This is a genomic window from Gordonia sp. LMA484 (assembly GCF_058129505.1).
Genome location: NZ_CM176700.1, coordinates 2,757,986 through 2,988,671 on the forward strand (window position 1 = coordinate 2,757,986; position 230,686 = coordinate 2,988,671).

Annotated in this window: 207 protein-coding genes and 3 pseudogenes (2 of these 210 cut by a window edge); 70 read left to right on the forward strand and 140 right to left on the reverse strand. The window is 67.5% G+C overall.

What is annotated here, in order from left to right; genetic code table 11:
• The 4 genes from AC4AMJ_RS12100 to AC4AMJ_RS12115 form a co-directional block, all read right to left on the reverse strand.
• A protein-coding gene (locus AC4AMJ_RS12100) for an HIT family protein (protein ID WP_489918153.1) crosses the window boundary here: on the reverse strand, window positions 1-396 show its 5' portion. 99 nt of this gene lie to the left of the window's left edge; the window shows 396 of its 495 coding nt (coding positions 1-396); its start codon is at window positions 394-396; its stop codon lies beyond the left edge, outside the window.
• Between the two features lie 7 nt (window positions 397-403).
• The gene (locus AC4AMJ_RS12105; RefSeq protein WP_489918154.1) at window positions 404-1,150 is read right to left on the reverse strand and encodes a class I SAM-dependent methyltransferase; all 747 of its coding nucleotides are present in this window, start codon (window positions 1,148-1,150) and stop codon (window positions 404-406) included.
• A 311-nt stretch (window positions 1,151-1,461) separates the two neighbouring features.
• Window positions 1,462-2,346: a M56 family metallopeptidase gene (locus AC4AMJ_RS12110; protein WP_489896486.1), complete on the reverse strand. Its 885-nt coding sequence runs from the start codon at window positions 2,344-2,346 to the stop codon at window positions 1,462-1,464.
• Window positions 2,343-2,726, reverse strand: coding sequence for a BlaI/MecI/CopY family transcriptional regulator (locus AC4AMJ_RS12115; RefSeq protein WP_489896487.1), 384 nt, complete (start codon window positions 2,724-2,726; stop codon window positions 2,343-2,345). Before AC4AMJ_RS12115 ends, AC4AMJ_RS12110 begins: the two co-directional genes overlap by 4 nt.
• Before the next feature lie 670 nt (window positions 2,727-3,396).
• Between AC4AMJ_RS12115 and AC4AMJ_RS12120 the strand changes: the two genes are divergently transcribed.
• From AC4AMJ_RS12120 to AC4AMJ_RS12130, 3 genes are all read left to right on the forward strand, one after another.
• Window positions 3,397-4,161 (forward strand): amino acid hydroxylase, encoded by a 765-nt coding sequence (locus AC4AMJ_RS12120; protein WP_489918155.1) that lies wholly within the window; start codon window positions 3,397-3,399, stop codon window positions 4,159-4,161.
• 112 nt (window positions 4,162-4,273) lie between these two features.
• Entirely contained in the window at window positions 4,274-8,167 is a 3,894-nt protein-coding gene (locus AC4AMJ_RS12125) for an amino acid adenylation domain-containing protein (protein ID WP_489918156.1), read from the forward strand.
• Between the two features lie 206 nt (window positions 8,168-8,373).
• Window positions 8,374-9,123 (forward strand): O-methyltransferase, encoded by a 750-nt coding sequence (locus tag AC4AMJ_RS12130; protein WP_489900974.1) that lies wholly within the window; start codon window positions 8,374-8,376, stop codon window positions 9,121-9,123.
• Window positions 9,124-9,504: 381 nt separating this feature from the next.
• On the opposite strand, the gene AC4AMJ_RS12135 is transcribed toward AC4AMJ_RS12130, so the two are convergent.
• Together AC4AMJ_RS12135 and AC4AMJ_RS12140 are read right to left on the reverse strand one after the other, a co-directional pair.
• A complete protein-coding gene (locus AC4AMJ_RS12135; RefSeq protein WP_489918419.1) occupies window positions 9,505-10,479 on the reverse strand; it encodes a glycoside hydrolase family protein in 975 nt (324 codons plus the stop codon).
• A 100-nt stretch (window positions 10,480-10,579) separates the two neighbouring features.
• Window positions 10,580-11,209 carry a class I SAM-dependent methyltransferase gene (locus tag AC4AMJ_RS12140; protein ID WP_489896491.1) on the reverse strand — a complete coding sequence of 210 codons (630 nt, stop codon included), beginning with the start codon at window positions 11,207-11,209 and terminating at the stop codon, window positions 10,580-10,582.
• Window positions 11,210-11,302: 93 nt separating this feature from the next.
• Between AC4AMJ_RS12140 and AC4AMJ_RS12145 the strand changes: the two genes are divergently transcribed.
• Complete coding sequence (locus tag AC4AMJ_RS12145) at window positions 11,303-12,349, forward strand: alpha/beta fold hydrolase (RefSeq protein ID WP_489918157.1); 1,047 nt, start codon at window positions 11,303-11,305, stop codon at window positions 12,347-12,349.
• A 53-nt stretch (window positions 12,350-12,402) separates the two neighbouring features.
• Here the strand turns inward: AC4AMJ_RS12145 and AC4AMJ_RS12150 are convergent, their stop codons facing one another.
• The 5 genes and pseudogenes from AC4AMJ_RS12150 to AC4AMJ_RS12170 all read right to left on the reverse strand — a co-directional run bounded on the left by AC4AMJ_RS12150 (window position 12,403) and on the right by AC4AMJ_RS12170 (window position 15,697).
• The gene (locus AC4AMJ_RS12150; protein WP_489896493.1) at window positions 12,403-12,840 is read right to left on the reverse strand and encodes a VOC family protein; all 438 of its coding nucleotides are present in this window, start codon (window positions 12,838-12,840) and stop codon (window positions 12,403-12,405) included.
• A gap of 70 nt (window positions 12,841-12,910) precedes the next feature.
• Window positions 12,911-13,387 (reverse strand): annotated as a pseudogene (locus AC4AMJ_RS12155) (ferredoxin reductase domain-containing protein); the annotation flags it as partial.
• A gap of 23 nt (window positions 13,388-13,410) precedes the next feature.
• On the reverse strand, window positions 13,411-13,857 hold the full coding sequence (locus AC4AMJ_RS12160) for a Crp/Fnr family transcriptional regulator (RefSeq protein WP_489918158.1): 447 nt from the start codon (window positions 13,855-13,857) through the stop codon (window positions 13,411-13,413).
• A complete protein-coding gene (locus tag AC4AMJ_RS12165; protein WP_489918159.1) occupies window positions 13,854-14,981 on the reverse strand; it encodes a 4Fe-4S dicluster domain-containing protein in 1,128 nt (375 codons plus the stop codon). Before AC4AMJ_RS12165 ends, AC4AMJ_RS12160 begins: the two co-directional genes overlap by 4 nt.
• Window positions 14,978-15,697 (reverse strand): CBS domain-containing protein, encoded by a 720-nt coding sequence (locus AC4AMJ_RS12170; RefSeq protein ID WP_489918160.1) that lies wholly within the window; start codon window positions 15,695-15,697, stop codon window positions 14,978-14,980. Before AC4AMJ_RS12170 ends, AC4AMJ_RS12165 begins: the two co-directional genes overlap by 4 nt.
• A 153-nt stretch (window positions 15,698-15,850) precedes the next feature.
• Here AC4AMJ_RS12170 and AC4AMJ_RS12175 point away from each other — a divergent pair, with 153 nt between their 5' ends.
• Window positions 15,851-16,411 (forward strand): GNAT family N-acetyltransferase, encoded by a 561-nt coding sequence (locus tag AC4AMJ_RS12175; RefSeq protein WP_489894867.1) that lies wholly within the window; start codon window positions 15,851-15,853, stop codon window positions 16,409-16,411.
• Between the two features lie 18 nt (window positions 16,412-16,429).
• On the opposite strand, the gene zapE is transcribed toward AC4AMJ_RS12175, so the two are convergent.
• Complete coding sequence (gene zapE / locus AC4AMJ_RS12180) at window positions 16,430-17,443, reverse strand: cell division protein ZapE (RefSeq protein WP_489894865.1); 1,014 nt, start codon at window positions 17,441-17,443, stop codon at window positions 16,430-16,432.
• A 35-nt stretch (window positions 17,444-17,478) separates the two neighbouring features.
• Here zapE and AC4AMJ_RS12185 point away from each other — a divergent pair, with 35 nt between their 5' ends.
• From AC4AMJ_RS12185 to AC4AMJ_RS12205, 5 genes are all read left to right on the forward strand, one after another.
• On the forward strand, window positions 17,479-18,270 hold the full coding sequence (locus AC4AMJ_RS12185; protein WP_489894863.1) for a pyrimidine reductase family protein: 792 nt from the start codon (window positions 17,479-17,481) through the stop codon (window positions 18,268-18,270).
• A 57-nt stretch (window positions 18,271-18,327) separates the two neighbouring features.
• Entirely contained in the window at window positions 18,328-19,938 is a 1,611-nt protein-coding gene (locus tag AC4AMJ_RS12190; protein ID WP_489918161.1) for an alpha/beta hydrolase, read from the forward strand.
• A gap of 74 nt (window positions 19,939-20,012) precedes the next feature.
• Window positions 20,013-21,383, forward strand: coding sequence for a glycosyltransferase family 87 protein (locus tag AC4AMJ_RS12195; RefSeq protein WP_489918162.1), 1,371 nt, complete (start codon window positions 20,013-20,015; stop codon window positions 21,381-21,383).
• Window positions 21,380-21,817, forward strand: coding sequence for a peptide-methionine (R)-S-oxide reductase MsrB (msrB, locus tag AC4AMJ_RS12200; RefSeq protein ID WP_489894858.1), 438 nt, complete (start codon window positions 21,380-21,382; stop codon window positions 21,815-21,817). Before AC4AMJ_RS12195 ends, msrB begins: the two co-directional genes overlap by 4 nt.
• A 126-nt stretch (window positions 21,818-21,943) precedes the next feature.
• Entirely contained in the window at window positions 21,944-22,708 is a 765-nt protein-coding gene (locus tag AC4AMJ_RS12205) for an alpha/beta fold hydrolase (RefSeq protein WP_489918163.1), read from the forward strand.
• A 373-nt stretch (window positions 22,709-23,081) separates the two neighbouring features.
• Here the strand turns inward: AC4AMJ_RS12205 and hemQ are convergent, their stop codons facing one another.
• Genes hemQ through hemE form a run of 3 tightly spaced genes read right to left on the reverse strand, consistent with a single transcriptional unit; the run spans window position 23,082 to window position 26,307 of the window.
• The gene (gene hemQ, locus AC4AMJ_RS12210) at window positions 23,082-23,777 is read right to left on the reverse strand and encodes a hydrogen peroxide-dependent heme synthase (protein WP_489894854.1); all 696 of its coding nucleotides are present in this window, start codon (window positions 23,775-23,777) and stop codon (window positions 23,082-23,084) included.
• Between the two features lie 59 nt (window positions 23,778-23,836).
• Window positions 23,837-25,240 carry a protoporphyrinogen oxidase gene (gene hemG / locus AC4AMJ_RS12215; RefSeq protein WP_489918164.1) on the reverse strand — a complete coding sequence of 468 codons (1,404 nt, stop codon included), beginning with the start codon at window positions 25,238-25,240 and terminating at the stop codon, window positions 23,837-23,839.
• Complete coding sequence (gene hemE / locus AC4AMJ_RS12220; RefSeq protein ID WP_489918165.1) at window positions 25,240-26,307, reverse strand: uroporphyrinogen decarboxylase; 1,068 nt, start codon at window positions 26,305-26,307, stop codon at window positions 25,240-25,242. The genes hemG and hemE overlap by 1 nt, the downstream gene beginning before the upstream one ends.
• Before the next feature lie 69 nt (window positions 26,308-26,376).
• Here hemE and AC4AMJ_RS12225 point away from each other — a divergent pair, with 69 nt between their 5' ends.
• On the forward strand, window positions 26,377-27,003 hold the full coding sequence (locus AC4AMJ_RS12225) for a DUF3000 domain-containing protein (RefSeq protein WP_489894848.1): 627 nt from the start codon (window positions 26,377-26,379) through the stop codon (window positions 27,001-27,003).
• A 16-nt stretch (window positions 27,004-27,019) separates the two neighbouring features.
• Window positions 27,020-28,339: an HRDC domain-containing protein gene (locus AC4AMJ_RS12230; protein WP_489918166.1), complete on the forward strand. Its 1,320-nt coding sequence runs from the start codon at window positions 27,020-27,022 to the stop codon at window positions 28,337-28,339.
• 117 nt (window positions 28,340-28,456) lie between these two features.
• Here the strand turns inward: AC4AMJ_RS12230 and dxs are convergent, their stop codons facing one another.
• From dxs to AC4AMJ_RS12245, 3 genes are all read right to left on the reverse strand, one after another.
• The gene (gene dxs, locus AC4AMJ_RS12235; protein WP_489900857.1) at window positions 28,457-30,421 is read right to left on the reverse strand and encodes a 1-deoxy-D-xylulose-5-phosphate synthase; all 1,965 of its coding nucleotides are present in this window, start codon (window positions 30,419-30,421) and stop codon (window positions 28,457-28,459) included.
• Window positions 30,422-30,591: 170 nt separating this feature from the next.
• On the reverse strand, window positions 30,592-31,935 hold the full coding sequence (locus AC4AMJ_RS12240) for a class I SAM-dependent RNA methyltransferase (RefSeq protein WP_489894845.1): 1,344 nt from the start codon (window positions 31,933-31,935) through the stop codon (window positions 30,592-30,594).
• On the reverse strand, window positions 31,932-33,944 hold the full coding sequence (locus AC4AMJ_RS12245) for an APC family permease (protein WP_489894843.1): 2,013 nt from the start codon (window positions 33,942-33,944) through the stop codon (window positions 31,932-31,934). The genes AC4AMJ_RS12240 and AC4AMJ_RS12245 overlap by 4 nt, the downstream gene beginning before the upstream one ends.
• Before the next feature lie 167 nt (window positions 33,945-34,111).
• Between AC4AMJ_RS12245 and AC4AMJ_RS12250 the strand changes: the two genes are divergently transcribed.
• Window positions 34,112-34,777 (forward strand): potassium channel family protein, encoded by a 666-nt coding sequence (locus tag AC4AMJ_RS12250; protein ID WP_489894841.1) that lies wholly within the window; start codon window positions 34,112-34,114, stop codon window positions 34,775-34,777.
• Window positions 34,778-34,801: 24 nt separating this feature from the next.
• Complete coding sequence (locus AC4AMJ_RS12255) at window positions 34,802-35,461, forward strand: potassium channel family protein (protein ID WP_489894839.1); 660 nt, start codon at window positions 34,802-34,804, stop codon at window positions 35,459-35,461.
• Between the two features lie 104 nt (window positions 35,462-35,565).
• Here AC4AMJ_RS12255 and AC4AMJ_RS12260 read toward each other — a convergent pair whose 3' ends face one another.
• Window positions 35,566-36,282: a DUF3159 domain-containing protein gene (locus AC4AMJ_RS12260; RefSeq protein WP_489894837.1), complete on the reverse strand. Its 717-nt coding sequence runs from the start codon at window positions 36,280-36,282 to the stop codon at window positions 35,566-35,568.
• Window positions 36,263-36,640, reverse strand: coding sequence for an OB-fold nucleic acid binding domain-containing protein (locus AC4AMJ_RS12265; protein WP_489894836.1), 378 nt, complete (start codon window positions 36,638-36,640; stop codon window positions 36,263-36,265). The genes AC4AMJ_RS12260 and AC4AMJ_RS12265 overlap by 20 nt, the downstream gene beginning before the upstream one ends.
• Window positions 36,641-36,758: 118 nt before the next feature.
• On the opposite strand from AC4AMJ_RS12265, the gene AC4AMJ_RS12270 reads away from it, so the two are divergent.
• Window positions 36,759-37,472, forward strand: coding sequence for an alpha/beta hydrolase (locus AC4AMJ_RS12270; RefSeq protein ID WP_489894834.1), 714 nt, complete (start codon window positions 36,759-36,761; stop codon window positions 37,470-37,472).
• 31 nt (window positions 37,473-37,503) lie between these two features.
• On the opposite strand, the gene AC4AMJ_RS12275 is transcribed toward AC4AMJ_RS12270, so the two are convergent.
• Window positions 37,504-38,286, reverse strand: a complete 783-nt coding sequence (locus AC4AMJ_RS12275) for a DUF3710 domain-containing protein (RefSeq protein ID WP_489894832.1) — start codon at window positions 38,284-38,286, stop codon at window positions 37,504-37,506.
• A gap of 87 nt (window positions 38,287-38,373) precedes the next feature.
• Window positions 38,374-38,904 carry a dUTP diphosphatase gene (gene dut / locus AC4AMJ_RS12280; protein ID WP_489918167.1) on the reverse strand — a complete coding sequence of 177 codons (531 nt, stop codon included), beginning with the start codon at window positions 38,902-38,904 and terminating at the stop codon, window positions 38,374-38,376.
• A 22-nt stretch (window positions 38,905-38,926) separates the two neighbouring features.
• On the opposite strand from dut, the gene AC4AMJ_RS12285 reads away from it, so the two are divergent.
• Window positions 38,927-39,511, forward strand: a complete 585-nt coding sequence (locus AC4AMJ_RS12285; protein WP_489894828.1) for a DUF3093 domain-containing protein — start codon at window positions 38,927-38,929, stop codon at window positions 39,509-39,511.
• Between the two features lie 67 nt (window positions 39,512-39,578).
• On the opposite strand, the gene AC4AMJ_RS12290 is transcribed toward AC4AMJ_RS12285, so the two are convergent.
• Complete coding sequence (locus tag AC4AMJ_RS12290) at window positions 39,579-39,878, reverse strand: DUF4193 domain-containing protein (RefSeq protein WP_489894826.1); 300 nt, start codon at window positions 39,876-39,878, stop codon at window positions 39,579-39,581.
• A 427-nt stretch (window positions 39,879-40,305) separates the two neighbouring features.
• On the opposite strand from AC4AMJ_RS12290, the gene cei reads away from it, so the two are divergent.
• Complete coding sequence (gene cei / locus AC4AMJ_RS12295; protein ID WP_489894825.1) at window positions 40,306-41,013, forward strand: envelope integrity protein Cei; 708 nt, start codon at window positions 40,306-40,308, stop codon at window positions 41,011-41,013.
• A gap of 29 nt (window positions 41,014-41,042) precedes the next feature.
• On the opposite strand, the gene AC4AMJ_RS12300 is transcribed toward cei, so the two are convergent.
• Window positions 41,043-41,951, reverse strand: coding sequence for an inositol monophosphatase family protein (locus AC4AMJ_RS12300; RefSeq protein WP_489918168.1), 909 nt, complete (start codon window positions 41,949-41,951; stop codon window positions 41,043-41,045).
• 168 nt (window positions 41,952-42,119) lie between these two features.
• Between AC4AMJ_RS12300 and ppgK the strand changes: the two genes are divergently transcribed.
• The gene (gene ppgK / locus AC4AMJ_RS12305) at window positions 42,120-42,929 is read left to right on the forward strand and encodes a polyphosphate--glucose phosphotransferase (RefSeq protein ID WP_489894821.1); all 810 of its coding nucleotides are present in this window, start codon (window positions 42,120-42,122) and stop codon (window positions 42,927-42,929) included.
• A gap of 182 nt (window positions 42,930-43,111) precedes the next feature.
• Window positions 43,112-44,551 carry an RNA polymerase sigma factor gene (locus AC4AMJ_RS12310; protein ID WP_489894819.1) on the forward strand — a complete coding sequence of 480 codons (1,440 nt, stop codon included), beginning with the start codon at window positions 43,112-43,114 and terminating at the stop codon, window positions 44,549-44,551.
• 50 nt (window positions 44,552-44,601) lie between these two features.
• On the opposite strand, the gene AC4AMJ_RS12315 is transcribed toward AC4AMJ_RS12310, so the two are convergent.
• Entirely contained in the window at window positions 44,602-44,994 is a 393-nt protein-coding gene (locus AC4AMJ_RS12315) for a DUF952 domain-containing protein (RefSeq protein ID WP_489894817.1), read from the reverse strand.
• A 315-nt stretch (window positions 44,995-45,309) separates the two neighbouring features.
• Here AC4AMJ_RS12315 and AC4AMJ_RS12320 point away from each other — a divergent pair, with 315 nt between their 5' ends.
• Window positions 45,310-46,260: a sulfite exporter TauE/SafE family protein gene (locus tag AC4AMJ_RS12320; RefSeq protein ID WP_489894815.1), complete on the forward strand. Its 951-nt coding sequence runs from the start codon at window positions 45,310-45,312 to the stop codon at window positions 46,258-46,260.
• A gap of 251 nt (window positions 46,261-46,511) precedes the next feature.
• Window positions 46,512-46,715, forward strand: a complete 204-nt coding sequence (locus AC4AMJ_RS12325; RefSeq protein WP_489894813.1) for a DUF7455 domain-containing protein — start codon at window positions 46,512-46,514, stop codon at window positions 46,713-46,715.
• 186 nt (window positions 46,716-46,901) lie between these two features.
• On the opposite strand, the gene AC4AMJ_RS12330 is transcribed toward AC4AMJ_RS12325, so the two are convergent.
• A complete protein-coding gene (locus AC4AMJ_RS12330) occupies window positions 46,902-48,668 on the reverse strand; it encodes a DEAD/DEAH box helicase (protein WP_489894811.1) in 1,767 nt (588 codons plus the stop codon).
• A gap of 368 nt (window positions 48,669-49,036) precedes the next feature.
• On the opposite strand from AC4AMJ_RS12330, the gene AC4AMJ_RS12335 reads away from it, so the two are divergent.
• Window positions 49,037-50,236: a YihY/virulence factor BrkB family protein gene (locus AC4AMJ_RS12335; RefSeq protein ID WP_489900856.1), complete on the forward strand. Its 1,200-nt coding sequence runs from the start codon at window positions 49,037-49,039 to the stop codon at window positions 50,234-50,236.
• Window positions 50,237-50,246: 10 nt separating this feature from the next.
• On the opposite strand, the gene AC4AMJ_RS12340 is transcribed toward AC4AMJ_RS12335, so the two are convergent.
• On the reverse strand, window positions 50,247-50,516 hold the full coding sequence (locus tag AC4AMJ_RS12340) for a DUF3039 domain-containing protein (RefSeq protein WP_489894810.1): 270 nt from the start codon (window positions 50,514-50,516) through the stop codon (window positions 50,247-50,249).
• Between the two features lie 142 nt (window positions 50,517-50,658).
• Between AC4AMJ_RS12340 and AC4AMJ_RS12345 the strand changes: the two genes are divergently transcribed.
• Complete coding sequence (locus AC4AMJ_RS12345; RefSeq protein ID WP_489894808.1) at window positions 50,659-51,117, forward strand: DUF3099 domain-containing protein; 459 nt, start codon at window positions 50,659-50,661, stop codon at window positions 51,115-51,117.
• Window positions 51,118-51,273: 156 nt separating this feature from the next.
• The gene (locus AC4AMJ_RS12350) at window positions 51,274-52,293 is read left to right on the forward strand and encodes a sigma-70 family RNA polymerase sigma factor (RefSeq protein WP_489894806.1); all 1,020 of its coding nucleotides are present in this window, start codon (window positions 51,274-51,276) and stop codon (window positions 52,291-52,293) included.
• A 29-nt stretch (window positions 52,294-52,322) separates the two neighbouring features.
• On the opposite strand, the gene AC4AMJ_RS12355 is transcribed toward AC4AMJ_RS12350, so the two are convergent.
• Together AC4AMJ_RS12355 and AC4AMJ_RS12360 are read right to left on the reverse strand one after the other, a co-directional pair.
• Window positions 52,323-55,208, reverse strand: a complete 2,886-nt coding sequence (locus AC4AMJ_RS12355) for a bifunctional acetate--CoA ligase family protein/GNAT family N-acetyltransferase (RefSeq protein ID WP_489918169.1) — start codon at window positions 55,206-55,208, stop codon at window positions 52,323-52,325.
• Window positions 55,201-56,466 carry an acetoin utilization protein AcuC gene (locus AC4AMJ_RS12360; RefSeq protein WP_489918170.1) on the reverse strand — a complete coding sequence of 422 codons (1,266 nt, stop codon included), beginning with the start codon at window positions 56,464-56,466 and terminating at the stop codon, window positions 55,201-55,203. The genes AC4AMJ_RS12355 and AC4AMJ_RS12360 overlap by 8 nt, the downstream gene beginning before the upstream one ends.
• A 149-nt stretch (window positions 56,467-56,615) precedes the next feature.
• On the opposite strand from AC4AMJ_RS12360, the gene AC4AMJ_RS12365 reads away from it, so the two are divergent.
• Window positions 56,616-57,299, forward strand: coding sequence for an iron-dependent transcriptional repressor DtxR (locus tag AC4AMJ_RS12365; protein WP_489894800.1), 684 nt, complete (start codon window positions 56,616-56,618; stop codon window positions 57,297-57,299).
• Between the two features lie 7 nt (window positions 57,300-57,306).
• On the opposite strand, the gene AC4AMJ_RS12370 is transcribed toward AC4AMJ_RS12365, so the two are convergent.
• Window positions 57,307-58,437 carry a DUF4192 domain-containing protein gene (locus AC4AMJ_RS12370; RefSeq protein WP_489918171.1) on the reverse strand — a complete coding sequence of 377 codons (1,131 nt, stop codon included), beginning with the start codon at window positions 58,435-58,437 and terminating at the stop codon, window positions 57,307-57,309.
• A 160-nt stretch (window positions 58,438-58,597) separates the two neighbouring features.
• The gene (locus AC4AMJ_RS12375; RefSeq protein ID WP_489918172.1) at window positions 58,598-59,248 is read right to left on the reverse strand and encodes a hypothetical protein; all 651 of its coding nucleotides are present in this window, start codon (window positions 59,246-59,248) and stop codon (window positions 58,598-58,600) included.
• A 246-nt stretch (window positions 59,249-59,494) separates the two neighbouring features.
• Here AC4AMJ_RS12375 and AC4AMJ_RS12380 point away from each other — a divergent pair, with 246 nt between their 5' ends.
• From AC4AMJ_RS12380 to AC4AMJ_RS12390, 3 genes are read left to right on the forward strand one after another with little or no spacing between them, the layout of a single operon-like run.
• Window positions 59,495-60,463 (forward strand): PAC2 family protein, encoded by a 969-nt coding sequence (locus tag AC4AMJ_RS12380; protein ID WP_489894795.1) that lies wholly within the window; start codon window positions 59,495-59,497, stop codon window positions 60,461-60,463.
• Window positions 60,460-62,565, forward strand: coding sequence for a DEAD/DEAH box helicase (locus AC4AMJ_RS12385; RefSeq protein ID WP_489918420.1), 2,106 nt, complete (start codon window positions 60,460-60,462; stop codon window positions 62,563-62,565). The genes AC4AMJ_RS12380 and AC4AMJ_RS12385 overlap by 4 nt, the downstream gene beginning before the upstream one ends.
• Before the next feature lie 29 nt (window positions 62,566-62,594).
• Window positions 62,595-63,032 (forward strand): nitroreductase family deazaflavin-dependent oxidoreductase, encoded by a 438-nt coding sequence (locus AC4AMJ_RS12390; RefSeq protein WP_489918173.1) that lies wholly within the window; start codon window positions 62,595-62,597, stop codon window positions 63,030-63,032.
• Between the two features lie 226 nt (window positions 63,033-63,258).
• On the opposite strand, the gene AC4AMJ_RS12395 is transcribed toward AC4AMJ_RS12390, so the two are convergent.
• Window positions 63,259-64,194, reverse strand: coding sequence for a hydrogen peroxide-inducible genes activator (locus AC4AMJ_RS12395; RefSeq protein ID WP_489918174.1), 936 nt, complete (start codon window positions 64,192-64,194; stop codon window positions 63,259-63,261).
• 135 nt (window positions 64,195-64,329) lie between these two features.
• Here AC4AMJ_RS12395 and AC4AMJ_RS12400 point away from each other — a divergent pair, with 135 nt between their 5' ends.
• Complete coding sequence (locus tag AC4AMJ_RS12400) at window positions 64,330-64,917, forward strand: peroxiredoxin (protein WP_489918175.1); 588 nt, start codon at window positions 64,330-64,332, stop codon at window positions 64,915-64,917.
• Window positions 64,918-64,928: 11 nt separating this feature from the next.
• On the forward strand, window positions 64,929-65,462 hold the full coding sequence (locus tag AC4AMJ_RS12405; RefSeq protein ID WP_489894788.1) for an alkyl hydroperoxide reductase: 534 nt from the start codon (window positions 64,929-64,931) through the stop codon (window positions 65,460-65,462).
• A gap of 85 nt (window positions 65,463-65,547) precedes the next feature.
• Here AC4AMJ_RS12405 and AC4AMJ_RS12410 read toward each other — a convergent pair whose 3' ends face one another.
• Complete coding sequence (locus AC4AMJ_RS12410; protein WP_489918176.1) at window positions 65,548-66,777, reverse strand: aminotransferase family protein; 1,230 nt, start codon at window positions 66,775-66,777, stop codon at window positions 65,548-65,550.
• A gap of 106 nt (window positions 66,778-66,883) precedes the next feature.
• On the opposite strand from AC4AMJ_RS12410, the gene hrpA reads away from it, so the two are divergent.
• Window positions 66,884-70,795, forward strand: coding sequence for an ATP-dependent RNA helicase HrpA (gene hrpA, locus AC4AMJ_RS12415; RefSeq protein ID WP_489894784.1), 3,912 nt, complete (start codon window positions 66,884-66,886; stop codon window positions 70,793-70,795).
• A 24-nt stretch (window positions 70,796-70,819) separates the two neighbouring features.
• Here the strand turns inward: hrpA and nrdR are convergent, their stop codons facing one another.
• Both nrdR and AC4AMJ_RS12425 read right to left on the reverse strand, forming a co-directional pair.
• Complete coding sequence (gene nrdR, locus AC4AMJ_RS12420; RefSeq protein WP_489900853.1) at window positions 70,820-71,311, reverse strand: transcriptional regulator NrdR; 492 nt, start codon at window positions 71,309-71,311, stop codon at window positions 70,820-70,822.
• Window positions 71,312-71,412: 101 nt separating this feature from the next.
• Window positions 71,413-72,042 carry a LysM peptidoglycan-binding domain-containing protein gene (locus AC4AMJ_RS12425; RefSeq protein ID WP_489918177.1) on the reverse strand — a complete coding sequence of 210 codons (630 nt, stop codon included), beginning with the start codon at window positions 72,040-72,042 and terminating at the stop codon, window positions 71,413-71,415.
• A 232-nt stretch (window positions 72,043-72,274) separates the two neighbouring features.
• On the opposite strand from AC4AMJ_RS12425, the gene lexA reads away from it, so the two are divergent.
• Complete coding sequence (lexA, locus tag AC4AMJ_RS12430; RefSeq protein WP_489894780.1) at window positions 72,275-73,006, forward strand: transcriptional repressor LexA; 732 nt, start codon at window positions 72,275-72,277, stop codon at window positions 73,004-73,006.
• Window positions 73,007-73,088: 82 nt separating this feature from the next.
• Here the strand turns inward: lexA and ptsP are convergent, their stop codons facing one another.
• Window positions 73,089-74,798 (reverse strand): phosphoenolpyruvate--protein phosphotransferase, encoded by a 1,710-nt coding sequence (gene ptsP / locus AC4AMJ_RS12435; RefSeq protein WP_489894778.1) that lies wholly within the window; start codon window positions 74,796-74,798, stop codon window positions 73,089-73,091.
• Between the two features lie 125 nt (window positions 74,799-74,923).
• On the opposite strand from ptsP, the gene AC4AMJ_RS12440 reads away from it, so the two are divergent.
• The 4 genes from AC4AMJ_RS12440 (at window position 74,924) to AC4AMJ_RS12455 (ending at window position 79,199) form a co-directional block, all read left to right on the forward strand.
• Window positions 74,924-75,694 (forward strand): DeoR/GlpR family DNA-binding transcription regulator, encoded by a 771-nt coding sequence (locus AC4AMJ_RS12440; RefSeq protein ID WP_489894776.1) that lies wholly within the window; start codon window positions 74,924-74,926, stop codon window positions 75,692-75,694.
• 29 nt (window positions 75,695-75,723) lie between these two features.
• Complete coding sequence (locus AC4AMJ_RS12445; RefSeq protein ID WP_489918178.1) at window positions 75,724-76,716, forward strand: 1-phosphofructokinase family hexose kinase; 993 nt, start codon at window positions 75,724-75,726, stop codon at window positions 76,714-76,716.
• 51 nt (window positions 76,717-76,767) lie between these two features.
• On the forward strand, window positions 76,768-78,864 hold the full coding sequence (locus tag AC4AMJ_RS12450; protein WP_489918179.1) for a PTS fructose transporter subunit IIABC: 2,097 nt from the start codon (window positions 76,768-76,770) through the stop codon (window positions 78,862-78,864).
• A 74-nt stretch (window positions 78,865-78,938) separates the two neighbouring features.
• Window positions 78,939-79,199, forward strand: coding sequence for an HPr family phosphocarrier protein (locus tag AC4AMJ_RS12455; protein WP_489894770.1), 261 nt, complete (start codon window positions 78,939-78,941; stop codon window positions 79,197-79,199).
• A 101-nt stretch (window positions 79,200-79,300) separates the two neighbouring features.
• On the opposite strand, the gene hflX is transcribed toward AC4AMJ_RS12455, so the two are convergent.
• The 4 genes from hflX to AC4AMJ_RS12475 form a co-directional block, all read right to left on the reverse strand.
• On the reverse strand, window positions 79,301-80,809 hold the full coding sequence (gene hflX / locus AC4AMJ_RS12460; RefSeq protein ID WP_489918180.1) for a GTPase HflX: 1,509 nt from the start codon (window positions 80,807-80,809) through the stop codon (window positions 79,301-79,303).
• Between the two features lie 64 nt (window positions 80,810-80,873).
• Window positions 80,874-81,788, reverse strand: coding sequence for a diaminopimelate epimerase (dapF, locus tag AC4AMJ_RS12465; protein WP_489918421.1), 915 nt, complete (start codon window positions 81,786-81,788; stop codon window positions 80,874-80,876).
• Between the two features lie 36 nt (window positions 81,789-81,824).
• The gene (gene miaA / locus AC4AMJ_RS12470; RefSeq protein WP_489894766.1) at window positions 81,825-82,742 is read right to left on the reverse strand and encodes a tRNA (adenosine(37)-N6)-dimethylallyltransferase MiaA; all 918 of its coding nucleotides are present in this window, start codon (window positions 82,740-82,742) and stop codon (window positions 81,825-81,827) included.
• Window positions 82,739-83,488, reverse strand: a complete 750-nt coding sequence (locus AC4AMJ_RS12475; RefSeq protein ID WP_489918181.1) for a class III extradiol ring-cleavage dioxygenase family protein — start codon at window positions 83,486-83,488, stop codon at window positions 82,739-82,741. The genes miaA and AC4AMJ_RS12475 overlap by 4 nt, the downstream gene beginning before the upstream one ends.
• 190 nt (window positions 83,489-83,678) lie before the next feature.
• Between AC4AMJ_RS12475 and AC4AMJ_RS12480 the strand changes: the two genes are divergently transcribed.
• Window positions 83,679-85,190, forward strand: coding sequence for a DUF349 domain-containing protein (locus AC4AMJ_RS12480; protein ID WP_489918182.1), 1,512 nt, complete (start codon window positions 83,679-83,681; stop codon window positions 85,188-85,190).
• Between the two features lie 31 nt (window positions 85,191-85,221).
• Here the strand turns inward: AC4AMJ_RS12480 and AC4AMJ_RS12485 are convergent, their stop codons facing one another.
• The 3 genes from AC4AMJ_RS12485 to miaB form a co-directional block, all read right to left on the reverse strand.
• Window positions 85,222-85,644, reverse strand: coding sequence for an acyl-CoA thioesterase (locus AC4AMJ_RS12485; protein WP_489894761.1), 423 nt, complete (start codon window positions 85,642-85,644; stop codon window positions 85,222-85,224).
• Between the two features lie 69 nt (window positions 85,645-85,713).
• Window positions 85,714-86,325 (reverse strand): Rv2732c family membrane protein, encoded by a 612-nt coding sequence (locus AC4AMJ_RS12490; protein WP_489894759.1) that lies wholly within the window; start codon window positions 86,323-86,325, stop codon window positions 85,714-85,716.
• The gene (miaB, locus tag AC4AMJ_RS12495) at window positions 86,322-87,884 is read right to left on the reverse strand and encodes a tRNA (N6-isopentenyl adenosine(37)-C2)-methylthiotransferase MiaB (protein WP_489918183.1); all 1,563 of its coding nucleotides are present in this window, start codon (window positions 87,882-87,884) and stop codon (window positions 86,322-86,324) included. The genes AC4AMJ_RS12490 and miaB overlap by 4 nt, the downstream gene beginning before the upstream one ends.
• A gap of 157 nt (window positions 87,885-88,041) precedes the next feature.
• On the opposite strand from miaB, the gene AC4AMJ_RS12500 reads away from it, so the two are divergent.
• From AC4AMJ_RS12500 to AC4AMJ_RS12515, 4 genes are read left to right on the forward strand one after another with little or no spacing between them, the layout of a single operon-like run.
• Window positions 88,042-88,770, forward strand: coding sequence for an amino acid ABC transporter ATP-binding protein (locus AC4AMJ_RS12500; protein WP_489900851.1), 729 nt, complete (start codon window positions 88,042-88,044; stop codon window positions 88,768-88,770).
• A gap of 1 nt (window position 88,771) precedes the next feature.
• The gene (locus AC4AMJ_RS12505) at window positions 88,772-89,797 is read left to right on the forward strand and encodes a glutamate ABC transporter substrate-binding protein (protein WP_489918184.1); all 1,026 of its coding nucleotides are present in this window, start codon (window positions 88,772-88,774) and stop codon (window positions 89,795-89,797) included.
• A 21-nt stretch (window positions 89,798-89,818) separates the two neighbouring features.
• Window positions 89,819-90,502 carry an amino acid ABC transporter permease gene (locus AC4AMJ_RS12510; RefSeq protein WP_489894753.1) on the forward strand — a complete coding sequence of 228 codons (684 nt, stop codon included), beginning with the start codon at window positions 89,819-89,821 and terminating at the stop codon, window positions 90,500-90,502.
• Window positions 90,499-91,389, forward strand: a complete 891-nt coding sequence (locus AC4AMJ_RS12515) for an amino acid ABC transporter permease (RefSeq protein ID WP_489894751.1) — start codon at window positions 90,499-90,501, stop codon at window positions 91,387-91,389. Before AC4AMJ_RS12510 ends, AC4AMJ_RS12515 begins: the two co-directional genes overlap by 4 nt.
• Window positions 91,390-91,406: 17 nt before the next feature.
• On the opposite strand, the gene AC4AMJ_RS12520 is transcribed toward AC4AMJ_RS12515, so the two are convergent.
• From AC4AMJ_RS12520 to pgsA, 7 genes are all read right to left on the reverse strand, one after another.
• Window positions 91,407-91,928: a regulatory protein RecX gene (locus AC4AMJ_RS12520; RefSeq protein ID WP_489894749.1), complete on the reverse strand. Its 522-nt coding sequence runs from the start codon at window positions 91,926-91,928 to the stop codon at window positions 91,407-91,409.
• A gap of 8 nt (window positions 91,929-91,936) precedes the next feature.
• Window positions 91,937-92,980: a recombinase RecA gene (gene recA / locus AC4AMJ_RS12525; RefSeq protein WP_489894747.1), complete on the reverse strand. Its 1,044-nt coding sequence runs from the start codon at window positions 92,978-92,980 to the stop codon at window positions 91,937-91,939.
• 260 nt (window positions 92,981-93,240) lie between these two features.
• On the reverse strand, window positions 93,241-93,435 hold the full coding sequence (locus tag AC4AMJ_RS12530) for a DUF3046 domain-containing protein (RefSeq protein WP_489894745.1): 195 nt from the start codon (window positions 93,433-93,435) through the stop codon (window positions 93,241-93,243).
• 62 nt (window positions 93,436-93,497) lie between these two features.
• Window positions 93,498-94,667, reverse strand: a complete 1,170-nt coding sequence (locus AC4AMJ_RS12535) for a glycosyltransferase (RefSeq protein ID WP_489918185.1) — start codon at window positions 94,665-94,667, stop codon at window positions 93,498-93,500.
• Window positions 94,668-94,742: 75 nt separating this feature from the next.
• Entirely contained in the window at window positions 94,743-95,567 is an 825-nt protein-coding gene (locus AC4AMJ_RS12540) for a PspA/IM30 family protein (protein ID WP_489918186.1), read from the reverse strand.
• Between the two features lie 103 nt (window positions 95,568-95,670).
• Window positions 95,671-96,030 (reverse strand): helix-turn-helix domain-containing protein, encoded by a 360-nt coding sequence (locus tag AC4AMJ_RS12545; RefSeq protein ID WP_489894739.1) that lies wholly within the window; start codon window positions 96,028-96,030, stop codon window positions 95,671-95,673.
• Between the two features lie 189 nt (window positions 96,031-96,219).
• Window positions 96,220-96,912 carry a CDP-diacylglycerol--glycerol-3-phosphate 3-phosphatidyltransferase gene (pgsA, locus tag AC4AMJ_RS12550; RefSeq protein WP_489894738.1) on the reverse strand — a complete coding sequence of 231 codons (693 nt, stop codon included), beginning with the start codon at window positions 96,910-96,912 and terminating at the stop codon, window positions 96,220-96,222.
• A 213-nt stretch (window positions 96,913-97,125) separates the two neighbouring features.
• Between pgsA and AC4AMJ_RS12555 the strand changes: the two genes are divergently transcribed.
• Entirely contained in the window at window positions 97,126-97,713 is a 588-nt protein-coding gene (locus AC4AMJ_RS12555; protein WP_489894736.1) for an amino-acid N-acetyltransferase, read from the forward strand.
• 18 nt (window positions 97,714-97,731) lie between these two features.
• Window positions 97,732-98,016, forward strand: coding sequence for a YciI family protein (locus AC4AMJ_RS12560; RefSeq protein WP_489918187.1), 285 nt, complete (start codon window positions 97,732-97,734; stop codon window positions 98,014-98,016).
• Between the two features lie 560 nt (window positions 98,017-98,576).
• Here the strand turns inward: AC4AMJ_RS12560 and AC4AMJ_RS12565 are convergent.
• A complete protein-coding gene (locus AC4AMJ_RS12565; protein ID WP_489894732.1) occupies window positions 98,577-99,563 on the reverse strand; it encodes a TerC family protein in 987 nt (328 codons plus the stop codon).
• A gap of 220 nt (window positions 99,564-99,783) precedes the next feature.
• Here AC4AMJ_RS12565 and AC4AMJ_RS12570 point away from each other — a divergent pair, with 220 nt between their 5' ends.
• Window positions 99,784-100,206, forward strand: a complete 423-nt coding sequence (locus AC4AMJ_RS12570; RefSeq protein WP_489918188.1) for an MmcQ/YjbR family DNA-binding protein — start codon at window positions 99,784-99,786, stop codon at window positions 100,204-100,206.
• Between the two features lie 8 nt (window positions 100,207-100,214).
• On the opposite strand, the gene AC4AMJ_RS12575 is transcribed toward AC4AMJ_RS12570, so the two are convergent.
• The 9 genes from AC4AMJ_RS12575 to AC4AMJ_RS12615 all read right to left on the reverse strand — a co-directional run bounded on the left by AC4AMJ_RS12575 (window position 100,215) and on the right by AC4AMJ_RS12615 (window position 112,706).
• On the reverse strand, window positions 100,215-103,097 hold the full coding sequence (locus AC4AMJ_RS12575; protein ID WP_489918189.1) for an FtsK/SpoIIIE family DNA translocase: 2,883 nt from the start codon (window positions 103,095-103,097) through the stop codon (window positions 100,215-100,217).
• A 127-nt stretch (window positions 103,098-103,224) separates the two neighbouring features.
• Window positions 103,225-103,860 carry a TIGR03085 family metal-binding protein gene (locus AC4AMJ_RS12580; protein ID WP_489918190.1) on the reverse strand — a complete coding sequence of 212 codons (636 nt, stop codon included), beginning with the start codon at window positions 103,858-103,860 and terminating at the stop codon, window positions 103,225-103,227.
• Window positions 103,861-103,908: 48 nt separating this feature from the next.
• Window positions 103,909-105,849, reverse strand: coding sequence for a ribonuclease J (locus tag AC4AMJ_RS12585; protein WP_489894724.1), 1,941 nt, complete (start codon window positions 105,847-105,849; stop codon window positions 103,909-103,911).
• Window positions 105,846-106,754: a 4-hydroxy-tetrahydrodipicolinate synthase gene (gene dapA, locus AC4AMJ_RS12590; RefSeq protein WP_489894722.1), complete on the reverse strand. Its 909-nt coding sequence runs from the start codon at window positions 106,752-106,754 to the stop codon at window positions 105,846-105,848. The genes AC4AMJ_RS12585 and dapA overlap by 4 nt, the downstream gene beginning before the upstream one ends.
• 62 nt (window positions 106,755-106,816) lie before the next feature.
• The gene (gene thyX / locus AC4AMJ_RS12595) at window positions 106,817-107,569 is read right to left on the reverse strand and encodes an FAD-dependent thymidylate synthase (RefSeq protein WP_489894720.1); all 753 of its coding nucleotides are present in this window, start codon (window positions 107,567-107,569) and stop codon (window positions 106,817-106,819) included.
• 90 nt (window positions 107,570-107,659) lie between these two features.
• Window positions 107,660-108,442: a DUF427 domain-containing protein gene (locus AC4AMJ_RS12600; protein ID WP_489918191.1), complete on the reverse strand. Its 783-nt coding sequence runs from the start codon at window positions 108,440-108,442 to the stop codon at window positions 107,660-107,662.
• Window positions 108,443-108,874: 432 nt separating this feature from the next.
• Complete coding sequence (gene tnpB, locus AC4AMJ_RS12605; RefSeq protein ID WP_489918192.1) at window positions 108,875-110,305, reverse strand: IS607 family element RNA-guided endonuclease TnpB; 1,431 nt, start codon at window positions 110,303-110,305, stop codon at window positions 108,875-108,877.
• Window positions 110,305-110,880, reverse strand: a complete 576-nt coding sequence (locus tag AC4AMJ_RS12610; RefSeq protein ID WP_489918193.1) for an IS607 family transposase — start codon at window positions 110,878-110,880, stop codon at window positions 110,305-110,307. Before AC4AMJ_RS12610 ends, tnpB begins: the two co-directional genes overlap by 1 nt.
• A gap of 59 nt (window positions 110,881-110,939) precedes the next feature.
• Complete coding sequence (locus tag AC4AMJ_RS12615) at window positions 110,940-112,706, reverse strand: HNH endonuclease signature motif containing protein (RefSeq protein WP_489918194.1); 1,767 nt, start codon at window positions 112,704-112,706, stop codon at window positions 110,940-110,942.
• Between the two features lie 495 nt (window positions 112,707-113,201).
• Between AC4AMJ_RS12615 and AC4AMJ_RS12620 the strand changes: the two genes are divergently transcribed.
• Window positions 113,202-114,890, forward strand: a complete 1,689-nt coding sequence (locus AC4AMJ_RS12620) for an alkaline phosphatase D family protein (RefSeq protein WP_489918195.1) — start codon at window positions 113,202-113,204, stop codon at window positions 114,888-114,890.
• Window positions 114,891-115,012: 122 nt separating this feature from the next.
• Window positions 115,013-115,786, forward strand: coding sequence for a tyrosine-protein phosphatase (locus AC4AMJ_RS12625; RefSeq protein ID WP_489918196.1), 774 nt, complete (start codon window positions 115,013-115,015; stop codon window positions 115,784-115,786).
• Window positions 115,787-115,856: 70 nt separating this feature from the next.
• Here the strand turns inward: AC4AMJ_RS12625 and AC4AMJ_RS12630 are convergent, their stop codons facing one another.
• Window positions 115,857-116,621 (reverse strand): HAD-IIB family hydrolase, encoded by a 765-nt coding sequence (locus AC4AMJ_RS12630; protein ID WP_489918197.1) that lies wholly within the window; start codon window positions 116,619-116,621, stop codon window positions 115,857-115,859.
• Window positions 116,622-116,711: 90 nt separating this feature from the next.
• The gene (locus tag AC4AMJ_RS12635; RefSeq protein ID WP_489894708.1) at window positions 116,712-117,302 is read right to left on the reverse strand and encodes a TetR/AcrR family transcriptional regulator; all 591 of its coding nucleotides are present in this window, start codon (window positions 117,300-117,302) and stop codon (window positions 116,712-116,714) included.
• Window positions 117,303-117,405: 103 nt separating this feature from the next.
• On the opposite strand from AC4AMJ_RS12635, the gene AC4AMJ_RS12640 reads away from it, so the two are divergent.
• The gene (locus AC4AMJ_RS12640) at window positions 117,406-118,422 is read left to right on the forward strand and encodes an NADP-dependent oxidoreductase (protein WP_489918198.1); all 1,017 of its coding nucleotides are present in this window, start codon (window positions 117,406-117,408) and stop codon (window positions 118,420-118,422) included.
• Between the two features lie 4 nt (window positions 118,423-118,426).
• Here AC4AMJ_RS12640 and AC4AMJ_RS12645 read toward each other — a convergent pair whose 3' ends face one another.
• The 7 genes from AC4AMJ_RS12645 to AC4AMJ_RS12675 form a co-directional block, all read right to left on the reverse strand.
• Window positions 118,427-119,653 carry a winged helix-turn-helix domain-containing protein gene (locus AC4AMJ_RS12645; RefSeq protein ID WP_489918199.1) on the reverse strand — a complete coding sequence of 409 codons (1,227 nt, stop codon included), beginning with the start codon at window positions 119,651-119,653 and terminating at the stop codon, window positions 118,427-118,429.
• Window positions 119,650-120,159: a dihydrofolate reductase gene (locus AC4AMJ_RS12650; RefSeq protein WP_489894702.1), complete on the reverse strand. Its 510-nt coding sequence runs from the start codon at window positions 120,157-120,159 to the stop codon at window positions 119,650-119,652. The genes AC4AMJ_RS12645 and AC4AMJ_RS12650 overlap by 4 nt, the downstream gene beginning before the upstream one ends.
• A complete protein-coding gene (locus AC4AMJ_RS12655) occupies window positions 120,159-120,992 on the reverse strand; it encodes a thymidylate synthase (RefSeq protein WP_489918200.1) in 834 nt (277 codons plus the stop codon). Before AC4AMJ_RS12655 ends, AC4AMJ_RS12650 begins: the two co-directional genes overlap by 1 nt.
• Before the next feature lie 214 nt (window positions 120,993-121,206).
• Complete coding sequence (locus AC4AMJ_RS12660; RefSeq protein WP_489900850.1) at window positions 121,207-121,608, reverse strand: flavodoxin family protein; 402 nt, start codon at window positions 121,606-121,608, stop codon at window positions 121,207-121,209.
• 47 nt (window positions 121,609-121,655) lie between these two features.
• Window positions 121,656-122,174, reverse strand: coding sequence for a hypothetical protein (locus AC4AMJ_RS12665; RefSeq protein WP_489918201.1), 519 nt, complete (start codon window positions 122,172-122,174; stop codon window positions 121,656-121,658).
• A 23-nt stretch (window positions 122,175-122,197) separates the two neighbouring features.
• Entirely contained in the window at window positions 122,198-122,950 is a 753-nt protein-coding gene (dapB, locus tag AC4AMJ_RS12670) for a 4-hydroxy-tetrahydrodipicolinate reductase (RefSeq protein WP_489894696.1), read from the reverse strand.
• 60 nt (window positions 122,951-123,010) lie between these two features.
• Window positions 123,011-123,499, reverse strand: a complete 489-nt coding sequence (locus tag AC4AMJ_RS12675) for an Lrp/AsnC family transcriptional regulator (protein WP_489894694.1) — start codon at window positions 123,497-123,499, stop codon at window positions 123,011-123,013.
• Window positions 123,500-123,637: 138 nt separating this feature from the next.
• On the opposite strand from AC4AMJ_RS12675, the gene ald reads away from it, so the two are divergent.
• Window positions 123,638-124,747: an alanine dehydrogenase gene (ald, locus tag AC4AMJ_RS12680; RefSeq protein WP_489918202.1), complete on the forward strand. Its 1,110-nt coding sequence runs from the start codon at window positions 123,638-123,640 to the stop codon at window positions 124,745-124,747.
• A 206-nt stretch (window positions 124,748-124,953) separates the two neighbouring features.
• On the opposite strand, the gene AC4AMJ_RS12685 is transcribed toward ald, so the two are convergent.
• From AC4AMJ_RS12685 to AC4AMJ_RS12705, 5 genes are all read right to left on the reverse strand, one after another.
• Complete coding sequence (locus tag AC4AMJ_RS12685; protein ID WP_489918203.1) at window positions 124,954-125,721, reverse strand: NRDE family protein; 768 nt, start codon at window positions 125,719-125,721, stop codon at window positions 124,954-124,956.
• Between the two features lie 18 nt (window positions 125,722-125,739).
• Complete coding sequence (locus tag AC4AMJ_RS12690) at window positions 125,740-127,227, reverse strand: putative nucleotidyltransferase substrate binding domain-containing protein (protein WP_489894688.1); 1,488 nt, start codon at window positions 127,225-127,227, stop codon at window positions 125,740-125,742.
• 102 nt (window positions 127,228-127,329) lie between these two features.
• Window positions 127,330-129,618 (reverse strand): polyribonucleotide nucleotidyltransferase, encoded by a 2,289-nt coding sequence (locus tag AC4AMJ_RS12695; protein WP_489894686.1) that lies wholly within the window; start codon window positions 129,616-129,618, stop codon window positions 127,330-127,332.
• A 399-nt stretch (window positions 129,619-130,017) separates the two neighbouring features.
• Window positions 130,018-130,287: a 30S ribosomal protein S15 gene (rpsO, locus tag AC4AMJ_RS12700; protein WP_489894684.1), complete on the reverse strand. Its 270-nt coding sequence runs from the start codon at window positions 130,285-130,287 to the stop codon at window positions 130,018-130,020.
• A gap of 157 nt (window positions 130,288-130,444) precedes the next feature.
• The gene (locus AC4AMJ_RS12705) at window positions 130,445-131,416 is read right to left on the reverse strand and encodes a bifunctional riboflavin kinase/FAD synthetase (RefSeq protein WP_489894682.1); all 972 of its coding nucleotides are present in this window, start codon (window positions 131,414-131,416) and stop codon (window positions 130,445-130,447) included.
• Window positions 131,417-131,575: 159 nt separating this feature from the next.
• On the opposite strand from AC4AMJ_RS12705, the gene AC4AMJ_RS12710 reads away from it, so the two are divergent.
• Window positions 131,576-132,322, forward strand: coding sequence for a metal-dependent transcriptional regulator (locus AC4AMJ_RS12710; protein WP_489918204.1), 747 nt, complete (start codon window positions 131,576-131,578; stop codon window positions 132,320-132,322).
• Window positions 132,323-132,442: 120 nt separating this feature from the next.
• Here AC4AMJ_RS12710 and truB read toward each other — a convergent pair whose 3' ends face one another.
• The 10 genes from truB to rimP all read right to left on the reverse strand — a co-directional run bounded on the left by truB (window position 132,443) and on the right by rimP (window position 142,987).
• Window positions 132,443-133,345: a tRNA pseudouridine(55) synthase TruB gene (gene truB, locus AC4AMJ_RS12715; RefSeq protein ID WP_489894678.1), complete on the reverse strand. Its 903-nt coding sequence runs from the start codon at window positions 133,343-133,345 to the stop codon at window positions 132,443-132,445.
• 1 nt (window position 133,346) lies between these two features.
• Window positions 133,347-134,003 carry a 4'-phosphopantetheinyl transferase family protein gene (locus AC4AMJ_RS12720; protein ID WP_489918205.1) on the reverse strand — a complete coding sequence of 219 codons (657 nt, stop codon included), beginning with the start codon at window positions 134,001-134,003 and terminating at the stop codon, window positions 133,347-133,349.
• Complete coding sequence (locus AC4AMJ_RS12725; RefSeq protein WP_489918206.1) at window positions 134,000-134,989, reverse strand: metallophosphoesterase family protein; 990 nt, start codon at window positions 134,987-134,989, stop codon at window positions 134,000-134,002. Before AC4AMJ_RS12725 ends, AC4AMJ_RS12720 begins: the two co-directional genes overlap by 4 nt.
• A 93-nt stretch (window positions 134,990-135,082) precedes the next feature.
• Window positions 135,083-136,447, reverse strand: a complete 1,365-nt coding sequence (locus AC4AMJ_RS12730) for an MATE family efflux transporter (RefSeq protein WP_489918422.1) — start codon at window positions 136,445-136,447, stop codon at window positions 135,083-135,085.
• Window positions 136,444-137,400, reverse strand: a complete 957-nt coding sequence (locus AC4AMJ_RS12735; protein ID WP_489918207.1) for a DHH family phosphoesterase — start codon at window positions 137,398-137,400, stop codon at window positions 136,444-136,446. Before AC4AMJ_RS12735 ends, AC4AMJ_RS12730 begins: the two co-directional genes overlap by 4 nt.
• Window positions 137,397-137,861: a 30S ribosome-binding factor RbfA gene (gene rbfA, locus AC4AMJ_RS12740; RefSeq protein ID WP_489894670.1), complete on the reverse strand. Its 465-nt coding sequence runs from the start codon at window positions 137,859-137,861 to the stop codon at window positions 137,397-137,399. The genes AC4AMJ_RS12735 and rbfA overlap by 4 nt, the downstream gene beginning before the upstream one ends.
• A gap of 96 nt (window positions 137,862-137,957) precedes the next feature.
• Window positions 137,958-140,792, reverse strand: a complete 2,835-nt coding sequence (infB, locus tag AC4AMJ_RS12745) for a translation initiation factor IF-2 (protein ID WP_489894668.1) — start codon at window positions 140,790-140,792, stop codon at window positions 137,958-137,960.
• Window positions 140,793-140,894: 102 nt separating this feature from the next.
• Window positions 140,895-141,254, reverse strand: coding sequence for a YlxR family protein (locus AC4AMJ_RS12750; RefSeq protein ID WP_489918208.1), 360 nt, complete (start codon window positions 141,252-141,254; stop codon window positions 140,895-140,897).
• A gap of 44 nt (window positions 141,255-141,298) precedes the next feature.
• A complete protein-coding gene (gene nusA / locus AC4AMJ_RS12755; RefSeq protein WP_489894664.1) occupies window positions 141,299-142,336 on the reverse strand; it encodes a transcription termination factor NusA in 1,038 nt (345 codons plus the stop codon).
• 102 nt (window positions 142,337-142,438) lie between these two features.
• Entirely contained in the window at window positions 142,439-142,987 is a 549-nt protein-coding gene (rimP, locus tag AC4AMJ_RS12760) for a ribosome maturation factor RimP (protein ID WP_489894662.1), read from the reverse strand.
• A 176-nt stretch (window positions 142,988-143,163) separates the two neighbouring features.
• On the opposite strand from rimP, the gene AC4AMJ_RS12765 reads away from it, so the two are divergent.
• Together AC4AMJ_RS12765 and AC4AMJ_RS12770 are read left to right on the forward strand one after the other, a co-directional pair.
• On the forward strand, window positions 143,164-143,715 hold the full coding sequence (locus AC4AMJ_RS12765) for a hypothetical protein (RefSeq protein WP_489918209.1): 552 nt from the start codon (window positions 143,164-143,166) through the stop codon (window positions 143,713-143,715).
• Window positions 143,712-144,146: a ferritin-like domain-containing protein gene (locus tag AC4AMJ_RS12770; RefSeq protein WP_489918210.1), complete on the forward strand. Its 435-nt coding sequence runs from the start codon at window positions 143,712-143,714 to the stop codon at window positions 144,144-144,146. The genes AC4AMJ_RS12765 and AC4AMJ_RS12770 overlap by 4 nt, the downstream gene beginning before the upstream one ends.
• Window positions 144,147-144,303: 157 nt before the next feature.
• Here AC4AMJ_RS12770 and AC4AMJ_RS12775 read toward each other — a convergent pair whose 3' ends face one another.
• Window positions 144,304-146,034, reverse strand: a complete 1,731-nt coding sequence (locus tag AC4AMJ_RS12775; RefSeq protein ID WP_489918423.1) for a proline--tRNA ligase — start codon at window positions 146,032-146,034, stop codon at window positions 144,304-144,306.
• A gap of 39 nt (window positions 146,035-146,073) precedes the next feature.
• On the opposite strand from AC4AMJ_RS12775, the gene yaaA reads away from it, so the two are divergent.
• Window positions 146,074-146,814, forward strand: a complete 741-nt coding sequence (yaaA, locus tag AC4AMJ_RS12780; RefSeq protein ID WP_489918211.1) for a peroxide stress protein YaaA — start codon at window positions 146,074-146,076, stop codon at window positions 146,812-146,814.
• A gap of 22 nt (window positions 146,815-146,836) precedes the next feature.
• Here yaaA and AC4AMJ_RS12785 read toward each other — a convergent pair whose 3' ends face one another.
• From AC4AMJ_RS12785 to AC4AMJ_RS12795, 3 genes are all read right to left on the reverse strand, one after another.
• Window positions 146,837-147,370 (reverse strand): pyridoxamine 5'-phosphate oxidase family protein, encoded by a 534-nt coding sequence (locus tag AC4AMJ_RS12785; protein WP_489918212.1) that lies wholly within the window; start codon window positions 147,368-147,370, stop codon window positions 146,837-146,839.
• Window positions 147,371-147,473: 103 nt separating this feature from the next.
• Window positions 147,474-149,672, reverse strand: a complete 2,199-nt coding sequence (locus AC4AMJ_RS12790; protein WP_489894652.1) for an alpha/beta hydrolase — start codon at window positions 149,670-149,672, stop codon at window positions 147,474-147,476.
• A 109-nt stretch (window positions 149,673-149,781) separates the two neighbouring features.
• Window positions 149,782-150,873, reverse strand: coding sequence for a class I SAM-dependent methyltransferase (locus tag AC4AMJ_RS12795; protein ID WP_489894651.1), 1,092 nt, complete (start codon window positions 150,871-150,873; stop codon window positions 149,782-149,784).
• Between the two features lie 104 nt (window positions 150,874-150,977).
• On the opposite strand from AC4AMJ_RS12795, the gene AC4AMJ_RS12800 reads away from it, so the two are divergent.
• Window positions 150,978-153,701, forward strand: coding sequence for a helix-turn-helix transcriptional regulator (locus AC4AMJ_RS12800; protein WP_489918213.1), 2,724 nt, complete (start codon window positions 150,978-150,980; stop codon window positions 153,699-153,701).
• Window positions 153,702-153,709: 8 nt separating this feature from the next.
• Here the strand turns inward: AC4AMJ_RS12800 and AC4AMJ_RS12805 are convergent, their stop codons facing one another.
• Together AC4AMJ_RS12805 and cobA are read right to left on the reverse strand one after the other, a co-directional pair.
• Entirely contained in the window at window positions 153,710-155,230 is a 1,521-nt protein-coding gene (locus AC4AMJ_RS12805) for a DHA2 family efflux MFS transporter permease subunit (protein WP_489894647.1), read from the reverse strand.
• Between the two features lie 92 nt (window positions 155,231-155,322).
• Window positions 155,323-156,555 (reverse strand): uroporphyrinogen-III C-methyltransferase, encoded by a 1,233-nt coding sequence (gene cobA / locus AC4AMJ_RS12810; RefSeq protein ID WP_489918214.1) that lies wholly within the window; start codon window positions 156,553-156,555, stop codon window positions 155,323-155,325.
• Window positions 156,556-156,675: 120 nt separating this feature from the next.
• Here cobA and AC4AMJ_RS12815 point away from each other — a divergent pair, with 120 nt between their 5' ends.
• Window positions 156,676-158,343, forward strand: coding sequence for an AMP-binding protein (locus AC4AMJ_RS12815; protein ID WP_489918215.1), 1,668 nt, complete (start codon window positions 156,676-156,678; stop codon window positions 158,341-158,343).
• Between the two features lie 17 nt (window positions 158,344-158,360).
• On the opposite strand, the gene AC4AMJ_RS12820 is transcribed toward AC4AMJ_RS12815, so the two are convergent.
• Window positions 158,361-159,359, reverse strand: a complete 999-nt coding sequence (locus AC4AMJ_RS12820; RefSeq protein ID WP_489918216.1) for an acyl-ACP desaturase — start codon at window positions 159,357-159,359, stop codon at window positions 158,361-158,363.
• Window positions 159,360-159,510: 151 nt separating this feature from the next.
• Here AC4AMJ_RS12820 and AC4AMJ_RS12825 point away from each other — a divergent pair, with 151 nt between their 5' ends.
• Window positions 159,511-160,203 (forward strand): response regulator, encoded by a 693-nt coding sequence (locus AC4AMJ_RS12825; RefSeq protein WP_489918217.1) that lies wholly within the window; start codon window positions 159,511-159,513, stop codon window positions 160,201-160,203.
• A gap of 21 nt (window positions 160,204-160,224) precedes the next feature.
• Here the strand turns inward: AC4AMJ_RS12825 and AC4AMJ_RS12830 are convergent, their stop codons facing one another.
• The 6 genes from AC4AMJ_RS12830 to mqo are packed head-to-tail and all read right to left on the reverse strand — an operon-like array spanning window position 160,225 to window position 168,129.
• Complete coding sequence (locus tag AC4AMJ_RS12830) at window positions 160,225-161,883, reverse strand: GAF domain-containing sensor histidine kinase (RefSeq protein ID WP_489918218.1); 1,659 nt, start codon at window positions 161,881-161,883, stop codon at window positions 160,225-160,227.
• Window positions 161,880-163,331 (reverse strand): cobyrinic acid a,c-diamide synthase CobB, encoded by a 1,452-nt coding sequence (locus AC4AMJ_RS12835; RefSeq protein ID WP_489918219.1) that lies wholly within the window; start codon window positions 163,329-163,331, stop codon window positions 161,880-161,882. Before AC4AMJ_RS12835 ends, AC4AMJ_RS12830 begins: the two co-directional genes overlap by 4 nt.
• A 37-nt stretch (window positions 163,332-163,368) precedes the next feature.
• The gene (gene cobO / locus AC4AMJ_RS12840; RefSeq protein WP_489894633.1) at window positions 163,369-163,986 is read right to left on the reverse strand and encodes a cob(I)yrinic acid a,c-diamide adenosyltransferase; all 618 of its coding nucleotides are present in this window, start codon (window positions 163,984-163,986) and stop codon (window positions 163,369-163,371) included.
• Window positions 163,987-164,022: 36 nt separating this feature from the next.
• Window positions 164,023-166,053: a VWA domain-containing protein gene (locus tag AC4AMJ_RS12845; RefSeq protein ID WP_489918220.1), complete on the reverse strand. Its 2,031-nt coding sequence runs from the start codon at window positions 166,051-166,053 to the stop codon at window positions 164,023-164,025.
• A complete protein-coding gene (locus AC4AMJ_RS12850) occupies window positions 166,050-166,553 on the reverse strand; it encodes a GNAT family N-acetyltransferase (protein ID WP_489918221.1) in 504 nt (167 codons plus the stop codon). The genes AC4AMJ_RS12845 and AC4AMJ_RS12850 overlap by 4 nt, the downstream gene beginning before the upstream one ends.
• A 46-nt stretch (window positions 166,554-166,599) precedes the next feature.
• Window positions 166,600-168,129 (reverse strand): malate dehydrogenase (quinone), encoded by a 1,530-nt coding sequence (gene mqo, locus AC4AMJ_RS12855; RefSeq protein ID WP_489894627.1) that lies wholly within the window; start codon window positions 168,127-168,129, stop codon window positions 166,600-166,602.
• Between the two features lie 182 nt (window positions 168,130-168,311).
• Between mqo and AC4AMJ_RS12860 the strand changes: the two genes are divergently transcribed.
• Complete coding sequence (locus AC4AMJ_RS12860; protein ID WP_489894625.1) at window positions 168,312-169,406, forward strand: alpha/beta hydrolase; 1,095 nt, start codon at window positions 168,312-168,314, stop codon at window positions 169,404-169,406.
• Window positions 169,403-170,797 carry a mycothione reductase gene (locus tag AC4AMJ_RS12865; protein WP_489894623.1) on the forward strand — a complete coding sequence of 465 codons (1,395 nt, stop codon included), beginning with the start codon at window positions 169,403-169,405 and terminating at the stop codon, window positions 170,795-170,797. Before AC4AMJ_RS12860 ends, AC4AMJ_RS12865 begins: the two co-directional genes overlap by 4 nt.
• A 289-nt stretch (window positions 170,798-171,086) precedes the next feature.
• On the opposite strand, the pseudogene AC4AMJ_RS12870 reads toward AC4AMJ_RS12865, so the two are convergent.
• A pseudogene (locus AC4AMJ_RS12870) lies at window positions 171,087-172,586 on the reverse strand (IS3 family transposase).
• A 502-nt stretch (window positions 172,587-173,088) separates the two neighbouring features.
• Between AC4AMJ_RS12870 and AC4AMJ_RS12875 the strand changes: the two are divergent.
• Entirely contained in the window at window positions 173,089-174,540 is a 1,452-nt protein-coding gene (locus AC4AMJ_RS12875; RefSeq protein WP_489897329.1) for an NF041680 family putative transposase, read from the forward strand.
• Window positions 174,541-174,677: 137 nt separating this feature from the next.
• Here the strand turns inward: AC4AMJ_RS12875 and AC4AMJ_RS12880 are convergent, their stop codons facing one another.
• Entirely contained in the window at window positions 174,678-176,453 is a 1,776-nt protein-coding gene (locus AC4AMJ_RS12880; RefSeq protein WP_489894621.1) for an HNH endonuclease, read from the reverse strand.
• A gap of 321 nt (window positions 176,454-176,774) precedes the next feature.
• On the opposite strand from AC4AMJ_RS12880, the gene AC4AMJ_RS12885 reads away from it, so the two are divergent.
• Entirely contained in the window at window positions 176,775-177,371 is a 597-nt protein-coding gene (locus tag AC4AMJ_RS12885; protein WP_489894617.1) for a molybdopterin-dependent oxidoreductase, read from the forward strand.
• The gene (locus AC4AMJ_RS12890) at window positions 177,368-178,081 is read left to right on the forward strand and encodes an FAD-binding oxidoreductase (protein ID WP_489894615.1); all 714 of its coding nucleotides are present in this window, start codon (window positions 177,368-177,370) and stop codon (window positions 178,079-178,081) included. The genes AC4AMJ_RS12885 and AC4AMJ_RS12890 overlap by 4 nt, the downstream gene beginning before the upstream one ends.
• Window positions 178,082-178,689: 608 nt before the next feature.
• Here AC4AMJ_RS12890 and AC4AMJ_RS12895 read toward each other — a convergent pair.
• The 12 genes from AC4AMJ_RS12895 to AC4AMJ_RS12950 form a co-directional block, all read right to left on the reverse strand.
• The gene (locus AC4AMJ_RS12895; RefSeq protein ID WP_489918222.1) at window positions 178,690-179,232 is read right to left on the reverse strand and encodes a phage tail protein; all 543 of its coding nucleotides are present in this window, start codon (window positions 179,230-179,232) and stop codon (window positions 178,690-178,692) included.
• Window positions 179,233-181,167 carry a putative baseplate assembly protein gene (locus tag AC4AMJ_RS12900; protein ID WP_489918223.1) on the reverse strand — a complete coding sequence of 645 codons (1,935 nt, stop codon included), beginning with the start codon at window positions 181,165-181,167 and terminating at the stop codon, window positions 179,233-179,235.
• 7 nt (window positions 181,168-181,174) lie between these two features.
• Window positions 181,175-181,633 (reverse strand): GPW/gp25 family protein, encoded by a 459-nt coding sequence (locus AC4AMJ_RS12905; RefSeq protein WP_489894609.1) that lies wholly within the window; start codon window positions 181,631-181,633, stop codon window positions 181,175-181,177.
• 12 nt (window positions 181,634-181,645) lie between these two features.
• A complete protein-coding gene (locus AC4AMJ_RS12910; protein ID WP_489894607.1) occupies window positions 181,646-181,924 on the reverse strand; it encodes a PAAR domain-containing protein in 279 nt (92 codons plus the stop codon).
• Window positions 181,925-181,935: 11 nt separating this feature from the next.
• Entirely contained in the window at window positions 181,936-183,651 is a 1,716-nt protein-coding gene (locus AC4AMJ_RS12915) for a VgrG-related protein (RefSeq protein WP_489894605.1), read from the reverse strand.
• 4 nt (window positions 183,652-183,655) lie between these two features.
• Window positions 183,656-184,435 carry a CIS tube protein gene (locus tag AC4AMJ_RS12920; protein ID WP_489894603.1) on the reverse strand — a complete coding sequence of 260 codons (780 nt, stop codon included), beginning with the start codon at window positions 184,433-184,435 and terminating at the stop codon, window positions 183,656-183,658.
• On the reverse strand, window positions 184,432-184,872 hold the full coding sequence (locus tag AC4AMJ_RS12925) for a phage tail protein (RefSeq protein WP_489894601.1): 441 nt from the start codon (window positions 184,870-184,872) through the stop codon (window positions 184,432-184,434). The genes AC4AMJ_RS12920 and AC4AMJ_RS12925 overlap by 4 nt, the downstream gene beginning before the upstream one ends.
• A gap of 41 nt (window positions 184,873-184,913) precedes the next feature.
• Complete coding sequence (locus AC4AMJ_RS12930) at window positions 184,914-187,520, reverse strand: hypothetical protein (protein WP_489918224.1); 2,607 nt, start codon at window positions 187,518-187,520, stop codon at window positions 184,914-184,916.
• Window positions 187,521-187,781: 261 nt separating this feature from the next.
• Window positions 187,782-187,979: a DUF6760 family protein gene (locus tag AC4AMJ_RS12935; RefSeq protein WP_489918225.1), complete on the reverse strand. Its 198-nt coding sequence runs from the start codon at window positions 187,977-187,979 to the stop codon at window positions 187,782-187,784.
• Window positions 187,928-188,368 (reverse strand): hypothetical protein, encoded by a 441-nt coding sequence (locus AC4AMJ_RS12940; protein WP_489918226.1) that lies wholly within the window; start codon window positions 188,366-188,368, stop codon window positions 187,928-187,930. The genes AC4AMJ_RS12935 and AC4AMJ_RS12940 overlap by 52 nt, the downstream gene beginning before the upstream one ends.
• Entirely contained in the window at window positions 188,361-188,813 is a 453-nt protein-coding gene (locus AC4AMJ_RS12945) for a phage tail protein (RefSeq protein ID WP_489894593.1), read from the reverse strand. Before AC4AMJ_RS12945 ends, AC4AMJ_RS12940 begins: the two co-directional genes overlap by 8 nt.
• Window positions 188,814-188,839: 26 nt before the next feature.
• Window positions 188,840-190,369 carry a phage tail sheath family protein gene (locus AC4AMJ_RS12950; protein ID WP_489894591.1) on the reverse strand — a complete coding sequence of 510 codons (1,530 nt, stop codon included), beginning with the start codon at window positions 190,367-190,369 and terminating at the stop codon, window positions 188,840-188,842.
• Between the two features lie 311 nt (window positions 190,370-190,680).
• Between AC4AMJ_RS12950 and AC4AMJ_RS12955 the strand changes: the two genes are divergently transcribed.
• Window positions 190,681-192,603, forward strand: coding sequence for a hypothetical protein (locus AC4AMJ_RS12955; RefSeq protein ID WP_489918227.1), 1,923 nt, complete (start codon window positions 190,681-190,683; stop codon window positions 192,601-192,603).
• Here the strand turns inward: AC4AMJ_RS12955 and AC4AMJ_RS12960 are convergent.
• The 8 genes from AC4AMJ_RS12960 to map all read right to left on the reverse strand — a co-directional run bounded on the left by AC4AMJ_RS12960 (window position 192,574) and on the right by map (window position 201,900).
• A complete protein-coding gene (locus AC4AMJ_RS12960; RefSeq protein WP_489918228.1) occupies window positions 192,574-194,601 on the reverse strand; it encodes an AAA family ATPase in 2,028 nt (675 codons plus the stop codon). The two genes, AC4AMJ_RS12955 and AC4AMJ_RS12960, sit on opposite strands and share 30 nt — an antisense overlap.
• Complete coding sequence (locus AC4AMJ_RS12965; protein WP_489918229.1) at window positions 194,598-195,248, reverse strand: Pvc16 family protein; 651 nt, start codon at window positions 195,246-195,248, stop codon at window positions 194,598-194,600. Before AC4AMJ_RS12965 ends, AC4AMJ_RS12960 begins: the two co-directional genes overlap by 4 nt.
• Before the next feature lies 1 nt (window position 195,249).
• A complete protein-coding gene (locus tag AC4AMJ_RS12970; RefSeq protein WP_489918230.1) occupies window positions 195,250-195,876 on the reverse strand; it encodes a response regulator transcription factor in 627 nt (208 codons plus the stop codon).
• A 46-nt stretch (window positions 195,877-195,922) separates the two neighbouring features.
• Window positions 195,923-197,224, reverse strand: a complete 1,302-nt coding sequence (locus AC4AMJ_RS12975; RefSeq protein ID WP_489894581.1) for a trypsin-like peptidase domain-containing protein — start codon at window positions 197,222-197,224, stop codon at window positions 195,923-195,925.
• Between the two features lie 16 nt (window positions 197,225-197,240).
• Entirely contained in the window at window positions 197,241-198,287 is a 1,047-nt protein-coding gene (locus AC4AMJ_RS12980; protein WP_489918231.1) for a DUF6777 domain-containing protein, read from the reverse strand.
• 145 nt (window positions 198,288-198,432) lie between these two features.
• Complete coding sequence (locus tag AC4AMJ_RS12985; RefSeq protein WP_489894577.1) at window positions 198,433-199,257, reverse strand: alpha/beta fold hydrolase; 825 nt, start codon at window positions 199,255-199,257, stop codon at window positions 198,433-198,435.
• Between the two features lie 239 nt (window positions 199,258-199,496).
• Window positions 199,497-201,026, reverse strand: a complete 1,530-nt coding sequence (locus AC4AMJ_RS12990; RefSeq protein ID WP_489918232.1) for a cobyric acid synthase — start codon at window positions 201,024-201,026, stop codon at window positions 199,497-199,499.
• 10 nt (window positions 201,027-201,036) lie between these two features.
• Window positions 201,037-201,900 (reverse strand): type I methionyl aminopeptidase, encoded by an 864-nt coding sequence (gene map, locus AC4AMJ_RS12995; RefSeq protein WP_489918233.1) that lies wholly within the window; start codon window positions 201,898-201,900, stop codon window positions 201,037-201,039.
• 207 nt (window positions 201,901-202,107) lie between these two features.
• On the opposite strand from map, the gene AC4AMJ_RS13000 reads away from it, so the two are divergent.
• From AC4AMJ_RS13000 to AC4AMJ_RS13010, 3 genes are read left to right on the forward strand one after another with little or no spacing between them, the layout of a single operon-like run.
• On the forward strand, window positions 202,108-203,127 hold the full coding sequence (locus AC4AMJ_RS13000) for a heme/hemin ABC transporter substrate-binding protein (protein WP_489900847.1): 1,020 nt from the start codon (window positions 202,108-202,110) through the stop codon (window positions 203,125-203,127).
• Entirely contained in the window at window positions 203,124-204,215 is a 1,092-nt protein-coding gene (locus AC4AMJ_RS13005; RefSeq protein ID WP_489894571.1) for a FecCD family ABC transporter permease, read from the forward strand. Before AC4AMJ_RS13000 ends, AC4AMJ_RS13005 begins: the two co-directional genes overlap by 4 nt.
• 2 nt (window positions 204,216-204,217) lie before the next feature.
• The gene (locus tag AC4AMJ_RS13010; RefSeq protein WP_489918234.1) at window positions 204,218-205,000 is read left to right on the forward strand and encodes a heme ABC transporter ATP-binding protein; all 783 of its coding nucleotides are present in this window, start codon (window positions 204,218-204,220) and stop codon (window positions 204,998-205,000) included.
• A 97-nt stretch (window positions 205,001-205,097) separates the two neighbouring features.
• Here AC4AMJ_RS13010 and AC4AMJ_RS13015 read toward each other — a convergent pair.
• A pseudogene (locus tag AC4AMJ_RS13015) lies at window positions 205,098-205,367 on the reverse strand (RpiB/LacA/LacB family sugar-phosphate isomerase); the annotation flags it as partial.
• Between AC4AMJ_RS13015 and AC4AMJ_RS13020 the strand changes: the two are divergent.
• Window positions 205,352-205,468, forward strand: coding sequence for a hypothetical protein (locus tag AC4AMJ_RS13020; protein ID WP_489918424.1), 117 nt, complete (start codon window positions 205,352-205,354; stop codon window positions 205,466-205,468). The pseudogene AC4AMJ_RS13015 and the gene AC4AMJ_RS13020 overlap by 16 nt on opposite strands.
• 139 nt (window positions 205,469-205,607) lie before the next feature.
• Here AC4AMJ_RS13020 and AC4AMJ_RS13025 read toward each other — a convergent pair whose 3' ends face one another.
• The 8 genes from AC4AMJ_RS13025 to AC4AMJ_RS13060 all read right to left on the reverse strand — a co-directional run bounded on the left by AC4AMJ_RS13025 (window position 205,608) and on the right by AC4AMJ_RS13060 (window position 215,439).
• Window positions 205,608-207,443: a penicillin-binding transpeptidase domain-containing protein gene (locus AC4AMJ_RS13025; RefSeq protein ID WP_489918235.1), complete on the reverse strand. Its 1,836-nt coding sequence runs from the start codon at window positions 207,441-207,443 to the stop codon at window positions 205,608-205,610.
• Window positions 207,444-207,674: 231 nt separating this feature from the next.
• Window positions 207,675-208,511, reverse strand: coding sequence for a GNAT family N-acetyltransferase (locus AC4AMJ_RS13030; RefSeq protein ID WP_489900843.1), 837 nt, complete (start codon window positions 208,509-208,511; stop codon window positions 207,675-207,677).
• A 77-nt stretch (window positions 208,512-208,588) separates the two neighbouring features.
• Window positions 208,589-209,776 (reverse strand): flavodoxin-dependent (E)-4-hydroxy-3-methylbut-2-enyl-diphosphate synthase, encoded by a 1,188-nt coding sequence (ispG, locus tag AC4AMJ_RS13035; protein WP_489894548.1) that lies wholly within the window; start codon window positions 209,774-209,776, stop codon window positions 208,589-208,591.
• Window positions 209,777-209,841: 65 nt separating this feature from the next.
• Window positions 209,842-211,068, reverse strand: coding sequence for a M50 family metallopeptidase (locus AC4AMJ_RS13040; RefSeq protein WP_489918236.1), 1,227 nt, complete (start codon window positions 211,066-211,068; stop codon window positions 209,842-209,844).
• A complete protein-coding gene (gene dxr, locus AC4AMJ_RS13045) occupies window positions 211,065-212,240 on the reverse strand; it encodes a 1-deoxy-D-xylulose-5-phosphate reductoisomerase (protein ID WP_489918237.1) in 1,176 nt (391 codons plus the stop codon). The genes AC4AMJ_RS13040 and dxr overlap by 4 nt, the downstream gene beginning before the upstream one ends.
• Before the next feature lie 110 nt (window positions 212,241-212,350).
• On the reverse strand, window positions 212,351-213,304 hold the full coding sequence (puuE, locus tag AC4AMJ_RS13050) for an allantoinase PuuE (RefSeq protein WP_489894541.1): 954 nt from the start codon (window positions 213,302-213,304) through the stop codon (window positions 212,351-212,353).
• A gap of 74 nt (window positions 213,305-213,378) precedes the next feature.
• The gene (locus tag AC4AMJ_RS13055) at window positions 213,379-213,870 is read right to left on the reverse strand and encodes a MarR family winged helix-turn-helix transcriptional regulator (RefSeq protein ID WP_489894539.1); all 492 of its coding nucleotides are present in this window, start codon (window positions 213,868-213,870) and stop codon (window positions 213,379-213,381) included.
• A gap of 9 nt (window positions 213,871-213,879) precedes the next feature.
• Entirely contained in the window at window positions 213,880-215,439 is a 1,560-nt protein-coding gene (locus tag AC4AMJ_RS13060; RefSeq protein ID WP_489918238.1) for an MFS transporter, read from the reverse strand.
• Window positions 215,440-215,637: 198 nt separating this feature from the next.
• Here AC4AMJ_RS13060 and AC4AMJ_RS13065 point away from each other — a divergent pair, with 198 nt between their 5' ends.
• Complete coding sequence (locus tag AC4AMJ_RS13065; RefSeq protein WP_489894535.1) at window positions 215,638-215,901, forward strand: DUF2631 domain-containing protein; 264 nt, start codon at window positions 215,638-215,640, stop codon at window positions 215,899-215,901.
• Window positions 215,902-215,954: 53 nt separating this feature from the next.
• On the opposite strand, the gene rlmN is transcribed toward AC4AMJ_RS13065, so the two are convergent.
• Window positions 215,955-217,061, reverse strand: coding sequence for a dual-specificity RNA methyltransferase RlmN (gene rlmN / locus AC4AMJ_RS13070; protein WP_489900842.1), 1,107 nt, complete (start codon window positions 217,059-217,061; stop codon window positions 215,955-215,957).
• Between the two features lie 30 nt (window positions 217,062-217,091).
• Between rlmN and AC4AMJ_RS13075 the strand changes: the two genes are divergently transcribed.
• Window positions 217,092-217,478, forward strand: coding sequence for a LapA family protein (locus AC4AMJ_RS13075; protein WP_489918239.1), 387 nt, complete (start codon window positions 217,092-217,094; stop codon window positions 217,476-217,478).
• Window positions 217,479-217,506: 28 nt separating this feature from the next.
• Here AC4AMJ_RS13075 and AC4AMJ_RS13080 read toward each other — a convergent pair whose 3' ends face one another.
• The 5 genes from AC4AMJ_RS13080 to rpsB form a co-directional block, all read right to left on the reverse strand.
• Entirely contained in the window at window positions 217,507-218,391 is an 885-nt protein-coding gene (locus tag AC4AMJ_RS13080; RefSeq protein ID WP_489894531.1) for a phosphatidate cytidylyltransferase, read from the reverse strand.
• Between the two features lie 35 nt (window positions 218,392-218,426).
• A complete protein-coding gene (gene frr / locus AC4AMJ_RS13085) occupies window positions 218,427-218,984 on the reverse strand; it encodes a ribosome recycling factor (protein WP_489894529.1) in 558 nt (185 codons plus the stop codon).
• Between the two features lie 54 nt (window positions 218,985-219,038).
• On the reverse strand, window positions 219,039-219,779 hold the full coding sequence (gene pyrH / locus AC4AMJ_RS13090) for a UMP kinase (RefSeq protein ID WP_489894527.1): 741 nt from the start codon (window positions 219,777-219,779) through the stop codon (window positions 219,039-219,041).
• Window positions 219,780-220,107: 328 nt separating this feature from the next.
• Complete coding sequence (gene tsf / locus AC4AMJ_RS13095; protein ID WP_489894525.1) at window positions 220,108-220,932, reverse strand: translation elongation factor Ts; 825 nt, start codon at window positions 220,930-220,932, stop codon at window positions 220,108-220,110.
• Window positions 220,933-221,026: 94 nt separating this feature from the next.
• A complete protein-coding gene (rpsB, locus tag AC4AMJ_RS13100; protein WP_489894523.1) occupies window positions 221,027-221,848 on the reverse strand; it encodes a 30S ribosomal protein S2 in 822 nt (273 codons plus the stop codon).
• Window positions 221,849-222,172: 324 nt separating this feature from the next.
• On the opposite strand from rpsB, the gene AC4AMJ_RS13105 reads away from it, so the two are divergent.
• Window positions 222,173-222,799 (forward strand): murein hydrolase activator EnvC family protein, encoded by a 627-nt coding sequence (locus AC4AMJ_RS13105; RefSeq protein WP_489918240.1) that lies wholly within the window; start codon window positions 222,173-222,175, stop codon window positions 222,797-222,799.
• Here the strand turns inward: AC4AMJ_RS13105 and AC4AMJ_RS13110 are convergent.
• Window positions 222,747-223,667 carry a tyrosine recombinase XerC gene (locus tag AC4AMJ_RS13110; RefSeq protein WP_489918241.1) on the reverse strand — a complete coding sequence of 307 codons (921 nt, stop codon included), beginning with the start codon at window positions 223,665-223,667 and terminating at the stop codon, window positions 222,747-222,749. The two genes, AC4AMJ_RS13105 and AC4AMJ_RS13110, sit on opposite strands and share 53 nt — an antisense overlap.
• 82 nt (window positions 223,668-223,749) lie before the next feature.
• Window positions 223,750-224,613: a siderophore-interacting protein gene (locus AC4AMJ_RS13115; protein WP_489894519.1), complete on the reverse strand. Its 864-nt coding sequence runs from the start codon at window positions 224,611-224,613 to the stop codon at window positions 223,750-223,752.
• Window positions 224,614-224,745: 132 nt separating this feature from the next.
• Between AC4AMJ_RS13115 and AC4AMJ_RS13120 the strand changes: the two genes are divergently transcribed.
• Window positions 224,746-225,312 carry a TetR/AcrR family transcriptional regulator gene (locus AC4AMJ_RS13120; RefSeq protein WP_489894517.1) on the forward strand — a complete coding sequence of 189 codons (567 nt, stop codon included), beginning with the start codon at window positions 224,746-224,748 and terminating at the stop codon, window positions 225,310-225,312.
• A 19-nt stretch (window positions 225,313-225,331) separates the two neighbouring features.
• Here the strand turns inward: AC4AMJ_RS13120 and dprA are convergent, their stop codons facing one another.
• The 4 genes from dprA to AC4AMJ_RS13140 all read right to left on the reverse strand — a co-directional run bounded on the left by dprA (window position 225,332) and on the right by AC4AMJ_RS13140 (window position 229,787).
• The gene (dprA, locus tag AC4AMJ_RS13125) at window positions 225,332-226,462 is read right to left on the reverse strand and encodes a DNA-processing protein DprA (protein WP_489918242.1); all 1,131 of its coding nucleotides are present in this window, start codon (window positions 226,460-226,462) and stop codon (window positions 225,332-225,334) included.
• Window positions 226,459-227,994, reverse strand: coding sequence for a YifB family Mg chelatase-like AAA ATPase (locus AC4AMJ_RS13130; RefSeq protein ID WP_489918243.1), 1,536 nt, complete (start codon window positions 227,992-227,994; stop codon window positions 226,459-226,461). The genes dprA and AC4AMJ_RS13130 overlap by 4 nt, the downstream gene beginning before the upstream one ends.
• Entirely contained in the window at window positions 227,991-228,410 is a 420-nt protein-coding gene (locus AC4AMJ_RS13135; RefSeq protein ID WP_489918244.1) for a YraN family protein, read from the reverse strand. The genes AC4AMJ_RS13130 and AC4AMJ_RS13135 overlap by 4 nt, the downstream gene beginning before the upstream one ends.
• A 108-nt stretch (window positions 228,411-228,518) precedes the next feature.
• On the reverse strand, window positions 228,519-229,787 hold the full coding sequence (locus AC4AMJ_RS13140) for a hypothetical protein (RefSeq protein WP_489918245.1): 1,269 nt from the start codon (window positions 229,785-229,787) through the stop codon (window positions 228,519-228,521).
• A gap of 585 nt (window positions 229,788-230,372) precedes the next feature.
• Between AC4AMJ_RS13140 and AC4AMJ_RS13145 the strand changes: the two genes are divergently transcribed.
• Window positions 230,373-230,686: the start of a DUF3558 family protein gene (locus tag AC4AMJ_RS13145; RefSeq protein WP_489918246.1), read on the forward strand. 319 nt of this gene lie beyond the right edge of the window; the window shows 314 of its 633 coding nt (coding positions 1-314); the start codon lies at window positions 230,373-230,375; the stop codon falls past the right edge of the window.

Below are 230,686 nucleotides of genomic sequence, written 5' to 3' on the forward strand. Positions count from 1 at the left end.
CGGGCTCTGCCGCTGCTCCGACGGGTAGAGCCAGACCGGCATCCCGACCCGATCGGCGGGCTCCCAGTCATAGCGAGGCCAGACATGGGCGTGCAGGAACGCATGAGTGTTGCCGAGTATCTCCACATTGACCCGTCGATAACCGTGGTCCCTCGATGCGCACACGGCCTCTACGGAAGCGGCGAGCAGATCGACGTCGGCCAGGAATCGCAGCCGGTCGGCGCGTCCGAGATCCGTCAGGCGGTCGGCCCCGATCACCTTGCTGAGTGCGAGCGAATACCCGGGCAACAACTGCGTATCCCCGATCACTGCGAAGGTGACGTCGAGTTCGGCGAGAACCGTCGGGTTGCGGCCCTGCACAGCCGAACCGACCCGATCTACCCGCCAGTCGTCCACGTCGTGGTCACACCGTCCCGCGGGCGGCCCAGGCACATGCGGTCACCGCGAACGGTCCGTCCCCCAGACGTTCGCGAGCCACCGATTCGAGCCGGTCACGTCCCTCTTCGTCGAGTTGTCGCACGTATTCGCCGGCCGGGCCGACACCGAACGTGTACGGCTGCCACCACTGCCCGAAAGTCGGGTGGGCGACCGTGACCGAGATCGAAGTCTCTGTCACATCATGCAGGCCGGCGGCATCGAATATCTCGGTCAGGTGCCCCTTCTGCGCACCGGAGAGCAGCGCCTCATCTTCAGCGTCGGGGTCGATGGCATGCACCGCGTCCCAGAACGGCGCCAACGCACCGGTCGGTCCGTCCCATACGCATGCCGCGACGATCCCCCCGCGACGCGTCACCCGCGCCATCTGGGTGATTCCGGCGACGGGATCGGTCATGAAGTGGACCACGAGTTGAGCCAGGGCTGCGTCGAAAGTGTCGGTGGTGTAGGGCAATTGCTCCGCCGTTCCGAGACGTACCTCGACGTCCGGGAAGCTCGCGCGGGCCGCCTCCACGAACGGTGGCGAGGGGTCGATCGCCGCCACCTCGAGACCCGTCGCCCGCAGATGACCGGCCAGTGCGCCCGTTCCGCAACCGACGTCGAGCACCTTGTCGGCGCCGGCCACCCCGGCGAATTCCGCGAAGACCTCCGCGAGCGGCTCTGCGTACCGCCCCATGAAACGTGCGTAGTCCCTGGCCGGGACGGCAAAGCTCACGCCGCCATTCTACGTCGCGGCCCGCCTCGGAACTCCAGGCTGCAGAAAAATTGGCGTCCTGAGAAACGGCGCCAGCCGAGCATCACACCGGTCCCTGAGGAACGAGGCGCCCGCCGAGCATCACACCGGTCCCTGAGGAACGAGGCGCCAGCCGAGCATCACACCGGTCCCTGAGGAACGAGGCGCCAGCCGAGTGTCACGAAGGGCGGCCCCTGCCGAACACTCAATTCGCTTGAAGAGGCCATGATCTGGTCTGATCCAGCGTCATGTGTCGCGGATTCGAGTTCCGATGCGACACGCTCGCAGGCGAATCAACGGAAGACCGCAGTCGCGGGCTCTCCGGGCTCGGGTGTCACACAGTCCTCGACCACGTCACCGAGGGCCACGGTCAGGGCGACGGTGACAAGTGCGACCATCGCGAGAGCGGCCAACGCACGCTTGGGTGTCGGTGAGGGCGATGGCTCGGTGAGTGCCCGAACCCGCTGTACGACGCTTCCGCCGCTGCTGTGCAGCGCGCCTGCGTTCGATGATCGACGGTGTGCCGACTGTGCGAGCGAGGCACGGGCCAACGCACGGACAAGCGGACCGGGGCCGGCCATCGCCGCGACCTCGTCGGCGTGGCGCTCGGCCGCGTGACGGACCGTGCGTGTGATCGGTATGGCGATCGGGTTGATCCGTGCTGCGCACTCGCACAACTGAATCCATGCGTAATGCCGGTGACGCAGATGTGCGCGTTCGTGGCGGATCAGCGCCGACAGCTCGTCCGCGTGCAATGCCCGGCACATCCCGGCCGTGATCACGACGACGCCGTTACGGGTAGGGGCAGCGAAGGCGTCCGGTTCCGGATCGTCGATGACGAGCAGGTCGCTGCCATGCGGCACAGCATGTTCGAACAACGCATTGGCGCGACGGCCGGCCCGGACACGTTGCGCGTGTCGGGCCAACACCGCGAGGCGCCAGGCGACGACACCCACCAGGGTGGCACCCAGGATCCGAGCCGGCACCGAGTTCGATGCGAGCGCGACAGCGGCCAGTGCGGTCACCGATGTGGCAGTGGCGATTGCCAGCGCGGCGATCGTCCCGGGAACGGCGACGGTGAAAGCGTGGGGCGTCAGCGCACGCTCGAGCCACGGCGCCAGCGCGACACAGATGACCAACAGCACCCAGGGCGCGGCCACCGTGAGGGCAAAACTCATCCGCGGTCCTCACTCTGGTCCGTGTCGGCGGTGAGCAAGCGTGCCAAGATCGCCTCGTCGTCAGAATCGAGTGTCGCAACGAAGTTGGCCAGCACATCGGCGCGGTTGGCCCGCTCGTCCAGTGCGCTGCGCATCCGGAGGGCAGCACGCAATGCCGGCAACGACTCCACCGGTGCATTGAGCCGGTAGTTGAAGGCACGACCTCGACGTTCCCGGCTCACCAATCCCTTTTCGGTCAATCGCACCAATGCGGTCATAACGGTGGTGTGGGCCAACGGTTTCGACAGCCCTGCAGACACTTGCGCAACCGACATCCAGTCGCTGCCACCGAGGACGCGGATCACCTCGTTCTCGAGTTCACCGGATCGCCGTCGCTTCATTCGTCGATCCCCCGATTGTGCCGTGGAGCCACCTGGCGAAACGACCGGCGGCGTGTCCAGCACTCTACCGGGATTCCGGAACTGCTACCGTTCTTGTAGTAGGTTAGCGGACACCGACCCTGCAACGCGTAGGATCAAGGTCGGTGCTGTCCGTCGCACGGACACGGCATCAGCAGTTGCTGACAAGAACGCGAATATGTGTTGGTGTTGGCGGGTCGGGCCAGCTACTCCACCGACTGGGAGCACGACGATCCAGCGCAGGGTCGAACCGGTGGGCGACGTTTCTGACCAGGGAGCTGCCGTTGGCGATCGATGCGAAACCTTGCACAAGTGGATGTGATGGGGCTGTTGGACCATTCATGAGGACCCAGACCGTTGCCCCTCCCGCCGTTCGCGCACCGGGCCCGCCTCGCACGAGGGCGTCCGACCGCGATGGTGCGCGGACGAGCGATCCGGCGACAATGCTCCACCCGAGACCATCGGGCCGACAGATCCGGACGCGTCTTCGGACCGGTCTCGATCTGAGCGCGCCGGCCCGTGTACGACCTACGCTGATGATGCACGAGATCGGCAGGACCACGGCAATCAGAGGATAACTCAGAGTCAGACGTATCGATTCGAGCGGTGATGACCTGCGCCGCACACGCAGCGCGAGGAAGGACACATTGCGATGACGGTTGATCCCGATGTCCGCACCCAGCGTGAGCGCGTTTCCGTCGCGTATCGCCCGGGGCAGCCCTTGCCCGAATTCGTCTACAGCAGCGATGAGGATGCGATGTGGGCGCGTGTCTTCTCGACGCTGCGCGATATGCATGAGCAGTTCGGCTGCGCGCATTATCGGGCCGCCGCGGGCCGGGTGCGGCTGCCCGCGAGCCGCGTACCGCAACTCGGCGAGGTCTCACGCACGCTGCGGTCGTTGACCGGCTTCGAACTCGCGCCGGCCATCGGAAGCCTTCCGGGTCGGCTTTTTTACGGACCCCTGGCACAGGGCATCCTCCACGCGACCCCGGATATGCGCCCCGTTGCCGAACAAGCGTTTTCGCCCGAACCAGACGTCATCCACGAACTGGTCGGACACGCTGTGATGCTGGGCGATCCGGAGTTCGCAGAGCTGTATCGCTGGTTCGGACGAGCAACCAACGAGGCCGACTCCGCGGAGTTGCGCACGGCGATCGCACGGATGTTCTGGTTCACCATGGAGGTCGGCCTGGTCGTCGAGAATGGTCACCCGCGAGCGTACGGTGCCGCGATCCTGTCGTCGGTCGCCGAGATGGAGTCTTTCGCTCATGCAGAGCTGCGGGATTTCCGGGTCGAGGATGTCCTGTCCAGCGACATCGATGACGGCATCTGCCAGCCCATCCTCTACGTCGCCGACTCGGCCGAGTACATGATGGACGAGGTAAGGCGTTTTCTCACGACCAACGTCCGCCTGTGACATCGCGAACGGTCGTGGCCGGCCTGGTCGGCATTCGCGACACCGTCGCTGTCGAGAACCGTAAGGAATTGTGTTGGTAGATCTCTCGAGCACCATGCGTCGACACCACGCCGTGGCACCGACCACGGACATGTTCGATTTGTCGGCAGCACAGTCGGAATTGTGGCTGGCCCAACAACTTCACCCGACGGTGCCGTTCTCGATCTCTCAATACATCGAACTCCGGGGACCCATCGACTCCGGATTACTCGAGCATTGCACCCGCCAGGCCGGTCGCGAACTGCAGTCGCCCCACGTGCGATTCGCGACGTCCGGGGGCCAACCGCGCCAGTACCTGGACCAGGACGTGGACACCGGATACGACCGCATCGACCTGCGCGATCACCCCGATCCCGAGCACGCCGCGCGCGCGTGGATGAACCACGACCAGCAGCGCGGCACCGACCTACTGGGTGACGACGTCAACAAGGCCGTGATGTTCGCCCTCGGGCCCGATCGATACCTGTGCTACGGACGCAGCCATCACATCGCGGTCGACGGCTACGGGGCGGGTCAGTTGCTGGCGCGGACCGCCGAATTGTATTCGGCCGCAAACAACAACATGCCCACACCACCGTGCCGGGCGATGGCATTGACCGACATCGTGGAGGCCGATCGCCGATACCGGTCCTCGCCGCGATTCGCGAAGGACCGCGAGTATTGGGGAAAGAATCTCGCCGGCCTGAATCACGTGACTCGACTGAGCGATCGGTACGCTGCGCCGTCGGCGTACCCGCATGTCGCCCATACGACCATCGATGCGGGCGCGATGGCGCAGGTCGATGCCACAGCCGCCCGGGCGGGCACCGGCATCGCCGAGGTCCTGGTCGCCACTGTGACCGCTTTCCTCGCGCAGATGACCGGGGACACCGACATCACGGTGTCGCTGCCGGTTGCCGCTCGCACCACATCCGAGCTGCGGCGATCTGCCGGTATGGTCTCCAACGTGGTGCCGTTGCGGGTGCGCGACGTCGCCGGGAGCACCCTCGACCAGCTGGTGCGGCAGATCCGCCTGAATGTGATCGGCGCCTTGCGCCATCAGCTGTACCGACACGAGGACCTGCTCCGCGACCTCGGTGTGGGTCTGGCGGGGCGCAACGGCTACGGCCCGCTGATCAACGTCCTGACGTTTCCCGACCACATCGAGTTCGGCGCGGCGCACGGTCGGGCGCACCTGATCTCGGCCGGGCCCGTCGATGATGTGACGATCAACTGCTATCGATTCGGCTCCGGGCCCCTCAACATCGACTTCTTCGCCAACCCGGCTCTGTACAGCGCGGACGAACTCGAACGATATCTGGCGCAGTTCATGACCTGCCTGTCCCGCATCCTGCCGGCGTCCGGCGAACAGAAGCTGTTCGATGTCATCGCGGGCGCACGAACCATCGCGACACACCGCCACGAGCGCCGACAGCGGCTGCTCCCCGAGTTGCTGGCGGCCGGTGTCGGCACCGGTGACGGGATAGCGATGCGCGGGCGAGAGGGGCCGGTGACCTATCGCGAACTCGATGAGCGCAGCGCCCAGTGGGCGCGCGAGCTGATCGCACACGGAGCGGGCCCGGAAGTCGTGGTCGCGGTGGCGTTGCCGAGGTCATTGCAGGCGATCACGGCGTTGTGGGCGGTTGCCCGGGCCGGTGCGGTGTTCTTCCCGGTGGACCCGAGTGGACCACCGGAGCGGGTGTCGAAACTGCTCGCCGATTCGCGGGCGACTCTGGGACTCACCACCAGCAGCCGGCTCGCATCGCTGGGCACGCCCGGTCTGGATTGGCTTGTCGTGGATGGTGACGAGTTCACCTCTGCCGCCGCGTCACGCCCGGTCACCGCGGTGACCGACGCGGACCGGACACGACCACTGCGTGCCGCCCACCCGGCCTACCTGATCTACACCTCCGGGTCCACCGGAGAGCCCAAGGGTGTGCTGAGCACTCACGAAGGCCTGGCGACGCTGAGCGACGATCTGGTGGCCCGTTACCGGATCAGCACGGAATCAGTTGTGGCCCAATCACATTCTCCCTTTTGCGACGCGTCGATGCTCGAGTACTTCTCCGCCTTCGCGGCAGGGGCGGAACTGGTGGTCCCGGCACCGGACATCGTTGCCGGGGAACGCCTCTCGCGGGTCCTCGAAGACCATGCGGTCACGCACCTGCTGGTGACACCAACCATTCTCACCACTCTGGAATCGGATCGCCTGCCGTCGCTGCAGGTCGTGGCAGTCGGCGGTGACAAGTGCCCGCCCGCGGTGGCCGCGCACTGGGCTCGCAAGGCCGACATGTTCAATTCGTACGGGCCGACCGAGGCGACCGTAGTGGTCACCCAGACCGATGCGCTCGATCCGGATTCGGAGATCGTCACGATCGGCGGAGCGCTGCCGGGTGTGCAGTTGTGCGTACTCGATGCCCGGCTACGGCCGGCGCCGCGTGGTGCGCGCGGTGAACTCTATCTCGCCGGCGATGCCCTGGCGCGAGGGTATCTGGGCCGACCCGCCATGACCGCGCAATGTTTTGTGGCGAATCCGTACGGGCCCGAGGGCAGCAGGATGTACCGCACCGGCGATGTCGTGCGTGAGCGGCCGGACGGCACCCTGGAGTACCTCGGACGCAGCGATGTCCAGATCTCGTTGCGGGGCCAGCGCATCGAACCATCAGAGGTCGAGCGGGCGCTCGCTGCCGACGAAGCGGTCGATCAGGCCGTGGTGCGGATGTGGACGTCGGAAAAGCTCGGTGATCGATTGATCGGCTACATCGTCGCGGTGGACGAGGAGACCATCGACCGCACAGCGGTGCTGACACGGCTACGGAAGGTCCTGCCGCCCGCCATGATTCCGGCGATGGTGGTGGTGTTGCCCGAGATACCCATCAACCCGAGCAGCGGCAAGGCCGACCGGTCCGCGTTGCCGGACCCGCAGACACTGGCGCGCCCTGTTTTCCGGGCTCCGACCTCCGCCGTCGAACACACGGTGGCGAATGCGATCGCCGAGGTCACCGGGCAGTCGCAGATCGGTTTGGACGACAACTTCTTCGAACTCGGCGGCAACTCCCTGCTTGGCGTCGAGTTGTGTCAGCGGCTGTCGGAGCAGACCGGCACGACCGTCGCGATGTCATTGCTGTTCACCCCGACCGTGGAAACCCTGTCCTCCGCCATCGAGGCGGCGGCGATCGGCGCAGACCACGATGTTGTCGTGGGCAATTCGGCCCTGGATACGATTCTTCCGTTACGCGCCAACGGTTCTGGCACACCGCTGATCTGTCTGCCCTCGGCCGTGCCGTTGTCCTGGTGTTATACGGGGTTGGTGTCCTTTGTCGGCGACCGGCCGATCTACGGCCTGCAGTCGCCGACGATCGGACCGGGGGCGCATCGATGCCGCACCGTCGAGGAGCTGGCCGACATCTACCGACGTGAACTGACGCGGGTGCAACCGTACGGGCCATATCACCTGCTGGGCTGGTCTCTGGGCGGGCAACTCGCCCACGCGCTGGCCATCGCGCTGCGCGCCGACGGGCTCGACGTCGATCTGGTGATCATGCTCGACACCGTGGCATTCGGAGACGGGACACCGCCGCCGCAACCGCCGACCGTGCGCGATCTGATCACCCACCTGGAGGGCAACGAGTCGGAGACTCCCGATACGCGGCCACTGTCACTCGACGGAGCGGTAGACCTCCTCGCCCACACCACCGGACCAGGTCGAGGACTGACCCGCGCGCAGCTCGAAGGCCTGCACCAGGGATACGTCGACTGCGTCGGGATGTCCGCAACCTATCGGCCGGCCCGACATGACGGGGACCTGATGTACTTCTCGGCAACCAGGGGCGTCACCGGCGCCCTCACCAGCGAGATGTGGCGGCCGTACGTCACCGGACAGATCATCGAGCACACGGTCGACGTGACACACGCCCAGATGACCAATCCCGAGGCGCTCGCCGTCATCGGACCGCTCCTCGACGCCGAACTGAACCGGCGCCGATGATGGCCCACGGTGAGGATTCGGCCGCCGGCTCGAACACAGAAGGATTCATGACCAGGTACTCCGCGACGATCGTCGCGATCATGGTGTCGCTCGCCTCGTCGATCCTGTTGACCGTCCGTCGGCCCAGCCTGTTCAGGCGGCGACTGGCTCGGTTGGCGCTGGCCGGCATCACCGCGTTGGGCCTGGCGGTCGCTGCCAACGAATCGATGGGCAAACCGGTCCTGTTCCTGCGGTGGTCGTTTGTGCGGTTCATCTTCTCGCTACGCCACATGGGCGCATTCTGGCAGGTCGGCGACGGTCGCGAAGCCGCGCTGGCCGACTATGTCTGCGAGCACGCACGCCAGGGTGACATCGACGACGCCATCCGGGCGATCGACGAATATTGCTACAGCAAGCAGTATCTGATCAATGTCGGCGACGAAAAGGGGAAGCTGCTCGACGACGCGGTGTCCGTTGCACATCCGCATCGACTGCTGGAACTCGGCACCTACTGCGGATACAGCGCGCTGCGCATCGCACGGGCGATGCCCGCCGATGCCGTTCTGTACTCGATCGAGTTCAATGCGGCGAATGCAGAGGTCGCGCGACGAATCTGGGATCACGCGGGTATCGGCGAGCGCATCGTCGTCGTCGTCGGAACGCTGAGCGACGACGGAAAGACCATCACCGCGCTATGCGACGACCACGGATTCACGCCCGGAACACTCGATTTCGTGTTCATCGACCACGAGAAGAGCGAGTATCTGCCCGACCTGCACCGAATCCTGGCACAGAGTTGGCTGCACCCCGGGTCGGTCGTCGTCGCCGACAACGTGAAATATCCTGGCGCCCCGGAGTATCGGGACTTCATGCGCCGGCAGGAAGGCGTGAACTGGCACACCCGGGAACACGAGACGCACGCCGAGTATCAGAAACTCATCAAGGACCTCGTCTTCGAGTCGACCTACCTCGGCTGACCGGGCGGCGCGCTGGACAGCGCCGGTTTTTGAGCCACGAGCCCGCCAAATCACCCTGGGTTAGGCGAGATGGCGGGCCCGCCAAAGATCCCCTGAGTGAGGTGAGATGACCCGAGCCCCGCCAACACCCCTGAGGTGAGGCGAGGTGACCATCATCCCCGCCCCTGAGGTGAGGTGACGCGAGCTCACCATCATCCCCGCCCCCTGAGGTGAGGTGACGCGAGCTCACCATCATCCCCGCCCCCTGAGGTGAGGTGACGCGAGCTCATCATCATCCCCGCCCCCTGAGGAGCCTCCGAGCTTGCGAGGATGCGTCACGAAGGGCCCGTCGTGACGGCCCTCCGCCAGGCTCCGGACCTCCTCAGGGATCGTGAGCTGAGGTCACGCCGGCTCACGCATCACGCCGACGTGTCGCACCTTTCCGGACAGGCCGGGAAGCTCTTTCACCGATGACCAGGTGCGCAACCCGTCCCGGCTGTCGGAGTACACATACTTTCCTCTGGTGTAGGCGTCGAGGTACATCCGCCACGTTCCGTTCGGCAACTGGATCACCGCCGGGCCCTCCACGTGGGAGCCCCAATTCCCCGGCGGGACAAATCGATATGGTCCGGCCGGCGACAGTGCGACAGCGTGCTCGATGAGCTTCTTCGTCTCGTTCTTGGTGAACGCGTGATAGGTCGCGCCGACCTTGACCACCGTCGTGTCGATGTGGTCCGCACCGATGCCCGCGAGCGGAACGGGCGGGCTCCAGAGCCGGAGATCGGGCGTGAGTGCCGTCATCAGATACGGCACAAAGCCACCGCCGGTCGACATCGACAAGATGACGTTGACTCGCCCGCCGTCCACAAACCATTCGGGTGCCCAGGCTTTGGTGGTGAAAGGTGAGAGCGACGGGCCGTCGCTGGATCCGGCCGAGCCGGAGGAGCCCGGCCCGCTCGACGAGCCGAGGCCCTTACCGTCCCCGGTGCCCGGCAGAAAGGCGCAGCAGAACGGGACCGGCCAGTTCTCGATGAACGTCCAGGTGACGCGGTCACGGCTGCGTGCGAAGCCGATGTTCGCGCCGTCGACCGTCGTATAGGTGAGGTAGTACCAGCCGTCCGTGTTCCGGAAGATGCTGGCGTCGCGCACGCGCCCCGATGGCGGCCGATAGGCCGACTTTCGGACGAGCTGGAACGTGGTGCCGTCCGGCGACTGGTAGACGTCCATGTCGCGGTCGCTGGCGCTGCTGAACGCCACCATCGTGTACCGCCAGCCGGACGACGGCGCCGCACCACTGCTGCCTGGTACCGAGACCATCAGACCCGCGACGGCCACCACTACTGATACGACGGAGACGGTGGTCCGCTTGATACGCATCACCGGTGCAGTATCACTGACAGCCGGTCATCACGCGCAACTTTGGCCACAGTTCGTGTCGTCGATTCCGAGCGAGCCCGAATGGACGCGTTCACATCGATCAGGTCCTTCGGGCACTACCCACGACGAGCGGGACGATCGTGGGCATGAGGGTCGGCATACGGAGGTGGCGGATCTCATCGACATGGAGTGCACTCGCCCGCAGTTCGCCCTCGAAGTCCCGGTTTGCGTGGCAGCCATCCGCGAGCCGCCGCTGCACAGGGGTCAGGATGTCCTGCACCACTGCGCGCACACCGGTGCCGCGGACGTGCTCGTGAAAGAGGAACACGCCGCCCACCCGCAGCACGCGATGCACCTCGGCGAGCACGCGCGCCGGATCGGCCACCGAGCAGAACAGCAGCGATGCGGTCACGGTGTCGAACGAGGCGTCGGGATAGTCCAGCGAGTGCGCGTCGCCGTCACGGATGGTCACCGGCACTGCGGGCAGGTCGCGCTCTGCCAACCGTGCCCGCATCGCCGGATTCGGTTCGATGAGCACGAGTTCCTCGAGCTCGGCCTCGGGATAGTGCGAGACGGAGAACCCGTTCCCGACGCCGATCTCGAGCGTCCTGCCGTGTGCACGGGAGAGGTTGTCCGCCCGGATGGCGGCCTGACCCGACCTCTCCACACGACTCATGAACAGGGGATACCATTTGGCGAAGAAGCGTTGATCGAGACTGTTTGTTGTCATGTCCGTCAGCATCGCCTCATCACAGCGCGTGAACATGGCCGGTCAGTGCCATCCGTGAATGGCCCGAATCGGCCATGTGACGGGAGAACGCCGATGCTCCGAGCCGAGGATCAACTCATCCGCCACCTCACGACCACGGCCGGCGACATCGCGTACTCCGAGATCGGGAACGGACCGCCGCTGCTCGTCGGCGGATGGTGGTGCAGCCACCTCGCTCTCAATTGGGCGGACCCGCTGTTCCGCGGGTACATGAGTCGCCTGGCCGAGCATTTCACCGTGATCCGATACGACCAGCCCGGTCGCGGCGCGTCGGGTCCCGGGGACGGACAGCCACTCGACCTCGACGGCGAGGTCGAGGTGATGACCGAACTCGTCGACGCACTGCAGTTCGACCGCTTCGGCCTCCTCGGCGGCTCGTCGGGCGGCGCGGCCGCTGCCGGCCTCGCGGCCCGCATGCCCCGACGTGTGCACCATCTCGTCCTGTACGGGGCGTATGCCCGAGGCGCCGACATCGCCCCCGAGAGTGCCCGCCGCGCAATGGTGGAGGCCGTCGCAGCACACTGGGGCCTCGGGTCGCGACTGTTGGCCGACGTCTTCCTCCCGGGGGCGAGCAGCACCGAACGGGAACGGTTCGCACGATTTCAGCGTCAGTCTGCCACCGCCGATCAGGCGGCAGCGTCGCTCGCGGCCAGCTATGCCCTCGATGCGACGGAACACCTGGCCGCTGTGACGGTTCCGACAGTGGTGATCCACCGCCGCAGCGACCGCGCGGTCCCGTTGGCGCTCGGTGTCGACGTCGCGCGACGGGTGCGCCGAGCGGTCCTGGTCGAACTACCCGGCGACGACCATTTCCCGTGGCGTGGCGATGCCGAGGCCGTCGCCGATGCGACTGTGTCCGGGCTCGGCCATCCGGTGCCACGCCGGCCCGGCGACATCGGCCGCGGGGAGGTCACCGACCGCGAACGCGAGGTCCTCGAGCTGGTCGCACAGGGGTTGACCGATGTGGAGATCGCGCGACGACTCACGTTGAGTCCACACACCGTGCACCGGCATGTGGCCAACGCTCGATCCAAGCTGGGCGTCCGGTCTCGGGCGGCGGCCGCCGCCGCGATACGTGATCGGCCCGCCGCACCGAACTGACGCTCGGTGGCGATCGTCTCCGAACCCGACCGGACGATGGCACGGATCAGACGTCAGTCCTTCGTCAGCTCTTCTGCGAGCATCACGATGATCCCGCTGGGACCACGCACATAGGTGAGTTTGTAGATGTCCTGGTAGTTGGCCACGCCGCGGAGCGGATGGCAGCCATGTTTCGCGGCGACGTCCAGAGCCTGGTCGATGTCGTCGACGGAGAAGGCGACGCGGTGCATGCCGATCTCGTTCGGAAGCGTCGGGGTCGTCTCGATCGCGTCAGGATGGATGTACTCGAAGAGCTCGAGACGACCAATGCCGTCGGGGGTCTGCAGCATCGCGATCTTGGCGTGGTTGCCGTCGAGTCCCACGGCGGTGTCGGTCCATTCGCCGCTGACCGTGTCACGTCCGACGACTGTGAGACCCAAGTCGGTGAAAAAGGCGATTGTCGCTTCGAGGTCCTCTACAGCGATGCCGACGTTCTCGAGTTTGATGGCCATACGGTAGACGCTAGTGGTGTGTCACGCAGATAGGTGGCCCGTATCCGGTGGAGCGGACGCCGAAACGAGTTGCCTGATTCCGGGACGCACCGCTCCGGTACAGGATCTGTTCGGGGGTGCGGGCTCCGACGACGAGCATGATCCGTCGGTAGCGGTCTCGCTGCCCGACCGCCGCCATGACCGCGGCGCGCACCGCCGCGAGCCCGACCCCGCCGGCGACGATGAGCAGGTCGCGCCCAACGCAGTCCGACAGGTTCCAGTCGGTGCCGAAGGGTCCGCGCATCCCGATGACCGTGCCGGGTCCCGCATCACGGAGCGCACTGCTGACCGCCCCGACGCCGCGGATCGTGTGCATCGCGGTACCTCCGGGCGCACTCGGATCACCGCTACAGGACACCGCGACCTCACCGACCCCGAACGCGTACAGCATCATGAACTGCCCTGGTTCGAACGGCGGCAGCGCCCGGGCGACCGGTTCCAGCGTGAGGGTGGCGGTGTCAGCCGTCTCGACCGTGCGCTCGTCCACCCGATACGGCGTGGGCACCATCGTGCCCGTCGCCGGTCCGCCGCTCATGTCGGCTCTCCGTACAGGTCGAGCAGGCGCGCACGCGCCGACTGCAGGCGTTCCAGCAGCGTCTCCACGAGGAGATCGGTCATCGCGGCGCCGAACTCGGAGTCGGCTCGGATCAGTGCCCGAAGGTCGTCCACGTCGATCAGCGTCGCCTCGGTCCGCTCCATGGCGCGGGCTCCGTAGTGGAACGAGGGGTGTCGGGTCAGCCCGGAGACACCGAGTAGGTCCCCGGCGCCGAGCGTCTCGACGACGAGCTCACCACGCCCCGGGTGGCCGGCCACCAGTGCGACGCGACCGCTGTGCAGAATCCAGAGCATTTGCGCGGCTTGTCCTTCCGCGAACATCAGCGTGCCGGATTCGATCGTCACGGGGCGGCCGAGGCCGAGTAGCCGGGCGAGATCCGGGGGCGGCAGCGGGGCCGGCGCGGCGTGGGCGGCGCCGTTCATGGCGGCGACCGGCGGTCCGGTTGCGCCCGGCCGACCGCGTCGGTGAGTCGAGCGGCTTCCTCGGTGATGTCGATCCCGACCGGACACCAGTCGATGCAGCGCCCGCACCCGACGCACCCGGAGCTGCCGAACTGATCGTGCCAGGTGCCCAGCTTGTGCGAAATCCATTGCCGATAGCGGCTTTCACCTGAGCCTCGGACGTTGCCGCCGTGCACGTGGGAGAAGTCGGGCTCGAAGCAGGATGACCAGTGCTGCCATCGCTCCGCATGGTCACCGGTCAGGTCGGTGTGGTCCTCGACCGTGGTGCAGAAGCAGGTTGGGCAGACCATGGTGCAGTTGCCGCAGGTGAGGCACCGGTCTGCGACTTCGCCCCAGACGTCCGAGTCGCGTGCCTCGCGCAGCAGGTCGCGCAGGTCGACGTCGGGCATCCGCCGGCCCATCCGCCGCGCCGCCTCGCGTACCGCTTCTCGGGCGTCGTCGACCTCGGCGGCCGCCGCGCCACGATGCTCGACCTCGACCAGGACGTCCGAGCCGTCGTCGCTGCCGACGTCGACCAGGAATCGATGCCCCTGGTCGTCGATCCGTTCGGTGAGCGCCAGGTCGTAGCCGCGGTCAGCTCCGGGACCGGTACCCATGGAGGAGCAGAAACAGACCTCGCCGGGTTCGGTGCAGTTGGCGGCGACCACGAACAGTTGCCGAAATCTGCGTGCGGCGGAGCCGTCCGGATGGCCACCGCGGCACAGAACCTCGCGCAGGACCCGGATCGCCGCGAGATCGCAGGCGCGTACCCCGACGAACGCGTACCGCGGGTCGGGGCCCGTGGGCTCGTGCCACCCGCCGTCCCTGTCGATCGCGGCCAATTGCCGGTGCGGAGGATGAAGATACTTCTTCCACGACTGTGGCCCCGCCGAATGCGCGAAGACGGCGCCGTCATCACGGCGCCGCAATCGGTAGGAGCCCGGCGCGGTCGACACTCCCCACCCGTCGGGCAGCGCCGCGCCGGTGTCCAGTCGGCCGAGCGCGATCGCGTCGTCGGTCACGGTCGGGCCGATGACCTCGTAGCCGCGTGACCACAGCACCTCGATCAGCGTGTCGAGGCCGCTACGGTCGACGACCGCGCTCATCGGTCGGTGTGGTGCGGAAGGTGCAGGATGCCGGTGACCTCAAGCGGTGGCGGCGGCACATGCCGGTCGTCGAGCCGTGCATCGAGATCGAGGACGACATCGACGACACCGTCGACCGCCCGGGTGAGGTGATCGATGATCGCGATCATGCTCTGCCGCTCGACAGTCCCGCGAAAGCTGACCACGCCGTCGGTCACCTCCACGTCGATGGACGCGGGGTCCATCCACATCGCCTGCTCGAGCACGGTCGAGCGGATGTCGTCGGCCAGAGCGGAATCCGAGCGGAGATAGACGCTCAGGACGTCCTTGCGCGAGACGATTCCGATCGGACGGCTCTCATCGTCCACGACGGGTAGACGTTTGATGCTGTTCCGGGCCAGCAGAACCGCAGCCTGCCGCACCGTGGCATCGGCGGTCACGGTGATGACGCCTGATGTCATCACGTCGCCGACCGTGCGCGAGTTCGATCGCTCTCGACTACCGCGGCCGAGGCGGGTCGCAGCGAACCCGCGCCATCCGTGCCGGACGGTTCCGGCCTGCTCGGTGATCAGGTCCCCTTCGGAGATCATTCCGACGACGCGCCCGGCGACGTCGATCACCGGAGCGCCTCCGACGCGTCGCTCGGCCAGCAACGACACGACCGTTTTGAAACTCGCGTCGATCGGGACACACAGAACATCCGTGGTCATCACATCGGCGACGGTTCGGTGGCTCACAGATCCATCCGACCGCGCGTCGTCGGCGGCCACAAGGGCCCGAGATCCTCAGCCCACAGGACGTTTGGCCCGAAGCACATGGCGTGGCGCCGGTCCCTGGGCGGCGGTGTGGTCACGCGACAGCGACCGAATTCGGCGGCGTAGTCTGCGCATATGCCGGTGTCCACCCTGGTCGAGATCCTTTCGGATGTGCGTCACGCGCACGACGTGGCGACGATCGCCGCCGCCACGTTCCCGCTGGCCTGCCCACCCCATTCGACACCCGACGACATCGCCGCACACATCCGGGACCATCTGCAGCCCGCCGACTTCGCGCACCACATAAGCAGCGCGGACAGCGACGTGCTGGTGGCACGCGACGGGGTCGACGGACAGATCGTCGGGTACACCCTGATACTTCACACGGCACCGACACATCCCGACGTCGTCGCCGTCGTGACGGCGCGGCCGGTCACCGAGATATCGAAGATGTATGTGGCGCAAGCACATCACGCGCAGGGACGGACATCCGGCCCCTCACATGAGCTGATGCGCGCCGCCCTGCACCTGGCCCGTGACCGGGGAAGCGTGGCGGCGTGGCTCGGCGTCAACCAGGAAAACGAACGTGCGCAACGCTTCTACGCGAAGATGGGTTTCACGCGGGTGGGCGTGAAGACATTCGACCTGAACGGTTCGATCGAACACGACTACATCCTGGCGCAACCGCTGATCTGACGACGGCGCGCCAGGACGTCAGACGGTCGTATCCGCGAAACGCGACAGGGCGAGCAGGCGCGAGGTCGCGCGCAGATACTTCTTGCGATATCCACCGGCGAGCATCTCCTCGGTGAAGATCTCGTCGAGCTTGCTGCCGGACACGGTCACCGGGATGTTGGCGTCGTAGAGACGATCGGCGAGGACCACCAGCCGCAGCGCCACCGATTGGTCCTTGGCCGGGTGCACGCCGCGGATGCAGACCAGCGACACCCCGTCGACCAGATCCTTGTACTTCGACGGGTGCAGGGTGCTCAGGTGATCACACAGGGCGTCGAAATCGTCGAGCGTCGCCCCGCTCGTCGACGCGGCCATCTCCTCGAGTTCGGCATCGCTGCGTGGTTCGGGTGCCGGCGGGAGATCGCGATGCCGGTAGTCCGGGCCGTCCACCCGGATGGTCTCGAACACCGACGACAGCTTCCGGATCTCCCGGAGGAAGTCCTGGGCGGCGAAACGTCCTTCACCGAGCTGCCCGGGCAACGTGTTCGAGGTCGCCGTGATCGAGACACCGTGGGCCGTCAGCTCGGTCAGCAACCGCGAGACCAGCATCGTGTCACCCGGATCGTCGAGTTCGAACTCGTCGATGCACAGCACGGTGTGGTCGGAGAGTCGCTCGACGGCATTGATGAAGCCGAGAGCACCTACCACGTGCGTGACCTCCACGAAGGTCGCGAACGCCTTCGGCTCGGGCATCGAGTGGTAGATCGATGCGAGGAGGTGGGTCTTGCCGACGCCGAATCCACCGTCGAGATAGAGCCCGATGCCCTGATTGGTGGACTTGCGGGAGAACAGGCCGCGCTTGCCGCCGCGCACCTTGCCGGCGCGGGCCACGAAGTCGCGGGCCTTGGCGACCGCCTGCGCCTGGGATGGCTCGGCGGGATCGGGGATGTAGGAGTCGAAGCTGACCGAGTCGAACGTCGACGGTGGCACCATCTCGCCGATGAGCGCCTCGGGTGCGACGCTCGGGTTTCGGTCGCAGAGTCGTGCCGTCATAGATGGAGAGTAGCCACCTCGGACATGATGGAGTCATGTTCGGTCTACAGAAAGCGACTCAGGTCACATCAGCCGACGACGAGGCCGCGACGTTGCGGTGGCTCGCCGAGCGGTACGCGTACCCGGAGCGGCCGACCTCGCCACCGTGTCTGCCGCGTCCGTACCTACGGGTCAACATGGTGAGTTCAGTCGACGGTGCCGTGACGCACAACGGTAGATCCGGCGATCTCGCCGGACCGGGCGACAAGGCGATCTTCCGTGTCCTCCGCGCGCTGGCCGACGTGGTCATCGTCGGTGCACGCACGGCCGTCGTCGAGGGGTATCGCCAACCGTCGCCGGATGACGTGTTCAGCCGGGCCCGGGCTGCGCGTGAGCAGGCCCCGGCACCGGTCCTGGCCCTGTTGTCGCGGTCGTTGTCGATCCCGGACGACTACGAACCGCTGGCCAGTCCCGACACCGTGATCCTCACCTGCGCTTCCGCACCTGCGAAGCGCCGGTCAGCGCTCACCGACGCCGGCGCGACCCTGATCGACTGCGGCGACGACACCGTCGATGCCCACATCGTGCTCGATGTCTGCGCCGAACGCGGCTGGCTCAGCGTTCTGAGCGAGGGTGGACCGTCGCTCCTCGGATCGTTCATCGATGCAGACGTCGTCGACGAACTGTGCGTGACGACCAGCCCGACGTTGGTGGCCGGCGAGTCGGGCCGCATCGCCCACGGCAACGGGGCGGCGGAGACCCACCCGATGGCGCCGACCACGATCATCACCGATGACGACGGGTTCGTCTACATCCGGTGGACGCGCACGGCCGCCGCCGAGGGATGACGGCAAACGACCACGCCGTCCGCCGCCTCCTGACGAGCTGCAACTAGGCTCGCGGGCATGCGACGAGCACCCGGACGGTACGCCCGCGGCTTCGGACCCCGGCGCAGCGCAGCGCTGTCGGCGGCCACGACCTTGACCGCGCTCGTCGTACTCAGTGCATGCGCGATCGGCCCCGACCCCGGCCCGAAAGTCGTCACGGGCGGGGGCGGCGGCGCCGACGTCCCCACCTCGTCGGCGGCGCCCACCGGTCTGCCGGCGATCGGCGCACCCAAGAACGACCTCGACTGGACCGAATGTGCTCGTCAGTCCGCGCAGCGATGGAATGTGGACGCGCCGACCGGCGTCACGCTGCAATGCGCCTCCCTCAACGTCCCGATCAACCCGTACCGGCCGACCGGCGACACGTTGTCGGTGGCCCTCACCCGCGCCAGCGTGGCCGCGACCCCCGCCGACGCCGCACCCGTGGTACTCACCTCCGGGTCGGACCTGCCGTCGTCTCGGACACTGATGCTGCTCGCAGGCGGCGCCGGCCGCGGCCTGCTCGCCAAACACCCAGTCGTCGCGATCGACCGGCGCGGCAGCGCCGCGAGCGCCGAACTGGACTGCATGACCCGCACCGAACGGTCGGCGATGAGTACGAACGGCCTCGGCGATGCCGGATCGGTGACACAGGCGCAGCGGATCGATCAGCTGGCGCGGGCCGCATCGTCGGCGTCGGATGGGTGTACCGAGACCCTCGATCCCCATCAGCTCGATTTCGGTGAGGCGTTCGCAGCCGCCGACATCGAGGCGCTGCGCATCCGGTGGGGAGTCGATCAGCTCGCCCTCGTAGGGGTGGGTGAGGGCTCCGACGTGGTCCTGTCCTACGCGAGCAACTTCGCCGGGCGCGCCGGACGCATCATCCTGGATACCCCGACCCCGTTCGGCGCCAACGCCCGCGACCGCGCCGCCGCCCAGGCATCCGGCGTGCAGGCCGCTCTGCGCACCTTTGCCCAGAGGTGCGCAGCTGCGGGTTCGTGCCCACTGGGCGCCGACGGCACCGCCGCGATCGCCGACGTGCTGGCCAAGGGGCGCAGTGGAGATCTCGGCCGGATCTCCGACACCCAGGCGCTCGCGGCGATCACGACGTCGTTGGCGCTCGCGCCCGACCGCCCGCAGGCGGTAACCGACCTCGCCTCCACGATCGCCTCCGCGCGCCGCGGCGACACCGGCGCACTGGCCGGTCTCGCCGAGCGCGCCGACGGCCTCCGCACCTCCGACGGCCAGCTGGTGGCCCGCTGCAACGACGTGTCCGGCCCGGTCGGACAGAACGAGATCCCCGGCTTGATCGACACATGGACCAAGCAGAACCCGCTCACCGGCACCAACAGTGCGCTGTCCCTGCTGCGGTGCAACGGGTGGGCGTCCTCGACCCAGGTCAATCCGCCGAGCGCGCTCCCGGTCGACCCGCTGCTGCTCGACGGCGCCAACGATCCGATCAACGGTGGCGGCGGAGCCGGCGCCCTCGGTGGTCTGTTCATCAAGGCCGGTACCACTCCGACGACGGTGTCGTGGGACGGTCTGGGCTACTCGGTGCTCGCGCGCAGCGCCTGTGCCGCCGAAGTCGTCGCGCAGTACCTCGGTGACCAGCCACTCGGTGAGCCGACCGAACGGGGCTGCCCCACCTAGGGAGGTCAACCTCGCTCGCCACAAACGCCGCAGGCCATGCGGATCTGCGCGCCCGGACGTAGTACGGTTCGCGGGTGGCGATTCTCGACAGGTACCTCCACCCTCAGATGACTGCGGAGCGGATCATTCCGACGGTGCTGTGGCCGATCACCATCATGATGATGTTCCACCGCACGGTCATCCTCGCCGTCAACGGTGATCGAACAGACGACTTCAAGCCGGTTTACCAGGCGGCACTGCAGTTCCTGAACGGCCAACCGGTCTACAACGAGAACCTGAACACCGTCGATCCCCACTACCTGTACCCGCCGTCGGGGACCCTGCTCATGGCACCGCTGGCCGCCATCGATCCGGAGCGGTCGCGATGGTTGTTCATCGCGGCGAGCGTCATCGCCCTGGTCGTCAGCGCCTATCTGTTGGCGCGCATGTTCGGCTTCTCGGCGAAGTCCTGGGTGATGCCGGTCATCCTGTTCTTCTTCTTCTGTACCGAGACGGTTGCGCACACCCTGATCTTCACGAACTTCAACTCGTTCGTCCTGCTGGGCATGGTGGCGTTCATGCTTCTGATGATGCGCAGGCACGACTGGTGGGCCGGCGTGCCGCTGGGGCTCACCGTCGCCGTCAAGCCGGTGTTGCTGCCGTTGCTCCTGTTGCCTCTGCTCAACCGTCAGTGGCGCGTCCTGGTCACTGTGATCGGCATCCCGCTCGTGCTCAACATCGTGGCCTGGCCGTTGATCGTCGACTCCAAGTCGTTCATCACCCGGACGATGCCGTACCTCGGTGAGTCCCGCGATTACTACAACAGCTCAATCGCAGGCAACGGCGCGTATTTCGGTGTGGCGGACTGGCTGGTTCTGCTACTGCGCGTCGCGTTCGTCCTCATGGCGATCTTCGCGCTCTGGTTCCTGTACCGCTACTATCGGCGCTCCGACGAACTGCTCTGGCTCGCGACGTCGACCGGGGTCCTGCTCGTCACGGAGTTCCTGGTCGGCTCGCTCGGACAGGGCTACTACTCGATGCTGCTGTTCCCGCTGTTGATGACCGTCTTCCTGCCCGGCTCGGCGATGCGCAACTGGCCCGCGTGGCTGGGTGTCTACGGATGTATGACCTTCGACTCGTTCTATTCGGACGAGTGGGAGGCATTCGGCCGCCAGCTCGAGTTCAACAAGGTGACCTGGGGATGGTCACTGCTGATGATCGCGGTCTTCTGCTCGTTGCTGTTCCGATACCTCGACATGCGCCGCGACGGCGTGGCCTCCCTCGACGACGAGTCGGGTGCGGGTGCAGCGGCCGACCCCGCATTGACAGGCCATGGGACCGAGGACACCGCGAGTGCCGGCTCCGCCGACGGTGGCGAGCGTGCCGGCTCCGCCGACGGTGGCGAGCGTGCCGGCTCCGCCGACGGTGGCGAGGGTGCCGACACTGTCGCTACCGTGGAGAAATGAGTCCGAACACGCCCGCCGAATCCGGTCCCGTCGACGCCCAGGCGATCAGCGACGACGAATGGCGGGAGCGCCTGTCCCCCGCCGAATATCGGGTCCTGCGCCAGGCCGGTACGGAGGCGCCGTTCACCGGTGAGTACACCGACACCAAGACCGTCGGCGTGTACCGCTGCCGCGCCTGCGACGCCGAGCTGTTCCGCAGCGAGCAGAAGTTCGATTCGCACTGCGGCTGGCCCTCGTTCTTCTCGCCGCTCGCCGGAGACGCCATCATCGAACGCGCCGACACCTCACTCGGGATGCGGCGCGTCGAGGTGCTGTGCGCCAATTGCGGCAGCCATCTCGGACACGTCTTCGAAGGTGAGGGCTACGACACCCCCACCGACCTGAGGTACTGCATCAACTCGATCAGCCTGAAGCTGGAGCCGGCCGACGAGTGACGGCGGTGGCCCCTGCAGCTCACCGCCGTTTGTCGGGCCTTCTGCACCGGGCCGACAGAACCTGCACCTCGCTCGTCCCACCCTTTCGGTGACCGCAGAGGCCGCGTCAGTGGCACACTCTGTGGCGTGACCTCGCGGACGTCGCCCCTGGTCCTGCTGCATGGCGTAACTCATTCGGGTCGCATCTGGCGCGACGTCGTCCCGCTGCTGTCCGCGCACCACGACGTCTATACGCCGACATTGCTCGGGCACCACGACGGGCCCACGATCCAGCACCGGCCCCTGCGTGTCAGCCACCTCGTGGATGCGGTGGAACAGTATCTGGACGAGCAGGGTCTGGCGCGGCCGCACCTCGCCGGCAGCTCTCTGGGCGCTTGGGTGGCAATCGAGTTGGCCCGGCGTGAGCGCGCCGCAACCGTCTGTGCTTTCTCACCGGCAGGTTACTGGTGGGACAGGAGTTCTCATCGAAAAGTCCTCGGACAACTGCACAGGGCGCGTGGGCTGGCGCCCGTGGTACGTCCGCTGGCGCCGTTTGTGCTCAGATCGGCAATGATGCGCCGCCTCAGCGTGCGTGCGGGCGCATGTCACGGCGACCGCATACCGGCGGCGCGGGTCGTGGAAATGATCGACGGAATCATCGACTGTCCGTTTCTGGAGGACTACACGATCGACGAGCAGGCCGAACCACTGAATCCGCTGCCATGCCCGATCACTCTGGCGTGGGCCCAGTTCGACAAGATCGTTCCAGCCGCGACATATGGCCAGACCGCACGAGCTCGGTTGCCGGGTGCCACGTGGGTGCTTCTGCCCGGTGTCGGACACATTCCGATGATCGACGACCCGGATCTCGTGGCGAGGACCATCATCGAGGTGACCGGTGGTGCGGCTTAGCTGCTGCGCCCGGCCCGCTCCACGGAGCATGCGGGTGCGGATGCGGTGGTGAAGGGGTCACCGGTATCGCGGGCAGATCGGCGGAGACGATCGACGCCACCACGCGTCTACGGATTCGCTCACCAGCGAAGCCTCCGACGATCGAGTAGGTTTCGAGCCGCCAAGCGAGGGACACCACCCGGTGATCGAGTAGGTTCCGAGCCGCCAAGCGAGGGACCGTATCGAGATCCCCCAACCCCGGTCTCGATACGCGACTCACTTCGTTCGCTGCTACTCGACCAGCGAGATTGTCGTGGACGCGCCCGCACGCCTCGCGTATTCGTCAGGGCGTGCGGAGTCAGCGCAGTTCGAGCCTCAGCAGCAGGTCGCAGCCTCAGGGCAGTGCGTCGATCAGCGCGGTGGGCTCCACGCGAGGGCCGGTGAAGAACGGGGTCTCCTCGCGCACATGCAGTCGCGCCTCGGTCGCGCGCAGGTCGCGCATGAGGTCGACGATGCGGTGCAGCTCCGGCGCCTCGAACGCCAGCAGCCACTCGTAGTCACCGAGGGCGAACGACGACACGGTGTTGGCGCGGACATCTTTGTACGCCCGGGCCGCCTTGCCGTGGTCGGCGAGCATCTTGCGACGCTCCTCATCGGGCAGCAGGTACCACTCGTAGGACCGGACGAACGGGTAGACGCAGATATAGTTGCCCGGCTCCTCACCCGCCAGGAACGCGGGGATGTGGCTCTTGTTGAACTCGGCCGGCCGGTGCAGCGCAACATTGCTCCAGACCGCGTTGCACGCCTTGCCCAGGATCGTCTCTCGGCGGAATCGCGCATAGGCGGCCTGCAGCTGCTCGACCTCCTCGGCGTGCCACCAGATCATGAAATCGGCGTCGGCCCGTAGTCCCGAGACGTCATAGACTCCACGCACCACCACGCCGGAGTCCTCCAGGGATTTGAGGAAGTCGGTGGCGTCCGCCTTCACCTGGTCCCGGTCCTCGCCGAGTTCGCCGGGCCGCACCGCGAACACCGAGAACATCAGGTAGCGGACGGTGGCGTTGAGTTCTGCATAGTCCAAGCGGCTCATGCAGTTCATGGTGCCACCGCGCTCGTTCGCGCAGTCAGTCAGGTCAGACGCACAGTCGGTCAGGTCAGATCGCCGAGGAGAGCGTTCACCGCACGTCCGGCCCGGCCGATACAGGCGGGTACACCGACGCCGGCGTACGCCGAACCGGCGAACGCGAGACCCCTGGGACGACGGCGTTCGACGTCGGCCATGGATTCGAGGTGGCCGGGCGAGTACACCGGAAGACCGTTCGTCCACCGCTGCACGACGACCTCGACCACCTTCGACGACGGTGCCGCCTCTCCGGCAGCACGGCACACCTCGTCGAGATCTTCGAGAGCCTCCGTGCGGATCCGGTCGTCGACGCCGGGTTCGATGCAGTCGTCCGGCACGGCCGCGCGGTATCGACCGAACGACGCGCGCACCGACACAGGACCGTCCTCGCCGGACAGGTGCGACCACTTCTGCGAACTGAAGGTGAAGGCCTTGGCCCGCAGACTGTCGCCGGTCGCCACCAAGACACCGGAGTGGTCCGGCAGCGCGGTACCCGGTTCCAGCGCGATGGACACCACGAGCGACGACGCCCGGCGAACGGCCTGTAGCGGCTCCGAGACCTCCGGCAGCGCCTTTCGGAGGGTGTATCCGGCCTGCCATGCAGGCATGGCGAGGATCACTCCGTCATAGTCGGCGGTCCGCCCGTCACTCAGGTCGAGAGACCATCCCGCACGTGACGGCGCGAGTCCGGCCACATACGAGCACAGCTGGGGCTCCACATCGGCCGCCGCGATCAGGGCGTCGATCAGCACCCGGTAGCCGCCGACGAGTGTTCCGAAGACGGGACCGGAACCCGTGCTCTGCAAGACCAGCTCCCTCACTGCGGCGCTCAGGCTCGGCGCGCCCGCGTCGAGCCGCGCGGCCAGCGCCGGGAGTGCTTCGCGCACACCGATGTCGGCGGCGAGGCTGGAATACACGCCACCGAGCATCGGGTCGACGCTGCGGGCGACGACCGACGGCCCGAAGCGCTCGGCGACCAGATCTCCGAGGGAGACGTCGGTTCCGGACTCCCACCGCCAGGGTCGGTCGGGTTCGGCGTCGATCCGCTCCAGATCGACGCGGTCGGCGAGGCCGGTCACCGCATCGGCACTCGCCGGGATGCCCATCAACGCGGGCGTGGGCAGTGGATGGAGCCGTCCCGCCGACCACACCGCGGGTCTGCGCGAGGTGGGCGAGACGATGCGGTCGGTCAGGCCGAGTTCGGCGACGAGCTCCAGCGCCTCCGGGCGCCGCACGATGAACGCCTCTGCCCCGACGTCGACGGACCGCCCTCCGACGTCGACCGTGCGCAGCACACCACCGGCACGCGTGCCGCATTCGTGCACGTCGATATGCGCGTCGGCACCGAGCTTCTGACGCAACCGGTAGGCGGCGGTCAGGCCGGAGATGCCAGCCCCGACGACCGCCACTCGCCGCGCCCGACCTGCCATCAGATGGTGTGGATCAGCTCGACGACCCGGGTGAGGACGTCGGGGTCGGTGTCGGGAAGGACACCGTGACCGAGGTTGAGGATGTGGCCGGTGGCACCGGCCCGTACAGCCCGCTCGCCGTCGGCGATGACGCGTCGCACCTCGCGCTCGACGACATCCGGCCCGGCGAAGAGCAGCGTGGGGTCGAGGTTGCCTTGGACCGCCTTTCCCGGGCCGACCCGCCGTACCGCCTCGTCGAGCGGAACCCGCCAGTCCACCCCGATCACATCGGCGCCGACCTCGGTCATCGCACCGAGCAGTTCTCCCGTACCGACGCCGAAGTGGATTCGCGGTACCCCGAAGGCGGCGATCTCGGCGAACACGCGTGCGCTGTGCGGTGCCACGTAGGTGCGGTAGTCGGCCAATGAGAGCGCGCCGGCCCACGAGTCGAACAGCTGAACCGCGTCCACGCCGGCCTCCAGCTGAACCTGCAGAAACGCGATGGTCAGGTCGGCGAGACGACCCATGAGCGCATGCCAGGTGTCGGGCTCGGCGTGCATCAATGCCTTGGTCCGCGTGTAGGTGCGGCTCGGCCCGCCCTCGATCAGGTACGACGCCAGCGTGAACGGTGCACCGGCGAACCCGATCATCGCCACGGCCTCGGGAAGTTCGTCGAGGAGCAGTTCGATGGCGTGCGCGATCGCACCGACCGAGTCGGTTTCGAGCCGAGGCAGTGCGGCGACGTCCGCGGCCGTCCGCACCGGCTGCGCGATGACCGGGCCCGTACCCGCGACGATGTCGAGGTCGATGCCGGCCGCCTTCAGGGGCACCACGATGTCGGAGAACAGGATCGCCGCGTCGACGTCGTGCCTGCGCACCGGTTGCATCGTGATCTCACACACCAGCGCCGGGTCGAAACAGGACTCGAGCATCCCGTGGTCGGCACGGATGGCACGGTATTCGGGCAGTGATCGACCGGCCTGACGCATGAACCAGACGGGCCGGCGGCTGGGTTTCCCGCCGGTGGCGGCCTCGACCAGCGGACGGTGGTGAGCGCGGCGGGCGCGGGATCGCGTTGTCTCGGACATCAGTGCCTACTCTGCCATGTGTCGGCGCGCCTCCGACCACCGTGGGGTAGCCGGACCTACCGTCGAACCGTGACCTCTTCTGGAGCTCCGACGGAGCCTGCTGACTTCCGCACCGCGGTCGAGTCATTGCACGCCGCGCGGATCCGGTCGGAAATCGAGGTCGGTCCGATCCGGCCCCCGCAGCGGCTCGCCCCATACAGCTACGCGGTGGGCGCCGAGGTCCGGACCGCCGAGGACTTCGACGACGTCCCGGTCGACTCGACCGGGAGTTCGTTCGGGCGTCTGATCCTGCTGTACGACCCGGCCGGCCAGGAAGCGTGGAACGGCACGATGCGTCTGGTGGCCTACGTACAGGCCGAGGTCGAGGCCGCCCTGGCGATGGACCCGTTGTTGCCCGAGGTGGCCTGGAGCTGGCTGTCGGAAGCCTTGGGTGTCCCCGCAGGCGAGACGGCGACGTCAGGATCCTCCCCGACTCGCGGAGTCGACGTCACCGCACTGGGAGGCACCGTGACATCGACGACATCGGTGCGCTACGGCGACATCGCCGGTCCCCCGCGCGCACATCAGTTGGAACTGCGCGCGTCATGGACCGCGACCACCCTGGACCTCGCCGGCCATCTCGAGGCGTTCTGTGAAGTCCTGTCCTCGGCCGCCGGCCTTCCTCCGGCCGGTATCACCGAGCTGGGCCCCAACTGAATCGGCACGGCTCGGGATGAGTATCGGTGACCACGGCGACACAGGGTCATCGTCGGAAGACCCCGAGGCGGGCGCGGTGCCCGCCGAACCGACCACCGTGCCCCTGCTCAGCCCGGCCGACGGCGTCCCGCCCGTGCTCTCCACCGCAGCCCAGTTCGCCGAGGCCGCCGAGAAATTGTCCGCTGCGACCGGACCCATCGCGGTGGACACCGAACGCGCGTCGGGCTACCGGTACTCCCAGAGGGCCTACCTGATCCAGATCCGCCGCGCCGGCGCGGGCAGCTTCCTGCTCGATCCCATCGAGGAACCCGCCGGACTGGCACCGATCATCGCGGCGCTCGACGGCCCCGAATGGGTGCTGCATGCCGCTGACCAGGATCTTCCCTGCCTACGCGAAGTCGGATTCGTGTGTCGCGAACTCTATGACACCGAGCTCGCCGGACGGTTGCTCGGCCTGGCCAAGGTCAACCTCGCCGCGATGGTGGCGGAGTTCCTCGGGCTCGGCCTCATCAAGGGACACGGCGCCGCGGACTGGTCCCGACGGCCACTACCCGACGACTGGCTCAACTACGCCGCCCTCGACGTCGAGGTGCTGATCGAGCTACGCGATGCGATGGATGCGGCGCTCGCCGACGCCGGCAAGGATCGGTGGGCCCGTGAAGAATTCCGATTCGTACTCGACCGCCCCCCGGCACCGCCCCGGACCGACCGCTGGCGCAAGACCTCCAATATCCACACCATCAAGAGTGCTCGCACCCTCGCCGCGGTCCGAGAACTGTGGACCGCGCGTGAGGAACTGGCGCAGCGGCGCGACGTCGCACCCGGGCGCATCCTGCCGGATTCGGCCATCGTCACGGCGGCGAACGCGGATCCGCGAACCCAATCCGACCTCACCCGGCTGCCCATTTTCGGGGGGCCTCGCCAACGACGCCAGGCCCGGATCTGGCTCGACGCCCTCGAACGAGCGCGCGAACTTCCCGACGACCAACTGCCACCGCGGAAGTCGCCGGTGACCGGCCTGCCACCGATCAACCGGTGGGATCAGCGCAATCCGGAGGCGGCTGCGCGCGCGGCGCAGGTCCGACCGGTCGTCAGGGAGATCGCGGACACTCACCAGGTCCCGGTGGAGAACCTGCTGCTCCCCGAGGTGGTGCGTCAACTGTGTTGGGACGGTGTGGATCTTCCGGCGACAGCTGAGTCCATCGATCGCCGTCTCGCGGCCGAGGGCGCCCGGCGGTGGCAACGCGAACTCTGTGCTGCGCCGATCGCCGAGGCTCTCAACGCGGCGGCTGCCACGGACACGGCCGCTGCGGACGGCGACGTCACGCACGAGTGACGACTCAGCACGACGCCGACAGGACCCGTGTTCGCACTGCCTGCGAGAACCCCGACGGACAGAATCCCTATGCCGCCGACAGGATCACGTCGAAACCCGCAGAACCGCGAGTACGCCTCAGGAGTCGGATTCGGGTGCGCTGGACAGGTCGGGCTGTGACAGTTCGTCGGCATCACCCGGATCGGCGACCGAGTGGATCTCGGCGACCGTGGCGGTGATGGTCCGTGCCAGATCCTGCGCCGTGAGACCGAATCCGGCCAACAGATCGCCGCGCGACGCGTGCTCGACGAACTGCTGTGGGATGCCGCGGTGCTGTACCGGGACCGCGACACCGGCCTCCGACAGGGCGTCGCTCACCGCCGAACCGACACCGCCGCGAACTCCGCTGTCCTCCAAGGTCACCACGAGCCGATGGCGTGTCGCGAGGTTCGCGATCGAGGCCGGCACCGGCAGGACCCAGCGCGGATCGACCACGGTCGCGTCGATGCCCTGACGGCCCAGGCGCTCGGCCGCGTCGACCGCGAGCCCACAGAAGGCACCGACCGCGACGATCAGCACGTCACCGGCCGCCTCGCCGACACCCGGAGCCGCTCGGTACAGGACGTCGACACCGTCGTCGAGCCGTTCAACCGCTCGGATGTCCTCCGGCACGGCGCCCTTCGAGAAGCGCACGGCAGTGGGTCCGTCGGCCACGGCGAGCGCCTCGTCGAACTCTTCTCGCAGGCGGACCGCATCGCGCGGTGCCGCGACGCGCAGACCGGGCACCAACGACATGAGTGAGAGATCCCACATCCCGTGGTGGCTGGGACCGTCGGGGCCGGTGATGCCGGAGCGGTCGAGCACCAGGGTCACCGGCAGCCGCAGCAGCGCCACGTCCATCAGCAGCTGGTCGAAGGCCCGGTTGAGGAAGGTCGAGTAGATCGCGACCACCGGATGCAGCCCACCGAGCGCCAGCCCGGCCGCCGACGTCAGCGCATGCTGCTCGGCGATACCGACGTCGAACATCCGATCCGGGAACCTGTCGCCGAAGGGCGTGAGACCGGTGGGGCCGGGCATCGCCGCGGTGATCGCGACGACGTCGCGTCGACGCGTGCCGGCCTCGACCAGCGCCGCCGAGAAGATCGACGTCCAATCCTGCGGTGCGACGCTGGTGGCGCGACCGGTACGGGGATCGATGATGCCGGTCGAGTGCATCTGGTCGGCCTCATGATTCTCGGCCGGTGCATAGCCCATCCCCTTGCGGGTGACGGTGTGCACGATGACCGGTCCGCCGAATGTCTTGGCCTGACGCAGCGCCGACTCCAGCGACCCGATGTCGTGGCCGTCGACCGGACCGACGTACTTGAGCCCCAGATCGGTGAACATCGCCTGCGGCGCGAGCAGATCCTTCAGACCGCTCTTCACACCGTGCAGCACCGCATATGCCGGTGGTCCGACGACCGGGAGCTGCTTCACCGCTTTGCGGCTCTCGTCGAGGAAACGTTCGTACCCGGGCTGCAGCCGCAGACCCGACAGGTGGCTGGCCAGACCGCCGATGGTCGGTGCGTACGACCGGCCGTTGTCGTTGACGACGATGATCACCGGGCGGTCGCCGCCGGCGATGTTGTTGAGCGCTTCCCAACACATCCCACCGGTCAGTGCGCCGTCACCGACCACCGCGACAACGGTCCGGATGTCCTGCCCGGTCAGTTCGAACGCCTTCGCGAGTCCGTCGGCGTAGGACAACGCCGCCGACGCATGCGATGACTCGACCCAGTCGTGCTCGCTCTCGGCGCGTTCCTGATAGCCGGTCAGACCGCCCTGCTGTCGCAGCCGATCGAAGCCCTCACGTCGGCCGGTGACGATTTTGTGCACATAACTCTGATGGCCGGTGTCGAAGATGATCGGGTCGTCCGGGGAGTCGAACACCCGGTGCAGCGCGAGTGTCAGTTCCACCACACCCAGGTTCGGTCCGAGGTGTCCCCCGGTCGCCGAGACCTTGTCGATGAGGAACTCCCGGATCTCGGCGGCGAGCGTCACCATCTCGTCCGACGACAGCGCCTTCAGGTCGGCCGGCGAACCGATCGTCTCGAGCACGCCCATCGGGTCCTCCATCACATCCATCGAATCCAGCTCATGAACGCCGGGCTGCGGCGCGTGGGCACCGGCCCGATCACGGGTACGGTCCTGTCCCGACAGTCTACGGATCCCACACAGCTCCCCCGGCCCGGTCGACCGCGGGCCTCGCGGTCGGGTTGGTCACACCGCCGTGTTCACCCACCCCGATGAGCCGGGACCAGACATGCGATCGCCTCGACGTGATGTGTCATCGGGAACGCGTCGAAGGCGCGGATCTCCCGCGGCCGATAGCCGTGGTCGGCGAACAGCGCCAGGTCGCGAGCGAATCGGCCGACGTCGCAGCCGACATGCACGATCACCGACGGGTCGGCGTCGGCGACGATGCCGATCACCGCCTGTCCGGCTCCGGTACGGGGTGGATCGAGCACCACGACATCCGGCGACGGCAGCCGCCCCGCCACGGCGGACACCTCACCCTGATGGACGAAAATGCCCTGGTCCTCCGCGAAGGTGTCCTCGGCTGCGGCGAGCGCCGCCGGATCGGAGTCCACGACGTGGATCGCCTCGAACTCACCGCAACCGGCAGCACCGGCGTCGTCGTGCAGGGCCGCCGAGAAAACCCCGGCACCGCCGTAGAGATCCCAGGCGACCGAACCCTCCGGCCGGCTCGCAACCTGCGTAGCGGACAACATCTCGACGACCGTGCGGGCATAGACCGACGGCGCCGCGCGATGCGCCTGCCAGAAGGCGGTCACCGGAATCCGCCAGATCCGGTCTCCGACCCGATGAGGTGCCGACGATTCCCCTTCGACGACCCGGACGTCGCGCCGGCCCTCTCGCCGACGCCGGGCGGCCTGGGCGCGGCCGCGGGCGCCGCGAGTGCCGGCACCCGGCCGCTTGGGCGGTGCGAGTTCGGAGATGTGTCGACGGCCGTTCATGTCGACCACCACGGCCAGATCGGCGCCGGGTGCCACGGTCAAGTCATCGAGGCCGTCGAGCATGCCGGATTCGGGCGCGGCGCACTGATGCCCGGTCACGATCGACGTCCCGTGGAACGCGTGCATTCCCGGGCGGCCCTCGGCGTCGACACCGAGACGGGTCCGAACCCGCCATCCGGTCCCGTCGTCGCCGAGCGACGCGACCACGCCCGGGCCGACTCCGGCCTCGGCCAGGTCGGAGGCCTCGAATCCCCCGATGCGGCTCAACGCGTCGAGCAGGACCTGACCTTTGAGCTCACGCGCATGCGCCGGGTCGATGAACCCGAGGTCACAGCACCCGGCACCGTGGCGTGCCGCGTCACACGGCGAATCGACACGATGCGACGACGGTTCGATGACGTCGACCACCTCGGCGCGGACAAAGCGTTCGGCGTGGTCGTCGGTGATCCGGGCGCGGACGAGTTCGCCGGGGATGGCGCCGCGGACGAAGACGACGCGACCGTCCACACGTGCGACCGACTCGCCACCGTTTGCGGGACGCTCGGGACGTAACACCAACTCGGAGCCGACTCCCCCGGCGCCGGCGGTGATTTCGCTCACCGCTCGTCCATGCTGCCGCCGAGCGCGCGACGTGTCTCGCCGGGGGCCGAGTAGGTCAGATCCCGATTCTTCAGTCGATCCGACGACGTGAGCTGCCAGGGCACCGACGTCACCATCACGCCCGGCTCGAACAGGAGACGGCCCTTGAGCCGCAGCGCAGACTGGTTGTGCAGGATCTGTTCCCACCAGTGACCCACGACGTATTCAGGGATGAACACGGTGATGACGTCCCGTGGTGATTCACGCCGCACCCGTCGGACATAGTCGATGACGGGTCGGGTGATCTCGCGGTACGGCGAGGCGATGACCTTGAGCGGCACCGAGATGTCGCTGGCCTCCCACTCCGACACCAGCTTCCGGGTATCCCGGTCGTCGACGTTGACCGTGATCGCCTCGAGGACGTCGGGCCGCGTGGCACGTGCATACAGAACGGCGCGTTTGGTCGCCAGATGCAGGGTGGAGACCAGAACGATCGAATGAGTCCGGCTCGGCAACACCGAGTCCTCTTCCTGGCGTTCCAGTTCTCGCTGCACCGTTGCGTAGTGATGGTGGATCAGCTTCATCAGGACGAACAACCCGACCATGGCCAGGATCGCGATCCACGCGCCCGCGGTGAATTTGGTGATCAACACGATCACCAGCACGGTGGCGGTCATCACCAGGCCGATCGAGTTGATCACCCGGGACTGCTGCATCCGTCTGCGCGCATTCGGATCGGTCTCGGTGCGCAGGTGCCGCGTCCAATGCCGCACCATTCCGGTCTGGCTCAGGGTGAACGAGACGAACACGCCGACGATGTAGAGCTGGATCAAGGAGGTGACCTGGGCGCCGAAGGCGACCACGAAGATGACCGCGGCCAGTGCGAGGAACACGATTCCGTTGCTGAAGGCCAGTCGGTCGCCTCGGGTGTGCAGCTGTCGCGGCAGGAAGCGGTCCTGAGCCAGCACCGAACCGAGCACGGGGAAACCGTTGAACGCGGTGTTCGCCGCGAGTACGAGGATCAGTGCGGTCGCGGTCGCGATGAAGTAGAACGCCGGCGGGAACGAGTCGAACACCGCATGTGCGAGTTGGGCGATCATCGCCTTCTGCTGGTAGCCCTCGGGCGCGCCGATCAGGTCATTTGCCGGATCCATCACATACTTGGCCCCGATCTTCTGGGCCAGGAGGACGATGCCCAGCAGCAGGGTGATGGAGAACGTCCCGAGGAGTAGCAGAGTGGTCGCGGCGTTGCGCGACTTCGGCTTCCGGAACGCCGGGACGCCATTGCTGATCGCCTCGACACCGGTCAGTGCCGCACATCCCGAGGAGAACGCGCGCGCGATCAGGAACACGAAGGCGATGCCGACGAGATGATCGTTCTCCGCGCGGATACCGAAGTCGGCGGTCTCGGATTGGACATTGTCACCGAGGACGAAGATCTCGATCGCACCCCAGATCAGCATGCCCAGCACGCCGATGATGAACGCGTAGGTGGGGATCGCCAGGACAGTTCCCGATTCCTTGATGCCCCGAAGGTTGACCGAGGCCAGCAGTGCGATCGCGACGACGCTGAACCACACCTTGTGATCGGAAACGAAGGGGATCGCCGAGCCGACGTTCTCCGCCGCCGAGGAGATCGACACCGCGACGGTGAGCACGTAGTCGACGAGCAGCGCACTGCCGACCGTGAGGCCGGCGTTGGGGCCCAGGTTCACCGTGGCGACCTCGTAGTCACCGCCACCCGACGGATACGCGTGCACATTCTGCCGATAGCTGGCCACCACGACGACCATCACCCCGGCGACCGCGAGCGCGACCCACGGCGTGAACGACAAGGCACTGAGTCCGGCGACCGACAGCACGAGGAAGATCTCCTGCGGCGCGTACGCGACCGACGACATCGCGTCGGAGGCGAAGACCGGGAGCGCGATGCGCTTGGGCAACAGGGTGTGACCCAACTTGTCGCTGCGGAACGGGCGGCCGAGCAGCAAACGTTTCGTCGCGACGGACACCTTGGACACGGTGGACACCAGGCAACACTAAAGCGTGTAGTAGACAAAGGCCACAGCGGACCGGGACCGACGATCGGTGTGTATGGTCAAGCCCCGGCCGAGCCGCGCAGGCGGTAGGTTCGATGCGTCCGTGCGGAGAATCTCGGATGAGGCCGGAGTACCGATGGGTCGTCGGAAGGGTGGACGTGCAGGTAGTCATCATGGGGTGCGGCCGAGTGGGGTCGGCACTGGCCATGGCGATGCAGAAGCGTGGTCACGATGTCGCCATCATCGACCGTGACAAGTCATCGTTCGTCCGGCTCAGCCCGGACTTCCGCGGCACCACCGTGATCGGGGTCGGATTCGATCAGGACGTGCTGAAGCGGGCGGGGATCGAGACCGCCGACGCGTTCGCCGCGGTCTCCTCGGGCGACAACTCGAACATCATCTCGGCGCGTGTGGCGCGGGAGACATTCGGTATCGAGCGTGTCGTCGCGCGCATCTACGACGCGAAACGTGCCGAGGTCTATGAGCGACTCGGGATCCCGACCGTGGCGACCGTGCCGTGGACGACCGAGAGGTTCGTGTCCGCGCTGGGCGAGACGTCGACGACGACCGAATGGCGCGACCCCTCGGGGTCGCTCGCGATCGCGCAACTCGATGTGGACGAGAGCTGGATCGGGGTGACCGTCGGCAAGTTCCAGGAGCAGACCGGCGCGCGGATCGCATTCCTGAACCGGTTGGGCCGCCCGATCCTCCCCGACCTCAAAACGGTTCTCCAGCAAGACGATCTCATCTTCGCGGCGATCCTCATCGAGAGACTCGCCGAGGTACGTGCCACCGCGCGAGCACCGCGCATCACCTCCGACTGATCCAGCGGTGAGGAAGGACACACCATGAAGGTCGCCATCGCCGGCGCCGGTGCGGTCGGACGTTCGATCGCCCGTGAACTGCTGCTCAACCACCACGCGGTCACGCTGTTCGAGCGCAACATCGCCCACATCGACCCCGAGTCGGTTCCCGAGGCCAGTTGGGTCCAGGCCGATGCCTGCGAACTGAGCAATCTCGAACAGGCCGATCTACAGACCTTCGATGTGATGATCGCCGCGACCGGAGACGACAAGGCGAACCTCGTGGTCAGTCTGCTCGCCAAGACAGAGTTCGCGGTCAACCGGGTGGTCGCGCGGGTCAACGACCCGCGCAACGAATGGCTGTTCGGCGAGGACTGGGGGGTCGACGTCGCGGTGTCGACGCCACGCATCCTGGCCTCACTGGTCGAGGAGGCGGTCTCGGTCGGTGACCTGGTGCGGCTGATGACGTTTCGTCAGGGAGAGGCCAATCTCGTCGAACTCACCCTGCCGTCGAACACCCCGCTGGCCGGTAAGCCGGTGCGCAAGCTGGATCTGCCCCGCGATGCGGCGCTGGTCGCGATCCTGCGGGGCGGACGGGTCATCGTGCCCCAGAAGGACGACCCGATCGAGGGTGGGGACGAATTGGTGTTCATCGCACCTGCTGAGGCCGAACCCGCGCTGCACGAGGCGATGCAGCTGCACTGACGGCTCGCGCCCGATCGGGTGGCGCGCGCTTGCGAGCTCGTCCTACGGGCCCGCAAGCGCTGCGACGTGACGCACGACGCGGCGCGTCGGGGTTCGCTCGGCTGCTACCGAACCGGTTGTTCCCCATCGGGATGCTCGACCCGCTCTTCTTCGCGGGTGGCCCGGCGCACCAGGACCACTGTCGCGAGCACGGCCAGGGCGGTCAGCGGCCAGCCCATGGCGATGCGGGATACGGCGAGCCAGCCGGTGCTGCTGTGGTCGTAGAGTTCGGACTGCGTGACATAGCGGGCCGCGAAGACGAGTGCCCAGAAGGCGGTGGCCAGGTCGTAGGCACGCAACGTCTTCCGATGCTTGCGCCACGCCATACCCTCGCCGCTGACCAGATTCCACGCCACGCCGACCAACGGCCACCGCACCACGATGGAGGCGACGAAGACGATTGCATAGGCGAGTGTCGTCCAGATGCCGAAGAGGAAGTAGCCCTTGGCGTCCCCCACGCGGTGGGCGATGAAGACGCAGATGGCGACTCCGATCAGACCGGAGATCGCCGGGTTGAGGGGCTCACGGCGCCACAGCCGGATGCCGAAGATCACCACCGCCGCGGCGATCGCGGCCACCATTGCCGCACGCAGCCCCCACACGGCGTTGACGGGGACGAACACGACGATCGGCACCGTCGAATAGATCAGTCCGGACGGGCCGCCCATCTGGTCCAGAATCGAGGGTGTCGGCTCGGACCGTGCTCCCTCGGCGGTGTCGGGCGACTCGGTGCCCCCGGCGTCGGCGTCACCGACGCCCGGGTCATTCGTCGTCCGGGCCATAGAGCTCGTAGTACGGGTTGTAGATGATCTTGTTGCCGTCGTGTTCCGCGAGCCGGCCCCGCACGGTGAGCTTTCGTCCGGGCTCGATGCCCGGGATGCGATTTCGCCCGAGCCACTTGAGCAGCACGGTGTCCGAACCGTCGAAGAACTCGGCCTTGACCCCGACCTTGGCGGTTCGCGAACACGTCTCGACCGAGCGCAACTCGCCGTGCATGGTCACCTCGTCACCACGACAACACTCGGCGGCACGCTGGGCGCCGGTGGCACGTGATTCCTCAGCGATCTGTTCGGCGTCGGCCTCCCCGAGGTCTTCGGTCAGCCGGCGGGTCAACCGCTTCAGATAACCGGTGGTAGGCATCACACCCTCCTGGGTGACTCATCGTAGTGAGAGTACGGACGGGTTTGCCGACCCCTGCTTGCAGTTGCCAGCGTAATCCTGTCCGTGCTCCCTGTTCAACGTCGGGCATGATCATTACATGCCCGACGCACCGGGGTCGGAACGGAGGGTCCCGACGACGCTCGTCGCGATGCCCGGCACGGGGTCCGACGCCGATTATGTGGAACGTGCATTCGGTCCCGCCGCCGATGCCCTCGGCCTGACGCTGGTGGCGTTGGAACCGACATCCGACCTGGTCAACGGGTATCGGCAACGTCTCGACGAGCTGGTGGCCGAGCGCCCGGGCTCGATCATCGTCGGCGGGGTGTCGATCGGCGCGGCGATCGCCCTGTCCTGGGCGTTGGACAACGCGTGCGCCGGCGTCTGGGCCGCACTGCCGGCATGGAGCGGTGACCCGGCGTCCGCGCCGGCCGCGTGGAGCGCATCGGCGACCGCACGTGCGTTGACCACAGACGGGCTCGAACCCACGCTGGCGGCGATGGCCGCGACCAGTCCGGCATGGCTCGCCACCGAGCTGAGCCGGTCGTGGCGGGCGCTGCATCCCTGCCTCGCGGATCAGTTGCGCGCCGCGGCCGCCTTCTGTTCCCCTACACCGCCTCAGATCGCGGGGTTGGCCGCTCCGTTGGCGGTCACCGTGGCCGTCGACGACCCGGTGCATCCGGTCGGGGTCGGCCGCGCGTGGGCAGACGCGGCTCCACGGGCCGCCCTCACCGAGGTCACGCTCGATCAGTGGGGCAACGACCCGTCTGTACTCGGGTTCGGTTGTGCCCGGGCGTGGCGCTCGATCCGCTGATCGATGCCGCGCGAGAGGCCGTGCGGTCCGTTCAGCCGCGGCGATCCCGCCGGAAACGCTGCATCGCCGACCCGGAGGATCGCGGCATCTGGTCGTCGCCATCCGCGGGGAGGTCGTCGGTCTCGTCGTCGGGACCGGGTGGCGACGCCTGATCCAGGGGACCGGGCTGCGCCTCGTCGGTGCCGACGGGATTTCCGGACAGTGCCGACGGATCTGCCGACTGGTCGGCGATCATCTGCTGTTGCGCCGCCGCCACCTGTTCGGCCAGCACCGGCGGCAACACCACCGGAAGCGGATCGCGTGGCGGAAATGGTTCGGTACCGCGCCGCACGACGGACTCGGCGAGCACCGCGCGGGCCAACCTGCCCAGCTCGTCGGCGACCTCGTCGGGACCGCTGGCGACACACCGCACCATCCAGCGTGGTCCGTCGACGCCGATGAAGCGGTGCAGACCGCCGGGCACCGCGGCGACGACCTCGCGGCCCCAGTGTCCGTCCTCGATGGACACCGATGCCCCCTCGTCACGCAGGGAGGCCGCCAATTCCTTCACCACCTCACGCCACAGACCCGGGGATTTCGGCGCGGCGAAGGCACTCACGTTGATCCGGCCGTGCGGGGTCACCAGGTAGACCGATTCGGGCTGGTGGTCCGCGGTCATCTCCACGGTCACCTGACCACCTTCGACGACGGGCACGAGAACCGAACCGAGATCGAGGTGGGAGTTCTCCAGGTCCTCGGTGGGCGTCGCCAGGGCGTCGAGGTCGTAGGGCCCCTGTGCGGACCCGACGCGCAGTCCGTTGTCTTCAGTCGCCATGTCGTTTGCTCTCCCTGTCTCGATGCAGCGGTGTCGAGTGGTCCGGTGTCGGGTGCTCGACGTCTCGATGGGTCACGCCGCGGTTGATCAGGCCCCGGCCCGACCATCGATCTCGGCAACGGTCTCGGCAAGGATCGCGTGGCCGCCGCTCGATCCGTGACCGCCGACCCCGCGACTGGTCTCGTCGAGCTCCTCGACCTCGACGAAGTCGGGCAGTTCGACACGTTGTACGAGCAGCTGGGCGATCCGATCCCCGCGCGCGATGGTGATCGGCTCGTCGGGATCGAGATTCACCAGACACACCTTGATCTCCCCGCGGTACCCGGCATCGATCGTTCCGGGACTGTTCACGATCGACAGCCCGGCCCGCGCGGCGAGTCCGGACCGCGGATGCACGAGGCCCACCGTCCCGGCCGGCAGCGCGATCGCGATTCCGGTGCCGACCAGCTGACGACGTCCGGGCGGGAGTTCGAGATCGATCGTCGAGCACAGGTCGACACCGGCGTCACCGGGGTGTGCGCGTGCAGGCAGCGGGATGTCGGGATCGATTCGGCGGACCGCGATGGGTCCGATCGGGTCGGTGCGGTCAGATGCCGCGGTGGGAGAATTCGGCGCCACGAGGGCAGACTACGCTGGTCGCGTGACTCCCCCAGCATCACCTGAGAATCCAGCCGGTCAACCCTCCGGCGATGACGGAGGCGGGTCCGCCCGGAACGCGGACCGGCCGGTGTCAGAAGGCAACTCGGGCTCGGATCGATACCACGAGCGCCTGTACGTGCCGTGGTGGTGGTGGCTCGCCGCGGTGGCCGTCACCGGCGTCGTGGGCTACGAGATCCAGCTCTCGGCGCACCGGGCGGCATGGAGCATCGCGGGTTATGTGGTCGTCGCCCTGCTGTGCGCCTGGATGCTGTGGTCGCTGGGCCGGGTGACGGTGCGGGTCACCGCCGACGGCCGGCTGCAGGCGCACCGCGCGCGGCTGCCGCGAGCGGTGATCGCCCGCGGGGCATCGGTGCCCGCCACGGCCAAGAGCGCCGCCCTCGGCCGTCAGCTCGATCCCGCGGCGTATCTGGTTCACCGGGCATGGGTGAAGACCATGGTGCTGCTGGTGCTCGACGATCCCGACGATCCGACACCCTACTGGCTGGTGTCGACGAGAAATCCGGCCGCGGTTCTCGCGGCGCTGGAACTACCCGACGCCGCAGCCGAGGCCGGCATCGCCGACTGACTCCGAGGGCGGGTCGGCACCACCGACCCACCTGGTGTCGTACGTCCGGGACGCTGCGTCGGACTGCTCAGGCGCAGTCCACACAGATCATCGAGTTTCCGTTCTGCCGCGCCAGCCGGCTGCGGTGATAGACGAGAAAACAGCTGCTGCAAGTGAACTCGTCGGCCTGCTTGGGGATGACCCGGACCGACAGCTCCTCGCCGGACAGGTCGGCGCCCGGTAGTTCGAACGATTCAGCGGTATCGCTCTCGTCGACGTCCACCGCCGACGACTGGGCCTCGCTGCGTCGTGCCTTCAGCTCCTCGAGGGAGTCCTCGTTCAGGTCCTCGGTATCCGTGCGTCGTGGCGCGTCGTAATCAGTAGCCATTGTGTGCCTTACCTGTGTGAGAGTGTGAGGGGCGCTCTCGGATGCCGGCTTGTGGCCGAACAAACTAGGTGCGCGAGTCCCGCCGGGATTGTCTTGCCGCCGGGCGTCACTTCAACGTCATGACCCGTGCAATTCGTTACCCAGGACCCAGCCGATCGGCGTGATCTTCATCACATCCGACCCACATGCCTTCCGTCTGCTTCGGAGGGCGGGCGCCCGAAGCATAGTGCACCGGGACGCCACGGTCAACGAACACCTCGGCGAGATCATTCCCCCGCGTGTCGACCCGCCCGGATCGAGGTGACGTGGGCCGGCGAACCAGCGATCCGGTCACCGTCGCAGGGCGCCGTCGGCCTGCCTGCGCGAGCGTCGGCGGATCACCATTTAGAGTGGGCGGCACGTTCGACGGAGAAGGAGCCGATGCAGGGTGGTGGCGCAGATTACCGCGGGGTCCTCGGTCGACGACAGGGGTCGCCCGTATCGGCGACGTCGCTTTCGGCCGGCGATCATCGCCGCAGTGGTGCTGTTGGTGGCGGGTGTGGTCGTCTGGGCGATCGCGCTGAGTGAATCGGGACCCGAGTCGGTTCCGACAGCCTGCAATCAACCGACCCCGGCTTCGGTCGACCCGTCGGCGCCCGCACCACCCACACCGGCGACCCCGGCACCGACACCCGATCTCGCCGCGGCCGACCGCGACGAGATGATCAAGGTCTCGCCGGCCGCCCTGTCGACCTTCCAGGTCCGTGTGCTCAACGCGTCGTCACAGCGAGGCGCCGCCCGTTCGGTCTCCGACGATCTGACCGCACAGGGCTTCACTCCCGCGGCCGACACCCCGTACACCGACGACACGGTGTACCCGAACCGCGACCTCGCCTGCTACGCGCAGATACGCTTCGGGCCGGCGGGGAAGGCGAGTGCGGCTGCCGTCTGGCTGGCACTGCCGTGCGCACAACTCGTCGACGACGGTCGTCAGGGCACCTCGGTCGACGTCGCACTCGGTGAGTACTACGAGAGTCGCGAACAGTCGCAGGACGCACAAGCCGCCCTGGAGGCGCTGCGGTCGGCCGACCCGAAGGACCCGAAGACAGGTGCGGACCCGGCCCTCGTCGAGGCCGTCCACTCGACGTCCTGCTGACCGATACGCATCACTGGCCGATCTGCCGCTCAGGCGGCACCCAGCCGGCGCCGTGCGCCGAGGTCGTCGAGCATCTCGACGAAAGCGTCCGCGATCGCCGGTGCACACGCGATCGTCACGTGCCCGTCCGAGGACCGCGACTCCGGCGGTGGTGTGTGCACGACCGCGCCCGCCTCGGCTGCTATCAGCCCACCGGCAGCCCAATCCCATGGACTGAGTCCGTGCTCGAAATGTGCGTCCACCGCCCCACTGGCCACCATGCACAGATCGAGCGCGGCGGCACCGATGCGACGGATGTCGCGGACACGCGGCAGCATCGCGGCCACCATCCGGCCCTGCTCGGCCCGTCGCCGGGCGTCATAGGAGAAACCGGTGGCCACCAGGGCCAGCTCCAGCCGTTCGATCGGATTGCACGACAATCCGATGCGACCGCCACCCGCGTCCAGATGAGCGCCGGCACCCAGTGCCGCGGAATACGTGATCTCACGCGCGACATCGACCACCGCCCCGGCGACGGACCGGCCGTCCACCTGGGCCGCCACGGACACCGCGTAGGCCGGGATGCCGTACATGAAGTTGACGGTGCCGTCGATCGGATCGACGACCCACCTCACCCCGTGCGGGACGTCGACCGATCCTCCGGACTCCTCCCCCAGGATCTCGTCACCGGGCCGGCGCGTTCGCAGTGCCGAGCGGATCAGTTGCTCGGTCTCGGTGTCGGCGAGGGTGACCGGATCGGTGGGCGTGGACTTCGTGCTCACCGCAGCCGACGACGCCGGAGCATCCGCCGAGTTCTCGTCGCGGCGAACCGCCTCCGGGTCGTGCCCCGGTCGCGGACCGAACAGCTCGGGCCGGCGCGCCCGGACGTGGGCCGCGGCACTGAGCGCCACCTCGATCGCGACACGTTCGAGTTCTCCGAAGTCCACATCATCTGTCACGTGCCTATGTCAACACACCGTCGTCGGCTCCCGTCGAGTGGGCGCGGGACAGGTGAACGCCGGCTGCCCACCGATGACGACTTGGTGTCGACCACAGCAGCGGGAGCATCGGCTGGATAGCCTTAGACCACAGCAGTTCCCGCGGGCAGGACCAGAGAGGACGCCGACATGACCGACTCCGAGACGACCGAGGCCGAGGCAGCGGACAGCGCAACGGACTCCACCGGGACGAATCTCGCGCTGGGTGTCGACGTCGGCGGGTCCGGGATCAAGGGCGGGATCGTCGACCTCGAGACCGGGCTGCTCGTCGGTGATCGTTTCAAGGTGCTCACACCGCAACCCTCGACGCCGGAGGCGGTGGCCGACGGCGTGGCCGAGGTCGTCGGACACTTCGGATGGGAGGGGCCGGTCGGCGTGACACTGCCCGGCGTGGTCACCGACGGCATCATGCGGACGGCGGCCAACATCGACAAGAGCTGGATCGGCACCGACGTGTACGAGCTGTTCAGCTCGCATCTTGGTGGCCGAGGTGTGTCGGTGCTCAATGACGCGGACGCCGCCGGGATGGCCGAGGACCGTTACGGCGGCGGTGCCGACGTCGACGGTGTCGTCATGTTGCTCACGCTCGGGACCGGGATCGGCTCGGCGATCCTGATCAACGGGACCTTGGTGCCGAACACCGAGCTGGGCCACATGATCGTGGACGGCAAGGAGGCCGAACACCGCGCGTCGTCGAAGGTCAAAGAAGACAAGGGCTGGTCCTACGAGAAGTGGGCGGGGAAGCTGTCACGGGTGCTGGAGGCCTACGAGGTGCTGTTCTGGCCGAAGGTCTTCATCGTCGGCGGTGGTATCAGCCGCAAGGCCGACAAGTGGGTGCCCTATCTGACCAACAAGACGCCCGTCGTCCCGGCAACGTTGCAGAACACCGCGGGTATCGTCGGTGCCGCGATGGCGGTGGATGTCGGCCTGCGTGCATGATGGCTCCACCCTGGGTATCTGGGTGGCGACGAGAGGTTCCTGACCTGGCCTTTGCCACATCAGGCCACGCGATGTCGTTACAATGGTCCACACCGGTCATCACACACCGAGAAATCAAGCCCTGAGCCACGTCGGCGTATGCCGCCGTGCGAGTTTCACGAGTCAGTTCCGAAAGGTTGTACGTGGCAGCCACCCAGACCCACCAGGCCGACGTCGACGAATCGACGGACGCGACCACCGCCACGGAGACGGCACCGGCCAAACGGACCGCCAAGAAGGCCGCCAAGAAGGCGACGGCCCGCAAGGCCCCCGCGAAGAAGGCCGCCAAGAAGGCAGGCCCCGCCAAACGTGGCGCCAAGAAGGCATCGAGCGCCGAGGACGCGGATGGTGTCGAGTCCGCCGAGGATCTCGACGACGCCGGTTCGATCGACGACATCGACGTTCCCGATACCGAACTCGATGAGGATGTGGAGATCGACGACGAAGACCTGGCCGTCGACGATGATGATGATGACGACGCCGAGGACTCCGACGACGACACCGAAACCGATGCAGCCGAGGCCGGCCCCGTGACCGTGGTCGCCAAACCCGCCGAGGCCAAGGTCAAGGACGAGCCGAAAGAGAAGACCAGCGGCGACTTCGTCTGGGACGAAGAGGAATCGGAGGCCCTGCGGCAGGCTCGTAAGGACGCCGAACTCACCGCCTCCGCGGACTCGGTGCGGGCCTATCTGAAGCAGATCGGCAAGGTCGCCCTCCTCAACGCCGAAGAAGAGGTCGAGCTGGCCAAGCGGATCGAGGCGGGGCTGTTCGCCACCGAACGTCTGCGCCGCATCGTGGAGTCCGGCGAGAAGCTCAGCACCGCGTCCAAGCGCGACCTCAACTGGATCTCGCGGGACGGTAACCGCGCGAAGAACCACCTGCTCGAAGCGAACCTCCGCCTCGTGGTGTCGCTGGCGAAGCGCTATACCGGTCGCGGCATGGCGTTCCTCGATCTCATCCAGGAAGGGAACCTGGGCCTCATCCGTGCGGTCGAGAAGTTCGACTACACCAAGGGCTACAAGTTCTCGACGTATGCCACGTGGTGGATCCGTCAGGCGATCACCCGCGCGATGGCCGACCAGGCCCGCACCATCCGCATCCCGGTGCACATGGTCGAGGTCATCAACAAGCTCGGTCGTATCCAACGCGAGTTGCTCCAGGACCTCGGCCGCGAGCCGACGCCTGAGGAGCTCGCCAAGGAGATGGACATCACGCCGGAAAAGGTGCTGGAGATCCAGCAGTACGCGCGTGAGCCGATCTCCCTGGATCAGACCATCGGCGACGAAGGCGACAGCCAGCTCGGCGACTTCATCGAGGACTCCGAGGCCGTGGTCGCGGTCGACGCGGTCAGCTTCACGCTGCTGCAGGATCAGCTGCAGTCGGTGCTCGAGACGTTGTCCGAGCGCGAAGCCGGCGTGGTCCGTCTCCGGTTCGGACTCACCGATGGCCAGCCGCGCACGCTCGACGAGATCGGGCAGGTCTACGGCGTCACCCGCGAACGTATCCGCCAGATCGAGTCGAAGACGATGTCGAAGCTCCGGCACCCGTCGCGCTCGCAGGTGCTGCGCGACTACCTGGACTGACCCTCCGAGACCGACCCTCGTTACGATCTGGCCGGTGCGTGGCGCGCCGGTCAGATCGTCAGTGCGACGAAGGTGCCGGCATCGTCGGGCCGGTACGGACGACAGTCGACCACCGCCGAGGTCGGCAGCGCACCGTAGAGGTGTGGGAAACGCATGCTGTCCGGATCCGTGGGGACGCCGGGTTCCCAGCGCAGCGGCGCCGAGAGACGTGCGCGGTCCACGACGAGAACCACCAGATCCTCGCGTCCGGCGTACAGCCGGTTCGCCGGTAGATGGACCTGCTGTGGGGTGGACAGGTGGACAAAGCCGGACTCCGCGAGCGAGGGCGGTTCTCGATGACCGGCCCGTCGGGCCGAATCCCATTCGGCCTGGGTACACAAATGGACGAGCAGGGGTGCCGAATCGTCCTGGTCTATGCCTGAGGTGTGGCCTGCCGCGTTCACCCGTGTGAAAAACCACGCATCTCCACAATTGTCAACAGTTGTGCTCCGCCGGATTGCACACAGTGTGCGGATGCGGGGCTTGCGCCCGACCCCATCTACGATTCTCGGCATGCTGGTGTCCCGACGAGCTGTCGACCTCCTCCGTGTTGCGTCGATGCTGTGTCCACGGCGCCGCGGCCCCATCGACTGATCGTCTGATCGCCGCGGCGCGACCTCGACCACGCGCTACGGTTCGATCTCGATGTGACGACGACCCGGCCGGCGCGTGCGTGCCTGCCCACGTCGCCACCACCGTGATCGGAAAGTCCTCCCACCATGCGAACCATCGTCCTGATCGGCCTTGTCGGTCTCGCCGCCCAACTCGTCGACGGCAGCCTCGGCATGGCCTACGGCGTGACCACAACCACCCTGCTGCTGGCCATCGGCAGCAACCCGGCCGCCGCCTCGGCCACTGTTCATCTCGCCGAGATCGGCACCACACTCGTGTCCGGGATCTCGCACTGGCGGTTCGGCAATGTGGACTGGAAAGTGGTCCGTCGCATCGCCCTACCCGGCGCGGTCGGCGCGTTCCTGGGCGCGACGCTGCTGTCGAATCTGTCGACCGAGGCCGCCGCTCCGCTCATGGCCATCATCCTGCTACTCCTCGGCATCTACATCCTCACCCGCTTCACCCTGCAGGGCATCCCGCGCCAACACCTCGGAAAGCCGCTGCGCAAGCGGTTCCTGTCGCCCTTGGGGCTGATCGCCGGATTCGTCGACGCCACCGGCGGCGGCGGATGGGGTCCGGTCGGTACCCCCGCGATACTCGCGAGCGGACGCCTGGAACCGCGCAAGGTGATCGGTTCCATCGACACCAGCGAGTTCATCATCGCGGTCGCCGCAAGCCTGGGCTTCCTGTTCAGTCTCGGCTCACAGGGCATCAACTTCGCGTGGGTCGGTGCGATTCTCGTCGGCGGCGTCGTCGCCGCCCCGATCGCCGCATGGCTCGTGCGCCATGTCCCACCCCGCCTGCTCGGCGCGTCGGTCGGCGGTCTGATCATCCTGACCAACACTCGGACGCTGCTGCGCAGCGATCTGGTCGATGTCCCGGGTTGGGCACAGACAGTGATCTACTCGACCATCGTCGCAGCGTGGGTGGCCGCGTTCGCCTACTCGCTGCGCGAGTACCTGCGCGATCGGGAGAACGAGTCCTCGGATGCGGTCAGCCGGGTACGCGAGGCGCAACAGGGTCAATCCGCACAGCCGGCCACCACGCCGGTGGGTTGATCGTCGCAGCGTTCACGCCACGTCGGATGTGACCTGGGTCGCACTGTAGGTAAACCCCCATTGAGAGCGTGTTGCCACCGTTGCCCACCGTGTTAACGGTGAGTGACGACACACCCGGCGGACGCGCGGAACAATACGAAACCCCCAAACGTCTGAAAGGGTGAGGGTGACGCATCAGACCGATGTGTCGGCTCACGAAGGGAAAGGCGAACGGCCGACGAGTGCCACCGCCGGACCGGGACGGAGGAATCATGTCAGACACCGCCACCACAACCCCGATCTCCATGCCGCTCACCGCCGCCGACCGCTGCGATCGCTGCGGCGCGGCCGCAAAGGTACGGGCAATGCTGCCCGCGGGCGGAGAACTTCTCTTCTGCCGTCACCACTTCAACGAGCACGAGGCCAAGCTCGTGGAGCTGTCCGCAGTCGTTGAGTCGGAGAGCGAACTGGTCTGAATTCGCTGGCGTCCTGGTTCAGGACCCAGTGCCACGAAACGACCCGGCCGGATCACCCGGTCGGGTCGTTTCGTCATATCGGATGCCGCGTGGGGTGAGCCCGACATCCGCGCACCGGGCACGCAACCGCGCATGTCGCTACGTGCGCGGTTGCATGGCGGGTGCGCGCCAGTGGTGTGTCACCGATCAGCGCCAGGTGCGCAACGCGTCGATCCGCTCCCGCAGCTGATCGGCCGTCGCCAGCGCGGTCGGCGGACCGCCGAGGCGTTGTCGCAGCTCGTTGTGCACCATGCCGTGCGGCTTACCCGTGCGGTGGTGATGCATCGCCACGAGCGTGTTCAGTTCCTTGCGCAACGCATGCAGATTCTCTCCGGTCGGGCGCACCGTCGCGGGCGTGACAGCCCCTGCTCCGGCGGAGTCGGTGCCCGTCGCGGACGACCGGTGTGCCTCGGTCCGGTGCTCCACCTGCTCGGCCTGTCGTTTCCGTAGCAGTTCACGAACCTGCTCGGCGTCGAGCAGGCCGGGCAGGCCGAGATAGTCGGATTCCTCTTCGCTCCCGGAGAAGGTGGCGGTGCCGTAGGACGCACCGTCGAAGATCAGCTGGTCGAGTTCGGCATCCGCGTGCAGCGATTGGAACGACTTCTCGTCCTCGCCTGGTTCGTCCTTCTGCTTGTTGGCGTCGATCAGCAGGGCGTCGTCGAGCCCGTCACTCTCCCGATGAGGTTTGCCCAGCACATGGTCGCGTTCGGCCTCCATCTGGCTGGCCAGGTCGAGCAACACCGGCACCGACGGCAGGAAGACACTCGCGGACTCCCCCGGACGTCGAGACCGCACGAATCGGCCGATGGCCTGCGCGAAGAACAGCGGTGTCGATGAACTCGTCGCATACACACCGACGGCGAGACGCGGCACATCCACGCCTTCGGACACCATCCGGACCGCGACCATCCATTCGTCGTCGGACGCCGCGAACTCCGCGATACGCGACGAGGATTTGGGGTCGTCGGAGAGCACCAGTGTGGTCGGCTTGCCGGTGATGGCGGTCAACAGTTCGGCGTAGTCACGCGCGACGGTCTGGTCGGTCGCGATCACCAGGCCACCGGCATCCGGTATCCCGCCGGACCGCAACTGCCGCAACCGGGTACTCGCCGCCTCGAGGACCGACGGAATCCAGTCGCCGTGTGGATCGAGGGCTGTCCGCCAGGCGCGGGCGGTGTGCTCGGCCGACAGGGGCTCACCGAGTCGTGCGGTGAACTCCTCGCCCGCGCTGGTCCGCCAACTGGCCTGACCGCTGTAGGCGAGGAACATGACCGGCCGCACGACGCCGTCGGCCAGGGCATCGGCGTAGCCGTAGCTGTGGTCGGCCTTCGACCGGAGCACTCCTCCGGCTTCTTCGTCGTAGGTGACGAACGGGATCGGGGAATCGTCGGACCGGAACGGGGTACCGGTGAGCAACAGGCGCCGGGTCGCATCGGAGAACGCCTCGCGGATCGCCTCACCCCACGACTTGGCGTCGCCGCCGTGGTGGATCTCGTCGAGGATCACCAGCGTCCGCCGATTCTCGGTCCGCACCCGGTGACGGAACGGGTGAGCGGCGACCTGGGCATAGGTCAGGGCGACACCCTGATAGTCCGAACTGGTCTGGCCGGTCGAGTTGCTGAAGCGTGAATCCAGAGCGATGCCGACGCGCGCTGCCGCCTCGGCCCACTGATGCTTGAGGTGTTCGGTCGGGGTGACGACAGTGATCTGTTCGACCGTCCGGTCGTCGAGCAGTTCACGAGCGACACGCAGACCGAAGGTCGTCTTGCCTGCCCCGGGGGTGGCGACCGCCATGAAGTCGACCGGACGACGGGTCAGGTACTTGGTCAGCGCCCGCCGCTGCCACGCGCGCAGCGGCGGTCCTGCCGGGATGCCAACGTCCGGGGCTGCTGGGCCATCGGCTGCTGAAGTCACTTCTGCACTGCTCCTGACACCTGTTGTGCGATCGGAGTCCGCTGGTGGGACATGAAACATCCCCTCGCGGATGCGACCACCGCCCGAGGGGACCCGAGCCATGCTACCGGGGCGGGTGAGGACACTCTCGTCCGACGCGCAGTCCGTCGACCACGGTTGCCGGGACGATAAACCGCGCCGTGTCGGGACCGGTTGACCCGTTTCGCGGTGCGATCAGGGATGCTAGAGAAATCAGCAGTCGAAACCGGAACCCAGTACCGATCACCGACGACGCCCCGTCGCCGGCCGGTGCCGCACATCCCCGTCCGGTGGCGACCGAGACCAAGCGTGGCCGGCGTCGCCCCGCGAGCACACCACCGATACCCGATATCGACGGAGCGCTACCCACGACTGCCCAACCCACCACACCGCTCACCTCGCAGCGCGCCCGGCCGGCCGCGCCCGCGCCGGCCGCTGCCACCGAGACCGAGCGCGTCGGCACCACCGACCATGAGGCGGCGGCACCCGGTGTCGACGACCCGGCGCATGACCCGCCGCGGACCGCCGGGCCGCCCGTGTTGCCCAATCTGCACCGGCTGGTGTGGCGCACGATCGTCAAGGCGTGGGATGACGGCATCGTCGGATGGGCGGCTCAAGCCGCGTTCTGGCAGGCTCTCTCACTGCCACCCCTGCTGCTGGGGATGCTCGGCAGCGTCGGCTACGTCGCCGGCTGGTTCGGGCCGGACACGGTCGAGGTCATCTACGAGCGCATCCTGGCATTCGCGAACCACACGTTCTCCGAGAACGTCGTCAGTGAGATCATCAAACCGACCCTGGACAATGTGCTCGGCCGCGGACGAGTCGTCGTCATCTCGGCCGGCTTCCTCATATCGCTGTGGGCCGGTTCCTCGGCGGTCTCGTGCTTCGTCGCCTCGATAGTCCGTGCGCACGACCAGCACCAGGTCCGAAATCCGGTGTGGCAGAGATTCTTCGCACTGTTCCTCTACATCGGATTCCTGGTCGCGGCGGTGTTCGTACTGCCGTTGGTGGCCCTGGGACCCAACTACCTGCACGAGATCGTCCCGGACTCGTGGGATCCGATCGTGACGAACCTGATCGACTACGGGTACTTCCCGTTCGTCGCCGCTCTGCTGTTGTTCGTGCTGACCACGCTGTATCACCTGGCGCTGCCCAATCCGCTGCCCTGGCACCGACTGGTCGGCGGAGCGGTCGTCGCCGGCATCTTCTTCTGGGTCGCCAGCTACATCCTCCGGATCTACCTCACCGAGATCACCCGTGCCGGCTACACCTACGGCGCTCTGGCGACGCCGATCGCGTTCCTGCTGTTCACGTTCTTCCTGGGCTTCGCCATAGTGCTGGGCGCCGAGTTCAACGCCGCCGTGCAGTCGCTCTGGCCGGCCAAGCCCGCCGTGTCGGTGCAGATGCGCGACTGGGTCTCCTCACAGACGTCGGACATCACCGGTCAGCTCAAAGCCCTACCCGATCGACTGTCCACCGGGCCGATCCGACGGCCACGCCCCACCGACGCATCGCGCGGGCGATCATCGCAGGACGAACCCACCGCCTGAGCGGCGGCGATCAGCTCTTGCGCATCCGCTGGTAGATCTTCTTGCACTTCGGGCACACCGGCGAACCGGGCTTGGCCGAGCGGGTCACCGGAAATGTCTCGCCACACAACGCGACGACGTGACTGCCCATCACGGCACTCTCGGCAATCTTGTCCTTCTTCACGTAATGGAAGAATTTTGGCCGGTCGTCGTCGCCCCGGTCGGTGGCGTCGGCGTCCGGCCGTTCGTCGACGTCGGTGCGCTCGTCGAGATCCGGGCGATCGATGGTCTGCGTTCCCATGGGAACCATTGTGCGCCACAAGGGTGGACGACGGCCAGCCGATGTCCACCGGTGATCCGGTGGGTCACCGGAACGCGCTCAGGTCGATCTCGACACGGGGTCGACGGTGCATTCCCTTCAGGAAAGTGGAACAGTGGGACATATGGCTGGCAACGGATCCGGGACGCGCGGTGGTGCCGGCGCGTCAGGCGCGGCGGCCCATCATGGTCACGGCGGTGGCCACGACGGGGACGCGTTCCTGATCACCGATGCGCAGCAGGCCCTGGACGACCAGCAGCGGGCGCGGGTGCGCAAATATTTGACGCTGATGGCTTTTCGCGTCCCGGCGCTCGTCATCGCCGGCATCGTCTACAGCTCGACCGGTTCTGGTCTGTTGGCGCTGGCCATCGTGGCCGCCTCCATCCCGATCCCCTGGATCGCGGTGCTGATCGCCAATGATCGTCCACCCCGCAAACGCGGTGAGGTCCCGCATTACAAGTACGGCGCCGATCACTCGGTCGTCGGCCCGCCCTCGCTGAACGCACCGGGCCGATCGGTCGACTCGGAGGTCGTCGATTCGCCACCGGACGCGGGGACCGACCGCAACCGCGATTCCCACTGAGGAACACTCTCAGCAACTTCTCATGTAGCGGGGCGGATCGACGGCGAAACCTGCAGGTCAGCACCTTCGACATCCCCGGTGCCGTCATGGTGCCGGGGAACTTTCGTCCCGCCGTCGACGTTGAACCGGGTGAACGCACTCAAGTCAGGAGGCCGAATGTCACGCTCGACAGTTTCACGCCCGACCACGACGACTGGATACGCCGACGATCCCGCCACAGCCACCATCCGCCCTGCGATGACGGAGCAGGATCTCGATGCTCAGTCCCCGGCTGCCGACCTGGTGCGCGTCTATCTCAACGGCATCGGCCGTACCGCTCTGCTCAACGCCGAGCAGGAAGTCGAACTGGCCAAACAGATCGAGGCCGGGCTCTACGCCAAGCACGTCCTGGAGACGCGCAAGCGACTGTCCGCGACGCGCAAGCGCGACCTCGCGGTCATCGTGCGTGAAGGTGAGGCCGCTCGCGCTCACCTCCTGGAGGCCAATCTCCGCCTGGTCGTGTCGCTCGCCAAGCGCTACACGGGTCGCGGCATGCCCCTGCTGGATCTCATCCAGGAGGGCAACCTCGGCCTGATACGTGCGATGGAGAAGTTCGACTATGCCAAGGGCTTCAAGTTCTCCACCTACGCGACCTGGTGGATCCGGCAGGCGATCACCCGCGGCATGGCGGATCAGAGCCGTACGATCCGTCTGCCCGTCCACCTCGTGGAGCAGGTCAACAAGCTGGCCCGGATCAAGCGTGAGCTGCATCAGCAGCTCGGCCGCGAGGCCACCGACGACGAGCTGGCCAACGAATCCGGGATTCCGGCCGAGAAGATCGCCGATCTCCTCGACCACAGCCGGGACCCGGTGAGCCTGGACATGCCCGTGGGCAGCGACGAAGAGGCACCGCTGGGCGACTTCATCGAGGATGCCGAGGCCACCTCGGCCGAGAACGCGGTGATCGCGGGACTCCTGCACTCCGACATCCGTTCGGTCCTCGCGACGCTCGACGAGCGCGAACAGCAGGTGATCCGGATGCGCTACGGCCTCGACGACGGCCAGCCCCGCACCCTGGACCAGATCGGCCGGATGTTCGGGCTCTCGCGCGAACGCGTCCGACAGATCGAGCGCGAGGTGATGGGCAAGCTCCGTCAGGGCGAGCGCGCCGAACGGCTCCGCGCCTACGCCAGCTGAACCGCGCTCGGGGCGCCGACGATGCCCCGCTAACTCAACCGCCTCGGTCCGGTGTCCGCACGTGTGGGCACCGGACCGACGCGTATCACCGCGGTGAGCACAGCGGCACCGGCAGGTGACGCCAGAATCGGGTCGAGGTGCACCTCCCGGACCTCCGGGAGGTCGTCGACGAGCGTCGAGATCCGGAGCAGCAGGTCGATCAGTGCGTCCCGGCGCACCGGTGGCTCCCCCGCGTACCCCGCGAGCAGCGGCGCCGACCGCGGTTCGTCGATCAGTTCCTCGGCGTCGAGCGGGGACAGCGGGATCGCCCGATACCCGTGGTCGCTGAGCAGGTCGAAGGTCCGTCCGGACAATCCGAACGAGATCAGGGAGCCGAACGACGGGTCGTCGCGCACCCGGATCATGGTGCCGATTCCCTTCGGCGCCATCTTCTGCACGTGCAGCAGGTCGTCGCCGGTCAGCGCCTGGAGTTCTGAGAACGCGGTGACCACGGCGGTCGCATCGGGGAGATCGAGGCGCGCGCCCTCGCGGTCGAGTCGGCCGCGCCAGGTTTCCGACGTCGCCTTCACCGCCACCGGGAACCCGAGGTCATGCCCTGCAGCCGACGCCTCGTGCATCGTGCCTGCCTCGCGGAACGGAACGACGGTGATGCCGTACCAGGCGAGCAGGGTCGCCGAGTCGACCGGGCCGAGTGTGTGGCCGGTCGTCTCGACCCGATCGTCGTCGAGACCGGCCATGGTCTCGCGCACGAACATCCGCGCCGCTTCCGGATCGGTGCCGTCGGGACGATGGATCTCCGATTCGGGACGCATGCGCCACCGCGCGTACTGCCAGGCCCGTGCCAGCGCGTTGGCGGCTCGTTCCGGGCTGCCATAGGACGGGATCGAGCCCGCCTCCGGCAACCCGTTCGGGCCGGGTTTCATCAACCCGGGTGGAATACCCTCGACGGCCAGGAAGGTCGTCACGATCGGTTTGGGTCCGTCGGCCGAGGGAGTGTTGGCCGCCGCCATCAACGCGCGTGCGTGCCAGTCGGCGTCCACCGCGACCGGCGGGACGAACACCACCAGCACCGCATCCACAGCCGGATCGCTCATCGCCTCGGTCACCGCCGATTCGAACGCGTCCTCGGTGGCACCGGCGCCCAGATCGATGGAGTCGGTGACCTCGAGGCCGCCGGCCCGGGCCGTATCGGCCGCCAGACTGCCCAGTACCGAAGAGTTCCCGATGATCCGGGTCCGGGGGCCGCGCGGCACCGGTTGGTAGGCGAAGATCGTCGCGCAGTCGAACAGTTCGGAAATGGTGTGCACCTGGATCACTCCCGCCTGCTCGAGCACCATCTGCGCGATCTGGTCGTCGAGATTGGCGGCCGACGTCCGCGCGGCCCGGGCAGCGGTCATCGCCCCCTTGCCCGATTTCACCGCGACAATCGGCTTCGACCGCGACACCCGGCGCGCGATCCGGGAGAACTTGCGCGGATTTCCGAAGCTCTCCAGGTAGAGCAGGACCACATCGGTCTCGGTGTCGCTGTCCCAGTACTGCAGGAGATCGTTGCCGGAGACGTCGGCACGATTGCCCGCCGACACGAACGTGGACAAACCGATCTGCCTGCGGGCGGCGGTGTCGAGGATCGCGATACCCAGCGCGCCGGACTGGCAGAAGAAGCCGACCCGACCGGCGGCGGGAATCCGTGGCGCCAACGTCGCGTTGAGAGCCACCTCCGGACCGTTGTTCGCCACACCGAGAGCATTCGGGCCGACCAGGCGCATGCCGTGTTCGCGCACCTGCTCGACGAGCCGCCGCTCACTCTCGAGCCCGGCCTCTCCGCTCTCCCCGAACCCGGACGACACCACCACCAGGGTGCGGACCCCTTTGACCAGGCAGTCGTCCAGTACCTCGTCGACGGTGGCCGCCGGGACCGCGACGACGGCGAGATCGACCGGGTCCGGGATGTCGCGGACCGTCGGGTAGGCACGGATACCCCGCACCGACGGCGGCCGTGCGTGGCCGCGTCGCTGCGGCGCCGGGGTCCGTCGGTGCGTCGGGCCTGCGGGAGCGGTGGCGGCCGCTGCGTCGGTCAGTTCGTCGGCGGTCGGGCCCGGGCCGTTCACGGGGAAGACCGGGCCGGTGAATCCACCGGCGATGATGTTGGCCAGCAGCGCGTTGCCGACCTTCTTGGGATCGGTGGACGCGCCGATCACGGCCACCGACGTCGGCCGAAGCAGATTGGCCACACTTCTGGCCTCCGACGCGCGCTCTCGGCCGTTGCGTACCGACAGCAACGCCTCGGTCGGGTCGATCAGGAACTCGACATGCACTGTGCTGCCGTCGAAACTGCGTGACAGCTGGTAGCCGGCGTCACGGAACACCGCGACCATGTTCGGGTTCTCACTGAGGACCTCCGCCTCGAACCGGGTGAAGCCGTTCTCCGCGGCCGCACCGGCGAGATGTTCGAGCAGAATCGGCCCGAGCCCACGGCCCTGATGGTCGTCGGCCACGACGAAGGCCACCTCGGCCGACTCCGGCTTGCCGTCGAAGCCGAGACCTTCATAGAGGCCGATCGCGATGAGCTCGCCACCCAGTACGGCCACCAGCGCCACCCGCTTCTGGTAGTCGACGGTGGTCATGCGGGCCACCTCGCGCGGCGGGAGGGTGGGTGTCGGACCGAAGTAGCGCATGTATCTCGTCCGTTCGGAGAGTCCGGCGTGGAACCGGACCACCCGCTCCGCATCGTCGGGGACGATCGGGCGCAGATGCACCACGCCGCCGTCGGAGGCGAGGACGTCGGCGATCCAGTGCCGCGGATAATCCCAGGGATCCCGTTGGGGCGGCTGCTCGGTCGGCGCCGGATCGGCCGGGGAGCCGTTCGGCTGCTCGCGGTCGTCGGCGAGGGAGTCGGTCTGATTCTGCTCAGTCACGAGGATCCTCCGGATCAAGGCCGTGCAAGGGGTATACCGCTCGACGGGTGGCCAGGATGGCCCGGTCGGTCTGACGTTGCGCCGCCCCACTGATCCCCTCCGGCGGGTCCTGGCCGGTGTCGCCGTCCCACGGCACATAGTCGACGTCTCCCCCGTCGCCCATCACGCCGACCGGCGGCTGCGAATAGTCGGAGTGCACGCTCTCCGCGATCTGTTCGGCGGTGGCACACCAGGAGTCGTCTATCTTCGTGTCCACGTCGACGTCGCGATCGAGGACCACCGCAAGCAGATGCGACCAACTGCGGGGCACCACATTGACGACGCCGTATCCCCCGCCACCGACCGCGATCCAGCGGCCGTCGCAGTACGCGTCGGCGAAGCCGCGCATCGCCTGCATGGCCGCCCGCTGACCGTCGACGGTGAGCGCGAGATCGGTGAGCGGATCGGCCCGGTGGCTGTCCACGCCACACTGGCTGACCAGGATCTGTGGCCGGAACCGTTCGAGCACCGACGGCACGACGGCGTGGAACGCCCGCAACCAGAGGCGATCGGAAACGTCCGGCATCAGTGCGACATTCACCGCGGTGCCCTCGGCGTCACCGTCCCCGACCTCGGTCGGCCAACCCGTCCCCGGCCACAGCGTGGCCGGGTGTTGATGCAGGGATACCGTCAGAACCCTTGGGTCCGAGGCGAATTCGACTTGCACGCCGTCGCCGTGATGGGCATCGATGTCCACGTAGGCGATTCGGTCGAATCCGTTGTCGAGGAGCCACCGGATGGCGATCGCACAATCGTTGTAGATACAGAAGCCGGCCGCCCTGGCCTTCATCGCATGGTGCATCCCGCCACCGATGTTCACCGCGCGCCGCACCGCGCCGGACCCCACCGCCTGGGCGGCTGCCAGTGTGCCGCCCACCAACAGCCTGGCGGCCTCGTGCATGCCGTCGAAAACCGGGTTGTCCGCGTCGCCGAGCCCGAACAGCCGCTCGAGCAGCGGGCCCGACAGCGACGCCGTGCCGGACCCGACCGCACGGACGGCGTCGATGTAGTCGGTGGAATGCACCACGGTCAACGCCGAGTCGTCGATGTCGAGTGGCGGCCGATCGTCGACACCCTCGAGGACGCCCAGACTCTGCGCCAGCGTCATGGTCAAGGCCAGCCGGACCGGATTCATCGGGTGGGTGTGCGCCCACTTGTAGGACAGGAAGTCCTCACTCCAGATAACCGCCGCCGCTTCGTCGCTCGTGCTCCGCGTCACGTCCTCAGGCTAGTGCCTCGACACCTCGACCGATGAGGTTCGCCGGCACCGCCGGACCCCGCCCGGGGGCCGGGTCCGCCGCGACACGCGGGACGGTGGTGACCGACCAGGTCAAGGTACCCTTGGTTCAGACGAAGGGACTGCGCACCGTGAACGATCTTGTTGACACCACCGAGATGTACTTGCGGACGATCTACGATCTCGAAGAAGAGGGCATCGTCCCGTTGCGCGCACGTATTGCCGAGCGGTTGGAGCAGAGTGGTCCGACGGTGTCGCAGACGGTGGCGCGCATGGAACGCGACGGCCTGCTCCACGTGGCCGGCGACCGACACCTGGAGCTGACCGAGAAGGGCCGTGAACTGGCGGTGGCGGTCATGCGCAAGCATCGGCTGGCCGAACGGCTGCTGGTGGACGTCATCGGCATGCCGTGGGACCAGGTCCACGAGGAGGCCTGTCGCTGGGAGCACGTGATGAGTGAGAACGTCGAGCGACGCCTGTTGGCGGTTCTCGACAATCCCACCACCTCGCCGTACGGCAACCCCATCCCCGGGCTCGATCAGCTCGGCGCCTCGCAGGCCCCGCTGACCGACGGCGCCACCCGTTTGTCCGATCTTCCCCAGGGGGATCCGCTGGTGGTCATCATCCGGCGGCTGTCCGAGCACGCCCAGGCCGATACAGGCCTGATCAGTGAGCTCCGCGAGGCCGGTGTGGTGCCCAACGCCCGTGTGACGGTGACGGTCAGCCCCGGTAAGGCGCTGGTGAACTCTCCCGGCCACGACGGTCTCGAACTGACCGGGGACATGGCCCATTCGGTGTTCGTGGAAAAGGTCTGAGGGCGGATCACCCCACCTCGCGATCGGTGCTCGGAGCCGGTAGCGGCACCCCCAGAGTGCTTGCCACGTCGTAACTGTCGGCGATCGTCTGGTGCAGCAGATGTGGTGGGATGCCACCCTGCAGCGCCTGGTCGAGCAGGTTCGCCAACGACCAGTGCGGGTCGGCGGCGAGCGCGCAGTCGAGTGCGACACCGGCGTACCCGCCCTCCCCGTTGAGGTAGTGCAGATGCGCCAGCATCGTCGCCGCACTCGCACGCTGCGAGCCGGTCAGCCGCCGCGTGAGCTCACGCCACAACGCCTCCGCCGCGTGTCGCAGATCGGTGACCGCGAAGGCCAGTGCGGCGTCACGAACCGGGATGCGGGTGAGTGCCACACCGAGCATGCTGACCGTCGGGCAGTCGAGCGTCGCCGGTTCGGCGGACCGGCCCGGTGGGCCCTGGGCGATGATCTGCCCGATGACCCGCCGCAGCAGTACGCCGTCGTCGAGAACCGTCTCCTGCGCGCCGGGTGGGTCCGACACGACCGCATGCGGCCCCACACAGTGCGGGAGGGGTGTCAGCATCGCCGCCATGTCCGAACGCTGCCCGAGCACCCGCCGCCCGGTCTGCAGCGCCTTGGCCAATGCCGTCGGGCTGGCGTGGGGATCGCCGATACGGCCGCGAGTCGAGGCCGACGGGGCGATCGGGGCCACCGCACGCCGACCCCGCTCCCTCGCGCGCGCCGATGGCCGCGGGTCCCAGACGCGCTGCCAGCGAGCGCCCTCGACGAACTCGCCGACGACGAAACCGGCCGCCACGCCACCCACCGTCGAGAACAGACCGTCCGCGACGGTGCAGATTCGCCGGTAACGCTCGTCACCCACCGGATAGCGGTCGTCGGCGATCACCAGGATGACCGCCTGAACGTCATTGCGGACACACACGTCGGCAAGTCCGGTCAGCACGCCCCTCAGCGCAGCCACCAGTTCACCGGCGTCGTCGAGGACCAGGTCATGCCGCATGGCCGTCTGTACCACCCGCGGATCGTCGCCGAATGCGAGCACGATCAGCGAGTGATCCGGGACGAAGCCGAGGAGGCCCGGCACAGCGGTCAGCAGTGCGGACTGGGACAGGGAACGGGTGCGGTGGGATGCAGACATGCCGACATCCTGGAACCCCGGCCCTCCCCCGCCGCCGCTCCCGCGACCGATTCGGCGGTTACGGGCACGGGTTGTCCCCAGTTGGCACAGCATCCACAGAACACGCTGGGCCGATGTCGGGACCGAACGAGTCCGACGGTGCGCCCGACCCGACTCGTGGTCAGCCGAACGCCGACTCGACCGCCGACTCGAACAGTGCGTTCAGATGTACGGCGGCAGTGGCAGACATCGCGCCGGCGCCCTGATGGCGGTACTCGACGATCACCCGCACCCCGCCACGTTGGGCCATCAGCGTCGTGGTGCCCGTCGTCAGCGCCGACGGGCCCGTCCCACCCGTCGACGACTGTCGGCGCAGCGCGGCCGTCGTCACCGATCCCTGCTGCGGCGGCGGGATCACCTGGGTGGACACCGCCGACGTCGCGGTCGGTGCAGACCCCGAGGTCACGTGCGGGCAACGACGTGCCAGGTCGGTGACATCGTCGAGTTCGTCGTCCGCGTGGACCACCGCAGAGGTGAAGGTGGCCGCTGAGTCGGACGGATCCGGCCCGACCAGGATGACGGCGCCGGCCGACGGTACCGCGGTGGGAGTGCACTCCGCCGGGCTCACGACACCGTGTAGTGGTCGGCCGGTCAGGTCTGCGAGTGCCGCGGGTACCGCCGGCTCTGGGACCCGGGTCGCCGTTCCGGTCGGGAACTCCGACGGAGCGACCGCCCGGGACGACAGATCACCGCCACCGGCCTCCGCCTGCCCGTCGACCGAGCATCCGAGCGTCAGGAGCGACACCGCGAACACGAGCGCAGAGCTCAGCACCAACCCCACCCCACGGCATACTGATCCGGTCACAACGCACTACTGTGCCACCGATGGCGCCGAGGCGACCCGCCGACACCCCGCGTCCGCCGATCCCCCGCTACGTCGATCGCTGCGTCGACGACGGGGAATCGACACCGCCGCCAGGTTGTTGTGCCGGGTGAAAGCCGCATCGCCTACCGAAATTGGCCCTGCATGCCATAGATGCGAGAGAATCGACATACACGACACGAGGAGGCACGACTCATGGACGACCAGTCCGCTGAGCACAGCGCGCTGTACTCGTTGGAGTTTCCTGCACCGCAGGTCTCGAACGACGAGGGCACCGGCCCGGTGCTGCTCCATGCACTCGACGGATTCGCCGACGCCGGCCACGCCGTCTCGCTGGCGGCTCGCCACCTGCGCGACGCACTCGACTCCGAACTCGTCGCGACGTTCGCCACCGATGAACTGATCGACTACCGGTCGCGTCGGCCGACCGTCAGCTTCGACGGGAACAAGTTCACCGACGTCGAGATGCCCACGCTGACCATGCATGCGATCCGTGACACGGCGGGTCGGCCGTTCCTGCTGCTCGCCGGTGCGGAACCGGACCTGCGTTGGGAACAGTTCGTGGAGGCCGTGCGCCGGCTCGTCGAGCGTTTCGGGGTCACCGATGTCATCGGCCTCAACTCGATCCCGATGGCCGTGCCGCACACCCGCCCGGCGTCGATCACCGCGCACGGCAGCGACCCCGACCGGCTCGGCGACCTGCCCCGGTGGGGCTCGGCGATGAAGTTGCCCGCCAGCGCCTCGATGCTGCTGGAACTGCGGATGAGCGAGCATGACTATCGTGCCGCCGGCTTGTCCGTCCATGTGCCGCACTACCTTTCCCAGACCGACTATCCGGCGGCGTCGGCACGGTTGCTGGGCGCGGTGGGTGAGCTGACCGGGCTGGCGATACCGGTCGCCGCGTTGGAGAACGCCGCGGCCAAGGTCCGTGAGCAGGTCGACAAGGAGGTCTCCGGCAACGCCGAGATCGAGTCCGTGGTGGCGGCGCTCGAGAGCCAGTACGACACGTTCACCGAGGCACAGGCCGAGCGGGCGTCGCTGCTGGCCGCCGAGGCCGATCTGCCCACCGGCGACGAACTCGGCGCCGAACTCGAGCGGTTCCTCGCCGAACAGGTCCGCGAGGACGGCGACGAGGATGCAGGCGGTCCCCCATCGCCGATCTGAGCGACACCGTCGCGGCTCACCTGGCGCCGGTCGCCGATGAGGACACCGCCTTCGAGAACTTCACCACCTGGTGGAATGAGCGTGGTATCGAGCTGTACCCGCATCAGGAGGAGTCTCTCCTGGAACTCATCGCCGGCAACAACGTGATCTTGGCGACCCCGACCGGGTCGGGAAAGTCCCTGGTGGCGGCCGGTGCCATCTATTTCGCGCGCTGCCGAGGTGAACGGGCGTACTACACCGCCCCCATCAAGGCACTGGTCAGCGAGAAGTTCTTCGAATTGTGCGCGACGTTCGGCGCCGAGTCGGTCGGGCTGCTCACCGGCGACGCGGCCGTCAATGCCGATGCCCCGATCATCTGCGCCACGGCCGAGATCGTCGCGAACCTCGCTCTGCGCGACGGCGCGCTCAGCGACATCGGCACCCTCATCGCCGACGAGTTCCACTTCTACGGCGAACCCGACCGCGGCTGGGCCTGGCAGGTGCCCCTGATCGAGTTGCCGCACACCCAGTTCCTGCTCATGTCCGCCACGCTCGGTGACACCACGTTCTTCGTCGACGATCTGCGGCGCCGCACCGACCGGCTCACGGTCGCGGTGACCGGGACCCAGCGTCCCGTTCCGCTCGAACACAGCTACGCGATGACGCCGATCCACGAGACGATCGAGGAGTTGGTCGCCGTCGGGCGTGCACCGATCTATGTGGTGCATTTCACCCAGGCGGCCGCGGTCGAGCGGGCGCAGGCCTTGATGTCGGTCAAGATCGCGGACAAGGCCGAACGGGCCGCGATCGCAGACGCCATCGGCGATTTCCGCTTCCAGACCGGTTTCGGCTCCACCCTGTCGAAGCTGCTGCGGGCCGGGATCGGCGTCCACCACGCCGGCATGCTTCCCCGCTATCGGCGCCTCGTGGAGCGGCTCGCACAGCAGGGTCTGTTGAAGGTGATCGCGGGCACCGACACCCTCGGCGTCGGTATCAACGTGCCCATTCGCACGGTCCTGTTCGCCGGCTTGAGCAAATACGACGGCACCCGGGTCCGTCGACTGCGCGCCCGGGAGTTCCACCAGATCGCCGGAAGAGCGGGACGTGCCGGATTCGACACCGTCGGCTACGTCGTCGTACAGGCGCCGGAGCACGACGTCGAGAACGCACGAGCGGTCGCGAAGGCGGGTGACGACGCGAAGAAGCTCCGCAAGCTCGTGCGCAAGAAGCCGCCGGAAGGGTTTGTGTCGTGGGGTGAGAAGACGTTCACCCAACTCGTGGACGCACCCGACGAGCCGCTGCGCTCGCATTTCCGGATGACCACCGCGGTCCTCATGGAGGTGCTGTCACGGCCGGGCGACTGCTTTGCCGCGATCCGCCATCTTCTCGAGGACAACCACGAACCGCGCAATCGGCAGCTCCGGCACATCCGGCACACCATCGAGCTCTACCGCGGTCTGCGGGAATCAGGAATCGTCGTGCAACTCGACGCCCCGGACGACCACGGTCGCAATGTCGCCCTGTCGGTGGATATGCCGGAGAACTTCGCGCTGACCAACCCGCTGTCGTCCTTCGCGATCGCCGCCTTCGAGATCCTCGACCCCGCGTCGTCGTCGTATGCACTCGACGTGGTCTCCATCCTGGAATCGACCCTGGAGGATCCACGGCCACTGCTTTTCGCCCAGCGCAAGGCCGCCCGGGATGCCGCCATCGCGGAGATGAAACTCGACGGCATCGAGTACGAGGAGCGGATGGCGCGCCTCGAGGAGATCACCTGGCCGCGACCGCTGGCCGACGAGATCGACTTCGCCTTCGGCGTGTATCGGCGCGGACACCCCTGGGTCGGTTCCTATCCACCCTCCCCGAAGTCGGTGCTGCGCGAGATGCTGGAACGGTCGATGACCTTCAACGAGCTGATCTCCGCGTACGGGCTGGCACGCAGCGAGGGCGTGGTCCTGCGTTACCTGTCGGATTGCTACCGGGTTCTGCGACAAGGACTCCCCAACGCCGTCAGCACGCCCGAGGTGGTGGACATCACCGAACGGGTGGGCACCATGGTCCGCGAGATCGACTCCAGCCTCGTCGACGAATGGGAACAGCTGAGTCACTCGGCCGCGGAATAGTCGTATCCGCGGGCGCCGTTGGACAGGGCATGCCACTCACCGGAGAATACGAACCGAGTCCGTCCGATTGGGCCACCAAGCAGGTCCAGGAATACGAGGCGTCGAACGGCACCGCCGCGACCACCATGAAGGGCAAGCCGGTGGTGATCCTCACCTCGGTGGGGCGCAAATCCGGCAAGCTCCGCAAGACCCCGCTGATGCGCGTCGAGCATGACGGCGTCTATGCCGTCGTCGCGTCTCTCGGTGGCGCACCCAAGCATCCCGTCTGGTATTGGAACCTGGTCGAGAACCCGCACGTCGAGCTCCGCGACGGTGAGCACGTGGGAGACTACGACGCGCGCGAGGTGACCGGCGACGAGTACCGACTCTGGTGGAACCGGTCTGTCGAGGCATGGCCCGACTACGCCGAGTATCAGACGAAGACCGACCGGGTCATCCCGGTGTTCGTCCTCGAACCCCGCGACTGACACCGACAGAACCCCGTTTCGCGCCGAGAGAACCCCGGCAGCTGTGGAGGGAAACCGCGATTCGGCTGCGGCGCTTGATTCAGCGGCGACCATCGGGCACGTGGCATGCGGCACGCGTCTGGCCCGGCTCGGTCCGCGCCAGGTCGGGTTCTGTCGGCGCGATCCGGGGTTCTGTCGGCGCAATCCGGGGTTCTGTCGGCGCGATCCGGGGTTCTCTCGGCGCAACTCAGGCCGCCCTGGTGACGTCACCGGTTGCGACGATGAGGTCGCCGATGGTCTCGGCCAGCGTGCGGTACGCCTCGGCGCGACCGGCGGACTCACGGAAGACCATCCCGACACGACGTCCCGGTCGCGGACGCGCGAATGTGGCGGTGGCCAGATTGCCGCGGCCGGCTTCGGTGTCCACCGCGGTCTGCGGGATCAGCGTCACTCCCAGTCCGCCCTCCACGCACTGCACGGCCGTCGCGAGCGATGCGGCGCGCGTCTGACCCACCTCGGGACGAACTCCGGCCAGCCGGCACACCTCCAGCGCCTGATCGCGTAGACAGTGCCCTTCGTCGAGCAGCAGCAGCGGCAGGTCGGCCAGCCAGGCCGGATCGACTCGCTTTCGACCCGCGAGCGGATGGCCCGGCGGGAGCGCGAGCACGAAATCCTCTGAGTACATGGGCACCTCGGTCAATCCCCGCTCGTTGGTGGGCAACGCCATGATCGCGACGTCGAGTGATCCCTCTCGCACCTGCCGCAGCAGGCGCGAGGTCTGATCCTCGACCACCTGGAGCCGAAGCGACGGCAGCAGTTCGTCCACCCCGCGCAGGACCGTGGGCAGAATGTACGGGGCCACAGTGGGAATCAGACCCAACCGCACCGGCCCCGCCAACGGATCTCCGTTGCCCACCGCCTCGGCGAGGAGCTCGTCGACGGCGTCGATCACCGCAATCGCCCTCGGCAGGAGGCGCTCACCCTCGGGCGTCAAGAAGACACGCCGAGTCGTGCGTTCCACCAACTGCACACCGAGTCCGGACTCGAGGCCTACCAGCGCCTGCGACAGCGTGGGTTGGCTGATTCCCAGATCATCTGCGGCAGAACCGAAATGGCGACGATGGGCGATGGCGACAAAGGCGCGTAGCGCCGTCACCGACGGCTGATGACTTTTATTGGCCATGGCTATCAATATAGTGCGTATCATCACGTTTCGCTTTCGCCGAGATTCCGGCACGATGGTGCATGTCTGACGACGAAGTCCTTTCGCGCACATGACGTGGCAATCGAAGATCCCAGACCAAGGAGCGATACGAACATGGCCCTGCTGACAATCGGCGATCAGTTCCCCGCATACAACCTCACCGCTGTCATCGGCGGAGACCTGTCCAAGGTCGACGCCCAGCAGCCCGACGACTACTTCACCACCGTCACCAGCGAGGACAACCCGGGCAAATGGCGGATCATCTTCTTCTGGCCGAAGGACTTCACCTTCGTCTGCCCGACGGAGATCGCGGCGTTCGGCAAGCTCAACGACGAGTTCGCCGATCGTGACGCACAGGTCCTCGGCGCCTCGGTCGACAACGAATTCGTCCACTTCCAGTGGCGCGCTCAGCACGAGGACCTCAAAACCCTCCCGTTCCCCATGCTGAGCGACCTGAAGCGTGAACTCGCTTCCGCCGCAGGGGTTCTCAATGCCGACGGGGTCGCCGATCGGGCGACCTTCATCGTGGACCCGAACAATGAGATCCAGTTCGTCTCGGTGACCGCCGGCTCGGTGGGTCGCAACGTCGACGAGGTCCTTCGCGTCCTCGACGCTCTGCAGTCCGACGAGTTGTGCGCCTGCAACTGGAAAAAGGGCGACCCGACGATCGACGCCGGTGAACTGCTGACCGCGAGCGTCTGAGAGGAATTCGAATGAGCATCGACAACCTGAAGGAAGCCCTCCCGGAGTACGCCAAGGACCTCAAGCTGAACCTCGGCTCGATGACCCGGACCACCGCTCTCACCGAGGAGCAGCTCTGGGGCACCCTGCTGTCGACAGCGGCGGCCACCCGAAATGCCAAGGTGCTCTCGGAGATCGCCGACGAGGCCGCCGACACCCTGTCGGCCGAGGCCTACAACGCCGCGCTCGGCGCCGCGTCGATCATGGGTATGAACAACGTCTTCTACCGTGGCCGCGGTTTCCTCGGCGGTAAGTACGATGACCTGCGTCCGGGTCTGCGGATGAACATCATCGGTAATCCCGGCGTGGACAAGGCCTTGTTCGAGTTGTGGTCGTTCGCCGTGTCATCGATCAACGGCTGCGAGCATTGCGTCGGCGCACACGAGAACACCCTGCGTGAGGCGGGCGTCGACCGGGAAGCGATCTTCGAGGCACTCAAGGTCGCCTCGATCGTCGCCGGCGTCGCCCAGGCGATCGCCACCACCGAGGTGCTCAGCGCGGTCTGACACCCGAGCCACGACCTGACGACCTATCGCGCCCCGGCCGACGATCCCGGCCGGGGCGCGATAGGTCTTCTCCCGCCGGCCGGTATCAGCTCAGCGCGGCACGCATGCGGTCGGCGAGCTCGCAGACCTCGTCGGTGGTCATCACGAACGCGGGCGAGATCTGCAGCGCACCCTGCCCGGCCGCCCGTCCGCTCACGCCGTGCTCTCTGAGCTTGCCGATCATCGGCAGTGCCTGCGCAGGGTCGGCCAGCTGGACTGCACTGACCGCGCCGAGCCCCGTCCGGACCTCGGCGACCGAGTCGAGCTCGGCAAGCGGAGAAAGTGCCTGGGCCAGATCGGTTTCCAGGCGACTCGCCGCACCCAGCAGACCTTCCGCCTCGATGATGTCGAGATTGGCCATGGCCGCCGCGGCAGCACCGGCGTGTCCGCCATAGGTGTAGCCGTGCCGCCACCAGACACCGCCGGCGAAGAACGGCTCGGCGATCCGCGGTGCGATGAAGACCGCTCCCATCGGAACATAGCCGGACGTCAGCCCCTTCGCGGTGGTCATCATGTCCGGTGCGAGGTCGAATCGGGTGGAGGCGAACCACGATTGCCCCCCGATGCGGCCGAAGCCGGTGACGACCTCGTCCGCGACGAACAGGACGTCGTGGTCGCGGCAGATCTGGCGGACCTCGGCCAGATAGCCCTCGGGCGGAAGATAGATACCGCCGGCCCCGATGATCGGTTCACAGAAGAATGCCGCGATCCGATCGGCCCCGACACGCTCGATCAATCCGAGCAGACTCTTGGCGTTGTCCCATTCCACCGACTCGGCGTCCGGCATGAGTTCGCCGTAGCCCTCACGATTCACCGGGATGCCCGCCAGTGCGGTCCCGGCGACATGCATGCCGTGATAGGCCTTGGTCCGACCGACGATGATGTTCTTGTCCGGCTTGCCCATCTCGTGCCAGTAACGGCGCGCGAGCTTGGCCGCGGTGTCCACCGAATCGCTGCCGCCCGAGGTGAAGAAGATCTTGCTGTCCGGTACCGGCGCGATCGCGGCGAGGCGTTCGGCCAGCTCCATGGTGACGTCGGCGGTGAAATCACCGAAGCCCGAGTAATGGGCCAGCTTCCCCAGTTGGTCGGCGACAGCCTGCGCAACCTCGGTGCGGCCGTGGCCGATGTTGGTGAACCACAGGCCCGCGGTCGCGTCGAGATACTCACGCCCCTGCGCGTCGTAGATCCGTGTCCCTTGTCCTCGGGTCACCACGAACGGACCATTCGTGGAGACCGACCCCATATCGGCGAAGCCGTGCCACAGTGAACCTGCCATTCCCCAATCATGCCGGGTGTGCGCGGCACCGCCGGACCCAGGTGCCGGGCCGCCGACCCGGATGTGCGGCGGGTCACCGACGAGGACCCAATACTCTGGACACATCATGTCCGCACCGACCACCGACGAACGCCGCGAATTGGCCGACGTACTCGACGACCTGACCATCGTCGACGCCCATCGTCTGCGTCGCCGGCTCGACAAACTCGGGCGATCACCGAAACGGTCGACGTGGGACCGGCTGGCTGCGGACGTGGCGGCGGCGCAGGCCCGGGTGCACCGCCGACGCGCCGCGGTACCGGTCATCGAGTATCCGCCGGACCTGCCGGTGTCGGCGGCGCGGGACGAGATCGCCGCCGCGATCAGCGAGCACCAGGTGGTGGTGATCGCCGGCGAGACCGGGTCGGGCAAGACGACCCAGCTACCCAAGATCTGCCTGGAACTCGGCCGCGGAATTCACGGCGCCATCGGCCATACCCAGCCGCGCAGGATCGCCGCGAGTTCGGTCGCCCGCCGGATCGCCGACGAGACCGCCACCGAGATCGGCGACGCGATCGGGTTCTCGGTGCGGTTCACCGACCGCTCGGGTGCGGACACGCTGGTCAAGGTGATGACCGACGGCATCCTGCTGCGCGAGATCGGCACCGACCCGCTGCTCCGTGCCTACGACACGTTGATCATCGACGAGGCACACGAACGCAGCCTCAACATCGACTTCATCCTGGGCTATCTGAAACGCCTGCTGCCTCGGCGCCCCGACCTCAAGGTCATCATCACATCGGCGACGATCGAACCGGACCGGTTCGCCCGCCATTTCGCGGCCTCGGTCGACGACGCCGACGAGGTACCGATCCTCGAGGTCTCCGGTCGCGCATACCCGGTCGAGGTTCGATATCGCCCATTCGGAGACGCCCGCGACCCCGATTCGGACCACCGTGATCTCGATCAGGCGCAGGCCATCGATTCCGCGGTCGGAGAACTCTGGTCGGCACACCGCGGGGACATCCTGGTCTTCCTCCCCACCGAGCGGGACATCCGCGAGACCGCGGACGCATTGCGCCATCGCGTCTCGGCCGGCGCGGAGATCGTTCCCCTGTTCGCCCGGCTGTCCATCGCCGATCAGCAACGGGTGTTCGCGCCGTCGTCCGGCCGGCGCATCGTGTTGGCGACCAACGTCGCCGAGACGTCCCTGACCGTGCCCGGGATCCGCTACGTCATCGACACCGGTACGGCACGGATCTCGCGCTACTCGACGCGGTCCAAGGTGAACCGCCTGCCGATCGAGCCGGTGTCGCAGGCGAGCGCTCGTCAGCGTGCCGGCCGCTGCGGCCGCGTCGCACCGGGCATCTGTATCCGTCTCTACGATCAGGACGACTTCGACAATCGTCCGGCGTTCACCGATCCGGAGATCGTGCGGACCAATCTGGCGGCGGTCATCCTCCAGATGGCCGCGCTCCGCCTCGGCGACGTGTCCGAGTTCCCGTTTGTGCAACCACCCGACGCGCGTGCGATCCGCGACGGTATGGCAGTCCTCGCCGAACTCGGCGCGATCCGCGAGACCACGCGAGACGACCACGAACCGGTCCTGACACCGGTCGGCCGGCAGATGGCCCGTATCCCCGTCGATCCGCGCCTCGCGCGGATGCTGATCGCCGCACACGAGGACGGCTGCCTCGACCACATGCTGGTGATCGCCGCCGCGCTGTCGATCCCCGATGTTCGGGAGCGCCCCGGCGAGCACCGTGAGGCGGCCGACGCAGCACACCGCCGCTTCGCGGTCCCCGGCTCAGAGTTCCTCGCCTATCTGGAGCTCTGGAACTATCTCGCTGACCGGCGCCGCGAACTGTCGGGCAATCAGTTCCGCCGGCTCTGCGAACGCGAGTTCCTGCATTTCCTGCGGATCCGCGAATGGCAGGAACTGCACCGGCAGCTGTCCCGGATCGTGTCCGACCTGGACTGGACCACCGCCACCACCAGCCGCGACGGCGACGCCATCCACCGGGCGATCCTCTCCGGCCTGCTCGGCAACATCGCGGCGCGCCAAGGGGATTCACGGGACTATCTCGGCGCACGGAACACCACCCTGGCGATCTTCCCGGGATCGTCGCTGTCCCGGAAGCCGCCACCGTTCATCATGGCCGCCGAACTCGTCGAGACATCGCGACTCTTCGCGCACACTGTCGCCGGGATCGATCCCCTTTGGGTGGAGAAACTCGCCGGCGACCTCGCCCGACGGTCGTACAGTGAGCCGCACTGGTCGTCCAAACGCGGCTCCGCGATGGCCTACGAACGCGTCACGCTCTACGGCGTCACCCTCGTCGCGCAGCGCCGGGTACCTTTCGGACGCATCGACCCGGCGACCTCACGGGAGATGTTCATCCGCCACGCCCTCGTGGAAGGCGAATGGCGCACCGATCATGCCTTCTTTCAGCGCAATCGGGAACTGCTCGACGCCGCAGCCGACGTCGAGCACCGCGCCCGTCGCCGGGATGTGGTGATCAGCGAACAGCAGTTGTTCGAGTTCTACGATGCGCGGGTCGGTCCCGATGTGGTGTCGGCGCGACACTTCGACACCTGGTGGAAGCAGACGAGACGCGAACACCCCGACCTCCTCGACCTGCGTCCAGAAGATGTGGCGGTCGACGTCGCGGTCGCCGACACCGACTTCCCCGGAGCCTGGCAGCAGGGCGAGACGCGCCTGGAACTCCGATACCGATTCGAGCCCGGCGCGCCCGATGACGGTGTCACCGTGGTGATCCCGCTACCGTTGCTCGACCATGTCCGGGCAGCGGGCTTCGACTGGTCGGTGCCGGGCCTGCGCAGCGAACTCGCCACCGAACTCGTGAAATCACTGCCGAAAGCGCAGCGCAAATCGATGGCGCCCGCCCAGCGTTTCGCGGATCTGGCGCTCTCACGACTCACACCGCGCGCCGAGCCGCTCATCGCCGGGCTGGCCCGCGAGCTCACATCGATCACCTCGATGACCGTGTCGCCCGGGGATTTCGCGCCCGAGCGCATACCTGCCCACCTCACCATGAACTTCGCCGTCGTCGACCGGACCGGCGCCACGATCGCCGGTGGTAAGTCGCTCGCCGACCTGAAGAAACAGTTCGCCGATCGGGACGACACCCCGGCGCCACGGACGGCCGTCACCACATGGAGCGCCGAAGGGATCGGCAACCTCGCGGACAGCGAGACGAAAGTGGTTGCCGGTCAATCCATCACGCGATATCCAGGATTGGACGTGGTGCGCGACGACAACGGGCACGCCGTCGGCGTGACCGGCGTCGAGAGCCCGACCGCGGCCCAGCGCGACCAGCGTCATCACGACGCCGTCATCGTTTTGCTCGATGCAGCGATGCCGCGTCTTTCCCGCAAGATCACCGGGACTCTCGACGCCGCGGGACGACTCACCCTGAGCCAGAGCCCGTATCGCAAGCCGGACGATCTGGTGGCCGACTGCACCCGGCGCGCGGTCCGCGACCTCGCCGCGGACCGAGATCTCACCAGAATCCGAACTCCGGAACAGTTCGAGCAACTGTGCACCGGGCTGCGAAGCGACGTCATCGGTGCCGCCCCAGAATATTTCACACTGGCCATCGACGTTCTGCGTCACGTCGCCCCGTTGCGTGCCCAGCTCGATCGGCTGAGCGGGTCGGTCGCCGCCGATGACGTCGCCGAACAACTCGAGAACCTGGTCTTCGACGGATTCATCGCCGCAACCCCTCGCGACCACCTGACCCACGTCCCCAGATACCTCGAGGCGGCAACTCGTCGACTGACCGATCTACCCGCGTCTGCTCATCGGGACCATGACGGCATCGCCACGGTCGATCGCGTCGTGAGCCACTGGAATCAACGCGGCGCGCGGCTTCCCGAGGGACGACGCGCTGCACTGGACGAATTCGCCCACTGGCTGATCGAGGAACTGCGGGTGGGCCTGTTCGCGCAGCGACTCGGAACCGCATACCCGATCTCGGAGAAGCGCGCCATACGTGCACTCGACGCCTTCACCTGACCATCGGCGTCGACACCGGTCCGGTCAATCGGTGAGCGCAGACCCCGCGGCATCCACCGGTTTACGATGCGTGAGATTGCCTTGCAGGTCATCGATCTCACGCTGGAAATCCTCCAACGAGTCAAATGACCGGTAAACCGACGCGAACCGCAGATAGGCGACCTCGTCGAGGTCGCGAAGCGGACGAAGGATGGCCAGGCCCACCTCATTGCTGGGTATCTCGGCCGAGCCGGATGCCCGGACAGCGTCCTCCACCTGCTGTGCGAGCTGAGCCAGGGCATCCTCGGCGACGTCACGCCCTTGACAGGCGCGACGCACTCCGCGCATCACCTTCTCGCGACTGAACGGCTCGGTCACGCCGTTGCGTTTCACCACCGACAGCACGGCGCTCTCCACCGTCGAGAACCGCCGACCGCACTCCGCACACGAACGACGCCTTCGGATCGCCTGCCCCTCGTCGGCGACACGCGAGTCGATGACCTTGGTGTCTTCGTTCTTGCAAAACGGGCAGCGCATGTCGTCCTCACGCACGTCTCGGGACACTCCGGCGCACCGGATGCCCGCTACGCCGTGCCGGTTTCCGGCTGGAACCTGTGACATGAGAGTACCGCCTGCGCTCAGCCGTATGCGGGTGCGACCAGTGCCTGCCCGACCCGGAGACCCGACCCGGACAGGTCGTTGCGCTCGACGATCTGGTCGATGACCGCCTGCCTGGGCACATCGGGCGCGATCCGATCGGCGATCGTGCTCAGCGAGTCGCCCTGTCGGACATGGACGATCTCGGTGCCGACTGGCGACGGCTGCACGGACGCCGCATAGTTGGAGCCCACGATTGTGACCACCCACACCAGAACCGCGAGCCCACAGCCCACGAGTACCGCCAGTGCCGTGGCCCTCCGGCGTGCGTGCAGGCGTGATTCGGCCGTCGACACAGCGCACCGGGTCCCCGCAGCCCGAGGTAACTGTCCGACGGCCGGGCGAGCCGGCCGTCGGTCGGCCGGGCGGACGGGTTCGTGATGCGCCTGGCGCCGCGGCCGTGTGCCCGCGCCGAGACGGACCCGCTCCTGCTCGCCGGTACGCGTGCGCCCGCTTCGCGTCGGCTCGGTGCTTGCCGAGTCGGTGCGTGCCGAGTCGGTGCGCTCGCGCTCGATGCGCACACGCTCGGCGCGCACGGGCTCCGTTCGTTCAGACCTGGACACCGCCCCGTCCGGGGTGCGTGTGCTGCGCGTGAGGGTCCCAGTGCTCATCGTGTCCTCCTCGGCTCCCGATCGACCGGACTGTCGATCACGTGTTCGACGGAACGTATGTTCGATTAGTATCACGGCAGACCGACAATGTCTCGACACGCGTCGAACAAATGTTTGAACATGTCGGGATGTTCGGATACTGTCGGCGCTGTAGCAAGGCAACATCCAGCAGGTTTCCGAAAGGAACCGGGCAGGCGCCCCCACATGACGGACGCCGAGAGGGAGGACACCGATGAGTGACAAAGCCGGCGGACGGCGTGACGCCACCCGTGGGACCGACGAGACCGGGGGCGCGACGACGGTTGATCCCGAGGTCGCCGAGGCGAACCTCACCGCCCGCCAGCGGGGTGTGCTGGAGTACATCCGCACGTCGGTGCGTGAACGTGGATATCCGCCCAGCATCCGCGAGATCGGCGAGGCGGTCGGACTGACCTCCACCTCGTCCGTCGCACATCAGCTACGGACTTTGGAGCGCAAGGGCCTGCTCAAACGCGATCACAATCGGCCTCGCGCCGTCAACATCCAGGACGGCGAGCAGCACACGCCGCCGGGCGGCACGGCCGCACCGGCCGGTGGCTCAGAACTGCCGACTCCCACCTTCGTACCCGTACTCGGACGCATCGCCGCGGGCGGACCGATCCTCGCCGAGGAGGCCGTCGAGGACGTCTTCCCGCTCCCCCGTGAGCTCGTCGGCGACGGGTCGCTCTTCCTGCTGCGCGTGGTCGGCGAATCGATGATCGATGCAGCGATCTGCGACGGCGATTGGGTCGTGGTGCGACAGCAGAACGTGGCCGAGAACGGTGACATCGTCGCGGCGATGATCGACGGCGAGGCAACCGTCAAGACGTTCAAGCGCAAGGACGGTCACGTCTGGCTGATGCCACACAACGCGATGTTCGAACCGATCCCCGGCGACAACGCCGCCATCCTGGGTAAGGTCGTCACGGTGATGCGCCGGGTGTGAACGGTGGGCCCGGCCCGGGGCCCGGTACCGGGCCGCCACGAGCCGGCCGGTCGGGCCTCCATGGAAGCCCGACCTGATGACGCTAGGCGTCCAACGCCGCCGTCGCCGCCGCACGCGCAGCGGCCGGGTCGGACGTGCGTAATGCCGCCTGGGCCGCAACCTGGCACTGGTCCATGCTGACCGCTCCGAGTCGGGCTCCCACCGCGGCCGCCGCGGCTGGAGCCGACGACAGCGACGTGACACCCATCCCGACCAGCACGCACGCCAGCACCGGGTCTGCTGCGGCCTCGCCACACACGCCCACCGACTTGCCCACTTCGGAACCCGCGCGCGCCACGGTTGCGATCAACGACAGCACCGCAGGCTGCCAGGGGTCGGTCAGGCCGGCGAGTTCGGCCGACATCCGATCCGCCGCCATCGTGTACTGGGTGAGGTCATTTGTCCCGATCGACACGAAATCGACTTCGGCCAGTATGGATTCGGCAAGAATCGCGGCCGCGGGCACCTCCACCATCACACCGGCGATCAGTCCGCGCGCACGCACCTCGGCGGCGAACTCCGCGGCCTCGGCCGCCGACGCGATCATCGGCGCCATCACCCAGGCGGTCGATTCGCGGCCATTCGCCGCAGCGGCGATCGCATCGAGCTGAGCGGTGCGGATCTCGGGATGTTCCTGGGCAATCCGATTGCCCCGCACGCCCAGCGCGGGGTTGGCCTCGTCCAGTTGGGTGACGAACTTGAGCGGTTTGTCGGAGCCGGCGTCGAGCGTGCGGATGACCACCTTCTGTCCGTCGAAAGCATCCAGCACCTCGCGGTAGAGGCTTGTCTGTTCCTCTACCGTCGGCGCGTCCGCGCGATCAAGGAAGGCGAGTTCGGTGCGGAACAACCCGACACCTTCCACCGGATAGGCGGTGGCGGTCCGCGCCGACGCTCCGTCCGCGACGTTGGCCAACACCGAGATCCGGCGTCCGTCGGCGGTTTGCCCAGGCCCGGACCAGTCGGCGACCAGCTCCGCCGCCCGACGACTCTCCTCGACGCGCTCCGTGGCGTCGGCGGCGTCCGGTTCGACCTCGATCGTGCCCGCGGTTCCGTCGACGAGCACGATGGTGCCCGCCTCGACCGTCGCGAGGTCCGACACCGCCACCACGCACGGAATTCCCAGCTGTCGCGCGATGATCGCCGTGTGGCTCGTCGGTCCCCCCAATCGGGTGACCAGCGCGGTGATCATGGCCGGGTCCAGGCCGGCCGTGTCGGCGGGCGCGAGATCATCGGCCATCAGAATCGAGGGCACCGACGGCTCCGGCACACCGGGCTCTGGTACACCGAGCAGCTCGGCGACGACCCGATCGCGTACATCGTTGAGATCGGTGACACGTTCGGCCATCAGGCCGCCCAGCTTCGTGAACATGGCGGCAAATTGTTCGGTCGCCGCAACCGCGGCCGCCGGAGCGGCCGAGCCCTTGGCGATCAAGGCCGACGCCGCTCCGACCCAGCCGCGGTCCTCGGCCAGGCCCGCCGTCGCCGACAGCACCTCGGCGGCAGCGCCGGATGCGTGTGACGACCGTTCGCGAAGTCGACCCGCGACTGCCGCAGCGGCATCGGTGAAGCGTTTCGTCTCGACCTCGCGTTCCTCGTCGGCGATCACACCCCCGCCGCTGACGTCGAATACGGGACGTTCCCCGGGCCAGACCACCGGGCCGTAGGCCTTTCCACCGACAACCGGCGTTCCGTTCAGTACCTGTGTGCGCTCCACCGAAGACCTCTCTGTGTTCGACGCCGAGGCCGGCTGCATTCGCAAGCTCCCGGCCATTTCTCTGTGATCAAACTTACAACAAACACTTGACGTGACCACACAAACAAGCGTAAACAAAGGTATATCAACATTCAAACCCACCGAAACCCACAGACGAGGACATCGTGTACGCGGAGGAACGACAGCAGGCGATCGCCCATCAGGTCCGCTTGAACGGCCGCGCCTCGGTGGCCGCACTCGCCACGGCCTTCGATGTCACGAGCGAGACCGTGCGGCGAGACCTCGCCGTGCTCGAACGGGCAGGGCACCTGCAACGGGTGCACGGTGGCGCGGTACGGCCCGGCTCGACGCCGGTCATCGGAGAACAGGGCATCGACGAACGGCAGATGTCCCACACCGAACAGAAGTTCGCGATCGGCCGCGCCGCGATGCGGTTCCTCCCGCCGGACGGGGGCTCACTGTTCTTCGACGCCGGTACCACCACCTACCAGGCGGCACTCGAGATGCCCCGGGACCGCCGATTGACGCTGGTCACGCACAGCATCCCGATCGCGGGGGTACTCGCCGCGCAAGGAGCCGCCGATCTCCACGTCGTCGGCGGGCGGGTACGCGGACTCACCCAGGCAACCGTCGGCGCCGACACGGTGGCCGCCCTGGAGAAGATGCGCATCTCGACAGCCTTCGTCGGCACCAACGGGATCAGTCCGGGTTTCGGGCTCTCCACCCCCGACCCCGATGAGGCCGCCATCAAGTCAGCCATCGTCCGCGTGGCCAACCGCGTTGTGGTGCTGGCTGATTCGTCCAAGATCGATCGCGAGGATCTCGCGTCCTTCGCCGACCTGACCGATGTCGATGTGCTCGTCACCGACGCCGGCGTAGACCCGATCACCTCGGCCGAGCTGGCCGACCACGGCATCGAGATGGTGGTCGTATGACCCCTGTTCGCACGACCGAAAGGGACCCCATGACGTCCTCCGATCCGACCCCGGTCACGATTCTCACACTCACCGCCAATCCCAGTCTCGACCGGACTCTCGAGCTGTCCACACCACTGCAACGTGGCGCGGTGCAGCGCGCCACGGCGGTGCGATCCGAGCCGGGCGGCAAGGGGATCAACGTCGCGCGGGTGGTCGCCTGCGCAGGAGTGTCCACCAAAGCCATCCTCCCGGCCCGCCCCGGGGATCCGTTTCTCACCGCTCTGGACGGCGTCGGACTACCCCACCTGACCCTCCCGATCGACGGCGAGATCCGCTCCAACATCACCGTCGCCGATCCCGACGGCACCACAACCAAGATCAACGCGCCCGGATTCGCGCTCGACGACGACCAGGCAAGGGCGCTGGCCGACCTGGTGGTCGACAACGCGCGCGGCGCCCGGTGGGTCTCGCTGTGCGGGTCACTGCCGCCAGGCCTGCCCGACGACTGGTACCGCACCGTCATCGACGCGCTGGGTGCGCAGGGATGCCGGGTCGCGGTGGACACCTCCGGTAGACCGCTGGCCGAGGCCGTCACCGGCCGCGTCGATCTGCTCAAACCCAACGATGAGGAACTCGCCGAAGCGGTCGGTACCGACGCGGCACAGCTGGCCGAGGCCACCAGGGGCGGAGACCACGCGCCGCTGATCGCGGCGGCACGGACCCTCGTGGACCGGACCGGCGCGGCGATCCTGGCGACACTCGGCGCGACCGGGGCGCTGCTCGTGACCGGCGGCGGCACCTGGTTCGCGACGCCTCCGCCGATCGTGCCCCGCAGCACCGTCGGCGCGGGGGATTCCGCTCTCGCCGGCTACCTCATCGCCGAGAGCCGCGGAGACGATGAACCGGACCGCCTGCGCACCGCGGTCGCTTATGGGTCTGCGGCAACGGCGCTCCCCGGGACTCAGCCTCCGTCGCCGGACCAACTCGATCTCGCACACGTGCAGATGACCGACCTCACAGGAGCCGCCCACACCCGATGAACCACCGCCGCACCTGCCGACTTGCACGATTCATGGAATGAAGGAAATCCCATGTCAGAACAGATAATCACACCGCAGACGGTGAGCCTCGACATCGACGCGGGCAGCGACCCGGCCGCTGTCATCGGCTACCTCGCCGACAAACTCGCCGCGGCCGGCCGCACCACAGATCCCACCGTGCTCACCCGGGGCGCCCTGGACCGCGAGGCGAAGTCGGCCACCGGACTTCCCGGCGGCATCGCCATCCCCCACGCCCGCGCCGAGTCGGTCACCGAGGCGAGCCTGGCTATGGCGCGCCTCTCGAACAAGGTGGACTTCGGCGCTCCGGATGGCCCCGCCGACCTCGTGTTCCTCATCGCCGCCCCCGCGGGCGGGGCGACCGAACACATGAAGCTGCTCAGTTCGCTGGCCCGTTCGTTGGTGCGGCCGGACTTCGTCGAGTCGTTGCGTGGGGCCGAGAGTGACGAACGCGTGGTCCAACTGGTCGACGAGGCCATCAATCCACCCGCGGCAGCACCCGCTGCAGCAACAGCTACGGCGGCCGCTGCGACCACATCCGCTGCGGCGTCGGCGGCATCGACGGGCACGACGCCGCCACCGTCGGCCGGCGCCGGAGAGGAACGCCGTCCGTCGGTGGTGGCGATCACCGCGTGCCCCACCGGCATCGCCCACACCTACATGGCAGCCGACGCCCTCAAGTACGCCGCCGAGCGCGCCGACGTCCAGTTCCATGTCGAGACACAGGGATCGGCCGCCACCACACCGTTCGATCCGCAGGTGATCGCCGACGCCGACGCCGTCATCTTCGCCACCGATGTGGGTGTCAAGGGCAAGGACCGTTTCCACGGCAAACCCGTCATCGCGTCGGGCGTGAAACGGGCGATCAACGAACCCGACAAGATGATCGCCGAAGCCGTTGCGGCCTCACATAATCCGTCGGCAGCCGTGGTCACCGCGGGCGCCGGGGACGCTGTCCCGGAGGCCGCCGAGAGTGGCGGCCTGGGTCTGGGCAGCCAGGTCCGCCAGGCACTGATGACCGGCGTGAGCTACATGATCCCGTTCGTCGCCGCCGGCGGCCTGCTGATCGCGCTCGGCTTCCTTCCCTTCCTCGGCGGATACGAGATCGCCAACAAGACACTCGACGAGGCGGGAACGATGAGCGACGGGGCGTTCATCGCCCTGCACAACAGTCTCTGGGACCTCCCCGCAGGAGGCCTGGGACAGTACATCGGCGCGGTCCTGTTCGCGGTCGGCTCACTGGCCATGGGCATGCTGGTGCCGGTGCTCGCCGGCTACATCTCGTTCGCCATCGCCGACCGACCCGGCATCGCACCGGGTTTCGTGGCCGGTCTGGTCTCGGTGGCCGTCGGCGCCAGCTTCATCGGCGGCCTGGTCGGCGGTCTGATCGCCGGTGTGGTCTGCTTGTGGATCTCTCGAGTCCCACTGCCGACCTGGGCGCGTGGCCTGCAACCGGTGGTGATCATCCCACTCGTGGGCAGCCTGGCCATCGGCGCGCTGATGTTCATGTTGCTCGGCAAACCGCTGGCGTGGGTGACCGAGAAGATGACCGACGGACTCAACAGCATGTCCGGTGGATCGGCCATCATCCTCGGCATCGTCCTCGGGCTGATGATGTGCTTCGACCTCGGTGGCCCGGTCAACAAGGCGGCCTACCTGTTCGCCACCACCGGACTGGCGATCGGCGGTGCCGCACAGCTCCAGATCATGGCCGCGGTCATGTGCGCCGGCATGGTCCCACCCCTGGCGATGGCACTGGCCACCGTGCTGCGTCCGAAGCTCTTCACCGAGCCGGAGCGCGAGAACGGCAAGGCGGCCTGGCTGCTGGGTGCGTCGTTCATCTCCGAGGGTGCGATCCCGTTCGCGGCGACCGACCCCTTCCGCGTGATCCCGTCGATGATGGCCGGCGGTGCCCTGTCGGGGGCCCTGGTGATGGCATTCGGTGTCGAGCTCCGGGCTCCGCACGGCGGCATCTTCGTGTTCTTCGCGATGAACAACTGGGTGCTGTTCCTCATCGCCCTGGCCGCCGGTACGGTCCTCAGTGCGTTCGCGGTCATCGGCGCCAAGCAGTGGCACCTCAACCGGCAGCATGCCACCGTCGTCGAGGATCTCGAAACCGTGCCCGCCTGAGCCGAACTCCGGCGACACTGATGCCGTAGACGTGACAAGCTGCCATACACCCGACCAGCAAAGGAGAATCACCCATGCCCAGCACCACCGTCGCCGTCGGTTCCGCCGTCGGTCTGCACGCCCGCCCCGCAACGATCATCGCCGAGGCCGTCACGGACGCCGGTTCCACGGTGACCCTGTCGCTCGAGGGCGGTGAGCCGGTGGATGCCGGATCGGCGCTGATGATCATGACCCTCGGCGCCGAGAAGGGCACCAACGTGGTGGTCACCGCCGAGGACCAGAACACCCTCGACGCCATCGCCGCCCTGGTCGCAAAGGACCTCGACGCGGACTAGGACGGTACCCACTCCCATCGCCAACAGGGTGGGTGTCGAGCGACACGCCGGTCGTCGCTCGACACCCACCCTGTTCGTGCGATGGGAGGTCGGGTGGCGGGTCAGGGCACCTTCAGGTCCTCCAGCGCGCCCGCGAAGGCGGCCGGGACGCGCACCCGCATCGTCGTGCCGGCGGCGGTGTGCTCGCTCGAGAGCACCTCGCCCGCTTCATGGATCCGCGACACGACGTCGCCCCGGGTGTAGGGCACGTCGATCGTCAACTCGATGTCGGATCGGCTGATGACGTCGCGGATCCGGTCGAACAGCTCATCCAGGCCCTCACCCGTGCGGGCAGAGACGAACACGGCGTCGCCGAGAGCGCCACGCAACTCAGCCATCCGCGTCGCATCGATGGCGTCGATTTTGTTGACCACCAACAGTTCCGGCGGCGCAGTCGCCCCTTCTTCGGCGACCACCTCGTTGACGACCCGTCGAACCGCCGCGATCTGCTCGGTGGGAAACGAATCCGAGCCGTCCACGACGTGCAGCAGCAGATCGGCGTCGACGACCTCCTCCAGCGTCGACCGGAAGGCCTCCACCAGCTGTGTCGGCAGGTGCCGGACGAATCCGACGGTGTCGGTGAACACGACCGCCCGCCCGTCGTCGAGTGTGGCGCGCCGGGTGGTCGGATCCAGCGTCGCGAACAGGGCATCCTGCACCAGGACTCCCGAGCCGGTCATCGCGTTGACCAGGCTGGATTTGCCGGCGTTCGTGTAGCCCGCCACCGTCAGACGCGGAATCGCCGTGCGTTCACGTTCGGCGCGCATCACCGTGCGCGACTTCTTCATCCCCCGGATCTCTCGACGCAGCTTGGCCATACGTTCCCGAATACGCCGCCGGTCGGTTTCGATCTTGGTCTCACCGGGACCGCGCAGACCAACGCCTCCGTTGCTTCCGGCACGCCCGCCGGCCTGCCTCGACATCGACTCACCCCAGCCGCGCAGCCGCGGCAGCATGTACTCCATCTGCGCCAGCGAGACCTGGGCCTTGCCCTCGCGAGAGGTCGCGTGCTGGGCGAAGATGTCGAGGATGAGCGCCGTGCGGTCGATGACCTTGACCTTGACCACCTTCTCGAGCGCCGTCAGCTGCGCCGGGGTGAGTTCGCCGTCGCAGATCACCGTGTCGGCACCGGTGGCCAACACCGCCTCGCGGAGTTCATCGGCCTTGCCCGACCCGATGTAGGTGGACGAATCGGGCCGCGATCGGCGCTGGATGAGAGCGTCGAGGACCTGCGAGCCCGCGGTCTCCGCGAGTGCCGCGAGCTCGATCATGCTGGCACGCGCCTGCGCGGCGGTGCCCTCGGTCCAGACGCCGACGAGCACGACACGTTCCAGTCGGAGCTGACGGTATTCGACCTCGGTGACGTCGGCGAGCTCGGTGGACAGCCCGGCGACGCGCTGCAGGGAAGCGCGTTCTTCGAGCTGGAGTTCACCCGTCGTCGGCTGCGCCAGGCCGCGCAGGATGTCGGCACCGGCGCCGGGTTTGTCGTCGACGTCGGCGAGTTCGTGGTCGACGAGGTCATCGTCGTCCGGGGTGGGATCGGGAAACGGTGTGAATGCTGATTCGGTCATAGGCAACACCATGATCTCACGCCCTGCAGGCGGGCGGCATCCGGTTTTCGGCTCGTCGAGACGATCACTCGCGCGGGCGGTCCCATCCGGGCCTCAGTTCACCGGCCGCGACCAGCATGGACGGACCCCGCAGGTAGGTTCCGTCCGAGCGGATGCCGACCTCCACCTGCCCGCCGGGAACGCTGATGCGCAACGTTCCGGTCTGCTCGTCGCGAGCCGCGAGTGCAGCGGCCCCGGCAGCCACCAGGCCCGTGCCGCAGCTACGCGTCTCGCCGACACCACGCTCGAAGACACGCATCGATGCCGACAGCGCGCCTGTGGCGCCGGCCGGGCCCGGCGGGGTCACCAACTCGACATTGGCACCGTGTGGGAACGCCGCGGCGTCGATCCGCACTCCCGCCGAGAAGTCGACGGCCGCGAGGTCAGCCGGGGTCAGGTCCGGCACCACGCACGCCAGATGCGGGTTGCCGACGTCGACTCGGATGCCGCGATACGCGTCATCGCCGATACGGACGAGCGACTCACCGTCGAGTCGTACGCGCCCCATCTCGACGGTCACGTCGGCGTGCACATCGTCATGATCGTGGACGACGACCGGACGTGCACCCGCACGAGAGCCGACGGTGAAGTCGTCGTCGGCCATCAGGCCGGACGCGCGCAGATAGTGCGCGAACACCCGCACGCCGTTGCCACACATCTCGGCGATCGAGCCGTCCGCGTTCCGGTAGTCCATGAACCAGTCGTCCGGGGCGATTCCGTCCGGGAGGTGATCGAGCACGCCGCGCTCGATGAGTGCCGCCGAACGCACGACGCGCAGCAGGCCGTCAGCACCGATCCCTCGTCGCCGGTCGCACAGCGCGGCCACGAACGGCTCTGTCAGGTCCATCCGCGCCGCGGGGTCGGTGAGGATGACGAAATCGTTCTGCGTGCCGTGACCCTTGACGAAGCGCGTGGGCCCTGCGCCCGAGGACTGTGCCATCACCTCACCCAGGGTACGGGTGCACCGGTCACGGACTCACTCCCCGGCCGCTCGCAGGGCCGCGTCGAGGAGGTCGGGTGCCGCGGCGTCGAGCCAGACGATCCGATGGTCGCGTCGGAACCACGATCGTTGCCGCCGCACATAGCGGCGGGTGCCGATGAACGTCAGTTCTTCCGCCGTCTCGAGGTCGTATTCTCCGTCGAGGGCCGCGAGGACCTGTGCGTACCCGATCGCCCGGGATGCGGTACGCCCTTCCCGCAGACCGATCTCGACCAGCGCCCGGACCTCATCGGCGAGGCCCGCGGCGAACATCTGAGATGTCCGCAGCCGGATCCGTTCGTCGAGTTCGCCGGTGTCGCGGTCGAGCGCGATGATGTGTGTGCGCCATCGTGGTTCGCCGATCGTGGGAGCCGAGGCGGCGAACGGCTCGCCGGTGAGCTCGACGACCTCGAGCGCCCGCACGATCCGCCGTCCGTCGGTGTCGAGGATCGAGGCCGCGGCCGCGGGGTCGACCTCGGCGAGCCGACGGTGCAGGGCCGCGACCCCGACCTCGTCCAGCATCGCCTCGTAGCGCTTGCGGACCTCCGGATCGGTGGCCGGGAAGCGCCAATCGTCCAGCAGACCCTGGATGTACATCATCGAGCCGCCCACCAGGACCGGTGTGCGTCCGGCGGCGATCAGGCGTTCGACGTCGTCGGTGGCGGCCTGCTGATAGCGCGCGACGGTCGCGGTCTCGGTGACGTCGAGGACGTCGATCTGATGATGTGCGATGCCGCGCCGTTCATCGATCGGCAATTTGGCCGTGCCGATGTCCATCCCCCGGTACTGCTGCATGGCATCGAGATTGACGATCTCGCCGTCGAGCCGCTGTGCGATGTCCAGTGCCAGATCCGATTTTCCGCTCGCGGTGGGTCCGACGACGGCGATGGGCGCGACGGCGCCGGTGCCTGTCATCGAGGGGTCCACACGGCGACGACATATCCGACTCCGAAGGGTGCCTGCGCGTAGCGCGTCTCCGCCTGTACCGGGCGGTGACTGCACAGCGCCGCGGTGATCTGCCAGGCGGCCCGACCCGAAGCACCGTCCCGAGCGCACTCGGTGACGTCGAGCTCGGCCAGCGTGGCGGTGTCCGCGGCACCGATCGCGTCGTCGATCCTGCGTTGGAGCCGCACCGCCGACTCCCGCAGTCCGCCACCCGGGGCTCGCGCCGACAGGGCGGTGGCACCATCACCGACGACCAGTACTCCGACCGGCTCCTCGGCTGCGTCGAGTCGGACGCCGAGTTCTGCACCGATGCGCTCGCAGTCGGCCGGCGATGCACACGGCGACACGGTCACGGGCGTCACCTGCCGCGCGCCGACCTGTGCTCGCAACCAGCCCGCGATCAGCATCGACAACGGCAGGCCGACCTCTGCTGCCGAGGAGTCACGTGACCCGGAGTGCTCGCCCGAACCGGAGCCGGCGGTGCCGAGGGTGACCGGTACGTCGACGCCGTAGGGCAGAAAACTGCCGGTCGTGCCGACCTGCTGAGATTCGGAGTCACGCACGCCGATCGCGATCCATCGGGTGGCCGCCGACGCCAGCTCACGGCACGCGGACACGGTCGCCGAACGCACCGCTTCGGTGTCGAACGCCTGCGGACCCGCGAGGTCGGGCACCAAGAGCGGGGCACTCGGCACGAAGACGACAGAGGCCAGCACGTCCACGACGCTAGCCGAACCGCATCGCGAACCCGCGACCGGCCGGTGGCCCAATGTCGGCGCAGCGACCCCACGGCACTCCCTGACCTGGTTCAATGGGGACAGCCTGCGTCGTCGTGCCGACGACCTGGTCTCGACGTAACGGCAGCCGTGACGCGCGGCACCAACCTGCGGGAGAGGGCACCTGCACATGACGAATCCGACCGAGCCGACCACGGCACCCGAGTCCGGCGCGACCGAGGCCGGCGCCACCGAACCCGGTGCGACCGATTCGGCGCCCGCCGCGGCCCCCGAGCAGACCGGCCCCACCGCCGACACCGGGGCCGCCGACACCGGGGCCGCCGACACCGGGGCCACTGACACCGGGGCCGCTGCCGATCCGAAACCCCATCCGGTGCCCAAACCCGGGCCGAAGCCCGGTCCACGGCCCGGTCCCCGACCGCGTGCGGCCGAGGTCCCGCCGACGCCGGCACCCGTGCCGTGTGGAGACCCACACGAGTTCGGCAGAATCGACGCCGAGGGCGTCGTGTGGCTGAAGACCCCGCAGGGCGAACGTGAGATCGGCTCGTGGCAGGCGGGTTCCATCGAGGAGGGATTGGCCCACTTCTCGCGGAAATTCGACGACCTCGCGACCGAGGTGGAGATCCTCGAGGAACGTCTGGCCGCCCGCTCCGGAGATCCCCGCAAGGCGCAGGTGGCGGCCCGCCACCTGCTCGACGCGCTCCCGACCGTCGCCGTCATCGGTGACGTCGCGGCGCTCGAGGAACGCCTGACGGTGATCGTCGGCAGTGCCGACGAGGTCGCCGACTCGATCAAGGCCGAACGCGATCAGGCGCGCACCGCCGCGATCGCGCGCAAGGAGGAACTCGCGGCGGAGGCCGAACAGATCGGCGCCGACTCCACCCAGTGGAAGGTCGCCGGCGACCGGTTGCGCGCGATCCTCGACGAGTGGAAGACGATCAAGGGAGTCGACCGCAAGACCGACGACGCGTTGTGGAAGCGCTATGCGAAGGCCCGCGACGCCTTCAACCGTCGGCGGGGAGCACACTTCGCCGAACTCGATCGGGAGCGGGCCGGCGCAAAGGCACGCAAGGAGGAATTGATCGTCGCGGCGGAGGAACTGTCCGGCTCCACGGACTGGGGTCCGACGTCGGCCAGGTTCCGTGAGCTGCTCAGCGAGTGGAAGGCCGCCGGACGTGCACCCCGCGACAGCGACGACGCACTGTGGCAGCGGTTCAAGGCCGCCCAGGATGTCTTCTTCTCCGCACGCAACGCCGCCACCTCGGAACGCGACAGCGAGTTCGCGGCGAACGCGGCCGCGAAGGTCGCGTTGCTCGACGAGGCGGAGAAGGTCATCAAGCCCTCGGCCGACATCGAGGCCGCACGACGTGAGTTCCGGACGTTCCGCGAGAAGTGGGACGAGATCGGCAAGGTCCCACGCGATCAGATGGGCACGCTGGAGGGGCGGGCGCGGGCGCTGGAGAAGCGCATCCGTGACGCCGAGGACGCCCAGTGGCAACGTACCGATCCCGAGGCGCAGGCTCGCGCCGCCCAGTTCGCGGACCGCGCCGCGCAACTGGAGGATCAGGCACGCAAGGCCGAGGAACGCGGCAAGGCGAAAGATGCCGCGAAGCTCCGCGAGCAGGCCACGCAGTGGAAGGAATGGGCCGACGCGGCGGCCAGCGCGATCGCGGACCGCTGACCTGTTGCGCGGGTGGTGCGCACCGCGGCGATCAGGCCGTGGTCAGGGTTTTGAGGATACCGATCGCCTCGTCGGTCAACGGCCGTGAGCGCCGCGTCGTCTCGTCCACACCGACGATGACGGTCATGGCCGTGGCCACACACCGATCGTCTTGGAAGATCGCCTGCTCCAGGCCGATCGAGCTCCGGCCGATCGACGCGACCCGAGTGCCGATCACCACGTCGCCCGGCCAGGTCATCTCCGCCCGGAAATCCAGTTCCAGGCGGGCGATGACGAAGGAGCTACCGTCGCCGGCCAGTGGTGACTCCGGGTCGTAGAGAACCGCGACGCGCCCGGACTCGAGGAATGTCGCGAAGACGGCGTTGTTCACGTGGCCCTGTCGGTCGGTGTCCGCGTAGCGGATCTTCTCGGTGACATGTGCGCGGTAGTCCTCGGCGCGGATGGAGTCGGTCATGAACTCACATCAGATCACAGTCGAGCACCCGCGCCGCGTGCGCCCGGCGGGACGGGACACGCGCGCCGTCTAGTGATCTTGATCGGGCTTGTGCTGTAACGACCGTGCCAACGCATCGCGCGTGGCCGCTTCCTTGCGCCGCTCCTCTTCCAGCGCCAGGTGGTAGGTGCTCCGCGCCCAGACCACCCGGGCCCAGTGGAAGGTGAGCACCAGCACTGCGAGCCACCCGACGATCAACCCGATCCCCACACCTGACGGCGGCACCACGCCACCGACGCCCGGCGTGTTTCGCGACCACCAGGCAAGCATGCCCGCGACGCAGGCGATCGCGTTGCCGCACAAGGCAATCCAGGCAACGATCCATCGTCGCGTCAGCAGTGCCAGCGCGGAGAAGCCGATTCCGAAGATCGCGACCAGGTAGACGAAGACCTTGGAGACGATCGTGACCTTCTCCGCAGCGGCGTCGGGTGCGAAGGTGAGCACCTCGATACCACTCGCCGAACCGGTGTGCGGCAGTACCAGCGACAGCATCGCGACCAGCACGCCCACCGCGACCACGACCGCACGCATGCCCGGGTCGATCTCACCGGCCACCTTGCGTTCGGCCTTGCGCAGCTCGCTCTCGTAGGCCGCGAAACCCTTGGCCTCGCTCTCCCGCTCGTTCTTGTCCGGCTCGCTCATGACCCACACCCTCCTTCACATCCCGCTCCGACAGGTTCGACGGCCACGGCCCCGATCGTCGGCATGCCCAGGCCGACACCCACTGGCGGGGTGGTCGGCATCCGGCTCGCCTCATGTGCATCTCCCGCACGTGTCCGGCGATGCGTCGCGAGACCGTCGTCGGCGATGAGATGGTGTGGCGCGGCGCCGGTGACCCGGGTCGTCACCACGTCACCGGGCCGAACCGTCTCAGTGCCGGCACGGTCGCCGGCGGCGAAGTGAACGAGCCGACCGTCGCGGGCCCGCCCGGTCATGCGGCGGGTCTGCGCGGACTTGCGACCACTGTCCGCGACGACGAGCAGTTCCACCTCGGTCCCGACCAGCTTCTCGTTCTCGGTGAGGCAGATCTGTTCCTGCAGCGCGATCAGGCGCCGGTAGCGCTCCCCGACGACCTCCGCCGGCACCTGGTCGGGCATGGCCGCGGCGGGCGTACCGGGCCGCGGCGAGTACTGGAAGGTGAAAGCGCTGGAGAATCGCGCGGCGGCGACCACGTCGAGGGTCTGCTGGAAATCGTCCTCGGTCTCCCCCGGGAATCCGACGATGATGTCGGTCGTGATCGCCGCATGCGGCATCGCGGCCCGCACCTTGTCCAGGATGCCGAGGAACTTGCGCTGGCGATAGCTGCGCCGCATGGACTTCAGGATCCGGTCAGAACCCGACTGCAGCGGCATGTGCAGTTGGGGACAGACGTTGGGCGTCTCCGCCATGGCGTCGATGACGTCGTCGGTGAACTCGGCGGGATGTGGCGACGTGAACCGGACACGTTCGAGTCCGTCGATGTCACCGCACGCGCGGAGCAGCTCGGCAAACGCGCCGCGGTTGCGCGGGGCGTCCGGGTCGGCGAAGGACATCCCGTAGGCGTTGACGTTCTGCCCGAGCAGGGTCACTTCGAGGACACCTTGTTCGACGAGTGCGGACACCTCGGCCAGCACATCACCGGGCCGCCGGTCGACCTCTCTGCCCCGCAGGGAGGGCACGATGCAGAAGGTGCAGGTGTTGTTGCACCCTACCGAGACCGACACCCACCCGGAGTATGCCGAATCTCGCTTGGCCGGCAGCGTCGACGGGAAGCGTTCGAGTGACTCGAGGATCTCCACCTGGGCGGTGGCGTTGTGGCGCGACCGTTCCAACAGCGTGGGCAACGACCCGATGTTGTGGGTGCCGAAGACCACGTCCACCCACGGGGCCTTGGCCAGCACCGCGTCCTTGTCCTTCTGCGCCAGACAGCCGCCGACCGCGATCTGCATCCCTGGTCGCTCGGATTTCACCGGGGCGAGGTGCGAGAGATTGCCATACAGCTTGTTGTCCGCGTTCTCCCGGATCGCGCAGGTGTTGAACACCACCAGATCGGGGTCGGCATCCTCGTCGGCCTTGACGTAACCGGCGTCCTCGAGGAGCCCGGCAATGCGTTCCGAATCGTGCACATTCATCTGGCAGCCGTAGGTTCGCACCTGATAGCTGCGGGCCGAACCGGCGGCCTCGGCATCGGCAACACGCCGTTCGGACAACTCGATACTCACACCCTCCAGCGTACGGGCCTGCGCAAATCGGTCTCGCAACAGTCACAGACGAAGAACAACAGGACGTGGTGCTCCGCCCCCACTAGGGTTGGCTGGTATGACCGATTTGCCGAATGACGATTCCGTGACTTCCGGACCGACGTCCGGGTCGCAGCCGATGATCGTCATGAAGAACGTGCAGAAGCACTTCGGATCACTGCATGTGCTCCGCGACATCGACCTCGAGGTGCCCACCGGACAGGTGGTGGTGGTGCTCGGACCATCAGGGTCGGGGAAATCCACGTTGTGCCGCACCATCAATCGACTCGAACCCATCGACAGCGGCGAGATCTACGTGGAGGGCAAGGAGCTTCCGGCGGAGGGCAAGGATCTCGCGCGGCTGCGTGCCGACGTCGGGATGGTGTTCCAGTCGTTCAACCTGTTCGCGCACAAGACGATCCTGGAGAACGTGACCTTGGCGCCGGTCAAGGTCCGCAAGAAGAACAAGGCCGAGGCGAACAAGCGGGCGCTCGAGCTCCTCGAGCGTGTCGGGATCGAGAGCCAGAAGGACAAATACCCCGCTCAGCTGTCGGGTGGCCAACAGCAGCGTGTGGCGATCGCACGCTCGCTGGCCATGGATCCGAAGATCATGTTGTTCGACGAACCGACATCGGCGCTCGACCCGGAGATGGTCAACGAGGTCCTCGACGTGATGGTGTCGCTCGCCAAGGAGGGCATGACGATGCTGGTCGTCACGCACGAGATGGGATTCGCACGCAAGGCCGCCAACCGGGTGATCTTCATGGCGGACGGGGCGATCGTGGAGGACTCCGATCCGGAGACCTTCTTCTCCAATCCCACCTCCGAACGGGCCCGCGACTTCCTCGGCAAGATCCTGGGCCACTGACATGGGCGCAGCAACAGTGACGTCGCGCGGACGCCTGCACCGAAAGTCTGGTCTCGGCATTCTGGCCCTCGCCGTGGTCCTCATCGCCGGAATCCTGGCAGCGTGCGGCAGCTCCGAGCCCAAGAACCTGATCGATTCGATTCGCAGCGGGACGGTCGTGCTCGGTACGAAGTACGACCAGCCGGGCCTGGGTCTGCGCAATCCGAACAAGTCGGTGAGCGGATTCGATCCGGCCGTCGCGACCTTCGTGGTGAACCATATCGCCGACTCGCTCGGCGTCGACCACCCCGAGATCCACTGGCGCGAGACGCCGTCGGCGCAACGCGAGACGTTGATCGACAACGGCGAGGTGGACATGATCACCGCCACCTACTCGATCACGTCCGCCCGAGCGAAGAAGGTGGACTTCGCCGGCCCCTATCTCATCAACTACCAGGGGCTGTTGGTCCGCGAAGACGACGACTCGATCACCACTCTCACCGACCTGAACAAGGGCAAGAAGCTCTGCTCGGTGACCGGGTCGACGTCGGCGCAGAACGTCAAGGCGCAGCTGCCGTCGGTCCAACTCCAGGAATATGACTCGTATTCATCGTGCGTGGAGGCGCTGCGCCGCGGCAAGGTCGATGCGTTGACCACCGACGAGGTCATCCTGGCCGGCTACGCCAACTTCTTCCCGGACGAGTTCAAGCTCGTCGACATGACCTATCCGAAGGACGCCTGCGTCAAGGACGCCCTCAAGAAGGCCGGCACCCCGTTCTCGACCGAGTACTACGGCGCGGGACTGGCCAAGAACTTCCCGGAAGCGGTGACCAAGGTCAACGAGGCCCTCGACGCCATGATGGTCCCCGGGCCCGGCGGCGAGTCCCCCTGGGATCGTGCGCTGCGCGATTCGATCGGCGACGAGCAGGTCGATCGCATGATCGCCCGCGCCGACGCCCCGGACTCGCAGTACAAGTTCACCCCCGATCCGGGGAACCTCAGCTTTCTCGATTCGGAGCCGACACCGTGCCCACCGGGCCTGAGCTGACGAGGAAGGGACGAACCGGACATGAGTGAACTCTGGTCGGACATGGGGCCACAGTTGTGGCCCGCCTTCTGGGTGACCCTGAAGCTGACCTTCTTCTCCTCCATCGGTGCGCTGATCTGGGGCACGCTGCTGGCGGCGATGCGCGTATCGCCGGTGCCGGTGATGCGCGGTTTCGCCGGCGTCTACGTGAACGTCGTGCGGAACACTCCCCTGACTCTGATCATTTTGTTCTGCTCGATCGGGCTCTATCAGAACCTGGGGCTGGCGCTGGCACCGGACAACGAGAACTTCATCGAGAACAACAACTTCTGGCTCGCGGTCCTGGCGTTCATCCTTTACACGGCGACCTTCGTATGCGAGACGCTGCGATCCGGCTTCAACACGGTGCCACTTGGCCAGGCCGAGGCCGCGCGGTCATTGGGACTGACGTTCCCGCAGGTCCTGGGCATCATCGTGCTGCCGCAGGCGGTCCGATCGGTGATCGGACCGCTGGGCAGTGTGCTCATCGCCCTGACCAAGAACACCACCATCGCCTCGGTCATCGGCGTGGCCGAGGCGTCCCTGTTGATGAAGGAGGAGATCGAGACGTACTCCGACCAGATCGTCGCCATATTCATCATCATCGCGATCGGCTTCATGATCATCACGCTCACTGAGGGATTCGTCTTCGGTTACCTCGCAAAGCGATTGGCGGTCAAGCGATGAGCGAGCACTCCACCGTCCTCTATGACGCGCCCGGCCCGAAGGCACGACGCCTGTACGCGACGATCGCCGTGGCGTTCATCGCCATCCTGGTCGCGGTCGCGGTCTACGTACTCGTCGTCCTCGCCGGCAACGACCAGCTGACCTCGGACAAGTGGAGTCCATTCGTCAAGTCGACGACCTGGACGACCTATATCCTGCCGGGACTGTGGGGCACGCTCAAAGCCGCTGCCCTCTCGATCATCCTGGCCTTGTTGCTCGGCGCCGTCCTCGGTATCGGGAGGCTCTCCGACCACGCCTGGGTCAGGGGACTCGCCGGACTGTTCGTCGAGGTCTTCCGTGCCATCCCGGTGCTGATCCTGATGATCTTCGCCTACTACCTGTACGCCGACTACGCGCTCGTCCCCTCCTCCCAGCTGGCGTTTGCAGCGGTGGTGACCGGCCTGACGCTGTACAACGGTTCGGTGATCGCCGAGATCCTGCGGTCCGGGATCAATTCGCTGCCGAAGGGCCAGACGGAGGCGTCGCGGGCCCTGGGATTGCGCAAAGGCCAGATGATGCGCGCCATCCTGTTGCCGCAGGCGGTGACGGCGATGCTACCGGCGTTGGTGTCGCAGATGGTCATCGCGCTCAAGGACAGCGCCCTCGGTTACGCGATCGGCTACATCGAGGTGGTGCGCTCCGGCATCCAGTCGGCGTCGTACTACGGAAACTATCTACCCGCCCTCGTCGTGGTGGCCATCGTGATGATCGCCATCAACTTCGGACTGTCCAACCTCGCGACGTATCTCGAGAAGCGTCTGCGCGGCGGTCCGCGCAAGGCGGAAGTCGCCTCCGGTGAGGAAGCCGATCTGGCGGCCATGGAGAACATGCCGAAGTTCGGCGCTTAGTAGGACAACGTCGGCGGTCAGGCGTCGGTGGTCACCGCGTCGAGGGACTCGGTGACCACCTCGATGGCCATCGACTGCGGATAGCCGCGTCGGACGAGCATGCCGGCCAGTCGTCGAAACAGCTTGTCGCGCAACCCGGGATCCTCTCGGAGCCGATCCACCTGGGCGGGGGTCAGCTTCTTGCCGACGAGTTCGGTTGCGACGGCCCGCTCGTCATCGGGGTCCACCTCCTCCAGGGCCGACTCGATGAGTCCGGTGTCGATGCCCTTCGTCCGGAGTTCCTGGCGGAGCGCCACGCGTCCGCGACCGGAATTGGCATGCCGGGAGCGCACCCATTCGGAGGCGAACTCGGCGTCGTCGATCAACCTGTGCTTGTCGAGTCGGGCCATCACGTCCTCGATGGTCTCGGCATCGAAGCCCTTGCGGGCCAGGCGATCGGTCATTTCGTGTCGTGAACGTGCACGGACCCCGAGGAGTCGGAGTGCCGTATCCCAGGCACTGGGTCCGGTCCGTTCCTCGGGGTCCGATGTGGTGCTCATCGTGACGGTCAGAACTCCACCGGTGCGGGAGCGACGTCGTCGGCGTCGACAACGGCGCCGATGCCGAGCTTCTCCTTGATCTTCTTCTCGATCTCGTCGCGGATGTCATCGTTCTCGATCAGGAACTTCCGGGCGTTCTCCTTGCCCTGACCGAGCTGATCACCCTCATAGGTGAACCAGGAACCGGACTTGCGGATGAAGCCTTCCGCCACACCCATGTCGATCAGCGATCCCTCCTTGCTGATCCCGTGACCGTAGAGGATGTCGAACTCGGCCTGCTTGAACGGCGGCGCCACCTTGTTCTTGACGACCTTCACCCGGGTACGGTTGCCGACCGCATCGGTCCCGTCCTTGAGCGTCTCGATACGACGAACGTCCAGCCGGACCGACGAATAGAACTTGAGTGCCTTGCCGCCCGTGGTGGTCTCCGGCGATCCGAACATGACACCGATCTTCTCGCGCAGCTGATTGATGAAGATCGCCGTGGTCTTGGAGTTGCTCAGCGCCGAGGTCATCTTGCGCAACGCCTGACTCATCAGGCGTGCCTGCAAACCGACGTGACTGTCGCCCATCTCGCCCTCGATCTCGGCCTTGGGCACCAGTGCGGCAACCGAGTCGATCACCAGGATGTCCAGTGCGCCGGAGCGAATCAGCATGTCCGCGATCTCCAACGCCTGCTCACCGGTGTCGGGCTGCGACACCAGCAGTGCATCGGTGTCGACGCCGAGTTTGGCGGCATAGTCGGGGTCGAGCGCGTGCTCGGCGTCGATGAACGCCGCGATGCCGCCCTGCGCCTGTGCATTGGCGACCGCATGCAGGGCCACTGTGGTCTTGCCGGAGGATTCCGGCCCGTAGATCTCGACGACCCGGCCACGCGGGAGACCACCGATACCCAACGCGACATCCAGTGAGATGGAACCGGTGGGGATGACCTCGATCGGCTGGCGCGTCTCCTCACCGAGCCGCATGACCGAACCCTTGCCGAAGTTCTTGTCGATCTGCGCGAGTGCCAGATCGAGCGCCTTCTCCCTGTCCTGGGGTGCTGCTGCCATCGGGGTTCTCCTCCGAACTCTAGGCCGGGGCCGGCCGTGTGTGGGTCTGTGGTTGGGACCGTCTGTGGCTGTGACCATGTGCTTGCACGTTAGCCACGGGGTACGACATTGTTCTCGACTCGTGCTCGTCCATCACTCGTGATCACATCCTTGGACGCTCAACGACCGGTGTTTGGTTCCACTGAGACAAGAATGGACGAACATGTGTTCGATGGCAAGCGCGACACGCGTGGCGGGCGCAGCTCACCCGAAGTCGGCGACTACCAGCGTTCGCGCGGGACGTCGAAGTCTCGGCAGATGGCCACCCAGACGTCCCGCGGATCGATCCCGGCCTCGATCGCCTGCGACCCGGTCCGTCCCCCGAAATCGATCAGAACATGGTCGGCCAGAATCGAATCAGCCGACTGTTCGCCGAATTCGGAGGTGAGCAGCTCGGTGAATTCGGTCAGACGCACGCGGCCAGCCTACGTGAGGACCCGGGCCGTCACCGTGGCACCGTCTCCGCGGCGGCCCGGTGTCAGCGCCGCAGCAATCGCCGCACGATCCGCACCGGATCGACCACATCCCGTGCCGAGGCGGCGGCGCGGGAGGCAGCCGCGGCGAACACGGGATCGGTGAGCACCTGCCGGACCGCTCTGGCCATCGGCTCCACCGCGACCGGGCGTACCAGCAGCCCACTGCCCTGTCTCCGTACCCGATTGGCCAACTCCCATTGGTCACCGCCACCCGGCGCGGTGACCACCGGCACACCGGCCGACAACGCCTTCGCCAGCATGCCGTGCCCGGCACCGCAGATGACCAGATCGGTGTCGGCGAGGATCTCGTCCTGCCGCGCCGTCCCCACCACCACATGATCGGACTCTCCCATCGCGGTCGGCGGGCTCAGGGCCGAGACAACCACCCGCACAGGCATTCCGAGTGACTCCTCGGTGAGCGCGGCGAGTGCGGTGGAGGCCATGTCCGCTGCCCCGGTGGCGGCCGTCGACGGGGCGACGAGCACCAGCGGACCCGCACCGGACGGACGATCGAACAGGGCGTCGGTCGGCTCCCACAGCAACGGGCCGACGAGGTGGGTGTTCTCGGGCCAGTCGGGCCGCCACACCTCCAGCGCCGGCAGCGTCGCGACGAAACGGGCGACAGGGCATCCACTGTGGCCCGTCAGTCCGATCTCCGCCCTCGCCCCGGCCCGTTGCCGCTCCCCGACGCGCAGGGAGCGAGCGGTCAGGGCACGCATCGCCGCGTCCCGCAACCGGCCTGCGGCACCGCGGCCGGGTTCGAGTCCGGAACCGATCGGCGGCCGTCCACGCGAGGGCAGGTACAGCGGATGGGGGGACAGCTCGATCCATGGCAGGCCCGCGAGTTCGGCCGCCCAGCCACCACCCACGGTGATCACGTCGGAGATCACCAGATCGGTGTCGCGCGCGACGAGGTCTGGCGCCAACGCCACAGCGATCCGGGCCGCCCGCCGACTGAGCTTTGCACCCGCGTCGGTGTCGTCGTCGCCGTCCTGCACGGCGAGGCCGGGCAGTTCGACCACCTCGACGCCGCGCTCCCCCGCCGTCCGACACCATTGCGCGCCTGTGTAGACGACCACGTCGTCACCGTCGGCAGTCAGTCGCTCTGCGAGCGCGAACGCCGGAAACGCATGTCCTGCATCCGGTCCCGCGACGACACCGATTCGTGCCACGGATCTCCTCGAGAGCGGTCAACGGCCTCCCACGCCGGTGGGAGGCCGTTGAGTCGGTGGTCGGTCAGCCGATGTTCAGTTGCCCGTCTGGGGCGGCTGCTCGGTTGCGGGTTGGACGGACGGCTGCGCAGGCTGGGCCACGGGCTGGGCGTTCGCGGCGCCCGAGGACGGCAGCGCGCCGCCGTGCATGCTCGCCCGGATCTGTTCGAGGCGCGCGTGTCCGGCCATCTGGACGCCTGCCTGCTCGACCTCCTGCATCCGACCCTGGACCGAGTTCTGCGCGAGCTCGGCCTGACCGAGCGCGTTGGCGTACCGACGCTCGATCTTGTCACGGACCTGGTCGAGGTTCGGGGTGTTGCCCGGAACGGCGAGCTCACTCATCTGGTTGAGCGACGCACTCACCTGTTCCTGCATCTTCGCCTGCTCGAGCTGGCTGAGGAGCTTGGACCGCTCCGCGAGCTTCTGCTGCAACATCATCGCGTTGCGCTCCACCGCCTGCTTGGCCTGCTCGGCGGCCTGCAGAGACTGGTCGTGGAGGACCTTGAGGTCTTCGACGCTCTGCTCGGCGGTCACCAGTTGGGCCGCGAATGCTTCCGCGGCGTTCGTGTACTCCTGCGCCTTCGCGGCGTCACCGGCGGCACTGGCCTGATCGGCGAGCGTCAGCGCCTGACGCGTGTTGGCCTGCAGCTTCTCGATCTCCTCGAGCTGCCGGTTGAGTTTCATCTCCAGCTGACGCTGGTTGCCGATGACCGATGCGGCTTGCTGGGACAGCGCTTGATGCTGACGTTGCGCGTCCTCGATCGCCTGCTGAATCTGGATCTTCGGGTCCGCGTTCTCGTCGATCTTCGCGTTGCCGGCTGCCATCAGGTAGCGCCACAACTTCACGAACGGGTTCGCCATGCTTCGAGTCAACTCCATTGTCCGGGGTTCGGTGCGGTGTGTAACCAATCTAGCCGTTGCGACGGCCGCGCGGCGATGTGTCGACGACGGACGGCCGGTGGCGTCACGCCGCCGCGAGCGCAGCCGTCTCGGAGTGACCCGCCGGGCCCGGGATGACGACCTTGGCGTCGAGCACTCCCACGTCCCCGGCGGCCACGAGCGCCTCCGCTCCGACCAGCCGTTCACTGCCGGCCGGGAGCATCGCGAGTCCGATGTCGAGAAGAAGCTCGGCGATCTCGACGTCGAGCGCGTCGCAGATCGCCGCGAGCAATTCGCTCGAGGCCTCTTTCTGTCCGCGCTCGACCTCGGAGAGGTATCCGAGGCTGACCCTGGCGTCGGTGGATACCTCACGCAGGGTCCGGCCCTGCGCGGTACGCACTCGGCGCAGAGTGTCGCCCAGCGCCTCCCGCAGTAGCACTGCCATCGAGGTCCTCCTCACTGCTTGCTGCCCGTGACATCGGGTCAAGCCGATACCACAACGTTCGGGACACCGTATCCGGTTCCCGACGATGCACCCATCGCCCGTGCCGACGACAGTAGTCGAATATCCCGATGGGTGCCGCCCGGCTCGGCCGACGACACGGTCGTTGCGCCGAGGGCGAACACCAGCGTGTCAGCGGTGTCCGACGTCGGTCCGCGCGTCGTCGTCGCGTCGAGGGTTTCGCGGCGCGGTCGAACGCCGCCGCAGCGCCAACGCCTGCCAGACGTAGTCACATCCGGTGATGACCGTGATGACCACCGCGACCCCCATGATGATCGCGGCCACCACGTGCCAGGCTCCGGCCAGTGGCAGCAGGTAGAGACCGATCGCCACTGCCTGGAGGAGCGTCTTGAGCTTTCCGCCGCGGCTCGCCGGGATCACGCCATGACGCAGCACCCAGAATCGCAACGCCGTGACACCGAGCTCTCGCGCGAGGATCACCGCGGTGACCCACCACGACAGGTCGCCCAGTATCGAGAGCCCGACCAGTGCAGATCCGATGAGGGCCTTGTCGGCGATCGGATCGGCCAGCTTCCCGAAGTCGGTGACCAGGCCCCGCCTGCGCGCCAGCCGGCCGTCGTAACGATCGGTGATCGCCGCCACCGCGAAGATCACCGCGGCAGCGATGCGCCATCCGGTGTCATGGCCACCACCAATGAACAGGGCGGCGATGAAGACCGGGACCAGCACGATCCGAAAGACGGTGAGCGCGTTGGCGATGTTGACCACCGGCACCGGATCGACCGGGTCGGTGATGTGATCGGGACCGCGTCCGGCGTCGGCGATTCCCCGCTTCTCGACCGCGCGACGTACACGATCGGTCACGATGCGCCGATCTCTTGTGGTCGCGTCCTGACCCGGCGATACTGCTCCCGCACAGTGCCAGCCTATCGGCTGTGCCTCCGACCCCCGACGTTCAGGTCGTCCTGCGGCCGCACGGCGGTCGTGCGGACCGCTCGACGAGCCCTCGGATCGACGCGTGCGCGGGCCCGAAATCGCCGTGCGCGCCAATCACGATGGCGACTACTGTGTGGTGCCATGCCCCCTGTCGCCCCTGAGCCGACATCTGAGCCGACGTCGTCGGTGCCCACGGGTTCACGCACCCGACCAGGCCCGGCGACGCCCCCCGGCGATGTGACCATCCGGCGTGCCCGCACCTCCGATGTGCCGCGGATCAAGGAATTGATCGACCAGTACGCGGGCCGGATTCTTCTGGAGAAGAACCTCGTGACCCTCTACGAGGCGGTTCAGGAGTTCTGGGTCGCCGACCTCGACGACGTGGTTGTCGGGTGCGGCGCCTTGCATGTGCTCTGGGCCGACCTCGGCGAGGTGCGCACGGTCGCGGTCGACACCGGGCATGCCGGCCGAGGCATCGGGCATCGACTCGTGGCACGACTGATGGACATGGCGCGCGAACTGCAGCTGTCCCGGGTGTTCGTGCTCACCTTCGAGACGTCGTTCTTCGCGCGGCATGGGTTCGCCGAGATCGACGGGACACCGGTGACCCGAGAGGTCTTCGAAGAGATGTGCCGCTCGTATGACACCGGTGTCGCCGAGTTCCTCGACCTCAGCTACGTGAAGCCGAATACGCTCGGCAACACCCGGATGCTGGCCACTCTCAACTGATCACGACAGGAGCCCACGATGGCGATCTTCGCCGTGCACTACAGCTACGCGCCCGCAAAGGCAGCGCTGCGTGACGAATACCGTCCGCTGCATCGCACATGGCTGGGCGAGGAGCACCAGGCGGGGAATGTGCTGATGGTCGGCCCCTACCCGGACGGAACCGGCGCGCTCATCCTCGTGCGCGCCGACAGCCTCGACGGCGCCGAAGCATTCTTGGCCAACGACCCGTTCAACGCGCACCGGGCGGTCGACGGTGTGCGAGTGGTCGAATGGACGCAGGTCTTCGGACCGTTCGAGCCCTGAGCCGCGCCTGAGCCGGCGGGACCGCATCACCACCCGGTCCCTGAGCAGCCGACGAGCACGCGTCACCACCCGCTCCCTGAGGAACCGGTCCCTGAGGAGCCTCCGAGCCTGCGAGGATGCGTCACGAAGGGCCCTTCGTGACGCATCGCTCGTTCCTCGCGAGGCTCCTCAGGGATCGAGTGGGTGACGCATCGCTCGCTCCTCAGGGAGCGGTGGTGACGCATCGCTCGTTCCTCAGGGAGCGGTGGTGACGCATCGCTCGTTCCTCAGGGAGCGGTGGTGACGCATCGCTCGTTCCTCAGGGAGCAGTGGTGACGCATCGCTCGTTCCTCGCGAGGCTCCTCAGGGAGCAGTGGTGACGCATCGCTCGTTCCTCGCGAGGCTCCTCAGGGACCGGTGGTGACGCGTTTCCTTGTTTGTCCCGCGAGGCTCCTCAGGGAGCGGTGGAAGGCGACGGGCGAGGCTCAGCTCATCGGCACCCGGGTGAGGCGACCCAGCGAAGCACCCTCAGGGACCCACCAGCAAGCGCCGCATCACTCACACCGCCGACAGCGATCCGCTCACTTCTCGGCCTGTGCCGTGCTCCGCGACCTCAGCAGGCTCGCGACCGTGGTGATGACCAGCGTCAGCACGATCACACCCAACGAGACCGCCGTCGACACCTCCGGCACCGACACGTGCTCGCCACCGTTGATGAACGGCAGGGTGTTCTCGTGCAGCGCGTGCAGCACCAGCTTCACACCGATGAACGCCAGGATGAACGAGAGTCCGTAGGACAGGTAGACCAGCCGATCCAGTAGTCCACCCAGCAGGAAGTACAGCTGGCGCAACCCCATCAGGGCGAACGCGTTCGCCGCGAAGACCAGGTAGGGCTCCTGGGTGAGACCGTAGATCGCCGGGATCGAGTCCAGGGCGAACAGGACGTCGGTGAAGCCGATGACGATCAGCACCATCAGCATCGGTGTCGCGAGGCGCTTGCCGTTCTTCTTGGTGAACAGCTTGTCACCGTCGTAGTCGTCGGAGGTGCGCAGGTAGCGCTTGACGAACCGCTCGAGCCGGGTCTCGCGTTGCTCCTCGTGCTCGACCGGATCGTCGGTGTCCTTGATGAGTTTCACAGCGGTGTAGATGAGAAACGCGCCGAAAAGGTAAAACACCCAGGCGTAAGCGTTGATCGCGGCCGCGCCGACCACGATGAACAGACCACGCAGCAGCAGGGCCATCACGATGCCGAGCAGCAGCACCTTCTGCTGGTACTCCTTGGGTACGGCGAACTTCGACATGATGATGACGAAGACGAACAGGTTGTCCACCGAGAGTGCTTTCTCGGTCACGTAGCCCGCGAAGTACTCACCGCCGTAGGTGTGGCCCCATTTCCACCACACGAAAAGCCCGAACACGATCGCGATCGAGATGTAGACCGCGGACCAGAACCCCGACTCCTTCAGGGATGGGGCGTGCGGTACCCGAACGTGGGCAAAGAAGTCGAAGACGAAAAGGGCGGCGATCACCACACAGGTGACAATCCAGACAGTTGTAGAAATATCCATTGATGCGATCCTCCAGCGCGCAGCACAAGGGTGCGATGCCAGAGGTCTCTCCCGCCGGAGCCGGCGCACGCCGTCGATCCGACCGACGAATCCGGGTCGGGCGCGCCATGATGATCGGCATCATGGCCCGTGCGACCGTATTGACGGAAACGCCACGAGGATGGGGATACTCCCCTCTTCGATCGTCGCCCAGCGTAGTACACGCAGGTACGGTTGCACCATGTCGGACACGCACCGCCCGGCGACCGTCGACGACATCCGCGCCATCGCGGGCGGGATGCCGCACGTCACGGATGTCGGCACGTCCACCGACCGGCCCATCTACCAGGTCGGTGGCAAGTCATTCGTGTTCTTCCGCAACCCGCGCCCGGACGCGCGCGATCCGGATACCGGCGAACGCTACGACGACGTCGTGGTCATCTGGGTGCCGTCGGACGCGGACAAGCTCGCGCTCGTCCAGGACCCCGATTCACCGTTCTTCACCACCGCACACTTCAACGGTCACCCGTCGGTTCTGCTCCGGACGTCCAGGGTCGCCGAACTGTCGGTCGCCGAGCTTGCGGAGGTCATCCAGGACGCCTGGCTCTCCCGCGCGTCGGCGCGTCGCGCACAGGCCTGGCTGGCCGAGCACGGACTGAACTGACCGATCGGCTACTCGTCCGGGGTGTCGTCCCCGCCGCCGGTGATGGAGGCGATCACGCCGGCCAGGTCTTCGGGCTTCACGAGCACGTCGCGGGCCTTCGACCCCTCACTGGGTCCGACGACACCGCGCGTCTCCATCAAGTCCATCAGTCGGCCCGCCTTGGCGAACCCGACCCGGAGCTTGCGCTGCAGCATCGACGTCGAGCCGAACTGACTCGACACCACCAGCTCGATCGCCTGGAGCAGATCGTCGAGATCGTTGCCGATATCGCCGTCGATCTCCTTCTTGTCGCCGGCCTTCGCCGTCGTCACGCCTTCGGTGTACTCGGGCTCGCTCTGCTCGCGGGTGAAGTCGACGACAGCCTGGATCTCTTCGTCGGTGATGAACGCACCCTGCATGCGGATCGGCTTGTTCGCGCCCATCGGCAGGAACAGGCCGTCACCCATGCCGATCAACTTCTCGGCGCCGGGCTGATCGAGGATGACGCGGGAGTCGGTCAACGACGACGTCGCAAATGCCAGCCGGGAGGGCACGTTCGTCTTGATCAACCCGGTGACCACATCCACGGACGGTCGCTGGGTCGCCAACACGAGATGGATGCCCGCCGCACGCGCCTTCTGCGTGATCCGCACGATCGCATCCTCGACGTCGCGCGGCGCGGTCATCATCAGGTCGGCGAGCTCGTCGACGATGGCCATGATGTACGGATACGGCTTGTAGACACGCTCACTGCCCAGCGGCGTGGTGATCTCGCCGGAGCGCACCTTCGAGTTGAAGTCGTCGATGTGGCGCACCCGCGACGCCTTCATGTCCTGGTAGCGCTGCTCCATCTCCTCGACCAGCCACGCCAGAGCGGCGGCTGCCTTCTTCGGCTGGGTGATGATCGGCGTGATCAGGTGCGGGATGCCCTCGTAGGGGGTCAGCTCCACCATCTTGGGATCGATGAGGATCATCCGGACGTCTTCCGGCGTCGCACGCGTCAACAGCGACACCAGCATCGAGTTGACGAAACTCGACTTGCCCGACCCCGTCGAACCGGCGACCAAAAGGTGCGGCATCTTGGCGAGATTCGCACTCACGAACTCACCTTCGATGTCCTTGCCGAGACCGATCACCAGCGGATGGGTGTCCTTGCGCGTCTTGGGCGACTTGAGGACGTCGGCCAGGCGCACCATCTCGCGGTCGGTGTTGGGCACCTCGATGCCGACCGCCGACTTACCCGGGATCGGAGCGAGCAGGCGCACGTTGTCGGTGGCCACCGCATAGGCGATGTTGCGCTGCAGCGCGGTGATCTTCTCGACCTTCACACCCGGCCCGAGTTCGACCTCGTAACGCGTAACCGTCGGCCCGCGGGTGTATCCGGTGACCGCGGCATCGATCTTGAACTGTTCGAGGACACCGCCGATCCGGTCGATCATCTCGTCGTTGGACCGCCCGCCCTGCTTGGGCGGGTCGCCGTCGATCAACAGGCTCGACGGCGGGAGCACGTACTCCCCGTCCACCGCACGATCGACCAGTCCCCCGGAATCGGGTACCGCATCCGAGTCGTCGGGTGTCTTCGAACGGGCGGTCTTGGGTCGCGCAGATCCCCGGCCCGTGCTCGCGCGCGATGGCGCCGCGGGTTCGTCGTCGGGTTCCGTGCCGGGTCGGGCGATGCGTTCGGTGACCTCGTCGTCGAGGGGCACCGTGGTCGCGGCCGCGAAGTCGGCGGCGTCCACGTCCGGGTCCGCCGGTCGGCGGCGTCGCCGACTGCGACGCACCGGCTCGGCGTCCGGCGGATAGTTGTCATACGGGTCGGTCGAGTAGCCGGCGCCGGTGTCGACGATCTCGGTCACCTGGTCCTCCACCGCGAGAGGCCCGTCGATGTCCTCGTCGACGTCCTCGTCGTCGAGATCGTCCCAGGGCGCGACGTCGTCGGCGTAGCCGCGGAGATGTCCGAGCCCGAGGTACCCGGACACGCCGTCGGCCACCTCGCGAACCGTCTTCCCGCTGAGGATCAGCGCGCCGAAGGCGATGCACAACACCAGGATCGGTACCGAGATCCACGCCGTCACTCCGTTGGTCAACGGGGTGCCGACAGCGAAGCCGAGGAATCCGCCCGCCGCCGAGCGCCCCGGAAGATCGACCGGCGCACCGGCAACGAGGTGGATGAGCCCGAGCACCGGCAGCACGATCAGCAGTCCGGCTCCCAGATACCGCGCGCGTTGCGCAGGGTTGGGTGGGCGACGCATCAGGACGACGGCCAGCCCCACCAGTGCGATCGGCATCATCACCGAAACGGCGCCCACGATCGCGCGGATGAGCGCCTCGATGAACGCTCCGACCGGCCCGGCGGCTCCGAACCACACGCTCGCACCGACGAGCAATCCGAGCGCGAGAATGGCGAGGGCGGCTCCGTCGCGTCGATGGGTGTGACCGGTGAGATCTCGGGCGGGCCGACCCGCCGGACGTCGATGTGCCGCCGACCTGTGGGTCCGGTCGGGTTCGTCGTCGACGATCGGTCCGTCGAGATCGAATCCGTCGTCCGAGATCTCGTCGGGTTCACGGGCGGGGTCGCTGTCCGTGCCGCCCACGCGCGCGAGACTTCCGACGCCCCGCGCCATCAGTGACCATCCGGCTCCGAGGCCGCGACCGACCGCGGACGCGCCGCTGGCGGCGACCGAACGTCGATGGATGTCGGCGGACGCGTCCGCGCTCTGGCGGCTCGCGCTCCGCCCGGCCGACGAGCCGCTGCGTCGGGTCGCGCTGCTGCGAGCGCCACCTGAGGTGCTCTTGCGTGCGTTGGTGCTGCGTGTCCCCCGCGAGCCCGACTTGGTCGTTCCCGCGGTCGCGCGCGCCGGTGTCTTCTGTGCACCGGTTTTGCGCGCACCCGTGGTTGCTCTCGACGCCATACCGACAGACTAGTCGCCAGGCGTCACGCCAGTCACATGGGCAACACTGACAACGCGTTTGCGTGTCGAATTCGTAACTTGGTGGGATCGAGGGCCTAGGCAATCAAGGTCCTAGGCAATCAAGGGCCTAGATACCCCGCTTCGCGATCTTCACCGAACTGACGATCTGCTCCTCGCCCTCGAAGCTCACGTCGAGCGGAGAACGACCGAACACGAACAGTACGAGTTCGCCGGGGGTACCGGTCACCGCCACGGGCTCACCGTGCCCAGCCGTCACGACCTCATGGCCGTCGGTGGTGCGCAGCGTCACCTTCGCCGGCGAGTTCCGCAGCGTCATGCGGCCCGTCGACTTGGCCGCGCCGAGAAGTGCCCGGCCCATCTCCGGGGACAGTTCTCTCGGCGTCCATGCCTGGTCGTGCGACGCGGCGCCGCGGAGCACGTCCTCGTGGTGGACGAACATCTCGGCGAGATTCGCCCAGCGGTCGACCAGTTTGAGCGGCGAATAGACCGCCGGGCCACTCGCGAGCTTTTCCAGCAGCGCATCCCACGATTCGGTCTCGGCCGCAGCCGCACGCACCTTCTCGGTGTACCCGGCGAACTGTTTGATCATGATCCCCGGGGCGGAGTCGGGACGCCGTTCACGTACGACAAGGTGGGCGGCCAGATCCCGGGTGGTCCAGCCGTCGCAGAGAGTGGGCGCGTCGGGTCCGACCGATCGCAGGGTGTCGACGAGAGCGGCGCGTTCTTCCTGTGCGAGTGTCACAGCCCCAGCCTAGCGGCGCCGACGGGCCTCCCCGGGCGCGTGAGCCGCTCAGGCGCCGACAGCGAGCACGGTCGGCACGATCATCGGGCGACGGCGATACGTGTCGGCGACCCACCGTCCGACAACCCGACGAATGGTCTGCGCGATCCGGTGCGCGTCCGTCACGCCTTCGGCGGCCAACGCATCCAGCGCCTGATCGACGAGGTCCGCTGCCGCCTTCAAGGCGTCGGGATCGTCGGAGAATCCGCGTCCGGAGACCTCCGGCGCGCTGACCGCTCGTCCGGTGGCCGCATCGATGGCGATGGTGATGGCGATGAACCCGCCCTCACCGAGCACGAGTCGCTCCGAGAGGGTCGATTCGCCGACGTCACCGACGGACAGACCGTCGACGTACACGTGGCCGACGGGAACCCGGCCGACGATCTCCGCGCGGCCGTCGACGAGGTCGACGACCACGCCGTCCTCGGCCAGCACGACCCGGTCCTCGGCGACCCCGGTCGCCACCGCCAGCGCGGCGTTGGCCCGCAGGTGCCGCCACTCTCCGTGCACCGGCATCACATTCGACGGACGAACAGCGTTGTAGAGATACAGCAATTCGCCGGCCGACGCATGTCCGGAGACATGCACCTTGGCACTCTGCTGCGTGATGACCGTGGCGCCTCGCTTCGCGAGCCCGTTGACCACCGCGAACACCGAGTTCTCGTTGCCCGGGATCAGTGACGACGCCAGCACCACCAGGTCGTCGGCGCGGATGTTGATCTGCCGATGCTCGCCGCGGGCCATCCGCGACAGGGCGGACAGCGGTTCTCCCTGGGAGCCGGTCGAGATCAGCACGAGCCGGTGGTCGGGCAGCGTCGCGGCGGTGTCGAGGTCGACGAGTACACCGTCGGGCACCGTGAGGTAGCCGAGATCCTGGGCGATCTGCATGTTGCGCACCATTGACCGCCCGACGAAGCAGATGCGCCGGTTGTGCGCGTCGGCAACGTCGACGATCTGCTGGATGCGGTGCACGTGGCTTGCGAAGGACGCCACGATCACTCGCTGTTTGGCGCGTCCGATCACCTGATCGAGGACTCCCCCGATCTCGCGTTCGGGCGTGACGAAGCCGGGGACCTCGGCGTTGGTCGAGTCGACCAGGAACAGATCGACACCCTCGTCGCCGAGCCGGCTGAATCCCGCGAGATCGGTGAGTCGGCCGTCGAGCGGGAGCTGGTCGAGCTTGATGTCGCCGGTGTGGAGCACGGTGCCGGCCCCGGTTCGGATCGCGACCGCGATCGCATCCGGGATGGAATGGTTGACGGCGAAGTACTCACACTCGAACGGCCCGTGGGTGGTGCGTTCGCCTTCGGTGACCTGTATCAGCTTCGGCCGCAGGCGATGCTCGCGGCACTTCGCCTCGACCAGCGCCAGCGTGAACTTGGACCCGATCACAGGGATGTCACTGCGCAGTCGCAGCAAGAACGGGATCGCACCGATGTGATCCTCGTGACCGTGCGTGAGGATGATCGCGTCGACGTCGTCCATCCGGTCTTCGATGTAGGTGAAGTCGGGCAGGATCAGGTCCACGCCGGGCTGGGCATCCTCGGGGAACAGGACGCCGCAGTCGACGATCAGGAGGCGACCGCCGTACTCGAAAACCGTCATGTTGCGGCCGATTTCGCCGATTCCGCCGAGCGCGACGATGCGCAGCCCGTTCCGCGGCGCGCGGCGCGGGGTGCCCAGCCGGTCGACGGCGGGCACGGTTGCCGCACTCTGGTTTCCCCGACCGCGGTTGTCACCGCGGCGCCGTTCATGGCGGCCGCCACCCGAACGTGCCGCGGCAGGCTGTGGCCGATCCGGTCGTGTCGCAGCGTGTTTGGCGTCTTGCGACTGCTCTTTGGGCTGCTTCGGCGGCGTGTCCCGGGCGGTGTTCTCGGTCGGTTGTTCCGGGGGCGTTGCCGGGGGGCCGGCCTGGCGACGGGCACTGCGGCGACGGCGGGGTTCGGTCATCGGTCCAACACACCTGCTGCCCGCAGATCGGCGATGAGCGCCTCGATCTGAGGACCGTCGGCAGGCACCTGGGGTAACCGTGGATGACCGACGTCGAACCCGAGGATGCGCAGCGATGCCTTGACCATGGTCACCCCGCCGAGCCGGCCCATCGCGTTGACCAGCGGCAGCATCGACGTGTTGATGTCGCGCGCGGTGACCACGTCACCCTTGTCGAAGGCGATCTGCATGTCCCGCAACCGGTCTGCGACAAGGTGTCCGATCACGCTGACGAAACCGGTCGCGCCGACCGACAGCCACGGCAGGTTCAGGGCATCCTCACCGGACAAGTACTCGAGATCGGTGGAAGCGATGATCCCGGCGGCCGAATGCAGGTCGCCCTTGGCGTCCTTCACAGCCTTGATCCGTGGATGTTCGGCGAGTGCGAGCATGGTCTCGTTGGCGACGGGAACCACCGAGCGTCCGGGGATGTCATAGACCATCACCGGCAGGTCGGTCGCATCGGCGATCGTCCGGAAGTGGGCGAGCACACCGGCTTGCGGGGGCTTGGAGTAGTACGGGGTCACCACCAGCAGTCCGTGGGCGCCGATCTTCTCCGCCTCGATGGAGAACCGGACGCTCTCGGCGGTGTCGTAGCTGCCGGCGCCCTGGGTGATGCGGGCGCGGTCGCCCACGGCGTCCAGCACGACACGCAGCAGGTCCAGTTTCTCGGGCACCGTTGTGGTCGGCGACTCACCGGTCGTGCCGGACACGATCAGTCCGTCGCACCCCTTCGACACCAGGTGATCGGCCAGTTCTGCGGCCTTGTCCAGATCCAGCGCACCGTCCGATGTGAACGGAGTCACCATGGCGACGCCGATGGTCCCGAACGGGTGTGTGTGCAGCTGGTCTGCGCCTGCGGTCATGGTGCTCAAGGCTACCTGCTCCATAGTGCGCTGACGCATACGGGCGGACTGTGTCGCGCCGGTCAGCCTTCGAGCACAAAAGGCGAGGTCGCGACCTCGGTTCCGTCTGAGAGGGTGCCGATCTCGAAGTCTCCGAAGACCGTCGGCGCAACCCGCATCAGTTGCCGTAGGCACTCGACCGCGAGTTGACGGATCTCGACGTCGGCGTGCTCGGTGGCGCGCATGCCGACGAAGTGGCGCCAGGCCCGATAATTGCCGGTCACGACGATTTTGGTCTCGGTGGCGTTGGGCAGCACCGACCGCGCCGCCTGTCGCGCCTGCTTGCGGCGCAGGATCGCGTTCGGGACGTCGGCGAACTTGGCCTCCAACGCGTCGAGCAGCTCGCTGTAGGCCTTGCGGCTCGCATCGGTGGCCTCGGCGAAGAGCGCCTCGAGTTCGGTGTCACCACGGATCGCCGGTGGCGCGACCACATTGGAGTCGTGCTCGGGGACGAAGCGTTGAGACAGCTGCGAGTACGAGAAGTGCCGATGCCGGATCAGCTCATGGGTGCAGGACCGCGAGATACCGGTGATGTAGAAGGTCACCGACGCGTGCTCGAGGAGCGACAGGTGCCCTACCTCGAGGATGTGGCGCAGATATCCGGCGTTGGTGGCCGTCCGCGGATTCGGCTTGTCCCAGCTCTGGTAGCACGCCCGACCGGAGAATTCGACCAGCGCTTCACCGCCGTCGGCGTCGGTACTCCACTCGACGTCCGGCGGCGGGGTGAACTCGGTCGCAGCCACCATCTGCACCTTCAGCGGTACCAACTCGGACAACGGTCCTCCTCACCTCCAGCGCCGCAGGGCCCCGTCTTCTCGCCGGGACGGCTCCGTCGATTGTCCACCAGCCGCACCGGACCGTGTCGGTCACCCTGCCGGGTGGACCGTGACGTCGACGCGATGGTCGTAGAAGCAGATCAGATCGCGCACGGGTTCGCCATCCGGAAGCGGGTGCGGGTAGCTCCACGCGACGTCGGACTCGACATGCCCGTCGACCGCCACCGACCAATACCTGGCGTGGCCTTTGTATGCACACGTTGTGGTCGTCTCGCTCGGAACAAGCAGATCCATCCGGACATCCTCACGCGGAATGTAGTGCCGCGGGGGTAGGTGGGTCTCGAGTAGCAGTGTCGGCCGCTGGCTGTCCGCGATCACGGTCCCTCCCACCCGGACCACGACATGCCTGCTGGTTGACAGACAGTCGATCCGCTTGAACGGGTCGTGCGGATGGGCGAGCGCCACCTGTTCCTCGTCCCGCCATTCGTCGAAGGCATCCCAGTCGAGGACGATGTGGTCGGCCAGATCGGGATCTTCTGGACTGAAACCGGCTTCGGCGAGTACTCGGGCCGGTGTCTGGATGTCCCAGGCAGTGCCCGGACACGTGTGGATCGAAAAAGCATTGTCGGGTGTGAGGATGGGCGGCCGGTCGGTGGAGGGCGTGATGGGAACCGGGTTCATCGCCCGCCCGTCCAGATCTGTGGCCGGTACGGCGTAGTACCCGACCACCCGATCCGGTTCCCACACGAGAATCGCGTTGTGCGAGTCGACGATCGTGTCGCCGTCGACGAATGCACGCACGCGTCGATGCATCGCCGCCCAGCGCAGCGAGTGCAACCGGGACATCGTCAGTTCGTCCATCGAGGTCGCCATGGTAGAGATCGTGCTCCGATGAGGCTCGGCGCGCCAGACCCGGCGTGCGCCGAACCCCTCCGACGCCCACTTCGATCCGCGAGGAACGAGCCACGTGACGGACCCTTCGTGACGGTCCTCTGCCGCCGCTCCGGACCTCCTTAGGGATCGCCGAAATCCCTAGGCGTCACTCCGGGGCGGCGCCCTGTGGCGCGCGCTTGCGAGCGTCACCACCCGTGCCATGAGGAGCCTCCGAGCCTGCCAGCGTCACCACCCGGCCCCTGAGGAGCCTCCGAGCCTGCGAGGATGCGCCCGCGCTGGGCCCGTCACCGCGGATACGTGACAAGCACTTGCCCGGTGACCGGGTTCCGCCAGGCGATGGTGCGGTCGGTGTTCATGGTCGGTATCCACATCCGTTGCCTGTTGGTGAGCAAAGGTGAGTGTGCTCGTTCATCAGGCAGCCTCGCCTTGCGGTGAGGCGCTTCCGTTACCGGATTCAGGTTTCATCGCCACCAGCGCCGCCGGAGCGGTCGTCTTACGGTCGGCTCCACCATTGTCGAAGCAGGCACTGTGCTCCGCTCGCGCATAGCGTGCGAGGTTGATTGCGGCGTTGAGATCACGATCGATCTGCAACCCGCAGTCGCCGTTACTGCACTGGTAGAGGCGTTCTGACAGGGCCAGTTTGGTTTTCACTGACCCGCAGCCAGAACACGTCTTCGAGCTTGGATACCACCGATCGACTCGCACGCATGTCGAGCCGTACCAGCCGGTCTTGTAGTCGAGCTGCCCGAAGAACTCACCGAGCCCGGCATCAGCGATCGAACGATTCAACCCGCGTTTGCGGGCACTACCGGCGGCCATCATGTTCTTCACCGCGAGCGTCTCGGTACCGATCACCTCGAACGACTGCGCCAACCGGGTGGTGAGTTTGTGGAGTCGGTCACGCCGCAGGGTCGCGACCCGCGCGTGCTCGCGGGCGAGCTGCTGTTGGGTACGCCGCCACCCGGCCGACGGCTCCTGCCGGGGCGTACCTGCGGGGTCGTCCCACGGGCCCTGCTGGCGGGCCGCTTTGCGGTGCAACGCCCGCAACCGCCGCCCGGCATGGCAGAGTTCCTTCGGTGCCCGAACCCGCATCACCTCCCTGCCCTCCGGGGTCGCGGCGACAACAAGGTCTTTCACCCCCAGATCGATCCCGACCACCGGTGCGACCAGCTTGACGTGTGGGGGCCGCTGCACGGCGCGGGCGACGACACAGGTGAAGCTGACCAGCCACCGGCCGCGCTCGAATCGCACTGTGGCCCGGAGAATCCGTGCCGTACCCGATTCCAGGCGCCGCGCGAGCTTGCGAGTCGACTCATGGACCCGGACAGCGCCGAGTTTGGGCAACCTCACGTGATGGCGGTCAGGCTCGACGCGGATTGCGCCGGTGGTGAAGGTGAACGTGCGGGTCGACCGTTTCGATTTAAACGACGCGAACCCCACACGCGCACCACCACGGGCGCCTTGTCGGCTGGCATCGAAGTTCGCCAACGCCTCCGATAGGTTCCTGCACGCCCCGGCGTAGGCCTCCTTCGAGTTCACCGGCCACCACGGCAACCCGTCCTCGTCGAGGGCCACCTGGTGCTTGCGGCGGTTGAACTCATTCCGCAATGACTGGAACGACCACCTCAGCGACGGGGTCAGGTCCTCAGGAGCGATCCCGTAGGACTTCTCGGCCTCCCGCTGCGACAGATTCGCCTTCACCGCCCGCAGCATCGTGTTGTATGCGAACCGCGCACCACCAGCATGCGACTCCAACACCCCGACCTGCCCATCGGACGGATCGAGTGCGTACTGGTACGCCTGTAGCACATGCCCGTCCGGAATCTGGAACCTCACGGCCATCACACAGCCCACGCGTCGGGTTGCTTCGCCGCGGCGACCGCCCGCATGGCCCGGTTGCGTGCTCCTCGCCGCCCGTACAGGCGGGCACACATCGACGCCAGGACCTCGATCATGTCGCGGACCAGATCATCGTCACTCTCGCCGTCGTCGGCCACCACAATACGACGGCCCTGCACCGACAATGCAGCGTCGAGGTGCTCGACCCCGAACCGCGCCAGACGGTCCCTGTGCCCCACGATCACCACTGTTGCAGACGGGTCCGACAACACCCGCCGAATCTTCGGCCGCTTGCCATTCAAGCCCGAGCCGACCTCGGACACGACCTCGCCAACCGTGTGCCCATTGACCGTGGCCCACTCACTCACCCACGCGACCTGCCGGTCCAGATCAGCCCGCTGGTCATGCCAGGACACCCGCGCACACACAACAGCCCGACCAACAGGCTCGGTGACCGAAGTCACCACCCACATCGTCCCCGACCCCAACCGCCGAGCAGGAACCGGCATACAACCCTCACGAAACCACCGATACGCCGTCCACCGATGAACACCCTGCGACCGCGCCCACACAGCCAACTACACACGCCAACAAATACACACCTTCGATCACGTCTACTCACAAACCAACGAACTGTTCAGAACCCCAGGTGTTTGCGCTGATGATCGGGCCGACACAACGGCACCAGGTTCTCGGGCACGGTCCAGCCACCGGCGAGCGGCTCGCCGGGCCGAAACTTCACCAGATGGTCGAGCTCGCATTCGTGAGCAGGTCGGCCGCAGAACGGGTATCGACAGTACAGATCCGACAGCAGAATCTGCTCACGCAACCTCGCCGACGGCGCATAGGTGAGCGCTCCCGGCGACGGCAGGTCGTGCCCGCCATGCCCGCACGGATCCACCGGTGGCGCCGGCCCGCGCTCACCAACCACGATCAGCCCGGATGGGCGGCGATTCTGGTTGTCCGGCAGGGTGATCACGGTGGCCCGATCGGCGAGGTCGGTCGCCTTGGCAGGGTCGATCATCCCGTAGCCACGCAGTCGGGGCACCTCTTCGCCGACCGGATCCAGCACCAACGTCCACGGCGCCGGCGCAGGGCTGACCGCGGGGTCCGCTTCGTGATCTTGGTTCGCCTCGGAATCGGTTGCGGGGCAATGGTCCGGCGCGCCGTCCTCGACTGTGCTGCCGTCGACTGAATCGCCGCCATCCGCTGAATCGTCGCGCTCGGGTGAATCATCGATCCCGGCAGGCTCATCTGCTTCGATCGTGCCGCCACCGTCAGCGCAGTCATCACGGTCGGGTGACCCGCCACTATCGGGCACATCGTCGCCGGCTCCATCGCCGTCGCCGTCGGGTGCGGGGGGCTGGGACGGACCGGTCGGCCCACAGCTAGGACCGGCCGGACCGCCGCCGGCCGGGCAGTCGTCGTCGCCACACCGACACGTCAGCCGCACACCGGGGACACTGATGAGTTCGGCCAACGCGTCGACCCGCTGTTGACCCAGCGTGCGCGGATCGCGCCGACACACCAGCGCACGCAGCAACGCCGCGATCCCCTCACGTAGAAACACCCCGTACTCGGCCGGCACACAGGCGTCGATATTGGCGTGCCCGGAACTGTCATTGGTCACGGTCACGTTCTGCCACGCCCGCCCGAACTCCCTGCGTGCTTCGGCCGCCCCCTCCGGATCCAGCCCGATCGCCACCCCGGCCAACTCATCGCGCAACACCGTGTCCGTCGTCGGACGCGCCCCATACTTCAGAGCAATGTCCTCCACATCAGTGACCGGCTCGGCGGTGTCAGCCGGATCGGACGTGTCAGCCGGATCGGACGTGTCAGCCGGATCAGAGGTGTCAGCCGGATCGGACGTGTCGGCCGGATCGGACGTCGCAGGCTCGGCGTCGATGTCGGTGTCGATGCCGGTGTCGGTGTCGGTGGCAGAGTCGTCGTCACCGCCACCTGAGCCCGCGGTGTCCGTGTCGGGAGTCGAATCGTGTTGTGTGACATCGGGTGCCGCTTCGACAAAATGCACCAACTCCGACAACCGATTGGTGCTGTAATCACCGTCGAGATACGCCATCCGCAGCTTCGGCCGATGCTGCAACGCCGACCCCAACCGATACCATTTGCCGGCCTTGGTCCGCGACAACCCCAACTGCAGCGAGATCTCCCCCACCGCCGCCTTCTCCGCATGACGACGCACCTTCATCTGCGCGCGCGGACCCAACGCCACCATCAGATCGTCATGCACCTGCTCACCGATCCGAAAGGCCAACAACAACGCCCGCGCCTGCGCTTGACGACTCAACCGCAACGCAGCACACGCCTCGGCCACCAGATCCGCCGACCCGGCCGACGACATAACCAAATCATCAGCAACCGAATCAGAATAAGAGAACACCACACCCCCCTTCGTGACGCTCGCACACGCAATACAGACCGACAGGACGACAACATCAGCCCGTCATCAGAAACCACAGATCGGAATCCACCGACAAGACCTGGCGCCTGCGCGGCAGTTGCCTCGTCGGCCGATCATCTGTCCGGCAATCCATTCCGGATCTCTCTACGATCCGGCCCACTTGGTGGTGGTCGTGACGGCTCGACTCGGGAACCCGCACCGCCGACGCGAAGAGTGATCCGTTGCGGCTGCCGGCGAACCTCGGCCGACCTGACCGTCGACCGTGATCGCCGACAGAGGTCGCGGTCGTCGACAGCCGACGGCAGGTGAACGTTCGGCGACCAGACGGCAAAGCGCCAGCGCGGCCGAGCGGACCCATGATGCAGGCGCTCGCTTCCACCGCTTCGTATGCCGCATGATGATCGGCGATGTGTCAGCAGCCACCGGCACTCAGGCCATAGGCTCCAGAGAACCGGTGACCACAGATTCGGGGGATTCATGTCCGCTCATCCAGACCGCCCGCAGGGCCCGCGGGCGGGCACTCCCCGCCGGGCCTTCCTGCGCTCCGGCATCGCCGCCACCGGCGCGGCACTGCCGGTCGTCGTGGCCGGTCGTGCCACGGCCGCTCCGAGAAGAGCTGAGCAGGTGTTCGCGCACGGCGTGGCGTCCGGCGACCCCCTGCCCGACGGAGTCATCCTCTGGACACGCGTGACGCCCACCGCGGCGGCGCAACCGGGTTCGGGGCTGGGACCCGCCACCGATGTGGCCTGGGAGATCGCACGCGACACGTCGTTCACACAGATCGCCGCCTCGGGAACCGTCTCGACCTCGGCCGCGTCCGACCACACGGTGAAGGTCGACGTCACCGGGTTGGCGCCCGACACACGGTACGCGTACCGATTCCGAAGCCAGTCGGGATCTGCGGCGGGCGCCGTCTCCGCCGTGGGACATACCCGCACCGCACCGGCAGCCGGCGCCGAGATCTCCCGGGTGCGCTTCGGCGTGGTTTCCTGTTCCAACTGGGAGGCCGGCTATTTCGCCGCCTACCGCCACCTGCGGGCACACCGCGACCTCGCCGCCATCGTCCACCTCGGCGACTACTTCTACGAGTACGAAACCGGTGGTTACACCGGTAAGTCCGGCACCGTCCGGCGTGTCGAACCGGCCAATGAGACGGTGACGCTGCGCGACTACCGAATTCGGCATGGCACGTACAAGACCGATCCCGACCTCGTCGAGTTGCATCGGCTGCTCCCGTGGATCTGCACCTGGGATGACCACGAATCCGCCAACGACTCGTGGGCCGGCGGCGCGGAGAACCATGACCCGAGCGAGGGACCGTGGACTGCCCGCAAGGCCGCGTCGGAGAGAGCCTACTTCGAGTGGATGCCGGTGCGTCCCGACGCCGTGGGCAACGGTCGACACCTCTACCGCCGACTCCGTTATGGTCGGCTGCTCGAACTGTCGATGCTCGACCTGCGCACCTACCGCGACCGGCAGGTGTCGGCCACCTCGCGGCGCATCGACGACCCACGGCGCAGTATCACCGGTGCCGACCAGATGCGTTGGCTCACTGGTGGTCTGACGTCGTCGACAACACGCTGGCAGATCGTCGGCAACCCGGTGATGATCTCGCCTGTGCTCATCCCGCCACTCGATCCCCGGAACACCGCGGCGCTCACCGAGATGCTCGGATTGCCTGCAGCCGGGGTGCCGTACAACGCCGACCAGTGGGACGGCTACACCGCCGACCGGCGACGACTCCTCCGACAGATTCGCGACCATGGCGTCGACAACGTGGTCTTCATCACCGGCGACATCCACTCCTCCTGGGCCTGCGACATACCGGTTGACGCGGCCGACTATCCCGCCGCCGGATCAGTGGCCACCGAGCTGGTGGTGCCGTCGGTGACGTCATCCAACATCGACGACATCCTCAAGGTGCCCGAGCACACCGTCGGCAATGCGGTACCCGCGGCGATCATGACGGCCAACCGCCACGTTCGATGGAACGACTTCGATGCACACGGATACGCAGTGCTCACGGTGACGCCCGCCGCGGCCCAGATGGACTGGTACTTCCTCGCCGACAAGACCGACCCGCAGACAGCCCGCTACCACGCCCGATCCTTCCGCGTGAGGTCGGGAACCCAACGCGTACAGTCAGTCGCCGGTCCGGTCGACTGACACCTCCGACCACGATGTCGACCGGCACGTCGTCCGCGTCGGCTCGTCGCACCACGTTTCCACAGCACGAAAGGTCCGAGATGAACCGTTCTCGCCACGCCCACCCCGTCACCCGACGTCTCATGGGTACCGTTACCGCCCTTGTGGTCGTCGGTGCTCCCACGGTGGCAACGACCACGCTCGCCCCGGCATCGGCGGTCCCGACACAGACGATCCCCGCACCAGCGGCGTTCGACCTCGCCGGCACCCAGAACACCCGCACGTTCACCGCCTACCGCACCGTGGACGGGCATGCGATCAACGGGCGGGTGATCCGTAGCGACAACCTGACGTCGATCACGTCGGCCGATCAGGCGAAACTGGCGGCCGCGCACGTGACGTCGATCGTCGACTTCCGCACCCAGATCGAACGCGCACTCCAACCGGATCGTACGGTGGCAGGGGCGACCCTGAAGTCCTTCGACGTCCTGGGCTCGCAGCCACCCACGAGCCTGTTCGACATGAATGCGTCCTATCGCGCGTTCGTCACAGACCCGGCCGCACGCCAGGCGTTCCGGAAGACCCTGCTGGACATCGAGATCACCGCCGCCAAGGGCGACACCGTTCTCTACCACTGCTCCGCCGGCAAGGACCGCACCGGTTGGGCATCGGCGGTCCTGCTCACCATCCTGGGAGTCGACCGTGCCACCGTCGAACAGGATTATCTCGCCAGCAACACATTTCGCCACAGCACCACGAACGATCCGCTCAACGGCGTGAACATCTCGTGGCTGCGGGCGTCGTTCGCCGCCGCCGAGTCGACCTATGGCAGGTTCGACGGTTATGTGCGAAAGGGATTGGGCCTCACCCAGTCCGACATCGAGGCGCTGAAGGCAGGGCTACTCGTCCGCCCGTAGGACCGACGGGGTCGGCATCGTCGGCGCCACCCTGTACCGACGACCGGTCCCCCGTCACCGAAGCGGGTGGTCAGCCGTCGACGATCGCCGACAACTTCGCGTAAGTGTCCTTCCACCCGTCGACGGCGATCGACTCGATGCCGAGATCCTTCACCGGACGGTCGTTGCCGCCCTCGTCGAGCCGGTCGCCGAAGAAGAGGATGTCGTCGACGCCGAGCCCGAGGATGTCCATCAGCTTCCGGGCGCCGTATGCCTTGTCGATGCCCTTCCTGGTCACGTCGACGGATGTGGAACCACCGCTGCGCACCTCGAGATCAGGCAGGCGTTCGGCACCGTACGCGCGCAGGGCCTCCTTCTTCGCGCCATCCGGATCCCAGGCCGCCTTCGCGTCGACCGGCGCCGACTGGCCGAGCGCACTGAAGGTGATCTGGCTGCCCCGGTCCTCCAGGATCGGGCCCCAGGTCTTCGCCTCCCACAAGCCGAGTTCCTTCGCACCTGTTTCGAGGACCTCGAGGGTGCGCTTCTTCTCCTCGTCGGTCAGGTATTCGGCGTAGACGGTCTCCCACTCGCTGCCCGACCATCGCACGTACTGGGTGCCGCACGTGGGCATCAGATGCAGGTTTCCGATGGCGTCGAACTCCCCGAGCCGCGCGAGAACCTGAGTGTCGAACTGCTCGAACCGGCCTCCGGAGATGATGCAGCCCAGGCTGCGGTCGAGCATGCGGCGCATGAGAGCGAGCATGTCGTCGGCCATCGGGCTCTTGGACGGCGCCAGGGTGTCGTCGAGATCGAACATCACCAAGCGGTAGTCCTTGTCCTGATACGAAACCGCCATCTCAGCCTCCTGTCGGATACGTCCGCCTTCGCGTGTCGCACACGAGCATGTCATCCCGACGAGGCGGCCGCGTCGCTGGGTTGACCGGCGTCAACACCCGTCGACGGCGACAGCGGCCGCGGTCACGTCAAGCAGGCGGAGCGCCTCTGCGATGTTCACCCGGGCCAGCGTCATCGCGGCGATGACAGCGCCGGCAATCGACGACGAACGTGCGGCCACCGCCTCGCCGTCGGCCTCCGGGAATCGTGCCCGGACACCGGCGGTGAGCGCCTCGATCAGTTCGGCGTGATAGGCGGCGATCACATCCCGGACCGCGCGGTCGTCGCCGAGCGAGGTGGCCGCGGTCCCGACGAGCAGGCATCCGGTCGGCTCACCACCCTCGTCACCCAGGACAGACATCGCGTGCGCGAGGCCGGTGAGATAGTCGCCGAGCGCTTCGGGAGCCACCGCGTCGGCCCGAAAGGGGCGCAGGCGTGGACGGACGACGATGTCGAGATAGTCCTGTACCGCGACATCGAACAGACCTCGCATGCTCCCGAACGCGTTGTAGAGGCTGGACCGGGACAATCCGGTGGCCTGTTCCACATCGGCCACCGATACCGCGTCGAAACCCCTCTTCCAGAAGAGATTCCGCGCAGCGGCGACGACCTCGGCGGTGTCGTACCCCGGTCTGCGACCCATGCTCACCTCCGTGCGTGGCCTCGTTGGTTGTGTCGTGGTCGAGTATAGCCGTATTGTGTAACGATCAGTTCAAAATACTGACCGATCGACCCGAAAGGCAGTGATGTCTCAGACCAGCACCCAGATCCAGCTCGTGAACCGGCCGACCGGCTGGCCCAGCTCCGAGGACTTCCGCACGGTCGAGGTCGAGTACGGCGAACTCGAGCCCGGCCAGGTCCGTGTGGTCAACGAGTTCATCTCGGTGGACCCCTACATGCGCGGTCGGATGGTCGACGCCCGCAGCTACATACCGCCGTTCGTACTCGACGAGACCATGACCGGCGGTGCCGTCGGTCGGGTCGTCGAGACCACCGTCGACAGCCTCCCGGTCGGAGCCCTGGTGACCCACCAGTACGGCTGGCGTGATGTGGTGCAGGAGGACGCCGGCGGTTTCCGTACTCTCCCGGAGCCACCCGCGGGCGTTTCGACGTCGGTCTATCTGGGCATGCTCGGCATGACCGGCCTGACCGCGTACGTCGGGCTGTTGACCATCGCCGGGATGCGGCCGGGTGACACCGTCTTCATCTCGGGCGCCGCAGGCGCGGTCGGTACCGCAGCCGGTCAGATCGCCCGCCTCAAGGGCGCCAAGCGGGTCATCGGTTCAGCCGGCTCGGCCAAGAAGGTCGCCCTGCTCACCGACCGCTACGGTTACGACACGGCCTTCAACTACAAGGACGAACCGTCGGTTCGCAAACAGCTGCGCGAGGCCGCACCGGACGGGATCGACGTCTACTTCGACAACGTCGGCGGCGATCATCTCGAGGCGGCACTCGACTCCTTCAACGACGGCGGACGGGCGGCCCTGTGCGGTGCGATCGCGCAGTACAACAGCACGACCCCCACGCCGGGGCCGCGGAACATGGCGAACATCATCACCCGCGGCCTGACGCTGACCGGGTTCACCATCGGCCGTCACTTCGACAAGCTCGGCGAGTTCACCGAGACGATGAGTCAGTGGTTTGCCGCCGGCGATGTGGTGCACGACGAGACCGTGGTGGACGGCATCGACAATGCGGTCGACGCGTTCCTCGGCCTGATGCGTGGCGAGAACACCGGCAAGATGGTCGTACGCATCGCCTGAGCGGTCACCCCGAGCCGATCTCGCCGCCCAGTGCGGCGGCGAGATCGCCACGGTCACCGACCTCGACCCGGTCGAGGCCCAGCCACTTCGCCATCTCCCGCAGATCGGCCGAGAGTCGTTCGGCAACAGCCACTGTGGATCGCCCCTCCTCGACGTAGGCACCCAGGACCAGAAGCGCCCCGGACTTGCGGTCCGCCTTGAGGTCGACGCGGCCGGCGATGTCGTCGCCCATCAGGTAGGGCAGCACGTAGTAGCCGTGGACCCGCTTGTGCTCGGGTACGTAGATCTCGATCCGGTAGTGGAAGTCGAAGAGCCGTTCGGCGCGCGGCCGGTAGAACACCAACGGATCGAACGGCGAGAGGATCGCGGTGCGATCCACCTTTCGTGGCACGACCGCCTGGGCATCGAGGTAGGCCTGGTCGCGCCATCCTTCGACGGTCGCCGGTGTCAACGCACCGGCCTCGACCAGAGCGTCGACCGCGGGCCGAACGTCCGCCGTCTTCATCCGGTAGTAGTCGGCGAGGTCGGCGAGCGTCGCCACTCCCAATGACCTTGCCGCCCGCGCCGTCAGCTCGCGGTGGGCGTCGACCTTGTCGAGTTGCCGCCCCGCGATGTCCTTACCGATGACCCGTTCGGCGAGATCGTAGTGCCGGACGAAATTCCCGTTCCGCACGGCGGACAGGTCACCGGCGGCGAACATGGCCTCGCACACATGCTTGACCTCACCGCGATGCCACCATCCGCCGGGCACCCCGGCGGGACGTTCGATGCCGAGCCGATCCTCGATCTGTTTCGGTGTGCTCGGCCCGGCGTCGAGAATGACGTCGTGGACGTCGCGTGCCAGGTCTCGGCTGCGTCGCATGACGTCGCGCGTGTAGCGGTATCGCCCGTCTCTGAATTCGTCTCTACGCCAACCGAACAGCGGCCAGTCGTCGATGGGTATCAGGGCGGCCTCATGCGCCCAGTACTCGACGAGGAGCCGGTTGCCGCGCCGGGGTCGCCACGCGGCACGTTCGAGAAGGTCACGGTCGTAGGGTCCGACGCGACTGAACATCGGCATGTAGTGTGCCCGCACGACAATGTTCACCGAGTCCATCTGCAGTAGTCCGGTGCGCCCGACGACCCGGCGCAGATGCGTCGTGGTGGGTGCTGCGGCCGGCGGTTTGTCGGTGAATCCCTGTGCAGCGAGGGCGATCCGCCGAGCCTGCGTGGCCGAGAGGTCGCGACTCATCCGCGAACGAGGGCGTGCCGCACGTAGTCGACGAACCGGTACCGGATACCGGTCGAGGACGTCTGCCAGTCCCCCATATCCGCGGCATCCCACGCATAGGGGTCGATCTCCGGGGCGAAGGCATCAGCGGCGTCGACCAGCATGTCGATCTCGGTGATGCGCAGGTGGGTGGCCAACCCGATCGCCATCTCGTAGATCTGGCCGCCGCCGATGACCGCGACCGGCCCGTCGATCAGATCGAGTGCCTCCTCGACGGTGTGGACGACCTCGGCGCCGTCGGCGACAAAGGCACCCGAACGGCTGACCACGACGTTGCGACGCCCCGGCAACGGTCGGAACCGCGGCGGCAGCGACTCCCACGTTCGACGCCCCATCACGACCGGGCCGCCGCCGGTCAACTCCCGGAATCGCCGCATGTCCTCGGGCACATGCCACGGAATCGTGTTGGCGCGCCCGATCGCCCCGACGCGATCCTGCGCCCAGACGAGTGTGACGGTGGTGGCCATCAGACTGCGACCGGGGCCTTGATCCCCGGGTGCGATCGGTAGTCGAGAACAGCGATGTCGTCGAACTCGTAGTCATAGATCGAATCACGATGCCGCAGTTCGAGTTTCGGGTAGGGATACGGCTCACGCGACAGTTGGCGGCGGACCTGCTCCACGTGATTGTCGTAGATGTGGCAGTCACCGCCGGTCCAGACGAACTCGCCGACCTCGAGGTCGGCCTGCTGGGCCATCATGTGGGTCAGCAGCGCGTAGGACGCGATGTTGAACGGGACACCGAGAAAGAGGTCGGCGCTGCGCTGGTAGAGCTGGCACGAGAGTCTGCCGTCGGCCACATAGAACTGGAAGAACGCGTGACACGGCGGCAGCGCCATCTGCGGGATCTCGCCGACGTTCCAGGCGGAGACGATGTTGCGGCGCGAGTCGGGATTGGACTTCAGGAGGTCGAGGGCGGCCGAGATCTGGTCGATGTGATCCCCCGACGGGGTCGGCCAACTGCGCCACTGAACCCCGTAGACCGGACCGAGGTCGCCGTCGGCGTCGGCCCACTCATCCCAGATGGTCACCCCGCGCTCCTGCAACCAGCGCACATTCGAGTCACCCCGCAGGAACCACAGCAACTCGTAGACGATCGACTTGAGGTGCACCTTCTTGGTGGTGATCAGCGGGAAACCCTCAGCGAGGTCGTAGCGCAGCTGATGACCGAACAGACTGCGGGTCCCCGTGCCGGTGCGATCGGACTTGGGCGTTCCCGACTCGAGAACCAACCGCAGCAGATCCTCGTAGGGCGTCGGGATGTCGCCCGCAGGTGTGATGTCTCGGATGGCCGTGGTCACGGTGTCAGTCTAGAGGCCGTCGGCAGCAGCGCCGCGCATCGCCGCCCGGTCTGCCGGTCCGCGCACGCGGGTCGTGCTTGTGGCCGCGGGTCCAGCGTGCTTGCGCGGGCGCTCAACCACCCGCGCGAGCCCGTCCGACCCGCGCCAGCCTCACCGACACGCGCGGACCGCACACGTCCGTGCGGGCGTGCGACCGGACCGACCTCGAACCCGACTACTCCATCAGCTGGGCCGCAACGGTCGCGCCCAACTCCCAGCAGGCTTCACGGTCCTCCTTGGTCGGCGCTCCTGACACCACCACGTACTCGGCCGCCTTCACCCAGCCCAGGCCGGTGGTGATCGCATCCACGGCCTTGGCCGCTCCCTCGGTCCCCTGGTTCCCGTGCAGGTACAGCCCGAACGGACGACCTTGGGTCGAGTCGAGGATCTGGTAGTACGTGCTGTCGAAGGCGTGTTTGAGGGCGCCGCTGATGTAACCGAGGTTGGCGGGCGTACCCAGCAGATAGCCGTCGGCGGCCAGCATGTCGGTCGCCGTCACCGACAGCGCCGCGCGCCGTACGACCTCGACCCCCTCGATCTCCGGATCGGTCGCGCCGGAGATCACCGCCTCGAACATCTCCTGACAGTGGGGTGAGGGCGTGTGGTGGATGACCAGCAGGGTGCTCACTCGTCCCCCTTGTACTGCGCGACCGCACGTTTCATCATCTGGCGGGCCCGGCTTCGGTCCCCGGCGTAGTCGTAGGCCCGGGCGATCCGGTAGGTGTTGTGCCAATCGGACGGATCGGCTTCCCACTCGGCCTTGACCTGCGCGAACAGCTCGTCGGCGGCATCGCGTTCGATCCGCCCGGACGGTCGACGCGGCAGGTCGGACACATCGAGCTCGCGACCCTCTTCCGCCATGATCCGGGCCAGCCGCTGATGCTCGAGGCCGGCGCGCAGCGTCGCGAAGATCAGCCATGCGCCGATGACCGGCAGGATCAGCACACCGACACCGATCCCGATACCCGCCACGGTGCCCGACGAGATCAGGTCGACGCCGCGTTCGCCCAGGATGACGAAGTACACGATGAGCGCGACCACCAGGAAGCCGATCATCCAGACGATCGGGCGGGCGTCACGTTTCTGTGGGTCACGTTTCTGTGGGTCACGTTTCTGGGGGTCACGTTTTTGCGGGTCGGCCATGTCGGTGCGGGTTCGTCGCCGGCTCAGAGGTCCATCAACTGTTCGAGACCGACCGTCAGACCCGGACGTCCGCCGATCTCCCGAACCCCGAGCAGCACGCCCGGCGCGAAGGACGTGCGGTCGAGCGAGTCGTGCCGGATGGTCAGGGTCTCCCCCTCGGTGCCGAGGATGACCTCCTGGTGTGCGACGAGTCCGGCCAGGCGCACCGAATGCACGCGCACGCCGTCGACCTCGGCTCCCCGCGCACCGTCGAGCTCGTCGGTCGTCGCGTCGGGGCTCGGGCCCACGCCGGCGTCCGCACGTGCCTGCGCGATCAGCGCCGCGGTCCGGTACGCGGTACCCGACGGCGCGTCGGCCTTGTGTGGATGGTGCAGCTCGATGACCTCGACCGAGTCATAGAAGCGTGCGGCCTGCGCGGCGAAACGCATCGACAGAACCGCCCCGATCGCGAAGTTCGGTGCGATGAGCACGCCAACGCCAGGATTGTCGGCAAGCCAACCCCGCACCTGGTCCAATCGCTCGTCGGTGAAGCCGGTGGTGCCGACGACGGCATTGATGCCGTTGTGGATGAGGAACTTCAGGTTGTCCATCACCACGCTCGGATGAGTGAAGTCGACGACCACCGCGGTGTTCGATTCGGTGAAGGATTCGAGCGGGTCGCCCTTGTCGACGCCGACCGTGTAGGTGAGGTCGTCGGCGGCCTCGACGGCGGCGACGATGGCCTGTCCCACCTTGCCTCCACTGCCTAGCACTCCGACCCGGAGATCGCCTGACATCGTGAGAAGTCCCTTCGTTCGCGTAGCAGTGGTCGAGCCGATTCTATGGCGCGTCGATGTTCAGAAGATCGGCGCACCACCTCGGCGATGCTCGAACACGAGTGAGGTGGTCGTGCCGGCCACCTCACGCCGGGCGTTGAGCATCTCCACGAACTGACGCAGCGCCTCGGTGTCGGCGGTGGCCACGTGAAGCAGATAGTCGTCGGTACCGGCCAGGAAGAAGACGTCGATGACCTCGTCGTGACGTTCGATCTCGCCGACGAAGTGCCGGATCTCGCCGCGGGCGTCGGCCTGCAGGCTGACCGCCACCATGGCCCGCAACGGACGGCCCACCGACGCCGGATCGACGTCGGCGAAAAAGCCGCGGATCACGCCGAGGTCGATGAGACGACGCACCCGGCCGTGGCAGGTGGACGCCGCGATCCCGGCGCGGGTCGCCAATTCGCTGTTGGGCATCCGGGCATCGGTCTGCAGTAGGCGCAGCAGTGTCCGGTCGGTGTCGTCCAGCAGCTGGTCGGCTGCCCGAACATCCTTCGGTTGAACGGCCATCAAACCTCCACACGCTGATCAATCTTCGAGAAAGGCCTATTCTAGAGAATTATCTGCACAGATGTTGTGTGATTTCCGATGTTCCTTCACGCTGAAATCACACACGCCCGCGCCCCACGACCACACAGGAGAGCCGTCATGCGCGTCGGAATCCCCACCGAGATCAAGAACAACGAGTACCGCGTCGCCATCACCCCGGCCGGGGTCGCCGAACTGCACAATCGCGGCCACGAGGTCGTGATCCAGGCGGGGGCCGGCGAGGGTTCGTCCATCCATGACAACGAGTACAAAGAGGCGGGCGCACAGATCCTGTCGACCGCGGAGCAGGTGTGGGAGCAGGCCGATCTGCTTCTGAAGGTCAAGGAACCCATCGCATCCGAGTACCCGCTGCTGCGCGAGGGTCAGACCCTGTTCACCTACCTGCACCTGGCGGCCAGCCGGCCGTGCACCGAGGCCTTGCTGGAGTCCGAGACCACGTCGATCGCCTACGAGACCGTCCGCGCCGCCGACGGCTCCCTACCCCTGCTCGCACCGATGAGCGAGGTCGCCGGTCGGCTCGCACCGCAGGTCGGCGCGTACCACCTGATGCGGTCCGAGGGTGGTCGCGGGGTTCTCATGGGCGGTGTCCCGGGTACCGAACCGGCGAACGTCGTCGTGATCGGCGGTGGGGTCAGCGGCGTCAACGCGGCCACCATCGCCGTCGGCATGGGTGCACAGGTCACCGTGTTCGACCTCGACATCAGCAAACTGCGTGCCATCGACGCCCGCTTCGCGGGCCGGGTCCACACCCGGTACAGCACCGCGCTCGCTCTGGCCGAGGCCGTCCGCGAGGCCGACCTCGTGATCGGTGCCGTCCTGGTGCCGGGTGCCAAGGCGCCGGTCCTGGTCCCCAACAGCCTTGTCGCGCAGATGAAGCCGGGCGCCGTGTTGGTGGACATCGCCATCGACCAGGGCGGATGCTTCGAGGACTCGCGTCCCACCACGCACGACGATCCCACCTTCACGGTGCACGACACCGTCTTCTACTGCGTCGCCAACATGCCGGGTACCGTCGCCCGCACCTCAACCCTCGCACTCACCGGGGCGACGCTCCCCTACGTGCTGCGGCTTGCCGACAAGGGCTGGGAGCAGGCGTGCCGGGACGATGCCTCTCTGGCCGCAGGCCTGAGCACCCACGCGGGCGAATTGTTCACACCCGAGGTCGGTGCGGCACTCGACATCCCGGTAGCGGCATCGCCCGTGGCCTAGCCGCAGGCCTTATCCCGAGGTCTCGATACGCCGCTCGCCTGGCGGCTCGCGACGACTCGACCAGCGGGAGTGCGCGCCCGCGACTCTGCAACCGGCAGGACTTCACACCTGCGAGGCGTTTCCGCTGGTCGAGTAGCGTCAAGCCGCTAGGCGAGACGTGTATCGAGACCACGTGCGACACGAGAGAGTCCACCTGCGACCGGATCTCAGAACCGGATCGTCGTGGTCCCACGCCGACGACCCCGCCAGGTGAAGCGTCGCTCCGTGATGTCGCCGTGGCCGTCTCGGCCGACTCTGAGTACCGTCGAGGCCCGCGTGCCGTAACCACGCATGTCGATGAACATCGGCGACAGATCGCGCTCACGGTCGAGTCCGACACCGGTGTCCGGTAATTGCTCATCCGGAGGCCGGTGCCGGTCCGACAGCAGATCCAGATACGGCTCGACCGACGGCGTACCGAGATCCTGCGCTACCAGGTCCGCCATCCTGCGCCGTCCGTCGGCCACCTTCGGCCACTCGTTGTCCAGAAGGCCGTTGGACAGCCCGTGGACACCGTCGCTGACCCGTTCGGCATGCGGTCGTGGATGGTTGGTCACCCACCAGAGTTCGTGCCGGTCGGCCACGAGCAGATTCACCGGCTGATACCGGTCGCCCTGTGCGGCCACCCACCGCGCGAACCGCTCGGGAGTGTCGGTGCCGGAAAGAAATTGGGTCGGTAGTTCGCCGCGTGAGTGCGGTCCGGGCGGGGCCGGTTTGCCGGCTCGGACGTTGGTCACCATCGCGACACGCGTGGGGTCGTCGGCGCTGACACCCATCCACGTCCCACCGGCGAGCGCGTCGCGCCCGGCGATGATGGGCACATCCGACCAGCGCGCCAGTGCACGTGTCTTGCGGCGGTGGTACTCGTCGCGGTTCGCGGCCACGACGAGGCCGAGATCGGGATGGGCGTTCCAGGCGAACAGGATGAGGCACATGTGATCGAATCCGCTCGTCTACTCGGCGACCGGCAGGTATTGGCTCATGTTCGTCATCCGGCGCTGGACGCCGGCGATCTCCCGAACCGCCTGCGCGAGCAGGCTGCGGTCCAACGGGGACAGCCTCTTCATGTCCAGCAGGTCCGTCACCGGCTCGCCGCGGTCGAACTGCGCGACCTGGTAGCCGAGCCGGACCCGCTGCAGCACGTCGAACACCTCGATCAGGCCGGCCGCCTGATCCCCGGGCAGCATCGGACTGCCCTGGGCGGCAGCCAGGCGCGATCGCGTGTCCAGCTCGGTGGACTCGACAGACAGTGCCGCCCAGCGGGCGATATTGATCAAGGGTGTGAGGGCGTGCGATTTGATGTCGAACGTGTCGCCCCGCCGAGCCAGGACGTCTCGCATCGAACGGAAACGCGCCTTGTAGGACAACGCCTCCGCGAGCAGCAATCCCATAGTGCCGGGATTGGATCGCAGGTCGGCGAACACCTCCCCGACCGCGGACAGCCCCTGATCGCCCCAGATCGGACGTCCGTCGAGCAACAGGGAGGTGAAGATCATGCCCTTGTTCTCCAGCGGCGACTCGATCCAACTCCGCGCCGCCGCACGCCACTGGGCATGGGTCCGCGCGAACAACGGCTTCGACGCGATCGCACCGTTCTCGTCGATCGCCATCCCGGCACCACGCAGGATCTCGTCGACCTCGGCGAAGGCAGCGCGGTACAGCGGAACCCGGTCATCACCGACTCCATCGTCGAAGGAGACCGCGGAGTCCATGTCGGAGGTGAGCACCGGTTCCCGACGGGCGTTGCTGCCCAGCGACAGCCAGGTCACCGCATCGGGGTCGAGATCCGGATGTCGATCGAGGACGAGCACGAGCGCCCGGCGGACGACGGCGTCATGGATCAGTGATGCCACCGCGGTGATCTCGTGAACGGGCTGTCCGCGGCGGAGCAGGTCGGCCATCAGATACGGGACGCGCCGGGCCCGCGTCTGGAGATCGTCGACGTTGGCGGCACGTGACACCTGTCCGCGCAGGGACATGCCCGGTCCGGACGGCGCGGCGACGAAATCGGCCGCGGCAACGACACCGACCACCCGGCCGGCGGGGTCCACGACCGGCATCGCGGTGAGCTCGCGATCGAGCAACTCGGTCAGGGCGTCGACCGCTGCGGTGTCCCGGTACACGACCGGGACCGGCTCGGTCACCAGATCGCCCACCGGGGTGTCGATCCCACGCCCGGCCGCGACGACGCGCGCCCGGATGTCGGCATCGGTCAGCATTCCGTACCCGTGCTCACGCAACGGGATCAGCACGTAGTCCTGTCGCCGTTGCGTCATCAGCGCCGCCGCCTCGCGCACCGTCATCGTCGGCGAACCGACGACGGGTTCGGTCACCACCAGGTCGTCAACGGTGCCTCCGGCCACACCACCGTGCTCCCGACGTCGCGCAACGGTGAGCTTGTCGGCGGGGACTCTCCGTTCGGACTCCGACACGCTCGTCATTCCTCCGCTCGATGGACGTCGATCGCGACCAGCCTATCCACCCGACACGCACACGGCCCGCCACCCGGGTGTGGGTGGCGGGCCGTGATGTCGCTGGATCGATCAGGCGTCGGCGGTGGCGGCCTCGGCCTTGTCGTCGGCGGGAGCGGTGTCCTCGTCGACGGGCACCAGGCTGATCTTGCCGCGATCGTCGATGTCGGCGATCTCGACGCGCAGCTTGCTGCCGACGTTCACGACGTCTTCGACCTTGTTGATCCGCTTGCCCTTACCGAGCTTGGAGATGTGGACCAGGCCGTCGCGACCGGGGAGCAGCGAGACGAACGCACCGAATGCGGTGGTCTTGACCACGGTGCCGAGGAACCGCTCGCCGACCTTGGGCAGCTGCGGGTTCGCGATGGCGTTGATCCGGTCGATCGCCGCCTGGGCCGACGGCCCGTCGGTGGCGCCGACGAACACCGTGCCGTCGTCCTCGATGGAGATGTTCGCGCCCGTCTCCTCGGTGATCGAGTTGATGGTCTTGCCCTTCGGGCCGATGACCTCACCGATCTTGTCCACGGGCACCTTGATGGCGGTCACGCGCGGGGCGTACGGGCTCATCTCGTCCGGCTCGTCGATGGCCTCGGCCATCACGTCGAGAATGGTCATCCGCGCGTCCTTGGCCTGGCTCAGCGCACCGGCCAGCACCTGGGACGGAATGCCGTCGAGCTTGGTGTCGAGCTGCAGCGCGGTGACGAAGTCCTTCGTGCCGGCGACCTTGAAGTCCATGTCGCCGAACGCATCCTCGGCACCGAGGATGTCGGTCAGCGCCACGTACCGGGTCTCGCCGTCGACGGTGTCGGACACCAGGCCCATCGCGATACCCGCGACCGGCGCCTTGAGCGGCACACCGGCGTTGAGCAACGACATGGTCGAGGCACACACCGAACCCATCGAGGTGGAACCGTTGGAGCCCAGCGCCTCCGAGACCTGACGGATGGCGTACGGGAACTCCTCGACGCTCGGCAGCACCGGCATCAGGGCACGCTCGGCGAGTGCACCGTGACCGATCTCGCGACGCTTCGGGGAGCCCACACGGCCCGTCTCACCGGTCGAATACGGCGGGAAGTTGTAGTGGTGCATGTAGCGCTTGCTGGTCTCGGGCCCGAGCGAGTCGATCTGCTGGGCCATCTTGACCATGTCGAGAGTGGTGACACCCAGGATCTGGGTCTCGCCACGCTCGAACAGCGCGCTTCCGTGCGCCCGAGGAATCACGGCGACCTCGGCCGAGAGCGACCGGATATCGGTGATGCCGCGGCCGTCGATGCGGAAATGGTCGGTCAGGATCCGCTGACGGACGAGCTTCTTGGTCAGCGAGCGGTAGGCGCCGCCGATCTCCTTCTCCCGGCCTTCGAACTGCGCACCGAGCTGGGCGAGGATGTCGGCCTTGAGCTCGTCGGTCTTCTCGTCGCGCTCCTGCTTGCCGGGGATCGTGAGGATCTGGCTCAAGCGTTCGGTCGCGGCGCCGGACACGGCGTCGTAGACGTCGCTCTCGTACGGCGGGAACAGCGGGAACTCTCCGGTCTCCTTCGCGGCGGCCTCGGCGAGCGACTTCTGCGCCTCGCACAGGCGCGCGATGAACGGCTTGGCGGCCTCGAGTCCCTCGGCGACGATCGTCTCGGTCGGCGCCTGGGCGCCGCCGGCGATGATGTCGATGACGTTCTCGGTCGCCTCGGCCTCGACCATCATGATCGCGACGTCGGCCGAATCGCCTTCACCGGAGACAACGCGTCCGGCGACGACCATGTCGAAGACGGCACCTTCGAGCTGCTCGACGGTCGGGAACGCCACCCACTGGCCGGCCTTGTTCTCCTCGGTCGGGATCAGCGCGACGCGCACGCCGCCGACGGGGCCGGAGAACGGCAGGCCGGCGAGCTGGGTGGATGCCGATGCCGCGTTGATCGCCACGACGTCATAGAGGTCGTTCGGATTGAGCGACATGACGGTGACGACGACCTGGATCTCGTTGCGCAGGCCGTCGACGAACGACGGGCGCAGCGGACGGTCGATCAGCCGGCAGGTCAGGATCGCGTCGGTCGACGGGCGACCTTCGCGACGGAAGAACGAACCCGGGATCCGGCCCGCGGCGTACATCCGCTCCTCGACGTCGACGGTCAGCGGGAAGAAGTCGAAGTGCTCCTTGGGCGCCTTGGACGCCGCCGTGGTCGAGAGCAGCATGTTCTCGTCGTCGAGGTACGCGGTCACCGATCCGGCGGCCTGCAGCGCGAGGCGCCCGGTCTCGAATCGGATGGTGCGGGTACCGAAGCTGCCGTTGTCGATGACGGCGGTCGCCTCGGTGATGGTGTCGTCGAAATCGACGTCCGAGTCGATATCGGGGGTGGTCACATCTGTCATGTGGTTGTCAAAGTCCCTTCGTGTCAGCCCACCGGGTCCCGGCGGCTGGGGTTCTCAAATGCGGATCGGCTCGCAGCGGCACGCACCACACAGTGCGGCGGCGCCTGGGAGCAGGAACCGACCCGGAACGGAGCCATGAGAGAAATGCCGGTCGTGCGGGGCGCGCGATCGCGAGATGCGCGCCGAGTCGTGCGCAGACGGCCTTCGATCGAAGCGGCCGGAACCTGCTATCGCCGGGTTCCGGCGGCCACTACCGAGGACCGATCTGCTCGTTCGTCACGTCCAGCAGGACTTTCACGGCAACGATCACTGGTCAGCCTATCATTGCAGATTGGCCTGCAGAAACGACACGGCCGTCCCCGCCGGTGGCGGGGACGGCCGAGAAGTCGGTTGACGCGATCAGCGACGCAGACCGAGGCGCTCGATCAGCGAGCGGTAGCGGTTGATGTCGACCTTCGCGACGTACTTGAGCAGACGACGGCGACGGCCGACCAGCAGCAGCAGTCCACGACGGCTGTGGTGATCGTGCTTGTGCTCCTTGAGGTGCTCGGTGAGGTCGGTGATGCGCTTGGTGAGCAGTGCGACCTGCGCCTCGGGCGAACCGGTGTCGGTCTCGTGCAGCCCGTACTCGGTGAGGATTTCCTTCTTCTGGGTGGCAGTCAAAGCCATGGAGATACTCCTGTTTCTCAGTCCCGCGCTCGTCTCGAGTCCGCCCGCATCTACCCAGATGCCCGGACGGTTGGCGCGCCACCGCGGACCGCAGCAACGCCAGCGGTCCAATCTACCAGCGCAGATCGTCCCACCCAAATCGACGCTCGCCCGCTGCTCACCCCTGCTCGGCCGCAGCCAGACGCCGCCGGGTCTCCTCGACGTCATCGGAGATCGCGGTGATCAGATCCGCGACGTCGGGATAGTTGACCATTCCACGGATGCGTCCGACGAAGTCGACCGCCACGTGCTGGCCGTAGAGGTCGGCGCTCGTGTCGAGGACAAACGCCTCCACGGTGCGCGTGCGCCCGGAGAACGTGGGGTTGGTCCCGACCGACACCGCCGCCTGATACCGCTCGCCCGGCACCACCTGGCCGACGACCGGCCCGGCCCCGAGGACGGTGAACCACGCCGCATACACACCGTCGGCCGGGATGGCCGCATACATCGGGGGCGCCACGTTGGCGGTCGGGAAGCCGAGTTCTCGACCACGACCGTCGCCGCGGACCACGACCCCTTCGACGCGATGCGGTCGACCGAGCGCCTCGGCCGCCAGCTCGACGTCGCCGGATGCCACGCACGAACGGATGTAGGTCGAGGAGAACGTCACCGCGTGCTCACCGAACAACGAGATCGCCTGCACCTCGAAGCCGAACAGACGGCCGAGCTCGGCGAGCTTGGCGACATCACCGGCCGCCTTCTTGCCGAAGGTGAAATTGTCGCCGACGACGACATCGGCCGCATGCAATGTCTCGACGAGGATGTCGTGAGCGAAATCCTTCGGCGAGCGCGCGGCGAGTTCCGGGGTGAACGGCATCACGCAGAAGACGTCGATACCCAGCTGCTCGGCGAGCTCGGCACGACGCGTCAACGTGGTCAGCTGCGGCGGATGCGTCCCGGGCCGAACGACTTCGGCAGGATGGGGATCAAAAGTCATCAGTACCGCGGGCACGCCACGCGCGGCGGCGGCCTCGGTGGCGGCATGGATCAACTGCGCATGTCCACGATGGACCCCGTCGAACACACCGATCGTGACCACACACCGACCCCAGTCCGCGGGGATGTCCTCGAGACCTCGCCAACGCAACACGCGCACCAGCCTACGGCCCGGCTCCGGAACAAACCACTTCCGGTCCCCGTGTTGAACAGCGCGTTTCGTACAGCTCGAGTCTGATTGAACACACATCCAACGCCCGCACACACCGCCGGCCGTCTCGCTCTGGCGAGACCCACGTCCTAAGCTCGAGGAATGCCCCAGTCCCGCGCGGCCAATTCCGGCAGGCCAGAATCCGGCGCCCCAGACCCGGCACCCGCCGCCGACCGGCCCGTCACGGAGCTGTCCAGCGTCACCCAGGACTACCTCAAAGTCATCTGGACACTCCAGGAGTGGGCCGACGTCAAGGTCACCACGAAGATGCTCGCCGAACGCCTCGGGGTGTCCGCATCGACGGCGTCCGAGGCGATTCGCAAGCTCGCCGACCAAGGTCTGGTCGCCCATGAGCGCTACGGCGCGGTCACCCTGACCGACGAGGGCCGGGCGGCCGCGGTCCTGATGGTCCGCCGGCACCGGCTGCTGGAGACGTTCCTGGTGCGCGAACTCGGATACGGGTGGGATGAAGTCCACGACGAGGCCGAGGTCCTCGAACATGCCGTGTCGGACCGCCTGATGTCACGGCTGGACGCGAAACTCGGTTTCCCGAGCCGCGATCCGCACGGCGACCCGATCCCGGCGATCGACGGATCGGTGCCCAGTCCGGACGCAAAGCTCTTGTGCGATCTCGACGTCGACGAAAGCGGCACGGTGGCAAGGATTTCCGATGATGATCCGGAGATGCTGCGCTATTTCGACGAGGTCGGGGTGGCACTCGACCGGGTCGTGCGGGTCGTCGAGAAGCGTCCGTTCGCGGGCACCATCTCGATCTCGGTCGACGGTAACGACCGGATCGATCTCGGCGACATCGCCGCCCGGGCGATCTTCCTCGTGTCGGAGAGCTGACGCGCACCCGAAACCACCCGGGAGAGCACCGGAGTCGGCATATCGCCGGCCGCGCGCCTGCCGAGGGCGGTTTTCGGGCCGGGAGGCACCCGCACCGTCAGGTCGACGGCCACCGACATCTCAGCGCAGTGTCGCGGGACGGACGACCATCACCGAGCTGGCGCGGCGCCCCTTCTCCTGGACCAGCGCGATCGCCTGCCCGGACGGATCGATCACCACGTAGATCCCCTTGCGACCCACCGGTGTCAACCAACGCCCCTGGCTGATCGACTCCGCCTCGTCGGCGTCGATGTCGCGATGCGGGAAGGAGATCTTGGCCGCCTCGTCGATGGTCAGGGACAGCTGTGGTCCCTCGGTCAGCGTCGCCAGCGTCCGTGCGTGTGTCAAGGTGAACGGCCCGACCGCGGTCCGACGCAGCGCCGTCAGGTGGCCGCCGACGCCGAGCGCCGCGCCGAGGTCGCGGGCCAGCGACCGGATGTAGGTCCCGGCCGAACAGTCCACCTCGACGTCCACATCGACGAAACCGTCGTCCTCGCGCCGGATCGCGAGGATCTCGAAGCGCGACACGGTGACCGGACGTGACGCCAGGTCGAACTCGGCCCCCGTGCGCATGAGGCTGTGCGCCCGGCGCCCGTCGACCTTGATGGCACTCACCTTCGCCGGGACCTGCTCGATGTCGCCGGTCAACGCGTGCACACCCGCAACGATCTCCGAGTCGGCCACATGGCCGGCGTCGGTCCGCGAGATGATCTCGCCCTCGCGGTCGTCGGTGTCGGTGGCGGCACCCAGGCGAATCGTCGCGGCATACGACTTGGTGGTCAGTGACAGCAACCCGAGCAGTTTGGTGGCTCGCTCGATCCCCATCACCAACACGCCGGTGGCCATCGGGTCGAGCGTGCCCGCATGCCCGACCCGCCTCGTGTTGAACAGCTTTCGGCACTTCGACACGACGTCGTGGCTCGTCATCCCGGCATCTTTGTCGACGATGACCAGCCCGGCGTTCTCGATGGTTGCGTCTGCCATGTCAGACCAGCGCGATCGTCGTCGTGATCAGTCCGCGGTCGATCAGCCATCGACCACTCAGCTCGGTGAGGGGTCGGCCACCGTCGATCGCCGAGCCGTCGATCAGGATCCGCGACGTGAACGTGCCGCCCTGCGAGTCGGTCTGCTCGAACGTGATGTGGGCATCCTCGAAGCCCAGCCACCGCTGGGTGATCGGGAACCACGCCTTGTAGGTGGCCTCCTTGGCACAGAACAGCAGCCGATCCCAGTGCAGGCCCGACGGTCGCGTCGCCAACACCTCGCGTTCCTCCGCGATGCTGGTGTGCTCGAGCACCCCATCCGGCAACCGGTCATGCGGTTCGGCATCGATGCCGAGCGACCGAACCTGCAGTGAATAGGCGACGACGGCCGCACGGTACCCGTCGCAGTGGGTCAGACTGCCGACCACGCGCTCGGGCCACACCGGCATACCACGTTCACCACGCATGATCGGAGTCGGTGCGATGCCCAACTGCCCCATCGCTTCCCGGGCGCAGTGACGTGCGGTGGTGAACTCACGACGGCGTTTCTCCACCGCACGTTCGATGAGCGAGCGCTCGGCAGCCATCGGCTCGATTCCCGGTGGGTCCTCGAAAGCCTCGGCCGCGGCCACACCGCTCGGCACGAGTTGCTCGATCACTGCCGGTCTTCCCCCTGTCGTCGTGTGCCCGTCCGCGAGGCGCGTCGTTCGCGACGCTCGGCGATGCGTCGTGCGAACTCCTCGGCCCGGCGCTCGTAGTCTGGCGGCAGCTCGAACCGCGCGCCGTGTCCGGGCAGGTCGTCCTCGGTGAGCCCGGGGTCGGGAATGATGGCTCGCAGCAACGGGTCCGGGAGACCACGCCGCTTCCATTCGCGCGGATAGCCGACCGACACCTCCTCGAACCGGACACCGTCGTACCAGGTGGTCCGCGGGATGTGCAGGTGGCCGTACACACAACACGCCGCGTGATACCGGGTGTGCCAGTCGGCAGTCAGTTCGCTGCCACACCAGAGTGCGAACTCGGGGTACATCAACGCATCGGTGGGTTCACGACGCAGCGGCCAGTGATTGATCAGGACAGTCGGTTCCGATGGGTCCAGTGCGTCGAGGCGCGCACGGGTGGAGTCGATCCGGGAACGTCCCCAGGCGTCGCGGGTCGGGTACGGTTCGGGCGACAGCAAGAACTCGTCGGTGGCGACCACGTTGCGCTCCCGCGCGAGTGCGAGGGCGGTCAGCATGGTGGACGTGCCCTCGGGGCGGAATGTGTAGTCATACAGCAGGAACATCGGCACCACACGCACCGGCCGCGACCCGTCGCCCGGGTCGAACAGCGGGTAGATGTCCTCCGGGGTCACCACACCGAGGTCACGGCAGGCCTGCACGAGGTAGTCGTAGCGTGCCACCCCGAAGATCTGCAGCGGATCCTTCGCGGTGGTGTACAGCTCGTGGTTGCCGGGCACCCAGACCACCGTGTGGAATCGCGCACGCAGGCGGCGCAACGTGTCGATGATGTCGTCGGTGCGCTCGGCGACGTCGCCCGCCACGATCAGCCAGTCGTCGCTGCTCTGGGGCCGCAGCTGATCGACGATGTGCTCGTTTCCCCGATGTGCGACATGGAGATCACTGATTGCCCACAACGTCGCCATGCCCACAGCCTAACGATGTGGGGGCGGTCACCTCGGACCGCCCGGGACCGTCGGTGCGGCAAGGGCGCCGCGTCGTCGGCGCCCACCCCGGTCTCAGGTCCCGACGCCGGTGCGCCGCCAGCGACCGGAACGCACACGTCCGACGACGGCCGCCAGCCGCACGATCATGAAGACGACCAGCCCCGTCCAGATCCCGGCGAGACCCCAGTCGAACACCAGCGACAGCCAGATCAGCGGCAAGAACCCGCCCAGAGCCGCAGCCAACGTCGCGGTGCGGAGGAACCGGGCGTCACCGCTGCCGAGCAACACCCCGTCGAGCGCGAACACCACCCCGGCGATCGGCAGCATGCCCACGAAGAACCACCACGGGACGACGATGGCGTCGAGGATGTCCGGGTCGGAGGTGAACAGGCGTGGGATGAGTCCCGCGCCGATCGCGAACACCCCGCCCATCGCGCACGCGGCGATCACCGACACCACGGTCACCCGACGTGCGATGCCGACCGCTGCGCCGACGGCTCCCCCACCCAACGCCGCCCCGACCAACGCCTGCGCCGCGATCGCGAGGGAATCGAGGAACAGCGACATGAACTCCCACAGCTGCAGGACGACCTGATGCGCGGCGACCGCGGACACCCCGAAGCGCGCCGCGACGGCCGCCGCGGACAGAAAGCACACCTGGAACGACAGGCTGCGCAGTACCAGGTCGCGCGCCATCACCAGCTGGGCGCCGATCACCGACCAGTCCGGCGCGAGACTGGGAATCGACGTCCGCCGGGCCTCGCGGATGCCGCGCAGGGCGAACAATGCACCGGTGAGACCCTGCCCGACGAGGTTCGCGTACGCGCTGCCGGGGAGTCCGAGCCGCGGGAACCCGAGGACGCCGTGGGTGAGTCCGACCACCAGCACCGCGGCCACCGAGAGTCCGACGATGACGTAGATGACCGGCCGACGGGTGTCCTGGACACCGCGCATCCAGCCGTTGCCCGCCATCGACAGCAGGATGAGCGGGACACCGAACATGGCGATCCGCAGCCAGCCGGTCGCGTCGTCGACAACCTGCTGCGCGTCCGGCGACCCCGTCCCGACCAGGACACGCATGACGACCGGAGCGAGCGGGTACATCACCGCGACCAGGACGATCCCGACCGCGACGGCGATCCAGCTCGCCTGCACCCCTTCGGAGATGGCACCGGCGCGATCGCCGGCGCCGAACCGCCGCGCCGACCGTGCCGTGGTCCCGTAGGAGAGGAAGGTGAGTTGGGTACTGATCACCGACAGCACCAGGGTGGCCACCCCGAGCGCGGCGAGCTGATGGCCACCGAGGCGGCCGACAACGGCGAGATCGAGCAGGAGATACAGCGGCGGCGCGATCAGCACCGCGAGGGCCGAGACGGTCAGGACCGCGATCCGACGACCACTCGCCGCCGACGGCTCGGTGGTCTGCGGCTGATTCAGAGTGACCGCAGGAGTCGCGCGACGACCTCCGCCGCTGTTCCGGTGTCGCTGTACCCCGACGCATGCCGATGCCCTCCGCCGCCATGGGTGGCAGCGATCGGGACGAGATCGACGCGGCGCTTGGACCGCAGCGACACCGTCCACGTCCGGGGATCGGTCTCCTTGAACACCGCGGCGATCTCCGCCTCGTTCGCCGTCCGCACGATGTCGACGATGCTCTCCGATTCCTCCCAGCTCATCCCGGACAGCAGGTCATGGTGAACGACCGCATAGACGAGTCCTTCGCCGTCGCAGGCCTCCGGGACGAGTTCGGCACCCGCGAGCACCTTGGCGACCACGTCGAACCACTGGAATGGATGGCTGTCGAGCAGCGCCCGACTCCACGCTCGGGCGTCGACACCGGCATCGAGCAGTCGGGCGGCGGTCCGGAACGATTCGGGCCGCGCCCACCGGAACGACCCGGTGTCGGTGACCAGGCCGGCATAGAGGCAGGTTGCGATGTCGTCGTCGATCGCGACGCCGAGGTCGTCGAGCACCGACAGAACGAGGACGGCCGTGCAGTCGGCGGACGGGTCGATGAGGTCCAGATCCCCGAATCCCTCGTTCGAGGCATGGTGATCGATCGTCACCGACCGTTGCGCCGCGGTGAAGACCGGGGCGAGTCCGTCCAGACGATTGAGACCTGCGGCATCCACCGACACCACAACCGGGTGTCCGACGAGGTCGCCGGCGGCGACCAGCAACTTGCTGCCCGGTAGGTCACCGAGCGTGGCCGGTAGCTCGACGGTGTCCGGGAACGCCACCTCCACGTCGACACCGAGCCGGTCGAGCGCGAGGCCAAGGGCCAGACCACTGCCGATGGTGTCCGCATCGGGCCGGACATGACAGAGGATCGTCACGGCGGACACGCCGGTCAGTGCCTCGGCCACCGCCGTGCTCGTGGAGGCGGTCACTCCTGGGGTCCACTCTCGCCGGGCTCGTCGTCCTCGTTGGTGCGATACGGGTCGGCCTCACCGGCGGGTTTCGCCTCCGCGGCTCGGCGGGCCACCAATTCGTCGCTGGCCCGCGCCCGCGCCACGAGTTCCTCCATGTGGCGGGCGGCGTCGGGCACCGTGTCGAGCACAAAGGTCAGTGTCGGCGTGAAGCGGACACCGGTGCCGGCGCCGACCTTGGAGCGCAGGATGCCGGTGGCCTTGGACAGGCCGGCGGCAGCAGCGTCGTAGTCGGGTTCGGCATCGATGGACTCACCCATCACGGTGTAGAACACGGTGGCGTCGTGCAGGTCATTGGTGACCCGCGCGTCGGTGATGGTGACGTATGCGAGCCGGGGATCCTTGATCTCCGTGCCGATCGCGGACGCGACGATCGAGGAAATACGTTTCGCCATGCGGGCGGCCCTCGCCGAATCAACCATGTCGGTCCTTTCCACTGGGAAAACTACTCCCCCCGGGGTCCGCGCGCGCTGGGCGCGCGGACCCCGAAGGGAGATCGGCAGTGTTGGCGTGCGAACTCAGTCGCGCGGCTTCTCCTGCAGCTCGTAGCTCTCGATGATGTCGTCGACCTTGATGTCGCTGTAGGTGAGTGTCAGACCACATTCGTACCCGTCGCGAACCTCGGTGGCGTCATCCTTCTCGCGACGCAGCGACGAGATGGTGAGATTCTCGGCGACCACCACGTTGTCGCGGAGCAGTCGGGCCTTGGCGTTGCGACGCATGATGCCTGACTGGACCAGACAGCCGGCGATGTTGCCGACCTTCGACGACTTGAAGATGGCGCGGATCTCGGCGCGGCCGAGCTCGACCTCTTCGTAGATCGGCTTGAGCATGCCCTTGAGCGCGCTCTCGATCTCGTCGATCGCCTGGTAGATGACCGAGTAGTACCGGATGTCGACGCCCTCGCGGTTGGCCAGCTCGGTGGCCTTGCCCTCCGCGCGGACATTGAAGCCGATGATGATCGCATCCGACGCCGCAGCGAGGTTGACGTTGGTCTCGGTGACACCACCGACACCGCGGTCGATCACACGCAGCGAGACCTCGTCGCCCATGTCGATCCCCAGCAACGCCTCCTCGAGGGCCTCGACGGTACCCGAGTTGTCGCCCTTGAGGATGAGGTTGAGCTGGCTGGTCTCCTTGAGCGCCGAATCCAGGTCCTCGAGGCTGATCCGCTTGCGGCTGCGTGCCGCCAACGCGTTGCGCTTGCGCGCATTGCGCCGATCGGCGATCTGCCGGGCGGTGCGGTCCTCTTCGACCACGAGGAGGTTGTCGCCCGCGCCGGGCACCGACGTGAAGCCGATGACCTGCACCGGACGCGACGGCAATGCCTCGGCGACGTCGTCACCGTGCTCGTCGACCATGCGACGGACGCGACCGTAGGCGTCGCCCGCGACGATCGAGTCGCCGACCTTGAGCGTTCCGCGCTGGACCAGCACGGTGGCCACCGGGCCACGGCCGCGGTCGAGATGGGCCTCGATCGCGACGCCCTGGGCGTCCATGTCCGGGTTCGCACGCAGATCCAGCGACGCGTCCGCGGTCAGCAGCACGGCCTCGAGCAGCGCATCGATGTTGTCGCCCTGCTTGGCCGAGATGTCGACGAACATGCTGTCGCCGCCGTACTCCTCGGGGATCAGTCCGTACTCGGTCAGCTGGCCACGGATCTTCTGCGGATCCGCGCCCTCCTTGTCGATCTTGTTCACCGCGACCACGATCGGCACGTCGGCCGCCTGGGCGTGGTTGACCGCCTCCACCGTCTGCGGCATGACGCCGTCGTCGGCCGCGACCACAAGGATCGCGATGTCGGTGGCCTTGGCACCGCGGGCACGCATGGCGGTGAACGCCTCGTGACCGGGGGTGTCGATGAAGGTGATCAGACGATCTTCACCGTTGAGGTGCGTGTCGACCTGGTAAGCACCGATGTGCTGGGTGATGCCACCGGCCTCCGCCTCACGGACGTTGGCCTTGCGGATCGTGTCCAGCAGACGGGTCTTGCCGTGGTCGACGTGACCCATGACGGTGACCACCGGAGGACGCTGTTCGAGATCCTCGTCGCCGCCCTCGTCCTCGCCGTAGGTGAGGTCGAAGCTCTCCAGGAGCTCACGGTCCTCGTCCTCCGGGCTGACGACCTGGACGGTGTAGTTCATCTCGGAACCGAGCAGTTCGAGCGTCTCGTCGTTCACCGACTCGGTGGCCGTGACCATCTCACCGAGGTTGAACAACGCCTGCACCAACGATGCCGGGTTGGCGTCGATCTTGTCGGCGAAGTCCGACAGCGATGCACCGCGGGCGAGACGGATGGTCTCGCCGTTGCCGCGCGGCAGCCGAACGCCACCGACGGCCGGAGCCTGCATCGAGTCATATTCCTGACGCTTCTGACGCTTGGACTTGCGGCCCTTGCGGGGCGCGCCGCCGGGACGACCGAACGCACCTGCAGCGCCGCCGCGACCGCGACCGCCGCCACCGCCGCCGGGACGACCGCGGAAGCCGCCGGGAGCACCACCTGCGGGGGCACCGCCACCGCCACCGCGATAGCCGCCACCGCCGCCGCCACCGCCGCGGTTACCGCCGCCGCCGGGACCACCACGGCCGGGACGACCGGCATCGGGGCGGGCCGCACGGCTGGGCATCGCACCAGGGCTGGGACGCGGGGGCATGCTGCCCGGGCTGGGCCGAGGCCCACCCTGGCCGGGACCCGGGCGCTGTCCACCGCCCTGACCGGGTCGCCCGGTTGCCCCGGGACGACCGCCGCCGGGACGGGGACCACCCTGGCCCGGTCCGGGCCGTGGGCCCTGCGGACGCGGGGCGGGTGCCGGCGCGGATGAATACGGATTGTTGCCGACGCGCGGGGCGCGCGGACCGGGCTTGGGACCGGGCCGCGGACCCGGGCGGGTGGCCGGAGCCGAACCCGTTTCCTGCGCGCTCGCTGCGGCCGGCTTCGGTGCCTGCGGCGCCGGGGCCTTGGGCTGTTCCGGTGCAGGCGCGGGTGCCGGTGTGGGCGCCGGAGCCGGGGCCGGGGTCGGTGCCGGGGCACTCGCCGCGGCCGGCTTCGGGCCGGGTGCGGGAGCGCCGGGCTTGGGGCCCGGACGGGCTGCGGGCCCGGGCTTGGCGCCCGAACCGTTCGCTGCGGAGCCGTTCGCACCCGGCTTGGGTGCCGCCCCACCGGGCTTGGGCGCCGACTTGGCGCCCGAAGAACTCTGGGGGAATGATTCGCGAAGTCGACGGGCCACGGGGGCCTCGACGGTCGACGACGCTGATTTGACGAACTCGCCTTGTTCCTTCAGCCGTTCGAGCACCTGCTTGCTCGTGACGCCGAGTTCTTTGGCCAGTTCATGCACGCGGGCCTTGCCTGCCACTGCTCTCCTCACTTGGAGGTCGAGCGGGCTGCCCGCTACGACCTCGGTTTACGTTAGAAACGCGCTCATCGTGGGTACTTCACGGTGTGCTCATGTCTTCTGCTACCTGTTCCGGCCGTTAAGGCCATCTACTTCGGTGATCCCACCGATTGCTTCGGCGAGGTCGTCGGGGTCCACGGTCAGACCGGGCACCCGAAGCGCCGAGGCAAAAGCTCTTCGTCGTACCGCGGCGGACACACAGTCCCGCCGCGGGTGCAACCAAGCTCCTCGTCCCGGCATGGTCCTCGCTGCGTCGACCGCGATCACCGGCGGACCGTCGCCCTGTGGGACGACGACCCGGACCAGGTCCGTGGCCTCGGCACGTTGCCGACATCCGATGCACATTCGCACAGGTCGCTGGGGGCCTGAGCCGCAATGCGGGTTCCGATCTTCCGGTGTTGTCGACAGCATTCGCTGAACCATCGATCAGTCTAGCGCGCCGACCGCGTTATCGGACAACCGGCTGCTCAGTCCGCGTGCGACGGGTCGGGACGACGACCGTGCGACGCCGACGGAGCCGGATCGGCGTCCGACCGGATGTCGATGCGCCAGCCGGTCAACCGGGCGGCGAGTCGGGCATTCTGGCCCTCCTTGCCGATGGCGAGCGACAGTTGATAGTCCGGCACCACCACGCGTGCGGCCTTCGCGGCGAGGTCGACGACCTCGACAGACACAACCTTCGCCGGCGACAGCGCATTCCCGACAAAGACCGCGGGATCGGTGTCGTAGTCGATGATGTCGATCTTCTCGCCCGCGAGTTCGCTCATCACGTTGCGCACCCGCTGCCCCATCGGGCCGATGCACGCCCCTTTGGCGTTGAGGCCGCTCACGCCGGTGTGCACGGCGATCTTGGATCGGTGACCTGCCTCGCGGGCGACCGCCACCACCTCGACCGATCCGTCCTCGATCTCGGGAACCTCGAGAGAGAACAGCTTGCGCACGAGGTTGGGGTGAGTACGCGACAGCGTGATCTGTGGTCCGCGCGGACCACGCGATACTCCCACCACGTAGCACTTGATGCGGTCGCCGTGGATGTAGGTCTCCCCCGGCACCTGCTCGGCGGGCGGGATGACCCCTTCGGCACTGTTGGCGTCGCTGCCTATCTGCACGACGATCATCCCGCGCGCGTTCGCCCGCGCATCCTGCTGCACGACCCCACCGACGATCTCGCCCTCGTGGGTGACGAAGTCGCCGAAGTTCTTCTCGTTCTCGGCGTCGCGAAGTCGCTGCAGGATGACCTGGCGGGCCGTGGTCGCCGCGATCCGGCCGAAGCCCTCCGGGGTGTCGTCCCATTCATGCACCACGTCGCCGTTGTCGTCGAGTTCCTGGGCCATCACCCGAACCGCGCCGCTCTTGCGGTTGACGTCGATCCGGGCGTGCGGAGCGAACCCGTCGGTGTGGCGGTACGCGGTGAGCAGGGCGGTCTCGATCGCGGTGATCACCGTCTCGATGGAGATCCCCTTGTCGGCCTCGATCATCCGCAACGCGTTGATGTCGATGTTCATGTCCCTGAGCTCCTATTCATTTGTCGGCTCCTATTCATTTGTCTGATTCGATTGTCCGCAGATCACGGGTGTTTGGGAATGCGATACCGAAGCGTGTTGAGATCAGCCGACCGACCGGCGACGGGCGATCTCGTCGGCGTCGAGCCCACACATCTGCAGCTCGGTCGCGCTGGGCCGGCCGAAATCGACCGCGACCACCGCTCGCGACACCGAGCCGAGCTCGATCTCCTCGGTTCGCAGTCGCCCTTTTTCGTTGACGACGAGCGTGACGGCGTCCCCCTCGATCGGTCCGATCCGCCCGGTGAGGCGCCGGGCCGGCCCGGTCTCGCCGGCCGCGACCTCCACGTCGACCTTGCGGCCGAGGGCACGACGCCAATGGCGCGGCATCGTCAGGGGCCGGTCCACTCCGGGTGAGGTGACCTCCAGGGTGTAGGCCGCGTCGGCCGTCGTCGGGTCGTCGTCGAGGACATCGGAGATCTTGCGGCTGAGCTCGGTGAGGACGTCGAGGTCGCCGCCGCCGTCCCGGTCGACGACGACACTGACCTCCACGCCCGAGTCGGCGGAACTGACGACGACGTCCTCGAGGTCGAAACCCTCAGTGGAGACCACGGGCTCGACGATTCGGTTGACCTGCTCGGCAGTGATCGGCACGGGCACTCCTCGTCTTCAGTTGTCCCGACGCCATGCTGTGGGTGACTGTCACCATGGTCGTCGGCGGCTGCGCGCAGTCGTTGATCCTAGTCGATGGCGAAGGTGTGCGGATCCGGCGTGGGCGGCGCGCCGGGCCGACTCCCGCCGTTCCGGGACAGCGGGGTGGAACTGGCATCATGTGTCGCGTGACCTCAGCCCTGACGCGCCGTGCGGTGCTACGCGGCGGCCTTGTCGCGACCGTGGGGACCGTCGCGATCTCCGCCGTCGCCTCGTGTGATCGCGGGCCGTCGCCCGAGCAGATAACCGCGGCCGCCCTTGTCCCGCTCGCTGATGCGGCTCTCGCCGATCAGGCCGCCGCCCGGGCGTTGGCGCCCCGCATGCCCGAGTATGCGAACGCGCTCGGTGTCGTGGCCGGGCAGCGGGGCGAACACGCACGCGCCTTGCGCGAAGAGATCACCCGTCTCGACGAGGAGACCGCGGGCCGGATCAGTGGCCCCGCCGGTACGTCGTCGAGCTCACCGAGCGGATCGTCGACGCCGTCCGGGACCGGCACATCGACTCCCACAACGGAACCCACCGTGTCCACCGTCGCCGGTCTGCGCGAGCAGCTGCGCCAGTCCGCCCGGGCGGCGGCCGATGCGACCGGCAAGCAGAGCGGCTATCCGGCCGGACTCGCCGGCTCGATCAGCGCCTCGGTGGTCAGCATGGTGGAGGTACAGCTCGCATGACCGCGACGACCGACGCCCTCGCCACCGCCGTCGACACGGAGAACGCGGCGATTTTCACCTACGGTGTGGCAACCGCATTCGTATCCGCGGCGCGCCGCGGCACCGTCGCGGAATACGTTGCCGCCCACCGTGTCCGCCGAGATGCGTTGGTGGCGGCTCTGACCGCGGCCGACGCGACGGTGCCGGAGGCCGCGTCCGGCTACACACTGCCCGTCGAGGTGAAGGACTCGGTCACCGCGGTGCGCGCACTCCTCGCCGCCGAGGTCGACTGCACCGTCGCCTACCGATCCCTGATCGAACAAGCAGACGACACCGCGACCCGACGACTCGCCCTGGACGGGCTCTCCGACTGCACGGTGCGGGCCGCCACCTGGCGAGTCGCGCTCCGTGAGTCACCGGTGACGGTCGCCTTTCCCGGTCGACCGGGCTGACCCCGGTCATCGCGGCGACAGCACCCGGAAATCCGCCGACAGAATCCGGTTTCGCGGCGACCGAACCCAACCGATCGCCGACAGAACCCGAAAATCCGTCGACAGAACCCGGTTTCGCCCCGACAGCATCCAGCAGGTGGCCAGCCGGGCCCCGAGATCAGGCGCGCGCAGCCCGGATGACCTCGGCCACGGCCTCCGCGACGGGCACCTCGGTCGCCTCCCCCGTGAATCGATCCCGGATCTCGATGGTCCCGTTGGCATAGCCGCGCCCGACCACCACGACGACCGGCATCCCGAGCAGCTCGGCGTCCTTGAACTTGACGCCCGGCGAAGCCTTTCGGTCGTCGAGCAGGACCGACAATCCTTGCGCGTCAAGGTCTTCGGCGAGCTGGTTTGCCCCCACGATCGCGGCCTCGTCCTTGTTGGCGATGACCAGATGTACCGCGAACGGAGCCACCGCCCGCGGCCAGCGCAGGCCCTTCTCATCGTGGGATTGCTCGGCGATGACGGCGACGAGACGCGAGACACCGACGCCGTAGGAGCCCATGGTCAGGCGCACCGGCTTTCCGCTCTCGCCGAGCACGTCAACCTCGAACGCGTCGGTGTACTTCTGTCCGAGCTGGAAGATGTGGCCGATCTCGATGCCCTTGGCGGACACCAGCGAACCCTTGCCGTCCGGCGACGGATCGCCGTCGCGAACCTCGGCCGCCTCGATGGTGCCGTCCGGCGTGAAGTCCCGCCCGGCCACCAGGTTCACGTAGTGTCTGCCCGGCTCGTCGGCGCCGGTGATCCACGACGTCCCGTCCACCACACGCGGGTCGACCAAAAAACGGACCCCGTTGGCCGCCAACGCCTTCGGCCCGATATAGCCCTTCACCAGGAACGGGTTCGCCGCGAAGTCCTCCTCGGAGAGGATCTCCACCTCGCCAGGTTCCACGGCGGCCTCGAGCCGCTTCATGTCGACCTCTCGGTCACCGGGCACACCGACACCGGTGACCTCCCATTCCCCGCCGGGCTGCCGGATCTTGACCATGACGTTCTTCAAGGTGTCCGAGCCGCTGTAGGTGCCCTCGAGCGTGGTGTTGGCCCACTGCACGAGGGTGTCGATGGTAGGGGTGTCGGGCGTGTCGTAGGCCTTCGCGTCGGGGAGGCCGTCGAACGGGATCGGTTCGGGCGCAGGCGTGATGACGGCCTCGACGTTGGCCGCATAGCCCGATTCCAGGCACCGCACGAAGGTGTCCTCGCCGACCTCGCTCTCGGCGAGGAACTCCTCGGAGGCACTGCCTCCCATCGCCCCGGAGGTGGCGGCGACGATGACATAGCGGATGTCGAGGCGGCGGAAGATCTCCTGGTATGCCTCGCGATGGGCGTCATAGGAAGCCTTGAGACCGTCGTCGTCGAGGTCGAACGAATACGCGTCCTTCATCACGAACTCGCGGCCACGCAGGATTCCGGCCCTGGGCCGTTCCTCGTCCCGGTACTTCGTCTGGATCTGATACAGGATGACCGGCAGATCCTTGTAGGACGAATACTCACCCTTCACCAGCTGGGCGAAGAGTTCCTCGTGGGTCGGCCCGAGCAACATGTCGGCACCCTTGCGGTCCTTGAGCCGGAACAACGCGTCGCCGTATTCGGTCCACCGGCCGGTGGTCTCGTAGGGGTCGCGCGGCAGGAGGGCCGGCAGCAGGATCTCCTGCGCACCGATCGCGTTCATCTCCTCGCGGACGACGTCCTCCACCTTCTTGAGCACGCGCAAACCCAACGGCAGCCAGCTGTACACGCCCGGCGCGGCCCGGCGCACGTAACCGGCGCGGACCAGCAGTTTGTGGCTGGGCACCTCCGCGTCGGCGGGATCGTCGCGGAGCGTGCGCAGGAACAGGGTCGACATGCGTGTGATCACGCTGGTGAGTTTAGTTATCGTGTTGCGGTGCTCGTCATCCTGCCTCCCTCCGAGACCAAGTCCGACGGTGGGCGCGGTGCCCCACTGGATCTGGACACGCTGTCATTCCCCGCGCTGAACCCGATCCGCAAGCGCATCGGCGAGGCCATCGTGGACCTCGCCGGCGATCTCGACGCCAGCCGCGAGGCGCTCGGATTGGGCCGCACTCAGCTCTCCGAGGTCGATCGCAACGCCGATCTCTGGCTCTCGCCCACGCGGCCGGCGATCGAGCGGTACACGGGCGTGCTCTACGACGCCCTTGATCACCGGTCGCTCACCCGGGCAGGCAAGTCGAAAGCCGCCGAGCGACTCGCCATCGGTTCGGCGCTGTTCGGGGTCGTCGGCGCCGGCGACATGATCCCGGCATACCGGCTGTCCGGTGGGTCGACGCTTCCCGGGATGCCGACGTTGGCGTCACTGTGGAAACCCGAGCTGTCGAACAGTCTCGACGAGGTCGACGATTTCGTCGTCGACCTGCGATCGGGCATCTATCAGCAGCTCGGTCCCGTACACGGGTCGGTCACGGCCACCGTCGTGACCGAGGCCGCCGACGGCAGTCGCAAGGTGGTCAGCCACTTCAACAAGCACTACAAGGGGCTGATGGCCCGTGAGCTGGTGCGCAGCCGACGGCAGATCCGCGACATCGACACGCTGGCCGCCGTCCTCTCGGATGCGGGTCAACGTGTCGAGATCACCGGGTCCGACCAGATCGTCGTGCTGACCGACTGAGCGCTCCTGCGCAGACGCGGCGTCAATCGAAGTCGAACAGGGTGGCACCGCCGGGTTCGACCGTCTGCAGCGCGGTGGCGCGCAGCGGCGTCACGCGGTAGACAGACCATGGCGGGCTACCGGCCGACGGAGCGCTGAACTCAGCGGTCAGGGCGGTGCCACTCTCATCGACGCGACACGGCCACCCACCGGCCGCCCAGCGGGCGGCCATCTCGGACACGACGGCCGGATCGGTGACGCGATGCGCCTCACCCTCGACGACCAGGTCGTAGTCACGCAGTGCCAGCGACATCGTGCAGCGCGGGTCGCGCGCCACGTTTCGTCCCTTTCGGGTGTGCTCACCGGTCTCGAACCACAGCGCACCGTCGTGCCACAGTGCCCCGACGCCGGTGACGTGCGGCCCGCCGTCGGCGTCGATGGTCGCCAACCACCACGTGTGCCGGTCGGGTCCGCCCGTGCCGGGTGCTTGGGTCACACCGGCGTCCAATGAGGCTGCGATCGGCGCCCACTCGAGCGTCGGCAGGTGGTAAAGGTCGGCCAGATTCTTGGTGTCCATGGTCAGACAGACCGGTCTGCGCGCCACAAGTCATCGCCGACCATTCCACACCGACCATTCTTCGCCGACCATTCCACGCCGACCTGCCCGCAGGTCCCGGCACTCAGAGCAGACCGGCGAGCAGGTCGGCGGCACGGGCCGCCCCATCGGTCTCCACGGGTCGGTAACACACCTGCTCATGCACCGTCTCGACGATTGTCTCGACGAGGCGCTCGGGGTCGCAGGCGTCCTCGTACTCCAAACACCGACCTGCGCCGTAGCGCTCCAGACGGTGTCGAACGTGGAAGTTCTGCTCGAAGTGATTGCGCAACGGCACATAGATGAACGGCCGCCCACTCAGGGTCAACTCCATGCAGGTGGTCAGCCCGCCCTGGACGACGGCGAGATCACACACCGAGAGGTATCGGTGCAGATCCGGGACGAAACCCCGGATGCTCATGCCCTCGGTGCGATCGTCGCATCGGCAGGTGAGCGCTTCGGGGTCGATCCGAGGACCGCACACCACGAGAAAGTGCAGTGCGGGAAGCAGTTGACGGGCGCGCGGTATGGCCGCGACCACCCGTTGCAGGAGCGCGGTGCCGACTCCGGAACCACCGACGGTGACGACGCACAGCAGTTCACCCTCGCGCAGTCCCAGCGACGCACGGACCTGCGCCGACTCCGCCTCGGTAGCGGGCGTGAAACCCGACACGTAGCCGGAGAATTCGAAGTTCTCGGCCGTCCACTCCCGGATGCCCGGCAATCCGTCGCCGAAGCTCATGTCGACCACGTCGTCGGGGTTGCCCACGAAGATCGACCGGTCGCGCAGCCGCCGATACCGCGCACGCTGCTCGATCATCTCGGCGTTGTAATCGGCGGTCAGCGCCTCCTCGTCGGCCCCACCCGAGGGCATCGGCAGCCACCCGACGAAGTCGGTCAACCAGGCAAACGGGAACCGCTTCAGTTCGGGATTCTCATGCATGAAGTAGTCGACGTCCCACGCCTCGTCCCCGATCACCAGGTCATAGGACGTCTCTGCGGCAACCTCGTCGAAGATCATGAAGTTGTGCACCAGGGTCTCGTCCATCCGCCTGATGGCCGCGAACGCGTTGAGGTCGTGGTCGGCGCATTCGTCCTCGATGTGCCGCGACTCGCTGGCCAGCCTGCGCGAGGCCGGGTGCACCGTTTCCCCCGCCGCCGCGAGTACCCGCGTCACCGGGTCCTGGGCCAGCCAGTCGATCTGCAGGTCCGGCCGGCGCGCCCGCAGTTCGGTGGCGATGGCGAGATCGCGCCGAGCGTGGCCCAGACCGATCGGCGACGACAGATACAGTGCCCGGCGCGGTCGGCTTCGCGACCGCGTCCAGGTCGTGGTCGCCGGGCGTGGCGGTGGATGAATCCGGTCGGCGAACTCGCGGATCAGGTGATTCATCCGGACCGGTTCACGGGTCGGCACGCCGTGCCCGACGCCGTCGAGCAGGACCAGCGATCCACCGGTCAATTCCGCCAGTCGTCGCGCTATCTCGGCGGGACGAACCCGGTCTTCGCTGCCGTGCACAACCAGCACCGGACAGGTGACCTGCTCACACAGCGGGGCGAGCGGGGTCGCGTCGGCGCCGTGCAGCCCCAGGCGCCCGGCCGTGGTGTCGGCGAGGGTGTCGGCGGAGATGTCAGCAGCCCAGCCGACGAAATCCTCGCGCTGTTTGGTCGAGTGGGGCTCGTGATACATGCGCTCGGCGAAGAACCGGATGAAGTCATCCAATCCGCCTTCGCGCCAGTAGAATTCGTTGTACTTCGCCCAGCCTTGGATACTGTCCGGCGGTCTGTCGTAGGCGAAGGCGTCGCGTTCGGGACTCGGTACGGACAGGCCACACGATGCCGCGACCGCGACGATGCCGGTGACGCGGTCGGGATTGCCCGCAGCAACATGCACCGACCAGGCGACGCCACACGAGAAGCCCACCAGCAGAGCCCGCTCGGTGTCGGTGGCATCCATCACCGCGACCGCATCAGCCGCGAATTCGGTGTCTGTGTAGGCCGCCGCCCCCACCGGCCGTCCCGACCTTCCCGAACCCCGGCCGTCGAAGGTGACGACACGATAGTGCCGCGCAAGGTAGGGGACCTGAAGCTTCCACACCCTCGAATCGATGATCGACCATGTGGGCATGAGCAGCACCGTCGGGCGGTCGGCCTCGTAGACGTCGTAGGCGAGCCGAACACCGTCGCGTTGCACCGAACCCGACCGGTCGGCGGGACGCGGACGGTGCCGTGCCACCCCGCATGGCTGTCCAGACGCCTGGGCCGAACGGGGTGGCGATGTCGACATCGTCTCGTCTCCTTCTGCGGCGTTCCGCCCTGGCCGCTACTGGGCGTTTTGCCGTTTATCGGCGTTTCTCAGTGTCCACCCGGGCGGCCTGACAGTCACGCGCCCCGGCTCAGGGTCTGACCTCCAACACCTGGTGGAACGGTGTCTGCGCCACTTGGTCGAAACGGGTGAAGCCCCCAGCCGTGGTGACCGCCCGGATTCTGGCGGGTCCGGCCTGGGTACCGAGTGCGAGTCCGACGTCCTGGGACAGCGATGCCGGAGTACAGAGCAGCGTCGAGAAGCCGTAATAGGTGCGGCCGACCGGGTTCAGGTTGTCCTCGACGTGATCTCCCGCGATCGGTTCGACGACCATCCAGGTGCCGTCGGCGGCCAGGGCTGTTCGTACATGCGCGGCCGCGCCGACCGGGTCACCCATGTCGTGCAGGCAGTCGAACATCGTCACCAGGCCGTAGTCCTGGCCGGTGAATTCGTCGGCGGCGGCGACCTCGAAGCGGACCCGGTCGCTGACCCCCGCCCGCTCTGCACGTTCCCGGGCAACCGCAATCGACTCGGGGTGATAGTCGTAGCCGACGAATGTCGACGCCGGGAATGCCTGCGCCATCACAATCGTGGACGCACCGTGGCCACATCCCACGTCGGCGACCGTCGTTCCCGAGGTGAGCCGGTCGACGACCCCGTCCAGAGCGGGTAGCCATGCATCGACCAGGTATGCGTTGTAGCTGGGGCGGAAGAAGCGCTCACATCCGAGGTGGACGTCGGTGTCGTGTTCGTGCCAGCCGACTCCGGCGCCCCCGCGGGCGGCCGCGATCACGTCGGAGGTGTCGTGCACGGTGCCGAGCGCGATCTGGAAGAGGCCGGGCAGGAATGCCGGGCTGTCCTCGTCGGTGAGGGCGACGGCGTGTTCACGCGGCAGGGAGTAGGTCCCGTTGCCCGGGTCGTAGGTGACGAAGCCGCCGGCGGCTTGGGCGTTGAGCCATTCGCGCGCATAGGGTTCGCCGGTGCCAGTCCGTTCGGCGAGTCCCGAGGGGGTACTCGGACTGTGGGCGGCGAGGTCACGGTAGTAGCCGAGTTTGTCGCCCACCATCACCAGTGCGGTGTTCAAGGTGGCTCCCACCTCATCCACCGCCCGGAACACGAATTGCATGAGTTTGTCGGTGTCGATCTCGGCGATTGCGTCGGTCGAATCCTGGGTCGTGGTCATGTCATCTCTCCTCTGTGTCGACTCCCCACGACCGTAGGAAGACAGGTCCCCCGGCCGCGTCCGGTGACCCCCCTGGTCTGGCGCTGCAGACCTAGACTCGGTGGGTGGTGGTCATCGGGCGTGCACACGAGCGACAGGTGATCGACCGGGTCGTGTCGGGCGCCCGGATCGGCACCAGCGGTGTGCTCGCGCTGACCGGCGAACCGGGCGTCGGGAAGACCGAGTTACTGCGCTGGACGCAGAGTCGGCTCGACGGGTTCCGCGTGTTGCGGGCCACCGGCACGGAGCCCGAACGTGAGGTCCCCTTCGCGGCCCTGCTCGCCGTGCTGCGTCCCGCGCTCGATCTTCTGGACACGATCGCTGTACCGCAGGCCCGAGCGCTCTCCTCGGCACTCGCGCTGGAAGTGGGCGAGGCCGGTGACCGCTTCGCCATCGGCGCGGCAACGCTCAGCCTGCTCTGCCGCTATGCCGAGGACGGCCCCGTCGCGGTACTCCTCGACGACATGCAGCTGATCGACGCACCCTCGGGCGACGCGCTCCTGTTCGCGGCGCGTCGGCTGAGCGCAGACCCTATCGCGGTCATTGTCGCCGGACGGGAGGGCGAGGTCGACGACGTCGTCGCGGGCATGGACCGGCTTCACCTCGCCGGACTCGACCGCGACGAGGTCCGCACACTCCTCGACCAGCTGCTGTCGGCGCCGGTCAACGAGGAGTGGGTGATGAGGTTGCACGAGCTCACCGGCGGCAACCCGCTCGCCGTCACCGAGCTCGCCGAGTACCCTGATGCGCTGCCGCCTCGGCCGTCGGGTGTGCCGGCACCGCTCTCGACCGCGCTCGTCGAGGCCTTCATCCGTCGGCTGCGTCCGCTCGACGAGACCGCGCGCTCGGTGTTGCTGGTCGCGGTGGTCTGTAACGGTGACCTGCGGCTCACCGGGGACGTCTGCGCCGCGCTCGACCTTGACCTGGCACAGCTTGCCTGGGCTGCCGATGCGGGACTGGCCCAGGTGACCGGCGGCGAGGTCACCTTCCGACACCCGCTCCTACGCTCGGCCGTCTACCGCGACGCCCCGGTGCAGCAGCGCCGATCCGTGCATGCCGCGGTGGCCGCCGCGCTGCCCGAGGACGACATCGACCGTCGGGCGTGGCAGTTCGCGGAGGCGCTGTGGGCACCGGACAGCGACGCCGCCGACCTGTTGCACAAGGCGGGCGACCGGGCCGCGGGGCGATCCGCGTGGGCGGTGGCCTCGGCCGCCTACGAGCGGGCCGCGCGGCTCAGCCCAGCGGCCACAGACGTCGCCGAACGGCTGCAGGCCGCGGCTGCCGCGGCGTGGTCGGCAGGCCTCGGCTCCCGCGCGCTCGCGCTGCTCGACGAAACCGACGCCCTTGACATCGAAGCCGGACATGCGGTGTCGCTGCCCTCACTTGAGCTGCGGGCGGTGATCGCGGCGCGCAGCGGTTCGCTGCGCACGGGGATCACCCTGCTGGAGCAGGCGGCGATGGCAGGCGAATCGGCGGACGTGCGGACCCGATTGCTGGCCGAGGCAGTGCACGCGAGTGTCTTTTTGGCCGACGGCTCGATTGCGCGCCGACTCGTCGTGCCTCTGGGGGAAGCGGTCGCGGCGGCCACCACCACCCGCGGCCGGGCTGTTGGATCGGTCGCGGCGGGTATGGCGAAGGTATTGGCGGGTGTCGGCGGCGTCACCGAGTTGCGCGGCGCCATGTCGCTGTTGACCCAGAGCCCAGAGTTGGCAGCCGACGAGGACAGCCTGTCGTGGCTGCTGTTCGCGTCGCTGTTTCTCCGCGACGCCGACACCGGACCCGGCCTGCGAAAGCGGATAGACCAGGCCCGGGACACCGCCGGTGTGGGACTGCTGCCGAGTCTGTTGTTCCAGGTGGCCCGCGACGCTGCGACGTCCGACTCCTGGCACAGGGCGGCGGCGGACTACTCCGAGTCGATCCGATTGTCGCGGGACACCGGGCAGACCACCGAGCTGGCGATGAGCTTGGCGGGCCTGGCGTGGCTTCAGGCACGTACGGGCCAGGCCGACGACTGCCGGATTCATGCGGACGAGGCACTGGCCCTCGGCCGTACCCGTGACATCCGCACCGCGCAGGTCTGGGCTCTGCTCGCCCTCGGTGACCTCGCCATGTCCGAGGGCGATGCCGAAGAGACGATGCGGCGACAGCTGGCGGTGGATGAGATGCTCGCCGAGCATGCGGTCGGCGACCCCGACCTGTCGCCGCGTCCCGATCTGGTCGAGACGCTGATCCGGCTGGGCCGAACCGACGAGGCGGCCGTCATGGCAAGGGAGTTCCTCAGCGTCGCCGACGAGAAGGGCCAGCCATGGTCGAGGGCGCGTGCGCGCCGCGCGTGTGGGCTCCTTGCCGAGAATTTCGACCGTGCGTTCCACGAGGCCTTGGCTCTCCATCAGGGCACCCCGGATCTGTTCGAAACCGCCCGCACCGAACTCGCCTTCGGCGAGCGATTGCGCCGGGCTGCCCGACGTGTCGATGCCCGCGACCACCTTCGTCAGGCCTTGGCGGTCTTCACCGAGCTCGGCGCCGGGCCGTGGGCCGATCGCGCGGCCACCGAACTCGACCTCACCGGCGAACGGGTCGCGCCGCGCGCACTCGGCGGCGTTGCCGCACTCACCCCGCAAGAGTTGCAGGTCGCGCTGCTACTTTCGGACGGACGCACCACCCGGGAGGCGGCCGCCGCGCTTTTCGTGAGCCCGAAGACGGTGGAATATCACCTGCGCAAGGTCTACCGGAAGCTCGGGATCCGCTCTCGCGGCGAACTCACCGAGGTCGTGTCGTCAACGCCCTGAGTGGCGCGTCAGTGCGCGCCGTGTTCGTCGACGTCGAGATTGGCATTGGCCGCCTCTTGGGCGGCCTGCCCTTCCGCGACCTCTTCCGGTGTGAACCGCATGAAGAGCACGACGATCGCCGACAGGACCGCGATCCCGGCGCAGCACGCGAAGGCCAGACCGTAACCGCTGGCCTGCGCGGCCAGCTGCGTGGGGTTCATGTCCTCGACGGGTCCGGTCGTACCACCCAGCGACAACGCGCGCGAGGTGACCGCGGCACCGACCGCGACGAGGCCGATCGCTCCGCCGAGGTTCTGGGCGACCTGCGCGAGCGCGGTGAGCGGGCCGATCTCGGTGGGCCCGACCCCGGCCACAACCGAGAGGGTCAGCGGGATGACGGCGAATCCGACACCGAATCCGATGACCACGACCGGCAGTCCGATGCTGGGGAAATAGTCGGGTGTGCCGGTCGCGATGGACGAGGCGTACAGACAGCCGGCCAGGATGATCGTGCCGCCGCACAGCACCAGCCAGCGGGGCTGGATGACCAACGCGAGCTTGGATGCGATCGCAGCCGCGATACCCAGTCCGAAGGCGAACGGCACCACTGCCATACCGCTCTGGATCGGCGTGTACTTCAGGATGCCCTGCAGGTAGAGCGAGATGAACACCGCCATGCACATCATGATCATGCTGGCGAGGAAGATCGCCACCAGCGCGGCGACCCGATTGCGATTCTCGAACAGGACGAACGGCAGGATCGGGTTGCTCGCCCGACGCTCGACGACGATGAAGGCCAGCAATGCCAGCCCACCCAGGATGAACGAGCCGACGACGAGCGGTCTCGCCCATCCGTCGGGCCCCTCGTTGACCGCCAGCACGAGCAGCGAGCAACCAAGAGTTGCCAGCACCGCACCGGGCACATCCAACGACAGCCGTTCCCCCTGGGACTCACGCAGCACGATGATGGCGCCGGCGGCGACGAGCACCCCGATGGGCACATTGATGAGGAAGACCAGCCGCCAGGAAACCTGAGTGAGGACGCCACCGAGGATCAGGCCGGCGACGGAGCCGATCCCGGTCATCGCCGCGTAGATGGCAAATGCCTGGCTGCGAGGTTTGCCGGGCGCGAAGGTGGTGGCCACCAGCGCCATCGCGGTGGGTGCGGCGATCGCCGCCGACGCCCCCTGCAGCGCGCGACCGATGATCAGACTCGACTCGTTCCAGGCGAGACCACACAGCAACGAGGTGAGCGTGAATGCGACCACGCCGACGACGAACATCCGTTTACGACCGAACGTGTCGCCGAGCCGGCCGCCGAGGAGCATCAACCCGCCGAACGCCAGGACGTAGCTGCTGATGATCCAGTTGGCGCTCGATTCCGACAGCTGCAGAGCGTCACGAATCCGCGGTAGAGCCAGTGCCGCGACGGTCCCGTCGAGCACCATGAGCAGCTGCATACCGGACAGGACCAGGATCGCCGGGCCGAAGACGTTGCGATAGACCGGCACAGCCGTGTGCTGGGGACTCGACGTTTCCGGTGCGGACATAACGTTCGACGGTACCGCCCCCCACACCGAATATGCCAATCGTCATTGGCCCGTTGGCCCCACGCGGGCCGGCCGGACGGCGGCGCGCAGGATCAGGTGGCGGCCTCGGTGAATCCGGCGACCTCGCCGATCACCACGATGGCCGGTGGACGCAGATCCTGTTCGGCGGCGGTCGCGGCGGCATGGGCCAGGTCCGTGCGCAGGACCCGTTGGGTCGGCAACGACCCGTTCTCGATCATCGCGACCGGGGTGTCGGCCGGCTTGCCTCCGCTGAGGAGTGCGTCGGCGAAGACGTCGACTCGTTCCACGGCCATCATCAGCACCAGGGTGCCGCGCAGGCGTGCGATCGCGTTCCAGTCGATGAGCGAGTCCGGATGTCCGGGCGGTACGTGCCCCGACGCGATGACGACTTCATGGGTGACACCTCGATGGGTCACGGGAATGCCCGCGGCGGCCGGCGCGGCGATGGGGCTGCTGATACCCGGCACGACAGTGACCGGGACTCCGGCCTCCACGCACGCCTGCACCTCTTCGAAACCCCGCCCGTAGACATAGGGGTCGCCGCCCTTGAGCCGGACGACGAACTTGCCGGCCTTGGCCCGGTCGACCAGGACGTCGTTGATGGCCTCCTGCTTCATCGCTCGTCCGTACGGCACCTTCGCCGCGTCGACGATCTCCACCTGCGGTCCGAGCTCGGCCAACAACTGCGCCGGGGCGAGACGGTCGGCGACCACCACGTCGGCCTGCTGCAGCAGTTTCTGCCCGCGAACGGTGATGAGGTCCGGATCCCCCGGCCCGCCACCCACCAATGCGACACCCGCGGCATGCGGGGCGTCGTCCTCGACGACGGCCAGCGAGCCGTCGGCCAGCGCCCGCCCGATGGCAGCCCGCAGTGCCGCCGATTGCCGATGGTCGCCGGCCGCGAGGACGCCGAACTGCAGATCCCGATGCCGGCCCGACGCCGGCGTCACCGCCGTGCCGAAGCGCGCGTCGTCGGCCCGGACGCAGAATGTATGACGGGCCTCGGCATCGGCGACCACACGGGCATTCACGTCGGGGTCGTCGGTGCAGGCCATCACGTACCAGGCGCCCTCGAGATCACCGTCTCGATATTCGCGGTGGCTCACCGAGATCCCGGCCGTCGACTCCACCGCCGGTGTCGGATCGATCGCCACGACGTGGACGTCGGCCCCGGCCGCGAGCAGATTCGGCAGGCGACGCTGTGCGACCGATCCGCCGCCCACGACGACGACCTTGCGACCGGTCAGATCGAGGCCGGCCAGATAGTGGTTTCGGTTGGCCCCGGAAGAGGCAGAGCGCGACATGGCTGCTGATCCTACCGACGCGACTGCTGGACTCGGAGACCCGACGCCACCGTCGGAGCCGCCCGCGTAACCTACGTGGCGTCGTGCCCGAAGGTAACCGGAATCACTCGGAGGTCACTGATGACGGGGTCGTCACAGATTCGTACGATTGCCGATCAACTTGCTGCGCGGGCCGACGATCCCGCGACGGCGCTGCTCGCCGACGAACGGTCCTGGACATGGCGGGACTTCGTCCACGAATCCTGCGTACGTGCGGCATTGTTGCGACGGTTGCGCAGATCCGGCCCCTGGCACGTGGGCGTCCTGATGGACAACGACCCCGAGTACCTGTTCCTCATCGGCGGCGCGGCGCTCGCCGGCGCCACCATCGTCGGGATCAACCCGACCCGCCGCGGCGCGGAGCTCGCCGCCGACGTCGCGCGCACCGACTGCCAGATCGTCCTCGTCGACGGCGCCCACCGGGAGCTGATCCCCGACCTCGGCATCGACGTGCGGTCTGTCGAGATCGGCTCGGCCGACTATCGGTCGCTGGTCGACGCGCACGCGGATGCCGGTCTCACGGAGTCCGTCGACCACCGCGGCGTCAACCACGACCTCCTCCTGCTGTTCACATCGGGCTCCACCGGTGCGCCCAAGGCGGTCATCTGCAGCTCCGCGCGGCTCGCGGCGATCGGCGATCTCAATGTCCGAGGTCTGGGCCGCGATGACGTCGCCTACAACGCGATGCCGCTGTTCCACGGCAACGCGCTGATGAGCGCCTGGGCCCCGATCCTCGCGACCGGCGGGACCTTTGCCATGCGACCTCGCTTCTCCGCCTCCGGCTTTCTCCCCGACGTCCAACGTTTCGGGGCGACATTCGTCAACTACGTCGGCAGATCGCTGTCCTACATCCTCGCCCGGCCCGAATCACCCGCGGAGTCGCGCACCCGCCTGCGCCTGGCGTTCGGCACGGAGGCGTCCACGACCGACCGGCTCGAGTTCACTCGCCGGTACCGCTGTCCGATCATCGAGTCGTACGGATCGTCCGAGGGCGTGTGCGTCATCCTGCGCGACGACACCACCCCGCCCGGCGCGCTGGGCATCCCGCGGAAAGAGATGGCACTGGAGATCCTCCACGAGGACGGATCACCGTGCCCGCCGGCCCGGTTCGACGACAACGGGATGATGTCCAACCCGGACGAGGCCATCGGGGAGATCGTCGCGCGCGGCGGTGGCGCCAGATTCGAAGGCTATTACCTCAACCCCGAGGCGACGGCGGAGAAGGTGCGCGACGGCGATTACTGGTCGGGCGACCTCGCATACCGCGACGGCGACGGGGTGTTCTGGTTCGCCGGACGCACAGCCGACTGGATACGTGTCGACTCGGAGAACTTCGCCACGGCACCCATCGAACGAATCCTCCTGCGCCACGACTCCATCCGCGCCGCAGCCGTGTACGCGGTCCCGGATCCGCGCACCGGCGACCGGGTCATGGCGGCCGCCGAGGTCCCGCCCGGTGAGACGCCGTTCGACACGATCGCCTTCGAGCGTTTCCTCGAGTCCCAACCCGACCTCGGAACGAAATGGGCACCGACACTCATCCGCGTGACGGCAGGCCTACCCCTCACCGCGACCCGCAAGATCGACAAGCCCTCGCTGAGACGCACGGCCTGGTTCACCGACGATCCGGTGTTCGAATTCGTCGACGGCGCTTATCGATTGATGGATTCGGCTAGGGTCGCCGAACTCACCGACGAGTTCCGTGCCCACGGTCGGCAGCACCTGCTCCCCCAGGTCGCTTCGGTGTGATCGGCGCGGCCGCGCTGCTACTCGGCGAGCCCCTTGGCGCGGGCGCGGGCCAACGCACGGTCACGGGATTCCTCGAACCTGCGCACCTTGACGTTCATCTGTTCGAGGAAGTCGCCCAGTAGCTCGCGGTAATGCTGACCGAGCGGCCCGAAGTCGTCGCGTTCGAAGATCCGCCACTTGCGCAGCACGGGCATCACCACCTCCGACAGATGTTGCGGGAGATCGTAGATCCCGCCCTTCGCGATGAGGACGGCGTTGCGCCGGAAGTTGGGCATCGTCGCGCCCGGCATCTGGAAGTTCGAGACGATCGCGTAGATCGCGGCCATCGCCTGATCCGGCACCAGATCGAGTGCCCCGTCGACGATGTTGCGGTAGAAGAGCATGTGCAGGTTCTCGTCGGCCGCCACCCGCTGCAGCATGCGATCGGCGATCGGGTCGCCACACGCCTTGCCGGTGTTCCGATGCGACACCCGCGTGGCGAGCTCCTGGAAGCTGACGTAGCTGACCGCGTAGAGCATGTCGTAGCTGTGGTCGCGCTGTCCGTCGTCGTCGGGCAGCGGGTTGAACCCGTGGGTCATGTGCTGCATGCGGGTCTGCTCGAGCTCGACCGGGTCCACGCCCCTGGTGACGACGAGGTAGTCACGCATCACGATCGAATGCCGTGTCTCCTCGGCGGTCCACCGGCCCACCCAGAATCCCCACGCGTCGTCGAGGCTGAAGTTCTCGGCGATCACCCGGTGGTACGAGGGCAGGTTGTCCTCGGTCAACAGGTTCGTGATCATCGCCGCCTTGGCGGTCTCCGACAGCTGGGACTGAGACGGGTCCCAGTCCTGCCCACCCAACGCGGCGAAGTTGCGCCCGTCGTCCCACGGCACGTAGTCGTGCGGATGCCAGTCGCGGGTCATCTTCATGTGTCGGTCGACCTCGGTCTCGCACACCGGGAGCAGCTCCCGGAGCAGATCCGAGCCGGACATCCGCGGGCCGCTCACCTCGGGTGGGTCGATCAGGCTGGTCATCGCACTCCTCGTCGTCACACATTCGGTTCAGGTCCAACTCTGCGCGGTGCCGGCACCGACCACGTGAGCCGAAGGTCCCGACTGTCCTGGGCCACAAGTCGTCGGTTGCGCACGGCCTTCTCGCCGAGTCGTTCTGCGGTACCGTCAGACCATGCCTGCAGACGCCACGACCGACGGCGCATCCGCGACGAACCCGGTCCGCGTGTACCTCGTCGACGACCACGAACTCGTCCGCCGTGGACTGCGGGATCTGCTCGGTACCGCCGACGATCTCGAGATCGTCGGCGAGGCCGCATCCGTCGGCGAGGCGAAGGTCGGCATCCTCGCGACGAAACCCGATGTGGCGGTGCTCGACGTCCGGCTTCCGGACGGTAACGGTGTGGAACTGTGTCGCGACGTCCGCGCCGCAGAACCCGCGGTGCATTGCCTGATGCTGACCAGCTACGCCGATGACGACGCCCTGCTCGCGGCGGTGCTCGCCGGCGCGTCGGGCTTCGTGCTCAAACAGATCCTGGGCCACAACCTCATCGAGGCCGTACGCACGGTCGGACGGGGCGGTTCGTTGCTCGACGATCGCAGCACCGCCGCACTGCTCGCGAGACTCCGCGACGGCAAGGGCGGCAGCGACGATCCGCTGGCAGACCTCACCCAGCAGGAACGTGAGGTCTTCAATCACATCGGCGACGGCCTCACCAACCGGCAGATCGCCGAGCGGATGTTCTTGGCGGAGAAGACGATCAAGAATTACGTCTCGCGCATCCTCGCGAAACTGGACATGCAGCGCCGCACGCAGGTCGCGGTGATGGCGACGAAACTCCGCGACGGCAAGCTCCCGCCGCGCTAGCGAAGCCAGCGAAGCTGGGGGCTACTCCCTCAGCGGTACCGACCATGTGAGCGTGGTACCGCTCGACGTCGACGCCCCGCGCGGGGTGGTGACGACGCTGAACACGCCGTCGCACTCCTCGGCCCGCCGGGTGAGATTGTCCAGGCCGCGGTAGACCACATCGGTGGCGATGCCCACACCGTCGTCGATGATCTCGACGGTGAGCACCTCGTCGTCGGCGGTGACCGACACGTCGATGTGGTCGGCCTGGGCATGACGCAACGCGTTTGACAACCCTTCTCGGAGAACGGCGTCGATGTGCGGCCCGAGCGACTCGGGCACCACCGTGTCCACCGGGCCGGCGAACTGGACGCCCGGGGCGATCGGAGCGTGGACAGCCAGCTCGGACACGATGTCGAGAACCCGGCGCCGCAGGGTGGCGGTGTCATGATGCCCTGGGATCGTCTGCAGATCGAAGATCGAGGTCCGGATCTGCGCGATGGTCCGGTCCAGATCGGTCACGACCTGCTCGAGCCGGGCCGTCGTGGCACGTTCGGCCTCCGACTCGGCCCCACCGTCCGGTCCCCGCGCCGCGAGCATCGTCTGCACCGACATCCCGATCGCGAACAGCCGCTGGATCACATGATCGTGGAGGTCACGGGCGATGCGATGGCGGTCCTCCACGACCTCCAGGTCGCGCGCGGTCTGCTGCTGTTCGGCGTAGACCACCGCCAGCGAGGCCACTTCGGCGACACCGGCGAGCCCGGCGGCATCCTCGTCATCCCATTCGGGTCGGGGGCGATGGGTGATCACGATCCAGCCGAACGCACCGGCAGCCCGCTGCAACGGCTGCACCGTGGCCCACTTCGCCCCGCGACGGACGAGCTCGGAGGGGATCTCGGCAACGGGCACGACCACCCGGGCTCCGGTCGACGGCAGCACCATGTCCCCCGCGGCGACCGGCGGACCGGTGTGACCTGTGAGCTCGACCTCCCCGGCCTCCTCGGTGAGGATGAAGACGTCGACCGCATCGGTGAGTCCGGCGACGTCGGCGCACAGCCGGGGCAAGGTGTCCGACAGCGCGATCCCCGCCAGCGGTTCCGATCCCCGCCGCGCGATGACCTGCATCCACCGGTGTCGGGTCCGGGCCTGCTCGAACAGGCGCGCATTGTCGACGGCGATACCGGCCGCCACCGCGAGCACCGCCACCAACGACTCGTCGACCTCGCTGAACTCCGCCGCCGATTGCTTCTCGGTCAGGTAGATGCTGCCGAACACGGTGCCGCGGATGACGATCGGCGCACCGAGAAAGGTCGTCATAGGCGGGTGGTTGCGCGGGAAACCCACCGACGCAGAGTGTTTCGCCAATTCCGGGATCCGCAACACCTCCGGATGCTCGATGAGCAGACCGAGTACCCCGCGACCCACCGGCAGGTGATCCATGCGGGCACGCTCGGCAGCGCTGATGCCGGTGTAGACGAACGCGCTCAGACCTCCGTCGGTGGCCCGCACACCGAGAGCCCCGTAGCGTGCGTCGACGACCTGGCACGCCACCTCGACGATCCGCTGGAGGGCCCGGTCGAGATCGAGGCCGCGCCCGACGACGAGCACCGCCTCGAGCAGATCCCGCAGGATCGCCGGGTCGTCGACGCCGTGGCGGGTGAGTGCGTCGAGCGCCTCACCGAGTCCCCGGGCGGTCATCCGGCGCGCTCGCCGACGCCGTCGTGTGTCATGCCGGGCGAGCTCGCAGCTTCTCGCGCCGCGTTGACGAATCGCACCACCCCGGAGGGATATCCGGCCGGATGGACATGCAGGTACGACGCGTGCACCGAGTTCGTGGCGTAACCGTGGGTACCCGGGTTGCCGCTGTGGTCGCGCCACGCCCACGCCGGCGCGGGTGCGCCGGCACCCGGCTGGACCGTCGACCGATGGAACTCGTGGCCCGTGACTCGCAGGCCCATCGAGTATCCGACGGAATCCGTCACGGCCACCGCATCGCGGTAGCCGAGGGTCAGTGTCGGCCCGAACCGTCCCACCACGTCGAGGATGCCCGTCATCGGATGCCCATCGAGTTCGGTGGCGAGGTAGAGCAGGCCCGCGCATTCGGCGACGATGGGACGGCCGGCGCGCGCGTGCCCGGCGAGGCCGGTCCGCAGTGGTTCGTTGGCCGACAGCGCTTCGGCGTGTTCCTCCGGGAAGCCGCCGCCGATCACCACGGCGTCGGTGCCCGGCGGCAGCGGATCCCGCAGCGGGTCGAAACCCGCCACGTCGGCGCCGGCGGCAGCCAGTAACTCACCGTGTTCGGCGTAGCCGAAAGTGAACGCCGGACCGCCCGCGACCGCCACGAGCGGGCGACGGCCGGCCGCCGGGACCGGCCCACCGTCGCGGACGGCGTCGGCTGCCGACCATGCCTCGAGTTGTTGACGCCGACGGGTGCTCGCGGCGGCGACGATCGACGGCAGGTCCAGGCCCGCACCGACGGTGACGGTCATCGCGTCCACCGCCCGGATCGCATCGTCGCGACGTTCGGCCGCGGGGATCAGGCCGAGATGCCGGGACGGCACCTGCAGGTGCGGGTCGCGTCGCAGAACCCCGAACACCGGCAGCCCGACACGCCCGCAGGCTTGCCGCAGCACGGTTTCGTGCCGGTCCGAGCCGACGCGGTTGAGGATGACACCGACGATCCTTATAGACGGGTCAAAGGAGACGAATCCGTGCAGGAGTGCGGCTACCGATTGACTGTGTCCGGCGGCATCGATGACCAGGACCACCGGCGCGCCGATGAGGCGGGCGACGTGTGCGGTCGAACCGAAGCCGGCCGGGTCGGCGCCGTCGGAGACGTCGTCGGCCATGATGCGTCCGTCGAAGAGACCCATGACGCCTTCGACCACGGCGATGTCGGCGCCGGCCGAGCCGGCGGCGAACAACGGACCCACCAGGTCCGCACCGACCAGGTTCGGGTCGAGATTGCGACCGACCGTGCCCGCGGCCACCGCGTGATAGCCCGGGTCGATGTAGTCCGGTCCGACCTTGAACGGGGCGACGCGATGCCCGGCCGCCCGCAGTGCGCCGATCAACCCGGTCGTCACCGTGGTCTTGCCACTCCCCGACGCGGGAGCGGCGATGACGATGGCCGGGACGCCGGTCATGATCCGGCGACCGACCACTCGCCGACGGCCTTCGCGGTCACCATTCGATGCCCCGTTGTCCCTTGCGACCCGCGTCCATGGGGTGCGCGATCTTGCGCATCTCGGTGACGAGATCCGCGGATTCGATGAGAGCCGCGGGTGCGCGACGGCCGGTGATCACCACGTGCTGGCGGCCCGGCCGGTCACGGAGGGTCGCCACGACCTCGTCGGTGTCCACCCAGCCCCAGTCCAGCGGGTAGGTGAACTCGTCGAGCACGTAGAAATCATGCTGTTCGGCCGCGATCCGCCGGGCGATCTCCGACCAGCCGGCGCGGGCCGCGGCCGCGTGGTCATCGTCGTGCTCGGCGTTGGCGCGAAGCCACGACCAGCCCTGACCCATCTTGTGCCACTCCACCGGGCCGCCCTTCCCGGTCTCGTCATGCACGGCGCCGAGGGCGGTGAGGGCGGTTTCCTCGCCGACCCGCCACTTCGCGCTCTTCACGAATTGGAAGACGGCCACCCGCATTCCGGCGTTCCAGGCCCGCATGGCCATCCCGAAGGCCGCCGTCGACTTGCCCTTGCCGTCACCGGTGTGCACGGCCAGGACCGGCAGGTTGCGCCGCTGACGCGTGGTGAGCCCGTCGTCGGGGATCGTGTCGGGAACTCCTTGCGGCACGGCGCCTCCTGGCGGTGTTCTGGTACGGACGGTGATTCAGGCGGCTCGCCCGGACCGGGCGATGCTGCCGGCGGTGAGCTCGTCCATCGGTAGGCATCGGGCACCCATGGCTGCGGCGAGTTCGGCGGCCAATCCGAGTCGGATCATCCCCTGCTCGCAGTCGACGACCACGGAGTCGATCCCTCGGCGGCCGACGGCGGCCGCGGCGGTCGCGGCCCGGGCCGCGGCGTCCCGGCCGGCGGTCGCGCGCCCATCGGTGAGCACCACGATGAGCGGTCGGCGCTGCGGTTCGCGCCGGGCGTGCCGCTCGACGAGCTCGGTGGCGGTGACCAGCCCCTCGGCCAGCGGGGTGCGTCCACCCGTGCGCAGTTCGGTGAGGCGGCGCACCGCGACGTCGACGGACCTGGTCGGCGGCACCGCCACCGACGCCGACGACCCGCGCGCGACGACGACCGCGACCCGATCCCGGCGTGTGTAGGAGTCCCGCAGCAGATCGACGCAGACCTCGCTGACGGCGGCCAGGCGGCGCCGCGCGGTCATCGACCCCGAGAGGTCGACGACGAACACGACCAGGTTGCCCTCCTGACCGATGCGTTCGGCGCTGCGCAGGTCCGCGGCCGCGACCCGTACCCCGGTGTGCGGCGCCACGCCGGGCTCGCCGCGTTCGGCGGTCCTGCGTGTGCGGTCGGCGGCCGATAGCACCGTCCCGAACAGATGCACGGGCTCGCCGTGCGCGAAATCGACTGCGCGCGTGGTCTGTCCGCGCCGAGAGCGCGCCCGCGATCGCCGTCCGGGATCGCCGTCGCCGATTCCGTCGACCCGCAGACGTCGCATCCGCGCCACGGTTCCCGACCGCGGGGGTGTGTCGAACCGGGCGCCCGGTGCGGTCTCGGATGGCACCCGATCGTCGTCCTGATCTTCGGTGTGCGGGTGCGGTGACGCGCCGGGATCGGGGTCTTCGGGTGTGTCCGCGGGTGCGGATCGCTCGTCCCGCGGCACTCCGCCGTCCGGCCCGGGATCGGTCGGGTCCGGGTCGTCGTCTGGGTCATCGGGACCGCCCTCGTCCGGTGCACCGTCGGCGGCCTCCTGCCCGGCATCCATCGCGTCGTCGAGTTGCTCTGGGCTCAAACCGGATTCGTCGAACGGGTTGCGACGGCGCCGGTGCGGCAGCGCGAGTTCGACGGCGACGCGCACGTCGTCGGAGGTGACCTCCTCGGCACCACGCCACGCCGCGTGCGCGGCGGCGGTCCGGGCCACCACGATGTCGCCGCGGAGACCGTCGACGTCGAGGTGGGCGCAGATACCGGCGATCCGCCGCAGCTCGGCGGGCGGGATATGAACCGCGGAGACCAGATCACGTGCCGCGGCGATGTTCCGGGCCAACTCGATCTCGGCCTCGGCGTGACGTGCCGCGAACCCGCCGGGATCGGCATCGAATGCCATGCGGCGCGACACGATCTCCACCCGCTCCTCGATGTCGCGGCCGGCGGCGACGTCGACGGCGAGGCCGAACCGGTCGAGCAGCTGCGGGCGCAGCTCCCCCTCTTCCGGATTCATCGTCCCGACGAGCACGAAGTCGGCGGACTGGGTGTGCGACACACCGTCTCGTTCGATGGTGACCAGACCGCTCGCGGCGGCGTCGAGGAGAACGTCCACCAGGTGGTCGGCCAAGAGATTGACCTCGTCGATGTACAGGACGCCGCCGTCGGCGAGTGCGAGGAGGCCCGGGGTGAACTCGGCGCGACCCTCGCTGAGAACAGCAGTCAGATCCAGCGAACCGATGACACGGTCTTCGGTGGCACCGATCGGCAGTTCCACCACACGGCCACGGACAGTGCCGGTGCCGGCCGTCGGGCCCGTGTGGCCATCACCACCGAGGAGTGGTCCGAGACCTCGCACGATCGTCGACTTGGCGGTGCCCTTCTCGCCACGGATGAGCACACCACCGATCCCGGGTGAGATGGCGGAGAGGATCAGTGCGAGCTTCAGGCGTTCTTGGCCGACGACAGCACTGAACGGGTAGCGGACCGGGGACACGTTCGCGGTCGAGCGGTGGCGTCCGCTCATCGACTGCCGTCCGAGCCGCTCGCCGTGCTGGGGGCGGCCACCGGGTCTCGCACCATGGACACGTGCGGGATGCCGTCCTCGAGATACTGCTCCCCCTCGGGGACGAATCCGAACTTGGCGTACATGTCGACGAGGTAGGCCTGCGCCTCGATCCGGCAGGGCAGGTCACCGACCTCGTCGAGGGCCGCGGTCAGCAGTTGTGCGGTCAGGCCCTCGCCGCGGTGAGAACGTTCCGTGCACACCCGGCCGATCCGGAACAGCGCGCGGCCATCGGCCGACGGTGGCTCGGTGAGCAGTCGCAGGGTGGCGATGACGTGGCCTTCGGTGTCACTGATCCAGAACTGTCGGGTGCGCGGTTCGAGATCTCGCCCGTCGAGTTCCGGATACGGGCACGCCTGCTCGACGACGAAGACGTCCACCCGTAGCCGCAAGATCTGATACAGCGTGGCCGCATCCATCTCGGCGGCCAGGCTGTGATGCAGTTGCCCTACCGGAGTCATGGTGTCGTGACTATCACACTCGGGTTCGCACGCACCAGACAGGCGCTCAGAGCGCCGGTTCGGGGGTGCGATCCGGGCCGGCCGGCGACGCCACGGCGTCCCGCTTGAGTTGCAGGCTGCCGCTGGTCCAGTCCCACACCTGACGGAACAGGTCGCGGTTGTCGGAGAGCTTCTGACCGAACGACGGAATCATCTCGGTGAGGATCGACGTCCATCCCTGGTACTGCTGCGGGAAGCACTTCTCGAGGACCTGAAGCATCGCCGGGACTGCGGTGGAGGCGCCCGGGGAGGCACCGAGCAGACCCGCGATGGTTCCGTCGCCGGCCGTCACGACCGCGGTACCGAACTCGAGTGAGCCGCCCACGCCGGTCTTGCGGATCACCTGGACGCGCTGACCGGCGGTGATGAGTTCCCAGTCGGAACCGTCGGCGCGCGGCACGAACTCACTGAGGGTGTTGACCCGATCGGCACGGTTGGCGGCGAGTTCGCTGATCAGGTACTTGAGCAGACCGAACTCCTGCGGCGCGATGGACAGCATCGGCAACAGGTTGCTCGGCTTGACCGAGAAGGGGAGGTCGGTGACCTTGCCGTTCTTGAGGAACTTCGGCGACCAGCCCGCATACGGACCGAACAGCAGGCCCGGCTTGTGGTTGATCACCCGGGTGTCGAGGTGCGGGACAGACATCGGCGGCGCTCCGACCGCGGCCTGGCCGTAGACCTTGGCCTGGTGGCCGCCGATCAGCTCTGTGTTGGTGCAGCGGAAGAACTCGCCGGAGACGGGGAAACCGCCGAAGCCCTTCGCCTCTTCGATACCCGACTTCTGCAGGAGGTGCAGGGCTCCACCGCCGGCGCCGACGAACACGAACTTGGCGTGGACGGTCAGCTTCTCCTTGGTCCGGAGGTTGCGCATCTTCACGATCCAGCTGCCGTCGGACTGCTTGGACAGGTTCGTCACGTCGTGGCCGAAGTAGATGTCCGCGCCGGTCGCGCCGAGATGGTTGATCAGCTGCTGGGTGAGCGCGCCGAAGTCGACGTCGGTTCCCTCGGTGAACCAGTTGAGGGCGACCGGGTCGGAGAAGTCGCGGCCCGCCGACATCAGCGGGAGCCGTTCGGTGAACTCGGCCGGGTCGTCGATGAACTCCATGCCTTCGAACAACACCTGTCCGGCGAGACGGTCGTAGCGCTTGCGCAGGTAGTCGACGCCGCCCGGACCGTGCGTGAAGCCGACATGCGGGATCGGATTGATGAACTCGCTCGGGTCGCCGAGGATCCCGTTGTCGACCGAGTATGCCCAGAACTGGCGTGACACCTGGAACTGCTCGTTGATACTGAGCGCCTTGTCGATGTTCACGTCGCCGTCGGCGGTCTGCGGTGTGTAGTTGAGCTCACACAGCGCCGAGTGGCCGGTACCGGCGTTGTTCCAGGGGTCGCTGCTCTCGGCGGCTGCCGCGTCGAGGCGTTCGAACAGGCTGATCGACCAGTCCGGCTGGAGGCGTCGGATCAGCGCACCGAGGGTGGCGCTCATGATGCCGGCGCCCACCAGCGCAACGTCCGTCTTGATCACCGATTGAGACACGAGGAGCTCTCCTTCGCACAGGTTGGACGATCGTCTCTGTCGCTGTCGCCGCTGAGGTCGTCCCTGTCATCGGCCATTGTTCCCCATCGGCCACGAAACAACGGAATCGCGTCGGGCAAAATGTGGGCTGGGCGACAGTCGGCGCCGCTTGCCGAGGCCGGGGCTTAACTACAGTGGAGCGTGTGACCGCACCTTTTCCCGCCGCCCACGACGGTGGCCGAGCTGCTGCGAAATGGCAACCCGACCGCCTCCTCGACCGCTACGAAGTGCTCACCCTGCCGCTGGGACCCGATCCTGACGGCGAGGACCCGATCACCGCGACCCTGGTGCGCAAGGCCGGCCATTCGAGCGAGCAGTACCCGAACGGCTCGGTGCTCTATGTACACGGCTTCACCGATTACTTCTTCCACGAACCCCTCGCCGACTTCTTCCACGAGCGCGGTTACGCGTTCTATGCCCTCGATCTGCGCAAGTGCGGCCGCTCGCTGCAGCCGCAGCACACCGCCCATTTCACCACCGATCTGCGGCATTACGACGAGGAACTCGGTCGTGCGCTCGATGTGATCGTGGCCGAGTCCGCCGCGGGCGACGCGTCGGCGCGCGTGATCGTCGCAGCCCATTCCACCGGCGGGCTGATCACCCCGCTGTGGCTGGATCGCCTGCGGACCGAGGCACCGGACCGCCATGCGCACGTGACCGGGCTGTTGCTCAACAGTCCGTGGTTCGATCTCCAGGGCAAGCCGGTGCTGCGAACGCTTCCGGTGTCGCTCGTGATCCGCGCAGTGGCCGCCGCCCGCCCCAAAGTCGTGATCCCGCAGGAGCTCTCCGAGGGATACGGCAAGAGCATCCACGAATCGGGCAATGGCGAGTGGACCTATGACCTGTCGCTGAAGCCGATGGGCGGTTTCCCGGTCACCTTCGGCTTCCTGAATGCGGTGCGTCGTGGTCATGCCCGCCTGCATCGCGGCATCGACGTCGGTGTGCCGTCGCTGGTGCTGCGGTCCGACAAGACACTCTTCAACACGCGGCACCTGGGTACCGTCGACAATTCGGACGTCGTGCTCGACGTCGCGCACATCGCGCGCTGGAGCGGACGTCTCGGCGATCAGGTCACGGTGGCACCGGTTGCCGACGCCCGCCACGACGTGTTTCTCTCCGTCAAGCGCGCCCGAACCCAGGCCTACCGCGAGGTGGACACCTGGTTGGGCGACACGCTCGATGTGCCGGCCGGTACGGGCCGGGCGTCGGCCACCTCCGACCAGTCGGAACACGCATGACCGCGACGCAGATCGTCGACCTGGCGATCATCGGCACGGGCAGCGGCAATTCCATTCCCGACGAGCGGTTCGACGACAAGACGATCGCGATCTTCGAGGAAGGCACGTACGGGGGCACCTGCCTCAACGTCGGCTGCATCCCGACGAAGATGTTCGTCTATGCCGCCGAGGTCGCCGACAGCGCACGCCACGCGGAGCGTTACGGCGTGCACGCTCATGTCGATTCCGTCGACTGGCCGGCGGTCGTCGAGCGGGTGTTCGGCCGGATCGACCCCATCTCGTCCGGCGGCAGAGAGTATCGCGAGGATCGCTGTCCGAACATCACCGTGTATTCCTCACACGTCGAGTTCGACGGACGCGATGATGACGGGCGCTACCGGCTCGTGACCGGAGACGCCGTCGTCCTCGCAGACGAGGTCGTGGTGGCCGCCGGGTCGCGAGCGACGGTGCCGCCCGTCATCACCGACTGCGGGGCCCGCTACCACACCAACGATGACGTGATGCGCCTCGAGCGTCTCCCCGACCATCTCATCATTGTCGGGAGTGGTTACATCGCAGCGGAATTCGCGCACGTGTTCGGAGCCCTCGGCAGTTCCGTGTCGATCATCGCGCGCGGTCCGGCGATGCTTCGCAAGCTCGACACCGACATCTCGAACCGCTTCACGGCTGTGGCGCAGGAGAAGTGGGATGTTCACCTGAACACCGATGTCGCCAATGTGACCGACCTCGGTGACGACGGAGTGCGTGTGACGTTTCAGGACGGCAGGCATCTCGACGGGGACGTCCTGCTGGTCGCGACGGGTCGCCGGCCGAATGGGGACCGTCTCAATCTGAAGTCGATCGGCATCGACCTGGACGATCACGGACGGGTGGAGTGTGATCCGCATGGGCGGACCGCTGCGCGCAGAGTCTGGGCTCTCGGTGATGTCAGTTCGCCGTACCAGCTCAAGCACGTCGCCAACCATGAGCAACGAGTGGTGCAGGCAAACCTGCTCAAGGGATGGGATGCCGAGGATCTGCTGTGGTTTGACCACCGTCACGTCCCGGCAGCGGTGTTCACCCATCCGCAGATCGCCACCGTCGGGCTCACCGAGGATGAGGCGCGTGACATGGATCTTGACATCGCCGTGAAGGTTCAGGCCTACGGCGATGTCGCATACGGGTGGGCGATGGAGGACACCACCGGGTTCTGCAAGCTGATCGCCGAGCGCCGAACCGGCCGACTACTCGGTGCGCACATCATCGGCCCCCAGGCGCCGACGGTCATCCAGCCGGTGATCCAGGCGATATCCTTCGGGCTCACCGCACATGAGATGGCGCGAGGCCAGTACTGGATTCACCCCGCGATGCCCGAGGTGCTGGAGAACGCGTTGCTGGGATTGGAGATCTGACGCATCCCCGGACCTGCCCCGTGGACCGAAAGACCGAGCGCGTGGGGATGCGTCACCACCGCCCCTGAGCAGCCTCCGAACACACCTCACCACCGCTCCCTCGGAAGCCTGCGGGCGTCACCACCGCCCGCTCCCCGCGGAGCCTCCGAGCTCGCGAGGCGTCACCACCCGCTCCCTGAGGAGCCTCCGAGCCTGCGAGGATGCGTCATCACACGCTCCCTGAGGAGCCTCCGAGCTTGCGAGGATGCGTCACCCCGGAACTTGTCAAGGGGTTTGAGGCCAGTGGGTGTTAGGCGACTGTCGGTTTTTGCTCCTCTTGGGGTTTGTTGATCCAGGCTGCCTCGGGCAGTGCGAGGATCTTCGGGGCGGGATCGCTGGGTCCGAAGCGTTCGGGGTGAGCGCGGTGGGCCGCGGCGAGAGTGCGGGTGCGTTCGGCGGCGATGGTGGCGGCGTGGCCGTAGTGCACATCGGCGGGTGTGTGCAGGCCGATGCCGCTGTGGCGGTGGGTGTGGTTGTACCAGTCGGTGAAGGTGGCCATGAACTCGCGGGCCTGTTGGATGGACCCGAACCGGGTGGGGAACACCGGCGCGTATTTCAGTGTCTTGAACCAGGATTCGCTGTACGGGTTGTCGTTGGAGACGTGTGGGCGTGAATGTGAGCGGGTCACCGACAGGTCGGCGAGCAGTTCGGTGACCGGTCTTCGAGGTCATCGAGGTCCCCCGATCGGCGTGCACGACCTCGGGGATGCCGTGGACCCCGAACACCTCACGCATCATGGCGGTGGCCAGCGGCCCGGATTCGCGGGTCTGCACGTGTACCCCGACGATGTAGCGCGAGTAGATGTCGATCATCACGTACGCCTCGTAGTACACCCCCCGCTGCGGGCCGGCGAGTTTGGTGATGTCCCAGGTGTAGACCTGGCGGGGGCCGGTGGCCACCAACTCCGGTATCGCGGTGGCGCGATGGGTGGCCTGTCGGCGACGCTCCCGGACCTGGTCGTGGGCGCCCAGGATGCGATACATCGTGGAGATCGAACACAGGTAGCAGTCCTCATCGAGCAACGTGGCGTACACCTGGGCCGGTGCGCAATCCACGAACCGGTCACTGGCGAGCACCGCCAGCACCTGGACACGTTCGCTCTGGTCGAGCTTGTTGGCCGGCTCCACCCGCGCCGCAGCAGCGCGCCGGCCAGTCGCCGGGGTCCGGGCACCACCGTCACCTTCGGCCTCAGCGATCTCGGTGGCGGTGCGTCGTGCCATGGTGGCCCGCGACATCCCGGTCAGCAGCGCCGCGGTGCGCTGGGGGGTTCCGGCCGCGGTCAACGCCGTAAACGTCGTCATCAACGCTGTCCGCGCGGGTCCTCGGAATCCGCGCTCTTGGAGATCTGCTCCAAGAGCGCGTGTGCTTTTCCCATGATCTCCAGCGCGGTTTGGGTTGTTTCCAACCTGCTGGTGGCCTGAGCCAGTTCCTTTTTCAACCGGGCGATCTCAGCCTGCTCGGCGCTCAACCCCGACCGGGGCACCCGACCGGCCGCGGCCTCATCGGCGTGCAGGACACCACCATCACGCAACCGACGCCACTCACTCATAAACGACGAATACAAGCCCTCACGCCGCAGATAGGCGCCGCCCTCACCGGTCTCACACGCCTTCTCATAGGCCGCGAGGTACCTCAACTTGTCCTCGGCGGTGAAACTGCGGCGCCGCCGCGGCCCCTGACCACCAGTGTGCTGCTCACTACCACTGTCCATCACCCCATTATCGGAGCTACTGACACTCACAACAGACATCGATACTCATCCTGATCTCGCCCTGCCAAACGGGGGGGTTGCTACGAAGCGCTGGTCTCAACTCACCCTGACAGACAGGGCCCCCCGCTCCCTGAGGAGCCTCCGAGCCTGCGAGGATGCGTCACCCCCCGCTCCCTGAGGAGCCTCCGAGCCTGCGAGGATGCGTCACCACTCGCTCCCTGAGGAGCCTCCGAGCCTGCGAGGATGCGTCACGAAGGGGCGCCCCTTCGTGACGGCCTCCGCTAGCGCGCCGCTAGCGCTCCGGACCTCCTCAGGGATCGGGAAAATCCTGACGCGCGAGCCTGCGAGGATGCGGGAGAATCCCGCCGCGCGAGCTTGCGAGGATGCGTGACCACCCGCGCCCTGAGCTTGAGTTTTAAGCTGTGGGACGTGTGGGGCTGATGGGTTTGGTGTTACTCGGCGTGTCGTGTGTGCAAGACGGCCACCGCCTGTTCCTCTTGAGGTTCATGCGAAGAGCCTCGAGAGAACGCAGGTGGTGGCCGTGTCTTGCAGTGTGCCCGATGTGTCGGCGGTCGACCAACTCGGCGCGCGGGCGCACGCCGAACTGGCAGCGTTTCGCCACACCGTCTATCACGCGATGACCGCGCGGCGCGATGGGTTGTTCGAGGTGACCGACGCCGTGCTGTGTTCGGCGGGGCCGGTCAACACCTTCGTCGAGTTGTCCCTGGCCCGCGAACACCGCCGCAGTCACGGCGGTTTGTACGACGCCATCAATTGCGGTGCAATCGATATCGACAAGGTTCGGGATGCGTTGGCGGCCGGGCCGCTGCCCCGCGATACCGACGGGCGCCTGGTCCTGGCCGTCGATGTCAGCCCGTGGCTACGCCCGGACGCCCCCACCAGCCCCGAACGCGCGTTCTGCCACGTCTACGGACGTGGGAAGCGGGCGCAAGCGCAGATGATCCCCGGCTGGCAGTACTCGGTAGTCGCCGTCCTCGAACCCGGCCGCAGTTGCTGGACCGCGGTGCTCGACACGCAGCGACTACATCCCGACGACGATGCCACCGAAGTCACCGCCACCCAACTCCGCGCGGTGATCGCCCGGCTCCGCACCGCCGGCCAACACCGTCGGGGCGACCCCGACATCCTGATCGTCTTCGACGCCGGCTACGACCTGCCGCTGCTGGCCTTCCTGCTGGCCGACCTGCCCGTGGTGATCCTGGGCCGGATGCGCTCTGACCGGGTCCTGTTCGGGCCGCCACCACCCCCGGCCGCCGCCGGCCGCCCGGCCCGCCACGGACCCCGGCTGGCCTTCGCCGACCCCCACGACCAGCCCACACCGACCGCGGTCACCACCACCGAGACCAGCCGCTACGGCACCGCCACCGCCACCGCCTGGCACCGCCAGCACCCCCGCCTCGAGCGACGCGGACTCTGGACCCGCCACCGCGGACTGCTGCCGATCGTCGAGGGCACCGTCATCCGCCTCACCGTCGACCATCTCCCCGGTGACCGCCACCCCCAGCCCGTCTGGCTCTGGTGTTCTGACCCCGAACTCCAAGCGGCACAACAGGATCGGTTCTGGCAACTCTACCTCCGCCGATTCGACCTCGAACACACCTTCCGACTGTTCAAACAAACCCTGGGCTGGACCGCCCCCAAAATCCGCAGCCCCCAATCCGCCGACCGCTGGACCTGGCTGATCATCATCGCCTACACCCAACTACGCCTGGCCCGCCCCCTCGCCGAAGACGCCCGCCGCCCCTGGGAAAAACCCGCCCCACCCCAACGCCTGACCCCCGCCCGCGTCCGCCGCGGGTTTCCCCGCATCCACGCCACCCTGCCCCCTCTGGCCAGCGCGCCAAAACCCAGCAAACCCGGCCCCGGACGCCCCAAAGGCACCCCCAACACCCGCCCCGCCACCCGCCACCACATCGGAAAACACCACTCCACCACCAAAAACAAACAGAAAACGACCAAACCCAAAGGATAAAACTCAAGCTGAGGTACCTCCGAGCCTGCGGGCGTCATCACCCGGTCCCTGAGGAGCCTCCGAGCTTGCGAGGATGCGTCATCACCCGGTCCCTGAGGAGCCTCCGAGCCTGCGAGGATGCGCCCGCGTTGGGCCGGCTACCGCGGGTAGGTGACGATGACCTTCCCGGTGACCGGGTTGCGCCAGGTGATGGTGCGGTCGATGTTCATCGTCGGTATCCACATGCCCAGATGCTTGCGCTGATGATCCGGCCGACACAGCGGTGCCAGGTTTGCGGGCAGCGTCCAACCCCCGGTCTGCGGGTCGACACGCCGAAACTTCACCAGATGATCGAGCTCGCATTCGTGCGCGGGTCGCCCGCAGAACGGATACCGGCAGTACCGATCCGACAACAGAACCTGCTCACGCACCCTCGTCGACGGCGCATAGGTCAACGCACCCGGCGGCGGCAGGTCGTGGCCGCCGTGTCCGGACGGATCGACCGGTGGGGCCGGTCCACGCTCGCCGAGCACGATCAGCCCCGACGGTCGGCGACTCTGGTGGTCCGGCAAAGAGATCAGCGTGGCCCGATCGCTCAGCCGGTCAGCCAGGGCGGGATCGATCGCCCCGTAGCCACGCAACCGGGGCACCTCGATGCCATCCGGGCCAAGTTCTAGGGTCCACGGTGGCGCAGTCGGGGTGAGCGCGGTCGGGGTGTCGCGGTCCGGCTCAGATGCTGTGTCAGACTCGGGCGCGGTGTCCCCGGCTGCTTCGTCACGATCGGCGGGATCGTCACGATCGGCCAATTCGTCAGGGTCGCTTGTGCCCGCACCGTCTGCGGGGTCGCCACCCTGCGGGGCACCGCCCACATCGGTTGCGGCGCCATCGGCTCCGCCGCGGTCTGGTCCGGGTGCGGGGGGCTGGGTCGGATCGGTCGGTCCAGAGGTCGGGTCAGTCGGCGCTCCGCCGGCCGGGCAGTCGTCGTCGCCACACCGACACGTCAGCCGCACACCGGGGACACCGATGAGTTCGGCCAACGCGTCGACCCGCTGTTGACCCAGCGTGCGCGGATCGCGCCGACACACCCGCGCACGCAACAACGCCGCGATCCCCTCACGCAGAAACACCCCGTACTCGGCCGGCACACAGGCGTCGATGTTGGCATGCCCGGAACTGTCATTGGTCACCGTCACGTTCTGCCACGCCCGCCCGAACTCCCTGCGTGCTTCGGCCGCCCCCTCCGGATCCAGCCCGATCGCCACCCCGGCCAACTCATCGCGCAACACCGTGTCCGTCGTCGGACGCGCCCCATACTTCAGAGCAATGTCCTCCACATCAGTGACCGGCTCAACATCGGCGGCAGTGTCGGCGGGATCGGCGGCAGTGTCGGCGGGATCGGCAGTGTCGGCGGGATCAGCGGCGTCGGCGGGATCGGAGGTGCCAGGTTCGGCGTCGATGTCGGTGTTATCGGCACAGCTGTCGTCACCGCCACCTGAGCCCGCGGTGTCCGTGTCGGGAGTCGAATCATGTTGTGTGACATCGGGTGCCGCTTCGACAAAATGCACCAACTCCGACAACCGATTGGTGCTGTAATCACCGTCGAGATACGCCATCCGCAGCTTCGGCCTGAGCTGCAACGCCGACCCCAACCGATACCACTTGCCGGCCTTGGTCCGCGACAACCCCAACTGCAGCGAGATCTCCCCGACCGCCGCCTTCTCCGCATGACGACGCACCTTCATCTGCGCGCGCGGACCCAACGCCACCATCAGATCGTCATGCACCTGCTCACCGATCCGAAAGGCCAACAACAACGCCCGCGCCTCAGCTTGACGACTCAACCGCAACGCAGCACACGCCTCGGCAGCCAGATCCGCCGACCCGGCCGACGACAGAACCGCATCATCGGCAACCGAATCCGAATAAGAGAACACCACACCCCCTTCGTGACGCTCGCATACGCAATACAGACCGACAGGACAAACAACCTCAGCCCGTCATCAGAAACCACAGCCCCCGTGAGGAATTCACTGACCACAGATTATCCGAGACCACCGACAAGAAGGCCTCATCGTCGGTAGGGGTTGTGGACAACCCGCATCACTTCAATTGGTCACAGAATATCGGCCGCCACCGACAGGAAAGCGGGGCGCCGGCGGCCAACCGGCCTCGATCTTCGTCCCGTGTTCCAGAACTGTTCAAACATGCGAGAACACAAACGGGCACCCATCCCGCTCCGCGCGTAGGATCTCGGCATGGCGATCGTCAATCGCGGGTTCGTCGGGCGTCGCGACCGTGATGCAACACGGCTGCCGCCCGGGCAGTACCGCACCTTCGATTTCCCTGTGCTGTCCGCTGAGCCGACTCCGACCATTCCGCTGGACTCGTGGTCCTTGACCGTCCAATCGTCCGACCACAGGGGACACAGTTGGAACTGGTCGCAGTTCCAGGATCTTACGCATGAGGAGATCGTCACCGACATCCACTGCGTGACCCGATGGTCGAAGTTCGAGACCCGTTGGCGCGGAGTATCGTTCGACACCATCGTCGATTCTCTTCCCTGGCCCGCCGATACACATCTGATGGCGCACTGCTACGGCGGATACACGACGAACGTCGCGTTGTCCGACCTGGTGGACGGACAGGGATGGATCGCCGACACCTACGACGGCGAACCCCTACCCGCAGAGCACGGCGGGCCCGCACGACTCCTGGTACCCCACCTCTACTTCTGGAAGAGTGCCAAATGGGTACGGCGACTGCGCTTCATGTCCGGTGACACTCCCGGCTTCTGGGAGAGCCGTGGCTATCACATGCACGGCGATCCGTGGACCGAGCAGCGCTACTCATGAACGAGTGGCAGGTGACCCTGGTCGTCTCGGAGACCCGCCACAGCGAGAGCGCACGGTCACTGCGGCTCGGACTCGCCGAACCTTTCCGGGGACTTCCGGGCCAGCACATCGACATTCGTCTGACCGCCGAGGACGGCTACTCGACGGCACGCACGTACTCGCTGTCGGATGTACGCGAAGCACGCACGGTAGAGGTCACCGTGGAACGTGCTGACGACGGTGAGGTCTCGCCCTATCTCGTCGATGTCGTCGAAGTCGGCGAGCCGCTGGAGGTCACCGTCCCCCACGGCGGATGGTTCACGTGGGATGAGCGTGATCCACAGCCCGTACAACTGATCGCCGGCGGCTCGGGGCTCGCTCCGCTGATGGCGATGATCCGGAGCCGAGAGGTGGCAGCCCCACTCGTGCCGTTCAACCTGGTGTATTCGTTGCGGTCACCCGACCGGACGCTCTTCGCCGATGAACTGCGCCAGCTCTCTGATCACCGCCGCCTGCCGGTACACCTCGCCTACACGCGAGAGCCCGACCTCGGCGACACCCGGCCGGTCGGACGGCTCAGCGCCGACGAACTCGCCGCTTTGACGATTACTCCAGACCGGGAGCCCACGGTGTTCGTGTGCGGCCCGAATAGCTTCGTCGAACACTGCGCGGACGCGATGATCGCCGCCGGTCACCGTCCCGATCGGATACGAACAGAGCGGTTCGGCTGACCCAGTCAGCTCCTGGATGCCCGGGTCTGGTCGGCGTCGGGGCGCCAGCGGAGGCCCGTCACGAAGGGCCGCCCTTCGTGACGCTCGCAAGCTCGCTCCTCAGGGACCGGGGTGGTAACGCAAGCTCGCTTCTTCATGTCTCGGAACACCTTCGGCTGGCAGTCACCCAGTAACGCCGACTCCCCCGGTCCCTGAGGAGGGCCGGAGCGCCAGCGGAGGCCCGTCACGAAGGGCCGCCCTTCGTGACGCTCGCAAGCTCGCTCCTCAGGGACCGGGGTGGTAACGCAAGCTCGCTTCTTCATGTCCCGGAACACTTTCGGCTGGCGCAGTCGCACAGCAACGCCGACTCCCCCGGTCCCTGAGGAGGGCCGGAGCGCCAGCGGAGGCCCGTCACGAAGGGCCGCCCTTCGTGACGCTCGCAAGCTCGCTCCTCAGGGACCGGGCGGTGACGCAAGCTCGCTCCTCAGGGACCGGGGTGGTGACGCAAGCTCGCTCTCCTCGTGACGCTCGCAAGCTCGCTCCTCAGGGACCGGGGTGGTGAACCAAGGTCGATGACCTCGTGATGCTCGCAGGCTCGCTCCTCGGAGCGGCGCCCCACAGACCTCGGCTCAGCGACCGACGACCTCAACCCGATGTGGCAGATGGGCCGGCTTGATCCGCGACACCACGGCGTCCAGGCGTTGACGGTCGAACGCGTCCGGATCGTCGACCCGGACGAGGACCGTGATCAATGGTTCCGCCGAGTCCGCTTGCGTCGGCCCGGACGGTTCGGTCGACACGGTGACCCCACCGGATTCGGTGACCTCGGGTGTGATGCCGAACGCCGCAGCGACGCCGTCGCGGACCCCCCGCGCGGTCCCCCGCCATCGCAGCAACTCCGCGCCGGCGGCGATCAGCCCGCGCCGGTCTTCCACGCTCTCGTGGCCTTCGAGGACGAGACCGATCCAGCCGGCGAGCCAGCTCAGCGAATCTGCCGGCGCCGTGGCCGGATCGAGTAGAGCGGGAAAGGCATCGAGCACCAGGAACACCGGCGCGAGCATCTCGTCGAAAGCGCTGCAGAGGCCCTGCGCGTGCTCGTCGTCGAGGTAGATGGACGGCAGGGTCGCCCCGACCGGATGCGGGCTGACGATGTCCGGGAGTACCCCACGCATTCAGATCACCCGGACCTGATGCCGGTAGGACAGGAACAACCCGTTGGCGGGCAGCCTCACCCGGTCCGTCGGCTCGGCACGCCGTCCCGTGGCCGGGTTCACCGGGACCAACTGAACCGCGACGTCCTGCCCCATGTCGACTCCCGGAATGTCGGCGAGCGCCGCGGTGAGGTCGGGCACACCCAGCGACCGCGCGACAGGCCAGCCGGCGCCGGTACGGCCTCCGTACACCGGGTGCAGTAGCCGATACAGTCTCTGCTGCACCGCGTCTCGTACCATCGCCTTGTCGAATCCGAGCGCTGCGCTGACGCTGACCAGGACTGTTACCCCGATGTACTGCGGCGGCTCGATCAACAGCCGGGTCCCGATCACGCGTCGCTCGTCGAGGTATCCGGCGATCGTGTCGAGCGTCTCTTTCGTCGGGGTCAGATCGTGCAGCCGGATCTGTCCTTCCGCATCGTCGGCGACATGCGGCACGACCAGTACCCGGACGACACCTGGCGACGTGTCGTCGGCGAGACAATGCACCCGCGCGATCTCCGGCGCCGCCTGTCTGGTCAGTTCCTCGAAATCCTCCGCGGTCACGGCCCTTCCCCTCGACCGCAGGACGACAGGTCCGCGCAACTTGAGTTCGTCGATCGTCTCGGCCTCGGCACCACCGACCGCGGCGACACGGTTCTCGACCCGCGACACGAACGGCACGCTGGTCTTGAGTACCCGCAACTGTCCGACCGCCACGTTCCCCCGAGCACCGCCACCGATGCGGTACTCGTCGACGGCGACCACCGCACCCTTGCGGGGTGTGGCCCCGTAGGCACGGATCGAGCCGTCGGCCTCACGGACCGCCGGGCCGAAAACCACCTCGCCGGCGACCGCGTCGAGGTGGAACACCCGATCGTCGACGTCCCGGTCGGCGAATTCCTCGACGGCGGTCCACGTCGAGGACTCCTTACCGTCGGTGACCGTCACGGTCAGGTTCGCGGAGGGCACCACCGGGCGTTCATGCAGCGAGAAGCGTTGTGCCACGGTGCCATCGGAGACTCCCAGGACCTCACCACTGACGGTCTGCGCATGGGCGGCAGACACGGTGCCCCCGATCGTCTGCGCCGACAGTGCATCGATGTGTGGCGACCGGGAGTACGTCGGCTGGCCGGGCAACGCCTCGACGACGCGGCACCGCAGCCAAGCGCCACGATGACCGGCCACCGTCGCCCGCGCGTGGTCGTCCGGCAGGTGCACCACGACATCGCCCGGCTCGTTGAACCCACCTGTCTCGTCGCTGCCGAGGTCGCAGGCCACCCACCCCCGATCGGTGAGCGCCTCCCATTGCAGCGGTGGTCGGCGCGGGTCCACGCCGACGCCGGCAACCCGGCAGGTGATCCGCAGGAGCACCGCACAGGACGGCACGGGATCGGAGAGTTCGATCAGCAACGCGTCATCGGGTTGCGGTGTCGCCGCGAAGCAGTCGAAGCCGCCGTGTCCCAGCGACAGGCTCCGATCGGTTGGGTCGACGCCGGACGGCGCGGCGAACACGCGCTCGGACGAACACGGGATGATCGACAGATCACGTTCGGTGGAGAACACCACCGGTTCGGCGATGTCGGTCCGCACGGTCCCGACCTCGGTGCCCGCGCGGACCTCGACCGCCTGCGGTTGCGGCGATGACAGCCAGAACGTGACCCTGGTGCGTGCCGTCGACGCCGCGCGCATCTCCAGACCCAGCAGGTCGAGGAACTTCAGATAGTTCCGGTCCGGAACACGATTGAGCCGATAGATCAGCTGATCCACCATGGTGGCGACCGCTTCGATCAGGGTGATCCCCGGATCGGAGATGTTGTGATCGCTCCACTCCGGGAACCGTTCGCGGACGAGACGTCTCGCGTCGTCCACCAGGTTCTGGAAGTGCCGGTCGTCGAGATCGGGTGCGGGCAGCATCTCGTTGTCACCCCGCCTCGGTGTAGGTGGCCGTCGAACCCGGCAGCGTGTCGTCGGGTTCATCAGGGATCACGTAGAACGGGAACACGAGGTTACGGATGTCGTTGCGCCCGTGGATGCGGTAGCGGACATCGATGTAGAAGGTGCCGGCGTCGGCAGACGCGAAGTCGACCTCGACGCCGTCGACGTCGATCCGCGGCTCCCAGTCCTCGAGCGCGGTCTGCACGTCGCGGGCGATACCCGCAGCTGTCGCCGCGGTGGCCGGTGCGAATACGTGATCGTTGATGCGGCAACCGAACTCCGGGCGCATCGGACGTTCACCTGGCGATGTACGCAAGATGATCTCGATCGCCTGCTCCACATCGGCGCCTCCGCCTGCGAGAGCGAACGCCCCCGTGGGATCGGTCCGGACCGGGAATGCCCAGCCTCGTCCGACGAAATCGGTGGATTGTTGTGGGTCCATCATCACGGGCTCCTGTCAGCCGATCAGAACTGTTGGTGCGCCGGCGACGATGACCGCGCCGCAGACCGCCATGTCGCCTACCCGAGCCGCCGGTTGCCCGCCGATCAGCACTGTGGGACAGCCGGGCGGCGCGATGACCGTGGGAGGATGCACCGCCGGCGGTGGGAAGGAGCACAGGTGAGGCGTGCCGACCGTCGCGGCCGGCGCCCCGGCGATCAGCACGGTCGGACATCCGGGCGGGCCGATCACACCGGGGTGTGCGGTCGGATCGCCGACGCGGGCTGCTGGTGGCATGGCGGTACTCCTCAGTTGAGCTTGATCGGGGTGCCCTGCACGGACATCGGGCCGGATGAGGTGAGTTCGGCTGCAGTGGTGGCCTTCACGGAGACGCGGGTTCCGCGCAGTTCCAGAGCGCCTGCACCGGCGTCGACGGTGATGCCCTGATCGGCCCGGATCGATACCGAGCCTCCGCTGGTCACCGTGATGGCGCGTCCGATGGCGTCGAGTTCGATTCTGAGGGCGTCGTCCCCGGTCGCCAGCACAACGCCCTCGGTCCGCCCATCCTGATCATTGAGGTCGATGCGGTGACCGCGCCGCGAGACCAGAGATCGACGATTGACCGTGCCCGAGCCCGAATCCACCAGGTCGACGCCCTTGGCATCCGGGGTGTCGACGCCGTTGTACAGACCACCGATCACATAGGGGTGGGTCGAGTCACCGCGTTCGAAGGCGACCAAGACCTCGTCGCCGACCTCGGGGAGGATCAGCGCGCCACGTTCCTTGCCCGCGCCCGCCGACACCGTGCGGGCCCACCCGGTGACGTAGTCGGCCGAGAGCTGTGGGAACGCGAGTTTCACGCGTCCCTGGGCCAGCGGATCGTTGATGTCGGTCACCTGACCGATCACCACACCTGCCGTCGCATTCGCCGCGGTCCCACCGCCGGCGGACGTGAGTCCCAGCAGGCTGCGGTCATGCGCGGCCGTGACCGCGACGGTGGTGGTATAGCCCCCGCTCGGCTCATACCGGTGGCGCGCGGCGGTCAGGACGAACTTCCCGTCGAACGGTGCGCCGAGTTCGGTGAGCGCGACCGCGACACCCGCCCGCAAGGCCGGGTTGCCCGCACACACCGCGTCGACCTCGGCGTAACCGCCGGCGATGGACTGGGCGCGGGCCCGCGCCGCCGAGTCGGCCTCGGCTTGTGACCGTATGCCCCGGTCGGATTCCACGTGGGTGCGGTTACCGAACGTACCGGCGAGGCCGGCCGCATCGATGTCGTCCAACTTCGCGCTCGGCGTCTCCGGCTCCGCGGTGCCGACGATGGGTTGCTTCGTCGCGACATCCCAACCACGGACCTCGACACGGCCCACCTGTTCGGCGGCCGTGATCGCCGAACGCAGTCGGATGATGTCCGTCCCGAACCGGAGGACCAGTGGATTCTCCGGATCGCGGCCCGGCCCGGTGTCGGCGGCGGTGGGCGGAGCGAAGTCCAACGCCCCGTCGGTCACCCCGACGCGGTACCCGATGTCGCGGGCCAGGGCCGACAGGAACTCCCAATCGCTCTGGCCCCGTTGGGAGAGGTGGTCGTAGACCGTCGACGAGGGTTCGATCCGACCGGGCCGCAGACCGGCCCTCCGCGCGCATTGGGTGGCCGCATCCGAGGCGGTCACCTGGGTGTAGGCGGCGGTGTGCCGGCCGCGGAACAGCCGGTGTGACTGGTCGTATCCACGGACCGTCGTGAACGTTCCGGTCTTCTCGAATTCCGCTTCGATCGCGGTGATCTCCCCGACGAGCAGGTCGCGGGGCGCCGGCTGATCGTCGGTGGTGATGGAGATGCGGATCGGGGCTCCGATGCGCAGGCCACCGTCGGTGAGAACCTGACGAGTGTTGTCGCGGAACCGGAGGGCGAAGGCGTCGGGCAATCCGGTGTGGGTGTCGACGTAGGAGGACACCAGCTGCAGCATCACCGTGTCCGGCAATGGACTGCCGCCGACGGCGATGGTGAAACCCGATGTGGTGGCCATGGTCTCAGACCTCGGTCCGGCGCGCGATGCTGGTGGCATAGACGTCGTCCACCGCCGGGAGGCGGATGACGGTGCCTGATGGGATACGCATCGGGTCGTCGATGTCGTTGAACCGGGCGATGGCCCGCCAATGATTGGGATCGCCGTACTCGCGGTGCGCCAGGGTGGCCAGGGATTCGCCTGCGACGAGTACGTGGGTCCGTCGCGCCGACGCCGCGCGCGACGTCGGGTTCTGTCCCCCTTTGCCGCCGGGCATCTCCTCGATGTCCACCGTGCAGACCGCACGTAGAGGCTTGCCGTCCGCGGCGAACAGCGTGAACTTCGCGGTCACCTTGGTGATGAAACCGGGGAAGCTGGTGAGCCCACCCCACTTGAACACGACGAGCGGTGGGATCGCCTTCGGTGTGCCGGTGGTCGACCCCGTGGGGACGCAACACGACATGAGGCGATCGACACCGGTCGCGACGCTGTCGTCCTGCTTGGCCGTGGCGTCGAGGAACATCTCGAGCGACAGGGTGCACGGCTGTGCGCCCATGAACTCCGCGGCACCCGCCTTGGCCGCCCCTTTGGACGGCTTGCTCTCCCACTTGGCCGCCTTGGTGATCGTCACTTCGCGCGGGTTGAACTGGAAGGCGATCGATCCCAGTTTCGCGCCGGGCTTGGCACCGCCGGGCGCTTTCGTCGGTTCGAACATCTCGAGTTCGGCATGCACGATCTGATCCGCGGATGTCGAACCCTTCGACGATGACGCGGATGTGGCGGAGAGTGCTACCGCATCGCTCATGAGCCGTCGCCCTTCGACCCGCGTATCCCGCGATGCACGAGTTCGATCGTCTCGACGGCGACCTTCGGCGTTTCCAGGCTCAGGGACGGTCCGGTCCATTTCACCGGCAGCACACCGTCGAGTGACCATTCGGCGACGGTGTCGCCTTCGGCGTTCTTGGCGGCGATCTTCGCGGTTGTCGGCGTGTAGCCGGCCACCACCGCGCTCACCCACTCGGCCAGCTTGTAGCTGTCGTCGCACACCGGCCGGGTGAGCTTGATGTTGCTGAACTTCACGCGGCTGGGCAATTGCCAGACCATCCCGTTGTTGCCGCCTTCTTCGCGTTGCTCGAGCACGATCTCCAGGCCGAGTCCGTCACAGCTGACGAAGTCGCCCAACGGTGCCGAATCGACGGTCACCGAAAAGCACACGCTCACCGCAGGATCGGTGGTGGTCATCGTGTCTCCTCTTCGTTGTGGTGTCGGCGTCGCGCCGCTGGTCACTGGTCGGTCAGGAAGCCGGCCCGTTCGCGGTCGAGCCAGAGTTCGGTGCGCAGACGCGCCGACAACGGTTCGTAGAGTCGCCGCGCGAGGTCCTCGAGATCATCGGTCGACGAGCCGCCGGCGGCCGCGGCCCCGGCAACCGCGGATGCACCCTGGTGTGCGACGTTCCCCACCCGATCCGCGATGTTCCCCACTCGATCGGCGACAGTCCTCGTAAGACCGTCGGCGGCCTGGGTGACACCGGGCAGACGATCTGCGATCTCGCGGACGGTACCGTCGGGAATCACGCTGTCGCGCAGGTGCTGCCCTGCCTCACCGAGTCGGCTGCGCGCCTGGTCGCCGGCGGTGTCGGCCAGCTTCTCGCCGAGCCGGTCGCGCAACGTGTCGACATCGGGTAGTTGGACCGGAAGCCCGAACCGCTGTGCGGTCATCGGTCCCGGAGCCACCGGCATCGCATCGCGTCTCGCAGGGTCAGGAGTGGCGGGATGAATCGGCGTGGCGGGACGGACGGTCCGCTGTACCGGTGCGACGCCGCCCGAAGACGCCGGCCGCGCCCGGTCGACGGAGTCGGCCACCGACGCGTCGGTGGGGCGGGTCCCCGATCCGATACCGAACATCGCCGCGAACGAGACCGGCTGAGAGGAGACCTGGGTCTCCGACGTCTCTCGCTGTGCGGTGGCGATCGGCCGCCCGACGGCACTTCGCTGAACACGGCGCGGTGCACCGGCGGCCGGAACCACCAACGGCAGCTCCGGCGACCTCCCGACTTCGGTGCGCAACGAACCGTCGCCGCCCCTGACGGACCCGACGAACTCGCCGCCCGACGAACCCGGACCGTCCGCCACGGTCCGGCTCACAGTGGTCCCGGCATCCCCCGCAGACACGTCGTGGGAACCGGAAGCGCCTCGCGTGATCCGTGAGGTTTGTGGCGTCGGCGGTGACACGAGACCGTGCTCTGGGACGACGACGGCGGGGTGCGTGAACGTCTGCGCCACAGGAGGGTTCGGAGGGTCGATTCCCGTATCACCCGTTCTCTGGGTGTCGATGTCGCCGGCCCCGGGCCCCGACGTGCTGCTGTCCGTCGGGGCAACGTCCGAAGCGGTTGCCTGCGGGTTCCGGGTCCTCGTCTCGACGCTCCCACCATCGGGAGTCGATGCATCGGCCTGCCGCTGCACACTCGACCCGCTCCCGGACATCGCGCCGGACGGCACCGGGCCGGGCGTCGTCACGGATTCCGACGACGTCGCGACAACCGGCGCCGGCGGTGACACCGCGGGAGCGGCGCCGTACGGGCTTCGCCGGACGTGTGGGGTTCGGTCGACATGCTCGGTTCGTTGGAGTGGAAGCTCACCCACGCCGGCGCCGGTCACCGGTGCTGATCCGGCGACCGAGGACGCTGCCGTGTCGACCGGACCCCCGTGATGTCCATCAGCGGTCGGATCGGCGGGCCGCGCCGTCACATCGACGCCCAATCGTGCGACCACGACAGCGTCCGTCGGCACCGGCATCGTCTCGACGGGGGGGTCGGCCGAACGTCCGACCTGCACATCGGTCGGCACCGTGTGCGCGACCGCTGAGGTTTGAGGTGCCGGCTCGCGGGGAGACATTGGAAAATGACGCGAGACCGGCACCGTCTGGGACCGCTGGACTGCCCTGGTGATCGTGATCACCGGTACTGCAGCGGATCTGGCGGGAACAGGTACTTCGGCTCGAGACGGGGCGGCAGGATCGTCGGCGGGGCTCGCGCTCGCGGGCACCGTCGAGGATCTGGCCGTCTCGGACGGTGTGTTCGGCGCAACGGCCCGCATCACCACGCCCGGCGCCGGAGCCGACGCCGAGGTAGGAGTCGGTGTCGGAGCCACTGCGGGTCCCGGCGACGGGACCGCAGAGCGTGACCGGTCCGCCACGGCCGACTCCGCCACGGCCGACTCCGCCACGGCCGACCGCGGAGCCGCGATCTGCTGCACCGTGGTCTGCGGCGCCGGGGTCTGCGGGACCGGGGCGTCGGCCGCAGTCAGTTGGATCGGCCCGGGCAGTGGATCCAGCACTCGCCCTGCCGGACGCGGCGGGTTGGGGTCATCGATAGCGTCCAGCGTTCGATCGATGTCCGTCGGCGTCGGTGATGAGGTCTGCGTCTGGACGTCCATCACCCGGGGCTCGGCACGCCGGGTCGGTGCGGGGTCGGTGGCGCTCAATTGGATCGGCGTCAGCCGACCACGTCCCTGGGCCGCCCCTGCCGCGTCCGCACCCGTCGTACCCGCCGTGCCTGCGGGCACGATCGCGGGCCCGCTGAGCACCGGCTGCCGCTGGACATGTCCGACCCGAATCGTCGCGGGGTCGGCGAGCATCGCCGGTTGGTGGCCCAGGTCAACGGTGGTCGCGAGGGCCTGCACCATCAACGCTCGGGCCCCACCGGACAGCGACGGGGCGAATCTGCCGGTGGTGGTGATCTCGTCGCCCGACGCCAGATGCATCGGTGGGGTGGCCGGTGGCGTCATCGGTGCGGTCGCGGCGGCCCTCGTGGATCGGGACACGTCGGAATCGGCCATGGCTCGCTGCACTTTCGTCGCGCCGCTACGCAACATCGGCCAACGCCAGTGCATGGCATCCCCTTCCGCATTGTCGCAGTGTCCGGTTGTCGCAGTGTCCGGTTGTCGCAGTGTCCGGTTGTCGCAGTGTCCGGTTGTCGCAGTGTCCGGTTGTCGGTGTTCCGGTTGTCGCAGTGTCCGGTTGTCGCAGTGTCCGGTTGTCGGTGTTCCGCTGTCGGTGTTCCGCTGTCGGTGTTCCGCTGTCGGTGTTCCGCTGTTGCTCTGTCACTGTCGGTCTGACGCACACGAAGCTCGTCCGGCGGCCTCGGGACGGCGTCACTCGGCGGCGGTGAAGTCGTTGATGAGACCGACGTAGCGTTGCCGTTCGGCATGTTCGAGATCGAGCAGTTCGTCCCTGCTCCAATGGAAGTTCATGGCAACGTACGAGATCTCCCGGTACAGGCTGTCGACCTCGTACGTCGCTATTCCCCCAGGCGGCCACCCGAGAGGTCCACGGCGAACTCCCCGCCGCAATGGGGGCAGACCACCCCGGCCCTGGTGTGACCTTCCTGGTTGATCCGGCGATAGAGATCCTGCAGGAAGGCGAGATCGGACGCGAACATGGTCTCCACCACGCCCGCATGCACGTCGTCGAGCGTTCCGAGCCGGGTCACGACCCGGCTGATCAACACCACGGTGAGATAGCCCGGGTTCTCCCGTACCCGGTCATCGCGTTGGGAGACGAGTTCGTCGCGTGCGGTGGCCAGACGCATTGTCCCGTTCCGGTGCACGACACCCGACGAGTCGACATACCCACGGGGCAGGACGAAGTCGAACTCGGTCCGCAGCGGTGCACCGTCGTCGTCGGCCGCATCCGCGTCCGGTACGTCGAGTACCGCTGCGCCACCGTGAGTTCTACGCACCGTCGACCTCCAGGCGCTCGTAGGTCAGAATCAGCTTCTCGGTGAGCACGCTCGTGTCGCCTGCCTTCAAGGTGTTGATCTCCAGGCTCTTCGGCCACGCGTTGGTCACCTTGTAGCGCTTGACCGCCGTGCCTTCGTAGTCGTAGACGACGATCGCCCCGCCCTTGCGGACGTCGCCCATCTTGCCGAGTTGGGAATCCTTGATCCACTTGTCGAAGCTGTTGTCGTCGGTCAGCGGCCGGGACAACGTCACCTCGCCCGCCTTCCATCTTCCGGGGAGCTTCTTGATCGCGTACTTGCCGTCGGCGGCGGTGTTCGACTTGTACTCGATGACATCCTGTTCCATCTTGAGGCCGTTGACCTCGGTGATGCTCTTGATCTGGATGCCGTCGAACTCGAGACCGAAGGAGTGGCCGACCGAGCTGTCGAAATCGGGTAGTGCCATGGTGTCACATCACTTTCGTCGGATGGTCATTCGGCGACGAGGCTGGTGCCGCCGGAGTACTGGGAGAGTCGGAAGATCACGAATTCGGCCGGCTTCACCGGGGCCACACCGATCTGACAGACCACTTCGCCGGCGTCTATTCCCTCCGCCGGATTGGTCTCCGCGTCACACTTGACGAAGAAGGCCTCGTCCGGTGTCGCACCGAACAGCGCTCCGCGGCGCCATTCGTTGGTCAGGAAGGCACTGATCGTCCGTCGCAGGCGAGCCCACAGGGCGGGATCGTTCGGTTCGAACACCACCCAGTTCGTGCCGGCGAGGATGGACTCCTCGAGGTAGTTGAACAGACGCCGGATGTTGAGATAGCGCCATGCCGGATCGGATGACAGAGTGCGCGCACCCCAGACCCGGATGCCGCGTCCGGTGAACGTCCGGATGCAGTTGATGCCTGCCGGGTTGAGCAGGTCGTGCTCGTTGCGGGTGATCTGGGTCTCGATGTCGACGGCGCCTCGCACCACCTCGTTGGCCGGCGCCTTGTGGACACCCCGGGTGTCGTCGTTGCGTCCCCAGATGCCGGCCATGAATCCGGACGGGGGCAGGTACTCGCCTTTGCCCACACCGATCCACGGCCAGTACAGCGCCGCGTACTTGGAGTCGTAACCCGTTGTCTCGGTGCACCATTTCTTGACCTGCTGCGCGTTGAGACCGGGTGGGGTGTCGAGGATGGCCATGCGGTCGCCCATCAGTTCGCAGTGGGCCATCATCGCGAGTTGCACCGACTTCACCGTGTCGAGGTCGATGGTCTGCTGCGCGTACGCGGTCATCAGATCGGGGATCGCGACCATCGTGATGTCATCGATCGCCTCGAGCGCCGAGAAGCCGGTGCGTGTCTCCACGTCCCCGACATAGTCGTCCGCCGACATCGACGACGGCACCTCGACCGTCGGCGCGGGCACGGCGAGGACCGCCGACTGTCCCTTGGCGAGCTCACCGCCGGTATGGCCGGTGACAGACTCGAACTTGATCAGCTTCGACTCGTTGTTGACCACGGTCTTGACGTTGGTCTGGCCGCGCCCGGACACCACCCCGGTGTGCTGCTCCACCACGTCGTCGCCGCGCTTGACCACGACCTTGACGCTGCCCTCCGGTGCGCCCTCGTCGGCTTCGGCCACCTCCACCGACAGACTCTTGTCCGGCGCCTCGGTGTCGAGAGCGGTGACCTTCATGTTGCCGACCTCGGCCTGGGCGGGTCCGGGTTCGATGGCCCGCTGGGCGTTCGGATTCGACCCGTTGCCGTTCTTGCCGATTCGGACGACGTAACAGTTGCCGCCCCCGTTCTGGAAGTAGGCAAAAACCGATTGCGCCAGTGTGGCATTCGTCAAGAATCCGCCGAATGTGGACGTGAACTGGGTCCAGTTGGAGACGAGGGTGGGTTCATCGAAGGGGCCGCTCTCCGCCAGTCCCACGAAGGCGGCGACGGCGGTGCCGACCCCCTCGATCGGGCGGGAACCGGAGTCGACTTCCTCGACGTAGACGCCGGGTGAGAGATACGAAGGCATGAGGTGCTCCTGTTTCGGCTTGTACGCCTGTGGGGTTCATTGATCATGGTCGGGGGCAAGGACTTGCGAAACGTGCATTCGGACGCAGGCGAGGGCAACGACTGCTGTCCTTTCGGGCAGAATCGGCGTCATCGACGCGTCGTCGCTGCCCACACCCCGGTGCTGCACGTGGGCGCCTGCCGCGGGGGCAACGAATCCTGCGCGATGGGGCAACCCGAACCGGACCATTCGCGATTGGGGCACCACCTGCGGCGTGACAGTCTGAAGTCCGGGACCACTGACGTCGACAGTCCGAGCCGGAGCGAAGTTCGATGGGTGACATCATCTGCGAGGCATGCGGAACCGCGAATCCACCGGGTACGCAGTTCTGCACGGAGTGCGATGCGTACTTCGGCTGGTCGCAGTCCGCGGGGCCTGGTGCGGGCGGCCCGTCGCCGTCGTCGCCTGCGCCCGCAACGAAGCCGCCCGGGGCGACCACGGTGACCCCGCCGAGCGCCGCCGACATCAGTCGGGTGATCGCGCCGACCGTCGAACCCGATCATCCCGCCGTCACACTCGATCCTGCCGTCGGCACGGGGATCGCGCTTCACATGTACAACCCGTCACCGATCGTCGACGGATATGTGGTGGAGATCCCCGACGCGCCTGAGTGGCTGACGGTCACCCACGAAGAGATCCGGCTGCTCCCGCACACGGACGCGATGGTCCCGGTCGGTTTCGGCCTCGCCGAAGGCCCTCTCCCCGAGGCACAGACGATCATGGTCGGCCTGGTGATCCGCTCGCTCACCGACGAACACAAGAGCACACCCGCAGAGATCGAGGTGACGGTCCCCCGGATCGGACGGCCCGTGCCGATCACCGTGCACCCGTCGGTGATCCGTCTCGAGGACGAGACCAGCGGCACCGTACAACTGACCCTGGACAATTCGGCCAGCAACTTTCCACAGTCGGTCACACTCGCCGCAACGGATCCGGAGGGTGTGGTCGACTTCGGCATCGAGCCGGATCATCTCACCGTCGGGCATGGTGCCACCGCAACCGCCACCCTGATGTTCCGATTGCCGGAGATCGACCACGGCACCCAGACCGACCGTCGCCTCACGGTGACCGCGACCTGCGGCGACGATGACAGCGACGCGTCGGTGTCGGTGACCCAGCAACGTTCCGAGGCACCCGCTTATGTTCCGGTGACCCTGCGGCTCGAGCCGAGCATCGTCCGTGTACGCGATTTCGCGATGGCCGACCTCGACGTGGTCGTCGACAATCGCCGCGGTGGCAGCCACCGCACACTCACCATCGGTGGGCGCGATCCCGAAGGCCGGGTGACATTCGCGTTCTCGACGTCTCAGGTCCAGGTGGCCGCCGGGAAGATCGTCGCACTCCGCCTCACCGTCGAGGCCGACCCGCCCGATGAGGGCAAGGACGTCTCCTATCCCTTCAGCGTCATCGCGACCGATGAGATCGACGAGGTGGAGACATCCGGCACGCTCACGCTGTCGAGCTCGGCCGCAGCCATCACGACTGCGGCGATCCGGCTGTATCCGAGCAAGATCACTGTCCGGAACACATCCACCGGACGCACCAAGGTGATCGTCGACAACACCGCATCCGACCGATGGCTCACGGTGCATCTGGCCGGCTCGGACCCGGAAGCCGCCGTGCGCGTGGCCATCCGGCCACCAACGGTGGAGGTCCCACCCCGACGGTCGGTGTGGGCGGAGGCGACCGTGACCGCCCCTTCCCCCGATCCGGGCGAGCACAGCGATCGCCCGCTGTCGTTCACCGCCACCGACGGGCGGGGCACCGTGACCTGCGATGGAGCCTTCGCCCAGCGCACCTCGGACTGGATGCCGGTGGCACGAGTGCTGCTCACCCTGATCGGCGCGCTCGTGTCGGCGGCGGGGGCGTTCGCTCCCTGGGCGAAGACCTTGCCGGACTACCTTGTCGACAAGCTCCTGGCGGCACCCGACGCCGACGCCGACCTGGTCGCGCAGACACAGCCCGCGGCGCGTGCCGCGGTGCTTGTCCTGGCGGCCGCGATGGCGCTCGGCGTGTTCGCAAAGACGGGGAAACCGACGCAGACCGCGGCGATCACGATGATCGTCGCATTCGTCGGCTACATGCTCTTCCTCACCCAGAAGTTCGGGACCGGCGGCCCGATGTACGGCGCGGTCCTCGTCGTGGTGGGCGCGGTCCTCGGATTCCTAGGCGGACTGTGTATCCGAAATCGATGACAGGAACCCGAATTCGGGTCCGATCAGTCGACCCAACTTGCGATACTCCTGCTCGACCCCATGGACCACATCGGCCGTGCACAGTGCGCGGCCTTCGGCAGCGGCACGATAGGCGGCGGTCACCGCGGCGGCCCGGATGTTACCGCCGGACATGGCGAAAGCCTTCGCACACGAGTCGATGTCGATCGAAGGCTCGCAGGGTACCGGTGCGGACAGGCACCTGCGCCACAGATCGCGGCGGGCGTCCTCGTCCGGCCGCGGAAACTCGATCACCGCATCCAGCCTCCTCGTGAAGGCGTCATCGAGGTTCGCGCGCAGATTCGTCGTCAGGATGGCCAGACCACGGAACGTCTCCATCCGCTGCAGCAGATAGGCGGTCTCCACGTTCGCGTATCGGTCCTGGGCGTCGCGCACCTCGCTGCGTTTGCCGAACAGCGCGTCCGCCTCGTCGAACACGAGCACCGCATTGACCGACTCCGCCTCGTCGAAGATCTGGTCGAGATTCTTCTCGGTCTCACCGATCCATTTCGACACCACCGAGGCCAGGTTGACCGAATACACGTCCAGGCCGAGATCGCCGGCAAGGACCTCGGCCGCCATCGTCTTCCCGGTGCCGGAATCGCCTGCGAACAGGCCGATCACCCCGTGTCCGCGGGCACCACCGCGCCGCATCCGCCACTCACCGAGCACCTGTTCACGATGACGTGCGCGACCCGCGAGATCACGCAGGGTCTCGATCGTCGCGGTGGGCAAGACCAGATCCGACCACCCGACCTCCGGCGTCGTGCGCTGCGCCAGCCGTTGCAGGCCGGCGGAATTCAGCATGCGCGCACCCTCACGGAGGTGACCGGCCGTCACGGTCGTCGACTGGACATCGGCGACCGCCTGGGCATTCGCCATGGCCCGGCGGATCTGGGCGGGGTCGAGGGCATACACCGCGACATCGTCTATGTCACGGTACGGCGCCGTCGACGCGACATCACGCCACAGACCCACACGTTCAACAGCGGTCACATGCGGCACGTCGATCTGGACCGGGAGTCGGTCGCACGTCTCCGGTTGCCAGGGCCCTCGCCCCACCAGGACGAGCGGCATCGGGCCGTCGAACAACGGTGCCCGCGTGGCGCGACCGAACAGTTCCTGGAAGCCGCACACCACCACCGTCGCATCGGCGAGCACGGCCTCGCGGCGGACGAGTCCCAACACGGCGTCGATGTCATCCCCGAGACGGGCGGCGTCCACGACCAGCATCCGCCGACCGGTCGCGGCAAGGGCGGCAGCCGCAGTGGCACCACCCATCCCTGCGTCGTCGTCGCGGAGGTAGATCAGAGTGCACCCGCCGCGGATCGCCCGTTCGACCTGCGTGGTTCCCGCCCCACTGTGCCGTCCCGGATCGACCAGTAGGTCGGCCACCTCCGGAGGCGGTACGTCGTGGCCGAGCAGGTGGTCGACGACCCGGTCCGGCACACGCAACGTGCGGGTGAGAAACGGACGGTCGACGTCGTCGACGGTCACCAGTCCCAGTGCCATCAGTGGTGCGTGCGGGGCGAGGCGACCACGCGCATCGGCATCCCAGGAGGAGAAGCCCGCGAGCGCCAACGCCACTGTCGGCGTGGCACGTCGCCGGGACACGTCATCATTCAGGTAGCCGTACAGCCGTTCCCACCGCGCGTCGATCTCCGGCAACGCACAGATGAGCAACAGCTCGACGTCGAGGTCGGTGAGCTCGGCACCGCGGGCGAGCCGACGCAGGCGCAGTTCGCCACCGGCCGCCTCGATCTCGTCGGCCTCTTGTTCGACCCGGGTCCGATCGGCATCGTGCGGAGGTGGGTCCGCATTCGGCTCGAGGAGCGCGTCCACTGTGTCGTCGCCGATGTAGAGGCCTCGAAACGGATCGTCCGGCGTCGGGTCGAACTGTCGACGAAACGCCACCACGTCTCGAATCCGGTTCTCCACCAGGTGGGTTCGTGACCGTAGGTAACGCAGACCGTCGGTCACGGCGTGGCCTCGGCCGTCGCATCGGCGCCGTCCTCGACGATCCGGGGACGACGCCGGATCTCCCGCGGACGATCCGGTACGGCGAGGTCGCCCATCTCCAGCACCGGAGCGGACACCGGAGGGCCCACCGATTGGGTACGGGTCACCGGCATCGGCGCGCAGATCACCACGTCCACCGAGGGTTTCAGTTCGCCGCCCAGGGCGCTCCACACATCCGCGAACGACCGATCCTCCGACGGCGGCAGTGCCACCGTCATGGTGACGGGCAGTCCCAGGCCACTCAACGTCGGTCCGAGCCGTTCCGGACCGATCACCTGATAGTTGATCAGACACTGCAGCAGTCGGGACAGCAACCCGTGTTCGTCCTCGGGGCGCTGTGTCCACGCGGCCACCAGGTAGGACAGTCGGAAGTGGCGTGGCGGGCTGTGCCGGGCGGTCGTTCGGTTGCCGTCGTACTCGTTGACGTACCCGGTCCCCCGCCGCCGCACGTCCTCACGGATGTCGTACAGATAGGCACAGATGGTCGGCCCGGTCCGTTTGCTCGCCCATTCCTTGGTCGGCGCGTCGAACGCCACATCGACACTCGCGCCGCCGAGCGCGTCGTCGACGATGATCGCGCGCAGTGCCGCGTCGATCTCGTCGATCACCTCAGATCAACCCCTCGCGCAGGGCATAGGCCACGGCGTGCGACCGGTTCCTCAGCTGCAGACGGGTCGTCACATCGTGCAAGACGTTCTTCACGGTGCGTTCGCTGTAGCACAGCTTCTTGGCGATCGCCGCGGTGTCGTCTCCTTCGGAGACCAGTCGCAGCACATCGATCTCGCGCTCGGTCAATCCGGAGAAGTGCAACCCGCGCGGCGCGAGCACCTGCCGTTGCAGGCGGCCCACTTGACCGAGCAGATTCCCCACCAGGTCTGCGGGCATCACCCCGCCGCCGTCGGCGACCTTGCGGATGTGCCGGGTCAAGGTGTCGGCGGTGGCGTCAGACCTGCGGATCAGGCCGCTCACACCGGCTTCGGCCGCCTCGATCACAACGGATTCGTCGATCGTGCCGAGTACCAGCATCGTGCGCGGTACACCGTTGCGCTGCAGCGCCTTCAGGTTGCGCTTCACCAGGTCGTCGAGCCGGTCGGCGACCACCAGCGCGACCTCCGCGGTGTCCACAGCGGTACCGCTGACGATGATCACCTCGGGCCGCAGGTTGAGCTGGCTGGCGACGCCGGCCTGTAGGACCGGGTCGTTCGAATAGACATATGTGGCGATTCTGCGTTGCATGATCTCTGTCTCCCAACGTCTCATGCGTGGTGGTTCGGTCCCCCGATCACTCCTGGCGTTTGCCGCACCTCCCGCAAAACGACTGTCCTGGTGCCAGTTCGAAGCCACAGTTGTCACAACGCGGGCTCGGCCCCCCACCCGGGCCCATCGCAGGTGGCGCCTGACCCATCGGTGCGGTCGCCCGGGCATCGGGTGAGGGCTGCGGAGGTCGAGCGGCGTAGGCTCCGGCGGGCAGCGCATCCCCGGGAACGTCAGAGTTCGAACGATTACCACGGTGCGTGTACAGGTAGTAGGCCAGCCCTCCGGCGGCGGCGATCGCAACGAGAATGCCCGCGCCGATGAGGATCATCGTGGTCACGTTGCCGTCGCTCGACGGGCCTCCGCCGGCCGCCTCGCGTCGGCGCACCGCATCGGTCCGCAGTGCGAACGCGTTCGGATAGCTCGGCGAGAGCGAGAGCGAGTTGTCGAAGTTCTCGATCGCCGCGCTGTAGTCGCCCTGGTAGTACTGCCCGAGTGCCTGGCGGTAGGACTTGTCGGCGGGCGACAGCTCCGAGGTCACCCCGTTGTTCTTCATCATCTCCTGCAGCTCGCTGACCGCCGTCACGTAGTTGAAGTCACCGGTCTCGTCGGGTGGCCGGAAGCTGTTGATGCCGACGACTTTTCCGTCGTCACCGATGGTCGGCCCACCACTCATTCCGGGCGACATGGCCGCACTCACCTCGAGGACCGGGGCGGTCCCGGCGGTTCTGATCGCGCTGATGGTGCCACTCTTGGCGGTCGGTTCGAGGCTGTAGTCGGTGACCGTCGCCGTGGTCGCCGGATAACCGATCGCCTGGACGGGGTTGCCGACCTGGGGCTCGGTCGTCGACAGCTGCGAGGACGGGAGGTTCGACAGTTGGACGTTCAACAGCGCCACGTCCCCCTGGCCCAGCGGGCGGACGTCCACGACGCGTGCCGGTACCGGCTTGACCTTGTCACCGGACTGACCGGCGCCGAGTACCGAGACCTCGAGACCGCTCGATGCGATCCGATCGAGGATGAGGTTGCCGGAGCCACTGGTCGCATGTTCGCCCTGGAGGTGACCGGGGTCGACACAGTGCCCAGCGGTGGCGATGTAGCCGTCGGGGTTGACGACGAATCCGGTACAGCGAGCCGTCGCCACACCGGGAATCGAGCTCTCCAGATACACGATCGCCGGCCGGATGAGCGCCGCAGCCCGCGTGGCGGGCGAGTCGGTCGGCGCCGGTGCGGCCCATCCCGGTGCCGCGAGGAACGCCGACGACGCACCGAGGATCGCGGCGACGACCGCGACCCCGGCGCGACGGGTGGCCGATTGCGTGCGGGTCATGTGACTTCCGTTCCTCTCAGGAGACGCCGGCGACCTGGGAAGCGGCTCCGGCTTGTCCGCTGCCCCCTCCGGCGGCGCCCTGTTGACCTGCGCCTTGTTCCCCAACGCCTGGTTCCGCAGCGCCTGGTTCCACCGCGCCCTGCCCGGCCGGCGCTTGACCGCCCGAGTCCCCGGCCCCCGGCTCGGCGGGAGCCTGCTCGTCAGCGGGGGGCGCTCCACCGTCGCCGGGCGCCTCGGACACGTCACCGCCACCGGTGTCAGGTTGATCACCATCGCCCGGTTGCACCACGGGCGGCTCCGACGAGCTCATGTCAGGGGGCGGGACGTCGCCGGAAACAGGTTCGGAGACCGACGGTCCGGGCTCGGATGCGCTGGGTGCCACCGAGCTGCTGTCAACATGCGGCGCGGACGGCGCGACCACCTTGTGGGTGTCCAGGTTCGCCCACTGTGGACCCGTGTACGTCACGTTGTCCAGAGCGACGTCGGCCGGCGTCAGCGGACTGCCACTGGCACAGCGCACCCGGGGAACCCAGCTGCCGTCCACCAGGATCGCGGTCCCGGACTGCAGCAGAGCATCCACGGCCGTCGCGTGCCCGTCTTGGTAACCGTGGTCGGTGACGACGGTGTCGCGAAGCAGCACGACCTGCCGTAGCGAATCGACGTAGTCGGGGATGTCTCCCACTCCGAGGACATCGCGCCACGCCGCGGCCTTGGCGGGATCGGATTGCAGAAAGTCGACGAGCTGGTGGGTGTCGCACACCGTCTGATCGTTGGTGCCACCGTAGAGTCCGACCACCGATCCATCGGCCGCAGATGCCTGACCGGCGGGGCCCGTGACCCTGGCGTCCAAGGTGACGACCTTCGACAGATCCACCGGCTCGGCGACGGATTCGGTCCAGGGCGAGTCACCCTGGGACGTCGCCGCCTCGAGCAGCACCTGGCTGGACTCCGGTTCGACGTTCTTGGTACAGCCCGCGATGATCACCGTCGCGATGGCGGCGAGCGCCACGAGTCCGAGACATCCCGCCCCCGCGGGGGCGATCCGATATCTGAGCGCGGCCATGCATCGATGCTCGTCGTCGACGCCGCACAAAGCACGAGTAGGCGACTACTCCTGTTCGGACCGACCACTACCCCAACCGGCTCGGGCCGATACCCGACTTCGCCGGCGACCGCTGGCCCCGCGAGGAACGGCTGTGATGTGGAGGTCAGAAAACCGTCGACCGCAGCGCGATCTCGGATGCCAGCGCCGCGCTGGCCTGCTGTGGGATCCAATGACCCACACCTGCGAGCTCGCAGAAACGGAAGTCCGAGTACGCGTAGCGGCCGCTGCGCTCGGCCTGTTCGCGCCCGAGGGCGGAGTCCTCGTCTCCCCAGATCATCGTGGCGGGAATCTCCACCGCTGGGCAGGCCAGTGTCTCGGCGATGTTGCCGGTGAAATTGGCCCGGTACCAGTTGAGAGCTGCGGTCAGGGCGCCGGGTTCGAGCAGCGGGGCCATCTCCTCGGCGGTGATCCCGGTACGTCGTAGCAGCGCGCCGTTGCGCGCGAGCAACTTGTCCTCGGCGCCTTCGGCGATGAAATCCTTGATGTACGTGGACCGTTCACGTTGGTCACTGGAATCGAGGGCGTCGCGCATCGCCGACGGATGTCCCGTACTCGCCGCCACCAGGCCGGTGAACCGGTCCGGATGCTTGCCGGCGAGATGCCACGCGACGATCCCGCCCCAATCGTGGCCGACGAGCATCGCGTACTGCACCCCGACGGCGTCGAGAACGCCGATCGCGTCGGCGACCAACAGGTCGAGGCGGTAGTCGGCCACCGCCTCGGGACGCGCCCCGGGGCTGTACCCTCGCTGATCGAAAACGATTGTGCGCAAACCACTTTCATGAAGCCGGGGAACCACGTCGTCGAAGCAGGAACTGTTGACCGGGAACCCGTGCAGAAGAAGCACCCACTTGCCGTCCGCCGGCCCCCCGGTGCGGATGTCGAACGTGTGTTCGCCGACCTGAACGGCGCGCTGTTGCGTGTCCACCGGCCCAGGATAGGCGAGAACCCGATTCCCCGGTCGGCGCGGTCGTCGGGACCGCGCGTCCCCCGGAAGAGCACCTCTGAGATGCGCCCCAGGAATGCACCCTGGTGAAGACCGCCAGGAACACCATGTCCACGGCGGGCCTCGCCGGGGCGCATGTCTGGGACGCTTTTCCGGGGCGCATCTCGCGGGCGCTTCGCCAGGGCGCATCTGCGGGCGCATCCGGCGATGGCGCCCTCCGATCACCGGACCGCGTGACGGATCACCGGCGCGTGCGGGTCGGCTCCGCGCTCCAGCAGCGTCTCGATGGCAGCGATGTCGAGGTGCTCGCCGATCAGGTCGGCGATCAGGTCGACCTGGGTGTCGCGGATCTCGTCGACCACCGTCGTCTCGGCGACGACGAAGCCGGGCTTGCCGCACTGGTCCGCGACGCGGCGCAACAAGTCGCGCCGGAATGCGTCCCCGGCGAGCAGGCCATGCCAGTGGGTACCCCGGACCGCGCCGCGTACGGCCCCCTCCCGACCGTGCTGCGCGTCGACGATCCAGTGCTGTTCACCCGAGGACCGCACCCGTCCGTGATGGATCTCGTAGCCGCTGATCACGTGTCCCGCGCCCATCCCGGTCACCTGCCGGAGGACCTTGTCGTGGTCGAACGCGATCTCGATGTCGAGGACACCGAGCCCGTCGACGGGTCCCGTCCCCGACTCGACCGGATCGTCGATACGCCGGGCCAACATCTGGAAGCCCCCGCAGACCCCGATCAGCGGCCTGTCCCCGAGTGCCCGTTCGACGACCGCATCGGCGAGACCTCGCGCGCGCAGCCACGCCAGATCCGACACCGTGGCCCGCGTTCCGGGCAGCACCACCAGATCCGCCGACCGCACGCTCGCGGGGTCGTCGACCCAGGTGACGTCCACGCCGGGTTCACAGCCCAGCGCCTCGACGTCGGTCGTGTTCGACACCCGCGGCAGGCGGATCGCGGCGACCGACAGCCGCACGCCGCCGGGATCGTGCCCGCCGTCGTCGTGCGGGCCGACGCGCCGCCCGACCGGCACGGCCAGCGAGTCCTCGGCGTCGATCCACAGATCGGTGCGGAACGGGACCACCCCGAGGGTCGGCCGGCCGGTCAGTGCGTGCAGCTGTTGCAGGCCGGGCGCCAGGATCGCCGGGTCGCCACGGAATTTGTTGATGACATAACCGGCGATCAACCGCTGGTCGTCGGGGTCGAGCACGGCCGTGGTGCCGAACAGGTGTGCCAGCGACCCACCGCGGTCGATGTCGCTGACGACCAGCACCGGAAGGCCGGCCGCGCGGGCGAGTCCCATGTTCGCGAGGTCGGTGGCACGCAGGTTGATCTCCGCCACCGAGCCGGCCCCCTCGCAGATGACCACGTCGAAATCGTTCCGGAGGGAAGCGAGTTCATCTGCGACGATGCCGCTCAGTCGGGTTCGCCATGACTGGTAGTCGCGGGCGCCGACGTCGCCGGCGGGCTGCCCACGGATCACCACGTGCGAGCGACGGTCACTGCCCGGCTTGAGCAGCACCGGGTTGAAGCGAGTGGACGGTTCCAGACCGCAGGCGTACGCCTGCAACGCCTGGGCCCGACCGATCTCGCCGCCGTCGATGGTGACCGCAGAGTTGTTCGACATGTTCTGCGCCTTGAACGGCGCCACCGTGATCCCCCGCCGACGCAGCAGACGGCACAGACCGGCGACGATGAGACTCTTGCCCGCGTCGGAGCTGGTGCCGCCGATGAGCAGCGCACCCGTCACGACCGCTCGATCACTGGTCGGGCAGGGTCAGGATCTCCGCGCCGTCCTCGGTGACCACGAGAGTGTGCTCGAACTGGGCGGTCCACTTCTTGTCGTTCGTGACGACCGTCCAGCCGTCGTCCCAGATCTCATACCCGAGTCCGCCGAGATTGATCATCGGTTCGATGGTGAAGACCATGCCCGGCTCGATGACGGTGTCCACGTTCGGCTGGTCGTAGTGCAGGATCACCAGCCCGTTGTGAAAGGTCTCGCCGATGCCGTGCCCGGTGAAGTCGCGCACCACGTTGTAGCCGAACCGGTTGGCGTAGGCCTCGATGACGCGACCGATGACGTTGAGCTCACGACCGGGCTTGACCGCCTTGATCGCCCGTTCGGTCGCGATCCGGGTCCGCTCGACGAGGTCCGCCGCCTCGGTCGACACCTCACCGGCCAGGAAGGTGGCGTTGGTGTCGCCGTGCACGCCGTCGACGTATGCCGTCACATCGATGTTCACGATGTCACCGTCGGAGATGACGGTGGAGTCCGGGATGCCGTGGCAGATCACCTCGTTGAGCGAGGTGCAGCACGATTTGGGAAATCCCTTGTAACCGAGAGTCGACGGGTACGCGCCGTGGTCGATCATGTACTCGTGCGCGACCCGGTCGAGCTCGTCGGTGGTCACCCCGGGTGCGACGGCCTTACCCGCCTCGGCGAGCGCATTGGCCGCGATCCGCCCGGCGACCCTCATCTTCTCGATCGTGTCCGGGGTCTGCACCCAGGGCTCGTGGCCTTCGTCGGCCGTCGGCTTCCACGCGTACTCCGGCCGTGCGATCGAATCCGGGACCGGGCGGGTGGGCGACACCGTGCCGGGTCGCAGGGCAGCGCGAACAGTCATGGATCCCACCTTATCCAAGAGGCCCGGCGGAGCCGGCCTCGACGGCACCGGTCGAACCCGGGTGCCCCCACCCCCGCCCGACCAGCGTTGTCGGGCGCGGCGGTGCCCGTGACTAAGGTGAGACTAAGCGAACGTGGGAGACGGCGAGTGCGGAGGAATCGTGACGCGGGTGAGCCGGTGAGCAGAGTCACCAGAATCGGCAGCGTCGTGCGCTCACTCCTCGTCGCGGTCGTACTGCTGTCGGTCGGCTCCACCACGGCGTGTTTCGTCGAGCCGATCGAGCAGACCCACGACACGGTGTCACCCACGGCGCACCTGCGCAACGGCCCCCAGACGGCTGAACTCGCGCAGAAGGACGTCGACCCCATCGCTCGCGATCCGTCACCGACCCTGCCGGTGACCGTCGATTCGATCCGGTACGGAAAGGTGACGGTCACCGACACGAACCGGATCATCGCCGTCGACATCAACGGCACCCTCGGGAGCATCGTGTACTCGCTGGGCATGGGGTCACACGTCGTCGGTCGCGACACCTCGACCGCGTTCCCCTCGGCCTCGGCGGTACCGGTGGTCACCAACCGCGGTCACAGCCTCAACGCGGAGGCGGTGCTCGCGCGGAACCCCACCGTGCTGCTCGCCGACGAGAACACGGTGCCGGCGGCCGCGGTCGACCAGATCCGTGAGTCGGGTGTACCGGTCATCCTCTTCCCCGGTACCCGCAGCCTCGACGCCAACGACGCACTCATCCGCTCCGTCGCAGGTGCCCTCGGCGTACCCACCCAGGGCGAGCAACTCGTCGCGCGAACCGACCGCCAGGTGAAGCAGGCGCGCGAACTCGTTCCCTCGCCATCCGGTGATCCGGTGATCGCCTTCGTCTACATTCGCGGTCGCAACCTGATCCTGCTGGCCGGACCCGGCTCCGGCGCCGACGACCTGATCGCCCACCTCGGCGGGCGCGACGCCGGCGAGGAAGCCGACCTGTCCGGCGCGTTCACCGCGATCAGTGCCGAGGCGATGATCAAGGCCGATCCCAACGTGATCCTGGTCATGACACAGGGCGCCGACACCGTCGGGGGGCTCGACGGTGTGCTGGGCCTGCCGGGCATCGCCGAGACCGATGCCGGCCGGCACCGCCGGGTGGTGCAGATGGACGAGACCAAGATCTTGGCGTTCGGACCCGATGTCGGCGAGGTGCTCGCATCCCTGGCCGGGGCCATCTACACATGAGCGCACCGACCACCGGACGGGTGTCGTCCCGGCTCGCCGACGATCAGCGCGGCCGGCGGCGCACCCGCAACATCGTCGCGATGACCGTGCTGCTGGTCGCGACGGCCGCGCTCGTCGTCGTGTCGGCCGGGATCGGCAAGGTCGACGTGCCTCCCACGGAGGTCCTCGGCAGCCTCGCGCACCACTTCCATCTGCAGGTCGGACCGCTGCCCTCCCACCCCAACGGCGAAGCCGCACTGTGGAATGTCCGGTTCCCACGCATCGTGCTGGGGCTGCTCGTCGGGGCCGCGCTCGGCGCGGGTGGCTGTCTGTTGCAGGGTGTTCTCGCCAACCCGCTCGCCGAACCGGGCATCATCGGGGTCTCGTCCGGCGCGGCCGTCGGCGCGTGCCTGATGATCGTGCTCGGTGGCGGAACGGCCAACGACTGGGCGCTGGCCGGCGCCGCGTTCGTGTTCGGGCTGTTCACCGCGGCATCGGTCTACCTGCTGTCGCTCCGCGACGGTTCCACCTCGGCGATCATGTTGGTGCTCACCGGAATCGCGGTGAACGCGTTCGCGCTCGGCATCATCGCCTACCTCACATTCGTGGCGTCGACCGCAGCCCGCGAACAGATCGTGTTCTGGCAATTGGGCTCGCTGGCCGGGACCACCTGGGACGAGATCTGGGTGGCCGCCCCGCTCATCGTGGCCGCGGTGGCCGCCTCGCTGGTTCTCGTGCACAAACTCGATCTGCTCGCGCTCGGCGAGATCCAGGCCGCCTCGCTGGGTGTCAACGTCGAAGTGGTGCGGCGCCAGGTGATCGTCCTGGTGTCGATCCTCACCGCGGCGGCCGTCGCCTTCGCCGGGATCATCATGTTCGTGGGCCTGGTTGTGCCGCACGTCCTGCGCCTGATCGTCGGCCCGCGCCACGCGATCCTGCTGCCGGCCAGCGTTGTCGGCGGAGCCCTCGTCATCACCGCCGCCGACCTCGCCGCCCGGACCATGCTCGGCGACGCCGACCTTCCGCTGGGCATGTTCACCTCGCTGATCGGCGGCCCGGTGTTCTTCATCCTGCTGCGACGCAGTCGGCGCGCCGGGGCGGGATGGTGAGCATGGCCATCGGCACCTCCGGCATCGTCGCCGAACACATCACCGTGCGCCTCGGCGGCCGCGACGTGGTGAAAGATGTGTCGCTGCATGTCGATCCCGGGTGCTTGCTGGCGCTCGTCGGCCCGAACGGCTGCGGGAAGTCGACGCTGCTGTCGGTGCTGGCCGGATTACGCGGGCCCGAGAACGGCACCGTCCACATCGACGAGCACGAGGTGTCGAAGGTCTCGTCGCGCGAACTCGCCCGGCTGCGTTCCTTCGTCACACAGCACAACCGGACCGACACCCCGTTCTCGGTGATCGAGGTCGTCGAGATGGGTCGTTACCCCTGGCTGCGCACCCCCGATGCGGTGAGATCGCCGGAGGTCATCGATACGGCGATCAACTCCTGCGATCTGACGGACATCGCCGACCGTCCCTTCGCGCAGTTGTCGGGCGGGCAGCAGGCGCGGGTCTCGATCGCCCGGGCGCTGGCCCAGGAGGCACCGGTGATGCTGCTCGACGAGCCGACGGCGGCGCTCGACATCCACCACCAGGAGTCGGTGCTCGACATCCTGCGGGCCGCCCGTGATCGCGGTGCCGCCGTCCTGCTCGTGGTGCACGATCTGTCGCTCGCCGCGGCCTACGCCGACCGGGTGGCGTTGATGAAGGACGGCCACCTGCTGGCCCACGGTCCGACCCGCGACGTTATGACCGCCGAACTGTTGTCGAAGACCTACGATCACCCGGTGGAGATCTGGGACCATCCGGAGTCCGGGCAACCGATCATCGTGCCGCGACGTACCTAGTGGTATATCCAGGTGACTCAATCCTGAAATGAGCTCGCCGCGGGCACCAGCTCGTGGCAGGCACCAGCTCACGGCGGGCATCAGCTCACAGCGGGCATCAGCTCACAGCGGGAATCCGCTCATAATCCCCGATCGCCGCGACCTTCTCGGCCGATGCCGACGCCGGGTCGAATCGGTAACCGAGCCATTCCCGCGCCAGGTCGACACCCATGACGCGCTGGCCGAAACAGAGGATCTGTGCGTCATTCGATAGGATCGCCCGTTCGACCGAGAAGCTGTCGTGCGCGGTCACCGCGCGGACCCCGGGAATCTTGTTGGATGTTCGCCGGAGTCGACCGTGGCATCCGCAACATGGACGCGCGACGTCACCTGGACATCGTCGATGCCATCGCCACCGGTGACGCGGACAAGGCCGCCGCGACCGTCGCCGCGCACATGGCGGCAGCGGCGGACACGCTCGTCGCGTAGCCGCGAGCACATTCGTCCACGGCCTCGCTGTCGTCCCATCGGCGTTCCGCGCCGCCGGCGCCCGGTCGGTGTCCGATCAAGCTGTGCCCGGCTGACCTTCCCAGGTGCGGATGGAAGTGGAGCGACGATCTGACCTCGGTCAGGAGCGCGCGCCGGCCGCGTACCCGGGCGGCAGGAACGAGAAGAAGTCCCGAGTCACGCCGACGGCGTTGTTGGAGTCCCCGCCTCGAACCACCAACGTCGCGAAGGCGAGGTCGCCGCGGTAGCCGGCGAACCAGGCATGCGACCCACCGGCGAACTCTGCCTCACCGGTCTTGCCGAGGACCGTTCCCTCGTCGGCGATGACGGTACCGGTGCCCTGGGTGACCACGGCCCGCATCATCGGACGCAGTTCGGCGATCACCGAGGGATCCAGTGTCGGCTGTGGGCCCTCTATCTTCGTCGGCTTGCCGAGGATCAGTTGCGGTACCGGCGCCTCGCCGTTGTGCGCCACCGTCGCCGCGACCATGGCCAGACCGAACGGGCTCACCAATACTTTTCCCTGACCGAATCCATCCTCGGTGCGTGCGACCAGTTCCGGCGCGATCGGCACCGAACCGGATACGACGTCGAGGCCGGCGATGTCATAGTTCTGACCGATGCCCATCGCCGCAGCGGTGTGCGCGAGATCCGAGGGCCCCATCTTGCTGGCGAGGTACGCAAACGTCGTGTTGCACGAACTGGCGAACGCCTGCAGCATCGGCACCGTGCCGAGCGAGAAGCGATCGTAGTTGGGGATCCGGCGAGGACCGATCTCGATCTCACCGGGACAGGGCACCATCGATCCCGGGTGAGCAAGGTTGCGGCTGATCGCCGAGGCCGCAGTGACCATCTTGAAGGTCGAACCGGGCGGATACAGGCCGGAGGTCGCGATCGGCCCGTTTCGGTCCGCTGCCTTGTTCTGCGCGACGGCGAGGATGTTGCCGGTCGAGGGCTGGATGACCACCATCGCTATCTGGAACCGGTTGGTGGCGTCGACGGCGCGTTGCGCCGCGGTCTGAACCTGCCGCGACAGACTCAGCGAGATGGCCGGGGCCGGCTTGGGTGCGTGGTCGGCGAGGACATCGGCGTCGAGTCCGTTGGGATTGACGGTCACGACCCGCCAGCCGACCCGCCCATCGACCTCGCTGTTGACGACCTTCTTGACCTCGGTCAGCAATGCGGGCGCGAAATCCGGGTTCTTGGGGACGAGTTCGGCCTGCACATTGTGCACGACGCCGGGAATGGCCAATCGATCACGGAGCCGGTCGAAATCGCGCTCGGACAACCGCGTGATCGGATACGGCCCGTCGCTCGCGGTCGACTCCTCGGCGATCGTCTGCGCGGACAGGCCGGGTGCGTAGCCCTGCAGGGCCCCGACGAGGCGGGTGACCGAATCAGCCACCGATCCGTTCGCCGCGGCCTGTTTCGCGTCGAAGTTGATCCCGATCACCGACCCGTTGACCAGCACCTCCGAACCGTCGGATTCGTTCACGGTGGCCCGCGGCGCGTCCACCATCTGCAGCGAAAGTCGTTGATTGGCACCGAGATCCGGGTGGATATCGGTTGAGGTCCAGCGCACCGACCAGCCGGAGTCCGACCGTGCCAGATTCACCCGGGCCGGGTAGCTCCACTCCCGGCCGCGCGGCAGATCCCAGTGATAGGTGACGTCGATGTCGGCGATGTCCCCGTTGACGCGCGCCTTTCCCGTACTCGCGGTGAGTTTCTCGGCGGCCAGTCCGACCCACGCGGCATCGAGGCCGCTGCGGGCTTGTTGCGGATCGTCGGTGAGATCGGCGGCCTCAGCGGTGTTCTTGGCGCCGAACGCGGCGAGGAACCGTTCCACGGCCTGGCGCGGTCCGTCGTCCACCGTTGCGCATCCGGCAACGCCCAGTGTCAACGCAGCGCTGACCGAAACACAGGCCACACTGATTACTCGCCGTCTCATCTGCAACATCAGTGTCGATGATATGGCGCTGCACCATGAAAATCCGCTGCGCCACGCGGTGGCAATCGTGCGGGTTTGCCGGCCGTATGACCGATCGCGATCACCGCGGATGCCGGATGGGCCGACCACCGAGCCCGACCACCGAGGTAGACCGCAACTGTGCCGGGATCACACTCACCAGGTGATGTCCGCCACCGATCCGCGCCGCGGCAGCCTCCTCGGGCGGGCCGGCCGCGCGACTCAGTCGACCAGAACGGTCGCGAAGCTGCCGACCTCACTGAAGCCGACCTGCCGATACACTTCGCGCGCAGGCAGATTGAAGTTGTTGACGTAGAGGCTGGGAGTGCGGCCGAGCCCGATGATGGCGGCGGCGACCGCTGCGGTGCCGCCCGCGCCGAACCCCTCGCCCCGACGGTCCGGCGCAACCCAGACACCCTGGATCTGCCCGACTCGGCGCGACAACGAACCGATCTCCGCTTTGAAGACGACGTCACCGTGGTCGAAGCGCGCGAACACTCGTTGCGCAGTGATCAACGACGCCAGTCGGCGCCGATACGAACGCCCCCCGTCACCCACCCGCGGATCGACACCCACCTCACCGATGAACATGTCGATCGCGGCCGGCAGGTATGCGTCCAGGTCGTCGAGGGTGACGAGTCGGACGAGCGGGTCGGGCGCGACCATCGGCGGACCGGTGAGCGCCATCAGCGGCTGGTTGTCGCGCACCTCCCGGGCCGGCCCCCAGCAGGGCTCGATCCGATCCCACAGCGGCAACACCATTTCCGCACGCCCGACGATCGACGAGCACAACCGAGGTGCTGCCGCCGCGCGGTCGGCGAAACCTTCCATCTCCTCGGGCGAGCCGACCAGCGGGATGAGATTGGCGCCGGAGAAGCACAACGACGAACGGGGATCGTCGACGGTCCACAGCTCGCCACCCAGCAGCCGCGGATTGATACCGTGCGTCTCGAAACGCGCCGCGACCATACACATCGCCACCGGATCCGACGTCAACACCCGTTCGACCACCGGCGCATCCCGTGCGCCCAGCGGGCGATCGCCCAGTAGCTTCAGCACCACCGCTCCCTCTGCCATGTCCGGCGGGATGCGTCCCACGGCCGCGGGGCCGTCGGCGGTGGCCACCTACGCCGTGATCAGCTGACCGTCACGACCGGTGGACCCGCTTCCCTGTCACCACCAGTGTCACCCGACTCACCCGCTATCCGCAGCGCTTCTTCGATCAATGTCTCCACGATCTCGGCTTCCGGGACGGTCTTGATGACCTCGCCCTTGACGAAGATCTGACCCTTGCCGTTGCCCGACGCGACCCCCAGGTCGGCTTCGCGCGCCTCGCCCGGACCGTTGACGACGCAACCCATCACGGCGACGCGCAGCGGCACCTCCATACCCTCCAGTCCCGCCGTCACCTCGTCGGCGAGCTTGTACACGTCGACCTGTGCCCGGCCACAGGACGGACAAGACACGATCTCGAGCTTGCGGGGCCGCAGATTCAGCGACTGCAGAATCGCGTCGCCGACCTTGATCTCCTCGGCCGGCGGTGCCGACAACGAGACACGGATGGTGTCACCGATGCCCTCGGACAGCAATGCACCGAAGGCGACCGCCGATTTGATGGTGCCCTGGAACGACGGACCGGCCTCGGTGACGCCGAGATGCAGCGGGTAGTCGCACTGTGCGGCGAGCTGTCGGTAGGCCTCCACCATGATGACGGGGTCATTGTGTTTGACGGAGATCTTGATGTCGCCGAAACCGTGCTCCTCGAAGAGGCTCGCCTCCCAGAGCGCCGATTCGACGAGCGCCTCCGGGGTGGCCTTGCCGTACTTCTGCATGATCCGCTTGTCGAGGGACCCCGCGTTGACGCCGATCCGGATCGGGATGCCCGCGGCGCCGGCGGCCTTCGCGACCTCCTTGACGCGACCGTCGAACTCCTTGATGTTGCCCGGGTTCACACGCACCGCGGCACAGCCTGCGTCGATCGCGGCAAAGATGTACTTCGGCTGGAAGTGGATGTCGGCGATCACCGGGATCTTGGACTTCTTGGCGATGATCGGCAGCGCCTCGGCGTCCTCCGGGCGCGGGCAGGCCACCCGGACGATGTCACATCCCGACGCGGTGAGCTCGGCGATCTGCTGCAGCGTCGCGTTGATGTCGTGGGTCTTGGTGGTGGTCATCGACTGCACCGAGATCGGGTGGTCGCTGCCCACACCGACGGAACCGACCTGGATCTGACGGGTCTTGCGCCGCGGCGCCAGGACCGGCGGCGGCGATGCGGGCATGCCGAGCCCGACCTGGACCGCGTCAGGTGATGTTGGGGCGTTCATCTGATTCACCTCGAATGACGATGGGGCTGTTGGGTTCGACTGGCTGGGGTTCGACGTGGGTCTCGTCAGAAGATCTTGATCGGGTTGACGATGTCGGCGGTCAGCGTCAGCACCATGAAGCCGCCCATGACGATCACGACGGCGTAGGTGATCGGCATCAGTCGGATGTAGTCCACCGGCCCGGCCGCGGCCCGGCCGAGCCACCTCCGGACGGTGTTACGTGCCTTCTCATAGCCGACGATGGCCATGTGTCCACCATCCAACGGTAGTAGCGGCACCAGATTGAACAAGCCGAGGAAGAAGTTGATGCTGATCAGCAGCATCAAGAACATGCTCCAGGCCCCGCGCTCGACCGCCTGTCCACCCATCACCGACGCGCCGTACACGCTGACCGGGGTGTCGGCGGAACGCTCACCTCCGGTGACCGCCGTCCACAACGCCCCGACCTTGGACGGAAGCGACAGCAGCGCATCCCAGGTCGCGCCGAACAGGTCTCCGGTGAACGCGAACGCCCCCGGGACCACAGCCAGCCCGTCGTAGTGGTTGATGGCCGGCGGCGGGGAGAACGTGATGCCGACCTTGTGTGTCTGCTCGGACGAGGTCGTGCCGCCTTGATCGATCACCACGGTCGCCGGCTGCGGAGTGATCGTGAAGTCCAGGCGCTCGGCCCCACGCTGCACGGTGAGTCCCACCGGCCCGGAACTGTCGCCGATGAGCTTGGAGACCTCGGAGTAGTCGGACACCGACTGCCCGTTCACCGCGACGATCGTGTCGCCGGCCTGAAGTCCGGCAGCACCCGCCGGCCCGGCGCCCGAGCACGGGGTCGAGACCGGGTCCGCGGAGTCGGAATACGTGGTCGACGCCGGCACGCACGTGGTCTGCGACACCGTCGCCGGGACCGGGTCCTTGGAGATGTTCGGCAATCCCCAGATCGAACCGACGACGAGGACCAGCACGAATCCGAGGATGAAGTTCTGGGCCGGTCCGGCGAAGAGCACCACCAGCCGCTTCCACGGCTTCTGCAGGTACATCGCCCGCGGACGGTCCTCCTCGGCGATCTCGTCGTAGGGGGTCATCCCGGCGATGTCGCAGAACCCACCGAGGGGGAAGGCCTTGAATCCGTATTCGGTCTCCCCTCGCCGGGTCGACCAGAGCGTCGGGCCGAAGCCGACGAAATAACGGCGCACCTTCATGCCGGTCGCCTGCGCCGCCCACATGTGGCCGCATTCATGCCACGCCACCGACAGCAGCAACGCTGCGGCGAACAGCACCACGCCGAGCGCGAAACTCACTTACTCACTCCATCCGCATATGCCGTGACCAGATGCGCGGCGCGATGCCGCGCCCACTGGTCGGCGGCCAAGACGTCTTCCACAGTACCTGGCGGCGCAGTCCACTGATCTGCCTCGGCGAGCACCTCACGGATGATCTCGACGATGCGAGGGAACCGGATGGCGCCGGCGAAGAAACCCTCGGCTGCCGCCTCGTTGGCCGCGTTGTACACCGCGGTGAGCGATCCCCCGCCGCGCCCGGCATCGCGGGCCAGATCGATCGCGGGGAATACCGAGTTGTCGACCGGTTCGAACGTCCACGCGGACGCCGTGGAGAAGTCGCAGGCGGTCGATGACCCCGGAACACGGTCCGGCCAGCCCAGCGCCAGGGCAATGGGCAGCTTCATCGACGGTGGGGACGCCTTGGCCATGGTTGCGCCGTCGACGAAGGTCACCATCGAGTGCACGATCGACTGCGGATGGACGGTGACGTCGATGCGGTCGTAGTCGACACCGAACAGCAGGTGGGCCTCGATGACCTCGAGTGCCTTGTTGACCAACGTCGCCGAGTTCAGCGTGATCATCGGCCCCATCGACCACGTCGGGTGCCGGCCCGCCTGCTCGGGGGTGACGTCCTCGAGTGCCTCGCGGGTCCACCCGCGGAAAGGGCCGCCGGAGGCGGTCAGGACGATGCGATCGACCTCGTCGGGGCCGCCGGCGCGCAGGCATTGCGCGATCGCCGAGTGCTCGGAGTCGACGGGCACGATCTGTCCCGGCGCAGCGGCGTCGAGCACCAGAGATCCACCCGCGATCAGGGACTCCTTGTTCGCCAGCGCGAGTCGCGCCCCTGACCGCAGTGCGGCGAGGCTCGGACGCAGCCCGATGGACCCGACGACCGCGTTGAGAACCACATCGGCGTCGACCGCGTCGATCAGGTCACACATCGCGTCCGGGCCACCGAGGACCTGCGCGCCGAGGTCGTCGGACAGGGTTCGCGCGGCCGCCGTGTCGGCAACACCGAGCGCGTTCGCCGGGACTCGGAACGCCTTCGCCTGTTCGCGCAGCAGATCGAGGTTGCCACCACCGGCGCCGAGGCCGACCACCTCGAAGCGCTCGGGATGCTCGGCGATGACCTCCAGTGCCTGCACACCGATCGATCCGGTCGATCCGAGGATGAGTACGCGCGTCGTCACGCCTTCATTGTCCCCGCCTCGTCGAGCGAGCCCAAAATTCGCCGCCGACAGAACCCCGAATCGCGCCGACAGAACCCGACCTCTCGTCGACCCGGGCGCAGCACCGGTGTTCAGGCGGGGTGGATCCTGCGCCAGTGATCGGCGATGTCGATGCGTCGGGTGATCCACACGTCGTCGTGCGATTGGACGTGGTCGAGGAACCGCTCGAGGGCGGCCAGACGTGCCGGACGGCCGACCAGGCGACAGTGCAGGCCGACGGAGAGCATCTTCGGTGAACCTGCCACTCCCTCCGCATAGAGCACGTCGAACGCATCCCGCAGGTGCGCGAAGAACTGCTCGCCCGACGGAAACCCGCCGGGCGATGCGAAGCGCATGTCGTTGGTGTCGAGCGTGTACGGCACCACTAGATGATCGACGACGTCGTCGCCCCGCGGCACCTTGACCCAGTACGGGAGGTCGTCGGCGTAGCTGTCGGAGTCGTAGGCGAAGCCCCCCTCCTCGACGACGAGCCGCCGGGTGTTCGGCGAGTCGCGGCCGGTGTACCAGCCGAGCGGGTGTTCTCCGGTGATCTCGGTGAGCAGATCGACAGCGGCGTGCATGTGTTCCCGCTCGACCGCGGAGTCGACGAGCTGATAGTTCAGCCATCGATATCCGTGACAGGCGATCTCGTCGCCACGCTCGGCGAACGCCGCGACCACCTCGGGGTTGCGCGCCATCGCCTGCGCCACCGCGAAGATCGTCAGCGGGAGGCCGCGCCGGGAAAAGGTACGGAGAATGCGCCACACCCCGGCGCGGGATCCGTACTCGTACAGCGATTCCATGCTCATGTGACGGTTCGGGAAGGACTGTGCCCCGATCATCTCGGAGAGAAAGGTCTCGCTGCCACGGTCGTTCTCGAGGACGTTGTTCTCGGAGCCCTCTTCGTAGTTCAGCACGAATTGCAGCGCGATCTTCGCGCCACCCGGCCACTGCGGATCGGGCGGCGTCGCACCGTAACCGATCATGTCGCGTGGGTAGCGCTCGGAACGATAGTCGGCCAGGGTGCGATGCGCGATCTCGGACATGGCGGCATTCTGTCACCGATTCGACGCCCCGGCCGATCGTGGGGTCGCCTGCGCGAGCGCGGTTGTCGGGGCCTCTACGGCGCGGCGCGGCGCGGGCTGCGACGCCGGCGCATCGCACTGACATGAGATGGTGCCGACAACACACCGTTCGCCAGCGTCGACAGTGTGGTGAGAAATGCGGCCCTCTCGTCGGCCGGCAGGTCACCCAGAACGTCGTCGTAGACCTGCCGGATCCGTTCGTGTGCGTGACCGAGCACGTCGGCGCCGGGGTCGGTCACGGCCGCGACCCGAGCACGACGGTCGGTGGCATGGACACGGCGAGTCGCCAGACCCTTCCCCTCCAATTCGTCGAGAGTGTTGACCACGGTGGTCTTGTCCAGACCCGACAGTTCGGCGATCTCGATCTGAGTCCGTTCTTCCTCGCCCGCCTTCCACAGGACGCAGTACTGGGCGACGGTGAGGTCCAGGTCGGCCAAGGATTCGGCCATGCGCGCGGCCAGCGCGTACGAGGTCTGATTGAGAAGGAAGGACAGATCGACGGCAGGTGGGTCGACATCCGTGGGCACGAACCGAGTCTAGGGCGTGTCCGGGAGGTCACCGCGACAACACACGACCGGGCGTTGGTCCTCGCCTCGCCCTCCCTCGTGGTGCTGCTCACCCGCGGGTGGCTCGCCCGCAGGTCGGGTGCCGCGTGGTCGGTCCCGCCGTGGTCGCCGGAGCGATGACGCGACGTCTGCGGAACCACCCGCCCCCGCGGCGGGGCCGACGCGCACTGCGATCACCACGATGATGAGGGCCACCGACGCGAGCCCGCCGGCAACTCCCCAGGCCACCCGGAAGCCGTCGACGAGCGCAACCGACTCAGGCGCGCCCGCGGACGTGGAGCTCGCGGTGACGGCGGCCGCGACCGCGGTCAGTCCCGCCAGCCCGATCGCCCCACCGGCCTGCTGCGAGGTGTTGATCAGCCCCGATGCGACACCGGTATGGGCGGGCGCGACGTCGGCCATCGCCGCGCTCATGATCGCCGGGAGTGCGAGACCACCGCCGACGGCGAACAACACCACCGTCGGGAGCAGGTCGGACGTGTAGGAACCGTCGGGGCGCACCCGGATCAGGAGGAACAGACCGATCACCACCGATCCCAGCCCGACGATCAGTGCGGCACGGACGCCGAATCGTGCCGCGACACGCGGGTATACGCCCATCGAGCCGACCGCGATCCCTGCGGCGATGGGAACGATTCCGATGCCGGCGAGCAGGGGTGTGAAGCCGAGCACCTCCTGGAGGTAGAGCGTGGTGAGGAACTGAAAGGTGAACATCGCGCCGACGAAACACGCGAACGCGATGTTCACGGCCCCGAGTCCGCGTGCGGCCAACACCTCGAGCGGCAACGTCGGCGAGGCCGCGAACCGTTGGCGTACAACGAAACCCGCGAGCAAGACAAGTGCCGCCGCACCGGCCACGGGGTTCTGTGACGCGAGCGCCCCGACCAGACACATCAGCCCGACCACGAGCATCGACGCGCCCTGCCAATCGAGTCCACCGCGCAACCCCGGTGGATTCTCACCCGGAAAGGTGCGCAACCCTGCGACGACGACCACCACGCCGATGGGCACGTTCACGAAGAACACCCACCGCCAGTCCAACGACGTGGTGATGATGCCGCCGATGATGTAGCCGGACGAGGCGCCGACCGCGCCCATGAAGGCGTATGCGCCCATCGCGCGGTCGCGCTCCCCCGGTTCATCGAACAGTGCGGCGATCATCCCCAGCGCGACCGCGACGGCGAATGCCGCACCGATGCCCTGGACGAAGCGCGCCACGATCAGCCAGGCAGGCGACATGGCGAGCCCACAGAGCATCGAGGCTGCCGTGAACAATGCCATTCCCGACAACAGCACTCGTCCTCGACCGACGAGATCTCCCACGCGGCCGGCGAACAACAGCACACCGCCGAACCCGATCAGATATGCGTTGACGACCCAGGGCAATCCCGCGGCGGTGAAGTTCAGTTCGCTGCGGATGTCGGGAAGTGCCACGGTGACGATCGTTTCGTCGATGACCGTCATCAGGGTGGCGGCGCAGATGACACCGAGCAGGAACACCCGGCGCCTGGTGCCGTGAGTGGATGTCATGATCAAACACTAGCAGATAATCTATTAATGGATCATCCACTAGCCATCTAGATCGCCATCACGGGTCGTCGCCGGTCGTCGGCATGGTCACGTTATGCTTGTCGCTACTACTACCGGCCGTCAGACTTTCCGACGGGTGGCCGGAGACGTGACCGCCCAGATCCCCGTCGAAACGGGTCCGCAGAGTGAGGAGCCATCGTGGCAAGCACCGAGGTTGAGCAGGTCGACACCGGCTGGGTTCGCGAGCCCGCGGATGCACCGTCGGCCCGCTTCGGATGGCACGGTCAGGCGACGAAATCCTTCATCATCGCCGGTTGGTTCTGCGTGGCCGCGCTGCTGCTGATGTTCATCGGCAACCACAGGGGCCACGTGGAAGACATCTGGCTCGCCGGCTTCGCTGCCGTACTCGCCTACTTCCTGCTGAGGCCGACTTTCGCCAAGCGCGGCCGCTGGAAGAACTGAGGCTGCGACCTCAGCGTTCCTCGGCCGCCAACTGACCGCAGGCGGCTGCGACCTCAGCGTTCCTCGGCCGCCAACTGACCGCAGGCGGCTGCGATCTCCTGCCCGCGCGTGTCGCGGACCGTGCATGACACACCCTGTTCGCGCACCCGACGGACGAACTCGCGCTCCACCGGCTTGGGACTGGCGTCCCATTCGGACCCCGGAGTCGGATTCAATGGGATCAGGTTCACGTGCACCAACGACCCCAGGGCCTTGTGCAGCTTCTCCCCCAACAGGTCCGCACGCCACGGCTGATCATTGACGTCACGGATCAGCGCGTACTCGATCGACACCCGACGTCCGGTGGTGTCGGCGTAGTAGCGTGCCGCGTCCAGAACCTCGGCGACCGACCAGCGGTTGTTGACGGGTACCAGCGTGTCTCGCAGCTCGTCGTCCGGGGTGTGCAGCGACACCGCGAGTGTCACCGACAGCCCCTCATCGGCCAGACGACGGATCGACGGTGCCAGACCGACCGTCGACACGGTCACCGATCGTGCCGAGATCCCCAGCCCCCCCGGCACCGGGGAGGTGATCTGTCGAACGGCACTGACCACCCGCTTGTAGTTGGCCAGGGGTTCGCCCATCCCCATGAACACGACGTTGGACAGCCGGCCCGGTTCACCGAACTCACCGTCGCGCAGGGCACGAGCAGCGGCACGGACCTGGTCGACGATCTCGGCGGTCGACAGGTTGCGGTCCAGACCACCCTGCCCCGTCGCACAGAACGGACACGCCATACCGCATCCGGCCTGGCTGGAGATGCACAGTGTGTTCCGATCGGTGTAGCGCATCAGCACGCTCTCCAGCAGCGTGCCGTCGTGCAATCGCCACAAGGTCTTCCGCGTGTCTCCGGCATCACACGAGATGTGTCGCACCGGCGTCAGCAACGACGGGAACAGCTTCTCGCCGACGGCGTCACGCGACGTCGACGGCAGGTCGGTCATCTCCTCGACGTCGCCGTTGAGCCGGCCGAAATACTGCCGGGCCAGTTGGTTGGCGCGGAACTTCGGCAGCCCGAGATCAGCCAGCGCCGCAACACGTCCCTCGGAGTCGAGGTCGACGAAGTGAGTGGGAGGACGCCCCCGTTTGGGAGCGTCGAACACGAGCGGCAATGACGGCATGGTGACATTGTCGCATGTCATGATGGCTGTATGACGACACCGGATCCGCAGCAGCATCAGCCGAGTGATGTCGGCGAGCCGACCGGGGGCACCGATCTCCCTCAGCCCGATCCCGACCATCAGGCGTTGCTGGCCGAACGTGACGAGCTCCGCACCAAGGTCAAGAAGGTGCAGCACACCCGCACCAGGGCCACGTTCTTCGGTCTCGTCATCGGCGCGATCATCACGATTCTGCTGCTGGTCTTCATCCTGCAGAACCTGGAATCCCAGAAGATCATGCTCCTCTTCTGGGAAGTCAATCTGCCCCTGGGTGTGAGCCTGCTCATCGCAGCGATCGCCGGCGCCCTGATCGTGGCGGCCGTCGGTGGTCTACGGATGATGCAGATGAGTCGGGCGCTGAAGAAGGCCAAGCGCTGACCGATCGCGCCGTATGACGCGCGATCCGTCAGAGAAGTGCGGTCAGCACGGCCCAGACGATGAACGCTGACGGCAACAGTGAGTCCAGCCGGTCCATGATGCCGCCGTGGCCGGGCAGCAGCGTACCCATGTCCTTGATGCCGAGATCCCGCTTGACCTGGGATTCGACCAGGTCTCCGAGCGTCGCGCACACCACCAGGACCGGGCCGAGGATCGCACCCACCCACCAGTGGGCGTCGAGCAGGAAGATGCCGCAGCACACCGCGCCGGTGGTGCCGACGACGAGCGAACCGATCAGCCCCTCCCACGACTTCTTGGGACTGATGGCCGGCGCCATCGGGTGCTTACCGAACAGGACGCCGGCGGCGTAGCCACCGACGTCCGAGCACACGACCACGACCATCAGCGTGGCCACCCGCGCCGCGCCGTGATCCTGGACCACCATGTAGGCGCCGAACGAGGCGAGCAATGGCAACCACGCGAGGACGAAAACACTCGCCGCCAGATTGCGCAGGTAATTCTCCGGCGCATTGTTGATCCCTTGCGCCAACAACATCCAGACCATGAGGACCAGAACGGTGCCGACGAAGGCCGTCAGCACTCCCGTCGGCCCCCACGGCCAGCTCGACCAGATGATCGCCTGTCCGCCGATCACCAACGGCCAGAACGCGATCTGATACCCGCCGTCGCGGAGGCGTTTGAACACCTCCCACGTCGCGATCGCGAAGGCCACCGCGACGATGCCGTACCAGATCTTCGGCGCGAAGAACAGGATCAGGATGATCGAGACCCCGAGCGATGCACCCACGCCGATCGCTGCGGGCAGGTTTCGTCCGGCGCGCGACTTCTTCTTCTCGCCCGATTGCTTGTCGCCGGGCACCTCGGGCTTGCTCGCGGACGATTCAGTGGCCATCGGTTCTGGTATAGACGCCCCGGGAAGGTCGGCGCTCACACTTCGAGCAATTCGTTCTCTTTGTGCTTCACCAGCTCGTCGACCTGGGCGACGTACCCGGCGGTCGTCTTGTCGAGTTCCTTCTCGGCACGGGTGACCTCGTCCTCGCCGGCCTCACCGTCCTTCTGGATGCGCTTGAGTTCGTCGACCGCCTTGCGACGAACGTTGCGGATGGAGACCTTGGCGTCTTCACCCTTGCCCTTCGCCTGCTTCACCAGCTCTCGGCGCCGGTCCTCGGTCAGCTGAGGGATCGCGACGCGGATGACGTTGCCGTCGTTGGTCGGGTTCACGCCCAGGTCGGAATTGCGGATCGCCGTCTCGATGTCGCGCAAGGTGGATGCCTCATATGGCTTGATCACCACGAGCCGCGCCTCGGGGGTGTTGATCCCGGCGACCTGGGTGATCGGGGTCATGGTGCCGTAGTACTCGATGTTCACCTTGTTGAACATCGCCGGGTTGGCGCGCCCGGTGCGGATCGATCCCATGTCGTCCTTGGCGACACTGACCGCCTTCTCCATCTTCTCTTCGGCGTCCAGGAGCGCATCGTCGATCATCGTCGTCCTACTTCTACTAGGTACTGATTCAATTGGTGTCGGGTGCTCGGGTGATCAGGTGGCGACCAGGGTACCGATCCGCTCCCCCGCAACCGCCCGCGCGATATTGCCCTGCTCCAGCAAATTGAACACCAGGATGGGCATCTTGTTGTCCATACAGAGACTGAATGCCGTCGCGTCGGCGACCTTGAGTTCCTTGTCGAGGACCTCGCGGTGGCTGATCTCGGAGAACATCGTTGCATCGGGCACCACCCGCGGATCGGCGTCGAAGACACCGTCGACGCCCTTGGCCATCAGCACCACTTCGGCCTTGATCTCGAGCGCCCGCTGCGCGGCGGTGGTGTCGGTGGAGAAATAGGGCATGCCCATGCCGGCACCGAAGATCACCACACGACCCTTCTCCAGATGCCGTTGAGCGCGCAGCGGCAGATACGGCTCGGCGACCTGCCCCATCGTGATGGCCGTCTGGACCCGGGTGTTGACGCCGCGCTTCTCCAGAAAGTCCTGCAACGCCAGGCAATTCATGACGGTGCCGAGCATCCCCATGTAGTCGGACCGGGCGCGGTCGAGTCCACGCTGCTGCAGTTCTGCACCACGGAAGAAGTTGCCGCCACCGATGACGACCGCCACCTGCACACCCGTGGCGACGACCTCGGCGATCTGGTCGGCCACCGTCGCCACCACGTCGGGGTCGAGGCCGACTCCGCCGCCGCCGAACATCTCACCCCCGAGTTTGAGAAGCACACGCTTGTAGCCGTGACGCTCAGAGTCTCGCGGGGAGGGCGTTTCGCTCATGCATCTTCCTCACTGGTCGATTCGGTCAATATCGTACGTGGCTGCGTGGGCGGTTCGACGACATGCGGTCGACCAGGTGTCTGATTGCCGCGAAAACGGCATCACGACCTGGCGATTGTCGACGACCTCGGCCTGGGTACCGACCGCATCCGCGGCCGGGCGCCCAACCCGGACACCTGCGATGGCCGTGAGCATTCACCACGAACTGGGTGAGGGCAGTTCCCCCGGGAGCTCAGCCCTGCACGTCCCGGACTCATCCGTTGACAACGAAAGACAGCCCCGCACCACCACCACGGTGATACGGGGCCGTCTTTGGCGTTTCAACAGATCAGGACTGGCCGACCTCGAAACGGACGAAACCGTTGACGCTCACGCCGGCCTCGTCGAGGAGAGCCTTGACGGTCTTCTTGGAGTCCTGCACCGACGCCTGGTCGAGCAGCACGACATCCTTGTAGAAGCCGTTGACGCGTCCTTCGACGATCTTCGGCAGCGCCTGCTCCGGCTTGCCCTCTTCCTTGGCGGTCTGCTCGGCGATACGACGCTCGTTCTCGACGATGTCGGCGGGAACCTCGTCGCGCGTCGCGTACTTCGCCTTCAGCGCGGCCACCTGCATGGCAGCGCCGCGAGCGGCCTCGGCAGCGTCGTCGCCCTCACCGGTGTAGGACACCAGCACGCCGACGGCGGGAGGCAGATCCGACGCACGCTTGTGCAGATAGACCGAGACCGGTCCGTCGTAGTAGGCCACCCGACGAAGCTCGAGCTTCTCGCCGATCTTGGCCGACAGTGCCTGCACGGCGTCGTCCACGGTGCCGTCGCCCAGCTTGGCGGTCTTGAGAACCTCGATGTCCTGGGTCTTCGCCTCGGCGGCGGCGGCCACGATCTGATCGGCGAGTTCCTGGAACTCGGCGTTCTTGGCGACGAAGTCGGTCTCAGAGTTGATCTCGATCAGGGCGCCGTCCTTGGCGGCGACGAGCCCCTCGGCGGTGGACCGCTCGGCGCGCTTGCCGACGTCCTTGGCACCCTTGATGCGCAGTTCCTCGACGGCCTTGTCGAAATCACCGTCGTTGTTGGCCAGGGCGTTCTTGCAGTCCAGCATTCCTGAGCCGGTGAGCTCACGGAGACGCTTCACATCGGCTGCGGTGTAGTTCGCCATCGTTGGCGAGCCTCCTTAGAGAGAGTGTCGAATGTCTCCCCGGGCCGGGTCGCGGCCCGAGGAGACTTCAGGACCGTTGGTGTTCGATCCGGTGTTACTGCGCCGGCGCGGTGCCGGCCTCGGCCTCGCCACCCGCAGGTGCGGTGGCCTGGGTGAGCAGTTCCTGCTCCCACTCGGCCAGCGGCTCGCCGCCGCCCGCCTCCGGCTTGGAGTCGTCAGACGACTGGCCGGCGCGGGCCTGCACGCCCTCGGCGACAGCCGATGCGACCACACGGGTCAGCAGGGCCGCACTGCGGATCGCGTCGTCGTTGCCCGGGATCGGGTAGTCGACGAGGTCGGGATCGCAGTTGGTGTCGAGGATCGCGATGACCGGGATGTTGAGCTTGCGTGCCTCACCGACAGCAATGTGCTCCTTGTTGGTGTCCACAACCCAAACAGCAGAAGGCACCTTGGCCATATCGCGGATACCACCGAGGGTGCGCTCGAGCTTGTTCTTCTCACGCGTGAGCATGAGGATTTCCTTCTTGGTGCGACCTTCGAAACCGCCGGTCTGCTCCATGGTCTCGAGTTCCTTCAGACGCTGCAGGCGCTTGTGGACGGTCGAGAAGTTGGTGAGCATGCCGCCGAGCCAACGCTGGTTCACGTACGGCATGCCGACGCGGGTGGCCTCTCCGGCGATGGATTCCTGCGCCTGCTTCTTGGTGCCGACGAACAGGATGGTGCCGCCGTGGGCGACGGTCTCCTTGACGAACTCGTACGCCTTGTCGATGTAGGTCAGCGTCTGCTGCAGGTCGATGATGTAGATGCCGTTGCGGTCGGTGAAGATGAACCGCTTCATCTTCGGGTTCCAACGGCGGGTCTGATGCCCGAAGTGTGCGCCGCTGTCCAGCAGCTGCTTCATGGTCACGACAGCCATGTCGTATCTATCCTTTGCGTGCAGTTACATCGACACCGGTCGGTGCCGATCCTGGCACCTGCTGCCGTGGTGGACCCGGTTGCGATGGCACCTCCGGGACCGCCCACCCGGCATTGTCAGCGACCCGTCCTCGCAGGGAGGAAGTCGTCGCTTCGCAGGCGCGCGAAGTCACCTCACCGATTCCGATGAGGTGCGCCAGGAAGTTTACGCCGGTCACGGGTGGAAAACCAAAACCGGCCCCGCCCGTTCCCGGCGGCGGTCGAGAAGTTCTCGACAACCCGACATCGGTGGGAGCCGATCGGGGTCGCGGTGCGTCTGAAGATCATGATCTCTAGGGACTCGTCGACGCGGCCACGATGCCCGCCGTCCGCCCGGGTGGCGATGTTCGCGGTGGCGGAGTTGATCGTCGTGGCGTTGCTGCTGTACGGCGTCCCGGCCATCGCCTCCGCGACCGGAGCGCGCTATCACCTGCCGTTGGCGCCGCCGGCCACCGTCGTCCGTCCCTTCGACCCTCCGGAGAAGCGGTGGCAGCCGGGGCATCGGGGTGTCGACCTCTCCGCGTCGCCGGGCAGCATCGTCCGCGCGGCCGGCGCGGGCCGGGTGCGCTTCGCCGGCCGGGTTGCCGGTCGGCCGGTGGTGTCGATTGCCCACGACGGCGATCTGATCACCACCTATGAGCCGGTCGAAGCGACGGTTCGGCAGGGGCAGACGGTCCGCCGAGGCGATGTGATCGGCACGGTTGACGCCGGGCACGAGGGTTGTCGCGCCGCGGCGTGCCTGCACTGGGGCGCGCGTCGGGGTCGTGGGCGGGCTGCCGTCTATCTGAATCCGATGGTCCTGATCGGCGCTGTTCGCATCCGGCTCAAGCCGGTCGCCGAGCACATCATCAGGAACCCGGTCATGCCCGGGGATGCGCCTGACGGTGTACGGCGCGCAGGCGCTCGACGCTGACGTGAGTGTAGATCTGCGTCGTCGCCAACGACGAATGCCCGAGCATTTCCTGGACTATGCGCAGGTCGGCGCCACCCTCGAGGAGGTGAGTGGCCACGCTGTGACGCAGGCCGTGCGGTCCGATATCGGGGGCTCCGGCTGCCTGAACTGCCCGATGCACCACGGACCTGGCCATGCGCTGGTTGAGCCGTTTGCCTTTCGCACCGAGTAGCAGTGCGTCCCCGGAGTCGGGCCCGGCGAGTCGAGGACGGCCGTGACGCAGCCACCGGTGGATCGCGCGCCCGGCCGGTTCCCCGAACGGGACGGTGCGCTGTTTGTCGCCCTTGCCGATGACCCGCAGGACTCGCCGCCCGGCGTCGATGTCGCCGATGTCCAGACCGCACAGCTCGCCGACGCGAATCCCGCTGGCGTACAGCAACTCCACGATGAGCCTGTCCCGATCGACGATCGGGTCGTCGGCAGCCTCGTCCGGCACCGCGGCGAGCGCGGCGGCCGCCTGATCCGGGGCGAGAACCGTCGGCAGGGTGCGATGGGCGCGGGGCGCCTGTAACCGGGTCGAGGGTTCCTCGCCCAGCACGCCCTCGCGGGCGGCCCAGGCGCAGAAGGTCTTCGCCGACGACACCTGGCGCGCGATCGAGGTCCTGGCGGCACCCCGCCGGGTGTGGTCGGCGAGCCATGATCTCAGCAGCACCAGGTCGATGTCCCCGACGCCGATCCCCCGGGCACCCGCATAGGCGATGAGTCCACGCACGTCCGTGGTGTAGGCCCGGATCGTGTGTTCACTATGACCCTTCTCGTACCGGAGAAAGGACGTGAAATCGTCGAGAACACTCGCATGCGGCATCGATTCCGGGGAATCAGCGGTCATGACGTCGACACAACAGCGCGACGGGCGCGCACGCAACCGCCCACGCTGACTGTTGCGCGATCGAAGCGTGCGGCGCAGCTCGCTACGCGCTGGCGCCGGCGGTCTCTTCGGCGGCTCGGAGTTCGGACTTCCATTGCCGGAAGCCCTCTTCGGTGCGCCCGCGCCGCCAGTATCCGGAGATCGAGGCGTTCTTGGCACCGACACCACGTTCCTTGCGGATGTATCCGCGCAGATTGTGCATGACCGCCTGTGCCTCACCGTGGATGAACACGTGTGGTTCCCCGTCGAGCCACTCGGCATCGCGTACCGCGGCGATCAGAGGCGCATTGTCGCCGGCCACGTCGTCGCCGACTTCGCCGGCGGGCCCACCTCGGTGCACCCAGACGATCTCGGCCGTCGGGGGCGCGGTGAGGGCGATCTCGTCCTCTGGCCCGCCGACCTCGATGAAGACCTTGGCCACGGCGTTCGCGGGCAACCTTTCGAGGGCGGCGGCGAGTGCCGGAAGACCGGCCTCATCGCCGGCCAGCAGGTGCCAGGGGGCGTCAGGGTTCGGCTGATAGCCGCTGCCCGGGCCGAGGAACCGGATGACCGTTCCCGGTTCGACTGTTGCCGCCCAGGGTCCGGCGATCCCCTCGTCACCGTGGACGACGAAGTCGACGGCGACCTCACGGCGGTCGAGGTCGATCGACCGCACCGTATAAGTCCGTAGCACCGGCTGCTCCTCGGGAGGCAGGAGGCTGGTCTTCTTACGATCGAGATCGGTGCCGCGGTAGGGCGCTCCGTCCGAACCGAACGCCAACTTGATGTACATGTCGGTGTCCCAGGTCGCCGGGTCGGCCGCCGGCACGAAATCGTCGAAGCCGTCACCACCGAGGTACAGGCGCACCAGGTGCGGGGTCAGGGCTTCGCGTCGCAGGACCGTGAGCGCGTTCGTTTGTTTGGCCATGAAGCCTCCTCTCCGGCACCACCGTACGCTTATTAGGGAAGCCTAACTAATCGGACAGACACAATAGGTTTGTGAAGTGCTCTAATCTGGGAGTTCAGTTCGCCGAATTGCCCACGAGCAGCAGAGGTCGTCATGCCGGAGTCATCGTCGTCGAGACGGGGATCCCGGCTCACGGTGGACGATTGGCTCGACGCCGCGATGCAGGTGCTGATCAGCGACGGCGCCGGCGCCATCAAGATCTCGCGCCTGTGCGACCGCCTCGGCGTCACCAAAGGCAGCTTCTATTGGCACTTCGCCGACATCGCCGCGCTGATGTCCGCGCTGTCCGATCATTGCCGAGCGGTCGAGGAGAGCGCCCGCCAAACCCTGGCCGAGCTGGAGAAACGCTCGCCGATGGAGCGCATCGGAGCCATGGGGGAATTGGTCAGCGACCCTCGTCGCAGGACCGTCGAGGCGGCCCTGCGGGCGTGGGCGGAAACCGATTCCTCTCTCGCACAGGCGGTGGTCGCGCTCGACCACACGACCTTTGACGTGGCCAATGCCGCGTTCCGCGAGCTCGGGTTCGACGAGGTCGATGCGCATGCCCGCGCAACCGCGCTGGTGTACGTCGGGATCGGCTACATGCAGGGCGGCGAGCGTGTCGCGCGTCCGACCGAGGACGACAAACGCATCTTCGTGGAGATGCTGACCCGTAAGTGACAAATCCGCGGCGCATCCGTCACGGCAGTTGCCACGCACCGTCGACGTTCACCACGTGTCCACTGACGTCCATCCGTGCCAGCGCGGACCGGACCACACCGATACCGAGGCCCGCCGAGAAGGCGATCTCCTCGATGGTGACAGCGCCACGGGCCGGGATCGCGTCGTGGACGCGTTGTTCGTCAGCGGAGAGACTGTCGGTCGGCCGCGTCCGGCCGCGCCCGGTGTCGAGGCCTGCGTCGGGTGCGGCGAGCGCGATCGCCGCGTCCGTGTCGGCCACCAGTACGGCGAGGTCGTCGGCGATCATCTGATGGCAACCGATCGAGGTCGCCGACGTCACCGGGCCCGGCACCGCACCCAGTGGGCGGCCGAGTTTGCGCGCCCACGCAGCGGTGTTGGCCGCCCCGGAACGGCGACCGGCTTCGACCACGACCACCGCCGACGCCATCGCGGCGACCAGCCGATTGCGGGTCAGGAACCGGTGTTTGGCCGCCGTCGTGCCCGGTGGGTACTCGGAGACGACGAGGCCCTGCTCGGCGATCTCGGCGAGCAATCGGGCGTGGCCGGCCGGATAGTCGCGATCGATCCCGCAGGCCAACACCGCCATCGTCTGCCCACCAGAGGCCAACGCAGCGCGATGCGCCACTCCGTCGATTCCGTATGCGGCTCCCGATATCACAGCCCAGTTCGCCAGGACGAGGCCCGCCGCGAGGGTGGATGTCACCTGCTCGCCGTAGCCGGAGGCAGCTCGGGAACCCACCAGGGCAATGCCTGCGGCCGCCACCTCGTCGAGGCGTCCCGGTCCCCGCACCCACAACGCGACTGGCTCGCCGCCCCGAAACGCCGTGTCGGCCTGCCCCAGTGCCATCAGGGCCCATCCGGGCCATTCGTCGTCGTCGCGGGTGACCAGTCGTGCTCCGATCTTTTCTGCGATCTCGAGGTCATCTGCAGCACAGTCGGTTCCGGCCCGAGGTCCCGTTGCTTCGAGTACCGCATCATGTCCGGGCGGCACCACCCCTGACCGGATCGCTGCTGCCGCTTCGACCGGCCCGAGCTGATCGCAGAGGGCCAGCACCGCACCCGATGGCGGTTCGGCTACTCGAGCGAGGTAGGCCCAGGCCAGCCGGACGGCGTCGTCTGCGCTGGTCACCGATGACCCCCTCGGTCCCGATACAGCAACGCCTCGGCGACCTCGGTCTCTGATGGTTGCTCGCAGCCCTTCAGGTCGGCCAGTGTCCAGGCGAGTCGGATCGCTCGATCCGCGCCGCGCGCGGTCACCCGGCCATCACGGAGGAACAGCTCAACCGGCCGCAACGCCGGAGGAGGCAATCGAAAGCGTTGCCGCAAAGCAGAACCCGGAACCTCCGCGTTGGTGAGCCACCCGTGGTCACGCCATCGGGCCAGTGCTGCGGCGCGGGCCTCGGACACCCGGGCTCGCATGGCGTCGCTGGATTCCTCGACAGAGTTCATCAGGGCGGTGTTGCCCGGCGGGTCCATGCGCACCCGGATGTCCACCCGATCCATCAGTGGTCCGGACAGCTTGCCGAGATATCGGCGTCGTGCGACGGCCGAGCATATGCAGTCGATGTCATGTGCCGGCGCGCAGGGACATGGGTTGGCCGCCATGATCAATTGAAATCGCGCCGGATAGGTGGCCACCCCGTCTCGTCGCGACACCCGGACCTCCCCTTCTTCGAGTGGCTGACGCAGTGAATCAAGCACTTTGGCACCCATCTCGGCGCATTCGTCGAGGAAGAGAACGCCCCGATGAGCACGGGAGACCGCCCCCGGTCTCGCGAGCCCGGTTCCGCCACCGAGCAACGCGGTCACGGAGGTGGTGTGATGCGGCGATATGAACGGCGCCTCGGTGATGAGAGGGTGCCCGGATCGAAGAGTTCCGGCGATGCTGTGAATGGCGGTGACCTCCAAGGATTCCTCTGGGCCCAACGGCGGTAGGATGCCCGGCAGGCGGCGGGCGAGCATCGTCTTGCCGATGCCCGGCGGCCCGGTCATCAAGACGTGATGTGCTCCGGCAGCAGCGACCTCGAGCGCGTGACGCGCCTCGGCCTGCCCTACCACGTCGGACATGTCGTGGATCTCCGGCGGCGGCGGACCCGGCCCGTCCTCGGCGACCGTGTCGAGCACGTGATCACCGGCCAACCAACGCACGACCTCCCCCAGCGTGCGTGCCCCGCCCACATCGAGGTCACCCACCAGTGCGGCCTCGGCGACGTTGGGCATCGGGACGACCGCATGGGTGAAGCCGTCGTCCCGAGCCCGTTTGAGCGCAGGTAGCACTCCACGAACCGGTCGCAGCGCCCCGTCGAGTCCGAGCTCACCGAGGAACACGGTGCGGTGCAGCCGCGTCGTGGTGGCCTGCGCGGTGGCCGCGAGGATCGCGAGTGCCATCCCGAGGTCGAAGGACGAGCCGCTTTTCGGCAGATCGGCCGGCGCCAGTGACACCGTCACCTTCAGTTCCGGGAACTTCAACCCGCTGTTGGAGATCGCGGCGCGGACGCGATCCCGCGCCTCCCGTAGGGAGGCATCGACCTTGCCCGTCACCGTGAAGGCCGGCAACCCGGAACCGACGTTGGCCTGGATCTCGATGGGCTTGGCGTCGAACGCGTTGAGTCCCACAGACTGCACACGTCCGAGCCCGGTCACCAGCGCGGGGTCGGTCATTCGAACACTCCCTGGTGATGGCGGACCACGGCGAGATCGGTGGCGATGGGATCACGCGGATCGAGCTGAATCGAGATGACGTCGAACCGGATCCGCGACCACCATCGATCGCGGTTCTCGGCCAGCCATTGTCGGGTCAGGCGCCGCATCCGCGCCAACTTCAGCGGCGTGACGGCCATGACCGGGTCATCGAACACGCGCGACGCCCGGGTTTTGACCTCGACCACCACCAACTCCGAGCCTTCGGCCGCGATGAGATCCAGTTCGCCATAACGGTTTCGCCAGTTCCTCGCCAGGACTGTCCAGCCCAGATCAACAACCTTGGCGGCGGCCAGGTCCTCCCCGATGCGGCCGATGTCCGCTCTGCTGGGCCGCCCTCGAGGTGTCGACGACGGCTGGGATGCGTTCTCGCTCATGCCACAAGCATCGCTGCGGCGCACCACGGTTCAGCTCATCGTCGACAACTTCGCGGACATCTGTGGATGGTTCGGCAACTGTGGATCGCGGCCCTCTGCGCCTCAGACTCAGAGGCGCAGATCTTTGTCCGGGTTGTCCGACCCGTCCGACACAGACCCGGACTCTCCGGCCCCACCCGTCGTCGCCTCCGGCGTGGCGGCCTGCGGGGGCGCCCAGTCACCGATCACGGGCGGACCCACCAGAGGCAGGCTGCCGACGATCTCGGCTCCATTGTCAGTGGTGTGCAGATAGTGTGCGGCCTTGTGGTTCTTGCTCTCGGACCCACGCGCACGTGACCCATGTGGGGCCCCGCCCATCGAGGTACCACTGCGGCCGGGGCCCGAGCCGACGGGAGTCGTCGAGCTCGAGGTGGGACCCGTGGTCGGCGCCGCGGCGGCCAGTGGACGCGAAAGTGTGGAGCCCGAACCCGATCCGCCAGCGCCACCGAGGCCGCCCACACCACCGCCGATTGCGCCGCCGCCGATCTTGCCGCCTGCACCTCCCGCGCCGAGCATTCCCGGCATCATCATCGCGGCCGGTGTCGCCGAGCCGTCAGCACTGTCCGGCCTGCCGAGTCCGCCACGGCTCAGGCTGTCCGGGTCATCGCCCCCACTGCCACCGCCGGATGGGTCGTCGCCGAGAGATAGCGGCTTGTCGGCTGCGGAACTCGCATCCGATGCTGTCTGCTGAGCCGCACTCGCCGCCCCGGCCGGGTTCGCCGTCGACGCTGCAGCGTCTTTGCTCCCGTATTCACCGAGGTCTGTGGAGCCACCGGCGGTCGTGTGCGTTGTCGATCCGCCGGACGCACCTCCCCCGCCCGCGCTGCCGGCCCCGGTCGATGAGCCTCCCGCGACCCCACCGGAAACTCCGCCCCGGCTCGCCGCGGCAGGCGAGTGAACGCCGTCACCGGCCGAACTCATCGGCGCGTTGTAGGTCTGGGTCATGAGCAGTCCGGCCTGCATCATCGCGCCGTAAGCGTCGCAGAGTGGATTCGCCATCTCGGCCTGTAGTGCCGCCAGTCGCCCTGCCTGGGCCTGTGACGCCGTCAGCACCGCCTGCGCATTCACGAGTGCGGCGACCCCGGGGCTGGCGCCGGCGGCCGCGGAGACGATGTCACTCGAGATCTGCCGGGCTTTCTCCGAGCTTTCCGACGCAGCCACGCCCTGCAGACCGTCGCCGCCGAATCGATAGAGGGCGGCCGCAGCGTCGTGCGCAGCAGAGATGGCCTGCGCCAACGCCTGCGCATCCGCTGCCGCGGACTCCGGCCCCATGGATTCGATCCGTGCCAAGATCTGCTGGATCGCGACAAACCAATCGGTGTTGCCCCCGCCCGTCACCGACCCCCCGATCTCGCTCGGCCCCCACGGACCTCTGATCCTTCCGATCTGGCCCGCTATGCTACAGGCAATTCGTGGGGATTCGTCGGCCGACGCAGACGCCAACCGCCTGGAACCAAGTGCGGCAGCATCACGTCGAATGACTGTGGGAGGGATTCGATGAGCGGTGGACCCAAGACCAGTGACTCCGGCGTGCCGCTGTGCCTCGCACCGCCCGAGGCGCCGGAGATAAAGCCGCCGCCGGATCAACGGGATTGGCACGAACCGACGCCGGGGGCGATTGTGTTGTCGGAGAAGGGGCGTTGGGCCACACGAGCCAAAGCAGCGAATGATGCGGCCCAAGCATTGGCGAACAGCCTGAGGCTCCTCGAACCTCTCTTGCGCACAAACTATCTCGGCAAGGGATGTACAGAAGGCGAGAACCTTCGTGGCACACTCTTGCGCTCTATCGGCACAGATGGCGGGTGGGGACACAGTATCCGCGCGCAAATCGCACAACTGGAGGCGCTGAGCAACGCGTGCAATGAAGCGGCGAACACGCTGCGAGACGCTGACGTAGCTGCTGGCCGAGGCCTGACTGAATAAATGCGCAATCGCGCGGCAAAGTTCGCATTCGCAATTTGCCTGCTTCCGTTACTCGCATGCTGTTCGACGGACAGAAACTCCGAGACTGCAGGCGAGTCTTTCAGTGCAGTTACTAGCGGCGAGGTCGGAATACGCCAAACCGACGACAGCGGTTTGAAACTTCCGTTTCAAACGTCATTTGAGAAGAGGTGGAATTCATCGAACGATGGCAGCCCTTACGAGCCGTGTACAGCCATTACGTCTGCTGTCGCGGAAAGTGCTGGATTAAATCCCGAAACAATAGCTGACGCCGCGACGGTTTCAGGACAAACCCT

Coding starts and splice junctions, on each gene's coding strand:
- AC4AMJ_RS12110 (WP_489896486.1), bottom strand. CDS start 2,346: ATGAGTTTTGCCCTCACGGTGGCCGCGCCCTGGGTGCTGTTGGTCATC.
- AC4AMJ_RS12115 (WP_489896487.1), bottom strand. CDS start 2,726: ATGAAGCGACGGCGATCCGGTGAACTCGAGAACGAGGTGATCCGCGTC.
- AC4AMJ_RS12120 (WP_489918155.1), top strand. CDS start 3,397: ATGACGGTTGATCCCGATGTCCGCACCCAGCGTGAGCGCGTTTCCGTC.
- AC4AMJ_RS12130 (WP_489900974.1), top strand. CDS start 8,374: ATGGGCAAACCGGTCCTGTTCCTGCGGTGGTCGTTTGTGCGGTTCATC.
- AC4AMJ_RS12135 (WP_489918419.1), bottom strand. CDS start 10,479: ATGCGTATCAAGCGGACCACCGTCTCCGTCGTATCAGTAGTGGTGGCC.
- AC4AMJ_RS12140 (WP_489896491.1), bottom strand. CDS start 11,209: ATGACAACAAACAGTCTCGATCAACGCTTCTTCGCCAAATGGTATCCC.
- AC4AMJ_RS12145 (WP_489918157.1), top strand. CDS start 11,303: ATGCTCCGAGCCGAGGATCAACTCATCCGCCACCTCACGACCACGGCC.
- AC4AMJ_RS12150 (WP_489896493.1), bottom strand. CDS start 12,840: ATGGCCATCAAACTCGAGAACGTCGGCATCGCTGTAGAGGACCTCGAA.
- AC4AMJ_RS12160 (WP_489918158.1), bottom strand. CDS start 13,857: ATGAACGGCGCCGCCCACGCCGCGCCGGCCCCGCTGCCGCCCCCGGAT.
- AC4AMJ_RS12165 (WP_489918159.1), bottom strand. CDS start 14,981: ATGAGCGCGGTCGTCGACCGTAGCGGCCTCGACACGCTGATCGAGGTG.
- AC4AMJ_RS12175 (WP_489894867.1), top strand. CDS start 15,851: ATGCCGGTGTCCACCCTGGTCGAGATCCTTTCGGATGTGCGTCACGCG.
- zapE (WP_489894865.1), bottom strand. CDS start 17,443: ATGACGGCACGACTCTGCGACCGAAACCCGAGCGTCGCACCCGAGGCG.
- AC4AMJ_RS12185 (WP_489894863.1), top strand. CDS start 17,479: ATGTTCGGTCTACAGAAAGCGACTCAGGTCACATCAGCCGACGACGAG.
- AC4AMJ_RS12190 (WP_489918161.1), top strand. CDS start 18,328: ATGCGACGAGCACCCGGACGGTACGCCCGCGGCTTCGGACCCCGGCGC.
- msrB (WP_489894858.1), top strand. CDS start 21,380: ATGAGTCCGAACACGCCCGCCGAATCCGGTCCCGTCGACGCCCAGGCG.
- hemQ (WP_489894854.1), bottom strand. CDS start 23,777: ATGAGCCGCTTGGACTATGCAGAACTCAACGCCACCGTCCGCTACCTG.
- hemG (WP_489918164.1), bottom strand. CDS start 25,240: ATGGCAGGTCGGGCGCGGCGAGTGGCGGTCGTCGGGGCTGGCATCTCC.
- hemE (WP_489918165.1), bottom strand. CDS start 26,307: ATGTCCGAGACAACGCGATCCCGCGCCCGCCGCGCTCACCACCGTCCG.
- AC4AMJ_RS12230 (WP_489918166.1), top strand. CDS start 27,020: ATGAGTATCGGTGACCACGGCGACACAGGGTCATCGTCGGAAGACCCC.
- dxs (WP_489900857.1), bottom strand. CDS start 30,421: ATGGGCGTGCTCGAGACGATCGGTTCGCCGGCCGACCTGAAGGCGCTG.
- AC4AMJ_RS12255 (WP_489894839.1), top strand. CDS start 34,802: ATGAAGGTCGCCATCGCCGGCGCCGGTGCGGTCGGACGTTCGATCGCC.
- AC4AMJ_RS12260 (WP_489894837.1), bottom strand. CDS start 36,282: ATGGCCCGGACGACGAATGACCCGGGCGTCGGTGACGCCGACGCCGGG.
- AC4AMJ_RS12265 (WP_489894836.1), bottom strand. CDS start 36,640: ATGCCTACCACCGGTTATCTGAAGCGGTTGACCCGCCGGCTGACCGAA.
- AC4AMJ_RS12270 (WP_489894834.1), top strand. CDS start 36,759: ATGCCCGACGCACCGGGGTCGGAACGGAGGGTCCCGACGACGCTCGTC.
- AC4AMJ_RS12275 (WP_489894832.1), bottom strand. CDS start 38,286: ATGGCGACTGAAGACAACGGACTGCGCGTCGGGTCCGCACAGGGGCCC.
- AC4AMJ_RS12290 (WP_489894826.1), bottom strand. CDS start 39,878: ATGGCTACTGATTACGACGCGCCACGACGCACGGATACCGAGGACCTG.
- ppgK (WP_489894821.1), top strand. CDS start 42,120: ATGACCGACTCCGAGACGACCGAGGCCGAGGCAGCGGACAGCGCAACG.
- AC4AMJ_RS12320 (WP_489894815.1), top strand. CDS start 45,310: ATGCGAACCATCGTCCTGATCGGCCTTGTCGGTCTCGCCGCCCAACTC.
- AC4AMJ_RS12325 (WP_489894813.1), top strand. CDS start 46,512: ATGTCAGACACCGCCACCACAACCCCGATCTCCATGCCGCTCACCGCC.
- AC4AMJ_RS12340 (WP_489894810.1), bottom strand. CDS start 50,516: ATGGGAACGCAGACCATCGATCGCCCGGATCTCGACGAGCGCACCGAC.
- AC4AMJ_RS12345 (WP_489894808.1), top strand. CDS start 50,659: ATGGCTGGCAACGGATCCGGGACGCGCGGTGGTGCCGGCGCGTCAGGC.
- AC4AMJ_RS12350 (WP_489894806.1), top strand. CDS start 51,274: ATGTCACGCTCGACAGTTTCACGCCCGACCACGACGACTGGATACGCC.
- AC4AMJ_RS12370 (WP_489918171.1), bottom strand. CDS start 58,437: ATGTCTGCATCCCACCGCACCCGTTCCCTGTCCCAGTCCGCACTGCTG.
- AC4AMJ_RS12380 (WP_489894795.1), top strand. CDS start 59,495: ATGGACGACCAGTCCGCTGAGCACAGCGCGCTGTACTCGTTGGAGTTT.
- AC4AMJ_RS12390 (WP_489918173.1), top strand. CDS start 62,595: ATGCCACTCACCGGAGAATACGAACCGAGTCCGTCCGATTGGGCCACC.
- AC4AMJ_RS12395 (WP_489918174.1), bottom strand. CDS start 64,194: ATGGCCAATAAAAGTCATCAGCCGTCGGTGACGGCGCTACGCGCCTTT.
- AC4AMJ_RS12400 (WP_489918175.1), top strand. CDS start 64,330: ATGGCCCTGCTGACAATCGGCGATCAGTTCCCCGCATACAACCTCACC.
- AC4AMJ_RS12405 (WP_489894788.1), top strand. CDS start 64,929: ATGAGCATCGACAACCTGAAGGAAGCCCTCCCGGAGTACGCCAAGGAC.
- AC4AMJ_RS12410 (WP_489918176.1), bottom strand. CDS start 66,777: ATGGCAGGTTCACTGTGGCACGGCTTCGCCGATATGGGGTCGGTCTCC.
- hrpA (WP_489894784.1), top strand. CDS start 66,884: ATGTCCGCACCGACCACCGACGAACGCCGCGAATTGGCCGACGTACTC.
- nrdR (WP_489900853.1), bottom strand. CDS start 71,311: ATGCGCTGCCCGTTTTGCAAGAACGAAGACACCAAGGTCATCGACTCG.
- AC4AMJ_RS12425 (WP_489918177.1), bottom strand. CDS start 72,042: ATGAGCACTGGGACCCTCACGCGCAGCACACGCACCCCGGACGGGGCG.
- lexA (WP_489894780.1), top strand. CDS start 72,275: ATGAGTGACAAAGCCGGCGGACGGCGTGACGCCACCCGTGGGACCGAC.
- ptsP (WP_489894778.1), bottom strand. CDS start 74,798: ATGCAGCCGGCCTCGGCGTCGAACACAGAGAGGTCTTCGGTGGAGCGC.
- AC4AMJ_RS12445 (WP_489918178.1), top strand. CDS start 75,724: ATGACGTCCTCCGATCCGACCCCGGTCACGATTCTCACACTCACCGCC.
- AC4AMJ_RS12450 (WP_489918179.1), top strand. CDS start 76,768: ATGTCAGAACAGATAATCACACCGCAGACGGTGAGCCTCGACATCGAC.
- AC4AMJ_RS12455 (WP_489894770.1), top strand. CDS start 78,939: ATGCCCAGCACCACCGTCGCCGTCGGTTCCGCCGTCGGTCTGCACGCC.
- hflX (WP_489918180.1), bottom strand. CDS start 80,809: ATGACCGAATCAGCATTCACACCGTTTCCCGATCCCACCCCGGACGAC.
- dapF (WP_489918421.1), bottom strand. CDS start 81,788: ATGGCACAGTCCTCGGGCGCAGGGCCCACGCGCTTCGTCAAGGGTCAC.
- miaA (WP_489894766.1), bottom strand. CDS start 82,742: ATGACAGGCACCGGCGCCGTCGCGCCCATCGCCGTCGTCGGACCCACC.
- AC4AMJ_RS12480 (WP_489918182.1), top strand. CDS start 83,679: ATGACGAATCCGACCGAGCCGACCACGGCACCCGAGTCCGGCGCGACC.
- AC4AMJ_RS12485 (WP_489894761.1), bottom strand. CDS start 85,644: ATGACCGACTCCATCCGCGCCGAGGACTACCGCGCACATGTCACCGAG.
- AC4AMJ_RS12490 (WP_489894759.1), bottom strand. CDS start 86,325: ATGAGCGAGCCGGACAAGAACGAGCGGGAGAGCGAGGCCAAGGGTTTC.
- AC4AMJ_RS12500 (WP_489900851.1), top strand. CDS start 88,042: ATGATCGTCATGAAGAACGTGCAGAAGCACTTCGGATCACTGCATGTG.
- AC4AMJ_RS12505 (WP_489918184.1), top strand. CDS start 88,772: ATGGGCGCAGCAACAGTGACGTCGCGCGGACGCCTGCACCGAAAGTCT.
- AC4AMJ_RS12510 (WP_489894753.1), top strand. CDS start 89,819: ATGAGTGAACTCTGGTCGGACATGGGGCCACAGTTGTGGCCCGCCTTC.
- AC4AMJ_RS12515 (WP_489894751.1), top strand. CDS start 90,499: ATGAGCGAGCACTCCACCGTCCTCTATGACGCGCCCGGCCCGAAGGCA.
- AC4AMJ_RS12520 (WP_489894749.1), bottom strand. CDS start 91,928: ATGAGCACCACATCGGACCCCGAGGAACGGACCGGACCCAGTGCCTGG.
- recA (WP_489894747.1), bottom strand. CDS start 92,980: ATGGCAGCAGCACCCCAGGACAGGGAGAAGGCGCTCGATCTGGCACTC.
- AC4AMJ_RS12540 (WP_489918186.1), bottom strand. CDS start 95,567: ATGGCGAACCCGTTCGTGAAGTTGTGGCGCTACCTGATGGCAGCCGGC.
- AC4AMJ_RS12545 (WP_489894739.1), bottom strand. CDS start 96,030: ATGGCAGTGCTACTGCGGGAGGCGCTGGGCGACACTCTGCGCCGAGTG.
- AC4AMJ_RS12555 (WP_489894736.1), top strand. CDS start 97,126: ATGCCCCCTGTCGCCCCTGAGCCGACATCTGAGCCGACGTCGTCGGTG.
- AC4AMJ_RS12560 (WP_489918187.1), top strand. CDS start 97,732: ATGGCGATCTTCGCCGTGCACTACAGCTACGCGCCCGCAAAGGCAGCG.
- AC4AMJ_RS12565 (WP_489894732.1), bottom strand. CDS start 99,563: ATGGATATTTCTACAACTGTCTGGATTGTCACCTGTGTGGTGATCGCC.
- AC4AMJ_RS12570 (WP_489918188.1), top strand. CDS start 99,784: ATGTCGGACACGCACCGCCCGGCGACCGTCGACGACATCCGCGCCATC.
- AC4AMJ_RS12575 (WP_489918189.1), bottom strand. CDS start 103,097: ATGGCGTCGAGAGCAACCACGGGTGCGCGCAAAACCGGTGCACAGAAG.
- AC4AMJ_RS12585 (WP_489894724.1), bottom strand. CDS start 105,849: ATGACCGAACCCCGCCGTCGCCGCAGTGCCCGTCGCCAGGCCGGCCCC.
- dapA (WP_489894722.1), bottom strand. CDS start 106,754: ATGACCGCAGGCGCAGACCAGCTGCACACACACCCGTTCGGGACCATC.
- AC4AMJ_RS12600 (WP_489918191.1), bottom strand. CDS start 108,442: ATGGCGACCTCGATGGACGAACTGACGATGTCCCGGTTGCACTCGCTG.
- tnpB (WP_489918192.1), bottom strand. CDS start 110,305: ATGGCCGTGAGGTTCCAGATTCCGGACGGGCATGTGCTACAGGCGTAC.
- AC4AMJ_RS12620 (WP_489918195.1), top strand. CDS start 113,202: ATGTCCGCTCATCCAGACCGCCCGCAGGGCCCGCGGGCGGGCACTCCC.
- AC4AMJ_RS12625 (WP_489918196.1), top strand. CDS start 115,013: ATGGGTACCGTTACCGCCCTTGTGGTCGTCGGTGCTCCCACGGTGGCA.
- AC4AMJ_RS12630 (WP_489918197.1), bottom strand. CDS start 116,621: ATGGCGGTTTCGTATCAGGACAAGGACTACCGCTTGGTGATGTTCGAT.
- AC4AMJ_RS12635 (WP_489894708.1), bottom strand. CDS start 117,302: ATGGGTCGCAGACCGGGGTACGACACCGCCGAGGTCGTCGCCGCTGCG.
- AC4AMJ_RS12640 (WP_489918198.1), top strand. CDS start 117,406: ATGTCTCAGACCAGCACCCAGATCCAGCTCGTGAACCGGCCGACCGGC.
- AC4AMJ_RS12645 (WP_489918199.1), bottom strand. CDS start 119,653: ATGAGTCGCGACCTCTCGGCCACGCAGGCTCGGCGGATCGCCCTCGCT.
- AC4AMJ_RS12650 (WP_489894702.1), bottom strand. CDS start 120,159: ATGGCCACCACCGTCACACTCGTCTGGGCGCAGGATCGCGTCGGGGCG.
- AC4AMJ_RS12660 (WP_489900850.1), bottom strand. CDS start 121,608: ATGTTCGAGGCGGTGATCTCCGGCGCGACCGATCCGGAGATCGAGGGG.
- AC4AMJ_RS12665 (WP_489918201.1), bottom strand. CDS start 122,174: ATGGCCGACCCGCAAAAACGTGACCCCCAGAAACGTGACCCACAGAAA.
- dapB (WP_489894696.1), bottom strand. CDS start 122,950: ATGTCAGGCGATCTCCGGGTCGGAGTGCTAGGCAGTGGAGGCAAGGTG.
- AC4AMJ_RS12675 (WP_489894694.1), bottom strand. CDS start 123,499: ATGGCCGTTCAACCGAAGGATGTTCGGGCAGCCGACCAGCTGCTGGAC.
- ald (WP_489918202.1), top strand. CDS start 123,638: ATGCGCGTCGGAATCCCCACCGAGATCAAGAACAACGAGTACCGCGTC.
- AC4AMJ_RS12685 (WP_489918203.1), bottom strand. CDS start 125,721: ATGTGCCTCATCCTGTTCGCCTGGAACGCCCATCCCGATCTCGGCCTC.
- AC4AMJ_RS12690 (WP_489894688.1), bottom strand. CDS start 127,227: ATGACGAGCGTGTCGGAGTCCGAACGGAGAGTCCCCGCCGACAAGCTC.
- AC4AMJ_RS12695 (WP_489894686.1), bottom strand. CDS start 129,618: ATGACAGATGTGACCACCCCCGATATCGACTCGGACGTCGATTTCGAC.
- rpsO (WP_489894684.1), bottom strand. CDS start 130,287: ATGGCTTTGACTGCCACCCAGAAGAAGGAAATCCTCACCGAGTACGGG.
- AC4AMJ_RS12710 (WP_489918204.1), top strand. CDS start 131,576: ATGCCCCAGTCCCGCGCGGCCAATTCCGGCAGGCCAGAATCCGGCGCC.
- truB (WP_489894678.1), bottom strand. CDS start 133,345: ATGGCAGACGCAACCATCGAGAACGCCGGGCTGGTCATCGTCGACAAA.
- AC4AMJ_RS12725 (WP_489918206.1), bottom strand. CDS start 134,989: ATGGCGACGTTGTGGGCAATCAGTGATCTCCATGTCGCACATCGGGGA.
- rbfA (WP_489894670.1), bottom strand. CDS start 137,861: ATGGTTGATTCGGCGAGGGCCGCCCGCATGGCGAAACGTATTTCCTCG.
- AC4AMJ_RS12750 (WP_489918208.1), bottom strand. CDS start 141,254: ATGGTTCAGCGAATGCTGTCGACAACACCGGAAGATCGGAACCCGCAT.
- nusA (WP_489894664.1), bottom strand. CDS start 142,336: ATGAACATCGACATCAACGCGTTGCGGATGATCGAGGCCGACAAGGGG.
- AC4AMJ_RS12765 (WP_489918209.1), top strand. CDS start 143,164: ATGTGTCGCGTGACCTCAGCCCTGACGCGCCGTGCGGTGCTACGCGGC.
- AC4AMJ_RS12770 (WP_489918210.1), top strand. CDS start 143,712: ATGACCGCGACGACCGACGCCCTCGCCACCGCCGTCGACACGGAGAAC.
- AC4AMJ_RS12775 (WP_489918423.1), bottom strand. CDS start 146,034: ATGTCGACCCTGTTCCTGCGCACGCTCCGCGACGATCCCGCCGACGCG.
- AC4AMJ_RS12785 (WP_489918212.1), bottom strand. CDS start 147,370: ATGGACACCAAGAATCTGGCCGACCTTTACCACCTGCCGACGCTCGAG.
- AC4AMJ_RS12790 (WP_489894652.1), bottom strand. CDS start 149,672: ATGTCGACATCGCCACCCCGTTCGGCCCAGGCGTCTGGACAGCCATGC.
- AC4AMJ_RS12795 (WP_489894651.1), bottom strand. CDS start 150,873: ATGACCACGACCCAGGATTCGACCGACGCAATCGCCGAGATCGACACC.
- AC4AMJ_RS12805 (WP_489894647.1), bottom strand. CDS start 155,230: ATGTCCGCACCGGAAACGTCGAGTCCCCAGCACACGGCTGTGCCGGTC.
- cobA (WP_489918214.1), bottom strand. CDS start 156,555: ATGTCGCGCTCTGCCTCTTCCGGGGCCAACCGAAACCACTATCTGGCC.
- AC4AMJ_RS12815 (WP_489918215.1), top strand. CDS start 156,676: ATGACGGGGTCGTCACAGATTCGTACGATTGCCGATCAACTTGCTGCG.
- AC4AMJ_RS12820 (WP_489918216.1), bottom strand. CDS start 159,359: ATGACCAGCCTGATCGACCCACCCGAGGTGAGCGGCCCGCGGATGTCC.
- AC4AMJ_RS12825 (WP_489918217.1), top strand. CDS start 159,511: ATGCCTGCAGACGCCACGACCGACGGCGCATCCGCGACGAACCCGGTC.
- AC4AMJ_RS12830 (WP_489918218.1), bottom strand. CDS start 161,883: ATGACCGCCCGGGGACTCGGTGAGGCGCTCGACGCACTCACCCGCCAC.
- AC4AMJ_RS12835 (WP_489918219.1), bottom strand. CDS start 163,331: ATGACCGGCGTCCCGGCCATCGTCATCGCCGCTCCCGCGTCGGGGAGT.
- AC4AMJ_RS12845 (WP_489918220.1), bottom strand. CDS start 166,053: ATGAGCGGACGCCACCGCTCGACCGCGAACGTGTCCCCGGTCCGCTAC.
- AC4AMJ_RS12850 (WP_489918221.1), bottom strand. CDS start 166,553: ATGACTCCGGTAGGGCAACTGCATCACAGCCTGGCCGCCGAGATGGAT.
- AC4AMJ_RS12865 (WP_489894623.1), top strand. CDS start 169,403: ATGACCGCGACGCAGATCGTCGACCTGGCGATCATCGGCACGGGCAGC.
- AC4AMJ_RS12885 (WP_489894617.1), top strand. CDS start 176,775: ATGGCGATCGTCAATCGCGGGTTCGTCGGGCGTCGCGACCGTGATGCA.
- AC4AMJ_RS12890 (WP_489894615.1), top strand. CDS start 177,368: ATGAACGAGTGGCAGGTGACCCTGGTCGTCTCGGAGACCCGCCACAGC.
- AC4AMJ_RS12895 (WP_489918222.1), bottom strand. CDS start 179,232: ATGCGTGGGGTACTCCCGGACATCGTCAGCCCGCATCCGGTCGGGGCG.
- AC4AMJ_RS12900 (WP_489918223.1), bottom strand. CDS start 181,167: ATGCTGCCCGCACCCGATCTCGACGACCGGCACTTCCAGAACCTGGTG.
- AC4AMJ_RS12905 (WP_489894609.1), bottom strand. CDS start 181,633: ATGATGGACCCACAACAATCCACCGATTTCGTCGGACGAGGCTGGGCA.
- AC4AMJ_RS12910 (WP_489894607.1), bottom strand. CDS start 181,924: ATGCCACCAGCAGCCCGCGTCGGCGATCCGACCGCACACCCCGGTGTG.
- AC4AMJ_RS12915 (WP_489894605.1), bottom strand. CDS start 183,651: ATGGCCACCACATCGGGTTTCACCATCGCCGTCGGCGGCAGTCCATTG.
- AC4AMJ_RS12920 (WP_489894603.1), bottom strand. CDS start 184,435: ATGAGCGATGCGGTAGCACTCTCCGCCACATCCGCGTCATCGTCGAAG.
- AC4AMJ_RS12925 (WP_489894601.1), bottom strand. CDS start 184,872: ATGACCACCACCGATCCTGCGGTGAGCGTGTGCTTTTCGGTGACCGTC.
- AC4AMJ_RS12930 (WP_489918224.1), bottom strand. CDS start 187,520: ATGCACTGGCGTTGGCCGATGTTGCGTAGCGGCGCGACGAAAGTGCAG.
- AC4AMJ_RS12945 (WP_489894593.1), bottom strand. CDS start 188,813: ATGGCACTACCCGATTTCGACAGCTCGGTCGGCCACTCCTTCGGTCTC.
- AC4AMJ_RS12950 (WP_489894591.1), bottom strand. CDS start 190,369: ATGCCTTCGTATCTCTCACCCGGCGTCTACGTCGAGGAAGTCGACTCC.
- AC4AMJ_RS12955 (WP_489918227.1), top strand. CDS start 190,681: ATGGGTGACATCATCTGCGAGGCATGCGGAACCGCGAATCCACCGGGT.
- AC4AMJ_RS12970 (WP_489918230.1), bottom strand. CDS start 195,876: ATGCAACGCAGAATCGCCACATATGTCTATTCGAACGACCCGGTCCTA.
- AC4AMJ_RS12975 (WP_489894581.1), bottom strand. CDS start 197,224: ATGACCCGCACGCAATCGGCCACCCGTCGCGCCGGGGTCGCGGTCGTC.
- AC4AMJ_RS12980 (WP_489918231.1), bottom strand. CDS start 198,287: ATGGCCGCGCTCAGATATCGGATCGCCCCCGCGGGGGCGGGATGTCTC.
- map (WP_489918233.1), bottom strand. CDS start 201,900: ATGACTGTTCGCGCTGCCCTGCGACCCGGCACGGTGTCGCCCACCCGC.
- AC4AMJ_RS13005 (WP_489894571.1), top strand. CDS start 203,124: ATGAGCGCACCGACCACCGGACGGGTGTCGTCCCGGCTCGCCGACGAT.
- AC4AMJ_RS13010 (WP_489918234.1), top strand. CDS start 204,218: ATGGCCATCGGCACCTCCGGCATCGTCGCCGAACACATCACCGTGCGC.
- AC4AMJ_RS13020 (WP_489918424.1), top strand. CDS start 205,352: ATGGACGCGCGACGTCACCTGGACATCGTCGATGCCATCGCCACCGGT.
- AC4AMJ_RS13025 (WP_489918235.1), bottom strand. CDS start 207,443: ATGTTGCAGATGAGACGGCGAGTAATCAGTGTGGCCTGTGTTTCGGTC.
- ispG (WP_489894548.1), bottom strand. CDS start 209,776: ATGAACGCCCCAACATCACCTGACGCGGTCCAGGTCGGGCTCGGCATG.
- puuE (WP_489894541.1), bottom strand. CDS start 213,304: ATGTCCGAGATCGCGCATCGCACCCTGGCCGACTATCGTTCCGAGCGC.
- AC4AMJ_RS13060 (WP_489918238.1), bottom strand. CDS start 215,439: ATGACATCCACTCACGGCACCAGGCGCCGGGTGTTCCTGCTCGGTGTC.
- rlmN (WP_489900842.1), bottom strand. CDS start 217,061: ATGCCGTCATTGCCGCTCGTGTTCGACGCTCCCAAACGGGGGCGTCCT.
- AC4AMJ_RS13075 (WP_489918239.1), top strand. CDS start 217,092: ATGACGACACCGGATCCGCAGCAGCATCAGCCGAGTGATGTCGGCGAG.
- AC4AMJ_RS13080 (WP_489894531.1), bottom strand. CDS start 218,391: ATGGCCACTGAATCGTCCGCGAGCAAGCCCGAGGTGCCCGGCGACAAG.
- frr (WP_489894529.1), bottom strand. CDS start 218,984: ATGATCGACGATGCGCTCCTGGACGCCGAAGAGAAGATGGAGAAGGCG.
- pyrH (WP_489894527.1), bottom strand. CDS start 219,779: ATGAGCGAAACGCCCTCCCCGCGAGACTCTGAGCGTCACGGCTACAAG.
- tsf (WP_489894525.1), bottom strand. CDS start 220,932: ATGGCGAACTACACCGCAGCCGATGTGAAGCGTCTCCGTGAGCTCACC.
- rpsB (WP_489894523.1), bottom strand. CDS start 221,848: ATGGCTGTCGTGACCATGAAGCAGCTGCTGGACAGCGGCGCACACTTC.
- AC4AMJ_RS13105 (WP_489918240.1), top strand. CDS start 222,173: ATGATCTCTAGGGACTCGTCGACGCGGCCACGATGCCCGCCGTCCGCC.
- AC4AMJ_RS13110 (WP_489918241.1), bottom strand. CDS start 223,667: ATGACCGCTGATTCCCCGGAATCGATGCCGCATGCGAGTGTTCTCGAC.
- AC4AMJ_RS13115 (WP_489894519.1), bottom strand. CDS start 224,613: ATGGCCAAACAAACGAACGCGCTCACGGTCCTGCGACGCGAAGCCCTG.
- AC4AMJ_RS13120 (WP_489894517.1), top strand. CDS start 224,746: ATGCCGGAGTCATCGTCGTCGAGACGGGGATCCCGGCTCACGGTGGAC.
- AC4AMJ_RS13130 (WP_489918243.1), bottom strand. CDS start 227,994: ATGACCGACCCCGCGCTGGTGACCGGGCTCGGACGTGTGCAGTCTGTG.
- AC4AMJ_RS13135 (WP_489918244.1), bottom strand. CDS start 228,410: ATGAGCGAGAACGCATCCCAGCCGTCGTCGACACCTCGAGGGCGGCCC.